The sequence below is a fragment of the uncultured Draconibacterium sp. genome (assembly GCF_913063105.1).
Classification (GTDB): Bacteria; Bacteroidota; Bacteroidia; order Bacteroidales; family Prolixibacteraceae; genus Draconibacterium.
Map to the genome: position 1 here is coordinate 1 of NZ_CAJXYQ010000007.1, position 230686 is coordinate 230686.

At 40.7% G+C, this 230686-nt stretch carries 189 protein-coding genes and 1 tRNA gene; 71 read left to right on the forward strand and 119 right to left on the reverse strand.

Translation table 11 applies throughout. From position 1 onward, the window contains the following. Positions 1–283: 283 nt before the first annotated feature. Positions 284–874, reverse strand: coding sequence for a T9SS type A sorting domain-containing protein (locus QZ574_RS08620; protein ID WP_297088852.1), 591 nt, complete (start codon positions 872–874; stop codon positions 284–286). Positions 875–1960: 1086 nt separating this feature from the next. Here QZ574_RS08620 and QZ574_RS08625 point away from each other — a divergent pair. The 3 genes from QZ574_RS08625 (at position 1961) to QZ574_RS08635 (ending at position 7788) form a co-directional block, all read left to right on the forward strand. Beyond that, positions 1961–2755 (forward strand): LytTR family DNA-binding domain-containing protein, encoded by a 795-nt coding sequence (locus QZ574_RS08625; RefSeq protein WP_297088854.1) that lies wholly within the window; start codon positions 1961–1963, stop codon positions 2753–2755. Next, positions 2755–5658: a sensor histidine kinase gene (locus QZ574_RS08630; protein ID WP_297088856.1), complete on the forward strand. Its 2904-nt coding sequence runs from the start codon at positions 2755–2757 to the stop codon at positions 5656–5658. The genes QZ574_RS08625 and QZ574_RS08630 overlap by 1 nt, the downstream gene beginning before the upstream one ends. A 489-nt stretch (positions 5659–6147) precedes the next feature. Beyond that, positions 6148–7788 carry an AMP-binding protein gene (locus QZ574_RS08635; RefSeq protein ID WP_297088858.1) on the forward strand — a complete coding sequence of 547 codons (1641 nt, stop codon included), beginning with the start codon at positions 6148–6150 and terminating at the stop codon, positions 7786–7788. Between the two features lie 47 nt (positions 7789–7835). On the opposite strand, the gene QZ574_RS08640 is transcribed toward QZ574_RS08635, so the two are convergent. Then, complete coding sequence (locus QZ574_RS08640; protein WP_297088859.1) at positions 7836–8660, reverse strand: mechanosensitive ion channel domain-containing protein; 825 nt, start codon at positions 8658–8660, stop codon at positions 7836–7838. A gap of 135 nt (positions 8661–8795) precedes the next feature. Here QZ574_RS08640 and QZ574_RS08645 point away from each other — a divergent pair, with 135 nt between their 5' ends. Continuing rightward, entirely contained in the window at positions 8796–9704 is a 909-nt protein-coding gene (locus QZ574_RS08645) for a sugar phosphate isomerase/epimerase family protein (RefSeq protein ID WP_297088861.1), read from the forward strand. 241 nt (positions 9705–9945) lie between these two features. Here the strand turns inward: QZ574_RS08645 and QZ574_RS08650 are convergent, their stop codons facing one another. The 11 genes from QZ574_RS08650 to QZ574_RS08700 all read right to left on the reverse strand — a co-directional run bounded on the left by QZ574_RS08650 (position 9946) and on the right by QZ574_RS08700 (position 29631). Then, complete coding sequence (locus tag QZ574_RS08650; RefSeq protein WP_297088863.1) at positions 9946–10812, reverse strand: hypothetical protein; 867 nt, start codon at positions 10810–10812, stop codon at positions 9946–9948. A gap of 65 nt (positions 10813–10877) precedes the next feature. Next, a complete protein-coding gene (locus QZ574_RS08655; RefSeq protein ID WP_297088865.1) occupies positions 10878–12137 on the reverse strand; it encodes a peptidase U32 family protein in 1260 nt (419 codons plus the stop codon). 84 nt (positions 12138–12221) lie between these two features. After that, the gene (locus QZ574_RS08660; RefSeq protein ID WP_297088867.1) at positions 12222–12896 is read right to left on the reverse strand and encodes a hypothetical protein; all 675 of its coding nucleotides are present in this window, start codon (positions 12894–12896) and stop codon (positions 12222–12224) included. A 53-nt stretch (positions 12897–12949) separates the two neighbouring features. Then, a complete protein-coding gene (locus tag QZ574_RS08665) occupies positions 12950–17674 on the reverse strand; it encodes an efflux RND transporter permease subunit (RefSeq protein ID WP_297088869.1) in 4725 nt (1574 codons plus the stop codon). 144 nt (positions 17675–17818) lie between these two features. Beyond that, on the reverse strand, positions 17819–20935 hold the full coding sequence (locus tag QZ574_RS08670; protein WP_297088871.1) for an efflux RND transporter permease subunit: 3117 nt from the start codon (positions 20933–20935) through the stop codon (positions 17819–17821). Positions 20936–21006: 71 nt separating this feature from the next. Further along, a complete protein-coding gene (locus QZ574_RS08675; RefSeq protein WP_297088873.1) occupies positions 21007–22065 on the reverse strand; it encodes an efflux RND transporter periplasmic adaptor subunit in 1059 nt (352 codons plus the stop codon). Positions 22066–22167: 102 nt separating this feature from the next. Next, on the reverse strand, positions 22168–23670 hold the full coding sequence (locus QZ574_RS08680) for a TolC family protein (protein WP_297088874.1): 1503 nt from the start codon (positions 23668–23670) through the stop codon (positions 22168–22170). A gap of 19 nt (positions 23671–23689) precedes the next feature. Next, complete coding sequence (locus QZ574_RS08685) at positions 23690–27034, reverse strand: hypothetical protein (RefSeq protein ID WP_297088876.1); 3345 nt, start codon at positions 27032–27034, stop codon at positions 23690–23692. Between the two features lie 10 nt (positions 27035–27044). Continuing rightward, the gene (locus QZ574_RS08690; RefSeq protein WP_297088878.1) at positions 27045–27938 is read right to left on the reverse strand and encodes an ABC transporter ATP-binding protein; all 894 of its coding nucleotides are present in this window, start codon (positions 27936–27938) and stop codon (positions 27045–27047) included. Positions 27939–28270: 332 nt separating this feature from the next. After that, positions 28271–28852: a hypothetical protein gene (locus tag QZ574_RS08695; protein ID WP_297088880.1), complete on the reverse strand. Its 582-nt coding sequence runs from the start codon at positions 28850–28852 to the stop codon at positions 28271–28273. A 194-nt stretch (positions 28853–29046) separates the two neighbouring features. After that, the gene (locus QZ574_RS08700; RefSeq protein ID WP_297088882.1) at positions 29047–29631 is read right to left on the reverse strand and encodes a hypothetical protein; all 585 of its coding nucleotides are present in this window, start codon (positions 29629–29631) and stop codon (positions 29047–29049) included. Positions 29632–29893: 262 nt separating this feature from the next. On the opposite strand from QZ574_RS08700, the gene QZ574_RS08705 reads away from it, so the two are divergent. Together QZ574_RS08705 and QZ574_RS08710 are read left to right on the forward strand one after the other, a co-directional pair. Continuing rightward, a complete protein-coding gene (locus QZ574_RS08705; RefSeq protein ID WP_297088884.1) occupies positions 29894–30583 on the forward strand; it encodes a 2-phosphosulfolactate phosphatase in 690 nt (229 codons plus the stop codon). Positions 30584–30631: 48 nt separating this feature from the next. Continuing rightward, positions 30632–31801, forward strand: a complete 1170-nt coding sequence (locus QZ574_RS08710) for a PatB family C-S lyase (RefSeq protein WP_297088886.1) — start codon at positions 30632–30634, stop codon at positions 31799–31801. A 3-nt stretch (positions 31802–31804) separates the two neighbouring features. Here QZ574_RS08710 and ruvC read toward each other — a convergent pair whose 3' ends face one another. The 3 genes from ruvC to QZ574_RS08725 all read right to left on the reverse strand — a co-directional run bounded on the left by ruvC (position 31805) and on the right by QZ574_RS08725 (position 35345). Next, the gene (gene ruvC, locus QZ574_RS08715) at positions 31805–32356 is read right to left on the reverse strand and encodes a crossover junction endodeoxyribonuclease RuvC (RefSeq protein WP_297088888.1); all 552 of its coding nucleotides are present in this window, start codon (positions 32354–32356) and stop codon (positions 31805–31807) included. Positions 32357–32565: 209 nt separating this feature from the next. Further along, a complete protein-coding gene (locus QZ574_RS08720; RefSeq protein WP_297088890.1) occupies positions 32566–33447 on the reverse strand; it encodes a DMT family transporter in 882 nt (293 codons plus the stop codon). Further along, entirely contained in the window at positions 33447–35345 is a 1899-nt protein-coding gene (locus QZ574_RS08725; protein ID WP_297088892.1) for a tetratricopeptide repeat protein, read from the reverse strand. The genes QZ574_RS08720 and QZ574_RS08725 overlap by 1 nt, the downstream gene beginning before the upstream one ends. A gap of 122 nt (positions 35346–35467) precedes the next feature. Between QZ574_RS08725 and lipA the strand changes: the two genes are divergently transcribed. Then, positions 35468–36349: a lipoyl synthase gene (lipA, locus tag QZ574_RS08730; RefSeq protein WP_363313893.1), complete on the forward strand. Its 882-nt coding sequence runs from the start codon at positions 35468–35470 to the stop codon at positions 36347–36349. 139 nt (positions 36350–36488) lie between these two features. Then, positions 36489–37157 carry a lipoyl(octanoyl) transferase LipB gene (gene lipB / locus QZ574_RS08735; protein WP_297088895.1) on the forward strand — a complete coding sequence of 223 codons (669 nt, stop codon included), beginning with the start codon at positions 36489–36491 and terminating at the stop codon, positions 37155–37157. Here lipB and QZ574_RS08740 read toward each other — a convergent pair. Further along, a complete protein-coding gene (locus QZ574_RS08740; RefSeq protein WP_297088897.1) occupies positions 37154–38035 on the reverse strand; it encodes a thymidylate synthase in 882 nt (293 codons plus the stop codon). The genes lipB and QZ574_RS08740 overlap by 4 nt on opposite strands. 221 nt (positions 38036–38256) lie before the next feature. On the opposite strand from QZ574_RS08740, the gene QZ574_RS08745 reads away from it, so the two are divergent. Then, positions 38257–39525, forward strand: coding sequence for a Gfo/Idh/MocA family oxidoreductase (locus QZ574_RS08745; RefSeq protein WP_297088898.1), 1269 nt, complete (start codon positions 38257–38259; stop codon positions 39523–39525). A gap of 40 nt (positions 39526–39565) precedes the next feature. Beyond that, positions 39566–42967 carry a family 16 glycoside hydrolase gene (locus QZ574_RS08750; RefSeq protein ID WP_297088900.1) on the forward strand — a complete coding sequence of 1134 codons (3402 nt, stop codon included), beginning with the start codon at positions 39566–39568 and terminating at the stop codon, positions 42965–42967. 464 nt (positions 42968–43431) lie between these two features. Here QZ574_RS08750 and QZ574_RS08755 read toward each other — a convergent pair whose 3' ends face one another. From QZ574_RS08755 to ybaK, 5 genes are all read right to left on the reverse strand, one after another. Further along, entirely contained in the window at positions 43432–43674 is a 243-nt protein-coding gene (locus QZ574_RS08755) for a YkoF family thiamine/hydroxymethylpyrimidine-binding protein (RefSeq protein ID WP_297088902.1), read from the reverse strand. 2 nt (positions 43675–43676) lie between these two features. Beyond that, a complete protein-coding gene (locus tag QZ574_RS08760) occupies positions 43677–44321 on the reverse strand; it encodes a class I SAM-dependent methyltransferase (RefSeq protein WP_297088904.1) in 645 nt (214 codons plus the stop codon). Positions 44322–44420: 99 nt separating this feature from the next. Then, entirely contained in the window at positions 44421–44996 is a 576-nt protein-coding gene (locus QZ574_RS08765; RefSeq protein ID WP_297088906.1) for an alkylphosphonate utilization protein, read from the reverse strand. A gap of 43 nt (positions 44997–45039) precedes the next feature. Beyond that, the gene (gene trpS, locus QZ574_RS08770) at positions 45040–46041 is read right to left on the reverse strand and encodes a tryptophan--tRNA ligase (protein ID WP_297088908.1); all 1002 of its coding nucleotides are present in this window, start codon (positions 46039–46041) and stop codon (positions 45040–45042) included. A 357-nt stretch (positions 46042–46398) separates the two neighbouring features. Then, on the reverse strand, positions 46399–46872 hold the full coding sequence (gene ybaK / locus QZ574_RS08775) for a Cys-tRNA(Pro) deacylase (protein WP_297088911.1): 474 nt from the start codon (positions 46870–46872) through the stop codon (positions 46399–46401). Positions 46873–47302: 430 nt separating this feature from the next. Here ybaK and QZ574_RS08780 point away from each other — a divergent pair, with 430 nt between their 5' ends. Continuing rightward, a complete protein-coding gene (locus tag QZ574_RS08780; RefSeq protein WP_297088913.1) occupies positions 47303–48679 on the forward strand; it encodes a TrpB-like pyridoxal phosphate-dependent enzyme in 1377 nt (458 codons plus the stop codon). A 76-nt stretch (positions 48680–48755) separates the two neighbouring features. On the opposite strand, the gene QZ574_RS08785 is transcribed toward QZ574_RS08780, so the two are convergent. The 19 genes from QZ574_RS08785 to QZ574_RS08875 form a co-directional block, all read right to left on the reverse strand. Continuing rightward, complete coding sequence (locus tag QZ574_RS08785) at positions 48756–49703, reverse strand: lipoate--protein ligase (RefSeq protein WP_297088915.1); 948 nt, start codon at positions 49701–49703, stop codon at positions 48756–48758. Between the two features lie 2 nt (positions 49704–49705). Next, positions 49706–50839, reverse strand: a complete 1134-nt coding sequence (locus QZ574_RS08790; protein WP_297088918.1) for an ATP-binding protein — start codon at positions 50837–50839, stop codon at positions 49706–49708. Positions 50840–51142: 303 nt separating this feature from the next. Continuing rightward, positions 51143–51496, reverse strand: coding sequence for a carboxypeptidase-like regulatory domain-containing protein (locus QZ574_RS08795; RefSeq protein WP_297088919.1), 354 nt, complete (start codon positions 51494–51496; stop codon positions 51143–51145). 128 nt (positions 51497–51624) lie between these two features. Then, positions 51625–52083, reverse strand: a complete 459-nt coding sequence (locus QZ574_RS08800; protein ID WP_297088922.1) for a toxin-antitoxin system YwqK family antitoxin — start codon at positions 52081–52083, stop codon at positions 51625–51627. Positions 52084–52317: 234 nt separating this feature from the next. Beyond that, positions 52318–54297, reverse strand: a complete 1980-nt coding sequence (locus QZ574_RS08805; protein ID WP_297088923.1) for a hypothetical protein — start codon at positions 54295–54297, stop codon at positions 52318–52320. 34 nt (positions 54298–54331) lie between these two features. Next, entirely contained in the window at positions 54332–57070 is a 2739-nt protein-coding gene (locus QZ574_RS08810) for a TonB-dependent receptor (protein ID WP_297088925.1), read from the reverse strand. 251 nt (positions 57071–57321) lie between these two features. Next, entirely contained in the window at positions 57322–59091 is a 1770-nt protein-coding gene (locus QZ574_RS08815) for a HAMP domain-containing sensor histidine kinase (protein WP_297088926.1), read from the reverse strand. A 56-nt stretch (positions 59092–59147) separates the two neighbouring features. Then, positions 59148–59831, reverse strand: a complete 684-nt coding sequence (locus QZ574_RS08820; protein ID WP_297088929.1) for a response regulator transcription factor — start codon at positions 59829–59831, stop codon at positions 59148–59150. 64 nt (positions 59832–59895) lie between these two features. Next, positions 59896–60579, reverse strand: coding sequence for a phosphate uptake regulator PhoU (locus tag QZ574_RS08825; RefSeq protein WP_297088931.1), 684 nt, complete (start codon positions 60577–60579; stop codon positions 59896–59898). 31 nt (positions 60580–60610) lie between these two features. Then, on the reverse strand, positions 60611–61393 hold the full coding sequence (gene pstB, locus QZ574_RS08830) for a phosphate ABC transporter ATP-binding protein PstB (protein ID WP_297088932.1): 783 nt from the start codon (positions 61391–61393) through the stop codon (positions 60611–60613). Between the two features lie 12 nt (positions 61394–61405). Further along, positions 61406–62290 (reverse strand): phosphate ABC transporter permease PstA, encoded by an 885-nt coding sequence (gene pstA / locus QZ574_RS08835; RefSeq protein WP_297088934.1) that lies wholly within the window; start codon positions 62288–62290, stop codon positions 61406–61408. A 2-nt stretch (positions 62291–62292) separates the two neighbouring features. Continuing rightward, positions 62293–63144 carry a phosphate ABC transporter permease subunit PstC gene (gene pstC / locus QZ574_RS08840; RefSeq protein ID WP_297088936.1) on the reverse strand — a complete coding sequence of 284 codons (852 nt, stop codon included), beginning with the start codon at positions 63142–63144 and terminating at the stop codon, positions 62293–62295. A 126-nt stretch (positions 63145–63270) separates the two neighbouring features. Further along, on the reverse strand, positions 63271–64344 hold the full coding sequence (gene pstS, locus QZ574_RS08845; protein WP_297088938.1) for a phosphate ABC transporter substrate-binding protein PstS: 1074 nt from the start codon (positions 64342–64344) through the stop codon (positions 63271–63273). 44 nt (positions 64345–64388) lie between these two features. After that, a complete protein-coding gene (locus QZ574_RS08850; RefSeq protein ID WP_297088940.1) occupies positions 64389–65378 on the reverse strand; it encodes a porin in 990 nt (329 codons plus the stop codon). Between the two features lie 267 nt (positions 65379–65645). Continuing rightward, positions 65646–66632 carry a glycosyltransferase family protein gene (locus QZ574_RS08855; protein ID WP_297088942.1) on the reverse strand — a complete coding sequence of 329 codons (987 nt, stop codon included), beginning with the start codon at positions 66630–66632 and terminating at the stop codon, positions 65646–65648. A 24-nt stretch (positions 66633–66656) separates the two neighbouring features. Then, positions 66657–67763 (reverse strand): phytase, encoded by a 1107-nt coding sequence (locus QZ574_RS08860; protein WP_297088944.1) that lies wholly within the window; start codon positions 67761–67763, stop codon positions 66657–66659. 90 nt (positions 67764–67853) lie between these two features. Then, positions 67854–70628: a TonB-dependent receptor gene (locus QZ574_RS08865; RefSeq protein ID WP_297088946.1), complete on the reverse strand. Its 2775-nt coding sequence runs from the start codon at positions 70626–70628 to the stop codon at positions 67854–67856. A 182-nt stretch (positions 70629–70810) separates the two neighbouring features. Continuing rightward, complete coding sequence (locus tag QZ574_RS08870; protein WP_297088948.1) at positions 70811–73075, reverse strand: inorganic phosphate transporter; 2265 nt, start codon at positions 73073–73075, stop codon at positions 70811–70813. A gap of 202 nt (positions 73076–73277) precedes the next feature. Then, positions 73278–75548: an inorganic phosphate transporter gene (locus tag QZ574_RS08875; RefSeq protein ID WP_297088950.1), complete on the reverse strand. Its 2271-nt coding sequence runs from the start codon at positions 75546–75548 to the stop codon at positions 73278–73280. A 196-nt stretch (positions 75549–75744) separates the two neighbouring features. Here QZ574_RS08875 and QZ574_RS08880 point away from each other — a divergent pair, with 196 nt between their 5' ends. Continuing rightward, positions 75745–76782 (forward strand): ATP-binding protein, encoded by a 1038-nt coding sequence (locus tag QZ574_RS08880; protein WP_297088952.1) that lies wholly within the window; start codon positions 75745–75747, stop codon positions 76780–76782. Between the two features lie 161 nt (positions 76783–76943). Beyond that, entirely contained in the window at positions 76944–77642 is a 699-nt protein-coding gene (locus QZ574_RS08885; RefSeq protein ID WP_297088955.1) for a response regulator transcription factor, read from the forward strand. A gap of 48 nt (positions 77643–77690) precedes the next feature. On the opposite strand, the gene QZ574_RS08890 is transcribed toward QZ574_RS08885, so the two are convergent. The 9 genes from QZ574_RS08890 to QZ574_RS08930 form a co-directional block, all read right to left on the reverse strand. Continuing rightward, entirely contained in the window at positions 77691–78296 is a 606-nt protein-coding gene (locus tag QZ574_RS08890) for a PAP2 family protein (RefSeq protein WP_297088957.1), read from the reverse strand. Between the two features lies 1 nt (position 78297). Next, on the reverse strand, positions 78298–79749 hold the full coding sequence (rpoN, locus tag QZ574_RS08895) for an RNA polymerase factor sigma-54 (protein WP_297088959.1): 1452 nt from the start codon (positions 79747–79749) through the stop codon (positions 78298–78300). A gap of 64 nt (positions 79750–79813) precedes the next feature. Beyond that, positions 79814–81250, reverse strand: a complete 1437-nt coding sequence (asnS, locus tag QZ574_RS08900) for an asparagine--tRNA ligase (RefSeq protein ID WP_297088961.1) — start codon at positions 81248–81250, stop codon at positions 79814–79816. 259 nt (positions 81251–81509) lie between these two features. Beyond that, complete coding sequence (locus QZ574_RS08905; protein WP_297088963.1) at positions 81510–82352, reverse strand: DUF2202 domain-containing protein; 843 nt, start codon at positions 82350–82352, stop codon at positions 81510–81512. Positions 82353–82399: 47 nt separating this feature from the next. Beyond that, positions 82400–82987 carry a hypothetical protein gene (locus tag QZ574_RS08910; RefSeq protein WP_297088965.1) on the reverse strand — a complete coding sequence of 196 codons (588 nt, stop codon included), beginning with the start codon at positions 82985–82987 and terminating at the stop codon, positions 82400–82402. Positions 82988–83081: 94 nt separating this feature from the next. Continuing rightward, positions 83082–83615 carry a periplasmic heavy metal sensor gene (locus QZ574_RS08915; RefSeq protein WP_297088967.1) on the reverse strand — a complete coding sequence of 178 codons (534 nt, stop codon included), beginning with the start codon at positions 83613–83615 and terminating at the stop codon, positions 83082–83084. Positions 83616–83618: 3 nt separating this feature from the next. Next, positions 83619–84047: a zf-HC2 domain-containing protein gene (locus QZ574_RS08920; protein ID WP_297088969.1), complete on the reverse strand. Its 429-nt coding sequence runs from the start codon at positions 84045–84047 to the stop codon at positions 83619–83621. A gap of 49 nt (positions 84048–84096) precedes the next feature. Continuing rightward, on the reverse strand, positions 84097–84678 hold the full coding sequence (locus tag QZ574_RS08925; protein ID WP_297088971.1) for a sigma-70 family RNA polymerase sigma factor: 582 nt from the start codon (positions 84676–84678) through the stop codon (positions 84097–84099). A gap of 39 nt (positions 84679–84717) precedes the next feature. Then, positions 84718–85533, reverse strand: coding sequence for a DUF4405 domain-containing protein (locus tag QZ574_RS08930; RefSeq protein WP_297088973.1), 816 nt, complete (start codon positions 85531–85533; stop codon positions 84718–84720). A 127-nt stretch (positions 85534–85660) separates the two neighbouring features. Here QZ574_RS08930 and QZ574_RS08935 point away from each other — a divergent pair, with 127 nt between their 5' ends. The 3 genes from QZ574_RS08935 (at position 85661) to QZ574_RS08945 (ending at position 86758) form a co-directional block, all read left to right on the forward strand. Continuing rightward, positions 85661–85849 (forward strand): hypothetical protein, encoded by a 189-nt coding sequence (locus QZ574_RS08935; RefSeq protein WP_297088975.1) that lies wholly within the window; start codon positions 85661–85663, stop codon positions 85847–85849. Positions 85850–85940: 91 nt separating this feature from the next. Then, positions 85941–86321 (forward strand): DUF1801 domain-containing protein, encoded by a 381-nt coding sequence (locus QZ574_RS08940; RefSeq protein ID WP_297088977.1) that lies wholly within the window; start codon positions 85941–85943, stop codon positions 86319–86321. A 32-nt stretch (positions 86322–86353) separates the two neighbouring features. After that, the gene (locus QZ574_RS08945) at positions 86354–86758 is read left to right on the forward strand and encodes a DUF1801 domain-containing protein (protein WP_297088979.1); all 405 of its coding nucleotides are present in this window, start codon (positions 86354–86356) and stop codon (positions 86756–86758) included. Between the two features lie 100 nt (positions 86759–86858). Here QZ574_RS08945 and QZ574_RS08950 read toward each other — a convergent pair whose 3' ends face one another. The 5 genes from QZ574_RS08950 to QZ574_RS08970 all read right to left on the reverse strand — a co-directional run bounded on the left by QZ574_RS08950 (position 86859) and on the right by QZ574_RS08970 (position 96003). Beyond that, complete coding sequence (locus QZ574_RS08950) at positions 86859–89939, reverse strand: CusA/CzcA family heavy metal efflux RND transporter (RefSeq protein WP_297088981.1); 3081 nt, start codon at positions 89937–89939, stop codon at positions 86859–86861. Positions 89940–89959: 20 nt separating this feature from the next. Then, a complete protein-coding gene (locus QZ574_RS08955; RefSeq protein ID WP_297088982.1) occupies positions 89960–91156 on the reverse strand; it encodes an efflux RND transporter periplasmic adaptor subunit in 1197 nt (398 codons plus the stop codon). 83 nt (positions 91157–91239) lie between these two features. Then, positions 91240–92484: a TolC family protein gene (locus QZ574_RS08960; RefSeq protein WP_297088983.1), complete on the reverse strand. Its 1245-nt coding sequence runs from the start codon at positions 92482–92484 to the stop codon at positions 91240–91242. A gap of 170 nt (positions 92485–92654) precedes the next feature. Further along, the gene (locus QZ574_RS08965) at positions 92655–93527 is read right to left on the reverse strand and encodes a pyruvate, water dikinase regulatory protein (RefSeq protein ID WP_297088985.1); all 873 of its coding nucleotides are present in this window, start codon (positions 93525–93527) and stop codon (positions 92655–92657) included. A 91-nt stretch (positions 93528–93618) separates the two neighbouring features. Then, positions 93619–96003: a penicillin acylase family protein gene (locus tag QZ574_RS08970; protein ID WP_297088987.1), complete on the reverse strand. Its 2385-nt coding sequence runs from the start codon at positions 96001–96003 to the stop codon at positions 93619–93621. Positions 96004–96076: 73 nt separating this feature from the next. Here QZ574_RS08970 and QZ574_RS08975 point away from each other — a divergent pair, with 73 nt between their 5' ends. Next, positions 96077–96520 carry a DUF2147 domain-containing protein gene (locus QZ574_RS08975; RefSeq protein ID WP_297088989.1) on the forward strand — a complete coding sequence of 148 codons (444 nt, stop codon included), beginning with the start codon at positions 96077–96079 and terminating at the stop codon, positions 96518–96520. A 66-nt stretch (positions 96521–96586) separates the two neighbouring features. Here the strand turns inward: QZ574_RS08975 and QZ574_RS08980 are convergent, their stop codons facing one another. Beyond that, positions 96587–97366 (reverse strand): hypothetical protein, encoded by a 780-nt coding sequence (locus QZ574_RS08980; RefSeq protein WP_297088991.1) that lies wholly within the window; start codon positions 97364–97366, stop codon positions 96587–96589. Positions 97367–97450: 84 nt separating this feature from the next. Between QZ574_RS08980 and QZ574_RS08985 the strand changes: the two genes are divergently transcribed. Beyond that, positions 97451–98155 (forward strand): MBL fold metallo-hydrolase, encoded by a 705-nt coding sequence (locus QZ574_RS08985; protein ID WP_297088993.1) that lies wholly within the window; start codon positions 97451–97453, stop codon positions 98153–98155. A 14-nt stretch (positions 98156–98169) separates the two neighbouring features. On the opposite strand, the gene QZ574_RS08990 is transcribed toward QZ574_RS08985, so the two are convergent. Beyond that, complete coding sequence (locus QZ574_RS08990; RefSeq protein ID WP_297088995.1) at positions 98170–99072, reverse strand: hypothetical protein; 903 nt, start codon at positions 99070–99072, stop codon at positions 98170–98172. 206 nt (positions 99073–99278) lie between these two features. Between QZ574_RS08990 and QZ574_RS08995 the strand changes: the two genes are divergently transcribed. After that, positions 99279–101612 (forward strand): TonB-dependent receptor, encoded by a 2334-nt coding sequence (locus QZ574_RS08995; protein ID WP_297088997.1) that lies wholly within the window; start codon positions 99279–99281, stop codon positions 101610–101612. Between the two features lie 50 nt (positions 101613–101662). Here the strand turns inward: QZ574_RS08995 and QZ574_RS09000 are convergent, their stop codons facing one another. Next, positions 101663–104032, reverse strand: coding sequence for a TonB-dependent receptor (locus QZ574_RS09000; RefSeq protein ID WP_297088999.1), 2370 nt, complete (start codon positions 104030–104032; stop codon positions 101663–101665). Positions 104033–104192: 160 nt separating this feature from the next. Further along, complete coding sequence (locus QZ574_RS09005; RefSeq protein WP_297089001.1) at positions 104193–104546, reverse strand: hypothetical protein; 354 nt, start codon at positions 104544–104546, stop codon at positions 104193–104195. 80 nt (positions 104547–104626) lie between these two features. On the opposite strand from QZ574_RS09005, the gene QZ574_RS09010 reads away from it, so the two are divergent. Beyond that, on the forward strand, positions 104627–105010 hold the full coding sequence (locus tag QZ574_RS09010; protein WP_297089003.1) for a DUF3859 domain-containing protein: 384 nt from the start codon (positions 104627–104629) through the stop codon (positions 105008–105010). 19 nt (positions 105011–105029) lie between these two features. On the opposite strand, the gene QZ574_RS09015 is transcribed toward QZ574_RS09010, so the two are convergent. After that, positions 105030–105326: a hypothetical protein gene (locus QZ574_RS09015; protein ID WP_297089005.1), complete on the reverse strand. Its 297-nt coding sequence runs from the start codon at positions 105324–105326 to the stop codon at positions 105030–105032. Positions 105327–105386: 60 nt separating this feature from the next. Next, positions 105387–107333 carry an Ig-like domain-containing domain gene (locus QZ574_RS09020; RefSeq protein ID WP_297089007.1) on the reverse strand — a complete coding sequence of 649 codons (1947 nt, stop codon included), beginning with the start codon at positions 107331–107333 and terminating at the stop codon, positions 105387–105389. Positions 107334–107508: 175 nt separating this feature from the next. Here QZ574_RS09020 and rnr point away from each other — a divergent pair, with 175 nt between their 5' ends. From rnr to QZ574_RS09035, 3 genes are all read left to right on the forward strand, one after another. Continuing rightward, entirely contained in the window at positions 107509–109668 is a 2160-nt protein-coding gene (gene rnr / locus QZ574_RS09025; protein WP_297089009.1) for a ribonuclease R, read from the forward strand. Positions 109669–109831: 163 nt separating this feature from the next. Then, positions 109832–110434, forward strand: coding sequence for a TetR/AcrR family transcriptional regulator (locus QZ574_RS09030; RefSeq protein WP_297089011.1), 603 nt, complete (start codon positions 109832–109834; stop codon positions 110432–110434). 351 nt (positions 110435–110785) lie between these two features. Beyond that, the gene (locus tag QZ574_RS09035; RefSeq protein ID WP_297089013.1) at positions 110786–112288 is read left to right on the forward strand and encodes a family 10 glycosylhydrolase; all 1503 of its coding nucleotides are present in this window, start codon (positions 110786–110788) and stop codon (positions 112286–112288) included. Here the strand turns inward: QZ574_RS09035 and QZ574_RS09040 are convergent. Further along, positions 112278–113033 carry an SOS response-associated peptidase gene (locus QZ574_RS09040; RefSeq protein ID WP_297089014.1) on the reverse strand — a complete coding sequence of 252 codons (756 nt, stop codon included), beginning with the start codon at positions 113031–113033 and terminating at the stop codon, positions 112278–112280. The two genes, QZ574_RS09035 and QZ574_RS09040, sit on opposite strands and share 11 nt — an antisense overlap. Positions 113034–113176: 143 nt before the next feature. On the opposite strand from QZ574_RS09040, the gene QZ574_RS09045 reads away from it, so the two are divergent. From QZ574_RS09045 to QZ574_RS09055, 3 genes are read left to right on the forward strand one after another with little or no spacing between them, the layout of a single operon-like run. After that, positions 113177–115561, forward strand: a complete 2385-nt coding sequence (locus tag QZ574_RS09045; protein ID WP_297089016.1) for a glycoside hydrolase family 95 protein — start codon at positions 113177–113179, stop codon at positions 115559–115561. Between the two features lie 22 nt (positions 115562–115583). Further along, positions 115584–116615 (forward strand): galactitol-1-phosphate 5-dehydrogenase, encoded by a 1032-nt coding sequence (locus QZ574_RS09050; protein ID WP_297089018.1) that lies wholly within the window; start codon positions 115584–115586, stop codon positions 116613–116615. Continuing rightward, complete coding sequence (locus tag QZ574_RS09055) at positions 116612–117745, forward strand: Gfo/Idh/MocA family oxidoreductase (protein ID WP_297089020.1); 1134 nt, start codon at positions 116612–116614, stop codon at positions 117743–117745. Before QZ574_RS09050 ends, QZ574_RS09055 begins: the two co-directional genes overlap by 4 nt. A gap of 475 nt (positions 117746–118220) precedes the next feature. On the opposite strand, the gene QZ574_RS09060 is transcribed toward QZ574_RS09055, so the two are convergent. From QZ574_RS09060 to dnaG, 3 genes are read right to left on the reverse strand one after another with little or no spacing between them, the layout of a single operon-like run. Continuing rightward, positions 118221–119252, reverse strand: a complete 1032-nt coding sequence (locus QZ574_RS09060) for an NAD-dependent epimerase/dehydratase family protein (RefSeq protein ID WP_297089022.1) — start codon at positions 119250–119252, stop codon at positions 118221–118223. 9 nt (positions 119253–119261) lie between these two features. Beyond that, positions 119262–119744 carry a pyridoxamine 5'-phosphate oxidase family protein gene (locus QZ574_RS09065; RefSeq protein WP_297089023.1) on the reverse strand — a complete coding sequence of 161 codons (483 nt, stop codon included), beginning with the start codon at positions 119742–119744 and terminating at the stop codon, positions 119262–119264. Positions 119745–119748: 4 nt separating this feature from the next. After that, the gene (gene dnaG / locus QZ574_RS09070; protein ID WP_297089025.1) at positions 119749–121704 is read right to left on the reverse strand and encodes a DNA primase; all 1956 of its coding nucleotides are present in this window, start codon (positions 121702–121704) and stop codon (positions 119749–119751) included. Between the two features lie 200 nt (positions 121705–121904). Between dnaG and QZ574_RS09075 the strand changes: the two genes are divergently transcribed. Both QZ574_RS09075 and QZ574_RS09080 read left to right on the forward strand, forming a co-directional pair. Next, positions 121905–122591, forward strand: coding sequence for an NAD-dependent deacylase (locus QZ574_RS09075; RefSeq protein ID WP_297089027.1), 687 nt, complete (start codon positions 121905–121907; stop codon positions 122589–122591). Continuing rightward, positions 122592–123209, forward strand: coding sequence for a porin family protein (locus tag QZ574_RS09080; protein ID WP_297089029.1), 618 nt, complete (start codon positions 122592–122594; stop codon positions 123207–123209). A 12-nt stretch (positions 123210–123221) separates the two neighbouring features. On the opposite strand, the gene QZ574_RS09085 is transcribed toward QZ574_RS09080, so the two are convergent. From QZ574_RS09085 to QZ574_RS09095, 3 genes are all read right to left on the reverse strand, one after another. Further along, positions 123222–123647 (reverse strand): hypothetical protein, encoded by a 426-nt coding sequence (locus QZ574_RS09085; RefSeq protein ID WP_297089031.1) that lies wholly within the window; start codon positions 123645–123647, stop codon positions 123222–123224. Between the two features lie 45 nt (positions 123648–123692). Then, positions 123693–124517 (reverse strand): hypothetical protein, encoded by an 825-nt coding sequence (locus tag QZ574_RS09090; RefSeq protein ID WP_297089033.1) that lies wholly within the window; start codon positions 124515–124517, stop codon positions 123693–123695. 119 nt (positions 124518–124636) lie between these two features. Then, positions 124637–125338 carry a phosphoribosyltransferase family protein gene (locus tag QZ574_RS09095; protein ID WP_297089035.1) on the reverse strand — a complete coding sequence of 234 codons (702 nt, stop codon included), beginning with the start codon at positions 125336–125338 and terminating at the stop codon, positions 124637–124639. A 399-nt stretch (positions 125339–125737) separates the two neighbouring features. On the opposite strand from QZ574_RS09095, the gene QZ574_RS09100 reads away from it, so the two are divergent. The 3 genes from QZ574_RS09100 (at position 125738) to QZ574_RS09110 (ending at position 129363) form a co-directional block, all read left to right on the forward strand. Next, entirely contained in the window at positions 125738–127267 is a 1530-nt protein-coding gene (locus tag QZ574_RS09100; RefSeq protein WP_297089037.1) for an SUMF1/EgtB/PvdO family nonheme iron enzyme, read from the forward strand. Between the two features lie 42 nt (positions 127268–127309). Next, positions 127310–128674: a Gfo/Idh/MocA family oxidoreductase gene (locus tag QZ574_RS09105; RefSeq protein ID WP_297089039.1), complete on the forward strand. Its 1365-nt coding sequence runs from the start codon at positions 127310–127312 to the stop codon at positions 128672–128674. Positions 128675–128796: 122 nt separating this feature from the next. Then, positions 128797–129363 (forward strand): hypothetical protein, encoded by a 567-nt coding sequence (locus tag QZ574_RS09110; RefSeq protein ID WP_297089041.1) that lies wholly within the window; start codon positions 128797–128799, stop codon positions 129361–129363. A 128-nt stretch (positions 129364–129491) separates the two neighbouring features. On the opposite strand, the gene QZ574_RS09115 is transcribed toward QZ574_RS09110, so the two are convergent. The 3 genes from QZ574_RS09115 to QZ574_RS09125 form a co-directional block, all read right to left on the reverse strand. Further along, the gene (locus tag QZ574_RS09115) at positions 129492–130328 is read right to left on the reverse strand and encodes a sulfurtransferase (protein ID WP_297089043.1); all 837 of its coding nucleotides are present in this window, start codon (positions 130326–130328) and stop codon (positions 129492–129494) included. 117 nt (positions 130329–130445) lie between these two features. After that, positions 130446–131489 carry a porin gene (locus QZ574_RS09120; protein WP_297089045.1) on the reverse strand — a complete coding sequence of 348 codons (1044 nt, stop codon included), beginning with the start codon at positions 131487–131489 and terminating at the stop codon, positions 130446–130448. A gap of 60 nt (positions 131490–131549) precedes the next feature. Next, positions 131550–132536 carry a rhodanese-like domain-containing protein gene (locus QZ574_RS09125; RefSeq protein WP_297089047.1) on the reverse strand — a complete coding sequence of 329 codons (987 nt, stop codon included), beginning with the start codon at positions 132534–132536 and terminating at the stop codon, positions 131550–131552. Positions 132537–133050: 514 nt separating this feature from the next. Between QZ574_RS09125 and QZ574_RS09130 the strand changes: the two genes are divergently transcribed. Then, complete coding sequence (locus QZ574_RS09130) at positions 133051–133740, forward strand: Crp/Fnr family transcriptional regulator (protein WP_297089048.1); 690 nt, start codon at positions 133051–133053, stop codon at positions 133738–133740. Here the strand turns inward: QZ574_RS09130 and QZ574_RS09135 are convergent. Continuing rightward, entirely contained in the window at positions 133737–134429 is a 693-nt protein-coding gene (locus QZ574_RS09135; protein WP_297089051.1) for a Crp/Fnr family transcriptional regulator, read from the reverse strand. The genes QZ574_RS09130 and QZ574_RS09135 overlap by 4 nt on opposite strands. 108 nt (positions 134430–134537) lie before the next feature. Between QZ574_RS09135 and QZ574_RS09140 the strand changes: the two genes are divergently transcribed. Then, positions 134538–134741: a hypothetical protein gene (locus QZ574_RS09140; protein ID WP_297089053.1), complete on the forward strand. Its 204-nt coding sequence runs from the start codon at positions 134538–134540 to the stop codon at positions 134739–134741. A 70-nt stretch (positions 134742–134811) separates the two neighbouring features. On the opposite strand, the gene QZ574_RS09145 is transcribed toward QZ574_RS09140, so the two are convergent. Then, the gene (locus tag QZ574_RS09145; RefSeq protein WP_297089054.1) at positions 134812–135540 is read right to left on the reverse strand and encodes an MBL fold metallo-hydrolase; all 729 of its coding nucleotides are present in this window, start codon (positions 135538–135540) and stop codon (positions 134812–134814) included. 136 nt (positions 135541–135676) lie between these two features. Here QZ574_RS09145 and QZ574_RS09150 point away from each other — a divergent pair, with 136 nt between their 5' ends. Continuing rightward, positions 135677–137626 carry a glycoside hydrolase family 97 protein gene (locus QZ574_RS09150; protein ID WP_297089055.1) on the forward strand — a complete coding sequence of 650 codons (1950 nt, stop codon included), beginning with the start codon at positions 135677–135679 and terminating at the stop codon, positions 137624–137626. Positions 137627–138110: 484 nt separating this feature from the next. Here QZ574_RS09150 and QZ574_RS09155 read toward each other — a convergent pair whose 3' ends face one another. The 4 genes from QZ574_RS09155 to QZ574_RS09170 all read right to left on the reverse strand — a co-directional run bounded on the left by QZ574_RS09155 (position 138111) and on the right by QZ574_RS09170 (position 144284). Next, on the reverse strand, positions 138111–140708 hold the full coding sequence (locus tag QZ574_RS09155; RefSeq protein WP_297089057.1) for a carboxypeptidase-like regulatory domain-containing protein: 2598 nt from the start codon (positions 140706–140708) through the stop codon (positions 138111–138113). Next, positions 140708–141067: a BlaI/MecI/CopY family transcriptional regulator gene (locus tag QZ574_RS09160; protein ID WP_297089059.1), complete on the reverse strand. Its 360-nt coding sequence runs from the start codon at positions 141065–141067 to the stop codon at positions 140708–140710. Before QZ574_RS09160 ends, QZ574_RS09155 begins: the two co-directional genes overlap by 1 nt. 178 nt (positions 141068–141245) lie before the next feature. Beyond that, on the reverse strand, positions 141246–141680 hold the full coding sequence (locus tag QZ574_RS09165) for a GNAT family N-acetyltransferase (RefSeq protein ID WP_297089061.1): 435 nt from the start codon (positions 141678–141680) through the stop codon (positions 141246–141248). A gap of 75 nt (positions 141681–141755) precedes the next feature. Beyond that, on the reverse strand, positions 141756–144284 hold the full coding sequence (locus QZ574_RS09170) for a TonB-dependent receptor (RefSeq protein WP_297089063.1): 2529 nt from the start codon (positions 144282–144284) through the stop codon (positions 141756–141758). Between the two features lie 288 nt (positions 144285–144572). On the opposite strand from QZ574_RS09170, the gene QZ574_RS09175 reads away from it, so the two are divergent. Beyond that, positions 144573–144866, forward strand: coding sequence for a CD225/dispanin family protein (locus QZ574_RS09175; protein WP_297089066.1), 294 nt, complete (start codon positions 144573–144575; stop codon positions 144864–144866). Between the two features lie 95 nt (positions 144867–144961). Next, positions 144962–145369: a DUF2752 domain-containing protein gene (locus tag QZ574_RS09180; RefSeq protein ID WP_297089068.1), complete on the forward strand. Its 408-nt coding sequence runs from the start codon at positions 144962–144964 to the stop codon at positions 145367–145369. Positions 145370–145376: 7 nt separating this feature from the next. Here QZ574_RS09180 and QZ574_RS09185 read toward each other — a convergent pair whose 3' ends face one another. The 4 genes from QZ574_RS09185 to QZ574_RS09200 all read right to left on the reverse strand — a co-directional run bounded on the left by QZ574_RS09185 (position 145377) and on the right by QZ574_RS09200 (position 149462). Beyond that, positions 145377–145793: a nucleoside 2-deoxyribosyltransferase gene (locus tag QZ574_RS09185; protein WP_297089070.1), complete on the reverse strand. Its 417-nt coding sequence runs from the start codon at positions 145791–145793 to the stop codon at positions 145377–145379. A gap of 7 nt (positions 145794–145800) precedes the next feature. Then, on the reverse strand, positions 145801–146757 hold the full coding sequence (locus QZ574_RS09190; protein WP_297089072.1) for a mechanosensitive ion channel domain-containing protein: 957 nt from the start codon (positions 146755–146757) through the stop codon (positions 145801–145803). A gap of 20 nt (positions 146758–146777) precedes the next feature. After that, complete coding sequence (locus QZ574_RS09195; protein WP_297089074.1) at positions 146778–147623, reverse strand: mechanosensitive ion channel domain-containing protein; 846 nt, start codon at positions 147621–147623, stop codon at positions 146778–146780. 171 nt (positions 147624–147794) lie between these two features. Continuing rightward, on the reverse strand, positions 147795–149462 hold the full coding sequence (locus QZ574_RS09200; protein ID WP_297089076.1) for a S41 family peptidase: 1668 nt from the start codon (positions 149460–149462) through the stop codon (positions 147795–147797). A gap of 295 nt (positions 149463–149757) precedes the next feature. Between QZ574_RS09200 and QZ574_RS09205 the strand changes: the two genes are divergently transcribed. The 5 genes from QZ574_RS09205 (at position 149758) to QZ574_RS09225 (ending at position 153723) form a co-directional block, all read left to right on the forward strand. Next, positions 149758–150252 (forward strand): periplasmic heavy metal sensor, encoded by a 495-nt coding sequence (locus QZ574_RS09205; protein ID WP_297089079.1) that lies wholly within the window; start codon positions 149758–149760, stop codon positions 150250–150252. 154 nt (positions 150253–150406) lie between these two features. Further along, positions 150407–151120, forward strand: coding sequence for a head GIN domain-containing protein (locus QZ574_RS09210; RefSeq protein ID WP_297089081.1), 714 nt, complete (start codon positions 150407–150409; stop codon positions 151118–151120). A 139-nt stretch (positions 151121–151259) separates the two neighbouring features. After that, positions 151260–151973, forward strand: a complete 714-nt coding sequence (locus QZ574_RS09215; protein WP_297089083.1) for a head GIN domain-containing protein — start codon at positions 151260–151262, stop codon at positions 151971–151973. 89 nt (positions 151974–152062) lie between these two features. Beyond that, on the forward strand, positions 152063–153439 hold the full coding sequence (locus QZ574_RS09220; protein ID WP_297089085.1) for a DUF5723 family protein: 1377 nt from the start codon (positions 152063–152065) through the stop codon (positions 153437–153439). Between the two features lie 8 nt (positions 153440–153447). Further along, the gene (locus QZ574_RS09225; RefSeq protein ID WP_297089087.1) at positions 153448–153723 is read left to right on the forward strand and encodes a DUF4834 family protein; all 276 of its coding nucleotides are present in this window, start codon (positions 153448–153450) and stop codon (positions 153721–153723) included. 41 nt (positions 153724–153764) lie between these two features. On the opposite strand, the gene QZ574_RS09230 is transcribed toward QZ574_RS09225, so the two are convergent. From QZ574_RS09230 to QZ574_RS09250, 5 genes are read right to left on the reverse strand one after another with little or no spacing between them, the layout of a single operon-like run. Beyond that, the gene (locus QZ574_RS09230) at positions 153765–154424 is read right to left on the reverse strand and encodes an acetyltransferase (protein ID WP_297089089.1); all 660 of its coding nucleotides are present in this window, start codon (positions 154422–154424) and stop codon (positions 153765–153767) included. 13 nt (positions 154425–154437) lie between these two features. Further along, positions 154438–155475, reverse strand: coding sequence for an HAD-IIIC family phosphatase (locus tag QZ574_RS09235; protein WP_297089091.1), 1038 nt, complete (start codon positions 155473–155475; stop codon positions 154438–154440). An 18-nt stretch (positions 155476–155493) separates the two neighbouring features. Further along, positions 155494–156615, reverse strand: coding sequence for an acyl-CoA dehydrogenase family protein (locus QZ574_RS09240; RefSeq protein WP_297089094.1), 1122 nt, complete (start codon positions 156613–156615; stop codon positions 155494–155496). Positions 156616–156620: 5 nt separating this feature from the next. Continuing rightward, positions 156621–156863 carry an acyl carrier protein gene (locus QZ574_RS09245; protein WP_297089096.1) on the reverse strand — a complete coding sequence of 81 codons (243 nt, stop codon included), beginning with the start codon at positions 156861–156863 and terminating at the stop codon, positions 156621–156623. Further along, the gene (locus QZ574_RS09250) at positions 156860–157729 is read right to left on the reverse strand and encodes a 3-hydroxyacyl-CoA dehydrogenase family protein (protein WP_297089098.1); all 870 of its coding nucleotides are present in this window, start codon (positions 157727–157729) and stop codon (positions 156860–156862) included. The genes QZ574_RS09245 and QZ574_RS09250 overlap by 4 nt, the downstream gene beginning before the upstream one ends. 116 nt (positions 157730–157845) lie before the next feature. Between QZ574_RS09250 and QZ574_RS09255 the strand changes: the two genes are divergently transcribed. The 6 genes from QZ574_RS09255 (at position 157846) to QZ574_RS09280 (ending at position 165629) form a co-directional block, all read left to right on the forward strand. Beyond that, the gene (locus QZ574_RS09255) at positions 157846–159381 is read left to right on the forward strand and encodes a glycine--tRNA ligase (protein ID WP_297089100.1); all 1536 of its coding nucleotides are present in this window, start codon (positions 157846–157848) and stop codon (positions 159379–159381) included. 106 nt (positions 159382–159487) lie between these two features. Further along, positions 159488–162067 (forward strand): hypothetical protein, encoded by a 2580-nt coding sequence (locus QZ574_RS09260; protein ID WP_297089102.1) that lies wholly within the window; start codon positions 159488–159490, stop codon positions 162065–162067. Positions 162068–162078: 11 nt separating this feature from the next. Continuing rightward, a complete protein-coding gene (locus QZ574_RS09265) occupies positions 162079–163116 on the forward strand; it encodes a glycosyltransferase (RefSeq protein WP_297089104.1) in 1038 nt (345 codons plus the stop codon). A 7-nt stretch (positions 163117–163123) separates the two neighbouring features. Beyond that, positions 163124–163906: a glycosyltransferase family 2 protein gene (locus QZ574_RS09270; RefSeq protein ID WP_297089106.1), complete on the forward strand. Its 783-nt coding sequence runs from the start codon at positions 163124–163126 to the stop codon at positions 163904–163906. After that, positions 163906–165054: a glycosyltransferase family 4 protein gene (locus QZ574_RS09275; protein ID WP_297089108.1), complete on the forward strand. Its 1149-nt coding sequence runs from the start codon at positions 163906–163908 to the stop codon at positions 165052–165054. Before QZ574_RS09270 ends, QZ574_RS09275 begins: the two co-directional genes overlap by 1 nt. Beyond that, positions 165051–165629, forward strand: a complete 579-nt coding sequence (locus QZ574_RS09280; RefSeq protein WP_297089110.1) for an acyltransferase — start codon at positions 165051–165053, stop codon at positions 165627–165629. Before QZ574_RS09275 ends, QZ574_RS09280 begins: the two co-directional genes overlap by 4 nt. A gap of 5 nt (positions 165630–165634) precedes the next feature. On the opposite strand, the gene QZ574_RS09285 is transcribed toward QZ574_RS09280, so the two are convergent. The 14 genes from QZ574_RS09285 to QZ574_RS09350 form a co-directional block, all read right to left on the reverse strand. Further along, positions 165635–166918 carry a hypothetical protein gene (locus QZ574_RS09285; RefSeq protein ID WP_297089112.1) on the reverse strand — a complete coding sequence of 428 codons (1284 nt, stop codon included), beginning with the start codon at positions 166916–166918 and terminating at the stop codon, positions 165635–165637. Further along, entirely contained in the window at positions 166918–167712 is a 795-nt protein-coding gene (locus QZ574_RS09290; protein ID WP_297089113.1) for an FkbM family methyltransferase, read from the reverse strand. Before QZ574_RS09290 ends, QZ574_RS09285 begins: the two co-directional genes overlap by 1 nt. 16 nt (positions 167713–167728) lie before the next feature. Beyond that, complete coding sequence (locus QZ574_RS09295; RefSeq protein WP_297089115.1) at positions 167729–168595, reverse strand: glycosyltransferase family 10; 867 nt, start codon at positions 168593–168595, stop codon at positions 167729–167731. 70 nt (positions 168596–168665) lie between these two features. After that, positions 168666–169157 (reverse strand): HAD-IIIA family hydrolase, encoded by a 492-nt coding sequence (locus QZ574_RS09300; protein WP_297089117.1) that lies wholly within the window; start codon positions 169155–169157, stop codon positions 168666–168668. Continuing rightward, on the reverse strand, positions 169157–170200 hold the full coding sequence (locus QZ574_RS09305) for an N-acetylneuraminate synthase family protein (RefSeq protein WP_297089119.1): 1044 nt from the start codon (positions 170198–170200) through the stop codon (positions 169157–169159). Before QZ574_RS09305 ends, QZ574_RS09300 begins: the two co-directional genes overlap by 1 nt. Positions 170201–170204: 4 nt before the next feature. Beyond that, positions 170205–170957 (reverse strand): hypothetical protein, encoded by a 753-nt coding sequence (locus QZ574_RS09310; RefSeq protein WP_297089121.1) that lies wholly within the window; start codon positions 170955–170957, stop codon positions 170205–170207. A gap of 110 nt (positions 170958–171067) precedes the next feature. Next, the gene (locus QZ574_RS09315) at positions 171068–172510 is read right to left on the reverse strand and encodes a lipopolysaccharide biosynthesis protein (protein WP_297089122.1); all 1443 of its coding nucleotides are present in this window, start codon (positions 172508–172510) and stop codon (positions 171068–171070) included. Positions 172511–173398: 888 nt separating this feature from the next. Beyond that, positions 173399–174352: a glycosyltransferase family 2 protein gene (locus tag QZ574_RS09320; RefSeq protein ID WP_297089124.1), complete on the reverse strand. Its 954-nt coding sequence runs from the start codon at positions 174350–174352 to the stop codon at positions 173399–173401. 65 nt (positions 174353–174417) lie between these two features. Further along, complete coding sequence (locus QZ574_RS09325) at positions 174418–175809, reverse strand: glycosyltransferase family 39 protein (protein ID WP_297089126.1); 1392 nt, start codon at positions 175807–175809, stop codon at positions 174418–174420. Next, positions 175806–176408: a hypothetical protein gene (locus tag QZ574_RS09330; RefSeq protein ID WP_297089128.1), complete on the reverse strand. Its 603-nt coding sequence runs from the start codon at positions 176406–176408 to the stop codon at positions 175806–175808. Before QZ574_RS09330 ends, QZ574_RS09325 begins: the two co-directional genes overlap by 4 nt. A 179-nt stretch (positions 176409–176587) precedes the next feature. Further along, entirely contained in the window at positions 176588–177469 is an 882-nt protein-coding gene (locus QZ574_RS09335) for a Gfo/Idh/MocA family oxidoreductase (protein WP_297089130.1), read from the reverse strand. A 117-nt stretch (positions 177470–177586) separates the two neighbouring features. After that, positions 177587–178897 carry a nucleotide sugar dehydrogenase gene (locus QZ574_RS09340; protein ID WP_297089132.1) on the reverse strand — a complete coding sequence of 437 codons (1311 nt, stop codon included), beginning with the start codon at positions 178895–178897 and terminating at the stop codon, positions 177587–177589. 87 nt (positions 178898–178984) lie between these two features. Then, positions 178985–179551, reverse strand: a complete 567-nt coding sequence (locus tag QZ574_RS09345) for a DapH/DapD/GlmU-related protein (protein ID WP_297089134.1) — start codon at positions 179549–179551, stop codon at positions 178985–178987. Between the two features lie 61 nt (positions 179552–179612). After that, positions 179613–180746, reverse strand: coding sequence for a DegT/DnrJ/EryC1/StrS family aminotransferase (locus tag QZ574_RS09350; protein WP_297089137.1), 1134 nt, complete (start codon positions 180744–180746; stop codon positions 179613–179615). A gap of 104 nt (positions 180747–180850) precedes the next feature. Between QZ574_RS09350 and QZ574_RS09355 the strand changes: the two genes are divergently transcribed. Further along, positions 180851–181375, forward strand: a complete 525-nt coding sequence (locus QZ574_RS09355) for a DNA-3-methyladenine glycosylase (RefSeq protein WP_297089138.1) — start codon at positions 180851–180853, stop codon at positions 181373–181375. Between the two features lie 80 nt (positions 181376–181455). On the opposite strand, the gene QZ574_RS09360 is transcribed toward QZ574_RS09355, so the two are convergent. Continuing rightward, the gene (locus QZ574_RS09360) at positions 181456–182898 is read right to left on the reverse strand and encodes an MFS transporter (protein WP_297089140.1); all 1443 of its coding nucleotides are present in this window, start codon (positions 182896–182898) and stop codon (positions 181456–181458) included. 113 nt (positions 182899–183011) lie between these two features. Further along, positions 183012–183506: a response regulator gene (locus QZ574_RS09365; protein WP_297089142.1), complete on the reverse strand. Its 495-nt coding sequence runs from the start codon at positions 183504–183506 to the stop codon at positions 183012–183014. 145 nt (positions 183507–183651) lie between these two features. Here QZ574_RS09365 and QZ574_RS09370 point away from each other — a divergent pair, with 145 nt between their 5' ends. The 15 genes from QZ574_RS09370 (at position 183652) to atpG (ending at position 196438) form a co-directional block, all read left to right on the forward strand. After that, positions 183652–184416, forward strand: coding sequence for a type III pantothenate kinase (locus QZ574_RS09370; RefSeq protein WP_297089144.1), 765 nt, complete (start codon positions 183652–183654; stop codon positions 184414–184416). Between the two features lie 98 nt (positions 184417–184514). After that, the gene (gene dxs / locus QZ574_RS09375; RefSeq protein WP_297089146.1) at positions 184515–186428 is read left to right on the forward strand and encodes a 1-deoxy-D-xylulose-5-phosphate synthase; all 1914 of its coding nucleotides are present in this window, start codon (positions 184515–184517) and stop codon (positions 186426–186428) included. Positions 186429–186509: 81 nt separating this feature from the next. Continuing rightward, positions 186510–187691, forward strand: coding sequence for a HAMP domain-containing sensor histidine kinase (locus QZ574_RS09380; protein ID WP_297089148.1), 1182 nt, complete (start codon positions 186510–186512; stop codon positions 187689–187691). Between the two features lie 177 nt (positions 187692–187868). Further along, on the forward strand, positions 187869–188414 hold the full coding sequence (locus tag QZ574_RS09385; protein WP_297089150.1) for a DUF177 domain-containing protein: 546 nt from the start codon (positions 187869–187871) through the stop codon (positions 188412–188414). 82 nt (positions 188415–188496) lie between these two features. Continuing rightward, a complete protein-coding gene (gene rpmF, locus QZ574_RS09390; protein WP_297089152.1) occupies positions 188497–188682 on the forward strand; it encodes a 50S ribosomal protein L32 in 186 nt (61 codons plus the stop codon). 280 nt (positions 188683–188962) lie between these two features. Continuing rightward, positions 188963–189961, forward strand: coding sequence for a beta-ketoacyl-ACP synthase III (locus QZ574_RS09395; protein ID WP_297089154.1), 999 nt, complete (start codon positions 188963–188965; stop codon positions 189959–189961). 114 nt (positions 189962–190075) lie between these two features. Then, positions 190076–190489, forward strand: coding sequence for a polymer-forming cytoskeletal protein (locus QZ574_RS09400; RefSeq protein ID WP_297089155.1), 414 nt, complete (start codon positions 190076–190078; stop codon positions 190487–190489). Next, positions 190452–190703 carry an AtpZ/AtpI family protein gene (locus tag QZ574_RS09405; protein WP_297089156.1) on the forward strand — a complete coding sequence of 84 codons (252 nt, stop codon included), beginning with the start codon at positions 190452–190454 and terminating at the stop codon, positions 190701–190703. Before QZ574_RS09400 ends, QZ574_RS09405 begins: the two co-directional genes overlap by 38 nt. Next, positions 190700–191080, forward strand: coding sequence for a hypothetical protein (locus tag QZ574_RS09410; RefSeq protein ID WP_297089157.1), 381 nt, complete (start codon positions 190700–190702; stop codon positions 191078–191080). Before QZ574_RS09405 ends, QZ574_RS09410 begins: the two co-directional genes overlap by 4 nt. Positions 191081–191296: 216 nt before the next feature. Further along, a complete protein-coding gene (atpB, locus tag QZ574_RS09415) occupies positions 191297–192451 on the forward strand; it encodes a F0F1 ATP synthase subunit A (RefSeq protein WP_297089159.1) in 1155 nt (384 codons plus the stop codon). 60 nt (positions 192452–192511) lie between these two features. Further along, on the forward strand, positions 192512–192772 hold the full coding sequence (atpE, locus tag QZ574_RS09420; protein ID WP_297089162.1) for an ATP synthase F0 subunit C: 261 nt from the start codon (positions 192512–192514) through the stop codon (positions 192770–192772). A gap of 66 nt (positions 192773–192838) precedes the next feature. Beyond that, on the forward strand, positions 192839–193333 hold the full coding sequence (locus QZ574_RS09425) for a F0F1 ATP synthase subunit B (protein WP_297089164.1): 495 nt from the start codon (positions 192839–192841) through the stop codon (positions 193331–193333). Between the two features lie 2 nt (positions 193334–193335). Continuing rightward, a complete protein-coding gene (gene atpH / locus QZ574_RS09430; protein ID WP_297089167.1) occupies positions 193336–193881 on the forward strand; it encodes an ATP synthase F1 subunit delta in 546 nt (181 codons plus the stop codon). Between the two features lie 21 nt (positions 193882–193902). Next, on the forward strand, positions 193903–195480 hold the full coding sequence (gene atpA, locus QZ574_RS09435) for a F0F1 ATP synthase subunit alpha (protein WP_297089169.1): 1578 nt from the start codon (positions 193903–193905) through the stop codon (positions 195478–195480). Between the two features lie 82 nt (positions 195481–195562). Next, positions 195563–196438 (forward strand): ATP synthase F1 subunit gamma, encoded by an 876-nt coding sequence (gene atpG, locus QZ574_RS09440; protein ID WP_297089170.1) that lies wholly within the window; start codon positions 195563–195565, stop codon positions 196436–196438. A 71-nt stretch (positions 196439–196509) separates the two neighbouring features. Here atpG and QZ574_RS09445 read toward each other — a convergent pair whose 3' ends face one another. The 8 genes from QZ574_RS09445 to QZ574_RS09480 form a co-directional block, all read right to left on the reverse strand. Next, positions 196510–197316, reverse strand: coding sequence for a ThuA domain-containing protein (locus QZ574_RS09445; RefSeq protein ID WP_297089172.1), 807 nt, complete (start codon positions 197314–197316; stop codon positions 196510–196512). A gap of 130 nt (positions 197317–197446) precedes the next feature. After that, positions 197447–198742, reverse strand: coding sequence for a Gfo/Idh/MocA family oxidoreductase (locus tag QZ574_RS09450; protein WP_297089174.1), 1296 nt, complete (start codon positions 198740–198742; stop codon positions 197447–197449). A gap of 99 nt (positions 198743–198841) precedes the next feature. After that, positions 198842–200653, reverse strand: a complete 1812-nt coding sequence (locus QZ574_RS09455) for a RagB/SusD family nutrient uptake outer membrane protein (RefSeq protein WP_297089176.1) — start codon at positions 200651–200653, stop codon at positions 198842–198844. A gap of 19 nt (positions 200654–200672) precedes the next feature. Beyond that, complete coding sequence (locus QZ574_RS09460) at positions 200673–203903, reverse strand: TonB-dependent receptor (RefSeq protein WP_297089178.1); 3231 nt, start codon at positions 203901–203903, stop codon at positions 200673–200675. 704 nt (positions 203904–204607) lie between these two features. Then, positions 204608–204682: transfer RNA gene (locus tag QZ574_RS09465), tRNA-Val, on the reverse strand. A gap of 71 nt (positions 204683–204753) precedes the next feature. Then, positions 204754–206046 carry an NCS2 family permease gene (locus tag QZ574_RS09470; protein WP_297089180.1) on the reverse strand — a complete coding sequence of 431 codons (1293 nt, stop codon included), beginning with the start codon at positions 206044–206046 and terminating at the stop codon, positions 204754–204756. An 18-nt stretch (positions 206047–206064) separates the two neighbouring features. After that, positions 206065–206763, reverse strand: coding sequence for a DUF5020 family protein (locus tag QZ574_RS09475; protein WP_297089182.1), 699 nt, complete (start codon positions 206761–206763; stop codon positions 206065–206067). Between the two features lie 385 nt (positions 206764–207148). Beyond that, positions 207149–207799 (reverse strand): DUF2461 domain-containing protein, encoded by a 651-nt coding sequence (locus tag QZ574_RS09480; RefSeq protein WP_297089184.1) that lies wholly within the window; start codon positions 207797–207799, stop codon positions 207149–207151. A 53-nt stretch (positions 207800–207852) separates the two neighbouring features. On the opposite strand from QZ574_RS09480, the gene QZ574_RS09485 reads away from it, so the two are divergent. From QZ574_RS09485 to QZ574_RS09505, 5 genes are all read left to right on the forward strand, one after another. Beyond that, positions 207853–208524, forward strand: coding sequence for a 2-C-methyl-D-erythritol 4-phosphate cytidylyltransferase (locus tag QZ574_RS09485; protein ID WP_297089186.1), 672 nt, complete (start codon positions 207853–207855; stop codon positions 208522–208524). A gap of 194 nt (positions 208525–208718) precedes the next feature. Next, complete coding sequence (locus tag QZ574_RS09490; RefSeq protein WP_297089188.1) at positions 208719–209345, forward strand: TetR/AcrR family transcriptional regulator; 627 nt, start codon at positions 208719–208721, stop codon at positions 209343–209345. Continuing rightward, a complete protein-coding gene (locus tag QZ574_RS09495) occupies positions 209329–210669 on the forward strand; it encodes a TolC family protein (protein ID WP_297089190.1) in 1341 nt (446 codons plus the stop codon). The genes QZ574_RS09490 and QZ574_RS09495 overlap by 17 nt, the downstream gene beginning before the upstream one ends. A gap of 24 nt (positions 210670–210693) precedes the next feature. Continuing rightward, positions 210694–211815 carry an efflux RND transporter periplasmic adaptor subunit gene (locus tag QZ574_RS09500; RefSeq protein ID WP_297089192.1) on the forward strand — a complete coding sequence of 374 codons (1122 nt, stop codon included), beginning with the start codon at positions 210694–210696 and terminating at the stop codon, positions 211813–211815. A 24-nt stretch (positions 211816–211839) separates the two neighbouring features. After that, a complete protein-coding gene (locus tag QZ574_RS09505) occupies positions 211840–215277 on the forward strand; it encodes an efflux RND transporter permease subunit (protein WP_297089194.1) in 3438 nt (1145 codons plus the stop codon). Between the two features lie 76 nt (positions 215278–215353). On the opposite strand, the gene QZ574_RS09510 is transcribed toward QZ574_RS09505, so the two are convergent. Next, on the reverse strand, positions 215354–216442 hold the full coding sequence (locus QZ574_RS09510) for a mannose-1-phosphate guanylyltransferase (protein ID WP_297089196.1): 1089 nt from the start codon (positions 216440–216442) through the stop codon (positions 215354–215356). Positions 216443–216608: 166 nt separating this feature from the next. Between QZ574_RS09510 and QZ574_RS09515 the strand changes: the two genes are divergently transcribed. The 3 genes from QZ574_RS09515 (at position 216609) to QZ574_RS09525 (ending at position 219082) form a co-directional block, all read left to right on the forward strand. After that, positions 216609–217349: an ABC transporter permease gene (locus tag QZ574_RS09515; protein ID WP_297089198.1), complete on the forward strand. Its 741-nt coding sequence runs from the start codon at positions 216609–216611 to the stop codon at positions 217347–217349. Next, positions 217346–218101: an ATP-binding cassette domain-containing protein gene (locus tag QZ574_RS09520; protein WP_297089200.1), complete on the forward strand. Its 756-nt coding sequence runs from the start codon at positions 217346–217348 to the stop codon at positions 218099–218101. The genes QZ574_RS09515 and QZ574_RS09520 overlap by 4 nt, the downstream gene beginning before the upstream one ends. A gap of 132 nt (positions 218102–218233) precedes the next feature. Then, on the forward strand, positions 218234–219082 hold the full coding sequence (locus QZ574_RS09525) for an ARMT1-like domain-containing protein (protein WP_297089202.1): 849 nt from the start codon (positions 218234–218236) through the stop codon (positions 219080–219082). 129 nt (positions 219083–219211) lie between these two features. Here the strand turns inward: QZ574_RS09525 and QZ574_RS09530 are convergent, their stop codons facing one another. The 8 genes from QZ574_RS09530 to QZ574_RS09565 form a co-directional block, all read right to left on the reverse strand. Continuing rightward, positions 219212–220768, reverse strand: a complete 1557-nt coding sequence (locus QZ574_RS09530; RefSeq protein ID WP_297089203.1) for a bifunctional response regulator/alkaline phosphatase family protein — start codon at positions 220766–220768, stop codon at positions 219212–219214. Between the two features lie 181 nt (positions 220769–220949). Beyond that, entirely contained in the window at positions 220950–224639 is a 3690-nt protein-coding gene (locus QZ574_RS09535) for a tetratricopeptide repeat protein (protein ID WP_297089205.1), read from the reverse strand. 214 nt (positions 224640–224853) lie between these two features. Next, the gene (locus tag QZ574_RS09540) at positions 224854–225969 is read right to left on the reverse strand and encodes an Mrp/NBP35 family ATP-binding protein (RefSeq protein ID WP_297089207.1); all 1116 of its coding nucleotides are present in this window, start codon (positions 225967–225969) and stop codon (positions 224854–224856) included. Positions 225970–226095: 126 nt separating this feature from the next. Next, positions 226096–226422, reverse strand: a complete 327-nt coding sequence (locus tag QZ574_RS09545) for an MGMT family protein (RefSeq protein ID WP_297089209.1) — start codon at positions 226420–226422, stop codon at positions 226096–226098. Positions 226423–226568: 146 nt separating this feature from the next. Beyond that, complete coding sequence (gene trmB / locus QZ574_RS09550; RefSeq protein WP_297089211.1) at positions 226569–227309, reverse strand: tRNA (guanosine(46)-N7)-methyltransferase TrmB; 741 nt, start codon at positions 227307–227309, stop codon at positions 226569–226571. A gap of 40 nt (positions 227310–227349) precedes the next feature. Then, positions 227350–227820, reverse strand: coding sequence for a gliding motility lipoprotein GldH (locus QZ574_RS09555; RefSeq protein ID WP_297089213.1), 471 nt, complete (start codon positions 227818–227820; stop codon positions 227350–227352). Positions 227821–227925: 105 nt separating this feature from the next. Next, positions 227926–229170, reverse strand: coding sequence for a regulatory iron-sulfur-containing complex subunit RicT (gene ricT, locus QZ574_RS09560; RefSeq protein ID WP_297089215.1), 1245 nt, complete (start codon positions 229168–229170; stop codon positions 227926–227928). Positions 229171–229399: 229 nt separating this feature from the next. Beyond that, positions 229400–230524 (reverse strand): DNA polymerase III subunit delta, encoded by a 1125-nt coding sequence (locus QZ574_RS09565; protein ID WP_297089216.1) that lies wholly within the window; start codon positions 230522–230524, stop codon positions 229400–229402. Positions 230525–230686 lie beyond the last annotated feature (162 nt).

A 230686-nucleotide genomic window follows, 5' to 3' on the forward strand; every position in this document is an offset into this window, starting at 1 on the left:
GATGCAGGTGCAGTTGCCATTTTTGGCCCGGGTACCAGCGTTGCAGGTGCAGGTAAAAAAATCCTTGAGATTTTGATTGAAGCCTACAAGGAAGATTAGATTATTGGAATAATAGAATATTAGAATTCTGATATAAGATACGAAGCCGGTTCCGTTTGGGACCGGCTTTTATTTTATTGCAACAGACAGACTTCCTGATTAAACGAAACATTTCACGCAAAAAAAAATGCGATCCGTTACCGAATCGCATTCCCTAAACTAAACTATCTAAAATGCCTTGTTTTTACAAGGTAAAATCATATTCAAATACATCTTCATCGTTCGAAATAACTACACTGTAGTTTCCTTTGCGCAGTTCCTTGATTGGTATCGCTCTTTGAATGGAAAAATCATTTCCTAAATCTGCTTCTGCCAGCAGTTCACGCGACGAATCGTAAACATACACTTTAACATCTTCCATCTGATAATTCAGGAAGGTAAACCTCAGCATATTTTCATCATGAATAAAATAGGGCTCGACTGATTTTCGAATGCTCTCCACATTTACAACGCCATCCTCAACCGCCAAACGCTTTCTAACTTCTTCGTTATCTATTTTAACGCGATAATAATAAACGCCTTCCTCCAAATTCGAAAAATCATAACGTTTATTGAGCTGGGCCAGTGGTGCCCTTGTTTTCATACTGTACAGGTCTCTTCCTTCAGCATCGGTAACTTCAATTTCAAAGTTACTCATTTGGGCGTTCGAGATTTTTACGACAGTTAAATCGGCATTGCTCGATTCAAAATTTACTTTCAGATTACCTGAGGCTGACGCTACATTCAACCCAACAGCTACCAAAATCAAAGTCATTAATGTTCCAATTGTTTTCATGTTTTCCAGTGTTAAATTTCAAATTGTTACTGCTTTCTTTACCACTATAAAAAACAAAAATGATTTTTGTTTAATTTTTATTTCTTTTTATCAAACACTATCACGCCTATTACTACACAGGTCAATTATAAACGAGCTTCAGGCTTTTGTTAATTTGTGTTAATTTTTACTTTCAAAAACAAACTTTCCACCTTTTATTCAAGATCAAAGGCAAATAATTCCGGTACACTGATGAATTTACCACGGGTTAAACAGGAATACGATCTAATCATCTATTATTTATAACTATTCTTTACATTAAACAATTACTCATTTTCCTTCTGAAGGTCAATTTTGGGCTTCGGAAGGTATTGTTTGAGCTTCTGAAGGTCAATTTTGGGCTTCGGAAGCTACTGTTTAAGCTTCGGAAGGTGCTCTTTGGGCTTCGGAAGCTACTGTTTAAGCTTTCGAAGTTATATTTTAAGGTTCATCAGTTAAAATTTAAAGATCGGAAGGTGTTGTTTTATCTTCTGAAGCTGTATTTTAATGTTCTTAAGCTGCAGGTTCAACCTCCGTGCCCCAGGTTTTAACTTCAGCAGGTGTAGCTTCAATTTTTAATGTCTGATCTTAAGCTCCCTAAAGTAAAATTTTAGCCTGGCAAGCAACTTATTGTATTGAATGAGCCAAGAATAAATGTTGAAATAAAATTAATGGCTGCCGGGAGATGAGCCAGGACAACTATATTATAGCATTTTTCGGTATGTAGTGTAAGAAAAAAGCGAAACCGGGAAACGGATTCGCTCTAAAACTATTAAACCAAACTTATGAAAAACTATTTAAATGCTATTTAATTGAAATCATAAACTCTGACCGCCAAAATCCAAAAAGGTTTAATCTTGCCCATTCGTTCGATGCTTAAAACTTTTTAAGTTTAAACAAAAACAATAATCTGCCATTTTTAGATACTTTTAAAATTGAAACCAAAACAAGTTAATTTACAAAACAAAAAATTACCGTTTATACACCAGAACCTACCGTTTATACAACAGGACCTACCGTTTAAACATTTACTCCTGTTTTTTTCCTATATGTTTTATCTTTGTTACGATGACTACATACAACGCCATAATTATAGACGACGAAGCAAATGTGCAGGAAGCCCTGAAAATTTTGCTTCAGCGTAATTGCCCGGAAGTTAACCTTTGTGGAGTAGCAAACTCTGCCGGTAAGGGACGCGAATTACTTATGAAATGGGATATTCATTTAATCTTTTTAGACATTTCCATGCCGGGCGAAAATGGTTTCGAATTTCTTGATTCCATACCCAAAGAAGATTATGCCATAATTTTCACCACTGCCTATGAAGAATATGCCCTGCGTGCCATAAAAACAAATGCAATCGATTATTTATTGAAGCCAATTGACCCGGAAGAACTTGAAGATGCGGTTGAAAAAGCGTCCTCTCATCTCGATTTGCGTCGTCAAAATAAGCAAATACAAAAAACATATGGCGAATCGCTAAACAACCTGGCACGCCAGGCCAAAGATGGTGTTGAGTATGCTCCGAAAATTACCATTCTGGAAAAGTTTGGCTTCCACATACTTGAAGTAGAAAAAATTAAATACATTGAAGCCGACGGAAACTACAGCGTAATTCACATTTCCGGATTGGACAAAATAATATCAAGCAAGCCGGTAGGTGAGTTTGAAAAGATTCTTGATCCATCCATATTTGTCCGCATTCATAAATCTACTTTACTAAATATTCATTACTTACGAGGATTTTCGAGTTTAGAAGGAAGTTTTGCTATCTTAGACGATAACACGCAACTGGCCATATCGCGTAGAAAATACAACGAATTTAAAGATGCGGTAGACAATTATTCAAAATCAATCGATTAGTGAAAAAAAGCCTTCTGATATCAATTCTTATTGTATCACTCACGCAGTTTGTTTTTGGGCAAAATCCTTTTATATCCAATTACACTATTGCCGATGGGTTACCTTCAAACCGTTGCCATTGTATTTTAAAAGATAAAAGTGGCTTTATTTGGGTTGGCACCGATGTTGGTATTGTTCGTTTTGATGGAGCAGGATTCACCCGCTTTACCGTTAAAGATGGGCTTAGCTACAATGCTACAATCCGGATGAAAGAGGATATGGAAGGTAGGATTTGGTTTTTAAATAATGACGGATCGGTGAATTACTTTTTTAAGAATCAAATTTATAATGAAAATAATGCCCCATTTCTGGCTGAAATAAAATCAAATTTCTACTACCACGATTTTTACCAGGATAACGATTCTTCCATATATCTGTTTACCGGAAATGCCGAGGTTAGTGTTGTAAAAGGCACAAAATATATCGACTTCACTTCATCCAATCAGCCGGGAACTGTTTTGTTCTCCATCAGTAAAGCATCCAATAACAACCTGCTGTATTGGGAGCACAACAGAATTGTTGAGAAAAATTCTACTGATAATATAGCAGCCATTTACCCCTTAGACTTTACGGTTAGTAAAGCCATCGCCCAAGCTGACGGTTTCTCCTACGTTTGCGACCTAGAAGGAAATATCCATTTGTTTCGGAATGCAAAAATGGTGGTACGAAACTATATAAAAACCAACTCGAAATCAGTAAATGATATTATTGTAAAGGATAATTTTATTTGGGTTTCAACATTTGATAACGGCCTTTTTTGTTTTGAAAACGATAGCCTCATCCTTCATCAACCACTCGAGAAAATTCAAAATTTGGTTGCCGACGACCAAAACAACATCTGGACAAGTTCGAGTACTTATGGAATTTTTAAGATAAGTACTGATATTATTAAATATAAGACTTTGGGCACAGATAATTTTGACAACAAAGGAATTCGGGGGATTGCTCCATCAAACCAGGATTACCTTTGGTTAACAAATGGTGAATCAATTTATTCTTTAAAAAAAGACGAAATTGGAAACCAAAAATTAACACTTCAAGGGAAAATACTTGACAACTTGTATCACTTAAAAAATAACACCCTGTTGGCAAGTGGCACAAATACACCTTTACATTTTATTAAAAATGTTTATGTTGATAACAGTAGCAACACTTTAACTTACGGCGAGATAACGATAAGCGAACAGCATTGCTTAAAATATGTGGTGGCCCCAAATGAAAGATATGCCGGTTACTACCTAAACGACAATTTTTTTATTACTGATTTTAACAACAACGACACAACCACTACTTACAGTACTAAAAACCGGCGAATAAGAAATATGTTTTTTAATAAAGACAGCAATTTAGTAGTAAATACCAGTACTAATTTTATATTCAATCAGGGTAAAACACACATCGATCCTGTGTATGACCAACTCCTTGATGTTCGCATTGCTGCAAATGTTAGCATTAATGATGATTCAGAAGTTTTGTATATTATTGACAATGATTCGAACCGGCTTGTTATAATAACGGATAACAAGTTGTATCCTTTCTTAAACAATCTGGAAGAACAATTTGATCAAAATCTCAGGAATATAATTTACTACAAGAATACCTTATTTCTTTTTACCGTAAAAACCATCTACTTTATTTCTAACCCGCTAGCTATTACTAATGGTAAAGAGACAAAGATCAACCATTTGAATATTGAATTTAATAACATTAACGATGTGCACTGCCAGAATGATATTCTATATGTGGCCTCCGACGATGGATTAACCCTTATACCTTTTGATGCATGTGTAAATGAGGTTCCATTTCCAACCCAACCATATTTCTCGCAAGTGCTAATTGATAACAAGCCTTTTGATTTCACCAACCAAAGGGTAGTTTACAAGAATAAAGACCGCTTAAATATTGAATTCTCAAGCCTGAATTTCTCCTCTACCCCATCAAACTACGCCTATATGCTTGAAGGCGTAAATAACACCTGGGTTACCGGAACCGAAACACAGGTAGCCTACCTCAACTTAAAACCGGGCAACTATACTTTTAAGCTAAAATCGAGAAAAAACCTTGAAGCATACAGCGAAGTTATTGAACTTCCTATTCTGATTGAGCCAACCTTTTTTCAACTCTTAATAACAAAAATTTTCATTGTTTTAATTCTGCTTGGTTTGGGGTTTCTTGTAATAAGAGCTTATTATCGACGTCAGTTAATAAACCGGGAGAAAGACTACCAGTTGGTTACTCTCGAAAACCGTGCACTTCAATCCATGATGAATCCACATTTTATATTCAATTCTCTGGGGTCGATACAGAAGTTCCTTTTACAAAACAAAGCAGAGGAAGCAGGCACCTACCTGTCAAACTTTGCCCGCTTAATACGCCAAACGATGAATTCAATAAAGTCTAATTCAGTTCCGCTTGATGATGAAGTTGACCGCTTGCGTAACTATATCAAACTGGAACAATCAAGACTTGAAAATCGATTTGATTTCCACATACTTGTGGATGAACGCCTTGAAGAAGATGAGTATTCTATCCCATCGATGATTGTTCAACCCTTTGTTGAGAATGCAATTTGGCATGGTATTTCGCAACTTACTGAAGGGGGCAACATTACGGTTCGATTTAATTATATTAATGAAGAAAGCGTGGAAGTTATAGTTGAAGACAATGGTATTGGATTTGAAAGGTCAAAAGCTTTTTCCAAATCAAAGGATCACCTGAATCTGGCTTCGAGTCTCACCAACAAACGAATTCAATTAATTGGCGAAAAATATCGGGTTAAAACACAACTCAATTATGAAGAACTATTCCCCGGAAAGACAAATCCAGGTGCCAAAATTACACTTTTGCTTCCAATTGTTGAATAAACAATTTTACCGTTTATACACCAGAACCTACCGCTTATACATTAGAACCTACCGTTTATACATTAGCCAAAATTTTTTCATTTATAATTCCTAATATTGAACTGTAATTAAAAAACGGTTCTTTTCATACTGTCCATATAAAAACAAGAAGAAATTACCTCCCCACATTTCAATCCTTGTTATTGCGTAAAAAAGTTAAACTACCGCGGTTTTAACTATTGACAAACACAAACTGTCCTTTACTGTCCCTGAAAGCAATACTAATAGTTAAATCAAAAGAAAAGCAAAACAAGGAACTATAAGCCAACCTCTCCTACAGAGGTTGGCTTTTTTATTGCAAACACGCGGTTGATGGTCTGGCAATTAACAAGCTGAATCATCTTTCCTGTTTTCTTACCAATCTTCAGTGCGCTCAAAATTTTAGGCTGGCTGCTTAATATCCCGGCAAATATGGTATTTTTAACCTACTAACATTAAAAAGGGGGTATTATGCGTAATCAAACTTTAGCAAGCCTTTATACCGAAGCCTTTACTCAGCACTGGGATGAAATGGCTTTTTCAGATTTCGAAGGCGGCAACTTCAACTACAAAGACATTGCAAAAACTATAAAGTCTTTACATTTATTTTACCAGCTTGCCGGGTTAAAACGGGGAGATAAAATAGCTGTTTTAGGCCGTAACTCATCAAACTGGGCAGCTTCATTTTTATCGGCGATATCTGCAGGCCTGGTAATTGTTCCCATCCTTCCCGATTTTAATAAAAACGACACAAATCATATTATCAATCATTCCGAATCTAAAATTGTAATAGGGGCAGCCGGTCTTTTGGATAAAATTGATTTGGCATTCTCTGAAAAACTGGAAGCAATTATACAGCTTGAGGATTTTAGTTTTTTTAGTGGAAAAGACGCGAATCTTGAGTATAAATTGAACGACGGATTTCAATATTACAAAGAAAACACCCTCAGTAAAGATGCATTCGCTTTTGAAGAATGGGCACCAGAAGAAATGTGTATAATCTCATACACATCAGGAACCTCAGGTTTTACAAAAGGAGTAATGATTCCGGAACGAAGTTTATTGTCGAATATTATTTACGCCCGCGAACATATGCCTTTAAGCGCTGGAAATAAAATTGTTTCGTTTTTACCCATGGCACATGTTTATGGTTTGTTGTTCGAGTTTCTATTTCCTGTGAGCCTTGGCTGCCACATTACCTTTTTAAGTAAAATGCCATCACCTGCAGTAATTACAAAGGCTTTTGGAGAGATTAAACCGCATTTAATCCTGTCAGTACCTTTAGTGATTGAAAAGATTTACAAGAAAAGAATACTACCGGCTATTGAAAAACCAAGCGTAAAATTATTGCTAAAAATACCGCTGCTTTCAGCTGTAATTCTAAAAAAAATTCGTGCAAAAATGATTGATACATTTGGCGGACGCTTTTTTGAAATTGTAATTGGTGGAGCACCACTAAGTGCCGATGTTGAGAAATTCTTTAAACGCATTAATTTCCCCTTTACAATTGGTTATGGCATGACAGAATGTGGGCCACTGATAAGTTACGAAGCCTGGAATAAAACGATGACCTCATCTGCCGGCCGTTTGGTTGATCGAATGGAAGTCCGGATAGATTCGGAAGATCCTTATAATGTAGTTGGCGAAATTCAGGTTAAGGGCGAGAATGTTATGCTTGGGTATTATAAAAATGAGAAAGAAACAAAGGCAGCATTTACCGAAGATGGATGGTTAAAAACAGGCGACCTGGGCGTAACAGATAAAAATGATTTTATTTACATTCGGGGCCGATCAAAAAATATGCTGCTGGGACCATCGGGGCAAAATATTTACCCGGAAGAAATTGAAGCAAAATTGTGCAACCAAAACTACATTGCCGAATGTGTTGTTGTTGACCGCGAACACAAATTAGTTGCCTTGGTTTATCCTGATTACGAGGCTATGAAGACCAATAATGTAGACACGAAGGAAATCGATAAAATAATGGAAGAAAACAGGAAAAAGGCCAATGCAGAATTACCACGCTATGAAAATGTCAGCCGGATTGAGCTGGTTTCTGAAGAGTTTGAGAAAACACCAAAACGAAATATTAAACGCTACAAATACATATAAAAAAAACTCCGGTTTAAACACCGGAGTTTTTTATTGCAGCACATCTATTATTTTTCGAGCTTGTTTAAATGCACATCCATTTGTGGGAATGGAATGGTTATGCCAGCCTCATCAAGGGCTATTTTACCAGCCTCATAAACCTCAAAATATACTTTCCAGTAGTCTGTTGGTTTCGTATAAGGCCGCACAGCCAAATCAATTGAACTATCTCCCAGGCCTTTTACACCAACAAACGGAGCTGGGTCTTTTAACACACTCGGATGATTCTCAATAATCTTCATCAGCACATTCTTCGCCTTTTTTATATCCGAGTCATAGGAAATACCAAAATCCATATCAACTCGTATAACTCCTTCAGTAGTATAATTTACAATATCGTTGCTCGATACAGCTGCATTAGGCAATATCACCGTTTTGTTCTCGGGTGTTAAAAGTATGGTCACAAAAATATGTATCTCTTTTACTGTTCCCAGATGCCCTTGCGAAACAATAAGGTCGCCAACCTTAAATGGTTTAAAAATTAAAATCATCACGCCACCGGCAAAATTAGAAAGCGTTCCCTGCAAAGCCATACCAACCGCCAAACCGGCAGCACCAAGTACGGCAATAAACGAGGTAGTTTCTATACCTACCATTTTTGCAATACTAATGAGTAACATCACCTTTAAAAGGATGTTTATAAGGCTGCGTAAAAATCCGCGCACCGAAACATTGATGTCGCGTTTTTCCATCACCTTAGCTGTTCTGCGGGTAATAATCTTAATTACCCACAAGCCCAAAATCAATACAATAATGGCAGCAATTACCTTTAATCCATAAGTAATCAGCAAATCATAAGCCATTTCCAAATATTCATTAACCTGTTCATTCATAATATTAAAAGTTTAAATAATATCCAAGGTACTTAAATAATTCACTTTTATCAAGAAGATGTAGAACACATGTTTGTTTTATAGCAAGCAGGAAATTATTAGTACATTTGCTCTTATCCAACTAAATTAAAAAACATGAATACAAATCGCAGAAATTTTTTACGAACAACAACTGCAGCGGCAACAGGAGCCATGCTATTATCGCCAGCTTTGGCCATGGGAGGAAACAAGTCGCGCTACAAAATTTCGCTGGCCGAATGGTCGTTCCACAAAGCCATTTTTGGTGGAGAAATGACTAATCTTGATTTTCCGCGAGTAACCAGGGAACTAGGAATTGAAGGAGTTGAATATGTGAACCAGTTTTTTAAAGACAAAGCCAAAGATGAAAAATACCTCTCGGAGCTAAAAAAGATTACCAAAGAAGAAGGGGTGGAGAACGTACTTATAATGTGCGATGGAGAAGGTATGGTAGGCCATCCGGATAAGAAAGAAAGAGAAAAAACCGTTGATAACCACAAAAAATGGGTGGATGCGGCAGCGTTTCTGGGGTGCCATTCAATACGCGTAAATGCCGGAAGCCGTGGCAAATATGAAGAGCAACAGAAACTGGCAGCCGATGGTTTGCGAATGCTTTGCGAGTATGGTGATAAAAACAAAATAAATGTAATAGTTGAAAATCACGGAGGCTTATCAAGCAATGGTGAATGGCTTTCCGGGGTAATGCAGCTGGTTAATCATAAACGGGTTGGAACACTACCCGACTTCGGCAATTTTATCACAAATTACGAAACCGGCGAGCAGTTTGACCGCTACAAAGGCGTGGAGCTATTAATGCCATATGCCAAAGGAGTTAGTGCAAAATCAAATGTTTTTAATGCCAATGGTGATGAAGCAAATATGGATTACTATAAGCTAATGAAAATCGTACATAATTCGGGGTACAAAGGCTTTGTTGGCATTGAGTTTGAAGGCAATGAAATATCGGAACGAGAAGGAGTTATAGCCACAAAAGCGCTGCTCGAAAAAGTTTTTATGACCCTGTAATAATGCCGGAGTTAAAACTTGTACCCTCTGAATATGGTTATGGTGGCGGTTAAAATTTGTTAATACAATACTATTTTGAAACAATAAGGATAAGTAACCGTAACCTTTAAACGACTTTGTATTTAATAAGGGACTTATAGGGGTTGATTGATACATTGGATACAAAGTTAAAAAGGTAATTAGTTGTTTGTCTTTCAAGAAGAAAGCGATGGTTGTTCCATCGCTTTCTTGTTTTATGCCACTAATTCTTTTTTCGGTAAAAAGGTAAATTCGGGTCTGTTCTTCCTCCTCCACTTTTACCTCTGCCATCTTCAAACTCAATAAGGTAAACCAACCCGGCACTAATTTGTGCTGTTAACGATAAGCGTCTGTTATATTTCAGCAAATCAATATCTTCTTCTCTCGAATAGGTAAAATTTGGAACCCCGTCAATTATACCAGAGTTTAACACGGTGCAGGTTCCATCCACCTGAAAAGTCATTCGGTTGTTAATTTTATAATCGAAACCAATTCCTCCCCCAATATGAAATGCAGGCCAACTGTCTTGCTCGCTGTTTTTTGTACCTCGCGAATACAAAATATCCCATTCAAGCTCAGGGTCAGGCAGCTCCCGATAGGTTAAATCGGTTGTTACAAAAGCTACAACGCCTGTAAGTTTTACAAAAGGCGTAAACTGTTTTTCGGGAATAAAAAAGTATTTATAATTTACAGCCAGGTTAAACAAGCGGGTGTTGTAGGCAACCGGAGAGATGATAAATTCATCTTGATAATGCTGAAAATACGGCGTAAGAAAATAGTTGTACACCGGAGGATTATCGTTATAACCCTTAAAATGAGAATAATCGAGTTCAACCCCGAAATAGGTTTTTTCTGTGACCTGAAATAAAACCTCGCCCTCAAAACCTACAGAAAGTTCGGGTGTAAATTTATCGCTGCTGGTGGCGGGAGATTGTAGCAAAGCATCGGGATGAGGAATGTCTGAAGAACCCAGTTCAGAAATAAAGAGACCCGAGTTGGCAGCAACACGAAAACCAATTAACTGCCCGCTAACGCCTAAGCTGACAGTAAAAACCAGTACTACCAACAATATCACTCTTCTTACATCCATCTATTTGACTTTCAGCCTTTAAGTTAAGCTGTTTTTATCAAAAAAAGAAACAAAGCGCTGCAAAACTATTTTCTTTCTTTAACTTCTGAAGCATCTACTACCTTAAAAAGCTTGTCTGCACGCCGCGTTACATTACTGATAGGTACTGATATTCGTTGCCCTTTCAATCCTTCATCAACAGGCTTCAAATCAAAACGGATTTCATTAACATTTGTTTGAAATACACCCGTTGTAGGACCGGTAATTATTATTTCGTCGCCAACTTTTAAGTTACTGGTTTCGAGTTTAAATTCGGCAATTCCAATTTTTTTGAAATAATTGGTGCATTTACCAATATATAACTTTCTTTTTGTTGCCCGCGAACCATAATTTTTACTCCACTCGCCAAGACGTTGCCCCAGGTAGTAGCCATCCCAAAAACCACGGTTAAAAACACTCGACAAGCGTTCATTCCAGTCTTCAATTTTTTCGTTGCTAAAGGTTTCGTCGAAGTAAGCATCAACCGCCTCGCGGTAGCACTGCGCCACTGTTTTTACATATTCGGGAGAACGTGCACGTCCTTCAATTTTTAAAACCGAAACACCTGCATCAAGTATTTTATTCAGGAAATGAATGGTTTTCAAATCCTTTGGCGACATAATGTATTCGTTATCAATTTCCAGTTCGGCACCGGTTTCTTTATCGGTTACGGTATAGGCTCTTCGGCAGGTTTGTAAACAGGCGCCACGGTTGGCCGATGAGTTCATTTCGTGCAAACTAAGGTAACATTTACCGCTGGTTGCCATACACAAAGCACCATGAACAAACATTTCAATTTTCATCAGTTCACCGTTTGGCCCGGTAATATTTTGCTTTTTAATCTGGTCGCTGATTTCCCAAACGCGGCCAAGGTTCATTTCGCGCGCCAGCACCACCACATCGGCAAAATTTGAATAGAATTTTACAGCCTCGATATTGGTAATGTTTACCTGCGTTGAAATATGAACTTCAAGGTTAACCGAACGGGCATACTGAATGACCGAGACATCGGCAGCGATAACTGCAGAAACGCCAGCTTCTTTTGCCGCATTAATAACTTCGTGCATTTTATCCAGTTCGCCATCAAAAATTTCCACGTTCATGGTAAGGTAAGTTTTTACCTTATTCTCTGTAGCAATTTTTACAATTTTACGAAGGTCGTCGAGATTAAAGTTATTGGACGAGCGCGAACGCATATTCAGGTTTTCAACACCAAAATAAACCGACCCTGCTCCTCCCTGAATGGCCGCCATTAACGATTCGTACGACCCAACCGGCGCCATTATTTCTACATCTCTTCTTTCCATTGCCTATGCGTAAAGTTTTAAAAATTGCGGTGCAAAGTTAAGAGTTTTTGGCAATTACAGCGGTGCCATCATTATGGGGTGCGTTTACACAAACTTTTCGCGTTTCTGCAAGTTAAAAAGGCCGTACAACACAAAAACCAATGTACCTATTGCCATAAAAATGCGGTTCTTACGAATGATTCCTGCCCAAATTACTTCATTCAGGTTATTAGGAATATCAAAAGGATTTAGAAAAATATCCCATTGTGTACCTTCCATTAAATCTTCGCGCAGAATAAGCAAGGCAACGCCAATAAGCACCATAGCTACTGCTGTTCCGTTACCGTTTTTTATAATGGTAGAAAACATGAAAGCCATCGACCCCAAGAAAATTATTGGATAGATTAACTGGTACGCCATCTCGAACAGGTTTACCTTGTAGAGCAGCACCGAGGCCAATACGGCAAAAAGCAGGATAATAAAAAACACAAGGGTATAAATCATAAGCAATCGTACCAACCACACTTTGTACCTGTAATTGGGTATTCCAAACAAAATTTCAAGCATGCGCGAATCATCGTCGTTTTGTATGCCAAATACCGATGGGTAAAAAATTAGCAGTATTCCCGGAAAAATTAAAAGGTTGTATACAACATCTTCCGACATGGCTTCTCCGTTTAACACCACCTGCACAGCAAAAAACAGGAAAAAAGCAAGTGCCGCAATTAAAAACCAGATAAACCGGTTGGCAAATATGATTCTTAAATTGTACCGTATCATTTTTATCAAAATGAACAGCTTGTTTTTTATATTGAAATTTAGTTTCATGTTAATTAAGCAAAGTCTTTTAATAAGCACAAATAAGCATCCTCGAGGTGTGGCGACACACAAAGCGCATCGGGGGCCGGTTTTTCTTTTGCTAAACAGCGTACTTTTATACTATCGCCATCGCGCATATGATGAACAATCATCTGTTTGTTTGCCATCGCATCGAATTCTTTGGCAGGTACCGAAAACTGCCAAACAAAACCATTGCCCATTGTTACCATTTCGTTTGGTGTACCAAAGTATTTTAGGTTACCCCTGTTAATTACCGCTACCTGGTTACACGAGCTCGAAATATCTTCAATAATATGTGTTGAGAAAATTACAATCCGTTCGCGGCTCAGCTCAACCAACAAGTTTCTGAAACGAATACGCTCGCGCGGATCAAGCCCAGCCGTGGGTTCGTCCACCACCAGAATTCGCGGAAGATTTAATAATATCTGGGCAATACCGATGCGTTGTTTCATCCCTCCTGAAAAAGCTCCGATTTTATCGTTCCTGCGTTCCCACATGTGCACATTTTTCAGTACATATTCAAGACGCTCCTCTCTTACTTTCGTGTCTTTTATACCTTTAAGTATAGCCTGGTAATCAAGAAATTCCCATGCCGACATATTTTCGTAGGTTCCAAAAGCCTGTGGCAAATAGCCAATAAGTCCCTGCAACTCTTCGCGGTATTTCTGTGTATCCAATCCGTTAATCCAAATCTTTCCGTAACTCTGTTCGAGCACACCGGTAATAATCCGCATCATGGTAGATTTACCGGCACCATTGGGCCCCAGTAAACCAAACATTCCGGTTTTTATTTCAAGCGAAACACCGTTAAGTGCCCTGAATGGTTTTTTGCGTTTGCCGATTACCGGAATTTGCCGAACCATATTAAAATATCCACGCCGTAATGCTCCTAAGCGCCCCTGAATTCGTGCAATGTTTACATCCTTTTTATGAATATATTCGGCCGTTGCATAAAAAACCAACAACAAATACCAGATGATAGCAATAAAAATTACCATTCCCAGGTTACCCCACTCGGTGTAAAAAATGTATAAAAACACCAAGGGAACCACCCAAAACAGCACGTTATAAATCCACCTGTTCAATTTCAGATAAATGGTTTTACCGGAACTTTGGTTTTTATTAATTAGAACCTGGTTTAGCGGAATGCGGAGTAAAAAAACGAAAAAGAATACCAAGTGCGACAGCACCCACATCCAGAAATGATTTTCGAGGTAGATGAACGTAAAATACACCACAAAAACAAACAAGGGCAGCTGCCATACCAGGTCGGAAAAGTCGCGCCACTTTGTATAATCTTTAGTTAAGCCGGCACGCTCACGTATTTTTATTCCCGATTTCCATTCGCGCACAAAACGCGAGTCGCGGTCGTATACTTTTACCAGCTTCCGTATTTTTATGCGGATGGGTTCGTTTTCGTCAATCACTTTTTCGTTGGCCTGGCGTAAACTGGTCATTGTAAAGGCCACAACACCTGGCACAAGAATGATAAGCAAAACAAAATCGAGCAATTGCCACACAAAGCTATCTACCTTAAGGTAAATAAAAAGGGCTCCCAGCACAAACACCGTTAGCATGCCTATTTTTATGCCAATGTGTAACGATTTTATCCAATCGAGCGCATTCTCTAAACCGGCATATAATGTTGGAATAAAAATTAAAGTTAGCAAGGTACTTAGCGCCAGGCCTCCAACCACGGTAATGGCAAAGGGGGCACCAATGGCACCAACATATTCGGCCTGCCCCATTGCCAGCGGGAACAAGGCAACAATAGTTGTTATGGCGGTAATTAAAATGGGTCGCACACGCGAGAGTCCGGCGGTCATTAATGCTCTTGATTTTCGGAAGCCCCGTTTTCGGAGAATATTGGTAAAATCGATGAGAATAATACCGTTGTTAACCACTACGCCAATAAGGATAATAAAACCCATTATGGTATTGGCATTAAACAGGCTGTTTCCGGTGAAAATAAGCGCCAGAAACGACCCAACAGCAGCCAGTGGAATTGAAAAGATAAGAACAAATGGTGTTGAAACCGATTCGAAAACCGAGGCCAAAATCATTAAAATAAGAATAAAAGCAGCTGCAATCAGAAACTTAAATTCGGCATACTGGTCTTCCTCGTGAATTACTTCAACGGCAACCCCTGATGGCAGTTTGTACGACCCGATAATATCATCAATTTCAAGCCGGTAAGCTTCAAGCAATTCTTTCGAGTCGCTGGCTTCATCAACAAAACTGTAAGTAAGTTCAATTTGTTTCTCCTGGTTTACACGCGTTATGCTTGCCATTCCCTCGGCATACACCATATCGGCCAGCTCGTCCATATCGTAGGTGGCGCCCTGTCCGTTACTAACCTGCAAACGGCGCAAGTCTTCAATACCTTTGTCGTTCTCTTCTTCTTCAACCCCTTCTGGTAATTGTTCTTTTATAACAATTTCATACTCTTCTGTTCCTTGTTTAAAGTTCACTCCTGAAGTAAATTCGCGGGTAAAGGTACCAAGCTCCGATACAATATTTTGCAAATTTATTCCATACTCGGTAAGCAACATCTGGTTAAAGTAAAGATGCACTTCGGGGCGGTTGTTCGACACATTTACACTTGCGCGTCTGATTGTTTCCAGGTCCTCAATGTAGTACAAAAGATCTTCGGCAACATCTTTCATCACGCCAAAATTTTCGCCTTTTATAACAATTCGCTCCTGGTTTGAACCAATTCCCATAAATTGCTGGAACCCTTGTGTACCTGAGCGTCCGCCACCGCCGCCACCGCCACGAAAGCTGGAACTTGAGGTTGGAGCTTCAAGGCTTACCTCGCCTTGCGATATATCGTCAATCCGGTCTTCAACATCTTTTTTAATTTCAGCGATGGTACGCTTGTCAATATCTTTATAATCCTCACGAAGAATAAATGTAAGGATGGCTTCCTCGGCCTCAATATTTGCGGTTAAATCCTGCTTTTCGGCAATATCTTCAAGCCGGCTTTCCACATCGGCAACTACCTTGTCGGTAGCATCAAGTGTGGCACCGGTTGGCATGGTTACGTATATCGAGAATTGTTCTTCTTCAACTTCCTGCAGGTTGGTAACACTAATGGCCAGTACAATAAATACGGTTAAAAAGAAAAAAACCAGTGCACCGATAATAGTACGGGCGGGCACACGCATACTGGCTTTTAACAGTAAAATATAGATTTGAATGATGCGGTTGTTGGTAGTCACCTTTTCGTAAAAGATGTTGTGCTGCTTTTTTTTGCGTAACAGCAAATGAGCTGCCATTGGAATAAGCAACAGGGCTACAAACAAGGACACCAGCAAGGTGGAAATAATTGACACGCCCACATGATTTCCTAAAAGCTTAACCATATAATCGGTTGAAAAAACAAAGGGCAGAAAAACAGTAACAGTGGTAAGCGTTGCAGCAACAATTGAACGCCAAACCTCTTTGGTTCCCTGCGTTACGGCAACATCAGGCGCCATTTTATTACCCGAAAGCCGGTATATATTTTCGAGCACAACAATACTGTTATCCAACAACATACCAATGGCCAGCACCAGTCCAACCAGTGTTAAACTGTTTAAGGAGATATTGAAGGCATAAAACAGATTAAATGCAGTAAAAACAGAAATAGGAATAGCCAGTGCGATAAACGAAACAATGCGCAGATTTTTAAGAAACATCCAAAGTACAAAAATAGCCAGCAAACCTCCTACCAGGGCCAGGTCAATTATCTGATCGATATTCTTTTCCATGGTTTCGGCGAGGTTGGTTTGTACCACAATCTGCACATCTTTTGCAGCCAGTTTTTTATTAAGAGCCAATATTTCGTCCTGCACTTTGTGCGACAAATCAATAAGATTAGCCTGCGAATCACTAACCAGCATCATCGAAACGGCATCAAGGCCGTTAACCCGGCTTAGCGATGTTTCTTCCTTTACGCCATAAAAAACACTGGCCACATCTTTCAGGTAAATCGGCCCTTCGGCAACCACAATATTTTCGATATCAGAAACTTTATCGTACTCGGCTGTAACATGAACAAAATACTGCTTTTGGGCATCGTGTAAATACCCCGTAAAGGTGCGGTTGCTTGAATTAGCGGATATGGCACTTTGTATTTGTGCCGGAGTAATGCCATAAGCTTCGCATGCTGCTGCATTGTAGGTAACTTCTATCGACCGTTCTTTTCCACCAAAAACATTTACCGATGCAACACCGTCAATGTTTTCCATTTCGGCTGTAATTTCCTGGTCAACGATATTACGCACACGGTCTACTCCGCCGCTTCCCCTAATCTGCAGCTCCATAAACTGATTGGTAAGCTGGTCGAGATCAACACGATTAACAGTAACAATAAAGTTATCATCAAGATCGGCAGTAACCAGATCCACCTTTTCCTGCAGTTTTAAAAAGGTGTATTTAAAGTTTACATTCTGTTTAAAATTAACCTGTATGGAGGCCGAGCGATTATTAATGAAAGATTGCATTTCTTCAATGCCTTCCATGGTTCCGATGGCTCCTTCAATGGGAATAACCGCCTGGTTTTCCATATAGCTTGGATCGACCTCGATACGCGACTGCACCTGAACAAAAAGCATGGGCAGTTCGGCATTGGGCATCAGTTCTACCGGCAGCTGCTTGTACGAGATGTAACCCAGCATGGTTAATCCCAAAAACAGCATACTGATAAATATTTTTCTATTGATGATGAATTTCATGTGCCTTAAATCTCAAGTTTTCAAATGAATCGCATGAAAGTAGCACTCCTGTGGGGTACTATTTGCGTGAAGTTTTTCCATACGGCTTTCATCTGCTTAAAATTGTTTATTTATTAGGTAGAAGAAGGAACTTCCATTTATCTGTTAATTCGCTGTTTCTACAGTCTTGTTCTCTTTCACAAAAAATACCCTTACCCGGTCTAACACATCATAAACACAAGGTATTACAATTAATGTAAGCAAGGTTGAGGTGATTAGTCCTCCAACTACGGCCAGTGCCATTGGCGAGCGCAACGATGCACTCTCGCCAAAGCCAAATGTAAGGGGCAATAAGGCTAAAATGGTGGTTAAACTGGTCATTATAATTGGGCGAATACGTTGTTGTCCGGCCTGTAAAATGGCTTGTTTCCGATCTACTCCTTCGCGAATGAGCTGGTTAATCCGATCTACCAAAATTATGGAGTCGTTAACGGCAATACCCACCAGCATAATTACACCAATAATGGCCATAATATTAAATGTTTTCCCAAGTGCAAAAAAGATGAGAATACTGCCCACCACTGCCAACGGAATGGTTAATAAAATGGTAAATGGATGAATAAGCGACTCAAACTGCGAAGCCAGCACCATGTACACCAGCACAATTGAAAGCAGCAAGGCAAAGGTTAGATTGGTTAACGATTCCTGGCGTTTCTCTTCTTCGCCGGTAACCAAAATACGGTAATCAGGCAATAATTCAATGCCAGCCGTTTGCTGCCTAATATTAGTAGCAACATGGTCAAGCGGGATACCATCTTCAAGCTGCGCTGTTACTTTTCCAATGCGGTTCTGGTTTCTTCTGAAAATTTCTTTTGGCGACACACCATAGGTTATATCTGCAATTTCGCTTAACCTGAATACCTGGTCCGAAGAAGTGATAATCAACTGATTGATTTCATCAATTCCCTTCTCAGGTACTTTTATGGTGATGTCCTGCATTTCTCCGCTTCGCTCGAGCTCGCCGGCATTTTTACCTTCCAGCTGGTCTTGAATCTGAGAAATTACATCGCTGATGTTAATGTTGTACATTCCGGCACGCATGCGGTCTACCCTTATTTCAACTTCCGGCGCACCATCTTCAATTGATGTCTGTACATTAAAAAGACCATCAACTGACAACATCTTTTCTTTAACCAGGTTTATTACCCGTTCAATTTCGTCTAACTCTTCTCCCCGCACCTCAACTACAACAGGCGCTTCATCGGTTCCCAAAATAGATTGCAACGCACTTTCTTCTTGCGAGAAAGTTACCTCCATGCCTTCAATATCAGCTGTTAACTTATCCATTGTTTTTACAATGCTCTCGGTAGAGATGGTAGCTCCTTCTTTCAAAATTACTTTAATTTCGGCTGTGTTTTCTCCTTCAAAAACGGCATTCTCGTCGCCCGAAATACTGCTAGACGGCCCGGCCTGCGAGTAAATTTTATCCAGGTTGTCGCCCAGGTAATCCATTAAAATATTTTCAAGATTACGAACAGTTGATTCGGTTCGCCGCAATTTTGTTCCTTCCTGTAACTTCAAATTCACAGTAAGTTCGCGGGTTTGGGTTTTTGGCATAAACTCGGTACCAATTTGCTGCACCAGCAAAACAGATGCACCAATAGTCACCGTAGCTACTAATATAACCACCCATTTAACAGCCAATACTTTTGAAAGAAACCGGCCATAGCCTCCAACTTTTACCGATTTTGACTTTAATGGTGCTTTTCGGTTTCGGTAAAACCTATGGTACATCATTGGAATTAAAAAGATGGCGACAATTAGCGATGAAAGCAGCGAGAATGCTACGGTCCAGGCCTGGTCTTTAAATAACTCGCCCGATGCACCATGCAAATACACAATGGGTAAAAACACAATAATGGTTGTAATGGTTGAGGCTGTAATTGCACCGCCAACCTGGGCCGTTCCGTTTATTGCAGCTTCTTTTACACTCAGTCCGTTTTCGTGGTTTCGGAAGATGTTTTCCATAACCACAATGGCATTATCAACCAACATTCCGGCGCCAAGCGCCAAACCACCAAGGGTCATTATATTAATGGTAAGGTGGTTAAAATACATCAGGTTAAATGTGGCTACAATCGAAATCGGAATGGCAACACTAACAATTAAAGTGGTTCCGAACCTTCGCAAAAACACAAATAAAACTACTACGGCCAACAGAATTCCCAACAAGGCAGTTTCCTGAACCTCGCCAATTGCACTGCTGATAAAGCGTCCCTGGTTGGTTACGCCAATTAGCTGGTAACCGGGCAAAGCTTTCTGTATGTTTACCAAAGCCTCGTTAACCTGCTCAACCGATTTTACCGTATTGTATTTGGTTTCTTTATAGATGGACAGTCCCAGACAGCGCTCGCCGTTAATGTGTACAATGTTAACCGGTTCTTTATTACCAACAGAAACGGCTGCAACATCTTTTAAATAAACCGGTGCCATTGTAACACCGGCCTGGTTGTTGGAATTTTCAGTAGATTGAACCGCTTTGTAACCCACAATAAGGTTTTCAAAATCTTCAATAGTTTGCAACATCGATACACCTTTTACAATGTATTGGGTTCCCAAATCGGTAATCTGCCCACCGGAAACGTTGCGGTTAAAGTTTTGAATACGGGTTGCCACCTCGTCCATTGTTAAGCCCTGGGCATCAAGCCGGTAAACATCTGTCTCAATAATTATTTCGCTTTCCTCCTGCCCCGATAGTTCAACATCGGCAATACCTTCCAGGCGAACAAGCTCGTTGCGAATATAATTTTCGGCAACTTTTCTCAGCTCATTCATGTCTGAAATTTCGTTGTGTTTTAGGCCAATAATCATTATCGGTGTGGTATTCGGGTCGTGTTGGGTAATCTGAAGCTCATCAATATCGGAGTTTTGCGTAAGGGTGTTTAAGGCTTTTTGCAGGTCGAGAAATGCCTCGTCCATATCTTTGTTCCAGGCATATTCAACAGTAATTTGAGCCGATCCCACCCGCGACGATGAAGTTACCTGCACTACGTCAGACTGGCGAATTGCGAGAGCTTCAATATTTTCAACAAATTGTTGCTCCATTTCTTCCGGTGGCCGCTCTCCCGATGTCACTTCAATAAAAATCCGGGGCGAATTTAAATCGGGAAACAGGTCGACACCCAACTTATCGTAAGAAATGTAGCCGAGCAACAAAACGCCAAGCACAACCATTAAAACGGTAACCGGGTAATCGACTGAAAATTTTGTTAATTTCTTCATAATATCAAGTTAGAAGCACGAAGCACGAAGCAGGAAGTTTTTCTGACTTCCGGCTTCCAGCTCCCGACTTATTATAAAATCACTTTCACTTTCGAATTATCGCGTAGTGTCTCAAAACCTTTAATAATCAAACGGTCGTTGGGGCTCAGCCCTTCCAGCACCTCAATCTCATCCTGGTTGGCAATGCCGGTAGTAATGCGTCGGTCGTCGGCAGCGCTGTTTCGTCCAACAATAAATACATATTTCCCGCGCGAACCTGTCAGAATCACATCTTTCGGAATAACAATGGCGCTATCTTTTTGGGCAGTAATTATATTGGCTTTAACAAACATTCCGGGACGCAGCTTTAATTGCGGATTATCAATTTCAAGTTTGCCTGAAAAGGTGCGTGTTTCATCGCTGATTACCGGCGACAATTCAGTAACACGTCCGGCAAGTGTATCTTCAGTTAGTGTGTAATTGGTAACTACTACTTCTTGTCCTGTTTCAACTTCCGACAGGTTTTTTTCAGGCAAATTTATTTCCACGTACATTTTTCTGTAGCTCATTAAACTTACCATACTTTGCCCGGCGGTAACTTTAACTCCTTCGGTGTAGTATGGCAGTTCTACAATTACACCCGAAAAAGGTGCTACCACCTGCATTTTTGCCAACTGTATCTGAGCACTTTCATAATTATTTTGCGCATTTATCATCGAAACTTCAGAATTTCGCATTTCGAGTAAGGTAACACCGCCCTTTTCGTACAACGATTTTTGTTTCTCGTATTCCTGTTGCGAAATTTCGAGGTTTAATTTTGTTGATTCCATAGATAAACCATTCAGGTACTCGGCATTTTCGAGTTTTACAATTACCTGCCCTTTTTCAACCCGGTCGCCAAGTTGGAATTTACGCCCGGTTTTTGGATTAACCTGCAGGAAGTAATCGCCTTCAATTTCAGAGGTAAGCGCTGTTTCGTAGTGGGCTTTGGCCGTTCCGGTGGTGCTTACAAATTGCTGAATACTTTTACGTTTTATTGTTTCAACAGAAACCGGTACTGCCAACTCGGTTGATTCGGAACTGGTTTGATTATTACACGAAATAACGGTAACAACAACACTCAACAAGATAAGTAATTTTATATGTTTCATTTTGGTAAATTTTTCATCTGTTTTAAATCGTTTATAGCTTTGGTAGCTCCTGTAACCTGCATTGCTTGCTACATTTTGTTTATTGTTTGATAGCCCCCATGCTTATTCCTGGTCTTCATTGAGGTACAATTCTGAAGGAATAATTGCTTCATTTCTTTCAAAATCGTAAAGCGATTGTATTTTAAGGTTTAGTAGTTCTATTTTATAATTTATAAGTGCCTGGCTGAGTGCCACTTTCTGTTCTGACAACTGGGTTTGAAACAGGTTAAGGTCCATACCGGTAAGGTCGCCATTTTCGTAGCGCTCGAGGTTAATCTCGTAAGTCAACTGGGCATTTCGCTCGTTTTGTTTGGCCAGTTCAATTTGGTTTAGCTGGTTCTGGATATTACGGTACACTTGTCTGATATCCACAACAATTTGTTTTCGCTCCTCATCGAGGTTAAGTTGTTGCGATTCGATACTCGCTTCGGCTGCAGCTATGCGCGCTTTTCGCTCGCCCCAGTCGAAAATAGGAATATTAAAGCTAATGCCTACCGACGGGCTTTTAGTTGGGTTTTCGTAGATTTTATTTAAATCACCATTATCACCTGTTATCCCGAAACGCAGGTTCATATCTCCTCGGAACTCGTTTTGAGCCTTGGTTCTAATCAGGTCAAACTGGCTGGTTTCCACATCAATTTCGCGTTGGCGAAGTTCCATTCTCGAGCTTAATCCATTTTCAATAGCTTTCTCCAGATTAACAGGAACCGGGTTTACACTAACATCGGCCAATATCATAATATCTTCAAACAAATCCATACCGAGGTATAGTTTCAGTTGGTCTTTTGCATTTTCAAAAGTTACTTCGCTGTTTTGCAGGCCCGATTTTGCAGTTGCCAGGTTCAGTTCTGCCTGGTATTCTTCCTCGCGGGCTGCCAGTCCGGCTTCTACTTTATTTTTAATTATATCGTAACTTTTTTGAGTGTTGGCCAATTCTTCTTTTGCAATGTTTAAATTCATTTGCGCCATGTACACATTGTAAAAGAACTCAGTAACATTGCGCTCCAGGTTAAGTCGCTGCATAGCGTAACCTATTTTTGCATTTTCAAGACTCAGTTCCAGTTCCTTCAGCTCCAGCTTCAGGGTATTGTAGGTAAACAAGGGCTGGTTTAAGTTCAAATAAAGGTTGTTGAAAAAAACTTCACTTTCGGTTTCAATTGAACTGGTGGTTGAGTTGCTGCTCGACCATCCGAACTGGTTGGTTAGCGAAATGGTTCCATCGGTTATTAAAATGGGCTGCGAAACGGTGAACAGGGTGCTGGTTTCGAAGTTTTCGTTGGTATACCATTCTGAAACACGAGTATCGAACCGGCGCTGGTTGCTGTAGTTAATGGGGTCGACCTGAAGCGAAAAACGCGATTTTAATGCCGCGCGCTGGGCTTCAAGGTTTTTCTCAAATCGTTCAAGATTTAGCGACGACAACTTTAAATCGGGGCTACCCGTTTCGGCTATACTCAGTGCGCGGTCGAGGGTTAATGCTTCCTGTGCCTGAGCAGCAAAAGTAAGAAGTGCCCCAAAAACAATGGCACCGGTTATCTTTTGCAAGCGTTTAATTTTTGTTTTCATTATTTTATGTTGATTTATTTTATAATTCTACAATTTTTACGGCATCGGCAAATATCATGCGCAGCTCGCTTTTATTGGTCAGCTCAATAACTGCTTTTTCCGAAGAGAAATAATACGAGCCCAGGTGGTTCCACCCGGTTTCTGCACTTTGCGATTCAAGAAAAGCTTCTTCCGCTCCATCGTCGCCATGTATGATAAAGTTATAACTTCCTTTTTCTTCCTGTCGGTTACGGCCAAAGCCACGCGATTTGTAGAAGTGATAATACACGTCATAGTAACCTGCTTTTTTAACCGGAACATTCCAACGGGCTACCTGGTCGCCGTTGCCTCCTTTAATGTAATGTGCCGAGCGCACATATTCTCCATAAAATTCGTCGTTGGTTGTAGCTGTCCAGCTAATTGGTGGGCGCCACCAGTTAATGCCCGCATACTTTTGTTTGGTTTCCTCTTCTTTTACAATTAATTTCTCGAGCAGGCTTACCTGTTCGTTTATTGTTATTTCAAATGCAGGGTCCTCGTTATCAACAATCTGCTCGTGTGGCAATTTGGTTTGCACCGGTGTTGCACTAATGCGTTCGCCTTCCCAGGGTTTTGCTTTTAAATCTTCTTCCACATCGCGGAAAAACTCCATAAAAGTCTGCGGAATGTTTTTGGAAGTAAGTGAATTCAGGATAACCATTCGAGGACTGCCATCAAATAAATAGCTCAACTCTTTTGTCTGATGAGCTTCCAGGCTAATTAGCTTGTTTATCATATCTTCCGATCCCATTCCGCGGCCAAAACCACCTCTGCCGCCGCCACCTCCAAGCCTGAAGGTAAGTTTTACCAAACCATCAACGTCAGAGAAATTGGTAATTTTCAACGAAATCATTGTTTTCATGGCATCACCCGATTTTACTTTCACGCCTTTTATTGGCGACACCAGGTAACCGGGTAGGTCTTTTGCCTTAAACCAGCTATTCATCATGGGTTCCAGCTCAATCCCAAACTGTGCTTTAATCTGCTCATCAAAATCTTCAAAAGAAATATTCAGGTATTTATTTTCATCCAAAACCGAACGCAAAAAATCTTCAAATTCATTTTCTCCGGCTTCCAGTTTTATGGTCGAAAACAGCACATCTCCTTTTAGCTTAATTACATCATTAACAATTTCTTTTTGGTCGGGGTCGGCCAGAATTTCTTCAAATGAATAATCCTGTAATGCAATATTTGCCACAATTTCCGGACTTTCGCCATTCATGTTACTCATAAAAACAGAGCGCATATCGGTACTCTGGCTTTTTAAATAAGCCTCAAATACCCGGTTGGTTATAGGCCAGCTGTTGGAGTGAATATTGTTTTGAAAGTTATACAACCACGGAAAAATAAAATATGGATTATCGTATTGTTCCATACTCATTTGTCCACGCGACCATTGACGATCAGTCTCTTTTTCTTCGATAAATTTATTTATAAATTCCCCTATCGTCCTTAGTTCCTTATCCTGATCAGTCATATCCGAGTCGCCTCCGCGGCCTCGTCTTCTTCCTACCCGTTCTTTCTGTTTTTCAAAATCGGCTTCGCGCAACAAAAAGCCTTTTTCCTGAAGAAATACCTGGCCGGGTTGAATCACCTCTTGTACCGAAGTCCACATGCGCTGGTAGGTTTTAAATTGGGCAGGAACCTCGACCAGTGCTACATTATTTGCGTTATATTCCAGGTTGTACACGCGATTAAAGTCTTCAAATCGTTCAGAGAAAATGGCGGCCAGCGTATCTTTTGATTCGGGAAAAACATCATTAAAGTAATCGTGTCCTTCAATATGCCACAATCCAAATTCAAATTCGTTATGTGCCAGGGTTTTTAGCTCGTACTTTCCGATAGCCAACGATAACTGGGTGAGCGGTGTTGCGGGCTCAAAAGTAAATTGCCCGGCTTTGGTTTCGCTAATAGCCCCCTGAGAAACAGGCTGCAATCCGGGCATGGTATTAACAGTTAATTTGTAATGAACAAACTGCGGCTTATACCAGCTAACATCTTCGTTGCTATAGGTTACACCCGTTTTGGGATACCAGTTGGCCTCACGTGTTAGCAAAACATAATCGGGACGAACAAATGCATAGCGTTTATCAACATTCAATACAAACTTTCCGTATTTCTCCAGGCGTATTTCCTCCTCAATATCAAGATAACAATATGCCTCGTCGATTGTGCCGGCATAAGTAAATGCTACTTTTGCGGTATCTTTTGGCTGCAAATTAACCTGGTTCGAAACAATTATTAAATGATTTTTTCGCTCGAAAGTAACTGCTTTTCCATTCAATTTCAGCTCGTTAAGCTGTAATCCTGCATTTAAACTAAAAATAAGTTTATCAAGAGCCTGGTTTTGGTTATTTACAATAGTTAATTCCGAATTTACCTCGAGCAAATTACCATTATGATTTAAAACAATATGATTTGCACTAACATCGGCTATGGGTTGTTTAACGTAAGTGTTGTTAAGCTCGATGATTTCCTTACGCAACGCCTCGGTTTGTTTAAACCCGTTTATATGGTCGAAGGCGAGATATCCGGCTCCGCCAATAAAAATAACACTAAAAAACAACGACACATAAGTCATTGGTACCGACTGCGGCAAACGTTTTAGCAGAAAAATGGTAAGAAAAATAAAACCCGATCCCAGGCCAAAATAGATTCCCCGGTGGATTAATATCACTTTAAGATTGCCAAAACCAACAATATCGCTGCTTAGCATCGGAATATTAAAGGCCATGTAATCGAAAATATAATAGTACTTAGCCTGCAACAGAAACAACGTGATGCCGATGTACCCCAACACCAGAACAAATGTAATGGCCTGATTGCGTATTACGCTCATCAGCAAAAACGACAACCCCATAATAAAAACAAGTGTTGGTATACTTATTAACACCAGATAAACGGCATACGAAATCCAATCGATTGCGGTGCCCTTTGCCAATGAATTAAAAACAAGCGCCAGAATAACTACGGCAACATTCAGAATCATAAAAACCTGCATGTTACCGAGTGTTTTGCCAATAACATATTCGCCATTTGTCATCGAGCGCATATAAATTACCTCTGTGGTATCCAGCTTTTTATCGCGTTTTAAAAAGTCGGAAGCCAAAAAAACAGCAATAACGGCCTGCGCAACGTTTAAAATAAGCAGGTTGAAATAAGGTATTGCACTTGGAATGGCTCGGATAGCCCAGCCTTCGTCGCCACCACCTTCTATTACAAGTCCGAAGTTCATGCCAAACAGAACGAACAACGACAGCACACTAAAAATGCGAAAGAACCAGCTACGAAACAGTGTTTTCCGTTCGTATTTTGCTATTGAGAATATATTATGTAACGAAATCATTTTTTTCGATTTATGCGTTTGACCACTGGTTTAGTTTATTTTCCATAAAGTGTACGTAGGCATGTTCAAGATTGGGTTCTATTTGCCTGGCCTGGTAGCCGTTAATTTCGTTGGCAACTACCTGTACCTCCCAACCTCCGTCAATCGGGATGGTAGAAATAACGGGGAATTTTTCATTAATCTCAAGGTATTCCCTTTCGGTGGCTTCTATTAACCAAACGTGGCCTTTGGCTTCGCTAACCAATTGCTCGGGCGAGCCCGAAAAAGCCAGTTTCCCTTTGTTAAGCAAGGCCATATTGTCGCAGGTACTTGAAATATCGCCAACAATATGGGTCGACAGGATAATAATTACATCGCGGGTACTTATGGTTGAAAGCAGGTTTCGAAAACGGATACGTTCTTCAGGATCGAGGCCGGTAGTTGGTTCATCAACAATTATAATCTGAGGATCATTTATCAAAGCCTGGGCAATACCTAAACGGCGCTTCATCCCTCCGGACAACTTATTGGCATTTCTATCGCGCGCCTCAAACAATCCTACTTCCTCCAGCATCTGATCAACGGCATTGCGTCGTACAGCACTGTTTTTCATTCCCGACAAACGAGCGGTATAATCTAAAAACTCCGAGGTTTTTAATTTTGAAAAAAAACTAAAATCCTGCGGCAAATACCCCAGCATAGAGCGAATTTGGCGCCGATTTTTAGACAACTCGTAATCGTTATAATATACTTTCCCGCTGCTTGGCTTCATTAGTGTTACCAATATTCGCATGAGGGTAGATTTTCCGGCACCGTTGGGTCCCAGCAGCCCAAACATACCGTTTGGAATTTCAAGGTTTAAATTATTAACAGCATAGCTGCCTCCCTTGTAAATTTTGTTTAGATTTTCGATTTTAATATGCACAACGCAATAAAATTTTTTGAGAACAATGCTTTGGACTTTCGAAGCTTGAAATCGTTTAATATAGTAGGCTTACTTTTATGCTTAAAATTACAGCCATTTCTTTAAACAAACACATTAAAAGTTTATAATTAGATAAACCAGGCCCTTTTTACGACCAACACCACTAGCGGTTCTTTAAAAAACTACAACTGCGAAAACCGTAAATTAAAAAGTTAAAAACATAAAAAAAGGCCTTGCCGCAGCAAAGCCTCTTTCTTAAAATATTTTTTGTTTTCTCTGTTTTTGTTTGCACACTTAATTGTTTTGAAGAAAAAAGTAGCACCTGACAATTACTATAGCTGAGCTCTAAATTTATGATCTTTTATATTGTCGGTTAACACAACTTCGTAGGTACCTCTTGTTAATTTGCTAAAATCCAGTGCCTGATGTATGGTTAAATCGCGGCCCAGATTCATACCTTTAACATGCCTGCCATTTCGGTATACATTTAAATAAACCGGTTTTAGCGATTGGTTTAAAAACGACACGTTCAATCGTTTTTCTTTAACACAAAAATAGGGTTCGAAACACCGTGTGGTTTCATCCACAACAACCTTTTTATCTTTCACACAAATTTTACGACTCACACTCTGGTTGCCATAATTAATGCAAACACAAAAATTGCCGTCTCCCAATTTCGTCAGATCAAGTTCTTTTTTAAACTCTTTACAATGTTCGGTTTCTTTGTAATAAAGTATCTCCCCATTGGCATTGGTAATACTAACCAGCAAAGGAGCCTCAGTTGATGCCGTATAGGCAACCACAGCCGTGTTTTCTTCAACCTGTTCAACATTCATTTTTGGTAAATCGGTGGCATTTGCCATTGCTGCAATGCAAAATACCAGGGTTAAAACAACCCATGTTTTTGTTTTCATGACTTTTTATTTAATTGTTTTCTAATTAATTGACATGAAAATGGGTGCTTTCGTTACACTTTCAAGGTGGTTTATCGACGAAGAGATGAATACAGTAGACAAACAGAAAAAAAACAGCAATAAACAGCAAGGCATAAAAAAAGGCCATCAGAATAATTTCTGACAGCCTTCCTAAACCAATAACATTTTCTAACCTATTTCTCTAAACTAAACGTAAAATCATTATTTAGCGAACTCAAAACTACTTCGTATTTACCCGACTTTAAGGCTGAAAGATCGTAACCCGAGGCTACATTAAAATCTTTGCCCAAGCCCGACTGGTATACCAAACCATAGTCATCATAGATGTTTAAGGTCAGGCTTTCCTGATCGAAATTCAGGTAGCTAAGTTTCAATACATTATCGGCAAAGGCAAAATACGGATCGATTCTTAATTTTGATTCGCCAACAAAAATTCCTTTCGAAGCCACTTCAAAATCTTTTAACAAACGCGTGTCGTTTACTCGAAGATCCATGGTGTACTTACCGTTCTCCAGGTTTTTAAAATCAAAAACCTTCTGATAAGTATTTAGCGGCTTTGTTGTCTGCTTGTAGTAAACCAATTCTCCGGTTTCAGCAAGAATGCTTAACTCAAACAATGCTGCTGCATCGTTTTGAATTGATACCACTGCCCGGTCGGCTGTTAATGGCACTACATTCATTTTTGGTTTCTCCACGGCTGTTGCAATTGCTACAATTGCTACTGCCATAACTGTTGATAATAATTTAATTGTTTTCATAACCATTCAATTTTTAAGTTTAACAATGAATGACAGTACAAACATACATGTTCTACAACATATATGCTATAAAACATATTAAAAAAATTAATCAATTGCATTTTTCTTAACATTAGAATTAATATTGGAATCGGAATATAGAGCTCTTCCCTTTATTAAAGGGCTTTTTGTAAAAAGGACGCACTTTTATTACAATTATCATGCCATTCTATTTAGAATCATGTTAAATAATTTTTAGTATATTTTCAACAAAATGTAAACAATGCAGATAAAAATACTACAACTCACTGAAGGAGCGAAAGTTGCAAAAGGAACCACAGTTATTATTGATGTACTTCGAGCTTTTACCACAGCCTGCCACGCCATAAACCAGGGCATTGAAACCATTATTCCGGTAGGCGATATTAACATGGCCTACCAGTTAAAGAAACAGCATCCCAATTATTTACTTGTTGGCGAACGCCACGAACGAAAACCGGAGGGCTTTGATTTTGGAAATTCTCCAACTCATATTAACACGGCAAAAATTAGTGCTAAAACAATGATTCATACAACAAGCTCGGGAACGCAAGGTATAAGCAACGCCACACAAGCCAGTGAAATTCTGACAGGCAGTTTTGTGAACGCCGGTGCTATTGTACAATACATTCAAAAAACACGGCCCAGCGAAGTTTCGTTGGTTTGCATGGGCTTTGCCTGCCAGTACCCCACCAACGAAGATACGTTTTGTGCCGAATACATAAAAAATGAACTGGAGGGAAAACCAAACGATTTCCATGCCATGGTAAAACGAATAAAAGAAACCGATGGTGCTCGGTTTTTCGATCCGGCCAACCAGAGCTGGTCGCCCGAAAGCGATTTCCATTTGTGTATGGATGTAAACCGTTTTGATTTTGTGCTTAAAGTTGACAAGATTGGCAATTTCAATTATCTTCGGCAACTGAAAATTTAACCGGTTTTATTCATTCTTTATAAGGAATAAGATACAAGCCTTGCAACAATGAAACAATACAATTTTGACGAAATTATTGAACGCCATGAAACCAACTGTTTAAAATACGATGCCCTTGATCGTTTTTTTAAAACCAATGATGCTCTCCCGCTTTGGGTGGCAGACATGGATTTTAAAACGCCCGATTTTATTATTGACGCTATTAAAAAACGTATTGATCATGAAATTCTTGGCTACACTTTTCGATCAGATTCGTACTACCAGTCAGTAATTGGCTGGATGAGCAGACGACACAACTGGGAAATTAAAAAAGAATGGATTTCGTTTAGCCCGGGTGTAGTTGCAGGATTAACCTATGCCATTGAAACATTCTCGAACCCTGGCGATGGCGTTATTGTACAACCACCGGTGTATTTCCCGTTTTTTGATAGTGTAAAAGGCACTAACAGAAAGCTAATTCAGAATCCACTAAAGATTGAAGCCGGTCGTTACACCTTTGATTTTGACGACCTGAAAGCAAAAATCGACAAAAACACAAAGCTGTTGCTGCTTTGCAACCCGCAGAATCCGGGCGGCATGGTGTGGACAAAAGAAGAGCTGATTCAACTTACCAACATTTGCCTGGAAAACAATATCATGATTATTTCTGATGAAATTCATTCGGACTTAATATATAACGATCATAAACACATTCCACTTGCCAGCATTTCGGAAGAGGTGGCCCAAAACTGTATGGTTTGTATGGCACCAAGTAAAACCTTTAATGTTGCAGGCCTATCGTCATCGTTGGCTATCATTCCAAACAAAAGAAAACTGGCAGCTTACGAACGAACTATTGGTGTAGGCCATTTAGGCATGGGAAACATTTTTGGCTCTGTTGCTCTGGAAGCTGCCTATACCCATGGCGATGAATGGCTGAAACAACTTCTTGCTTACCTCTGGGACAATTATCAGTTACTTGAGGATTTTATGACAGAAAAGCTGCCACGTGTTAAAGTAATGAAACCGGAGGCCACTTACCTCATCTGGCTTGATTTTTCGGATTACGGCATGAAAAACGAAGCGCTATCGAAATTTGCTACCGAAAAAGCAAAAGTGGCATTAAACGATGGTGGACGTTTTGGCATTGGTGGCGACGGCTGGTTACGAATAAACATTGGCTGCCCCCGTAGCGTATTGCAGGAAGCTCTTGAGCGCCTTGAAAAAGCTTTTGGGTAAGGATTATTTTATTTTACCCGGATTCTTTTTTACAAAGTCGCCCCAGTTTTTATACTCTTTCGATTTTTGCGGCTTGTTCATTTGTATAAAATGACAAATGGCTACGGCTACGGCATCGGTTTCGTCGAGTACTTTGTCCATATCCTTTAAATTATAAACTTTTTGCAGAAAATAGGCAACCTGCTCTTTCGAGGCTCGCCCCATTCCGGTAATGGCTTGTTTTACCAGCAAAGGTGCATATTCGTGAATGGGCACATCAAACATCAGCGCAGCAGCCATTAGCACGCCCTGCCCACGCCCCAGTTTTAACATCGACTGCACATTTTTTCCGTAAAACGGGGCTTCAATGGCCATTACATCGGGACGGTATTCTTTTACAAGGTGTAACGCCCGTTCGTGCAGGTACTTTAAACGCATGTAATGATCGGAATATCTTTTGGGTGTAATGTTTCCCATGTGCAGAATTACGGGTTTGTTTTCCCGAATTTCAACTAGGCCATAACCGGTTACTGTGGTTCCGGGGTCGATACCCAATATGCGAAGTGGCTTATCCATCCGATGAAAATAGTAATTTGTTGTTAACCTGCCGCCAAAAGTACTGATATTGTGTAATTACTACGGAACTGTCTTGTAGCAATGAATTATTAATTCAAAAAAAACACCAAGTCACGAAGCATACAAAGGAAACCTGCCATTTTCTTTTCTGAACCTGGAGTCTTTGTGCTCTTGGTGGTAAAATTGCTGAATAAAAAGGATGGAATCAATTATCGTTTTCTTCGGTCGAGCTGCTGAACCAGCACCCCCGAAATAATAAAAATCAGGCCAATGAATGTCGTAAAATAGATGGTTTCTTTTAAAATCAGGTGAATAAACACCAGCGACAAAAAAGGTGCAAAAAACACCAGGTTGCCAATTTTTGCATTGCTGCTGGTTAGGCTCATGGCTTTTAGCCATAACACATAAGTAATTCCCACCTCAAAAACGCCGGAGTAAACCATAGCAGCCAAACCTTGCCCCCACTGCACTTTAAACGACGAAAACAGCGCCACCACCGGAACCAGCAAAAGGGTGCCAATGGCAAAATTCAGGAAAAGTTTTACAACCTGGTCGCGGGTGTCTTTTACATTAAATATCCAGTACAACGACCATAGTATTGAGCTTGCAACCGCCAGTACCACGCCCAGAGGATTTGTTTTACCAAAACCATCGAAACCACCCTGCGACGATATAAAAAATACGCCAACAAAGCTGACAATGAGCGCTACAAAGCTAATCCAGCCTATTTTTTGTTTGAGCAAGGGCACCGATAAAAGCGCCAGTGTTATGGGCCAAATCATATTCAGGGGTTGCGCCACCTGCGCCGGAAGCAATGAATAAGCTTTAAACAAAACCAGGTAATAAAGCAGTGGATTAAAAGCCCCCATTAACAGCGAATACAACCATTCGCGACGCGATTGCTTAAAAATTAATTGCGTTTTTCCTTGCGCCAGCAGAACAACAAACAACAGCAACACACTTACTGCTGAAACATAAAATATTAACTGAATAAAATCGTACTCGCGCAGGGCCAGCTTAAACGATGTAGCCACAGTTGACCAGAACAACACGGCTAATCCGGCGTATAAATATGCTTTTTTACCAGCCACTAAAACTCCGAATTATCAATAGCCCGTTCAAACAAACTTTCTTTCCCTTCCATGAAAAGTTCTTCTTTATCAGGATAAACCTTCCTTAACTCACGGTATCTCTCACGCGATTCTTCGGTAAACACACTTCCCGGATGATTGCTTAGCATTTGTTTATACAGCTCCTTGGCTTTTTCCTGCTGCGCCAGCGTTGTATTGTACAGTTCAGCCAGCATAAACAGTGCATCGTCGCCCAGCAAATCGTAGCTAAAATCGGTTACAATGGTGTTCAGGTATTCTGCTGCCAACGTGTAATTTTGTTGTTCTGCCTCTATTTTGGCTTTTCTGAACAGAATGTCATCTACCAGGGTATGATACGGGTATTGATCGGCAATAGAGTCCAGGACCAGCATAGCCTCGTCGGGCCGATTCTGAAAAAACAACAAATCGGCTTTGGCAAACATGGTTAATGGAACAGCAGTGGTATCCAGATTCAGGTTATTACCAATCAGCATCGATAATTCCATGGCATCGTTGGCCGTTAATTTTGATGTGCTGGCTTTTAACACATCCAACTGTGCTTTTGCCCAGCTAAAATTTCCCATGTAATAACCCAGTCTGGCTTTTTTTAGTTTGGCCTCGTCGCCCAGCGTATTCTTTTTGTTGGCCTCAATTACCTGCGAATAAATCAGCATAGCTTCCCACGGGTCGTTGGCATATACATAAATATCTGCCATTTCAGTTTTTAGCTGGCCCAGCTCTTCAGGTTTAAGCTGTGGAATTTTCTCACCTTTCTCCAATTCCACAATTGCTTTTTCAGCATCGTTAAGGTAAAAGGCCAGTAAATGTGCATACTCGCGCACCAGGTTTAAGGTAGCCGGACCAATGCCGAGGTACAGTAATCCGTTTTCAAAATCGGTAGCCAAAGCTTGTCCCTGCTCCAAATTACCCTTTCCCTCATCAGTGTATTCCAGGTACTTTGCATGAATATTGCGGGAAAAAGCCTGCGGGAAAAACGGCGTTTGCTCACCTTTATCCATCAAATAGGTGTACGCTTTCTGAGCCTGTTCATAGTCCTTGTTTCGCAATGCCAGGTCGCCCAACTGGGCAATTTGCATATCTTCACCACCGGTTCGTTTATCCAGCGCAATCGACTGGCGCAAAGCACTCGAAAATTTCTTTTCCTGCAGAAAAAACCAAATCAGCAAACGGTTGTAGCCAATAACCCCGGGTTCGCTCTGAATACGTTTGAGCACCTGCCCCCGAAACTGATTTCGCAGTCCATTATCGATATCAAGGCGCATGGCCGACGACAAACTGCTCTGCACCCGCGACAGGTGTTTTTCACTTTCGCGCAAGAGATTTAGGTATTCTTCCATCATATTGTCGTAATCGCGCAGGTACAGGTACGATCGGGCCAGTTCGTAATTAAACGCTTCGCCTTCCAGCGTTTGACGCCCCTTCAGGTAGGTATCTTTAGCCAAACCATAATCGCCCCAGGCCAAAAAAGTATTTGCCGTTGTTAGAAACGAGCCTTTGCTGGCCGGAATTTTATCAATAGCCTGCCGAAATAACGCTTCGGCTTCTTCACTTCGATTTTGGCTTTTGTAGATTTGCCCCAAATGCACATAATATTCGGGGCGTACTGTTTTTTGCTTCTTAATTTCTCGTTGAATATCCTGCTCTGCCTCATCAAAACGTTTAAGGTTTACCAAACAGTTAATATAGTAACGGTAATAGGTGCTGTTACGGGTTGTTTTATACACCTCGCTTAATAAAGGTGCTGCCTTTTCGTAGTCTTTGGCATTGTAATACCTGATGGCCAAACTCGATTTGGTTTGAATTTCTGTACGCTTTTGCTGGGCAAATCCCGTATTCAAACCAATTACCACCACCAACATTGTTAAAATGTACCTCATAGCTATTATTCTGAATTACAAAAATAACACAGTTGTTTAAAGTATAGTTTTTTTGAGAACAATTTTGACACTTAGTAGTTTAATCAACTTTAGTTTGTTTTTAAACTTTTACATTTGCAAAAATTTTAAGTGAGTACATTATGGCACATGAGTTGAATGGCAGAGAGCGCCTGCCAAAGTGGATGAAGATGAAAATGCCTAAGGGAGAAAGTTACTCGAAGGTTAAAAACCTGGTGAATAAGCACGGCCTGCACACTATTTGCACCAGCGGAAACTGCCCTAATATTGGTGAATGCTGGAACAGGGGAACAGCCACGTTTATGATTTTAGGAAATATCTGTACCCGTAAATGTAAATTCTGTGCTGTACCTAATGGCCGGCCTTTGGCCCCTGATTTGGAAGAGCCCAAAAAACTGGCCGAATCGGTAAAGATTATGGGCGTAAAACATTGTGTGATTACTTCGGTTGACCGCGACGATTTGGAAGACCAGGGTGCCGGAATCTGGGCTGAAACCATTCGCGAAGTAAAACGCGTAAACCCGGAAACAAAAATAGAGGTACTGATTCCCGATTTCAGGGGGAAAATGGAACTGGTACAACAAGTTATTGATGCCGGCCCGGATGTAATCTCGCACAACCTGGAAACCACCGAAGAACGTACACCCTTTATCCGTTTTGCAGCAAAATACCGTCGTAGCCTGGATGTAATTAAATACGTTGCCGACAATTTCGGACGGGCAAAATCGGGCATTATGCTTGGCCTGGGCGAAAACCATGAAGATGTGTTAAAAACGATGGATGACTTGCTGGAAGCCGGCTGCAAAGTGATGACCATTGGCCAATACCTGGCACCAACACCCAAACACATGCCGGTGGTTGAATACATTGAACCGGAGAAATTTGTGGAGTACCGCAACATTGGTATCCGTAAAGGCTTTAAATTTGTTGAAAGCTCGCCATTGGTGCGCAGTTCGTACCGAGCCGAGGAACATGTAAAAGCATAAGCAGGAGCTTTGCCCGCTACCGCAATTACCAGTTTATCAACTTAACAATAAAACAATTTCGCAATAAAAAGAAATGTGTTACAGCTTGAGGTTAAAATCCACAGCTTTCGCAATGTAACAAGTAGTTAATAACAAAAAAATGGCAAATTTCAATTACGTCGATCTGGGAACAAAAGAATACAAAGCGTGCTGGGACTACCAGGAAGAACGCCTGTTGGAACTCACCACACAAAAACGCAGCACGGGCCAACCTACTGCCGACAATCATTTTATTTTAGTTGAACATCCGCACGTTTATACATTGGGCAAAAGCGGCGACGAGGCCAATATGATGGCCAATGCCGATTTCCTGAAAAAAATTGAAGCGACCTATTTTAAAATAAACCGCGGTGGCGATATTACTTACCACGGACCGGGGCAGCTGGTGGGTTACCCTATTATCGACCTGGAGAATTACAAAATTGGTGTGCGCGAGTACATTGAAAAAATGGAGGATGCCATTATTGCAACCGTTGCCGAATATGGACTGGAAGCCGGAAGGAAGGAAGGAGCTACCGGTGTATGGCTGCAAGCCGACCACAAAGTGCGGGCCCGAAAAATATGCGCCATTGGCGTTCGCGTGAGCCGCTACGTTACCATGCACGGTTTTGCCCTTAATGTAAATACCGATATGCGCTACTACAACTACATTAACCCTTGCGGTTTTGCCTCGTCGGCAGTAACATCCATACAACAAGAGCTGGGCAGAGAAATTTCGATGGAGGAAGTAAAAGAAATCGTAAAAAAGAAATTTAACAAAGCTTATTAAGCACCTGTTTCTTTTATACGTTTAACAATTTCGGCTTCTGCCTTAAGATAGGCCTCCCGAATAATCGGGTCGTTAAACTTCATGGTACGCTCTTCAAAAGCCATATCGTTTATGCGTTCAAACAAACGCTCCTTGGCCGTGCGAATATCTTTGCCATAAATATGGTACGAATCGGCCTGCCAGTTCATACGGCCAAGTTTTACTGTTTTTCCTGTTTTCTCAGCAATCCCGGCTGCTATAATATCTTTACTGAACTGAATAAAGCCAAACATATTCAGGAAACCGGCATTCCAGGCATCGTTACTGCGGTAACGGATATTACTATTTAACCAATACACGCCGTCTTCGTCTTCCAGAATACGGTACCACAACGACTGCAAACTTGGCGGATCGTCGCAGGTAAAATCAATATTGGGCATCCAGGTAATCATTTGCGCCTGGCGCGTAAACGGCTGTTCCGCCAATTTATTAATTACATTTTCTATCTGATCAACTTTAAACGCCCCCTGCTCTTTTGATTCTCCTTCAACCAGTTCTTTCCATACGCCATACTTTCGCAACCGGCCATGGTAGGTGTATTCCGGTCTCTTATCATCGGGGTCGTTCATGTTTTTTACCAGGTGATCTTTTAGTCCCTCCAGCTCCAGCACATATTCGCGCAAACTGTCAACACCTCCCGGAAAAGCCATATGTACCATCGGGTCGCTTTCGGGTTCCTGAATGGTTAAATTCATCGTGCAGTCAATACTCAGCGGATCTCCCGGTTTATCGTATTGGGTTTTAAAACGTGTTCCTTTTCCGTACAAATAAATAAGTGCCGTTTCGTAGGCTTCGGCCAAAGATTTTCCTGTTACCGATATAACCGGGATGTTCTTCATTGCAATAAGTTTAGAGTTTCTGATAAACGTACATTTTTAAAGATAGAAAAATGGCAATGATTGCACCTATTCATGAAAAAAAATTAAAGAAATGGTCTGAACAATCCACTTAGTTCTGTATTTTTTTAATAAGTATTTTAGTTCTTGCTAATTTATTTTTAATTCTTTTGTACTTTTAAGTCTTAAATTAACAGCATTTTTTAATCTATAACCAATTAAACATGAATACTAAACTTACTTCAAGGCGACGTTTTTTAAAAGGAGCACTGGCGGCCGGTGCCGGCCTTGTTATTGTGCCGCGTCGCGTATTGGGCGGTAACGGATATCTTGCTCCATCCGATCAGTTAACAAAAGCTATTATTGGCACAGGATCGATGGGCCGGGGCCATATTCCGTACGAGGGCACGCGGGTTGTTGCCATCTGTGATGTGGACAAATTACACCTGGAAAAAGCCCAGAGCCTTATCGATTACCCAGTGAAACAATTTCGCGATTTTAGGGAAGTATGCCAACTGCCCGAAGTTGATATTGTGCACATTGCCACACCTCCACACTGGCACGGTATTATGGCTGTTGAAGCAGCCAAAGCCGGAAAAGACATTTGGTGCGAAAAACCAATGACCCGCACGATAGGCGAAGGCAAAAGGGTAATGGAAGCAGTAAATGCCCATGGCCGCATGTTCAGGTTAAATACCTGGTTTCGGTTTAAAGACCAGTTTTACGGACTGGGTACCGATGTTAAACCCTTAAAAAAAGTGATTGAAAGTGGGATTTTAGGCTGGCCACTAAAAGTTACCGTTAGCGGAATTACCGGCTACAACTGGAAATTTTACTGGCAAGGCAAACACAACCTGGCTCCGCAAGCAGTACCTGAAAACCTTGATTACGATAGGTGGTTGGGTCCTGCGCCTTACAAGCCCTATAATGTTGAACGTGTTCATGCCAATTTCCGTGGCTACTGGGATTACGATGGTGGCGGACTGGGCGACATGGGGCAGCACTACCTCGATCCGGTTCAGTACATGCTGGAAAAAGACCATACCAGCCCCGTAAAAATTGAGGTGGACACCCCGCAACAACATTACGATGCCGTGGGTACCTGGCAACGGGTAACCTACACTTATGCCGATGGTTGCCAGATCATTCTGGATGGCGAGAACCGCGACAAAGATGCCGCCTACATTGAAGGCCCCAACGGCAAAATCTACCAGGGATTCCGCTCAGATATCCCCAACCTGCAAAGCTTTATAAAAACCCTGCCTGAACCTGAACCTCAGATCGGTATTTTCTCTGAATCGGTAAAATCGCGCAAAAAGTTTGCACTGAACGAAACCAATGGCTTCCGCTCCTCAACGCTGGTAAACCTGGGTATAATTGCCGTTCGGCTCGGACGCACCTTACATTTCGACCCCGACAAACTGGAATTTATAGATGACGAAGGGGCAAACCGTTTGATAAATCAACCCATGCGTGCACCGTGGACAATTTAAAGGATAAAGGATTATTGATAAAGGATTAATGACAATTACAATGAAAAAATATATAATTCAAATAACTAGAATTTTACTGTTAGCCTGCCTGAACATGGCCGGAATGGCGCAGGATAACAGAACACTCGACACTAAAATTGCCGATGTGTTGGCACAAATGCCTGCAAAAAATATCACACACCGCGACAAAGCGATGAATGACATCTTTTTGATGGGCAACGAAGGTTTTCAGAAACTGGCAGCGCAACTTGTTCCTTTGGGAACCGGCGACGACACAGCTGTGCGCTTTGCCCTAAACAGTTTTTCGCGTTATGCCAGCGCCTTTGGCAAGTGTAATGAACGAACTTTTGCCGAAGAGAACCTTTTAAAAGCACTGAATTCTGCTAATGATGTGGAAGTGAAAACTTTTCTTCTAAATCAATTAAACCTTGTTGCAGGCGAAAAAACGCTTGAGCAGATAAAAAGTTATTTAACAGAAGAGCAACTGGCCGAACCGGCAGCACAAACTATTTTATCTGCCGAAAATCCGAAAACAGCGGAAGTATTTTTGGCAGCTTTCCCAAAAACAAAAGGAGCAACACAAATGACGATTGTTCGGGCTTTAGGTGAGTTACAATGCCAGCGTGCTGTTCCGCTAATCACTCCTTTAGCAGTAGGAAAAGACGATCTCATGCAAAGAACTGCACTGGCGGCATTGGCAAATATCGGAGCTCCGGATTCATATAAAATCTTGCTAAATGCGGCATCAGATGTAAATTTTAAATACGATGCCACAAATGCTGCCGAAGCATTTCTGACTTACACCAGGCGTTTGGGCGAGCAAGACGAACTTGAATTAATGGAAAAAGCCTGCAAAGCTGTTTTTAAAGCTAATACCGCAAGCAATCAAATGCATATTTATTCAGCCGCGCTTAGTATTTACGCCAAACACCTGGGTTACGAAGCCACTCCATTACTGCTAAAGGCCATTAACTCACCCGATAAGGCATTTCGTTACGCGGTATTAAATATTGCTGAAAACCTGGGTGGCATTGCCGATACGCGAAAATGGATTGCCAAAGCCGAAACTGCCAGTGCTGAAGTAAAAGCAGATATCATTTCGATGTTAGGCCGACGTGGGTGCGAACAGGCAAGCAACTTTGTTTCGAGAAACCTTAATTCGGGCGCTGAAGTTGTTCGAACAGAAGCCATTTCTGCTTTGGCAAAACTACAGGGGAACAAGGCAATTGTAACATTAGCCACACATCTGGCACAAGGGAAAGACATCGAAGCAACAACTAAAGTATTGAACACTCTGCTTGACAAAGAACATTTATACCTGATTGCCGAAAATCTTGACCAATCAACAGGAAAAACAAAAGCCGCTTTCATTGGTCTTATCGGAGCTAAAGCCGGCACGCAATATTTTGAAAAAATTCGGGCCGCCACTGCTTCTTCTGACGCAAATGAAAAAGCGGCTGCTTTTGCCGCACTCCAAAAAGTTTCAACCTACGAAAACACCAACGCACTGTTACAGTTATTGCTCGCTGTTGCTGAACCCTCAGAAATTACTGAAACACAAATGACCTTGATTGCTGCTGTTAACGGAGTTGCCAAAGAACAGGAGCCGGGGGGCAAGATCTTAAGCACATTGGAACAAACCGACAAAAAAGAACGACTTTTCCCAGTTCTACCTGCAATTGGAGGAGAAACATCGCTAAAAACACTCAGCAACTATTTTAACTCATCAAGCGGCGGGCAAAAAAAAGCGGCATTTACCGCTTTAAGCAAGTGGCAGGATTATGCAGCTGCAAAGCCTTTATTCGAAATCTGTAAATCAGGAAATACAACATTCAGTCAGGCAGCATTCGAAAGTTTTGTTCGGATGATAGCCGGGGCTAATCTGCCCGACGACCAGAAACTACTGCAATACCGAAAAATAATGAAATATGCCACCTCTGCCGACAATCAGAACAATGTGATTGCAGCAATCGGACGCTTAAAAACCTTTCTTTCGTTGGTTTACCTCGAGCAATATTTAAACGATGATGCACTGGCAAGCACAACGTCACGTGCAATTATGAATATTGCGATGCCGAACAGCGAAGGAGAAGGTGGTTTTTCGGGCGATATTGTACGGCGCATATTGGAAAAAGCTGAGCAAGCATTAAGTGGTGAAGACAGCGCTTACGATAAAATAAATATACAAAACTACCTGAAAACCATGCCCCGGGGCAAAGGATTTGCCGCAATGTTTAACGGCAAGAATCTGGAAGGCTGGCAGGGAATGATTGCCGGCGGAAATCCTATTGCCATTGCCAAACTCAGCGATGCAGAGCGCGCGAAAGAGCAGGAAGCAGCAAACATTAAAATGCACGAGAACTGGAGTGTTAAAGACGGTATGATTATTTTTAACGGACACGGAGCAAACCTGGTTTCAAAAAAAATATACAAGGATTTTGAACTTATTGTTGACTGGCGAATCAGCAAAAAAGGCGACAGCGGAATTTATTTACGGGGCACGCCACAAGTGCAAATATGGGACACTTCGCGCGTTGAAGTAGGTGCCCAGGTGGGTTCGGGCGGTTTGTACAACAACAATGCAAATAATGTGCGTAATCCGCTGCAGGTGGCCGACAACCCCATTAACGAGTGGAATACTTTCCGCATTACAATGGTGGACGAGCAGGTAACGGTTTATCTGAACGGTGTACTGGTGGTTGACAATGTAAAAATGGACAATTACTGGGACCGCAGCCTCCCTATTTTCAGCGAAGGAACCATTGAGCTGCAGGCGCATGGCAACGAGCTGGCTTTCCGCGATGTGTATGTACGCGAAATTAACAGCAAAGAAATAGGCCTAACCCAGAAAGAGATCGACGAAGGTTTTGTTTCCTTGTTTAACGGGAAAAACCTTGATGGCTGGCAGGGCAATAAAACAGACTACTATGCCCAAAACGGCGAGCTGGTGGTAAATCCTAAAATGGGTGGCCACGGCAACCTGTTTACCGAAAAAGAATACAGCGATTTTGTTTTTCGTTTTGAGTTTAAGCTAACACAGGGCGCCAACAATGGTCTGGGAATTCGCACACCTCTTGAAGGCGATGCCGCTTATGTTGGCATGGAACTCCAAATTCTGGATAACACCGCGCCAATATACGCCAGGTTGAAAGATTACCAATACCACGGATCGGTTTACGGTACAATTGCGGCAAAACGTGGTTTTCAGCAACCGGTTGGCGAATGGAATAAACAAGAAGTGATTGTTAAAGGCACACAAATAAAAGTGACACTAAACGATGAAGTAATCCTTGATGGTGACATTGCCGAAGCCCGCGAAAACGGCACCCGCGATGGGCGCGAACATCCCGGCTTGCAACGTAACAAAGGTTATATCGGGTTTCTGGGCCACGGTTCAGAACTGTTTTTCCGGAATATCAGAATCAAGGATTTGAGCGAATAATCAATTAATTCAACAAAATAAAAATAGCGATAGCTTTTCCCGGTTTCAGGCTGTCGCTATTCTTTTATACAAATAACAATTTACAGCTATACAGGTCTCCTGCAGCCGTGTAATTCCTCAGAAAACATTTTTGCTCCTTTCCTGCAGCGCCGCATCCTGCAAGAAATTCTTTTGGAAGGCTTCCTGCAAACAGCATCTCCGAAAAAACTTTTTTGGGAGGCTTCCTGAAGCTGTGTATCAGGCAGAAAATTTCGTGGCGTGCCTCCCGCAGCACTGCAACATAGCTCCAAACATTGTCAGACCCCTCTTGCAACATTGCATCACGGGTCTATACTTTATGGCTTGCCTGTTGCAAAACTGCGGCAGCGTAAAAATTAGTATGAATTTATATGCCTTGACTTGCAGCACACCCATAAAAAGTTTTGGAGTAGGTAAACCGGGAGTCACCGGCTCAGAAGAAGGAATTATACCGGGCAGCAATTCGAAATCTTTAGGTTAAAAACAGCCGGACTTTGTACAAACACCTGTTCCATTGCCAGCGCTAGCGCCTGCATAATATCGGACAATTCGCCTGTTAATATACTGCTCATTTTGCCGGGCTCAACTTCAATAGTTTTGTTGTTTGCCAAAAGCGACAAAAAAGTATCTACCGGTTTTTCAAAATCGTCACTCAGCGGGTAAAGACTTATTTCAACAGCAACTTGCATGATTATTTGTTTTTCTGAACCAGCGCAACCATAAAAGCCGGTTCGTGATTATCTTTCTCAGTAGTTCGATCCATTACCTTGAAATCGGGTGCAAAATGCACTCCTGCTGTAAGTTCCGGAGTTCCGAACTTGCTTAAGGCTTTCTTCAGGCTGTCGGGAACAAAGAAGGCAGCATTTTTAAATACCGGATCGTTGGCAGCATTTTTGGCCAGCTGCGAGTTTCCGTTCAGGCAACCCAGCAAAAGCCAGCCTCCGGGCCTTAGCACGCGCATCACTTCTTCCAGCACTTTTTCTTTGCTGTTAACAAATTCCATCATGGTAACCGAAGCCAGCACATCAAAACTTTCGTTTTTAAAAGGCAGCGCTTCGGCATCGGCTTTTAATATTTCGGCATCAAGCCCTTTAGCAAAAGCCTCCTTCAGCATCACATCCGAAACGTCGGCGGCAACAACATCAAATCCCTCATTTACAAATAGCGCTGTCCAGTGGCCGGTACCACAGCCCAGTTCCAGCATTTTTCCTCCTGGAACCTTTTTCAGCGCATCGCTAATGAGTTTTTCTTCTATTTCATCAACTTCTTTCCCTGCTGCAGTTTGATAATAGGCATCGTAGGCCCCTGCTATTTCTTCATTTAAAAATACGTTCATTTTTCCCGGTTTTGCTTATCACTTCTCTCAAACAAAGATGCCATCTTTCTACTTAACGTAAATAAAGATGGCATCTTTTCATAAAAGAATAATCTGTTGCTAATTCTTTTTAACGTACTGCGTAAGAATAACTATTTGCTGGCCATTCACCTTACCCTCAATGTGTTCAGGATTGTCGTGTACCAGCGAGATATTGCGAACGGCAGTTCCGCGTTTTGCCGTAAAGCCACCGCCTTTCACATTCAGGTCTTTTATCAGCACCACGGTATCGCCGGCCTGCAAGACTGCCCCATTGCTATCGAGGTGATTTACCACATCGTCCGGATCGATTCCTTCGCCGGTTGCTTCTGCCCAGGCTTGTGTTTCTTCGTCGAGGTACAACATATCAAGTAAATCTTGCGGCCAACCTTCAGCTTTCAGCCGATTTAACATACGCCAGGCCATTACCTGAACTGCAGGCACGGTGCTCCACATGCTGTCGTTAAGGCAGCGCCAATGGTTGGCATCCACGCTTTCCGGGTTGTTTATCTGCCCCGAGCAGGTTGCACAAATATAAATGCTGTCTTTTTCGCTTTCCTGTGTTGCCGGTGCTACAGTATATATATCCAGGTTTTCTTCTGCTCCGCACAATTCGCAAACCGAAGTACGCTTTTGCAATTCTCTTTCTATACTCATTTTATTATTTTGTTGTCACTTCGGTCTTTCGACTTCTAACTTCCTAAAACAATTTCTTAAATCCGATTACATCCTTCACTTCCTGCAAAGTTTTTACGGCTGATTCGCGGGCTTTTTCGGCACCCATTTTAGCCACTTTTGCCAGGTAAGCATCGTCCTCGAGGATATCGATGATACGTTCGCGAATTGGCGAGGTGTAGGCAATAATATCTTCGGCCAATTGTTTTTTCAGGTCGCCGTAACGAATTTCGCATTTGTTGTACAACTCGTCAAAATGTGCCACAGTATCGGGTGTAGAAACAATGTCCATCAGGGTAAACAGGTTTTGAACGGCTTCCGGTTTTTCCTGGTTCATTTCCGTTGGTCCCGAGTCGGTAACAGCACGCATTACTTTTTTACGAATCGATTTTGGATCTTCGTACAGGTTAATGGCATTACCTTCCGATTTTCCCATTTTTCCGCTTCCATCCAATCCGGGTACTTTAATCATATCGCCACCACCAAAAGTAAAGGGGCGCGGAATTGGGAATACCTCGGTTTTATACATGCGGTTAAAACGTTTCGCGAACTTACGGGCCATTTCCAGGTTTTGCTCCTGGTCTTTTCCAACCGGCACAAAATGGGCTTTATGAATAATAATATCGGCAGCCATTAAAACCGGGTAGGTTAACAAACCGGCATTAACGTTGTCGGGCTGCTGGCGTGCTTTGTCTTTAAACGAAGTTGTGCGCTCCAGTTCGCCCAGGTAGGCATTCATATTCAAAAAGGCGTAAAGCTCCGAGACCTCTGGCACATCGCTTTGTATAAAAATGGTTGCTTTTTCCGGATCGATTCCACACGCGAGGTATTCGGCCAGCACCTGGCGTACGCCCGATTGTAAATTTTCGGGTGTTGGATGTGTGGTTAACGAGTGAATATCGGCTATAAAAAAGTAGCAGTTAAAATCGTCCTGCATTTTTAAGAAGTTCTGCACCGCACCAAAATAGTTTCCAAGGTGCAAATATCCTGTCGGTCGTATACCGCTAACAACTGTCGGTTTGTTCATTTTTCTTTTTTGCTATTTGCCATGCGCATGGCGCAAAGCGTTCTGATTTTTAAGTGAGTGCAAAAATAGAGATTCGCACGGAAAGTAAAAAAATAAAATTCGGTGCAAGCAAAAAATTAATACTGAAGAAGGCATATTGGCTTTGAATCATCGTTGTTTAGTAAAAAATTGGGGTAAAACATTGATTGACATGCTTATCTTTACCCCTTTGGCTGTCGCCATTTCCCCTTACAAGGGGAAACATTTGAAAGGAAAAGAAGGAAGCTTTGATGTCAAGCAGAAAGAATATTCATTGCTTGCACCCCGCCTGAGGGGAGCTCCCGACAGGGAAAGGGGTAGAAAAAAGTGAATCTGTCATCACGAATCAATCAGGTCGGAAAGCTGGGCTCCGGTGCAGGCGATCAGATCTTTTGGATTGATTTTTATCTGCATCCCACGTTTCCCTGCACTCACAAAAATAAAGGTGTAATCCAGGCAGCTTTCGTGAATAAAAATAGGGTATGGTTTTTTCATGCCCAGTGGCGAACAAGCCCCGCGAATGTAACCGGTAAGCCCGAGCAGCTCTTTCATTTGTACCATTTCGGCACTTTTATTTCCCGACACTTTTGCCGCTTTTTTTAGGTTTACCTCTGCCGCCCCCGGAATTACTGCTACAAAAATACCGGTTTTGTTACCGCGCAAAACCAGTGTTTTAAACACCTGCTCAACATCCTGCCCTAATGTTTCGGCAACATGTGTGGCACTCAAATCTGCTTCATCAACAAAATACTCCACTAATTCGTACGAAATATTTTTACTGTCGAGTAAACGGGCAGCATTGGTTTTTTTCATGGTGGAAAGATTTGAATGCAAAAGTTGAAATTTTTGATTGTTTGGGCAAGTAAAAATACACAGCAAGCCGTAATTATTCTCGATTTGGCAACAGTTAAAGAATCTGAACTATTTTTTCAAAAAAAAATAATGATTAGATTTACGACAAACAATATGTATACAACACCTTTATACGGAAAAGAATGGCACTGGCGTAACGTGAAAATGGAAACACGGGAAGGAGCTGTTGTTTTTCAGAAATAAACTGAAAAGGGATTTGTCGTGCTTATGCGGCAAATCCCTTTTTTGTTATTAGAGAAATAGATTATTATACATGAGTAGTGAGACAGACTCGGTTGGGAAAAGAGGAGATTACCTTCGAGTTTCTCAATACTCTGTACTAAATACTCATTAGTATAAACAGAATTATCAACCAATAAAATAAAAAATTATGACCAGACAAAAGAAGATTTTTCTCGACGAGTCGGAAATGCCCAAACAGTGGTACAACCTTGCCCCCGATCTGCCATCGCCTTTAAACCCGCCGCTTGGCCCCGACGGAAATCCTGTGGGACCTGAGATGTTGGCTCCGGTTTTTCCGATGAACCTGATTGAGCAGGAAGTTAGCCAGGAACGCTGGATTGATATTCCGGAAGGCATTCGTGAAATTCTGGTACAATGGCGGCCAAGTCCGCTAATTCGTGCTTACGAACTGGAAGAAGCCCTGGGAACCCCGGCAAAGATCTATTACAAAAACGAGGGTGTATCGCCGGCAGGCAGCCACAAACCAAATACTGCGGTTGCACAGGCCTGGTACAATAAAGAGTTTGGTATTAAAAAACTAACTACCGAAACCGGTGCAGGGCAGTGGGGATCGGCATTATCGTATGCCTGTGCGCAAATTGGCGGTATTGAATGTAAGGTTTTTATGGTGCGTGTGAGCTTCGACCAAAAGCCTTTCCGGAAAATGATGATGGAAACCTGGGGCGGTAATTGTATTGCAAGCCCAAGTACCGAAACAAAGGCCGGCCGCGATATCCTGGCACAGTATCCTGATACTCCGGGAAGTTTAGGCATTGCCATTTCGGAGGCTGTTGAGGCTGCTGTTTCCGACCCAACTGGAGGTACACGTTATTCGCTTGGCTCGGTGTTAAACCATGTAATGTTGCACCAAACCATTATTGGCCTTGAAGCTAAAAAACAGCTGGCCAAAGTGGGTATTAAAAACCCCGATGTGGTTATTGGATGTTGTGGTGGTGGTAGTAACTTCGCAGGTCTTTCATTCCCGTTTATGTATGATAAAGTTAATGGTGCCGACATTCAGATTATTGGAGCCGAACCATTTAGTTGCCCGACTTTAACAAAAGCACCGTTTATTTACGACAACGGCGATGTGGCACAAATGACCCCACTTTTGGCAATGAACAGCCTGGGACATAATTTTATTCCGGCGCCAATTCATGCCGGCGGTTTGCGTTACCACGGAATGGCGCCGCTGGTAAGTGCTGCCCTTAAAGACGGTTTAATGGATGCCATTGCCGTGCACCAAAGTGAATGTTTCGAGGCCGGTTTGCTGTTTGCCAAAACCGAAGGTATTATTCCGGCACCGGAAACCACACATGCCATTGCAGCTACTATTCGCGAGGCTAAAAAAGCCAAGGAAGAAGGCAAGGAAAAAACCATCTTGTTTAACTTTAGCGGCCATGGTTTGATGGACCTGGTTGGCTACAACAAGTACATTGCCGGCGAACTTTCGGATTACGAATACCCGGAATCGGAAATTGCAGCTAACCTGAAAAAACTTGAAGGATACCCATTACCCAAATAGGAAGATTTGGATTTGGAATATTAGAATATTAGAATGGCGCACTGCAGTTTTGTGGTGCGCTTTTTTTGTGCTGATTTTAAAAGAATGCGTAAATCAACTCCTCATTATCTGTTTTTAAAACTTCTCTAATATCCTCGAAAAAGTGTTGTTTGCCAACCAACAATGCTGATAACTCAGTGGTGTAAGGTTCAACAAAATAATTGCCCTGAAGATTGGCATTTTCGATATGTCCTTTTTTTACTTCAAGGTAGATTTCAAGCGTTCGTCCATCGATTTCCGCCTTATTGGTAAAAGTGTATTTTGGCGAGTAACCCCAACGCCAATCCCAGGTTGTGAATTTTTCTTCAACCAGTTTATTAATCGCTTCCTCATCATCAGCTGAAATCGTATAACTATCAGCACCTTCTTTTTTCAACTGCACGCCAATCATAAAATCCATAAATGTCTCAATATGCATTTCGCTTTTAAGGAACGGAGAAATATTAGCCACTTTGCTCCGGTTAGATTGCACAGCTTTACTCGTGTATTTCCCGGGAATAACTTTTATGGCTTGTCCCAGATTTTCTAAATCGGAATTAAAAAGCAAGGTACCATGGTGCAACACGCGATTTTTAAATACGTGCTCGGCATTTCCTGATATCTTCAACCCTTCAATCAGCAGGTCGTTTCTGCCCGACGTTGTGGCTGTAATTCCCAATTGGGCAAGTGCTTCCACCACCGGTTCGGTAAACTGCTTAAATGAAATCTCAGCCGGGCTTTTTACATTTTTAATAAAGGCAAAATTCACATTTCCTGCATCGTGATAAACCGTTCCTCCACCCGAAATTCGACGTGCCACGGTAATGTCATTCTCGCGCACATAACGATAGTTTACTTCGCCAAGCGCATTTTGGTGCTTTCCTACCACAACGGTTTTATCGCTTTGCCAAAGCATAAAAATATCATCATCGAAATTCTTTAGCAGGTACTCTTCAGTAGCGAGGCAGTAAAAAGGATTGTTGTTTTTTAAATTGATACAAAGCATGATTATAAATTTTGAATCCAACGTTGGAAAAGAACATCATAAACGCTGTAAAAGTGTTTTCCCCCAGAATCACGTTCCTGAAAAATCAACTCCTTTTTTAATAGCGAGTTCACAGAACGATTAACCGTTGAAGGACTACCCAACTTATGATCCTGCATAAAATCTTTCGATGTTATGTTGTACACTTTTCCATCGGAAGCTACTGCTTTTAATAAATTCCACTGTTGTTTGGTGAGCATATCGCGATAGCCAAAAAACACATACTCCTGCTCTTTCAAAATCTTCAATGCCTCTTCATTCCAGGTTTTAGTACTTATATTTTTCCCCGAATGAATATAAACCCGATTACAAAGCAATTGCACAAAATAGGTATGCCTATTTGTCCATCGCAGCATTTCGGCGGCAGTTTCGGGAGAAATGTTTTTTTTATGCTCCGCAAATTTCGTTACAATAAACGACTGGTACTTTTCAAAGCCAATTTTATCCAATTTTAGAAACTGAGTACTTCGAAAAAATGGCCGGGCAGGATTTGAAAACATATCGCTCATTAAATGTTGCTGACTACCTGAAAATATAAAAACCACGTTTTTTAACTGTTGAATAATGGTACGCAACCACGCCTCTGTATTTTTTTCAGGATAATTAAGAATTTGCTGAAACTCGTCGATTGCAAACAAAACCCGCTTATCCTGCTGCTCAAGAAAGGCAAAAAGCGATGCTATCTGATGTTCGCTTTCTTTTTCCTGAACTTTGAATGTAACATTTGGTTCGCCTGATAATGAATCGAAAGAAATTACCGGACGCAAAGATTTTATGAAATTCCAGATTCTTTTACCAACTCCGGTTTTCTCCGGCACCGAATTCAGAATGGCTGTTGCCAGGCTATTTAAGAAATCATTCGTATTCTCTGTTGCCAGAATATCGGCATAAATACAAATCAAATTAGCTGACAATTTTTGTTCCAGATGCTGTATAAGTCCAGTTTTCCCAATTCTTCTGATGGCAACTAAAGTAGTAGACAGGCCTCCGTTAATATTCGAAATCAGTGTTTCCGTTTCCTTTTCTCTGTCGCAAAAATATTGCGGACCGAAATAACCTGTTGTAACAAAAGGAGTTGTTGGCTGCGACTTTTTCATTTCATTTTTATTCGATGTAACTCTCGATGAATTTTAATCCTTCTTGTTTGTGAATTTAGAATGAGGAAAATTCATGTTCGCTTCATACTTTTTTATTTTTCGCATTTTGCAATATACAAAATGCGAATTACAAAATGTAACATTTGAGCATAAAAAAACCACCCGTCAACCGACGGATGGTTTATATATGGCATATTGCTAATTCACGGGTTTAACTTAACACTTATTTCCTGCAGCTATTAAAACGCAGAAAACCGCCTCTGCTCTCAGAGGCGGATTCAATCTTAAGTTACTGCATTCGCCTTAGTTCGACGATTGCAATTTTATTTTTAATTCGTTTTTGTTTGCATCAACATTTACAACTTCTGCTTTTTTCTCGTACGAAATGTAAGTTGTAACGATTTTATATTCTCCGGGCTTTACTCCTTCAAAAGAGAAATTTCCATCAAAATCAGTGTAAGCTTTCCTATCGGTTCCTTCCAGCTTAACCTCTACTCCAACCAACGACTCTCCTGATAATTCATCGGCAATAGAGCCTGAAATCATCATTGTGGCCTGGCTTTCAGTATCAGCGCTTTTCGATTTTGTATCTGTTTCTTTGGCATTTACTGCTACAATCGAAATAACAAGCAATGCTGCAATCAGTACCTTTTTCATATTGTTTACTTTTTATTTTGTCGTTTTCTTACACTACAAAAGTACGCTATGTCAATTACGCTGTAGTTACAGAACTATTACAGTTCGGTTAAATCAGTAATTTCGATTAACAAAAAACAATACCGAACTTAATACTTTCTTTCGCTGATAAGCTGACCATCTTCGTTGTACTTTTTCCACACCCCGGTTTTTTCACCATTGGCATAGGCCAACTCGTACAACAAGTTTCCGTAGTCGTTCCAGATAACCCATTTACCGTGCTTATTTCCGTTTTTGTAACGTGCCACCGACACTTTTATACCGTGCTCGTTGTACATTACCCACTTGCCGTGCATTAGGTTGTTTTTGTATGAACGAATTTCGTTTACACGTCCATTTTCGAAGTAGATGGTAGTTTTACCGTGTTTCTCGCCATTTTTGATTTTTACTTCGCTTTTTATAGCCTTGTTTTCAAACAGGCTCACATACGTTCCGGTGTACTTTTTATCGTTTTCGAAAAATACACCATCAACTTCCTTAATATTTTGTGCTTTCGATGCAGTGATTATCAAAGCCAAAAATCCAACTAAAACCAATAATTTTTTCACGTGTTTAAAATTGTTTACTCGTTTGGTGCTACATGATTCAGTTCCTTTTTTAAAGAAAACGAACTCATGTAAGCTTTACAAAAATCAATAAGAGGAAAGCCCCGGAGGTTAATCCGGAGCTCTTTTAAAACCGGTTTTACGAACCGGCTTTAATAAACACTGCATTAAAAAAAATGCCTTTGATATCCTCTTACTATTTTATTCATATTCAATAAAATAATTTGCTTAATTTTTTTACAAGCCAGCAGCAGTCCAGGTCCATCCTGAAATATCGATGGCCGTAGAACCGGCACCCGATTTAAAGGTGTACTTATTTGTTTCACCTGAAATCAATTCAACATCGGCATCGGCACCGTCAACCTGTACATTTGCTGTAGCTCCACTGTCTTTCATATCCAATTCAACCTCGTAACCATCAATGTGCAATCCTGTAATGCTTGCACCAGAGCTGGCTTTAAACTGCAGTGCAGTTCCGCCGGTTGTTGATACACAGGTTACATTGGTGAAGCTGGGGTTGTTGTTTACTTTATCGCCTTCAAAAGCGGTAGAGAAATCTTCAATGGTGTGTTTGATGTATGTATTCTCAACAGAACCGTTCCAACCTTCTGTCCAGTCAACAGCGTCGTCTTCATTGTTTTCAAGGTAAATATTTTTTACGATAGCTGAACCACCAAAAAATTCAACACCATCGTCGGCTCCGTTAATAACCGCAATATTTTCGAGTTTGGTTTCAGAACCTACGGCATACAGTGACACGCCATTGTACTGCGATTCGTCGTTAATTTGTGCACCGGTTCCTTTAATTACCAGGTAGGTAACTGATCCTGAATTATCAGCATCGTTGGTACCTCCGTAAATAAAGCCACCCACTTCAGCTTCTGAATCGGCACCTGCGCTGGTTGTTGCTTTTCCGCAAATGGTTAATCCACCCCAATCGGCCGGAGTTCCAAGGTCGGAGGCAATAACAACCGGATTATCAGCAGTACCGTTGATATAAATTTTACCGCCCATTAAAACGGCAATGTAAACATCGGTACCACCGGCATCGGCATGAATTTTTGTGCCGGCAGGAATGGTTAATGAGCCACCGTCTCTAACGATATACGAACCTTTTAAGCGGTAAGCTTTTGCCGGATCAAGTGTTACATCACCGGTAACATCGCCTTCAAGGGCAATAACTTCAGCCAGTTCAACATCCACCCAGGCCCAACCGCTTGGATCAACTGTTGCCGATTTGTTATAGCTATCAGTTGGATCGGCCACTACACCTTCAATAACCACATTATCAAGCGGGCCATCGTCTTTCATATCAATACTTTTTGAGTACCCGGTTAACGATAAACCGGTAATGGTAGCACCCGATTCGGCTTTAAACTGTAGTGCTGTTCCGCCGGTTGTTGATACAGCCGTAAGGTTGTTGATTTTGGGGTTGTTGTTTACTTTATCGCCTTCAACAACTGTTGAAAAATCGGTAATGGTGTGCTCAACATAGGCATTATTAATAGTACCGCTCCAGCCTTCAGTCCAGTCGATTGCATCGTCTTCGTTATTTTGAAGAAAAATGTTGGTTGCCGAAACTGTTCCTCCAAAGAACTCGATTCCATCATCTGAACCGTTAATTACAGCAATGTTTTCGATAGTAGTTGCTGAACCTACTGCATACAACGACACGCCGTTATATTGCGATTCGTCGTTAATTTGTGCGCCTGTACCGCGAATTACCAGGTATTTTACCATACCTGAATTATCGTCGTCATTGGTTCCACCGTAGATAAATCCACCTACTTCTGCCTCGGCATTTACACCTGCTGTTGTAGTTGCTTTACCACAAATGGTTAAACCACCCCAGTCGCCTGGGTTTCCGTTAGCCGACGACATAATAACCGGGCTACTTTCGGTACCATTAATATTAATTTTACCTCCCATTAAAACGGCAATGTAAACATCAGTTCCGCCATTTACGGCCTGAATGTTTGTACCGGCAGGAATATTTAAGGTAATTCCCTCGGGCACAATAAATGAGCCGCTAAGGCTGTAGGTCATTGCAGCGTCTAAAGAATAATCTTCGGTAAGCTGGCCTTCCAAAATACCATTCTCCAGATTCTCGATAACTTCCGGAGTCGGTTCCGGAGTCGGATCATCATTATCGCAGCTTGTAAATACCGCAGTTGCCAATAAGGCAAGTCCTAATACTTTAATAAATGCTTTTTTCATTTTTTTGAAAATTTAGAATTATACGTTTGCGTTTTTAATCAAGATTTATTTTTAAACTAAAATTGAAACTGATTCCTTTTTTATAGGAGCTCACCACCTCGGTTGATGCTTCTCCCGAGAGGGGTTTTATTTCTTGTGTTTGTTCAATGTCCGGATTTAACAGGTTTTTTCCCGATACTTTTATTTCCAGCCTTTTTGATAGTTTTTTACTCACTACCAGATCAACCGTAGCAAATCCTTTTTCAACTATTTCGTTGTTAAAAAGTGTGGCACTGTTTTCAAAATCTTCGGGGGCTCCGAGCGCCAGAATTTTGTCTGAAGAGTAATTTCCGGTAATGGTTGCCATAAAGGCATTGGCAGTATTGTTTGAGAAAGTAAGGGCGCCGTTTAAAATAAGCCCTGAGGCACCTTGCAAATCGGTTTCGGTTTTGCTGTTGTACTGAAATTCTTCCAACAAATCCTGGTTAAACCACATTTTGGTGGCATTAACAATCATGTCGAGGCCGGGCATTCCCTCTTCTTCTGCTTTAATTAAACCCAGTCGTGTTTCAAACTCCAGGCCGTAAACATTGGCTTGTTCTCCGGTATTTTCGAAAATAAAATTACCCGACGAACCACGAGTTTGTGCCAGATTGATGGGATCGTTAATCATTTTGTAAAAACCGGTTACCGAGATTAGCTCGTTACGGCCAGGAAACATTTCCCACTTTACATCCACATTGTAATTTTCGGAATGTTTTAAATCGGGGTTACCTTTAGTAACACGCCCTGTTGGCGAAACATACTCGAAAGGTGCCAGCTCTTTAAACTCGGGCAATGTAACCGTTTTACTGGCTGCCAGCCTAAGCGCACTGTTTTCACCCATCTCGTACTTCAGGTTTAGCGCCGGCAGTATATTGGTATAATCGTTTGATAAACTTCCTATTCGGCCCACATAGTTGGCCACATCCCAGTTTGATTCTATTTTATCCATTTCGTAACGCAATCCGATGCTTCCCGACAGTTTTTCGAGTTCAAAAGAAGTATTTACAAATGCGGCCATTACCTGCAATGTGGCATCGTACAAATCTGGTTTTCGTTCGCGAATGATAAGGCTACCGTTTTGATAAAGTGTCTCATCAAGCAGCGCTTCATCTAAATTATCAATAGATTTTACCTGCACGCCTTTAGCTCGCACACCAACCGATAAGGCGTTAAATTCGCGTTGTTTATGACGGAAGTTTCCTCCAAAATTCAGCTTGAGTTTTTTGTTTTCTTCATCAACTAGCTTCATTTCATTGGAAGCATAGCCGTTAAGCTCGGTGTCTTTTATCTCCTGGCTTGATTTACGCTGCTGAAAGTCGCCAACGTGTGCAAACTGCACCGTATTTTCATCCAGAATGTTTACTTCGTTGCGAATACGGTTGGGTTCGTCGGCATTTACCCAGTTGTACCCAACAGCCCACTTCATCTGGTTATTCTGGTTTATTTTGTGAGATCCCAGTAACTGGTTGATGTAAATTTTTGTTTGTTTCAGGTTTTGGTCGCGCACAAAAGCTCCATCTTCCTGCGGATCCTGATCGCGAACATACCCTTCGCCATTGCGGCCTTGTTCGTACAACTGATCGATGGTTTTATAAATGGCCACACTATTAAAATTCAGGTTGTGGTCTTTATTAAAATCATAGCTCAGGTTTAATAGCCCGGTGGTGTTAATTTCACTCGAAAAATCCTCAACATCGGTAAACGAGTTATTCAGGTTGTTCATGCGGTATTTTTTATAAATACCTGTTTGGTAATCAAAATCGTTAGAGTGAGAAAGGGTTGCAAAAACCGCTAAGTCGTTATTAAATAACTTCACTTTTTTTCCGCCAAGTAACGATAATCCCCTTGCTAAAGGAAGATTAACCGATGTGGTATTCCAGCTTTGTTTTTTAACAGCGTCGATGGTTGCATAGGGTTGTTTATAAAAGCCCATTGTTACATCATTCCGGTTCTGTGTTCCGCTAAATTTGCCAAATACGCCATCGCTTAAAACGGCTGTTGAGGTACCGGCTGAAGCCTCAATTTCAATTTTCTCGGAGAAGGTTTTTGAACCAATATTTACCGCCCCCGAGGCCTGATCGCCATAGGTTTCAACAGCAAAAGTTTTATTAATACCTACGTTGCCGATAATATCGGTTGAAAACAGGTTTAAATCGATATTTTTCTTTTCCACATCATCTGACGGAATTGGTAAGCCATTCATGGTAGTGCTTAAATACCGGTCGCCAAGGCCACGGATATAGATATCGCCGCTTCCTTCGTTTTTGGTTACTCCTGATATTTTTGAGGTAGCTGCTGCGGCATCAGAAACACCTAAGGCCGACATGCGCTTCGAGCCTATGCTTTCTTTAATTCCCGAGGCATTTTTCTGGTCGATTAACAACATGGCTTCCGACTCGCGTTTGGCTTTTGCCACCACCTGAACACCTTCGAGCTCAAGAGTGGCCGGCGCCAGGTTTACATTAACCAGCGTTTCCTCGTTGGCTTTCACTTCAATCTGGAATTCCTGGGCATCGTAAGAAATAAAAGATACAACAAGCGTGTAATTACCCGGCTGAACGTTCGGGATAAGGTAATTTCCATCAAAGTCGGTAATGGTTCCCTGTGTGGTGCCTTTAATTAATACGGTGGTTCCAATAAGTGCTTCAGAGGTTTCAGAATCGGTTACAGTTCCTTTTATCGTTCCGGTTTGTGCTGTAACCATTACTACCTGAATTAGCAATAACATGCTAATAAATAATCGTTTCATATATTTAAAAAGTTGCAGTGTTTATTTATAAACTCATAGAATTTACAGAGGCAAAGCAACCCGATATATATTACACCCGAATTACAGTCTATTTAAACTTGGGTTACATTGTTTTAACCTTTTTGCAATGTTTGGCTACAAATAGTAATGGTTTTGTAACGTAAATTTTGCGAAAGCTTTGTTGCCGTTACAGGCATAAAAAAACGCCACCGGAACATTTCCAATGGCGTTTTTTATTGTGCTGCAGGTAATTATTTGGTAAGCGAGAATAAAAACTCAATTCCCCCTTCGGGTTTGTTACGTGCCGATATTTTTCCTTTATGAAGCAGAATTGCATTTTTTACAATCGATAAGCCGAGGCCGGTACCACCCAGTTCTCGGGTCCGTCCGGAGTCGATCCGATAAAATCGCTCAAAAATACGATTGAGGTGTTCTTCAGGAATACCAACACCTGTATCGGAATAACTGAAGTAATGGAAATTTTTGTCTTCCAGGTAATTTCTTATTTCTATCTTGATATCGGTGCCTGCGTAATTAATCGAATTTTCGAGTAAATTTTGAAATACAGACGATAACAACGAATCGTTTCCTTTTACAACAACATCCTTATCAATGTTTAATTTACATTTTATGTTTTTTGCTGTCAGGCGGCTTTCAAGGTTTTCCACCACATCCGACACCACATTTTTTACGTTCACCGGTTTTATTTCAAATAATTCGCCGGCATCTTCAATGTTATTTAACAGCGAAATATCGTTTAAGAGCAGATTCAGGCGTTCGGCCTGCCGGCTTGCCCGGGCAATAAAATACTGCTGCTTCTCCTTATCAATGTCGGGGTTCGACATTAATGTTTCGATATACCCTTTTATTGAAGCCAGTGGTGTTTTTAGCTCGTGTGCAATGTTTGAGGTTAGCTGCTGTTTGAGCAACCTGCGTTTTTCAGGTTTTGTAATGTCGGTAATTAAAATCTCAAAACTTTTATCGGCAAAAACAATGCACAGTAGTTTAAAGTAACTGTCATCTTTTTGCAGCGTAAATTCAATTTGTGGCAATTCGTTATTCTGAAATACAATTTCCGTTTTTAGGTACTTGTCCAAAAATTCATTAATTTTCTGAAACTCAGGTATGTTAAAAAAGTTTTCTGCCGAAATGGTCATCGTATCTGAAATAATGCTGACATACTGAATAAAATGACTGTTGACCAGCATTTTTTCTTTTTGTGGCGTAAAAAATCCAATCCCTTCGTTCAGGATATTCATGTGGTTGGCCAATCGATCCTTTTCAAGCGCAATGGAGTTTTTGGCTTTATGCAGGTTTTTGTAGATTTTAACAATTTGAGAGCCAATTTCACCCAATTCATTATCCGGGAAATTTCCTTCTTCTTCGTTTATAGGCTCGTTTTTACCGGCCTTTATTGCAAAATCTTTTAACTTGGTTATCGAAATCGACAGCCGTTTTGTGAGCTCATTAATTACCAACCAGATAATAAGGAATATGGCGATAATGAAGAAGATAAATAAGCGTTCAGCTTTCAAAAAATTCTCGACATTAACGTCGTAAACCATGGCTGCCCTTACAAAATAGTTATCGTAACTTTTTGCATAATAATAAAAATCGGTACCGGTTGTTGCTGAATGGCGGATATTGGCTCCTTCTCCGGCATAAAGGGCTTTTTGTACTTCCGGACGATCAAAATGGTTTTCCATTTTTTTGTATTCGTACACAAAACTGTCGTATAAAACTATCCCCCTTTTATCAATAATGGTTAGCCTTATATTGTCTTGCGGAATAAGAACTTTTAAGGTATCGGCACTACTAAAGTTTTGCGACTGCATTAACTGGTAATACTCAATATAATTATGGGCAACCTCGGTAACATTTTTTAAGGTATTCTCAAGTTGCGACGTTTTATAATTTCTTTCGCGCTGCAACTGGAACAACATTATTACTACTGTAAACAATAAAAATACGGCTATAAAGTAGTAGAAAATTTTCTGTCTGAATGTTTGTTGAATAGGCACCTTGTTCTGTTTTTAATTATTTATATCTATCAACTTTTTTGTACTATGCTTGGTTATTACAGCTCTTTAAATGCGTAACCATAACCCGATTTCCCTTTGATATACTGGCCGTATTTGCCAATTTTTTTTCGGAGCCGGGCAATATTTACATCCACATTTCGCTCGGTAACAATTACATCATCGTTCCAAACGTAATCGAGTATTTCGTTTCGGCTAATGTATTGCCCCTGATGTTTTAGAAGAAGTGTTATAATTTCAAACTCTTTTCGTGTAAGACTTACTGCTTCTTCATCGATTTGAACGGTTTTGCTATTGGCATCAACCAGCAAGCCTTCCACCCGGTATACTTTATTTTGTCGGGTATTTTGCCGGCCACGTTTTAAAACTGCTTTAATGCGCGCCACCATTTCTTTTATCGAAAACGGTTTCGATATATAATCGTCTCCACCAACATTAAATCCGGTAAGAATATCATTCTCAGCAGTTTTTGCTGTCATGAAAATGATGGGTACCGATAACTGCAGCTCTTTCCTTATTTTATCGGCCATTTTATACCCCGACATTTCCCCCATCATTACATCCAACAAAATTAGATCATACTCATCAAGCGGTAATTTTAATGCCTGTTCAGCCGAATGGGCTACGGCGGTTTCAAAACCTTCGCTTGACAGGTTGAACTCTAAAATTTCACATAAATCTTTTTCGTCGTCAACAATTAATATTTTCGGATTTGATCCCATGATTAAAAAATTTCTCTCCTTTGTTCAGGGTAATAAAAATACATTATCCTTCATAAAAACAAGTTTATTTTACTTCTTTATGCCGGATGTCTTTCCCGTCAATCGAATAAATAGCTGCTTCAGCAATATTAGTGGCCTGGTCGGCAATACGTTCAATGGTGCTTACCATGCTATTCATATTTATAAAGCTCATCAATAATTCTTTATCGTCGTTTGACGAAGTACTTTTTTTAATGGCTTTTTTCAGCATCTTTTTATTGAGTTCATCCACTACCGAGTCGTTTTTTATCGTCCAGATGGCATAGTCTCTGTCGTCGTTTGTAAATGCCAGTAAGGATTTATTTACCATGCTCGCACTTTGTATCAACATATTCGAAACCACTTCTGATAGCTCGGTATAAACTTTTGGTGTTTTTATTGTTTCAACAAAACGCAATACGTTTATTACCATATCGCCCACCCTTTCAAGGCTGATAATTATTCGGTAGCAGGCCATTATTTTACGGATATCGGAAGCCACCGGCTGGTATAAGGTGATGGTATTAATAATTTTATCGCTGATTTTAACTTCCAGTTTATCCAGCTTTCGTTCGTTATTGTATAACTCTTTACTTTTATCTTCCGGAAAAGTTGTTTCTCCGGTAGCAATTAGCGTCTCAAGCAAATCAAGTTGATGAAGTACCAGGTTGGCAAATTCTTCAAAATCGCTCATTACTGCTTTTATTGCATCATCTTTTTTTAAAGTCATCTTTTTTGGAATTTGTATGAAGTTAAAACAATTAACCGAATTTACCGGTAAGGTATTCTTCTGTACGGCGGTCTTTCGGATTGGTAAACATATCTTTTGTTTTACCGTATTCTACCAGTTCGCCCAGGTACATAAACATTGAATAGTCAGAGATTCGGGCCGCCTGCGACATATTATGTGTCACCATCAAAATCGAATAATTCTCTTTCAATTTTACCAGCAGGTCTTCAATTTTTGAAGTTGCCACAGGATCGAGTGCGGAGGTTGGTTCGTCGAGCAGAATCACTTCCGGGTCGAAAGCCAGCGCCCGTGCAATACAAAGTCTTTGCTGTTGCCCCCCTGAGAGGAAAGTGCCTTTTTTATGCAGTGTATCTTTCACCTCGTCCCAAAGAGTAACATCGCGCAAAGAACGTTCAACAATTTCATCACGTTCTTTCTTCTTTAAACGAATACCGTTCAGCTTATAACCGGCAATTACATTGTCGTAAATGCTCATTGTTGGAAACGGATTTGGACGTTGAAACACCATACCCGCCATTCGGCGCAATTGTATGGTAGGCATATCGGTAATGTCCTTGCCGTTTAAAATCAGTGTTCCTTTTGTTTCAATATTTTCGTACAATTCGTGCATACGGTTTATCGCACGCAACATGGTACTTTTTCCGCATCCCGAAGGCCCCATAATAGCGGTTACTGCATTTCTTTTTATATCGGCAGAAACATCGTTTACGGCATATTTTCCTTTATCGTATGCAACCGAAAGATTGCGAATAGAAAGTACGGGGTCTTTTATATTTACAGTATCTTCTTTCATTCTATTTCTATGCTATTTTGTTCGGGCGGCTATTCGTTTTGAGACCAGGTTTAAAGTTAACACCATTGCCATTAATAATAATGATGAACTCCATATCAGGTCAACCATATTCGGATCGTTATAAAACTCCCATATTAACAAAGGCACCGCACTGGTTGGTTTGGTAATATCGAGGTTAATTATTGTGCTTCCAAGTGCGGTAAGCATCAAAGGTGCAGTTTCGCCTAAAATACGTGAAATGCCGAGCAGAATACCGGTTAATAATCCGCTAAAACCGGTTGGGATTAAAACCCTGAGAATTACCTTGTAGTAAGGAACACCCAATGCCATGGCTGCTTCTTTAATGGTTTGCGGAATCATTTTCAGGGTTTCTTCAGTGGAACGAACAATCATGGGCAACATCATTATTGATAAAGACACACTACCTGCCAGAGCCGAAAAGCCACTGGTTATTGGCTTAACAATCCACATATATGCAATTAAACCCAGTACAATTGACGGTACGCCCTGAAGAACATCTGAAACATTTCGGGTAAGATTTGCCAATGGCTTCCCGGGATTTTCATACAGGTAAATACCGGTAATTACACCCACCGGAATGGCAATTACGGAGGCAAGCACCACCATCAACAATGTTCCGGATATTCCGTTGGCAATACCCCCCGGAATTAATTCGCCATTACTTAAAGCAGTCATTGCCTCAAAGGTATCGGGCGGGGTTTTAATAATAAAATTAAGGCTTATCTGCCGGTATCCTTTGGCAACCAATTTGTAAATAATAAGTACAATTGGCGAAATAGTAACCACCGACAGAAAAAACACGATTCCTTTAAAGAAACGATCTTTAAATGTTCTGCGAGAGAGGTTTGCGGCTGTTATTTTTGCTGCTGCATTCATTATTATCCCATTCGTTTTATGATGAATTTTCCGATAGCATTAATTATACCTGTGAGCAGGAATAATAACAAACCAATTGCAATAAGCGAACTCAGTTTTAAGCCCTCTGCTTCACCAAACTGGTTGGCAATAACAGAGGCCATGGTGTTCCCGGTTCCAAAAAAACCTGTGGGAATAATGTTTGCATTTCCAATTAACATGGTAACAGCCATAGTTTCGCCAAGTGCCCGCCCAAACGACAAAATGTAACCGGCAACGATTCCTGAACGTGCAGAAGGAACAATTACACTAAAAATTACTTCCAGGCGGGTTGCTCCTAAAGAATAGGCTGCCTCTTTCAATTCGTTGGGCACCATCGTAATTATCTCGTTACTCAGCGAGGTGGCATAAGGAATTATCATAATGGCCAGAATGATGCTGGCAGTAAAAACTCCAAATCCCTGATTAGGCAAACCCAAATCAATTAACAGGGGGCGCAAAACATAAAATCCCCACAAACCGTAAACTATTGATGGGATTCCGGCCAGCAAATCAACCATGGTACCCAGCACTTTTGCCATTTTGGTTCCGCGGTAATATTCTCCTAAAAACAAGGAAGCGGAAAAAGAAAGTGGCAAGCTTATTAAAAGTGCTGCAACCGATGTTACAATTGTGCCGGCAATAAATGGCAGCGCTCCATAGTTTTCTTTTCCTTCGGTTGGATTCCAGTCATTCAACCAAATAAAACTAATACCAAAACTTTTGAATGCGGGAATGGCCCCTTTTACCAAGGAGAAAACCATGCCTCCTGCCACAAAAAGTATGAGGAATGAGGAAAGCAAGAGAACGCCTTTAGTTATTTTTTCGCTGTTCATTTAATGAAATATGTAACAATGATGTGGTGTACAGGACACTTTATTTACAGGCGACAAGATTCAGAAAAAGAGAAGAAACCTGTTTTTGCAAACAGGTTTCCATATCCTGTTATCTTAAATGCTATATTATTGAAGTAAGGGTTGCCCGTCGAAAGTAATTGATCGTAATATAAGCTTGGCTTTTGCTGCAGCAGCCTCGGGTAGTGGCGCATAATGCACTTTTTCGGCTTGTCCTTGCGCATCGCTGCTTACCAACCAATCAAGAAAACTTACAGTTGCCAATGCCTGATCTTTTGACCGGCCATTGTAACTCTGTTCCTTGTACAATATAATCCATGTAAATCCACTGATCGGATACGCTTCCGGATCTGCTGAATTGGTAAGCATAATACGTGTGTCAGCAGGAATCTCTCCCTTTGCAGCAGCACTTACCGATGCTATTGACGGCTCGATGTAATTACCTGCACTATTTTGTACTTTTGCCGTTTGAATTTTTTGTGCAAAAGCATACTCAGAACCAATATAGCCAATGGCTCCTTCGGTTTGCTTAATGGTACCGGCTACTCCCGGGTTTCCTTTGGCTCCCATTCCAACAGGCCATTGTAACGATTTTCCTTTACCTACAGCATCAGCCCATTTTGTGCTAATTTTACTCATGTAATCGCTAAAAATGTAGGTAGTTCCGCTACCATCAGAACGATGTACAAAAGTAATATCCATATCAGGTAAAGCTATACCTTCGTTATTGGCTTTAATTGCCGAATCATTCCATTTGGTAATTTCTCCCATAAAAATTTTCTCAAGCAATTCGTTTGAAAGCTTTAAGCCATCAACTCCAGGCAGGTTGTAGGCAATAACCACAGCACCTAGCACCGTTGGAATATGAACCACTTCGGCCGGCATTTCGGCCAGTTTATCATCGTTCAAATAAGCATCAGTAGCTCCAAAATCAACTACTTTGTCGGTTAAACTGCGAATACCGCCACCCGAGCCAATTCCACCGTAGGTTAAAAGCGTTCCGGTTTCGGATGTGTAGGCCTTAAAAACCATGTTGTAATAAGGCATGGGGAAGGTTGCACCTGCAGCAGTAAGTGTCACTTTTTTGCTTTCTCCGGATTTTTCTCCTCCTTGTTTGTTTGAAGAACTGGAGCAAGCTCCAAGAATAAATACTGTTAAAACCAGTAGTGCTAAATTTTTCATTTTTCTATTTTTTTGAAATTCTAGTTTTCTGTTAAGTATAAAAATCAGAACTTAAACTCTGCACTTAAATACAGGTAAGTAATATTTTCAGCATCGGCTTTCTCAGGATTAAAAAATCGAATGTTTGGTGTGATTTTAACACCTTTCACCGGGCTATATTCGGCACCTGCAATCATTAATTGACCATCTGAGTCAATATTCCAAGCTTCTGATTCTCCATCAAGTTCATCCGAGTTTAATCCATCATAACGAGCAAAAAGTTTCCAGCTATTATTTGGTTTATACCAACTGTAAATAGATGTACCGTATTGGTTTTGACCGTCAACCATTTTATAGTTTGATTGGTAGTTGTATTCGCCGGCAAGTGTAAATTTGCCATTGGTATACGCCAAAAGGGTTGCCAACGATTTTTGTTTTACATCATCGCCTGAGATATCAGCAAATACGCGGGCAATAACATTTTTAACCGGCTTAATGGTTGTACCGGCTCCGTAGCGCAACAGGTCGTCGCCTTGAATTTTTTTGTACCCTTCGCCGTTAATAACAGAGAAATCGGCACTAATAAAATCGGCAAATTTATAATCGATGTTAAAACCGAGGTCGGCACTCGAATTAAATTTGTACTCATCCTGGTACGACTTCATCATGTAGCGGTTTCCCCACAATTTTTCTGAAACCTTAAACTGGGTAGTAGAAATCATACCAAAATAGGCTTTCAGGTTGTCTTTTGAATACTGCACATAGGCATTTTTAAGAAAAGCTGAAAGCTCGTGGCCACCGCCGTCTTTTGGATTACCTACGTCAAAAACAACTTTCGCATAGAATTCTTTGCTAAAATTGTATTCGTAACCTAAATAGGCCCGGGTATTTTCAAACTCCGAGGCCGATTCCCCATCGGAAAAGGCAGTATGAAAATTGGTAAAAATCAAAGCAAGTGGTTTCCCATTTGGTTTAAACGCTTCAGTTTCTTCTTGGCTAAATCCTGTTGAGATGATTCCTTGAACCAATAACAACAGTAAAAACATTTTTTTCATTTTTTACTTAAGATTGAATTTTGTCTGTTTTTTACGAAGGCAAAAATGTGCCAACACTATTACACGGGAATTACAGATATATTACAAAACGATTAATTTTTCACATCGCGGTATTTATAAATCGCTGTATTTCAGCAAATAAATTTTTGGCTTAATAAAATTACAAATTTGTAACACCTTATTCAATAGCCTTTAAACCATTTTTAAATGTTGGGAAATCCATGTACCTAATCATGAAAAAATACGCTCATAAATAGTATCACAGCGCTAATCAATGCATGTTTCAATAACTTGCTTTAGCCAGTCGGATGTTTTGTCCTCATACAAAATTTTTAATGCCACATCCTGGTTTAGCCACTGCCCCAAAATACGCTGCGCTTTTTTACCTGAGTCAATTACGGGCACACCCATTTCGGCCAACATGGCGGCATTACAAGCCTGTTCGTATTGATTCTTCATAGGAAAAACGCACAGTTTTTTACCCATATAAAGTGCTTCGGCCGGAGTTTCAAAACCGGCATTACACAATATTCCGGCACAACTAACAAACGATTGATTAAAACCTTTGAGCGAAACCGGATTAAACCGAATGGAGCCTTTGGAGTAGCTTTTCTGACAGTGTTTTGAGAAAACTTCCCAGCGAACGTTTTTATGCTGCTTAAGAATTTTTTCAATCTCCAAATCGCTGTAGGCAGGTAAATAAACGGTGTAATGCCCCTTGTTGTTTACTACTGCCTTGCGAATAGAAGAACGGATTACTGGCGTAAAATTATGCTTATCGAGTTGTTTAAAATGAAAGCCATATTGGTATTTGACTGGGGCATAATGTTTTAACACAAGCTTTCCAAAGTAATCGGTTTTTAAAGGACGGGCAGCTCTGGGGTGTAAAACAGCGTTTTGGTGACTTAATCCAACGCACGCTTTTCTTTTTAACTTGCAGGCCCATGCTGTTATTGGCTCAAAATCGGTAATAACCAGGTCGTAGTTTTTTACCGGGATTTTTCTGATATCGTTAATCAACCTAAAAAGCCGGGCTTTATAAATGGTTTTCCAGATATCCACACCTCCGCGCTCACCAAAAATAAAGCTAAAACCATAAAGCTTGTATTTTACCTCAAAAGGTAAACGGATATCCCCCTGTATTCCGCTCACAAGGATATCCGTTTTGCCCAGTTTTCGTAATAAGGGAATAATCTCAGTAGCTCTTGCTAAATGGCCATTCCCGGTGCCTTGTATGGCATATAAAATTTTCACTTCTTAATCGGGCACAAACTTATATTAGTCTGTTTTTGTCAGGAAAAACTTCTCAATATCGGCCCAGGAAATGTATTTAAAATTTTGGCTTACCAGTTGTTCTCCATCATAATTATACCCATCCTGAACCACTAACATACCTTTAGGAAAATTTGCCCCAAGCGGCACATTAGTTATTTCTATTCCATCGGTTTCTTCCACTCCATCAAAATCGCCTTCGGTAATACGAAAACTTCCCAGGTATTTATTCTCGCCCTGACGTTCGAAAACTGCAAACGAATAATTGCCCTGCGACGAAGCCACCAGGTAACCGTTTACACTGTCGGTAGCATAAATAGCCAGGCCCTCAATATCGTAACAGATGTTCTCGTTCTTTTCTGAACTGAAGGGAATTAAAACACCTGTGGTGGGGGCATCCGGTTCAGCATTAAATTTATGTATTCCTGCTATTTCTTCTCCTATGTAAACAAGGCCAAATGCATCGTCGGCAATAACGCCTTCGGTTTGTGTTTTCAGATTAAAAGCACGTACCAGTTTGGCATCAATTTTATCTTCTTTTGCCAGTAATTCCCATTGTTCTAACTCACCGGCCTTACTGTTTAAAAAAACGTAATATTTACCTGTTTTCGGGCTTTTATACATACCCAGGCCATAAACATCATCTTGCATTTCAGCTTTAATCACCCGGGCATCAACTGCTTTTAAAACGCCGCCTTTATGCACCGTATAAAGCGCAATGGAATGCGACGAGCGATTACTGGCTGCCAATACATCAACTTGCTTATCGCCCAAAGGAAACCCGTAACGAAGGTCGCAATTGTTCATATTTCCATCAGCGTAGTAGTTAAGAAGCTTGCCGTTTAAATCGTAGGTGGCCAATCCTCCTTTTTTATCGGTACCAATAATAAAAGAATTCGTTACATCGGTGGTATCAATCCATATAGCCGGGTCATCGGCAGAATCCTCGTTTTTGTCCTGAGGAACCGGGTAGGTTTCCGCCAGTGCAACTACTGTATTTTTAATATGCTCTCCGGCTTTTTTAGACCCTTCGCTTGGTCGGTTTGTGTTGCACGAAATTAAAACAGCAATTAAAACAAATAGCAAAAAAATACGATTGGAGCTACAATTCATCGCGTTATTTTTTAGGTGTAAATAACTGAGAACAACCTTTTGCTGTTCTCAGTTATAATTAATTCGAATATACTAAAATCGCCAACTTTTTTAGAAATCAAATTTTACACCGAAGAATATTTTACGGTTATAAAATTCTTCCTGCATTAAGTAGTCCGACGCGCCCTGGTAGTATCGCAAGGGTTGATTTAGCAGGTTGTTTACCTCGAAAAATAGATTCAGGTTTTTTGTTATCGAATAATTCGCATTCATATCCATATAGGTTACTTTATCGTACCACCTGTCGTAAAATACATCATCCCCAACTTCATCAATAAAAGCATCGGCATAGTTAAACGAAGCGCGTAAGGTAAATTTTTCGCCTTCGTAGTACAAGGATGCATTAAAGCTATTTTCGGGCGTACCCGGCAATGACATTTCTTCGTCTTCGCGCCCCTCAAGATTGAAATTCTTCACCTTTGAATGGTTGTAAGTGTAAGTGGCATAAAAGCCGGTTTGTTTTAGCAAGCCAGGAAGAAAATCGAACTGTCGCTGAAAGGCAAATTCAAGGCCCCACAAATCGGCATCGCCGGCATTCAGAGGTTGATAAAACTTATCGTAAACAGTTCCTTCGTACGTGTAATCGCGTGATTCCTGTGTTACAATAAAATTGGTAATATCTTTATAAAATACACCTGCCGAAATCTGTCCAATTGAACTAAAATAATGTTCGAACATTAAGTCGAAGTTCATTGAGTGGGTAGGTTCCAGTTCAGGGTTACCAATTTCAGCTTCCATATCTTCCAGGTTAATTTCAACATGAGGAACCAGGTCGTAATAGCGCGGACGGGCAATGGTATTGGTCCATGCAAACTTTAATTTTGTGTTTTCGCCCAAGGAATACTTTCCAATTAAACTTGGTAACACGTTTATATAATCGTCGGTTTCAGTTGGCGTAACCAGTAACGATTCTTCACCTTCCTCATCAACTTTTAGTTCGCGCCCGGTATATTCCAAACTGGTTGCTTCTATGCGCACACCTAAAGTAATATCTAAATTGGCACCAAGGCTCTGATCGAAGCGAAGATAGCTGGCCCAAACATCTTCTTTGGCGTCGAAGTTTCCGGCCAGTTCTCCCGGTACTTCGGTTTTTTCAAAACCCGAATTCAAATTCTGATCACCAAGAAACTCTTTGCTGATAAAATTTCCGGCATTGTATTTTTTACCCGGTTCAAAATCATCTTTTGTTTTGTCGGTCATATTGGCAAATGCAAGGGCATTAAATGCATCTTCATCCTCGGGTTCGTATTCGTAAAATTCGTTATCGCGCTTTTTCTCTTTTCCTTTGTAGCTAAACCCTGCTTTAATCCGGTTTTTAAAATCGCCTTCCAACCACGGAAAAGCCAGGTCTACCTTAAACCTTTTGTCTATATCGTCTGTATATTGGTATTCTTCGGTCATTTCTTTAAAACTCCATTCACTGTTTAAATCTTTTGCATCGTTGGTAAGAATTGTAAAGTAAGGCTTTTCGGTGTTACTTAAATCGGGGCTAATCTCGGCATCTTTATACCGGTAGGTAATGTAACGCTCGTTTGGGCGTTCTTCTGATGCTTTGGCATACGACCCTTTCCAGTTTAACTCTACTGCACCAAAATGATGTTCGCCATTTAAAGAAAAATTCATGGCTTTTTGGTCTTCCAAACGTGCGTATTTGTTGTCTTCTACTCCACCTTTGCTCTCGCGGCGCATTTCGGCAATCCAGGTACCATCTTCCTGCTCAATACCATCATAGCGCAAGCGAAAACGGTTTTCCCAGTCTTTGCGGTGGTTGTAAATTCCTTTAAAATCGATTTTATGGTTAGGATTAAAAGTATAATCGAAAGCAGCAGAATAACTCTGACGTTCGCGTTGAACGTTATAAGTTCGTATCTGGAAATCGCTCATAAAGATTTCACCATCTTCATTTTCCCATTCTCCCTCGATGTTATCTGATCCTAACTGTATATTTTGGTATGAACCTGATAAGACCATCCCGAGCTTATCGTTTAAAAAGCGATCGCCATACACTAAGGACAGGTTCGCATCTGCCTTATCGGATAAAAAGTTATAGCCACTACCCAGCGTACCTGATATACGGCGTTTGTAAGGTGAACTTTTTGTTACCAGGTTTACCGAACCGCCAATAGCATCGGCATCCATATCGGGGGTAACCACCTTGTTTACCTCAATAGCCTGCACCATATCCGACGGAATAAGATCGAGCTGAATGGAGCGGGTTTCAGCCTCGGCCGAGGGAATTCGATCGCCGTTTACAGTTACCGAATTATATTCGGGCGAGGTACCGCGAATATTACCAAAGCGGGCTTCGCCCTGGTCGTATTGTACATTAATCCCGGGAATTCTTTTTAGCGCATCGCCAACATTGGCATCGGGGAAACGGGTCACCTGGTCAGCCGAAATAATATTGGTAATGTTCATGCTGCTTTTTTGCTGATTGAGGGCTTTGGATTGCCCCTGCAATGCACCATTTACCACAACTTCTTCAATATCAATACCCGGATTCATTTCAAAGTTGAGCTGACTTGTTTTTCCTACCGATACCGATAGTGATTTTTTAAGCTCTTTAAAACCGATATATGAAACTTTAACTTCGTACTGGCCGGCATCAAGCGCCACAATACGGTAAAAACCATTGGCATCGGTTACGGCTCCTTTTTTTAAGGTTTCAATAACAACAGCAGCTCCAGGAAGCGGCAAGTGGTCGGCATCCACAACTCTACCGGCAATAGAACCTTTGTTTGCTGCATTTTCGTTTTCACCTTCGGCCAACGCATTAAACAGGTTGACAAATAAGCTGATAAATAATAAAAAGGATAATTTTTTCATTTTGGATTTGGTTAATAATTCGATGGGTACAAAGTTCTATTATCAACCAAATTAAATGTTTCAGAAGTAATAAAAGACAATTAAGATTTGAAGCTGCAGGTTAACCAAATTGCAACACAACTTTAATCCATAAAAAAAGAGGAAGCTTAATGCCTCCTCTTTCTTTATCTGTATAAAACTGTTTAGTGTCTTGTATTAGTTATAAAATCACGTTCAGATTTTACCAGGTTAATTGCATGCAATAATAGGTTTTCCAACTCGGTATGCATTTTAAAATACAATTGTGAGTTACGGTTGTTAACCAACTTCTGCTTCACTCGTTTAAACTGGTTCTTTTCATTTTTGCGTAATATTTCCACTATCGCATCCTTCCCTTCCACCAGTTTTTCTATGTCATCAAACTGCTGCCCGCTAACCATTTTAGTTACTTCTTTCAAAAAGTCTGAAACCTTGTTTATGGTTGCGGTAAGTTCTGCCGCCTGGTCTTCAGTAAATGGTTTGTGATTGTTCTCTACGTGCGTTATCATCGGATTCAGCATAAAGTGAACAGCATGTGCCATTTCGCGTTTGTGCTCTATCATCTGCACGTAGTAATGTGTTGTTTCGGCAGAGCTATCCATCAGCTTTTCTGCAATTCTAAACACTTTATCTTTATTCTTTTTCGCTTTTTTCGATAAAACAGTACAGGCTTCTTCGGCTTTTCGCAACCCTGCCCGGTCTTCGCTTAAGAAGCTTTGCATTCCGTTTTCCAGAATTTCCGAGGTGTTCTCCAAACCTTTTATAATCTGCTTGGCACTTTTCGAAATAATAACTTCCGTTGCATCTTCATCCTGTATACTATCTTCGTCAACTGCCGATTTACTTTCAGCACGTTTACGGAAAATAATCTGAGTTCTGATAACCATAAACACAGCCACTGCAATAAACACAAACACCATGTACTTGCCACTCAGGGAAATTACCAATGCAATTGTACCGGCTACGGTAAAGGCTATTAAGGCGGTTAAAAACCATCCGCCAATTACGGCAAACACTCCGGAAATACGATAAACCGCACTCTCGCGATCCCAGGCCCTGTCGGACAAGGAAGTACCCATAGCCACCATAAAGGTTACATAGGTAGTAGAAAGTGGCAGCTTTAATGAAGTACCAATTGCAATTAAAATACTGGCAACAACCAGGTTAACTGATGCTCTGATTTTATCAAATGCAGGTGCATCTTCTTCGTTTTCGAAATACGAGAATTTTTCGAAGCGCGACTGAATTGTATTACCAAAAGAGCTTGGCAGTACCCGCATCAGTTTTTTGTTAAAGTTGGTAACACCGCGCACCATCATACGCGCTGCCATTGATGAACCAAAGCGTTCGTCGCCGGCATCCTGGCGTCCAAGATTAATTTCGGTTTCGGTTACCGCACGAGCTTTTTTCGACATGATTAGGGTAATAACCATAACCAGACCGGAGATTAAAAGCATATATATTGGGGTACTGCTTTTCCCAGCCAGATTAGCCATCGAAAACTCGTCGGGGGAAATACCACCCGAAGCTACCCAATCTTTAAACGAGGCAAAACCGGCTACCGGCACTCCAATAAAGTTTACCAGGTCGTTTCCGGCAAAAGCCATTGCCAAAGCAAAAGTTCCAACCATTACAACTACTTTCAGAATTTTTATCTTAAAAATCCATTTTAGCAGTTGAATTAATACCACCCAGAACCCAAAGCTCAGCAGCAATACCAAACCGGTGTTGTGCTTAAACCATTCCTGCAGTGTTTCGCCACTGGCAATTTCTACATCAGCAAACGACGAGCCTTTCATTCCCTTGATAAAAATAAAATAGGTAATTGCCGTAATTGCGAGTCCGCCGAATATGGCCCCAAAATATTTCATCGGTCCGCGATAACGGAAAGAAAAGATAAAACGGGTAATGTACATGACTAAAGCACCAATACTAAAGGCTATAAACACCGAGAGCAATATTCCGGTAATGATTGCCAGCGCTTTTGACGAATTAATGTAGTTCGACAATTCGGCAGCAACCGACAAGCCCATGCCCTTAATTTTTACAACCGCTACAGCCACTGCAGAACCCAACAATTCAAAAACAATTGAAACTGTTGTTGATGTTGGCATACCAAAGGTATTGAACAAATCAAGCAGAATTACATCGGTAATCATTACCGCCAGAAAGATGGTCATGATTTCGGCAAAGTAAAACTGATCGGGATGAAAAATCCCTTTACGTGCCACTTCCATCATTCCGTTTGAGAATGTTGCTCCCACCAGAACACCCAAACTTGCCATTAAGAAAATGGCCCATTTAGGCGCGGCTTTCGAGCCAATTGCAGAGTTAAGAAAATTAACCGCGTCGTTGCTAACTCCAACTATTAAATCGGAAATTGCCAAAGCAAAAAGAACGACCACAAGAATTAAATAAAAATTTTCCATTTATCTTTTTTTAATTAAGCTATTCGTTTTTCAGCAAATACAAGTTTAATCGTTTTGTAATCGCTGGCAAAGGTGTTCTAAAATCAGATTACTTTTGTTGCATTTTTGTTACATTTTGATTACATTTTCATCCGCCTCGCTAAAACTCTTATAATTAGATACAAACAAAACCAAAATAACCCGAATACTATTTACTTATTTATTATTTGGTATCTCTGGTGTATTTAATAAAATCGCGATGCGCTTTTACAAGATTTACTGTATGAAGCAGTAGATGTTCAATTTCGGAAATAACCTTAAAAAACAATTGCGAATTTCTTGTATTAACCAACTTGTTTTTTATCCTTTTAATCTGGCTTTTTTCCATCTTACTAAGATAGGTAAGCAATTGATCTCTTTTTGCAATCAGTTGCTCCAGCTCATCAAAATTCTCTGCTTTTACTGCGTGTAATACGTAATTAAAAAATGTATCAATTTGCGAAGTCATCTCTTTTAATTCCTTAACCTGCTCATCAGTAAACGGTTTATGGTTATTTTCAACATGAAAAATTACCGGAGCAAGCATAAAATGTAAGGCATGTGCCATTTCTCTTTTATGCTCCATAACTTGTACGTAAAAATGACTGGTTTCAAGTGTACCATCGGTTAATTTGGTAACTGTAGAGTACACCCGGTCGCGGTTACGTTTTGCCTTTTTTGAAAAGGTATCAGATATTTCCTGCACTTTTTTCAGTGCATTCCGGTCTTCTTTAATAAAGCCTTGTATGCCAAGAGCAAGTACCTGGCTTGAAGCCACAATAGCTTTAACTACTTGTTTTGAACTTTTCTCCAGAATTTGCTCGTGCGCATCCGCCTCTTCAATATCTTCATCTTCAGCGGCAATTTTTTTCTCGCGTTTTTTCATCATGGTATGCGTACGAATAACCATAGCAACAGCCACAACAACAAATACAAAAACCATAAACTTGCCACTAAGGGCAATCAGCAATGCCACCAAACCTGATACTGTAAAAGCAATTAAAGCGGTTAAAAACCAACCTCCGATTACTGCAAATACACCGGAAATGCGGTAAACAGCACTCTCGCGATCCCACGCACGATCTGATAGCGAAGTACCCATGGCCACCATAAATGTAACGTAAGTTGTTGATAGCGGAAGCTTTAAAGAGGTACCAATGGCAATTAAAATACTGGCAACCACCAAATTAACCGATGCCCGTACCTTATCAAATGAAGGTGGATCCTGGTCATCCTCTGCGACATAGGTATGTGGCTGAAAACGCGTACCCACTCCCTCGGTAACAGCTGAGGGCAATATGCTATTTAGACGTTTGTTAAACTTTGTAGTTCCACGAACTATAACACGCGCGGCAAAAGACGATCCAAAGCGTTCATCTCCTTCGTTTTGGCGCGATAAATCAAGCGATGTTGCAATTACCGATTTTGCCTTTTTCGACATAATAAGTGTTACAATCATTACTAATCCGGCAATTAGCAGCATATAGGTAGGTGTACCTACTTTGCCTGCCAACATGGCCATGGAAAAGGTATCGGGGTTTGAAGCTCCATCAGCGACCCATGCCTGAAATGAGTTATAACCGGCCAGTGGTACGCCTATAAAGTTCACCAGGTCGTTTCCGGCAAATGCCATAGCCAATGCAAAGGTTCCGGCCAAAACAACTACCTTCAATATCTTAATATTAAAAATCCATCTTAACAACTGAATTAACACCACCCAAAACCCAAAGCTATACAAAAGCATTAATCCGGTGTGATGTTTCACCCAATCCTGAACAGTTTCGCCATTTGCCAATTCAATACTGGCAAAGGTCGATCCTTTCATTCCTTTAATAACAATAAAATAGGTGATAGCAGTAATGGCCAGTCCTCCAAACACAGAACCAAAGTATTTCATCGGACCGCGATACTTAAAGGTAAAAACCAGTCGGGTTAAGTATTGGACTATTGCCCCAACCGTAAAAGCAATAAAGACCGAGAGCAATATACCGGTAATAATAGCCAGGGCTTTACTCGAGTTGATGTATTGCGACAGCTCCATTACAACTGAACCTCCGGCGGTTTTGATTTTTACAATCGATACCGCCACGGCAGCACCAAGCAATTCAAAAACTATTGAAACCGTAGTTGAAGTTGGCATCCCAAAAGTGTTAAACATGTCAAGCAGAATAACATCGGTTATCATTACTGCCAAAAAAATGATCATGATTTCGGAGAAGACAAACATATCGGGGTGAAAAATTCCTTTTCGCGCTACTTCCATCATTCCACTCGAAAAAGTAGCCCCGATAAGCACCCCTAAACTTGCCATTAAAAAAATCACCCACTTGGGAGCTGCTTTTGAACCAACAGCTGAATTTAAAAAGTTAACTGCATCATTACTTACTCCTACAATTAGGTCTGAAATTGCTAAAGCAAAGAGTACAATAACAAGAATCAAATAAAAGTTTTCCATTGAAATTTGGTTTATTAAAGGTCGGCAAATATAAAGCAAGTAAAAAGTTTAATCGTTTTGTAATATTAATAAAATATTAACTAACCATGAAATTACCATTAACCAATTAATAACCACTTTTTTATACCGTATTTGAAAACTTAATTTGCAGCGTTAGATTTATCAATAACTGTTATATCATAATAAAATATACTTAATGAGAACATATTCTTCGAAATTCCTTGCCATCCTGGTTGCTGCAATTTTAACCCTACTCGCATTTGGGATAACCCTACTTGCACATTTTTTTGGCGAGAACATTCTGGTTATCATTGTTTCAATTTTATTCTTCTTTGTGGCTGCCTACTTTTCCATTTTGTATATCATAAAAAAATACATCATCGACCGAATAAAGCCACTTTACAATACCATTCGCGATTTGCCGTTAAGTGGCAAAAAGATGGAAGAAAAAATCGATTCGAACAGTTTGCTGTTAAACGTAAAATACGAAGTTGAAGAATGGGCAAAAACTCAGCTGAAAGAGATTGAGCGATTGAAGGAACTGGAAAAATACCGAAAGGATTTTGTAGGCAATGTTTCGCACGAATTAAAAACACCAATTTTTAACATCCAGGGTTATGTATTAACACTGTTGGAAGGCGGTCTGGAAGATCCGAAAATAAATAAACTCTACCTGAAACGTACCGAAAAGAGCATCGACCGCATGGTGTCAATTGTTGAAGACCTGGAGTCGATTACCAAACTGGAATCGGGCGAGCTGAAACTTAATATGACCCGTTTTGACATTGTTAAAACAGTTGAAGAGGTTATTGAAATGGAACACTGGCAAGCTATGGAGAACAAAATATCGGTGAATATATTGAACAGACCCGATAAACCGATTTTTGTCAGGGCCGATAAAAAACGCATTCTGGAGGTAGTTACCAACCTAATTGTAAATGCGATAAAATACGGTAAGCCCGAAGGTTATGTCAACATCTCTTTTCATGATTTGGAAGACAATATAATTGTTGAGGTTGCCGATAATGGAATTGGAATTGAGAAGAAAGACCTTAGACGAATATTTGAACGTTTTTTCAGGGTCGACAAATCACGATCGCGTGAGCAGGGAGGAACCGGACTTGGCCTTTCCATTGTAAAACACATTATTGAAGCCCACAATCAATCGATAAATGTTAGAAGTGTACCCGAGCAGGGAACCACTTTTAACTTTACACTTGAAAAGCAGAAATAAAAGAAAGAAAAAGTTTCGGGCAAATAACACCCGAGTGTGGCTTTTAATTTGTATTTTGCTTTGATTATACGAAGTGTTATTTTCGTGATTATTTTTTGTTTAAAGAAAAGTTAATTGTTCTTTAATAAGTAGCACGTACTTTTGTTCAAGAATTTTATGTTATGAGTGAAAACGAATTTAAAGTTTTATTGGTTGACGACGAATTGGATATCCTTGAATTCCTAAGTTACAACCTTGAAAAAGAAGGATATAAGGTTTACACCGCAAAAAATGGGGTGGAAGCTATAAAGGTGGCTGAAAAACACGTTCCGCACCTAATTATACTCGACGTTATGATGCCTGAAATGGATGGTATTGCTGCTTGCGAAGAACTTCGGAAAATACCCTCGCTAAGTAGTACAGTTATTGCATTTTTAACAGCCCGTGGAGAAGATTATTCACAAATTGCGGGATTTGAAGCCGGTGCTGATGACTATATAACCAAACCGGTTCGTCCAAAAGTATTGGTAAGCCGGGTAAAAGCATTGTTAAAACGTACAGGCGAAGCAGCCCAACCCGTTGAGGTAGTTGACACCAATACTGTTACCATTGGCAACCTGCTAATCGACAAAGAGCGTTACCTGATACGGATTGGCGATAACGAAATGATATTGCCACGTAAGGAATTCGAATTGCTTTCCTTACTCGTTTCAAAACCGGGAAAAGTTTTTACTCGCGAAGAGATTTATTACTCGGTGTGGGGCGAAAACGTTGTGGTTGGCGATCGTACCATCGATGTTCACATCCGAAAATTGCGCGAAAAAATTGGTAACGAGCACATTAAAACCTTAAAAGGTATTGGTTATAAATTTGTTGAATAACAGCAATACAAAAGATAAAACAAGAGGGGCTTTTTTAGGTCCCTTTTTTTATACAAAATAAATAACAAGGTAAAGCACCACAAAGCCTAGCCCGTAACCGGCAGCCAATTGTGCAACACTGTGTTTTTTCAAACTCAGCCTTGCACTACCAATTAAGCCCGAAAGCAATACAACGATTAAGACCGAATAAACCGGGTTTATGCCATTGCGGAACGCCAGGGCAAATAAAGCACCCGAAAGGCCACCAATGGTAGCCATGTGGTTACTAATTTTCCATTTTATCGAAATAACAAGCAAAGCAACAATTACCAATACCGAAGCCAGCATAAACAATTTAAATTCGGGAACTGCCTGTACTTTTCGTAAGAGAAAGAATCCCAGGTAATAAAACAAGGCAGAGCTCAGTAGCGGAATTAACCGGTCGCGACTATCGGGCATGTTCACATCAAATTTCGGATTTAACGACAACACGGCCACCGATAGCATTGGCAGTATGCAAGTGGTAAAAAATACTACCAACAATACAAACCGCTTGGCTTCCCAAAGCAGTAATTCAAAATAAAAACCCGAGTTGAATAACAAAACCATACCGAGTGTAGGCACGATTACAGGATGAAAAACAATGGATATGACTTTAGCCAGTTTTCTATCCATTTTATAACTCTTTGCGCAAGCGAGCAACCGGTATTCCCATTTGCTCTCTGTATTTTGCCACCGTACGGCGGGCAATATTGTATGATTTTTCTTTCAGAATCTGGGCCAGCTTTTCGTCGGTTAATGGCCGACGTTTGTTTTCACCCTCAATACATTCCTGAAGGATTTTTTTAATCTCGCGGGTCGATACTTCTTCGCCATCATCCTTTTGCAAACCTTCGGAGAAAAAATATTTCAGCGGGTAAATTCCAAAGTGCGTTTGAATATATTTACTGTTTGAAACCCTTGAAATAGTTGAAATATCAAGGTCTGTTCTTTCAGCAATATCCTTTAATATCATCGGGCGCAATTTGGTTTCATCGCCTTCCTGAAAATATTCTTTTTGAAAACTAATTATTTCAGACATGGTAAGCAGCAAGGTGGTTTGACGCTGGTGAATAGCATCGATAAACCATTTTGCAGAATCCATTTTTTGTTTCACAAAACTAAGTGCCTCCTTATCGTTCTTTTGCGACTTCTGGTTTTGGCTCATTGTTTTGAGCATATCCGAGTAGGTTTCGTTAATCTTTAACTCGGGCACATTTCGCTGATTGAGCGATAAGCTCAATTCTCCATCAACCAGCTCCAGAATAAAGTCGGGAACAATGTGCTGATTCGATTTATTTAATGGGTTACTGTAGGAACTACCGGGTTTTGGATTCAGTTTCAGCACTTCATCTATTCCCTTTTTTAGCTCCTCTTCCGACAGTTCAAGCTTCGACCTGATTTTATCGTAATGTTTCTTGGTAAATTCCGCAAAGTATTCTTTTACAATGGTTTTCGCCAACTTATATGTTGCTTCTTCTTTACGGTCTAATTGCAGCAACAAGCATTCGCGCAAATCGCGGGCAGCAATTCCCGGTGGGTCAAATTCCTGAATAACCCGAAGTATTTTTTCCAGTTTCTCTTCTGGCACATCCAGGTTCATATTAAACGCAAGATCGTCGCTAATGGCCATCAAATCACGGCGCAGGTAACCATCGTCATCAATATTGCCGATAATATATTCGGCAAGTTGCTGCTCCTCCTCATTCAGGTCGGTCAGCCCCAGTTGTTCATTTAAAAACTCGTGAAAGCTAATGCCAACCGAAAACGGAACATCGATGTATTTATCGTCTTTTGAGTAATTATTTACATTGAGTTTATAGGTAGGAATTTCATCGTCTTCGTAATAATCGTCCATCGAAAACTCTTCATTATCGATGTCGGTATTATTATCCGAATCGTCGTTTCCCTGCTCATCGGCTGCTCCCGGATTATCAGACTCGAGCTCTAACACCGGATTTTCTTCCAGTTCTTTTTTTATCCGTTGCTCGAGTTGCATAGTTGGGATTTCCAAAAGCTTTATCACCTGTATTTGTTGAGGCGACAGCTTTTGGAGCAGCTTCTGTTGTAATGTTAATTTTTGCTCCATAATCCCAATTGATAACCCCGTAAAAATAACATTTTTTTCGGAGTAAGTTTTCTAAATTACACCATCAAAATTCAGCATTTTTTGGTGTCCGCGGAAAGGCAATTACATCTCTGATGTTACCCATTCCGGTTACAAATAGGATAAAACGTTCGAAACCAAGGCCAAATCCACTATGCTCAACCGATCCGTAGCGGCGTGTATCCAGGTACCACCACATTTCTTCTGCCGGAATATCCATTTCCTGCATGCGGGTTGTCAGTTTTTCCAGGTCTTCTTCGCGTTGCGATCCGCCAATAATCTCGCCAATTCCGGGGAATAAAACATCCATGGCACCTACGGTTTTCCCGTCAGGGTTTTGTTTCATGTAAAATGCTTTAATGTCTTTTGGGTAATCGGTTAGAATTACCGGACACTTAAAATGCTTTTCAACCAGGAAGCGCTCGTGTTCGCTTTGTAAATCAACGCCCCAATCAACCGGGAACTGGAATTTTTTCTTTTTATATGGTTTTGAGTTCTTCAGAATATCAATCGCCTCGGTGTAGGTTATACGCACAAAGTCGTTATTCAAAACAAATTCCAGCTTCTCAATTAAATCCATTGAGCGCTGATCCTGTGGTTTATTTTTTTCTTCCTGTTGAATTCGTTGTGCCAGAAACTGCAGGTCGTCCATGCAATTTTCAAGCGCATATTTTATACAATATTTCAGGAATTCCTCGGCCAAATCCATATTGTCTTTCAAATCGTAGAAAGCCATTTCCGGTTCAATCATCCAAAACTCTGCGAGGTGCCTTGTTGTGTTCGAGTTTTCAGCCCGAAATGTAGGGCCAAAGGTATAAATCTCTCCCAGTGCCAGTGCTCCCAGCTCACCTTCGAGCTGTCCCGACACGGTAAGGTTGGTTGCCCTTCCAAAAAAGTCTTCGGCGTAATTAATCTCGCCCTCATCAGTTAGCGGCGGATTTTTAGGATCAAGGGTTGACACACGAAACATTTGTCCGGCCCCTTCAGCATCGCTGGCAGTTACAATTGGTGTATGCAGGTAGTTAAATCCTTTTTCGTTAAAGTATTTATGAATGGCAAAAGCCATGGCATGCCTGATGCGGAAAACTGCGCTAAAAGTGTTGGTACGGAAGCGCAGGTGCGCGTTTTCGCGCAAAAACTCAAGCGAATGTTTTTTGGGCTGAATCGGATATTTTTCCGGGTCGGCTTTACCCAGCAAATCAATTGATTTGGCATTTAGCTCTACGTTTTGTCCACTACCGGCCGATTCTACCAGTTCTCCCGCAACAGCAATGGCTGCTCCGGTTGTAATATCGCGTATCAATGCTTCTTCAAAACTTTCCACATCTACAACCACCTGAAGATTATGAATGGTTGACCCGTCGTTAAGGGCAATAAAGTTTACATTTTTGCTTCCTCGTTTTGTACGTACCCAACCCTTGGCAACCACTTCGCTGCCTGTTTCTCCATGTTTCAGTATGTCTTTAATTTTCAAACGTGCCATGATGTTTCTTTTTTATCTGCCTTTTAATGTCTGATTCTGACCTGTCTGCGGTCATTTTATACTTCTCGATTTTTCGAGCTTACAAATTTATATTTTATTGGGAATAATAGGACGAGAAGAAACATTTTCGTTAGTTTTTTAATACTTACATGAAAAACACCCCCTTTTGTCGCGGGCACTTTTAACAAAAAGCTTATAAAAAATTAAAGGCTGTCGGTACCGACAGCCTTTAAGTGCTAAAAAATATATTTTGCAATAACTATTTGTTCCCGTTTGAATTGCCTTGTGCACTTCCCTGATTGCCATTGGCTTCATCAGCTCCAGTGCTATCGCAATCCTCATTCGGGGTGTTACCATCATTCCCATTTTCTGCTGCATTGCCCTGGTTGTTGCCTTTATTTCCGTTGTCATTCTCATTTGCCGAAGTGCCCTTACTGTTTTCATTTTCGGCGGCAAGAATTTCTGCCAGTTCAGCTGCGGTAATGTATTGCGCTTCGTAAGTGGCATTTTGGGTAGCCAATGCTCCAACAAATGCACGCATATGGTTTTCCGACCCTTTTAGCAGGTTTTGATAAACCCCTGTTATATCGGCGCTTGAAGTTTCTTTTAACAGTTCCTGTAGGTCGAATATATCCAGATCTTCAATGGTTGCACCAACTGTAAGTGCCTCAACCAAACCTACCGAGCCCGCTTCAATAAGCGCTGCATACAAAGCAGCGAATTCCTCATTCGAAAATTCGCCGGCAACCTCCAGTGCTGGATCTTCAATACCATATCCATTTAGAAGATTTAAAACCGCGTTGGTATGGGCAGCTTCACTTTTTGCAATATTTTCGAATATAGCCTGGCCGTATAATTCATAAAATTTAAGGTAAACATCGTGCGCCAGTTTTTCTTCTTCGCGCATTAAAACCAGGCCGGATATGTCGGCTTCTGTTAGTTCATCTTCAAATGTACATGAATCGCCTGGTGTGCTATTCATTTCCAAACTTTTATCGGCCAATGCCATCGATTCTTCAATTTGTTCCGATTCGGAACAAGCTGTGAACAAGAAGCTTGCTGCCGCAACTGCTAAAATTGTTATAAAATTTACTTTTTTCATGATCTGATTATTTAATTGTTTTGTGACTTCCTGATGTTGTTTTGTTCTTAATTAAATCCCTTTTCTTCAATAACTTCAAATTCCGCTTCATTTATGGTGTCGGTGTTGCTGTGCTGGCAGTCGGTTGAGTGGTTATGCTTATTCCCCCGGCCCGTATGTCCCTGGCAATTGCCAGTGTGGTTGTGGTTTGCGCGCGCAAGAGTTCCATGTCCGTTTCCATTCCCGGAGTTATTTCCTTGCCCTCTTCCCACGTTCTGATTTCGTCCGTAGCCGACATTGGCATGCAGCCGGCTGTATTGCTCCTGTTGTTTATCTGTTAACAAATTCTGAACGGCTTTGCGATGCGCCTCAACGGTTTTCAGCATTTCGGTTCTGATTTCGCTTTTTTCAACAGCATTGTTTGTTGAACGGCGTTTTGTACGCAGTGCTTCCATCGTTTCGTGGTGCGCTGCTTCCATTTTATCAATTTGTTGGTGCTGCTCTTCGGTAAGGCCCGAAATGCTGCTTAAACAATCGCTTTTGGGGTTTTGGTTAAAACCATTTCCGTTTCTGTTTCCTTGTGCAAAAGCTGTTGTGCTTGCTAACACCAGGGCAAAGATCACCCAGGCAATGTTTTTTAACTTGCTAGTTTTCATCTGTTTAAAATTTTAAGATTTAAAAATGAAACGTATGATGAATTTTATTGGCCATTTTATTTCATCCCGCTTCCGATAATGATTTTACGTTTGTTTATTCGTTAATCGGCCTGCTGCGGTGGCGCCCACCACGTTGAGGCAATGAAACATCTTCTTTTGATTTTGTCATCGACAGGAAAACATCATTCAATTTTTCCTGTTGTTCTTCAGTGCAAACCTCTTTCATATCGAGGTAATAAGCAATAGTTAAATCCTTAAGCTCGGCGTGCAAGGCTCCAATTTCGGTTGAAATAGCTTTTAGTGCCGTGCTGTCCGGATAATTTTCTCCCATTTCTTCAACCATTGTAACCCGCAGCTCGGTCATTCGGTCGGAAATTTCCCGTGCATTTCGGTTGTAGGCGCGGTTTAAATTCCGAAATTCATCCATTTGATCGGCTTGCAGGTTCAGCTGCTCGCGGAAAAAACGTGTCCGTTGTTCCGAGGGCATCTCTACCTTTTGTCTGGCGGCTTCAGCTGCCTTTTTATCCTGCTGTTTGTGGTACCAAAACGAAATACCCATCGACAAGTTGGTGCCCACCAGAATTACAATAACCCAAATTAGTATGCGATATGTATTTTTTGTTGCCATGTATTATTCCATTAAAAAAGTTTCAATAGGCTCGGCGTCCAATTCGTTCCAATAGGGTATCAACTCCTGTGCTTCAGCGTTATTACCGGCATTTATAGTTGGAGTTTGCCCCAGTTTAAAACCTCCGTAAACTCCCAATAGCAGAATAACTGAAAATGCTACCGGCTGTAAAATCCGCACCAAAACGGGCCGTGCTGCCACTTGTTTGCCGGCTGTGTTTTCGAGCCTTGCCTTTACCCGTGTAAAAAAGAAAGGATTTTCGTCTTCTACCTTATCGGCTTCGATAATACTGAGTGTTTTTTTCATTTCTTCGGCAAAGTGCGCACAAGGTGCACATTGTTTCAAGTGCTGCCGTACCTGCTCCATTTCTGAAACCGGGAGCTCCTGCTCTACGAAGAAAATTAATTTTTTATGTGCCAACTTACAGTTCATCTTTTCAGTATTTGTTTATATGACACGCTCATTTTTAAAAACTTGCGTTTTATATGCACTTTTTCTTGTAACACTTATACAATTTTTTTTGCAGTCCCTTTTTGGCCCTGAACAGCAGCGATTCGACCGACGAAACCGATAAATCCATTACTTCTGCAATCTCCTGGTACGACAGTTCTTCGTACTTGCTTAAAGTAAAAGCTACTTTTTGCTTTTCTGGCAAACTATTTATGGCCTCTCTCAGCATTACAGCTCTTTGTTTGTTTTCGAGGTCGTATTCGGGCTCATCGGCAGCGGCCCCCGGCACTTTAAGCAATTCGTTGTTTTTAGCGGCTACTTCGTCTTCAAACGAACGAAACCACTTGTGTTTTTTATTATCACGAATGTGGTTTAACGAACGGTTTACCGCAATTCGGTACAACCAGGTTGAAAGTTTGGCATCGGCCCTGAAATTTTTAACATTACGATACACCTCAACAAACACATCCTGGGCAATATCCTCGGCATCTTCGCGATTGTGCAACAACCCATAACAGGTGTTTACCACCAGTTTCTGATGCGTATCAACCAACTTTTTAAAAGCCAGTTCGCTGCCTTGTTTCAGTTGTTCTATAATTTCGGTGTCTGACATTCAGGATATTAAAATACCAATTTCAGAAAAAATACGGCACTATTCCGACAGGATTTTGTAAACATCGCGCGGTGGAAGATTATTGTTTTCGCCAATGGTGCGCAAGGTTTCGTTGGCTTGTGCATTAATATTGTTGGCTTTCAGAATTTGCAGCAATTCGTCGCTTGTTTTATTCAGCTCTTTTGCAAAATCGTCAATGGTTTTTCGACCAACCCCCATGCCTTGTCCCTGGTTGGCTGGCTTTTTGGCCAATATTTCGTAAATGTCCATTGGCGTAGTGCGATTGGTCTCGGCTATTTGCTGCAAGCTTTGGCTGTGGGTATTGCTGAAGTGTATGTTATGGCTTTCAAGTTTTTGTGTGAGCACGCTAACTTCACCAATTTCGAGCTGTGCGGCCAGTTCGTCGAGGCTTAACAATTCGGCATGCGCCACAGGTGCCCGTTCTTCTGTTTTCTCCCACGAGTTGGTGGCATTTTCACCCAGCACCATAATGGTTTTAAACGGCGGTACAGAAAACACGGTTCCGAAGAAAAACACCAGTACCATGAGCACCGAAAGTGCCAGCTCTTTTTTCTTATTAAATCCTTTGCCCGATTTTGATTTAATGTAGGATACAAAGGCTTTCCAGTTTACCGAGAACAGGTGAAAAATTGAAAGCACAATAAAACCCAGCGAGAATATTGTATGAATGGCCTGCCAGCCTTCTTTCGAGAACCCCGCCAGCTCCCAGTTTACCCAATGAGCGTAGCGCCCCGGAGGTGCCACATATAAAATTACACCCGATACCAGAATAAGCAGCATAGCCCAGGTTAATCCAAAACTTATAAATGCGCGCCAGCTAAATTTCGATTTCATATCTACTAAAATTTTGTTGTTTAGGGTTGGACACCACTACATTTAAAAACTTGCGCGGGGTCCTGAAAATTGAAAAAATCAACCGGAATCACTAATCATTATATTTAATCCTCCCGGATGCTGCTCAATGGAACCATCCCCGGGACTATTCTTTATGACGAATGCCTTTTTCTATTACGACTGGAGTCAAATGATGGAACAGATAACTTCAGGCTCACGAGGCATTGCGTGGGATACAGTGCTTCGAAATATTCAGGATTTGATAAGCAAAATTATTTTGCAAAAAGAAGCCAGTGGAGGAAGATGTAAAAATTAGGTATTAAAATCCTAAAAACAATAGATGAAAATACCTGTTATGCTGTTCATACCACACCAGCTTTTGCATAAGGAAACATAAAAGAAAAAAGATGAACGACTCCAAGAAATATAAAACGGTAGATGAATATCTTGACCGTCAGTGCGAAAAAACGAAGGAAAGGTTGATTGAACTTAGAGATTGCATTTACCGGGCAGCACCAAACGCAATTGAAATGATTAATTATAACATCCCTGCTTATGCCTTAACCGAAGGGGGCAAACGCGATCAACAGATTATGATAGCCGGGTATAAAAAGCATATTGGTTTCTATCCACACCCGACAGTTATGGAGAAATTTGACCAGGAACTTTCGGGCTACAAGAAAGGTAAAGGTTCGGTACAATTCGCAGTTGACAAACCTCTTCCCAAACATTTGATTATAAAAATGGTTAAACATAGATTAGCACTCATAAAAAAAGGAAAAGTTTAAATTGCCTGTTGCTGCAATAATGAAACCAGACTATGGAAAAACACCGTAAACCACTTTCAACAAAAAAGCCTCCAGTTGCTTCGAACAACCATACCATTATTGAATATTGGATGGCAAACGGAATTATGCCGGGGATTCAACCGGTTATAAAATCAATAGATAAGCTGATTACTGATTCAATTCCGAATCTTCAATACGCCATTAAGTGGAGCAAAGCCTATTACGGCTCAGAAAAACTTGGTTGGTTTATTGAACTTGCAGCCTATCATGTGTCAGCCAATATTGTGTTTCTGAGTGGTGCAAGCTTTAATCCGAAACCTCCTCTTGGAAATGACGAGCAGTCGAGATATATTAAAGTGAATACAATTGAAGAGCTAAATAACGAAGAGATTCTGGATTACATTGAACAGGCAGGGCGTACAAATGGTTGGAAATAACGAAAACAAACCACCAACTGTTTTTAAAAATAAAACCTTTACCAATCGTCTTCAGAGTGCTGGTCTCACTCAAAGTAAGAATCGCTCTATTTAATACCGGCTATACTTCTTTAGCCGGAACCTTCTTTCGCTCCATCCAATAATAAGCTATAGGCAGTACCAAAAGGGTTAAAAATGTAGAGGTTACCAAACCGCCAATTACAACGGTTGCCAGCGGGCGTTGTACCTCGGAGCCAGGACCTGTATTAAAAGCCATTGGAATAAAACCCAAACTCGCTACCAGGGCCGTCATCAACACTGGGCGCAAACGATCTACCGAGCCTTCAATTACCAGTTTTCGCAGGTCGCCTTTTTTCTCTTTCCGCAGTATGTTTATATGATCGACCAGTACAATACCATTAAGCACCGCGACTCCGAACAGGGCTACAAATCCGATACTTGCGGTTACCGACAAATACATACCTCGTACCCACAACAAGAAAACACCTCCTGACAAGGCAAATGGTAAGTTCAGTAAGATCAGCAATGCGTATCGCATTTTTCCGAAGTTCAGGTACATTAAACCAATAATGATAAAAATGGAAAGCGGAACAACCAACAATAAATGCCGCATTGCCCGGCGCTGATTTTCAAAAGTACCGCCATAATCGATAAAGTAACCCGATGGAACGCTGGCACTTTTATCAATAGCTTCCTGTAATTGTGCCACGTAAGTTCCCAAATCAATATCCTTAATGTTTATCCCAACAATTAATCGGCGCCAGCCGTTTTCGCGTTGTATTTCGCGGGGGCCTTCCTGCAGCTTGATGTTTGCCACACGTTTTAACGGAATGTAGCCACCACCGGGCAAATGCACGGGTACTTCGGCAATCATAGGCAGTTCGTTTCTAATATTTTCGGGGTAGCGTACAACAATACCAAAATGGCGTTGCCCTTCGTAAAGTTGTCCGGCTTCCTGACCGCCAATTCCGGCTTCCACCACTTTTTGCACATCATCCACATTTAACCCGAACGATGCCACCGCTTCTCTGTCGATATTAATAGTAAGGTAGGGTTGCCCCACCGATTGTTCCACATAAAAATTATCGGTTCCGGGAAGGCTACTCAGCAGGGCCGAAATATCAACTCCAATCTGATCGAGCACTTCCAGGTCTTCGCCATAAATTTTAACGGCCAAATCAGATTTCACCCCACTTGTTAATTCATCAACACGCATGGCAATAGGCTGGGTAAAGTTGTAGGCCAGGCCGGGTTCGGTTAGCAGGTAGGGTTCAATACGGGTAATAATATCTTGCTTGGTAACCCCTTTGGGCCACTCTTCAATGGGTTTTAGCACCACCCACACATCGGTTTGGTGCACACCCATCCAGTCGTTAGCCAAATCAGAGCGTCCGGTTTTGGGCACTACGGTTTCAATTTCAGGAATGTTTTCCATTAGTTTTCCGGCCAGCCAGTCGGCATTTTCCATCGATTCTTCCAACGTTACCGAGGGCATCCGTACCTGTTCAATCAGGATGGAGCCTTCATCAAGCTCGGGTAGGAATTCGGTGCCGAGGCGGGTCATTAAAAAAATGGAAACCAAAAAGATAGCCAGTGCCGAAGAGCCCACAAACCACAGGCGGTTCATGTTCTTTTCCAGACCCTTTTGGTAGCGTGGCCGCATCCATTCAATCAGGTAATTTCGTCGAACTTTCACTTTTTTCCGAAAAACAATTGAAGCCATAGCCGGCACAAAAATTAAAGCCAGCAATAGCGAACCAAAAACGGCAGCTGCCACAGTTATTGCCATTGGCCGGAAAAGAATACCCTCCATTCCTTTAAAGGTCATTATAGGCACATAAACCATCAGAATAATGAGTACCCCAAAAAAGATGGGCCGCACCACATGGTTGGCAGCTTTGCGTATTACCTCGTCCTTGTCTTCTTTTTTGTTTTTCTGCAGGTCGTGTACAATGTTTTCCACCATTACAACCGACCCGTCAACCACCATTCCAAAGTCGATGGCTCCCAGGCTCATCAGGTTAGCAGCCAGTCCGAATTCGCGCATACCAATAAATGCAAACAACATAGAAAACGGGATGACCATAGCCACAATGAGTGCACCTGAGATTTCGCCCAGTAATAATAAGAGCACTACAATTACCAAAAAGCCCCCTTCCATTAAGTTGGTTGATATGGTTGAGGTGGTTCGTTTAATCAAATCTGATTGATCGTAAAACTTTTCAACGCTAACCCCTTCGGGCAGGCTTCTGTTTATTTCTTCTATTTTATCTTCAATTTCGGCAATTACTTCGCGTCCGTTTCCGCCCCGCAACATCATAACAATGCCGGTAATTACTTCACCTTGTCCGTCTTTTGTTACACCTCCCTGTCTTATTTGCTTTCCTTCAACAACCGTTGCCAGGTCTTTTATAAAAATAGGTTTGTTATCAATATTTTTTACAATAATATTTCGCACATCATCCATACTGCTAATCTGGCCTACCCCCCTGATAATATACTGCTCACCATTGTGTTGAATGAAATTTCCTCCTGACACACTGTTGTTTTGGGCAATAGCATCCATTACCTCGGAAATGCCAATATTGTAGGTACGCAACAACCCGGGTTGAATTATTACATTGTATTGTTTAACAAAGCCCCCGAACGAATTTATTTCGGTAACTCCTTTCACAATTTTTAGTTGAGGGGCGATTAGCCAATCCTGAATTTCGCGCAATTCGGATAAGGAGTAGCTGTCGCCTTTAACAACATACTGGTAAATTTCGCCAAGTGCTGTTGATATTGGCCCCAACGAAGGACTTGAAACTCCCGGAGGCAGTTCGTCGATTATTGATTGCAGGCGTTGACTAACGATCTGACGCGCAAAATAAATGTCAGTACCCTCCTCAAACTCAACGGTAACTGCCGATAGTCCGAATTGTGAAATAGAACGCACCTCTGCCACACTTGGCAGGCCGTTCATGGCCGTTTCAATGGGATAGCTCACCAGTTTTTCTACATCGAATGGCGAATAGCGACCGGCTTTGGTAATCACTAATACCTGAACAGGCGTAACATCGGGCTGCGAGTTAATGGGCAGGTTTATTAGCGAGAAATAACCGCCAATGGCCATAAGTAAAACAAGAGCCAGGGCCACATATTTTTGACGAACACTAAATGTGATAATATTTTGAAGCATCACTTGACGGTTTTTAAGTTTTATTCTTCAGAAATTAGTTCGAAACGAGACAAAGCTTTTAAGCTGAAAACTTTTGTAACAGCCACTTCTTCGTCGGGCATTAGCCCCGAAGCCACATATACGTAATCATCTGCAATTTCTTCAATCTCGATGGGCCGACGCTCAAAAGTATTGGCATCCTTTTTTACAAAAACAACAGCCTGGTCGCCATCATAAGTAAGTGCCTGTAACTTTACGGCAATAATTTCTTTTTTCGATTCAGAGGTTATAGACAACCTCAGGTTTTCGCCCGGTTTTGGCCAGTGGTTGGTTGATGGCACAACAATGTTCACAACTACCGAACGGCTGTTTTCATCCAATCCCGGGTTAATGGATGTAATTGTTGCCTCGATAAGCATGTCTTCCTGTTCGCGTTTTGTTAGCACTACTTTATTGCCCGGCTCAACCAGTGTGGCATCGCCAGGCGAAAGGTAACCGCGCACCAGCACCTGCCTGGTATCGAGCACACGCGAAAGATTCTCAAGAGCATTTACCGATTGCCCCAGTTCAACAAAGTTTCTCTCGATAACACCATTTATGGGCGCTAAAATCTTTAAGGTGGGCTCCACATTACCCGAGCTAGAAAATTGCTCAATCTCGCTTGTTGATACCCCAATTGCTCGCAGCTTGGCATAGCTTGATTTGAATGCTGCCGAAATCCTTTGATATTCGGCGGTTGCTTGCTCCAACTCATTGGCCGAACTTATTTTTTCATCTACCAGTTGTTTTAAGCGAGCCAGGCGGCTTTTTTGATAGGCCTCCTGGGCAAAAGCCTGCAGGTATTCCGAAATCAGATTGCCATACTCAAGGCTCTGAATACGAAACAACTCCTGGCCTTTATTCACCCAATGGCCCTCGTAAACCTTTATAGCTGTAACCTGCCCGTTTATTGGCGTACTTATAATACTAGAATGACCCGGTGCCGGAAAAACAACTCCCGGTGCCACCAGCTGATGGTCGATATATTCACTTTGAATTCTTTCGGTTGTTACAGCCAGTTCCTCCCGTTCTTTGTCAGAAAGCTTAACCAACATAACTTTTCCGGTGTTTTCTTTTAACGATGGAGGAATTTCCGCCGGGGCTTCAGCCTGCGTTTGTTCTTCTTTTGGGTTTGAACTACACCCCCAAAAAGAAAGGGCCAGTACGATGGCAATAATTTGTACAAAATAAGTTTTCATTTATACCTAGTATTTTGTGTAAAAAAGATTTCCTGCTGAGCTGATGTAAAACCAACATTCACCGGGCACTCCTTTTCAATAGTTTAATAAATTAACTCCTGGTTTATAAATTGTTCCAGGGCAACCAACTGCAGATAATAATCGCGTAATGCGGTTAAGTAACGCTGCTCGCTTTTTAAAAATATTTGTTGTGCATTTAACAGCTCCAGTAAATCTATTTCGCCCAGCTGATAGGCTTTTAACGACATGCTTTGCAGGCTCGAGGCCCGCTCTTTCATTGACGAATGATAACGGGTTACAATAGAACGGCTTACCGAATAATTGTGCCAGGCATATTCAATTTCCTTTTTCATATTCAGCTGAATTTCCTTCTGGCTCCACAGCAACTCATCCTTTTTGGCATGTGCCATTTGTATTTTCCCTTTCTGCTCAAAAGGAAACCAGATGGGAATGCTAAGGCCCAGTTCAAATCCATTAAAATCATATCCCGTTCCGTAGTCTTGTTTATACAGGCAAAACCTAACATCGGGCAGAATGTTGCTTTTTGCTTCTTTCAAATAAAAATCAGAAGCATTTAGCAGGTTTACCGATGCCTGGTAAGCGGGTTGCTCTTCCTGAACCGCCAGTGCCTGAATTTGTGAAATATCAATGTCCGTTGCATAAAGTGTATCAGCAAAACTGATACTGTATTTCTGCTCTTCAATCGCCAGGCCAATCAAATTAAACAATCCATAACGAGCCTGGTGCAAAATCCACTCCGATTGATCCAGGTCATTTCGGGCTTCATCGAGTTGTATCTCGGCATTGGCCAGGTCGATACCATTGCCCATACCGGTTTCAAACTTGGTATAAACAGCATTGTATAAGTTTTGTGCCAGGTTTAACTGGTTTTGCCTCGACCGCTGTAAATACAGGGCATAAATTACTTCAATGTATTTGCCCTTTACCCGGGCACTCACTTCTTTCTCTTTTGCCCGAATTACATTTTCCTGGGCCTGCACCTCTTGTTTTAGCGCTTTTACGCGGTACACTGCCGTTAACGGAAAATCTATTTCCTGTGTTATCGCCACCCGTTTTTCTGCAAACGGAGCAGTAGGGTCATCACTAATCCCCTCTTTAAAGTAGCTAATTTCGGGAGCTGCAATTCCGGTATTGATGCGCCATTCATTTTCTTTTTGCAACAATCTTGCCCGCAGCTGATTCAATTCGGCATTATGCTCAACTGCCTTGCTTACGGCTTGCTCAATAGTTAACAATTCGTTTTGCCCATAGGCATCAGCAATAAGAAAGAAAAAGAAAAGCAAACATGTTGCGCTTAGTTTAACCATGGTTTTTATGAATTTAACAATCAAATTATTATGCATGAAGTTACAAAGTATACGGCAATTTGTTTATACGATATTGTATAAATATTCTATTTGCCTGAACACAATCGTCTGCTCATACTTGTGAGCTTACGTTTATAATTTGACACGAGAAGAATAAAAAACCTGCGTTTTTATTCCGATAGTTTATCCTGGGCGTTGTAGGGCGATTTTAATTTACGTCCACGGTAGGCAAAGCGTTTCGACATGTATGCTAAAATTTCATTCGCGGTGCTTTCAATAGGTTTATTAGAAACATTAACTACGGTAAACCCTCCACGGTCGAATATAAACATGGCTTTTCGTATTTCTTCACGCACAGCCCTTTGGTCGATGTACGACTCCAGGTGATGATTATTCCAGCCTGAGATTCGTTTTTGGCGATGTGCAATGAGCTGACTTGCACCAATATGTAATCCGAATACACGTTTAGGATCTACCTGAAACAATTCATCGGGGGGATTAACACCGGGCACCAAAGGTACGTTGGCTACCTTCCAACCGTACATAGCCAGATAAACGCTAAGTGGTGTTTTCCCTGCCCGCGACACGCCGGTTAATACAATTTCCGCATTTCGCAATCGCTGAGGGCTCATACCGTCGTCCTGAGATAAGGTAAACTCAATGGAATCAATACGATCAAAATACTGGTAGTTAATCTCGCGGTACAAACCCGGATGTACCAATGGTTCAACATCCAACTGCTCATCCAGGTACTCGGCCAGTTCACCCATAAGATCGATTACCCGCACCTTAAACTCTTTACACAGCTCGTTTATTTTGTTGCGCAAATCAGCATTCACCATGGTATGCGCAATCAAACCATTATCGGCTTTGGCCCTCATAATAATATCAAAAACCTCATCTTCGGTGCTCACCTGCCCGATAATTTCAACAGGTACTTTATTTTCAGGGTACTGAATTAATAGTGATTGAACCAGGTTATTTCCGGCGATTCCTCTCCCTCCGGAAACGACATAAATAGGTGCAGGCGTTTTTTTGCTCATAACTTGAAGTTTGTAATATCAAGAACAGCACGACCCGCGATTAAGTTTAGCCCCCGATGAGAAATATCTCCCGTATCACTACCACTAATTTTTAAGGCACAAACTGCATCTTAAAAAGGGCATGGCTTTGCACCGCCTCTTTTTCAAACCAATCAGGATGATACTTATTATTGATATACATTTCGGTTTGATCAAGGTAGAACTCGCTGGCAGGAATTCCACTGGTGCCTGTTGGAATAATCGTTTCCGATTGATTCCAGTTTGCTGTATTGTAAATGTGCCTGTGCGAAGCACCATGAAAAGTTTCGTAAAGCCGGGTAAATGAATAAGAATAAGGGCAAACCGTATGATAACTGCCGGGCATTTCAAAAGGCCCCCGGTTAAGGTTAAATGCCTTGTTTAAAATCGGTACAACTCCCAGCGGATGCTTAATGGTAAAGGTATGCATACGGCCCCACTGCCACTGCTCAACATCCGTTCCGAATTTCTGAATTAATTCTGAAACAGCTTCCTGAAAGGCCAACTGAATGATATCGTCGAAAGTCTCTTCAGCATCGGTCATTACATCATCTACCCAGACCGAATGCCCCCTGGCAAGCAGATTTATCATTAAATTTTCGAGTAACATTTTTTGTCCGCGAATGCCTTTAAACAATTCGGGCGACAATTCATCTTTTACCAGGTTTTCCATTGTTTTCCGATACAGTACTTCAAAAATGGCTGCCGACACGCTGTTTCGCGTGAGCTCATAATCCCAGGCTTGCAAGTGGCTGAGTGCCTCTTTTTCAGTTTCGTTTAAATCAGCTGATTTTTGCATAGCTTCTAAAAATACAGGGCTCAGTTGTTCGGCTGTTTTCGATTTCCAATCGGCATGCATAGCTTTAAAATCATCGGTATCCAATTGATCTTTGGCCTCCATCATTTCTCGAATCCGGTTAATACGGCTTGGTGTGGCAAACCAATGAGAAATATAGTGCGGATAATCATTAGGCACGGTTTTGTTATTGGCCGAGGAAACATAACCCCGCTCAGGATTAAATTCAAAAGGCAGCTCTTCAAAGGGAACAAGGCCCTGCCAATCGTACTTGCTGCTGTCGCCGGGGTAAATCTGTATGCCCGACCCCAAACGAATGGGTAGTCCGGCACTGCATTGTAAACCAATATTTCCGTTTACATCGGCATAAACAATATTTTGGCTTACCGATTTAAAGGTGCTTACCGCACTTCTGAACTCGCTCCAGTTATTGGCGCGGTTTAACAAAAAAACGGTGCGAATTTCGTTGCTCATTTCGTTGCCCAGCCATCGTATTGAAAGCGGCGTTTCCTTCTCCTCCTTAAAGCGATTAACCAAAGGTCCGCGGTGGGTAAACTTAAGCTCTTCAACAAACGCTTCAGCGTCCTTGGTGCGAATTATTTCCTGTTGGATTAACAGATCGTGCCAGGCACCATCAAACCAATATTTGGTAGAGTCTTTGTTCAATTTTTCAGCATAAAAATCAAGGTCGTCAACCATTACATTTGTCATTCCCCAGGCAATGCTGTCGTTGTGTCCGCAAATAACAAAGGGTTGTCCGGGAACCACCACTCCGGTAACATTCAATTTACCTTCAACAACCTGGTGCATCTGGTACCAAATTCCGGGCGAGAATAACCCCAAATGCATATCATTTGCCAGCAAAGGTTTACCGCTTTTACTTTTTTTACCGGCAACGGCCCAGTTGTTGCTCCCGTTAAAAATTTCGGCACCCAGTTCTTTCAGGTTTTTGGTAGCCGCCAGCAATGTTGCCGATGCTTCAACTTTAATCGTTCCAAACTCAGGGTAAATGGTTGTTTTATGATGCTCCAAATCAGGAATAAGTTCAGCAATTTTCTCGTCGGAGACTTCGGTGCGCAACTGATGCAAAAAATACTCGGTTCCCCATCCCATCGATAGGTCCCACGACATGTAACCAATAAGATTAATGGAATGTACGGGTTCCCAGGGTTCGGGCTGGTAACGCAGCACTTTAAATTCAGGAGGTAGCGGATTTTGGGAAATGTATTGATTTACACCATCAGCATAGGCCTGTAGAGCCTCAACAATTGCCGGATCTGATTGCGCCAGAATCTGCTCTGATTTCTCCTGAATACGCAAAGCCCGCATCAGCAGGTCGGTTTCCAACTGGTCTTTCCCAAGTATTTCAGACAAACGCCCTTGTGTAACCCGGCGCAATAAATCCATTTGCCACAGGCGATCCTGGGCCATGGTAAAACCTATTGCCCGATACAAATCGGCTTCGGTTTTTGCATAAATATGTGGTATGGCTTGCCCATCGCGAAACACCGAAACCCCTTGAGAAAGCCCGCTTAGCTTTACATCCTGGTTATAATCGGGCAGCGCCGATGTTTTTATATTTTGCAAAATAATAAAACCAACAATAATAACCAGTGCAAAGAAGCCAAGTACCCCAAGCAGAATGCGTTTTACGGTTTTCATGTGTATAAAATAAATGATTAACTCGATGAATTTTCTATATTTATTCCATAAAATTAATTCAAAATCAGACATTATGAAGAAGTTACTAATTCTTTTTTTCCTTGGCATTTATGCTTTGGCGAGTGTAGCACAAGAAGCCGATAAGATTGTAGGCATTTGGTGGAACGATGAAAAAACAACCAAAATTGAGGTGGAAAAACAAGATGGCAAATACATTGGTACTATTGTTTATATGATTCCGGAAAAGTACGAAAACGGAGCGCCACCAAAGGATGATGAAAACCCTGATCCGGCTTTGCGCGACCGCTCGGTGGTGGGCATTCAAATTCTGAAGAACTTTGAATACGATGCCAAAAAGAAGGAATGGAAAAACGGAACCATTTACGACCCAAAATCGGGGAAAACCTACGATTGCTACAGCTGGATGGAAAGCAACGATGTGCTTAAACTTAAAGGTTTTGTTGCCGGAATTCGAATGTTGGGAAGAAGTTCTGAATGGTATCGTACTTCTTTGTAAGAAATGATAAGGATTTAAGGTTCAGCAATATATCTCAAAATTGCTGAACCTTAAAGCTTTCAGCTTTTATCCCGAAACCTGCACATCAAAACCGGCATTGCGAACACGTTCGGCAATGGTATTTAATTCTTCCAACGAAACTTTTTCAAGTGTATCAATGGGTGTATCGCGTGCAATGGTGTAAATCATTACCTGCAATGGTTTTATTTTTTTCAAAACCCCGAGCCAGGCAGCTATCTCCTGCTCGGTAGTATTGTTAATTGTTTGCCCTTTCCAGGTGCCCCGTACAAACATGGTTTGAATAATAACTTTTCCGTTAAAAGCAACCAGCTGTTCGATGGTGTTGGCCAGATTAAAATTGCCTTTGGGGCAGTCCAATAGTTTTACCGTTGCTTCAAAAGCCGAGTCGAGCTTTTGAATATTATCGCGGATTTTTAACAAAGCATCAAAAACTGGTTTCCGGTGAATCATTGTAGCGTTTGATAAAACAGCAATTCGGGCCTTGGGTGTAATTTCGTTGCGCAGGGAAATGGTATCGTCAATTATACCTGCAAATTCAGGGTGCAATGTTGGTTCTCCGTTACCGGCAAAAGTAATTACATCGGGCAACTCGTTGGCAGCTACCATTTCGTGTAACTTCACCTCCAGCCTTAGCCGCACATCGGCCCGCGATGGGAAAGTAACTTTCTGCTCATACTCACGCGGGGTAAATCCACATTCACAATAAATACAATCAAACGAGCATACTTTGCTGTCGGTTGGTAATAAGTTTATACCCAACGACACACCCAACCTGCGGCTTTTTACCGGTCCGAAAATTATTTTATCAAATAAAAATGTTGCCATAGGCGCAAATATAACATCATTTTATAGGGGGCACTACCTAATGAATGATGGATTTAACTTACCTTCGAAAAAAATAATTTCAGGATGCCAAACATTAAAATCATTCAGAAAAGAATTGGCTATTCCAACGCCACGCTGCTGGTTAATGGACCAAACAGTGTGCTTATTGACACAGGGGTTAAGGGCAACATGAAGAAGATTGAGCTGATGTTTAGGCAGGCAGGCATTGAACCCACCGACATTAAAGTTATTGTGCTAACCCACACCCACTACGACCACACCGGCAACCTGCCCGCACTGGTTGAATATACCGGTGCTCAGGTTTTGGTGCATAAAAACGAATTTCGGAACCTGCAACAGGGTTTTACCCCCATACCAAAAGGCATTGGCCGCTACCCACGTTTTATTTCGGGTATTGGCCGCAAACTAATGCCGCGGTTTACTTCGCCACCTGCATTTGCCGCGCAGCTGGTAAACAATGCTTTTTTTGATTTAAACCCGTGGAATATAAAGGCAAAAGTTATTCCTACGCCCGGGCATACCTTGGGATCTCAATCGGTAATAGTTGATAAAAGCCTGATCTCGGGAGACACCTTTGTAAACATGCGAAACGGACAAATTTTCCCTCCTTTTGCTGACAACCCGGAGCTTTTACTTCAAACCTGGCATGAACTTTTCAAGCTCGGAATTAAAACCATTTACCCCGGGCATGGCAAAGCTTTTCCGGTTGCAAAAGCAATTGCAGAGTATAAAAAATGGTGTAAAAAATTTACACCGGCTTACCGGTAATTATAAAATACAGCTTATCTGATCTCGAAAGTAGTTTCGCCAATTTCGTTACCATCGGCAAAAAGATTAATGGTATAATTCCCCGGCATTAATTCCGGTTCGTTGGTATTGTCCCAAAAAATAGCAACCGGCAAATCTTTGCCTTCATAAACCACTTCGCGCATGGCCGAATACTGGATTTTCAAGTCCTCAAACTGAAAAACATCGTTCTCGGATTTTACCATCAGCAATTGATCGGGACGCATTATGCGGGCGTAAATACTTTTTGGCCCTCGTTTGGCGGTGGCATTTTGCCCTAAAACAAAGTAAATTCGAACTTTTGCAGTACGTTTGGCAAAGCGGGTTTCTTTGCTTCGCGTATTTAATGGCGTTGCCACCAATTCGCGTGCTTCAAGCATGGCTGCCCGTTTCAGGTTTTGTTGCAGGCGCTCTTTTTCTTTACTAAGTTGCTCGTTTTGTTGTTCAACCTGCTTGTATTGTTGTTTAACCTCCCTGTTTTCAGCCATCAGCTGTTCGTTTCTTCGGTTTAACGAATCAATCTGCACTACAAAGTCGCGCATAATACCACGTAGGGTAGTTACTTGTTTCTGGTAGTCTGAAATTTTTGAATAGCTAACTTTTTTGGTTTGCTCCACCTCCAGCAACAGATCTTTTACTTTTGCCTGAGCAACAAACAACTGCTCGTTAATCGTATCGTTCTCGGTTTTTAGCGAATCGTAACTCATGGCAATTTCTGTAAGCTCAAACTGTATCGAATCTTTTTCCTGCTTAATTTCGTTTACAATTACCTGATGATCGCGGCGTTGCATAAAGAACAACACCAACACCACCACTAAAACTATAGAAAGAACAATAACAATAATATTGTTTCTTCTGTCTTTCGATTCTTTTTGCATTGCATCAATCTGGCTACTCATAAACTCAACTCTTTAAATATTCCTGCCATTAAAACGAAACAAATTTAACAATCTTTTACCCGGTGGCAAACTCCAGCCCCTTTGAAATTTACAATTGAATATTTCTATGTTGCCTGCGTTAAATCTATTTAGAAAAGCTCTAAATAAGTTGCCTGAGCAATCAACAAAACTTACTTTTGCCTGTGCAAAAAAATAAATCGATTGCGATGAATAAAATAATATTTATACTCCCACTTCTATTGCTTTTTTTTACCAGCCATATTTTTGCTCAGGACGACCACTCTGATGCAGTAATTATCGGGCACGTTGTTTCAAAAGGCGAGCACATACCGTTTGTAAATATTTTTTTGGAAGGTACTAAATACGGAACCACAACCGATGTTACCGGACATTACATGATGGTTGATCTTCCGGTTGGCGAATATACTCTGGTTGCCAAAATGATTGGATATAAAGAAGACAAACAGCAAGTGGTTTTAAAAGCCGGCGAAACAGTTGAGATAAAATTTGATTTGGAAGAAGATGTAATACACATGGACGAGGTGGTGATTACCGGCACTAAAACGTTTAAGCGGCAAACCGAAAGTGCAGTTATTGTGAATGTGCTGGATGCAAAAACCATTGAAAAAGTAGCGGCACAAACCATTTCCGAATCACTGAGCTTTCAACCCGGGCTGCGCATGGAAACCGACTGCCAAACCTGTAACTACACACAGTTAAGAATGAATGGCCTTGGAGGCGCCTACAGCCAGATTTTAATTAACGGCCGCTCGGTATTTAGTCCATTAACCGGACTTTACGGTTTAGAACAACTGCCTACCGAAATGGTAGAGCGAATTGAAGTGGTACGCGGTGGTGCCTCGGCTTTATACGGAAGCAGCGCCATTGGCGGCACGGTTAATATTATTACCAAATTACCCCAACGAAACGCCTACGAAGTTACCACCAACAACACCATTATTGGCAGCGACGCACTCGATTATAATGTAAATGCTACCCTTACTGCCCTTTCGCAAAAACGTAACGCCGGCATGGTTTTGTATGCTTTCCATCGTAACCGCGATGCCTTTGATGCCAATGATGATAATTTTTCTGAACTGCCAAGCATTACAAACAATTCATTTGGTATAAATTCCTTTTTTCAGCTGGATGAAGACCAAAAAATTGAAGCTAATTTTTCGAGCACACACGAGTATCGCTTTGGAGGAGAGATGATTGACGGCCCGGCATATCTTGCGCAGCAATCGGAAGAACGCACGCACGATGTAATAATGGGAGGAGTAGATTATACCTACACTCCGAACATGCACACCAGTTTTGTATTGTATGGGGCAAGCCAGTACACCAAACGAAAGCATTACACCGGAATTGCTCCTGACGGGGGCGATGACTTGCAGGATTTTAACAATGCTCCTCCTTACGGTAACTCAAAAAACTATACCTACCAGTTTGGAGCACAGCTAAATCACGCCATTAGCGACTTTGCCGGAGCAGGAACCAATATTTTTACTTTTGGCGCCGAGTTTGTTAGCGACGATGTTTTTGATGAAATTGAAGCCTACGATTACCTGATTGACCAGACAGCCAACAACTTTGGAGCTTTTGTTCAAAGCGACTGGTCGATAACACAAAAAACAACTTTGCTGGCCGGAATTCGTGCCGACAAACATAACTTTGTTGATAACCTGATTCTTAACCCACGTGTTTCGCTGCTGATGAAGCCCAATTTAAACACCCAGCTGCGTCTTTCGTGGTCTACCGGGTTTAGGGCGCCACAAGCCTTTGATGCGGATATGCACATTGCATTTGCCGGAGGGGGCATTCAAACCATCCAGCTGGCCGACAATCTGGAAGAGGAACGTTCGCAAAGCTTAAGCGCTTCGTTAAACTGGGACAAACCAAACGAAAAACACATTATTGGCTTTACCATTGAAGGTTTTTATACCCAACTAAAAGATGCATTTATTTTGGAAGAACTTGCCACTGATGCTTCGGGAAATTCAATTCTCGAGAAACGTAACGGCGGAAACAGTAATGTTTATGGTGCAACTTTTGAGGCCCGTGCTAATTTTAACCGTACACTTCAACTGGAAACCGGAATTACGCTGCAGAAAAGCCAATACGATGAAGCGGTAGCCTGGTCGGAAGAACTGCCCGGAACGAAAGACTATTTGCGCACCCCGGAAGCCTATGGCTATTATACGGTGACCTGGACTCCTGATAAGCGTTTCAGTGCGGCCTTGTCGGGGGTATACACCGGCTCTATGCTGGTACCGCACTACGGCCTGGCAGGCGATGCAGGAACCATCGAGCAAGATGAATTATTTGAGTCGCCTACGTTTATGGACATGACCTTAAAACTGGGCTACACCATTGAGCTGGAACGTATTGATTCATCCATTGAAATTTTTGGAGGACTTACCAACTTGCTGGATGATTACCAGACAGATTTCGACAAAGGAAAAAACCGCGACAGTGGCTACATTTACGGTCCTGCCAAACCCCGATCGGTTTTCTTTGGCATAAAACTGTTTAACTAAAAAAGGCTGCTGAACGAATCCAACAGCCTCTTCCTTCATATCGTTAAAAATCAATACAAGGTTCCAATGCTAATCCCTACATAAATGGTTCGCGGAGTTAACGGCCCATAAACGTAGGCAGGATCGCGGTCGATACCTGCATCAAAATCGTTTTGATAGCTATTAAAAATGTTCTTCATACCTCCATTTAAAGCCAGCTTTATATGATCAGTAAGCCTGAAATCATAACTGAGCTTTATGCCTGCATCAAAAAATGGGTCGCTTTTTCGTAATTCGCCAGCCTCCGGGTTGTCCAGCCCCGGCCCAAAATAAGGAATCAGCATTTTGCCGGTGTAGTTTCCGGTAAAGGCAATTTTGAACAAGGGTGTTGGCGAAAAACCGGCACTTAGATAACCATAAGAATCAGGGGTCCGAAAGAATCGCTTTTCGCCAAATTCCTGCGGGACTTCAAACTCGCTTTTCTGAAAGGTAAACCCCGATTGCAACTGCAATTTACTCGACGGCGAAGCATTAAACTCCATATTTATCCCCTTTACGCGTGCACCATCTTCAGCATTAACACGGGTGTAAATAACGGTACCTTCCTCATCGGGGATACCATATTCGTTGGCAAAAGGGTCGATTAGTGCCGTGTAAAAACCTTCAACCAGTAACTGAAATTGCCATTCGCCCCAATGGTTTGAATAATCAACTGATGCAGTAAAACTGTTGGACGACTCTTGCTTTAAATCCGGGTTATTTTTATGAATAACCTTTCGCGAGCCCGAAGTTTCGATGTGTAAATCTTCATCAAAAATCTGAGGAGCCCTAAATCCTCGGCCATAACTACCCCGGAATTGAAGGTGATCTGCAAGGTTGTACATCACGCTAATTCGCGGACTCAGAACATTTCCAGATACATTTTCCTCTTGTCCTGTTTTTTCGTCAATAGTATACCTGTCGAAACGTAGGCCTGCGCTAACAACCAGGTTATCTGTTTTCCACTCCGACTGCAAAAAGCCGGCATTGGTTGTCATTTTCTGGTCGGCAACAAGGGTATTTCCAAAATGTTCGTCTTCTGCGGCATCGTAGTAGCCCAGTTTTTCGTCCTTCAGCGAACTGCCGTTTGTTTCAATTCCGGAAGTTAATGTTGCCGGGGCAACCAATAAATAATCAATTTTACGAATGTATTGCAGGCCGGCTGCATACGAAAAATCCTCGGTAGCTCCGTATGCCGACAAATCTTGCTCCGCTCCGTAATACGAGCCGCGATCTACCCCCTGCATGGAAAGATAAGCTGAAAATTTATCGCTCTCGCGCAAAAGCAAATCAAAGTTTATGGCTCCGGAATTAATCTGATGTTTTACACTTTCGGCAATATCAGCCTCGTGCAGTGGCACATCAAATTTGTTGCCTCCCCGGCGGTCTTCGTTAATGTTAAAATAGTCGAAGGTAAGTTTCCCACGGCTGGCTACACGTTGAAAAAGTCGGGCACCAATGGTCGTATTGTTTATAAGTGCCAGCTCCGAGAATCCATCGCCATTGGCATCAAAGGGGTCGCGTTTACGGTGAAAACCAAAAATGCTCATCCCCGTTCTGTAATCATCGGTAACAAAAGAACCGTTTAAGTTGAGTCCATAGTCGTTTGCAGCTTCGTAATCGTTGCCCGTGCCAATAACACTGTTGGTGATTTCGGCTTTAAAACTATTCGAAATCGGGTCTTTGGTAATCAGGTTAATGGTTCCGGCAATGGCATTGCTGCCATACATTGATGAGCCTCCGCCACGAATAACTTCCACGCGTTCAATCATGTTGGCAGGTATTAGCTCGAGGCCATAAACACCGGCCAGACCACTAAAAACCGGGCGCGAATTAATCAGGATTTGCGAATAAGGTCCTTCCAGTCCATTCATCCGCACCTGCGAAAAACCACAGTTCTGACAGTTGTTTTCCATGCGCAACCCAGGCGAAAAATTAAGTCCTTCGCTTAATGTTAAACTTTGTACACGCTCAAAAAGTTTCGGATTTATGCTGTTTACAATTGTTGGGGTTTCTTTTCGGCTTTTGGCATTTCTATCGGCCGAAACCACTACCTGCTCAATGCCAATATTATCCGGTTCCAGTTCTGCCAAAATAGTAATACTTTCTTTGGCTTTCAGCTCTACCTGTTTTTCAAGCGTTTTATAACCTATTGCCGAAATAACAAGCACTCGTTTACCAAGGGGTAAGTGAGTCATTTTAAAGTGCCCGGTGGCATCGGCTGCAGTGCCAATTGTTGTTCCTTTTATTGTTATTGTGGCAAACGGAATATGTTCGCCATCTGACTTTACATCGCCAAATAACATGGCATCGGTTTTTGGCTTTTTATCATCGTCGGGGCCAGCTGCCCAAACACTATTGTAAGCGATAATATGCAATAAAATTGCAGCTATCAATTTCATAATTTCTGTGTAATTTGTTTTCAAACTGTTTTTAAAATTTTCAGATTGACAAAATCAATCCATCAGCTATACCTGTTGATTTACTGTGTTTCCATTTCATAAATCGAGCATAACTGCCTTTGTTGCACAAAACATGCAACCCAAAAAAATAAGCTGAAAACTATACGGGTGGGGCCCTGGGAATTAGATGTGGTACAAACTGTTTTTTAAGTTCCTGTTCATCAACAACAACATATTCGTTATGAATTTCAGGTACTTCAAAATTAAATTCGGTAAAAACAGGTGTTTCGTATAAATCGAAATGCAGTGAAGCAAACAAACAAATTTCTGATTGGGTGTGTTTGTGATCGTTTAAAGGACCATTGTTGTTAGTACCCGGATGCGAGTGAGTAACAATAATACCGTTGGCATAAACATGCGTATGTTTGTTTTGTATTGAATTTTGAACGATGTAGAAATACACCGGTAAAATAAATACAAACAGTAAATTTGTATGTTTTCTTATTAAATTCACTAAATCGGTTAGAGCGAACAAAATTAAGAAGCTTTCTAAATAATATTATAACATTTGTTACAATAATTGCATAATTAACAATGGCAAAACGCAGACCTACATTTAAGATATACAGTTACGGCGAATATGCAGAATGGGACAGGACGAGTAAGAATATCCCTAAAATACTGGAGTTTTCAACAGAAATAGATGCAAAAATAGGTACGGAGTTTGGTTATGTGCTGCACATAAAAAATGGAAAAGGAGAGAAGCTTGATTTTGAGATTGACCATCCGCCCTTTACCGACGAAGCGGGGAATATAAGGCCTCCGTTTACGGGCGAACAATATATTCGTACCAATGATTTTGAGTTTTACCTTGGCGATTGTATTTGGGAACCACTTGAAGACAAATTGGGAAAATGGGAGCTAACCACCTGGTACAAAGGACAGGTAGTTGCTCACAAAATTTTTAACTTAAAATAGCAACTTAGTGCCTACCCGTTTATTGAGCAACTTTTTTCACTTCTGCCGATAATTTTTCAAGGGCTGCATCGGCGGCAGTCAACATATCCTGTACCAACTTTTTATAATACTGTTTTACCAGTTTCGGATTGTCTTTTCCATCCGGATGTACTGCACGCAAGCGCAGCTCGCGGTGGGCTTTTACAATATCTCCGGCAATTTCATACACCGCTTTTTCATCTACATTGTTGTTGTATTCCATCACATAAAAACAATCGCTTAACGCCAACGACATTATCAGGTCAATGTCCTTCTTCAGGTCTCTTACACTTGCCATAATTCTTTTAATAAAGTTTATTAAAGTTAGAAAATTTATATGAAAGCAAAGGAAAATGTTTTACATGCGTTGAAAATTGCTTCCCGAAGTAGTATTCCCGGGTTTGAACATGCTGTTGTTGCGTTCCTGTTCTTCTTCTTTCTGGCGCTTTTCAAGAGCTTCTTTTCGTTTTCGCTCTTCTTCTTCCTTATCGCGAATATTTTTACTAAAAAGTGGGTCGAGTGTTAAATCCCAGCTATGACTTTCGCTCCAGTTCGAGCGCAGCTTAATTACCTCCTGAACGTATGCAACACGTTCGGGCTGTACCTTATCCTGAAAACTTCCACCATCCCATTTTCCATTTCCGTTGGCATCGTAAATCACTTTCACCTTATATTTTTCAGGAGGCAGGTACTCAAATAACACCGATCCGTCTTTACTTATCGTTTTTGCTCGCAACACTTCTTCGTCGTCGTTATTTTTCAGAATTTGCACAATCATTGGCATTGAAACACTGGTAAAAGAAAACTCCAGGCTACCATAATAATCTTCCTCGCGGGTGGTAAAACTTTTTGTTAATGCCTGGCTGGTAATCCCGAAAATATTGGTGCACGCAGCAGAATCAATTTCCAGGGTGTAATCTGTTTCTGATTCCCACTTGTAAGTAAAGGAATAGGTACGGTGTTTTACCGAATCTTTTTGCAAAGAAACTGGCAATGCCGTTTTTAAAGTATCTTCTGTTAAGTACAACCTTAACATCGAAAAATCAAACGAACGAACAGGCTCGGGTGTAACCAATTGAACCACCCCATTCAATTCCATGGTTGACGAGAGGTTATTTTGCCAATAGAACTGCGGAATAGGCTCGGGACCTTCTTCCTCTTGCTCATCATCTCTGCGTCGTTTTTTCTTTTTTTCTTCTTCTTTCTTATCGGCAAAATACATCAAAACAGTATCTTGGTGTACGTATGGTTCGCCCATCGAGTCGAGCTGATAATAAGCCAGCTCCATATTTAACGAATCGAAACGTGAGACCATCGTATCGGTAATCCACATTAAAACCGAATCTTTTTCTTTGTTGTATTCAAACAATTGCCAGTCCTGCGCTTCCAGGCCAATCAACTTCACCGTAAATGTATCAGCCACCGATTCATTAAACAAAAACAAACATTTATTTCTGCTTTCGCGCTCTGTTGATTCAATGTATTGTTCAAAAATATCTTCCATAAAAAAGCGCATGTAAAACGGCTCGGGCAAAAAATGGGTATGCCCCAAAACCAGCATCGAGTCTACTCCTGAAACCAGGGTGTCCAATTCTTCATGAAAGTGTGCCTCGGGTACTACCACCGTATCAAGAAAAGCGATTTCCTCAGCTCCTTCGTTATACAGCAGGTCATTATTCATATCATTAATGGCAAAAAGGTTATAGGTGCCTGGGGCAATATTATCGATCATAAATAATCCCTCGGCATCTGTTTTGGCAATATAATCCGGGCGAACCCTAAATACCGCCGAATCGTGCAGGTTCGAATGTAAAACCAGCAACGAAGGTTCTTCTGCGGGTTCCAGATTAAAACTGTTTATAACCCGCCCGGCCACTCGCAACGAATCGTACTCAGGCCCGGTACTAAACGAAAAACGCAGGTTTTCAATCGGGTTCTGTTCGTTGTTGTCAACTATTGCATTTTTAAAATCGAGCGAATAAGTTACGCTGTCTTTTAAATCCTCATTAAACTGAATAATAAGTGTTTTAGATTTGGTTTTTATCAGCGGTCGTTTCTCGAGCGGCGGCGAAATTACCAGTATTTCCGATATTTTATCGGTTTGCAGGTATTCATTAAATGTTAGCCGAATATTGTCTTTATTAAAGTTAAGTGCTTTATACTCGGGGTTGGTTTCAAGCAAAACAGGCGGAACGGTATCACGTGGTCCCCCCACTGGCTGTCCGATATTGGCACACGACGAAACAATTACAACCCATGCCAGGGCTGTAACAATCAGAAATGGTAATTTTCCCTTCAATTTCATTTGTAAAAAAATGGTCTACAAACATACAAATTCCCTTAAATATTGGAGGTATGGAGTTGTTAAATAATCCGAAATAAAAGTTTGTTGCCCTTGAGAATTTGTTGGCAACTTAACCTGATATTTTTAAAAGTTATTTTAGAATTATTTTAACTTGCTTGTGAAAAGAAAAGACAAAATGGCCAGAAAGAAAAAAAACAAACTGCGCAAAAAGAAACGCACCGGAACCTACAACAAGAAAAAACTTAAAAACGCCATATTATCCTCCTTATACGAGAATCCGGGAAAAACGGTAAACTATCGCCAGCTTTCGGGCTCGCTGGGAATTAAAGATCCTGAAACCCGCAAGCTAATTAATGTTGTTTTACAGGAACTGGCCGACGATGGCTACCTCGATCAGATTTCGAGAGGCAAATTTAAACTCAAAGCCCGAACCGGAAAAGTAACCGGTATTGTTGAAATGCAGCCCCAGGGTTTTGCGTATGTTATCAGCGACGAATTGGAGCATCCGGTTGTTATTTCGTCGCGCAACCTAAAACATGCCATGGAAGGCGATAAAGTTCGCATTCATGTTTATGCCCGACGCAAAAAACACGACCTTGAAGGCGAAGTGACAGAAATACTTGAACGGGCCAAATCGGTGTTTGTCGGAACCGTGCAAACCACTCGTAATTTTGCCTTTTTGGTGCCTGCCGGAAAAGTTGGTTTTGATATTTTTATTCCGAAAGAGAAATTAAATGGCGCCAAAGACGGGCAAAAAGCCATTGCAGAAATTAAAGACTGGCCACCCAACGCTCGCAGTCCCTTTGGCGAAATAACAGAGGTACTGGGCGATACCGGAGATAATGATGCTGAAATGCACGCCATACTTGCCGAGTTTGAACTGCCTCATAAATTCCCAAAGAACGTTGACAAGGCTGCCGAAAAAATTCCGCTCGAAATACCGGAAGAAGAAATAAAAAAACGCCGCGATATGCGTAAAACAACCACGTTTACCATCGATCCGGCTGATGCTAAAGATTTTGACGATGCCTTGTCGCTAAAAAAACTCAGTAACGGCAACTGGGAAGTGGGCGTACACATTGCCGATGTTACGCATTATGTCCGGCCAAATACCATTATTGAAAATGAAGCACAAGACCGGGCTACATCGGTTTACCTTGTTGACAGGGTTGTTCCAATGCTCCCTGAGCGACTATCGAATGGTGTTTGCTCGCTTCGGCCCAACGAAGACAAACTGTGTTTTTCGGCTATTTTTGAAATCACCCAGGATGCGATTGTAAAAAAACAGTGGTTTGGTAAAACAGCTATCCACTCCAACCGAAGGTTTACCTACGAAGAGGCACAGGAAATTATTGAAACCGGAAAAGGAGATTTCACCAACGAGGTGCTTACCCTTAATCAATTGGCTCTTCAGCTTCGCGAAAAACGTTTTGGAAACGGATCAATTGCTTTTGAACGCGTTGAAATGAAGTTTGATATTGACGAAAAAGGCAAACCTCTCTCCGTTTCGTTTAAAGAAGCCAAAGACTCCAATCATCTGATTGAAGAATTTATGTTATTGGCGAACAAAAAAGTGGCCGAATTTATTGGCAAGGTACCCGAAAAGAAAACTGCCAAAACTTTTGTTTACCGTATTCACGATAAACCTGATCCGGATAAACTGGTTTCATTCAACACCTTTATTCAGCGTTTTGGACACGGCATACAGCTCACTACACCCCGGGCAATTTCCACCTCGCTCAATAAATTATTAAACGAAGTAAAAGGAAAAAGCGAACAAAATGTGGTGGAAACACTGGCCATCCGCTCCATGGCCAAAGCAGAGTATTCAACACGAAACATTGGCCATTACGGTTTATCGTTCGACTATTACACACATTTCACCTCTCCTATTCGTCGTTACCCCGATATGATGGTGCATCGCTTATTGGAGAAATACTTAAACGGAGCGCGGTCGGTTAACGAGCAAAAATACGAAGGCTTGTGCAAACATTCATCCGATATGGAAGCCAAAGCTGCCAATGCCGAACGAGCTTCAATTAAATACAAACAAGTGGAATTTATGCAAGACCACATTGGCAAAAGCTACCCCGGAACCATCTCGGGAGTTACCGATTGGGGTATTTATGTTGAGCTGGAGAACAAAATTGAAGGCATGATACCCATTGCCCAAATGGACGATGACTTCTACATTTTTGATGAAAAAAATTATGCCCTCGTTGGACGTCACTCGCATAAAAGTTTTCAGCTGGGCGAAAAAATAAATGTACAGGTTTGGCGCACTAATCTCGAGCGAAAACAACTTGATTTCAGACTGGCCGAACAAACAGAATAAAAGAATTTCGAATAATTCACATATAGTTCTCAACCATTTATAAGGCCTTGATAAAGAATGAATCAGTATCGTCTGTTTAAGTAAAATGTTCTAAAAAAGGATAATGGCTCAAATAAATGGTTATATTTGGCCAAGTTTTTACCACAGAAAAATGTTTTAATTCATGCAAAATTCAGCGGAAACTGCGAATAAAAAGGATATGAACAGAGAAAATATCCTGAAGATTGCCCGTGATATTTTCAGCAAATACGGCTACAAAAAAACCACCCTCGATGATATTGCCAACGCCGTTAGAAAAGGAAAAAGCTCGCTTTATTATTATTTCAAAAGTAAAGAAGACCTTTTTCAGGCTGTAATAATGAAAGAGGTTGAAATTTTAGCTCACGAGCTGGAAATTGTGATCAACAGAAACACCGATCCGGTTGATAAACTGCGCGACTATATATTAACCAAAATGGCCACCTTCCGGAATCTGGCAAATTTTTACCATGCCATTGAAAACGATGTTACTGCCGTTGGTTTTATTGATGAGGTAAAACTAAAATACGAGCAGGACGAGATTCGTATGATTAAAAGAATTCTTATTGAAGGGGTTCGTAAAAATGAATTCGAAATTTATGATTTTAACCTGGCTGCAATTGGTATAACTACTGCCATAAAAGGTTTGGAAATGCCTCTGGCTGCAGGAAATTACAGCAACGTAAACCTGGAGCGAAGCGTAGATATTATTCTGAAAATTGTTTGTTACGGAATTATGAAAAGGTAGATCTCAATCAAAAAAAAAACAACTATATATGGGCTGTTGGAGTAATCTGGCAGCCTTTTTTTGTGCGTAAACGCCTTAGATAAGAACACAGGTGGTTTTAAAATTCAGAAAAAAGAAAAGGCTGCCCTTCTGACAGCCTTTTTAACCTAAACCAACTAAACCTAATAAACCACAAACTTGCCAGAACGACAAGCCTGGTGTTTTTCTTAAATATCGTATTCTTTTTTACTTCTTTATTTGCGACAAAGATATCAATTTTTTTTAGTTGAAAAACCCACTTGGCAATTTCGCGGAAAATCGTTTCCCGTAAATAACATTCTCTTATTTTTGTGTTTACAAATACCTGGCAAAATGAGAAAATTTCTATTCCTTTTTACATGCTGCTCAATTCTTTCAGTAATCCTATGTGCACAACCTAAATACGAGTTCAGAGCTGTTTGGGTTGCAACTGTGGTAAATATCGACTGGCCATCGAAACCAGGATTGAATACCGAAGCTCAAAAAAGAGAGATTACCGATATTTTAAATTTACATGAAAGTTTAGGCATGAATGCCATAATTCTACAAATTCGGCCGGCAGCCGATGCCTTTTACCATTCGGAATTGGAGCCTTGGTCGCGTTACCTTACCGGCACCCAGGGCCAGGCACCTCAACCTTATTACGATCCCTTAAGTTTTTGGATTAGCGAATGCCATAAACGCGGAATGGAACTACATGCCTGGCTAAATCCTTACCGGGTTGCTCAGAAATTTACTGACCCCCTCTCAACAACCCACATTGCTTTTAAGCACCCCGACTGGATTTTAAAGTACGGCGAACGTTTGTATTTCGATCCCGGATTACCGCAGGCCAGAGCTTTTGTTACCCGCGTGGTGCAGGATATTGTTAAGCGTTATGATGTAGATGCCATTCATTTTGATGATTATTTTTACCCTTATCCGTTAAAAGAAGAATTTCCCGACTCCACATCTTTTAAGCTGTATAACAGAGGATTTTCAGCAGAACAAAAAGCCGACTGGAGACGCGAAAATGTTGACATTACCATAAAAATGCTGAACGATTCGATTAAAGCAATTAAGCCCTGGGTGAAATTTGGAATCAGTCCTTTTGGTGTTTGGCGGAACAAATCAGACGATCCGCTGGGCTCCGACACCAAAGCCGGATCCACCAATTACGACCATTTATATGCCAACATTATTAAATGGCAAAAAGAAGGTTGGATTGATTATACGCTACCACAACTGTACTGGCATATTGGCCATCCGGCCGTAGATTTTAAACTACTTGCCAACTGGTGGAAAAACCATGCCTACGGTCGCGCAATGTATATCGGACAGGCACCATACAAAGTTAGCGCTAAATCAAGTACTCCCGAATGGACCGAAGCTGATCAACTGCCTAAACAAATTCAGATTTTAAGAGCGATTCCTGAAATTCAAGGCTCATCGTTTTACAGCAGCAAATGGTTTAAGGGCGATTTGCTTAATTTTCAAGACAGTTTACGATTGAACTATTATAAAAGCAAGGCACTTGTTCCGCCCATGCCCTGGATAGATAGTAAAGCTCCTGCACCACTGGTTCGGATAAAAAAATCGGGAAGAAAACTAAAATGGTCACCGGCTTGTACCGAAAACGAAATGGATAAAGCCTGGCAATACATTTTATACCTAACTGAAGCAGGAGAGGATTTTGATAAAAACAGTAGCGAAAATATTTATGAAATAACCAAAGAGCAAAGTATTAAGTTCGACAGGATTAACCGAAAAAAGAAAAAATACGAGCTTCGGATTTCTGTTCTCGATCGCTTAAATAATGAAAGTGCATTGTCGGCTCCAATCGAAATCAAGCGCTGAATTTAAGCTCCGGATAAATAAATTCCTCAACAGCTTCAGGTGAGTTGCCAACTGCATTTTTTCCCCTTAGCCGGCGCACGGTGTGGGCCTTTAGCAATCCTTCGGGGGCGGGTACAATTATTTTTTTAGCTACATCTGCTGATTCATTTAGCCAACGGTCAGCATCTTCTTCGGAAAGAATAAGTGGCATTCGTGCTTCTTTTAGTTTAGGATTATTATGGATTTTTTGCATTAAATTATTCGCTTTTGTTGTAACAATGGTAAACGAATTTACTACTTCACCGGTGTCCTTATTTGTCCACTCATCCCAAAGTCCACCTAACACAATGGGGTCTCCATCAACCCGCTGAATATAAAATGGATAGGTCTTTCCTGCAAAATGATGATGTTCGAAAAAACCATCGATATATACCAGGCAACGTTTTGATTTTGCCGAAGTGCGAAAGGAAGGTTTCTCAAAAATACTCTCACCCCGGGCATTAATTGTTTTGTTCCAGATATCAAGTTGCTGTTGCTCGTTTTTTACCCAGTACGGAATAAGCCCCCAACTGGCAACAACAGGTAGTTTATAATTCTCGCTGGTATATATCAGCAATTTCGGATGCTGAAATCCAGAGACGTGAAATAACTCTTCCTCCAGAAAAGGACGAAACTGCTCGATAAGCATTTGAACAGCCTCCTGGTTGCCATAATGACGGGCACGCTTAAGTGCTGCTTCAACTTTAGTTTTTATATCGTAGCACATAATCAAAAAACGAATATTGCCTGTAAATGTTCTGCGGCTTAACAAACTTAAGCAAAAAAGCCACGAAGACATTTATTTTAATGAGCGAAGTTTTTTTGAATATTTGTAAGTTTGGGGACATTTGCATATCAAAAATTAAAATTATGAACAAGCTTTGCTCTTTCGGCCTACTATTTCTTTTTCTAATGCTATTCGCATGTCAAAAAACTACTTCAAATAAAAAACCATTGGATACTTCGTTGGTATTGTGGTACAATAATCCGGCAAACGATTGGACCGAGGCACTTCCTGTTGGCAACGGACGATTGGGTGCCATGGTTTACGGAAATACATCCGATGAACTTATTCAGTTTAACGAAGAAACCTTATGGACCGGGCAACCCCATGATTATGCCCATGAAGGTGCCAGCAAGTATTTTGCAAAACTTCGCGAACTCCTTTGGGCCGGCAAACAAGACGAAGCTGAAGAACTGGGAAATGCCGAATTTATGTCGCAACCACTGGGCCAACTTAACTACCAGCCATTTGGCAACATCCTACTCTCCTTCCCCAATCACGAGAACAGTAGCAATTACACACGAAAGTTAAATTTAGAAGACGCCATTACCAGCGTATCATACACCGTTAACGAGGTTGCTTATAAAAGAGAAATTTTCGCATCAAATCCAGATCAGGCAATTATTGTTCACCTGGAAGCTTCGGAGAGCGAAGCACTGGAATTTAGCGTTGGGCTAAACTCGCCTCATTCTGATTTTGAGATCAGTACCGAAGATAACACGGTAGTTTTAAAAGGCAAAGCCAACAACTATCCCAAAGAAAAAATAAGAGCTGGTGGAAACTACCCTGAAAGTAAAATTCGTTTTGAAGCATGTTTAAAAATTGTTGCCGAAGGCGCACAAATCACACAGGAAAACAATAAACTTAAGGTAGAAAATGCGAGCAATGCCACACTAATACTGGTTGGAGCCACCAATTTTGTCAACTACCAGGACATTAGTGCCGACCCCTCAGAACGTTGCAATAACTACCTTAAAGCACTGGACAGAAAATCATATAACACACTAAAAGAGGCTCACCTTGCCGATTATAAAAATCTTTTTAGCAGGGTTCATATTGATTTGGGTTCAGGCGAATTATCCAATCGACCAACAAACGAGCGCTTAGCCACTTTTAGCGAGGACAACGACCCAAGTTTAGTCGCACTTTTATTTCAATATGGTCGCTATCTGCTTATTTCTTCTTCCCGCGAAGGAACCCAACCTGCAAATTTACAAGGGATATGGAATGCCGAATTAGCGCCATCGTGGGACAGTAAATACACCATAAACATAAATACCGAAATGAACTACTGGCCGGCAGAAATAACTAACCTTTCGGAACTGGCCGATCCGGTTATGAAATTAACAGAAGAACTGGCTTTAACCGGCAAAAGCATAGCAAAAGAACATTACAATTTAAATGGCTGGGTGGCACACCACAATACCGACATTTGGCGCGGTGCTGCCCCCATTAACAATGCCAACCATGGCATTTGGCCTACTGGAGGCGCGTGGTTATGTCAAAACCTGTGGTGGCATTATCAGTTTTCGGGCGATAAAGATTTTCTGGCAACCCGAGCCTACCCGGTATTGAAATCAGCATCAGAATTTTTTGTTGACTACCTTGTTCCCGACCCGGGCAACCCCGAGTGGCTGGTAAGCGGCCCCAGTAACAGCCCCGAAAACGGTGGCCTCGTTATGGCCCCAACCATGGACCATCAAATTATTAGAAACCTTTTTTCCAACACGATTGAAGCGGCAGAACTACTGGCTGTTGACAAAGATTTTGTTGAAAAGCTAAAAGAAAAACGAGCTAAAATTGCACCCAACCAAATAGGACAGTACGGCCAGTTACAGGAGTGGCTGGTTGATATTGACGACCCGAAAAATGAGCATCGCCATGTGTCGCATCTATGGGGGCTCCATCCCGGAAACGAAATACACCCACTAACAACACCAGAACTGGCTGAAGCCTGTAAAGTAACACTTTCGCATCGTGGCGATGAAGGCACCGGTTGGTCGCGTGCTTGGAAAATAAACTTCTGGGCCCGACTGCTTGATGGCGACCATGCCTTTATAATCCTTAAAAATCTGATTTTACCTGCCCGAACACCCAAATTAAACAAAGACCGCGGTGGCTTGTACAACAATTTGTTCGACGCTCATCCGCCCTTCCAAATCGATGGTAATTTTGGTGCAACATCGGGCATTGCCGAAATGTTGGTGCAATCGCATTTACGCGACGCTAGCGGCGATTTCTATCTTGACATACTCCCGGCACTGCCAAACGCGCTTCCAAATGGTACTATTTCAGGCCTGAAAGGTCGGGGTGGTTTCGAGATCTCATTGGTATGGAAAGAAGGACAACTGTTAAAAGTTGAGGTGCGCTCTTTACTGGGAAATAAACTTAACCTCCGATACCAGGGCAAACTTATTTCGCAGGCAACAGAAGCCAACACTACTTATTCTTTTTCGGCAACAGATTTTTAAGCCATTCATTAACACTAAACCAATGAAAGCACTTGTACTCGACCAATATATGGAATTAAATTACCGCGATTTTCCTGATCCGGAAATTACGCCTGATGAGGTACTTGTTAAAGTAAAAGCCTGCGGTATTTGTGGCAGCGATGTACATGGCATGGATGGAAGCACAGGCCGACGACGCCCACCAATAATTATGGGGCATGAAGCGTCAGGAGAGATTGTAAAACTGGGGGGCAATGTTAAAAGCTGGTGCATTGGAGATCGTGTTACCTTCGACTCTACCATTTACCCACTTGATGATTGGTTTACCCTGCAAGGGCACTACAATTTAAGCAACAATAGAAAAGTATTAGGGGTTTCGCCAAAGGAATACCGGCAACACGGCGCCTTTGCAGAACTGGTAGCAGTTCCGGCTCATATTTTATACAAGCTACCGCATACAGTTTCGTTTGAACAGGCAGCATTTGTTGAACCGGTGGCTGTTGCTGCCCATGCCTTAAATACCTCGCACATTAAAACAGGGCAAAGTGCAGTGGTTGTTGGCACCGGAATGGTAGGTACTTTTGTTGTAAAATTACTTGAAATTGCAGGCGCTTATCCGATTATTGCCATTGATAAAGATGAGCAAAAATTAAAAATGGCTTCCGAATATGGTGCCACGCACCTGTTTAAACCTGATGAGAAAGAGCTTTTTAACCAGATACAACAACTTACAAAAGGTCGTGGAGCAGATTATGGTTTCGAAGTGGTAGGGATGAACGATACAGTAAATACCTGCATTGCAAGTTTGCGAAGAGGAGGCACGGCGGTCTTAATCGGAAATGTGTCGCCGGAGGTGACGCTACCGCTGCAAAAAATAGTAACCAGTGAAATAGCTGTTTTAGGTAGTTGTGCCATAAATGGAGAATACGAGCTGGTACTGGATCTAATGGCCTCCGGAAAAATCTCCATCGATAAAATGATTTCTGCAATTGCCCCTCTTTCTGAAGGAGCAGAATGGTTTAAACGACTTTACAACAAAGAGACAGGATTAAACAAAGTAATACTACAACCATGACGATTCAATCAACACCTGTTTTCAATATTGCAATTTTAGGATGTGGCAAAGTGGCACACCTGCATGCACAGGCAATTAAAAATTTAGGAAACGCCAGGCTGGCAGGCGTTTGGAGCCGTTCGGAAGAAACAGCCAATACATTTGCAAAACAATACAACACAAAGGCTTACGAAAAAATTGATGAACTTATTCGCAAAGAAAATATTAAACTGGCTGTTGTTTGTACACCTCACCCTTTTCATGTAAAACCAACTATCGAAGCTGCCAACGCCGGCGCACACATTTTGGTTGAAAAACCATTGGCCTCCACACTGGAGGATTGCGATAAAATGATTGCAGCCTGCAAACACTCGGGGGTAAAACTGGGAGTGGTTAGTCAGCGACGATGGTACGAACCCGTAAAAAGGGTAAAAAACGCTATAGTTGCAGGAAAAATTGGCAAACCTGTTTTTGGCACTGTGAATATGCTGGGTTGGCGCGACAAAGCCTATTATGATTCCGACCCCTGGCGCGGTACCTGGCGCATGGAAGGCGGCGGGGTATTAGTAAACCAGGCACCCCACCAACTCGATATTCTGCTTTGGTACATGGGTGAAATTGATGAAGTTTATGCCATTTGGAAAAACCTGAACCACCCTTATATTGAAGTGGAAGATACTGCCCTTGCATTAATCAAATTTAAAAGTGGGGCAATCGGAAATATTGTTGTTAGCAACTCGCAAAAACCAGGCATTTACGGCAAGGTGCAGGTACATGGTGAAAATGGGGCATCAGTTGGCGTACAAACCGATGGCGGAGCAATGTTTATTGCAGGCATGTCGGGGATAGCCGAACCTCCGGTTAACGATTTATGGTCGATACCTGGCGAAGAGCACTTACTTAAAAAATGGCAAACACAGGATACTCAATTTTTTGAGAAAATTGATGCAACCGTATATTTTATGGAACGCCAGATTGAGGATTTCCTTACGGCAATTTACCAAGAAAAACAACCATTGGTTACCGGAACCGAAGGACGTAAAACCGTTGAATTATTTACCGCAATCTACCGTTCAAACCGAGATAATCTGCCGGTAAAATTTCCGTTAAAACCCGAAGAAAATGGCGACATGGATGGAAGATTACGTTAAACAAAACAAAACTTCCGGCAGATATGTTAATAGCCTACTTGCTAAAATAAAGACTTCGCAGAACTTATTAACATTTACAATATTTTCATACTTATGTTAAACATTTAGCGCTTTTTTGTTTCATTTTACGAAATAACCCAACTTTTTTATTGAATAATTTGGAATTTTAAAAACAAGAGCATACTTTGGCTGTCACAAACCCTTATTTTTTATCTTTTTGTTTTTATTATGGGCAGCTTTTTGTGGACGAAAGGTTGCCCTTTTTTGCCTTTTTGTAAGGTTGCAGGGCTGAAAATTAAATTAAAATACTACTTGTTGATGAGTAGTAAGCTATACCATTATATCGCAATAAAAGTTTGGGAAGACTTTTATTGAATCACAGGGCATTCATTTGGAATGATAAAAAATTAAAGGTTTTAAAAAGGCAGGTTTATCCTGCCTTTTATACTTTCTACCCCCATATAATGGCGTGGTATTATGCTTCTGTTTCAATATCCGCTGCCAAAAAAGCTGCAGTTTGTTTTATCGACTCGCCAACAGGCCGGTAACTGTAACCGATTTGGCGTGTAATCTTCGATCCGTCAAAATTGTTCACTTCGTTTCTGCCGGTGGCTGCCTCGCGTGTTATTAACGATGGTTTTCCGGTAAAAATACTGACTACTTTTGCTGCCCGCCACACCAAACTCAGCAACCAATCGGTTGCCCATACTGTTGGTGCTGTTTTTTGCATAGCTACAGCTATTTGAGTAAACACATTCTGATAGCTTAAATTTTCGGCACTTAGAATATAGCGCTGATTTTTGCACTTTTCAAAATTGCTCTCGTGCATTAACTGTATCATGGGTCGAACCACATCAAATACGTCTACAAAACCGGTAACACCTTTGGTATAAAATTTCATCCCGTCGGAAACGGTTTTAAAAATTTTTGCACTACCGCTTTCCCAATTGGCCGGACCAAGAATTATAGAAGGATTGACAACAACAGCATCAAGCCCTTCTTCAATACCACGCCAGATTTCTGTCTCCGAGAAAAATTTACTTTCTGAATAGCCCGAGTTCTTTTTTGAAGGCACCCAGTTGGTTTCTTCCGTAACAAAATTACCATTCTGCAGTTTACCCAGGGCTGCAATCGAACTCACATGGCAAAGCTTTTCAACATTATTTTCAATAGCGGCGTTAACCAGGTTTGCAGTACCTTCAACATTGTTTGAAATCATACGTTGCCGCTCTTTGGTTTCAAACGATACAATTGCAGCACAGTGGTATATTTGGGTTACGCCTTTTAACAATTTCTCAAGCGAATAGTAGTCAAGAATGTCGCCATCTACCCACTCAATACAGTCAAACAATTCCCGGGCATTGGAAGCATAGTAATTAAAGGTTTTTAGCACCTGGCTTAAATTGCTTGTACTACGCTTTAAGGCTCTCACATTTTCTCCTGCTTTGCATAATTCAAAAAGCAAATGAGCTCCAACCAATCCCGTACCACCTGTTACAAAAATCATATAATTTTTTTACGAATTCCAAGGCGTTACTGCCTTCGCGCCAAATTCTTTAGCTGTAATATTTTCAATATGAACCTTTATAATACCAACATTTTTTACAGCAGGGGTTCCGAATTTAAACTCCCGGTCGCTGTACTGTTTCATGATTAAATTAAGACAACGGTACTTTTCGTCAAAATCTTCAATAAATTCCACTTTCCCTTCAACAATAACCGATTTTGATTTTACCCGATAACTGCAACCAACGCTTACATCTTGCCAGGCCAAATCTTCGCCAAGAGTCCAGTTAATACAAACCTGCCGATTCTTTTTTATACTCTCCCACATTCGCCCTTCCGTTGCCGAATGTAGAATAACAACATTGCCATCGAGGGCAAAGTTCATTGGCAATACATAGGGCATATCGTTTACCGACATCGCCAGATAACAAGTTTTGCATGAACGAATTACTTCATCAATATCTTCACGGTTTTTTATAAAAAGTGTGCGCATACTATTAATTTATGGTTCGGCTGCCAAGGCTTTTGGCCAACTCTTTTTCAGCCCGTTTAAGATTCATATAGGTTGATTGTTCCTCAATTACTTTATCAAAATCGTTGGCGGCTGATGCCGCATCAATGGCTTTTTCAATATCTGCCATCATTAATTTTATCTTTCTGAGCTTGTATTCGTTTACAATGCGAGGAACAAGAATATCAAGAATATCCTCTTCTTTTTCGGTAAAAGCACCCGCTTTGGTCCAGCGTTTGCTTTCGGTGTATTTCTCTGATAAGAGATCGGTTGCGAAGGTACTCATCGATGCATCGCTATGATAAACAAAGTGTCTCCACGGATCGAATCCTTCTTTATAAAGATTTTCACGTACTTCATAAAATACTTTCCTGAAAAGCTCATTCTCCGAAACCAGTTCATCCACCTCCAGCTCATCTATCATAAACTCACCAACCGTAAGCACGCGTGTTTCTTTTGTCTCTTCATCTTCTTCTTCAAACAAATCGCTAGTGCAATATTTTAACAAGAATCGCAGATATTCGAGCTCTTCCACCAAAATCCGGACCGGCCTTGCAGTTTCAACCTGTGGTGTCGGCTGAGGTGACTGAGCTGCTCGCCGATCTTTCTCGCGAAGTTCCTTTTTCCTGAATTCTTCAGTTTGCTTGTGCTTTTGTTTTCGGACCTCGGCATATAAAACTTCTTCATCAACCCCCAGCAAACCGCTGCATTCTTTAATATACACCGAACGGGTAATGCTATCAGGAATTACAGCTACTGAACGAATAACGTCCGAAATCAGGCGTGCTTTCGCAATGGGGTCGTTTTCAGTACTTTTTAAGAGCAGCCGTGTTTTAAATTGTATAAAATCGGTTTCATTTTTCCCGATATACTCCTGAAGACCGGAAGCGCCCATTTTTTTTGCAAACGAGTCGGGGTCTTCCCCATCGGGCAACAACAATACTTTTACGTTCATCCCCTCTTCCAGCACCAGGTCGATCCCGCGTAAGGAAGCCTTTATCCCTGCTGCATCGCCATCATAAATAATGGTAATGTTTGGTGTAAAACGACGCACCATCCTTATCTGGTCTGGTGTTAATGCTGTTCCCGACGAAGCTACCACATTCTCTATTCCCACCTGGTGCATCGACATTACATCGGTGTATCCTTCAACCAGGTAGCATTTATCCGATCGGGTAATTTCTCGTTTCGCCTGAAAAATTCCATACAACACCCGACTTTTGTGGTAAATATCCGATTCGGGGGAGTTCAGGTATTTAGCCGTTTTTTTATCGTCTTTTAGAATTCGGCCACCGAATGCAATAACACGTCCGGCCAAATTATGTATGGGAAACATTACCCTGCCGGCAAAGCGGTCGCGCAACCAGTTGTCGCGTTTGATCGTCAATCCCGTTTTCTCAAGAAAATCAATCTTATAACCTTGTTTTTGAGCAGCTTCAGTAAAGGGTGTTTTCCCATCAGGTGCAAATCCAACCTCAAACTTTTTTAGTATGTCATCGCGAAAACTACGCTCACGAAAATACCCCAGGCCTATGGTTCTTCCTTCATTCTCCTCCCACAGGTAGCGGGTAAAATATTTTTGTGCAAACCCCGAAACAATCATTAAGCTTTCACGCTCGTCTTTTAATTGTTTCTGTTCTTCGGTTTCTTCCTCTTCAACAACATCAATACTGTACTTTTTTGCCAGCCATTTTAATGCTTCCGGATACGAAAGATTTTCGTGTTCCATAATGAAGTTTACCGAGTTCCCTCCTTTTCCGCACCCAAAACATTTAAAAATGCCCTTGGCTGGCGATACCGTAAACGATGGTGTTTTTTCGTTATGGAAAGGACACAAACCAAGCATATTCACCCCCCTCTTGCGAAGCGTAACAAAATCGGAAACTACATCGGTAATTTCCGCAGCATCAATTATCCTGTCTATGGTTGCCTGATCAATCATCAGTACAAAAATATTAGAATTACCATGATTTGAATACCATTTACAACGAATAATATCCACAATTACCGACTTGCCAAATTAAGATACAGATTATCAGCCCCAAGGACTTATTGTTTGGAAACTGCAGCATTAAGCGCTTTCTAATTATTTTGAAGGAAATTATTATTAATTGTACATTTAATCGCTGTAAAATTGAATTTATGAAAAAACTAGTGGTTCTTTCGGGTGCCGGCATGAGCCAGGAAAGCGGATTAAAAACTTTCAGAGACATGGGAGGGTTGTGGGAAAACTACGATGTTACAGAGGTAGCCACTCCTGAAGCCTGGCATAAAGACCCATCGCTTGTATTGCGTTTTTATAACGAGCGCCGCAAACAACTTTTTGCTGCCGAGCCCAATGGAGGTCATTTCGGAATTGCCGAATTAGAAAAATGGTTTGACGTGCACGTTGTTACCCAAAATGTTGACAACCTGCACGAAAGAGCAGGCAGTACAAAGGTTTTACACTTACACGGCGAACTCATGAAAGCCCGAAGCACTGTTGATCCGTTTTTGGTTTACGAACTTGATCATTGGGCGCTGGACCCGGGAGACTTATGCGAGAAAGGGAGTCAGCTCCGTCCGCACATTGTTTGGTTTGGCGAAGGTGTGCCCGAAATACCCAGGGCCATTAAAGTTGTTCAGCAAGCCGATATATTGGTGGTAATTGGTACTTCGCTGGCGGTATACCCGGCTGCCAGCCTGGTAAATTATGTAAAACGAAATACTCCGGTTTTTGTAATCGACCCAAACCGTCCTGAAGTGTATAACGAAAATGTTTCGTATATCGAAAAAAAAGCTGAACTTGGGGTGAGGATTTTAAAAGAGAAACTGGAAAAACTGAAATAGATGAAACGAATTTTACTTGTTTTTGGATTACTTTTTTTAGCAGGTTTTGCTTTTGCCCAGCGTTTTGATGCCGGACTGATTGCCGGTTTTAACGGCACCCAGGTTGAAGGTGACAATTTAAAGGGCTATCATAAAGTTGGAGTATTGGGTGGTATTTTTGTGCAAACCGATATTGCACCGGCAATAGTGGCCGGTATGGAAATAAAATATTCGCAAAAAGGCTCGCGAAGAAAGTTTGACCCAAAGCAAGCAGATGAAGACCTTGTTGACAAATACATTATGCGCTTAGGGTATATCGATATTCCACTTTTTATGGCCTTTAGAACCAACGACAGAAGTATGATTATTGGTGGAATTGCGCCTGGGATACTACTACATTCAAAAGAATTAAACAGCGATGGCGAGATTCCGGAACAGGACCGGCAGGAATTTAATACTTTTGACTTACAGCCTTTTGTTGGTTTTCAATTTGATTTTTTAGAGCATGCTTCGGTTGACTTGCGATTTGCCTTATCGGTAATTCCGTGCAGCGACAAAGCAGAAACCAATTATTATTTTCACAACGGACTGTTTAACAATGTTATATCGCTGGCCTTATATTATCGTTTAGGGCGATAAAAAACCACTGCGCTAACTGTTCACCATCCATTTCGAGAAATCATCAAGGTATTTCCAGAACGATCGCAACACCTCTTCGGGTAAATCCAGTTTACTCAATACCTGTTTGTAGCAGTTCAACCATTCAATCCGTGCCTCGGCAGTTATTTTAAATGGTAAGTGCCTGCGGTTTAACTGGGGTTTTCCACGGTTCTGGTTAAAATAATCGGGGCCACCACATATCTGAATAAAAAAGTCAGCCGAATGTTCTTTGGCCTTTTCCAATGCAATGGGATTTTTAGGAAAAAGGTCTTTTATTGTGCTTTGCGCAAGCAAATCATAATGGTCGCTAACCATTTGGCGCATCCCTTCTTCTTTCAAAATAGCGAGCATTAACGGCGATGGCAGTGTTACTCCCGGCCTCACTCCTTTAAAATATTTACTGACTTCAAATTCCATCCTGCTTTTTTGTCCTGAAACAAACAAAAACAGAAGTTGTTGAGCTTACTTGCCAAAAACCCACCCAATGCGAATGCCTCCGGTAAGTGCTATCGGAAATTCATCGGGAGCTACAATAAACCCATAGGGTAAGCCATCATACTCGTCGGCGCCAATCCCGTAGCCCACACCAAAATAGGTATCCACAAGAAAAGCATCGTCAAAAACCCATTGTTTCCCAAATTTTAACATAATGGCAAAAGTTACCTGACTTTCTTTTTCGCTATGTCGAGACGATTGATAATAACTGCTCGAATCGTAGTAATAGTCGTAATAGGTACTCACGTATTTCATATAACGCAAAGCAATTTCAGGAGCAATGTAGGCACCTTTTAAAATATGAGAATAGTGCATACGGTGCATGTAATAATCCGGGCTGCGCATAAATTTATAGGCAAATTTTCCGTACAACCCTCGTGGCTCAATATCCTGCACATCGTTACCTAAACCAACAATTCCAAGAGCCGTTTCCCACGAACGCCCCGGTTTTATACTGCGTTCGTAAACCAATTCTGTTGTTCCGAAAAGTGGCGATAAAAAATTCACTTTTAAGGCATTAACTGATTGATTGGCATAAAATTCAGGATTATCAAAGGTATTGTTTTCCACAGTGACAACTTCGCCGGTTCCAAATTCAATGCGGTTTACCAGGGCATTATCAATACCAAAAATTAGTTTGTCGTTATTGTCGTAATAATACTTTACCTGCAGGGCTCCCAGTTCTGTTACTTTACAATCAATGGTTTCACCTGTTTTTTTCACTATTTTATCCTGGGCAAATACGGCCAAAGTCAAACATAACAGACAAAATAAGGCGCTTATACGTTTCATGGTTTTTGTTTTTATTGCATGTTGCAGTTAATCAAAATTAATGCCGCAATTTATTAAAAACATTGACCCAGCATATCTTTTTTATGTAAAATTACTGTGATGAAATTGGCTTTCCATTTTTATATGTCAGCGAAAGCCAGGGTGGCAATACTCACTTTGGTTCCAGGCTGTTTTAACAAATGTACAGCACACGCCTCGAGTGTTGACCCGGTAGTAACCACATCATCAATAAGCAAAACATGTTTTTCGTTTACCCTTTCCGGTTCCCGCAAGCCAAAAACCGATTCCACATTTTGCCACCTTTCGTAGCGGTTTCTCCGGGTTTGCGTTGCTGTATATTCTTTCCGATACAGATTTTTCGTATCAACAGGCTTTTGAAGTACCTCTGCCATTCCACGGGCAATCCAATCACTTTGGTTGTAACCTCTTTGTTTTTCTTTACGCTGATGCAAGGGAACTGGCATAAGCATATCTATTGTTGCAAAAGCTGGTGAATCAATAAGTTGATAAGCAAATTTTTTACCTGCCTCGTAACCGAGTTCCTTCAATCCCTTATATTTTACAAAATGAATGAGTTGCTGATATTTACTTCCCTTTTTATACGAAAAAAAAGCAGTGGCATTTAAAACAGTTGTGCGCCCCCAAAACAATTGCGCCACTTTATTTTCGGGCTCTAAATGAAAATTGGTTACCGGCAAATCGTGCCAGCACTCAAAACAAACATACCGTTCCTGCGATATTAATCGTTTGCCACAGGTAACGCACAGTTCGGGAAAAAACAGCCCTAAAAATCCTGAAATACTTTGTTCAAGATGGTTCATACCAGAAAGTTACAAAAATTATAAGCGATTGAACTTAAAATTAATTTAAAAGTGTATTCAACTGATTAACATATTTTTAACTCATCCATAATTTTTAAGTAAACCCAAAGCTATTTGAATGTAATACCTTGCAGAAGAAAATATTTCCCTTATCTCTCTTGTATTCCTCTCAAGAAATCATCTCTAAGGTTGTCACATTCGGGACAACCTTTTTTACGGCTACAAGCAGGTAGTTATAGTGTCTCTTTTATCTTTAACACAGATAATACCATCTTCGTCCGTAAATTTTGAAAGGTTCTAAATTCTTTCTAATAACATATAAAACACGAAGTTTTGGTCAGATAAATTATTAAATTTGAAACCACTTGAAAAATCAACATACCTAAAAGACTACAAACTATGCTAAAACGCTTTGGTAATTACCTGCGAAAAAAACTATTGCTGGTTTTAATTATCGGCTTCTTTATTGGAATTGCAATAACAATTTATACGCACAAAGCCATTGAGGCTACATCAACTCCAGAATCGTGCGAAATGTGTCACATTCATCCGCATGTTTTTGATTCGTGGAAACTTTCTGTTCATCACGAAAACAGGATTGGAATGCATGTGGGATGTGTTGACTGCCATCTTCCGCCCAAAGGACATGGCTATTTAAAAGAAAAGATCAAAGCATCGGCCCGCGATGCTTACGGTTATTTTTTTAAAGACAGTGCCGAGTTTAACTGGGAAGCCAAGTCGACACTTGAGCAGGCACAACATTTTGTTTTTAAAGAATCGTGTATTCATTGCCACAGCAACTTGTTTCCGCTAACTTTAACTACCGAAGGGCAGGAAGCCCACCTTTACTATTCGCAAAACGAAGATGAATTGCGTTGTATTAACTGCCATTTAAACGTAGGCCATTACGATCCGAATGCAATTCATGCAAAAAATATTGCCTTTGGAAATGCAGGAGACGAAACCAAAGAAAAATACACCACTGCCGCAGTGGTTTCAGCCCACAACGATTTTACCGAAACCATTCCGGGAACCACAATCGCTTTTAACATGAAAGCTATTCCGGGAGGCAGCTTCAGCATAGGTAGTCCTGAAACAGAACAAGAACGCAAGGCAGATGAAGGACCACAAAAAACAGTTAATATTAGCCCGTTTTTTATGGCCGAAATTGAAGTTAGCTGGGATGAATTTCTTGCATTTTACAGCGCTACGGCAGCCGAAGGCAGAACTACCGATACCGAAGGAACACGAACACAAAGGGATGTAGATGCCATTTCGGGGCCTACTCCTCCGTATGGGCAACCCGACCAAAATTGGGGATTAGGAAACCGTCCGGCAATAACTATGAGCTTTCATGCAGCTGAAACCTATTGTAAATGGTTATCGCAAGTTACAGGAAAAACATACCGCCTGGCAACCGAGGCCGAATGGGAATATGCAGCTCGCGGCAAAACAACTACTCCTTTCTTTTTTGATGGAAAACCTAAAGATTTTAAAGAGAAAAATTTTATAGGAAAACTATTCGGACAGGACAGCGAAATCATCAACAATTATATTGTTTACGAAAAAAACAGTGGTTTAAAAACAGCCGAACCGGTTACGGTAGAGAGCAATCCTTTTGGACTTAAAAATATGCTGGGCAACGTCGCTGAATACTGCTCTGACTGGTATGCCGAAGATGCTTACTCGAAACTCCCCGACGGCATCAGCAACCCTAAAGGTCCGGCCTCGGGGAAAGAGCATGTTGTTAGAGGCGGGCATTTTAAAAGCCCTGTTGGCGAAGTACGCAGTGCTGCGCGCGACTATTCCCGCACCAAAGAATGGATGAAAACCGATCCGCAAATGCCCAAAAGCATCTGGTGGTTATCAGATTGCAATACCGTAGGTTTTAGGGTAGTTTGTGAATTTAATGAGAAAACAGGAAAATAATTAATACACTTTTGAATCCTAAATTAACTAAAACATTAAAACATGAGTGACAATAATTTTTCAAGGAGAAAATTTTTAGCCGGAGCTGCAGCTGTTGGAGCAGCCGGGGCCATGGGAGTAGGAACCTTATCATCGTGCTCGGGAGGAGGAGACGCTGCCGGTGGCCAGTTTGACTGGACTAAACGGGAATATCCTTACCCACCTATGCTGGATGAAGTGCCTGAAGGAAAAGTATTAAAAGCCGGTGTTGTTGGTTGTGGTGGCCGCGGATCGGGTGCTGCAGTAAACTTTCTGGAGGCTGGTGGTTCTACCGTTCAGGTTACGGCACTTGGCGATGTATTTCAAGACCGGATAGACAGCTGCGTTGAAAAGATTAAAAACCAAACCGGGCAGGAAGTGCCGGCAGAAAATTGCTTTATTGGTTTTGATGCCTTCGAAAAAGTAATTGATTCAGGTGTTGATGTGGTTATTTTAGCAACACCACCAAAGTTTCGCCCACAACATTTTGAAGCAGCTGTTAAAGCACGCAAACATGTTTTTATGGAAAAGCCCATTGCTGTTGACCCTGTTGGTATCCGACAGGTACTTGCTGCGGCAAAAATGGCTGATGCTGCCGGCTTAAAAGTTGTAACCGGAACTCAACGCCGACACCAACACAAATATGTAGAGCTGTTTAAAGCCTGTAATGAAAACAATGCGATAGGAAAAATTACAGGTGCCAATGTATATTGGAATGGTGGCAAGCTATGGCACCGCGACAATAATACAAGCTGGAGCGAAATGGAATGGATGATTCGCGATTGGGTAAACTGGTGCTGGTTGTCGGGCGACCATATTGTTGAGCAACACGTGCACAATATTGATGTGGCCAATTGGTTTATTGGCGAACTGCCGGTTAAAGCTGTTGGTTTTGGCTCGCGACAGCGGCGGGTTACCGGCGACCAATATGATAATTTCAGTATCGATTATGTATACGAAAATGGGATGCACATTCATAGCATGTGCCGCCAAATTAACAGCTGTGTAAATAACGTATCGGAAACAATTCACGGAACAAAAGGCCACACTTTCTCTTCGGGAAGCGCAACACCAAACAGCATTACCGATTTGGATGGCAATGAGTTAATGACATTCGAAAATCACGAAACCAGTCCTTACGTTCAGGAACACAAGAACCTGATTACCTGTATTCGCCAAAATATACCATTTAATGAGGCTGAGGCAACTGCAAACTCAGTTATGGTGGCCATTATGGGCCGCGTATCGGCTTATACCGGAAAAGAAGTAAGCTGGGAAGAAATGATGAACTCGGATATGAAGCTTGGACCAGCAACTTACATTATGGGCGATATTGGCTACATGGAAAATGCAGTTGTACCGGTACCCGGAACACTGGAAAAATCCTGATTTATAAGCCTTTATAATATGCATCAATCAATTCAGGTTAAACCTCCGGCAATTGCCGGGGGTTTTTTTGGCACTATAGTTGTTTTACTTTGTGCAAAGTATAATCTAAAAATCTATAAGTCATGAAAAAAGCAAACAAGAAACAAACAATTACCTTCAAAAAAATTTCAGCACTGTTTTTAATTATTGCCGCTGCTGTACTGGCAGCCTGCGAAGGTCCGGTTGGCCCGGTTGGTCCTCCGGGAGATGATGGCATTTCATACGCCGGATCGATATACGAAGTTGAGGTTGATTTTACTCCCGACGACGATTATTCGGTAGTTGTAGACCATCCATCAAGTATTGAAGTTCTGCCCGAGGACATTGTACTGGTGTATATCCTTTGGGAATACGATGGAACAGATATTTGGCGTCTTTGTCCGCAAACCGTTGTATTGCCCGGTGGCGTAATTCAGTATAATTACGACTACACCCAATATGATACCCGATTATTTTTAGAATACACAGTTGATGAGTTACTGCCAGCCGAAACCGATAATCAGATTTTCAGAATTGCCATTCTCCCAATTGATTTTGTGGCTCAAAAATCTGTCGACATCAGCGATTTTAATTCGCTTATTGAAACACCTCAATTGCAACTAAACATTATGGACAAAGTGGAATTAAACCCAATTATAGAAATAAACTAACTGTTTGGGTAGTTGTACAACAAAGGCCGGATACAGTTATCCGGCCTTTGTTTTTTGCTATGCTTACAAAAATAAACACATAAAAAGAGCGCCCGGTAAACACCAAGGCGCTCAGGACATGCGAAAGACTAATCTACCTTATTTGAAGCGGTAGATTGCCATTCCAAATATGCTCCGTCGTAAACTTTTACTTTCGGATATCCAAGTCCTTTTAGTGCAAGGTAAACAACACCGGCCCTTACACTGGTTTCGCAATACACAATAGCCGTTTTATCTTTTGTAATCCCTTTTGATTCAAACATCGAGGCCAATGCATCATTAGATTTTAGTAGCCCTTTTGCGTCAACCAAAGTCTCGTAATTCACATTTACGGCGCTTGGAATATGCCCCGGTCGTGCTAGTTCTGTTTCTGCAGTTCCTGCATACTCTCCGGGTTCACGTGCATCAACAATTACATATGACGAATTGCCAACTGCTTTTTTCACCTCGTCCATTGTAGCCAACTGGTTGGCATCAACCTTAGCGGTAAAAGTGGCTTGTTTACCTTTTGTAGCACCACCAATAGGGCCGCGAATTGCTTTCCATCCCTTAATGTTTCCATCCAGCATTTTAACATTTGGCGCACCCAGGTATTTAAGCATCCAGTACATTCGTCCGGCATACTTTGTCGACCCCTCGTCGTACACAATAATTGTTTTATCTGAAGCAACTCCATTGTTACCTAGCTCTGCAGCCATATCAGCCGGCGATTTAATCAGGTTACGAACAGGCTCATCGGTACATAACGTGGTATGCGGTAGATCTATAGCGCCACGAATAAACACTTTTTGATTTGCTGCTGCATTAACAATAATGTAATCCGGATTTTTCAGATTCTGTTTAAGCTCATTTGCCGAGATTAAATCTTGTGCTGAAACGGCAGAAGCTACCAACAACACTAATCCCAATAAAAATAATTTATTCATTTTCATCTTATTTAAAATTGTTTTTTACCATACAAAAATGGAACTCGCATGATTCTAATTATTCGCTTGTGTTTTACAAATTTCTCATGGTCCTTTCATCGTTTGTATTTTAAAAAGTTAAAATCTTACCTGTAGCTGAACCATAATCATATCGTTCGGAATTTCGCCGTACCATTCCGCTTTATATTCATAGTTTACTTGTAAACGAGTCCATTCGTTAAAGAAATAATTAACACCAACAGTGGTAATATGTTCCATGTTGTTATTTCCTAAACTTATATCGCTGTTATAGTTCTCGTATTTTATTACTGGCTGTAAATTGTAGGTTAGGTTATAAAGTGCCATAATCGATAAACCTTCGCGCTTTACACTACCCTGCACCAATTCAGGATCGCCACCACAGCCACCACCAACAAGATACGAACCTTTATCTTCTGCCCAAATGTATTCACCCTGTACAAGAAATCCGAATTTTTCAATTTCAAATTCTGCACCTAAACGGGTTCTTTCATCGGGTTCGGTAACTGTTTCGTCCTGGCTTGTAGCTTTCCCGAAGCGGAAACTACCACCTACGTGCATCCAGTCGTTTGGCTGAACCAATACTCTACCAACCAAATCTTTGTACTTATCACTATCTTTAACCAGCAGGCCGGTACCGTTCATTACGGCAAAAGAGTACTTCAGTAAAGTAGTGTCTGATCCACCTAAAATCATTAATCCCATATCGCGATCAGGCGCGGTTAATTCGTTTACAAATTTAGAGCGGTTAATGGTATGCAATGCATGGCACGGAGTACTAAGTTCCTGCCCAAATGGCGATTTAAAAGAACCTAAACTAACCTTTGCAAACGAATAACGGCTATAGGTTACAAAAGCATCAAGCAAATAGGCCTTAGGCCCGTCTTTTTTAAACGGACTGGCTTCAATCATTACATAGTAGCTAAAATCGTATGGTATTACCCCCATTACGCCAATACGCGAACGATTGAACCCAAAAGTATTGGTATTATCGCCTTCGGCAAAACCATAGTCGTATTGTGCCTGCAGGTATCCAAAAACATTTACACCTTCATCTGATGCGGGCTCGGCACAACCCTGAGCCTGGGCATTATAACCCATAAAGAAGGCAGCTGTTAGTATTACTAATATTTTGCGTAACATATTCTTTTCTTTTAATTGATAAATAACAGAGTGAATATTTTTATTCTTTCACCCGGTAGTTTAATTAGATGGCACGGTAGGCAAACTCTTTGGATTTGAATCGTATCCCCAGTGATTTGTTACGCCACCTGCTTCCCAAAAAGAATTTGTATGACTCATTCCGTTCATTCCGAAAGTAAGACTATAGGCATCAAAACCTAAAACATTAAGGTAGGCAGTAAGAACTGCCGAAGTTTGTCCGGTATAGCAATAGGTAACTACTTTCCCATTCGGATCAAGTTTGCTGCAATCATCAATCATCAGTGGGTTTACACGTACTGCACCATTAACATGGCCAAAACCTGAATAATGGTCGGCAGAAAAGTAATTATTGATATAGTAGTTTCCTGGCGTGGCCAGAACATCGGCACCCGAAGCTGTTTTAAAACCAGCAGCTACAACGGCCTCTACTCTTTCAGCTAAAATATCAGCTCCATTTGTTGAAGTACTTGTCCAATTGGGCGCATCAAAACTTCCGGCAGAAGCCTCGCTTGTTGTCCAGTTACTTGAATTGGTTAAGTCTTTGCAATTTGGTGTCCACTTATCAAATTGGCTGTTCCAACCACTCATTCCCCATTTTAGTGCCTGCGCATCATGGTAGCCATACAAACGTAATAACGAAGTTGCATAACAGGCTGTTTGTCCGGTATAACAAACTACAATTATAGGCTTGTCTGCTCCGGCAGCTGCGGTAAGTATATCCTTAAAGGCTACGTTGTTTGCACCCTCAATATGAGCTGAGGCAAAATCTGCGGCCCCGCGAATATCCATAATCCATTTTGATGAAAGATCACCATCGGCCGGAGCCCCCATAACAAATTTCTGATCGTCGGCATTTTTCAGCACGTGATCAATATCCATGTTGATAGACTTTAAATAACTGGTTAAGGTTTCGTATGCTAATGGTTCCGAACCTGAACAATCGCAGTCGTCTTCGTATTTACAAGAAGTAAAGGTAATTGATGCAAAAATTGCAAGTAGTAATGTGTAAAAAATGTACTTTTTCATTGTAATAAAATTTTAGGTTATTGTCAAGTATTACATCCCCGGTTGTTTCTGTTTTTGAAAATGATTTCATGTCCGGCTTGTACTACATTATTTTTCTTGTGAATTAAAATGGTTGAGTTCATTAGAGCTGAGCTCCAATTGGTTGAATTGTTGAAAATGATTAAAGGAAAAAACTGTTGAATGGCACCGCCCAATAAAGCTTGTACGGCTGAGAAGAACCTGCTTATTGCATTATGAAAGATGCCTGATTGGGTAACAAATAACACCAAGCCTAACACCATTTGGATGAATGCCTTTCCCATGTCCTTGATAAGTTTAAAAATTTGATTCGTTTTAATAACAGTTCAAAAATAAGAGGCGAACGTGGAAATAAAGAAAAATTTCTATGTTAGCGACTCAAGCTTAAATCAGTTCGTTCTCATGTTTAAATTTGATTCAAATCAAATACTAATTTGATTTATTAAGCAATTGTTAATTTTTATATATATTCGCCTTTCAAGGAGGAAATAATTTTATGCCGTTATCAAAAGCAAATAAATGCCTGGGATGTACCTGTATGTCTGCACCTTTTAAAACCCTTTCAACAGAGGAGCTTATCCAGATTAACAGAAACAGGGTAGAAATAAATTTCAAGAAGGGAGAAACTATTGTTAAAGAAGGTGCACTTGCCGGCCACATTGCCTATGTAAAGAGCGGACTGGTAAAGGTTTGCCGCACCCACTCGAACGAAGAACTTGTTTTGGCACTCGAAAGCCGCGGAAAACTTTTGGGCTTGCACGCCATATTTAATCAAAACATATACAATTACTCGGTTTACGCCTGCGAGGATATTAGCGTGTGTTTACACGATATAAATGCTATCTCAAGTTTTATTAAAAGCAATTGTAATTTCGGATCGGAGATTATGCGGCATCTGAGCGATGAAATATTATTTTCTCACGAGCGCATGGAAAGCCTGGCGCTAAAACAATTACACGGGCGCTTTGCCGACATATTACTTTGTTTAAGTCTAAGAATTTACAAACGTAAATCGTTTAAAATTCCACTATCGAAAAAAGACCTGGCCGGAGTTACCCGCATGTCGCAGGAAAGCTTATCGCGGGTGATTAAAGAATTTACAAAAGATAAAATTATCGAATTTAAAGGCAACCAAATCACTATTCTTGATTACGACAAAGTAAGACACTTAAGCCAGGTGGGTTAACCTTTTTGACGAATCTCTTCGAGTCTTTCTTCGTTTAAAATGGTTAAAACATTGTTTTTCAATTTAATTATTCCCATATCCTGAAACTCTTTTAAAATGCGCGAAACACTTTCTCGTGAGGTGCCAATCAGGGAAGCTATTTCGGTTTGGGTAAGGTTGACTGCGAATGAGTTTGAACCATATACTTCATGTGCAAAATAGTGAATGGCATTGGCAAACCGGCCAGGTAACTGTTGTTGCACATTTTTTACCAACCGATCGAAATAATTCATTTCATCGTTAAAAACTGTTGATAATACCTTTAGTGCAAATTCTCCGTTTTGTTTTAAAAGTCGGGTAAAACATTGCCGGTCAATAAAACATACTTCAGATGGACTAATAGTAATGGCCGAAAAGTAATTGGTTTTTAACGTATCATCCAGATTTTGTAAACCAATATACGATCCCTTTTTTGAAATACTGAGAATAAAATCCCTGGCTCCGGCTCCTTTTTTTACCAGCTTCACAAAACCTTCGCGCAGGTAAATAATGTGTTGCACCGGGCCTCCTTCTTTAAAAATTAACTCTCCTTTATCGTAATTGGTTCTCGAACATCCCTCTTCTAACTGACACAGTTCTCCGGTATTTAATACCGAAACGGCACTTGATTTTAGGGTACAATCAACACAACTATTCGTTAGTAAATTCATCAATCAAACTATTGGTGTAATTTATATCACAATTATACGAGATTTCTTTCACAATGTTTAATGAACCATGGCTCTTTATTTGCCGTATACTTGTAAAAACATTTAGCCATGAATAAAATTTTAACACTTATTTGCTACAACTTAAGCCTCTGGGGAATTCTGGGCTTTTTTGCTACCATAATTCTGGGTTTTTTGGCGTGTTGTGCCAATTTACCTGTTAAGGTGTTTTACATTGCACTTGGCATTTTTGCGCTAATCGGAATTACAGCTACTTCAATTTGCGTTGCACGCGGATGTAAAAAAGCAAAATAAAAGTTTCGCAAAACAGTTCTTCTTGAATAGTAAAATATGAAAAGCGGCATAACGGCTTTTTAATTGTACACTATTTGAGGTTTCTCAATCGTACCTCCGTTTCATCGTGGTTTTTTAATAATACAAGCAGCTCTTCGGTATTTGTATCTCCAAAGTGATAAGGATAAAGCACTTTGGGTTTAAACATTTTTGTTGCTTCAGCTACCATTTCAGGGGTCATGGTGTAGGGCAGATTCATGGGTAAAAAAGCCACGTCAATATTTTTTAATTCTGCCATTTCAGGAATAATTTCGGTATCGCCGGCCACATACACTTTTTTATCACCAAAATACAGTACATAACCATTCCCCACACCTTTTGGATGAAAGGGTTTACCCGGTTCGCGCTCGTGTTTAATATTGTAGGCAGCTACAGCTTCAATTTTAATTCCGGCAAATGCTCCTGTTTCGCCATTGGCCAATACCGCAGTTCCCGTATATTTTTCAGTACATTTTTTTGTGAGCACCACTTCAGTCCCTTCCTTTTTAACCGCATCAATGGATTTCGCATCAAGGTGGTCGCCATGTTCATGTGTTACCAAAACAAGATCGGCTTTGGGCATCTTCGAATAATCAGCATACCACGAAACAGGATCAATATGAATTACTTTGCCATTAAATTCCATCATTAGTGTTCCGTGTCCAATAAAAGTAATTTCCAAATCTCCTTCCGCTGTTTTAAAAGTATCCTTTTCGAATTTAGATGCTTGTGCGAAAAAAGCCAATAGAAGTAAAAAGAACAGTAATTTTAGTTTTTTCATGGCCTTAAGTTTAAAATTTACTGAAAGATAGGTATAAAATCATTTCTTTGCATAAGTTAGCAGAAAACAAAATTTCTCTTTCAAAAGAAAGTTGTAAGCAATTGTATTTTTTACACTTAATTATAAACCAACTAATATGAAAACCTTATTTTTAATGGTCATTCTTACCGCCTTTAGCTTCTTGCTTTCGGCAAAAGATTACACGCTTGAATCCCCATCGGGAAAAGTACAAATTAAAGTAGCCATCGCCGATCAAATCTCCTATTCGGTTTTATTGGATGATCGGGTGATAATTGCTCCGTCGCAGATTTCGATGGAAATTAGTGATGGAACGATATGGGGAAAAGATGCCAAAGTACGTAAAGCCAAAACCACATCGGTTTCGCAGGAAATTACGCCGGTGGTTCAACGCAAATACGCCAAAATCCAGGATGAATACAAGCAGTTGACACTCAACTTTAAGGACTACTCCTTACAGTTCAGAGCTTACGATGAAGGTGCTGCTTACCGCTGGGTTTCTGCCAAAGACGGAGAATATAAAGTTAATAGCGAATTGGCGAGCTTTGTGTTTCCAAACGATTGCGGGCTTTGGTTTCCTGAAGAGGAAAGCATGTACTCGCACCAGGAACGCGAATACCTGCGCGAAAAACTTTCGGACATCGGGACCGAGCGTTTTGCTTCAACAGGTTTGTTGGCGGATTGCGGAAACGGCGTTAAAACATACATCTCGGAATCGAACCTGATGGACTACCCCGGTATGTTTCTGCGGGGTTGCGATAAAAACGATAAAGCACTTGTTGGAAAATTTGCAGGCGTGGTTTTAGAAACCGAACAAACCAGCGACCGCGATGTAAAACCAACAAAGTATGCCAACTACATTGCCGAATGTATGGGACCACGCGAGTTCCCCTGGCGGGCAATCGTAATTTCGGAAAACGACGCCCAATTGGTACAAAGCGAACTGATTTACAAACTGGCTCCCGAGTGCAAAATTGAAAACACCAACTGGATAAAACCCGGCAAAGTAGCCTGGGATTGGTGGAATGCCAACAACATTTACGGGGTTGACTTTGTAGCCGGTGTAAACACTCAGACTTATAAATATTACATCGATTTTGCATCGGAATACGGATTAGAATACATTATTCTTGACGAGGGCTGGTATGTGCTTTCCGATATAATGCAGTTAGAGAAAGACATGGATGTAAAAGCACTAATCGACTACGGGAAAGAAAAAAATGTTGAAGTTATTCTTTGGGTGGTATGGAAAGCATTGGATGACAAACTGGAGGAAGCATTGGATCAGTTTCAGGCATGGGGTGCTGCCGGTATAAAAATTGACTTTATGCAACGCGACGACCAGTGGATGGTAAATTTTTACGAAAAAATTGCTGCCGAATGTGCCAAACGCGAGCTGCTGGTTGATTACCACGGTGCCTACAAGCCGAGTGGCCTGGACCGGGCCTACCCAAATGTGATTTCGTACGAAGGAGTGAAAGGCCTTGAAAATGCCAAATGGAGCAACCTACCCGACCCCGAGCACAATGTAACACTGCCGTTTACACGTATGGTTGCCGGGGCTATGGACTTTACTCCGGGAGCAATGATTAACCGAAACAAAACCAACTTTAACGATGTGTTTACCCAGCCCATGAGCCCCGGAACCCGTTGTCATCAGTTGGCGATGTACCCAGTTTTTGAAAGCCCGCTGCAAATGCTGGCCGATAATCCATCGAACTACTACCGCGAACCAGAGTGTATGGAATTTCTTTCGGCAGTGCCATCGGTGTGGGACGATACCAAAGTGCTGGCAGCAAAAGTTAGCGATTACATTGCCGTGGCACGTCGCTCGGGAGACACATGGTACGTGGGTGCCATGACCGACTGGGACGCGCGCGAACTGGAACTTAACATGGATTTTTTGGGAGAAGGAGCTTACACCATAAAAGTGTGGAAAGATGGCCTTAACGCCGATAAACATGCCAGCGATTTTGCGCAGGAAACACTGGAAGTAACCTCATCGTCAACAGTAAAAGTTAAAATGGCACCCGGTGGTGGCTGGGCGGCTATAATAAAGAAGAAGTAATATACTGAGAAGTGAGTAATGAGAAAGATGCCATCCTTGAACATTTTTTTGGATGGCATTTTTTCTTTCTATTTCGGAAGATACAGCTTTACATTCGGCCGATAGCCTTTATCTTCTGCCAGATAATAATTCTACCCCGCAAGAGGAACATCATCTGACGTAAGATAGCCTCCATCTTCCATAAGATTACCTTCATCTTTTGAAAGATATACTTACCGGAACATCAGTTTATGATAATCTTACATAAGATGAAGCCAAATAACCATAAGATGTAATACATCTTTTATAAGATGATCTTGTTACCCCATCCGATAGCCTTTCTCTGACACAAGAAAAGCTTAAGTCGAACAGACTAATCCTTCACCCTCATTTTTCGGGCACCTCCTTTTACAAAAAAAACGATTTGCTGGGCAGCAAAAAATGCCATCCCATTTGAGAATACTCAGCGGAATGGCATTTCTTTAACTAAACTGGTTCAGTTCTTTTATTGCAGCATAAATTTTACGGTAAACTCCAATGTTTTTCCTTTTAAGTCATCAATCTTTAGTTTTGGCAAAGTATACAGAACCCGTTTAGCTTCACTGTCGAATTTTCCTTGTACACCTAAAACAACAGACCCGATATTTTCGGTTGGTTTGTAGGCAACCACAACCACCTCATCCACTTGTACTGCTCCATCAATTTTTTCAGTACCAACATTCGAGATGGTTCCGTTTTCGCTAAGCTCAACATAAACTTTGCTTACCCCCTCCTGGTTGGCATTGCGCAAATCAAGCGGATATTTTATTCGTTCAGCAATAAACTTTCGCAGTTCTATTACCGAAGTAATTTCGGCCGATTTGGTGGTAATCAATATCACCCCATCTTTGGCTTCAGCGCCAAACCTTACCACTGCTGTGGCATCTTTTAAAACTGAAATTGATTCGATATCGTCGGGCTTAATATCATCCATTTCGCCTTCGTACTTTATGCCATCAACATAAACAAGTGGTGCTCCTTCAATTTTGGCAGCGTTTTTCGATTTTATTACAATGGCGCCATCTTTTGCAGCCGGGCCATATTTTTCGATAGCCGATTCGCCCTTTAGTATATTGATCGACTCAATGCTTTCGGCATCGATATCGCTAACTTCGCCATCGTACTTTTTACCGTCTTTTATAACCAGGGCATTGTGCATTTCATTTTTTACGCGCTCTTTGGTGGTAAAAATTACAACACCGTTCTTGCCCTTTTCGCCATAAAGAGCTGTAGCATTTTCGTCTTTTAATACCGAAATCGACTCGAGTTCTTCTGCCGAAATTTCTTCTACTTTTCCTATCTCTTTCCCATCCAAAATGTACAAGGGAGCCTCCCCGTCTTCATTCGTAATTTTCAAACTATGTACATCAATGGTAACATCCTTTTTCTTTCCGTAGCCAATAATTTTAATTTCATCGTCCGAGCCAGTTCCATCAGCAATCAAGCTTACATTAATTGCTTTCTCTCCGTTTATTTTCACCTCTTTTGCCTGATAGCCAATCATTGAGAAGACCAGCGTTTGGTTTGCATCTGTTTTTATTTCGTAGTTGCCTGAAAGATCGGTAATGGTTCCAACGTTAGAACCTTTTACCAAAACAGCAGCAGCCACTATTGGCTCGCCTTTTTCGTTGGTAACTTTACCGCTTACCTTCAGTTTTGGTGAAACAGCAACTCCGTATGCCGATTGCTGCGAATCGATATCGCTTCTGGTTAACACCACATTTATTTTTTCTTTGTTAACCGGAACTTTTTTAAACTCATAACCCAACATATTAAAAACGAGTACTGCATCTTTGTTGGCAACTCTAATCTCGTAATTACCCTGCATGTCTGATAGGGTTCCTGTGGTGCTACCTTCGATAAGCACGGCCACTGCCGGAATTGGTTCGCCTTTGTCGTTGGTAATTTTTCCTTTAACAGTAATTTCAGAAATGGTAGTTTCGGCGGTCAGCTGGTCAAAATCAGCATTGGTGCCCTCCACATAATCCGAAGTGCGGATAAAAAACACCGAAGGTTCGCCATTCTCTTTAATATCGATACCATTCGAAACTACATTGTCTTCAATTCCTAAAGCTTTGGTAATTTCGGCCCCATCAATTCCTTCAGAGAAATCAATGTTTTTCAGGTCAGGATGATCTTGTGGAATCACTACTCCGTCGACAATAATCTGAACATTTTTTTTGGCCTGAACAAATTCAGTTTTCACCTCTTTGTTCGACAAACCCATTACCAAAATGGCCAGCATGGGCAGCACAACTAACTGTTTCAGCAGGCTGTACCGGTTTTCTGTTTTCTTTTTCATCATAATAATACGGTTTTTTAATTGAGAGCCGTTAAGCGCAGTCAAAAAGGGAGCCACTCCTTTTTTATGCGCTAAACCCACCATGGCCATTTGGTAAGCTTCGGCATTATTGTTTTTCGTTATTTGGTCATCGGTAAGGTATTCCAGGTTATCGCGAATGGCCGCTTTTAGCAACCACGCAAAGGGATTAAACCACTGAAACAGAAAAAGAATTTCGGCAAAAAGAATATCGAGTGTGTGATTTTCTCTTACATGCACCATTTCGTGGTTTACAATTACTTCAAGGTTGGGGTTGTCAAGCGTTTTCTCCGAAACTACAATACGCTTAAAAAACGAAAAAGGGTGCACATCTTTTTTCGTTAGGTTTACTTCGGCACCAAACAATTCTTTTAAGTAGCTAAAGCGTATAATTTTTATGGCTTTGAGGTGCCCCAGCAGTAAATGAACAGTAAACACCACTATTCCAAGCAAATAAATTCCCAGCAGGTAATGAAACCACTGGAGTGCAAATGCTTGCTCGGATGCTACAGCTGTTTCGGGCAGGTAGGCAAAACTATTGGCTGCATTTACCATCGACGGCTGAATATACTTAATTCGGGTAAACGTAATTAGCGGAATTAAAAAACTTAATGCCAAAGAAACCGGCAAATAAATGCGGTTAAACACAAAATGTTTCTGGTGTTGAAACAACGCCATGTACAGCAAATACAATGCGCCTGCCCCAAGTGCCACCTTCCCGATATAAAACAAGAAACTTTCCATTATTTTTTATCTTTTATCAGTTTTACCAACTCGTCAATCTCCTCCTCCGACAGGTTCTTCTCTTTTACAAAAAAGGCCACAGCACTTTTGTACGAGTTATCGAAATAATCGCTAACTACCTGGTTCATAAACGAGCGACGGTACTCTTCTTTCGAGATCAGCGGAAAATACTGGTAGGTGTTGCCGTATTGTTTAAAGCCTATCACTCCTTTATCCTGCAACAAACGCACCAACGACGAAATGGTATTGTAATGTGGTTTAGGCTCGGGATACAACTCAACAATGTCTTTTACAAATGCTTTTTCCAGTTTCCAGAGGATTTTCATCAGCTCCTCTTCCTTTTTTGTTAGTTTCTTCATTTTGCGGACTATTAGTTTTTAGTACTGAGCACAAAGTACCGGGTACTGAGACTTTTCGAATTACGCAGACAAACATACAACTGATTTTTCAGTTATGCAACTGTTTTATCAGTTTTTAAACTGAATTTTCAGTTGAATTGTTTTCAATCCGGTCTGAAGCGTTTCCCGGCAAAGCGTTTCAAAGTTTTTTACTTAATAGTATACGATGTTCTAAAATGCTGTCTTTTTCTTGAAAACCAACAATGGAGTACCCGTTTTTTAGCGCAAAATGTAGCATTGGTTTGAACTTGTTGCGGGTTTTTAAAACCATTGAAGTATAACCTTTGCCCCGGGCCAATTGCTCCATTTTCTGGGTTAACCGTTGGGCAATTCCTTTGTTTCGATAGGTAGGGAGCACTCCGCCCAACCAAGAATAAAACGAACCATCGTTGTAGCGGCAATAGCCGATTTTAACGCCAACGGCTGTTGCACCGGAGTAGGCCACCAATATTATCGGATCGGTTTTTAAGCGCCCCGTTAAGTTCTGTTTTTCAATGGGCTCGGCTAATTCCGGAATTTTGCGCAATACCTCAATTGCAGAATCGGTATTTTGCTCCTGGCAAACTGTAATCATAACCGAAAATAATGTTTTTCAATAAAAAATGCCGCTCAACGAGCAGCATTTGTATTTGTAAAAAACGTATTATTTCTAATAATCGCCACCACCCATATCCATTCCGCCATCGCCTCCGCCGTTACCGCGTCGCTCTTCTTTAAAGTTATTTATTTTATAACTAAGGGTTAAGAATACCACACGTGGTTCGCGTTGCATGCGGAATGAACTTTTGAAATCGTCGCCATAGGTGGTTCGCTCAAAACGAGCGGTACCAAAGGGATCGCGAAAACTAACTGTTGCAGCCAGTTTATTATTCCAAAACTCCTGTCGGTACGAGAAATTGGTAAAAAACATGGCTCCGGTTTCGCCCTGTGCAGAAACTGACGAGCCGCGAAAGAAAGCTGTAACCTGAAAACGAGAACTTGGAGAGAACTTAAAAGTAGTATTCATTCTTCCTCCCCAGTTGGTACTTTCCTGGTCAATCGATTCGCCATTCAGGTCGCCGGTAATTTTATAATTAAATACATTAACACTGGCATTCAGTATCAACCATTCTTTATAGCTCAGGTTACCGGTAAACTCAACACCCGTAGCATAATCTTTATCAAAATTATCGGTGTAAAGGTAAAATATGCCGTCGTCTCCCCGTTCCTCGGTTCGGTCAATTTTATTGTTGGTAACCCTTCTGAACAGGTCGGCCGACACATACGAACGGGTTTCGCCAAAGCGCTTCAGCATACCAATCTCGTATGAATTGGTATACTCAGGTTTTAAATCGGGATTACCAAAACGAATGGTGTACCGGTTGTAGTAATTGGGCGTTGGATCCAAATCGCGACCGCTAGGGCGGTTTATCCGGCGGCTGTAACTGGCCGTTAAGTCGGCTGTTTTATTTACCTGATACGAAAAATGTGCCGTAGGAAACAAATCAAAGCGATTTAATGATGATGTTTCAGTGGCATTTGAATTTTGAATTTCACGAAGCGTTAGTTCGCCGCGCAATCCGGCCATATATGCCAGTTTCCCGCTTTTGTTGCTGTAAGTAGAGTATACTGCATGAATATCGCGTTGAAAATCGGTAGCGCTTGAATATTCATCGTTAATAATCCACGAGCCACTTTCCTGGTCGAAATCACGAAATTCCAGTTCCTCGAGTTCGCTTTCTAAACGCCCCTGGTAACCGGCTTCAAAGCGGCCATCCTCACTAAACGGGTAGGTATAATCAAGCTTTAAACGAATATCTTGCTCCTCTTCTGTTTCAAAAGTCGACACCCGGGACAAAAATTCATCAGAAGGGATAAAATCGGCATCAGCAAGAAGTTCTCCTTCAGTTTCATTATCTGTTCCGGTTTCGTTAGAATAGAATGCTGAAGCCTCGAGGCGGTGCCCTTCGTCGTTAAATTTTTGCTGAAAATTCATATTTAGGGTATAGTAATCATTTTTTCGAACAGAAGTTTCTTCACTTATAGAATAGATATGATCGGCGGCTGGAATGAAAAAATTCTCGGTACGCCCACCACCTTCGTTCGAGCGCTCAGAAACACCAACTTCGCCCGAAAATGTTAGTGTTGAACGATCGTTCAAATACCAATCGGTACCTCCTTTAACGCTGTGTCCACCGCGTATCCAGTTGCGATCGCCATCCATATTTAAAAATTCGGTAGTATCGTTGTAATACGTTTCTCGTCTGATTTTCATTTCTCCGTTATTGATCTCGTCTCGCCAATCGGCACCAAAAAACAGGTTAAGTTTTTCCATTCGATAGTTGAGCATAAAATCGCCCTGGTATTTTTCGCCGGTTCCAATACTGGCATTTACAATACCGTTTAATCCGTTCAACGAATTCTTTTTCATAACCAGGTTGATAATCCCTGCTGTGCCATCGGGTTCGTATTTTGCCGATGGATTGGTAATAATTTCGATATTCTCGATTGCCGAAGAAGGTATCTGGCGTAAGGCATCGCTGCCGCTTAAAACACTCGGCCTACCATCAATTAATACGGTAAAATTGCCCGAGCCTCTTAGCGAAACATTACCTTCGATATCAACCTGAATGGATGGTGTATTCTCCAATACATCAACAGCAGTGCCACCCACCGCGCTAATTACCTGGCTAACATTAACTACTTTTTTATCGAGCTTGTACTCTACAGCTGCCCTGTCGGCCACCACATCAATAGCACCAATGGCTACTGTTGAAGGGCTAAGGCTAACTGCGCCAATATTGTACACCCGGTTTCCCCGGTCGAGAATAATATTATTTACATTTGTTTTATCGAAACCGATAAAATTAGCTTCCAGAAAATAGTCGCCGTAGGCAACATCTGCAATCTCAAATTCTCCATTTTCATTGGTTATTCCACCGGTTATTAAAGTAGAGTCTGTTAAGGTGTATACGGCAATATTGGCAAACTCCATGGGGCTTGTCGATTCTTTATCTACAATTTTTCCAATAATTTTCCCCTTCCCATCATCGTCCGGATTTGTTGATTTTTCCGGAGTATCCGCTTTGGCATAAGCTAGCGCTCCAACTAAAAGAAGGCCAGATAATACCAGTTTCATTAAGTGTTTCATTGCTGTTTTTAAATTGTTTTCATTCTGTTTTACACCTATTAAGACCATTTAGTCTTTTTTAGGTTTAATGCTAAAGTGTTAATTACTTGTTAACGTACACGGAATTGCTGAGATTATAGCGTAAACTTCTTCTCCAACAGAGTTGTGTATATCCTGAAGATATATACAAAATAATGCTAGTTGACCGAGTATATTCTTCTTTACTTTAGCATCAAAACCACCTATCTAGCTGATTTTTTATCACTTACACTAATTTTATTTTTTTCGGGCATTGCTTTGTTATGCTAAATAGTTGGATTAACTTTGCTTGCATCATCAATTTTAAACTTAATAACCATGAATGATCAAGTCAATCAACAGCAATCTCCTCCGCCTAACTATTTGGTTTTTGCTATTCTTGTTACCATTTTTTGTTGCCAGATATTAGGTATTGTATCCATTGTTTTTGCAGCACAGGTAAACTCAAAATTTAATGCAGGCGATTACCAGGGTGCGCTTAACGCCAGTAAAAACGCAAAACTTTGGGCCTGGATTGGATTAGCAAGTGGCCTGGCAGTTGCTATTATTTTTACGCTATTATCGGTATTTGGCGTTATTGCAGGGCTATCGCTTGATGCCTTAGACTTTTAGCAAAGAGCAGTTGAAGTAAAACCACAGCTTTGCTAATTAAAAGCGCATTTGAATTTTTAGCGCAACCCTAATAAGTTGAGCGAGTATTTATACAAATGAAAAAATCAGTAAATATTATACTGCTACTTCTAATTACAGGAGTAGCAGTTCTTTTTTTCCTGCTCGACCCCTCGAAGCACGAGATTTTCCCAACATGTTTGTTTTATTCGCTTACCGGGGGTTATTGTCCGGGATGTGGTTCGCAACGTGCACTTCACAGTTTATTACATTTTAATATTGCCGGGGTAATAAGTTACAACTTTTTGTTTTTACCTGCTGCACTTCTAATTTTATACCATTACGTGCACCCACTGCTAAATAAAATGCTGGGCTGGAAACTGCCCAATTTATTCTATAAAAAGCAAACTCCATGGATTATTTTTGTTGTGGTGATTTTGTTTTGGGTTGCCCGTAATTTACCCATTTATCCGTTTAATGTACTTGCTCCGGGGATGGGAAAATAGAATGTCATCAATGCTTTTTCAGGAAGTTTTTAATGGCATCTTTTGCCTCGTTAAAACCTGTGTAATAAATAACTTCAAGCTCGTTACAGCCCGATATCATGGCTGACAGGCGTTTATTATTCGCATTACGAAAAAGACAAAGTACAGGTTTTTTCATTTCAACCGCACGGCCAATTTCGTAACCAACACCCATTGAAACTGTTGTTACTTCAGCAACCACTGCATCGGCCTCTTTTAACCAATCCAAATCTCTATCGTGAATAAACTGATCATCGGGGCCATCGTCGCCCGCACTTGTTAATGCCGCATCGCCAACATGCTCGGTTAGCACTTCGGCAAAAGCTTTCAGGTAATCAATAAGCTGTTCATACAATTTGGCATCTTGTCTCCCCCCGCGAATCGATCCGGCAAAATAAATTTTCATGCTTCTGTTAATTTTTGGTATTGTTGTTATGAGGTGTAAAATTGTGTTTCATTTCACCATCTTCAAACACAACACGCGTCCGAGGTAAACTCTCGGGGTAATTTTGCTGTATAAAGTCAATCATTTTTTCGCGTATGTACACCCGCAAATCCCATGCTGTTGGCGAATCTTTAGCACTTACCAGGGCTCTTATTTCAACTCCGTATTCTTTGGCATCGGTTACCTGCAACACATTTACTTTCTTGTCCCAAAGTGGCGTGTTTTCAAGTAAACGTGTCAGCTCCTTTCGCAAAGCTTCAAACGAAACACGATAGTCGGTATATAAAAATACGGTACCTAAAATTTCTGCTGACGTTCTTGTCCAGTTTTGAAAAGGTTTTTCAAAAAAATAGGTAGATGGCACTACCAGGCGGCGCTGATCCCATATTTTTACAACTACATACGTTAGGGTTATCTCTTCTATTCTTCCCCACTCGTTTTCAATAATCACTACATCATCAAGCCGAATAGGCTGTGTAATTGCAATTTGCAAGCCCGCCAATACGGTTGCAATAAGTTTTTGTGCAGCAAAACCAATAATTATACCGGCCACACCTGCCGAAGCAAATAAACTAATTCCCAATTGCCGCACCTCCTCAAACATCATCAGGGCAGTTCCTATGGCAATTAAAATAATCAGAAAATAGATTATACTTTCCATGATATTGAATTGGGTGAGAAACTTTCGTTCGCGCAAGTTATCTTCTTGCGAAGTATCGAGTTTTGCCAAAATAACTTTTTTAAATGCCCTTAACAAAACTATTGACGCCCAGGCAATACTAAGAATTAAAAGAATAGAGCCTGCCTTGTTAAAAAACGGAATGAGGCTGGAATTAACCAACTCATATTCTTTTATAAAAAACTTAAAAAACACCGCTAAAAGCAGCAGTAAAAACGGAATAATAAATTTTATGACTTGCTTCATCACTAACTCTTTTTATTTTTCTAATCCGGCTTTTTAACCGTACTTTTTATATGAATATCGCGTTGCGGGAAAGGAATTTGCACTTTATTCTTCCGGAATTCATCATCGATGGCGTAGCGCAATTCGCTTTTAATATTCTCTACATAAAACGTTTCGCGCACCCAAAAGAAAACCTGGAACTCAAGTGCCGAGTCACCAAAATTATTAAACCTTACAAAGGGTTTCGGATGATTTGAAATGTGTTTGTTTTTAAAAACACAGTTGAGCAAAATTTCGGTTACCAATTTGGTGTCGGAACCATAAGCAACCCCCACATCAACCGAAAACCGGGTGTTGTAATCCATCTGGCTCCAGTTAATAATTTTATCGTTTACAAACTTCGAGTTGGGGACAACCAAAATAATATCGTCGCGTGTTTTTAGTTTTGAGGTACGAAGCCCTATGTGAATTACGCGTCCAACGGTACCATCCTGCAACTGAATAACATCATCAATCTGCAGGTTTCGTTCAACCAAAAGCACGATACCTGAAGCTATATCGCTAAAAAGCTGCTGAATACCAAAGCCAACCCCTACCAATAAAGCTGTTATACTTGCCAGGAGCACCGAAACCTTCAGTCCCGACGACTCGAGTAGAAAGATTATAATTACCACCCAAACTACATACCTTAGAATAAGGTAAACCGACCAGTAAGAACGTCGTTCTGCTTCTTGTTTTTTAATGTAGCGCTTAAAAAACCTGCGAACAACTTTAAGGGCTATCAATGTGGCCAGCAACACCACAAAAATTAAGAAAATGTTGTATACTGTAAGCGTAAAATTTCCGCTCTGGAACAGTTCTGTTTTTAAAAACTCTCTAAAGTTCATACTTCTCCAATTGGTAGGTTTAAATTAACAAAATAAGTTGGATAAGAAAAGTTGCTACAAACAAATTGGTTGGGTTGTATTTGTAGAACAAACAGGCAGGCTTAAGGTTGAAAAAAAGGGAGGTTTTTTTTGCAAAAACCTCCCTTTTATAGTAGTGTAAAAAACGCTTTGTTAATTCATTCCAACAACCAATCCGGGTTGAAAATAACCAGCGTAAGCCGTTTCTGAATGCATGGCTTCAATGGTTTTCTTAATCCCTTTATCGTCGTTTATTGATGCCCGAATCGAGCCTTTCTGATAATAGTAGCGTGAAACGATTTCGCTTTCAAGCAATTCGCTCAACTCTTCTCTGAAAACACCTAAGTCTTTCTCCAAATCGGGTTCCAGTTTTGCTTCAAGGGCTTCAAACTCCGCTTCGGCCAGTCCGTAATATTTTTCACGTTTGGCGGTTTTCAGCAAGGCTTCCAGGTCGTCTTGCGAAGCCGATTCGTATTTAAATTCGCTTTGTTGAACAAAGGTGGCAAACTGCTTATAAATATCATCAGTTATCGAAAATGCTTCGGGCTCAGGAATACTTTCGTTTTCGTTGGAATACCTGGTGGCAAAGTCAAAAATCATAAAACGGGTTACCAGTTCAATAGCCAAAGTACTCAACTGTTCGCCTTCAATTTTAACATCCGGCACAACACCACCGCCATCGTATACCTTCCGTCCTTTTTTTGTTGTAAACTCGGTAATCAACGAATCGGGGATATGTCCCACACTTCCATCGTCATTTCGGTGCGAATAATCAAGAGCCTGAATACACCGGCCGCTTGGAATGTAATATTTTGCAGTGGTAACCTTTAACTTGGTATTGTAACTTAAATCGCGGGTTGTTTGCACAAGGCCTTTCCCAAAGGTGCGTGTTCCAACCACAATTCCCCGGTCTAAATCCTGAATGGCGCCTGCCACAATTTCGGAGGCTGAAGCCGATCCGCTATTCACCAAAACAGCAATTTTAATAGTTGTGTCCATTGGGGCTGCATTGGCTTTGTACACTTTATCCCATTGTTTTACTTTACCCCGTGTGCTTACAATCTCCTCTCCCTGAGGAACAAAAAAGTTTACAATTTTTACTGCTTCCATCAATAATCCTCCGGGATTTCCACGTAAATCAAGAATTAAACCATCGGGGTTGTTTTCTTTTAATTCCAGAAATGCTTTTTGCACATCGGCACTACAGTTAGCTGTAAAATTTGAGAGACGGATGTAGGCCGTACGCTGGTCAATCATTCCATAGTACGGTACTGCGTTAATGCTTATTTTTTCGCGAACCACATCAACCGTAAAGGTTTTCTTTTGCCCGGGGCGCTGTACTTTAATCGATACCGGTTTATTGGCCGGTCCTTTTAACAATGAACTTACATCTTCGGTGCTCATTTCGCTGGTATTTTTCCCCTCCACTTCAAGAAGAATATCACCTGCTTTTAAACCAAACTTTTGCGCCGGAAATCCTTCATAAGGCTCGGCAATTATAATTTTATCATTCTGTTTACTAATTAAAGCTCCAATACCCGCGTACTCGCCGGTAGTCATAAAACGAAAGTCTTCAATCTGGTCTTCCGAGATATAATTGGTGTAAGGATCGAGGGATTCGAGCATTTTATCGATACTTGTTTTTACCAGGTCGTTCGGATTTACATCGTCAACATAAAACATGTTAAGCTCACGAAAAAGCGTATGGTAAATATCAAGGTTTTTTGCTATTTCAAAATTTTTCTGATCGCGGGTAAAGCTAAAAAAGCTAATACCAACTACAGCAACAATCGTTATTCCTATTAATAGTCTTCTCTTCATCTGCTTAAAATTTAATTTCCCAATCTTTTTTCATTCCCCGAACCACATTCTCCGGGGTTCTAAATAAAGTTTTGCATGGTTTTAAACTGCCAAAAGTAAGAAATCTTACCTGATATATGTCACCACCGACCACAATACATTACGTTAATTTATATTAAAACCAAACTGTTTACTATTAGTGGTAACATATTGCATTGCAGAAAAGTTAACGCGCGTTAAAATTAAAAAAGCATTAAACCAAATTCGTTGTTACCCGTCAAAGCAGCAATTACAAAACAATTAAAAAGTATAAAAAATGAAAACTAGAATTTTAACATTAACACTGATTGCAATTTTTTTCCTATCATTTGGTGCTATGGCACAAAAAACTGAAAACAGAAAGCGTTTGCCACAACAACGCCAGATGATGGCCGACAGAACAGACAAAGCCAGAGACCAGTTCAAAGATTTTTTTACCGAAGAACAACAAGAACAGATGAAGAAGCTTCGTTTGGAAACCGCTAAAAAAATGCAACCACTTCGCAACGAGTTAAACGAACTGGAAGCCAGACAACAAACACTGTCTACTGCCGAAAGTGCTGATATGAAAGCCATTGAAAAAAATATTGATCAAATGGCAAAAATTAAGGCTGATATGCAAAAAATCAGAGCTCGTCAGCACCAGGAAATTCGCTCGATGCTGAGCGATGAACAACGCATAAAGTTTGATAATATGAAAGGCCGAAAAGACAGAAAAGGAGACTTTGAAAGAAAACCCATGCAAGGCGATCGTTTTAAACACGGGGCATAAGGGTAAATAGATAGATGTGTAAAGCCGGCAATAAAATTGTCGGCTTTTTTTATGCCTGCTCACCGATAAAATACTGTGGTTTAACGAAATTTTTTCACTTTTTCAGCCTGTTTCAAATACTTTGCAAAGCAATTATAAACCAAATTATAAGTAAATGAAACAAACTGTAGTAGTATTTACATACCTCCTTTTACTGTTTGGATTGTCCTCCTGTTTGTTTTCGCCATCGATAAAAGGCAACGGCAATGTTGTTGAACAAGCACGTCATCTGGATACTTTTGACGAACTAAAAGTTAGCCGCGGAATGAATGTGTACATTACCCAGGGCAACGAAACCAAAGTGGTGGTTATTGCTGATGAGAACCTTCATGAGGTAATTGAAACGACAGTAACAGACCAGCGTCTGGAAATAAAATCAACCAGTAATATTCGCAGTGCTACAGAAAACAAAGTGCTGCTTACCGTTCCTCAACTTGAACTAATAAAAGCCATTGCCGGGTGTAATGTGTATTCCGAAGGCATTTTAAAAGGTAAGGAAATGGAAATTTCGGCTGCTGCTGGAAGCAATGTTCATTTAAGCGTAGAGCTTGCCCATGCAATAGTAAGTGCCTCGGCAGGTTCAAACATTAATATGGATGGCACGGCCAATCATTTTTTTGCAAAAGCCGCAGCCGGTGCAAACATTAAAGCCAACAGTGTGGTATCCAATTTAACTGAAGCAAAAGTAAGCAGTGGTGCAAATATTTGGGTAAACAGCAAAGAAGAGCTGAAAGCTAATGCCAGCAGCGGTGGAAACATCTTTTTTATCGGAAATCCACCGATTACCGAGTTTCATAAATCATCGGGCGGAAATGTGATAAAAAATTAGTCCCACTTGTAACTTTCTTGTTTTGGCAGCGTCATTTCAACAAATCAACTTAAGGCATCGCATTTCTTAGTTCAATCATCAACAATTAATTCGCATGCTACTCGCTGATAAATATTCATATAAACAAACAATTTTAATCATGAAAACACTAAAAAAACTCATTCTTCTTCTTATGGTTGCCGTTACAAGCTACGGTACTGTACTTGCCGGAAACAGCGACGAAACCCAAAACAGGCGTGTTGAAGGATTTAAGGCCATAAAAGTATCAACCGGAATTGATTTATACCTCACAATGGGTGATGCCGAAGCGGTAAAAGTGGTAGCAGACGACGATATAATTGACGACCTGATTACCGAAATAAAAAACGGAACCCTGCATATTTATATGAAACGTAACAACTGGTTTAACTGGGGCAGTGGCAATAAAACAAAAAAAGCTTACGTAACGGTTAAAGAGCTTGAAGAATTACGTGCTTCTTCGGGGTCGGACGTAAAATCGCAAAATATGCTGAAAGGCGAAAGGCTGGAAGTGAGCTGTAGCAGTGGAAGTGATGTTGAACTGGAGGTGTTTTACAAAAACATTTCGGTAGACACCAGCAGTGGTAGCGATTCAAAATTGAGAGGAAAAGTAAAAACACTGCATGTTGATGCCAGCAGCGGTTCGGACATTAAAGCAGCTGACCTTGAGGCGGTTATTTGTTATGCCGACGCCAGCAGCGGTTCGGATATTACCGTTAATGTAAGTAGCGAGATTTATGCCAGTGCCAGCAGCGGTTCGGATATTAACTATTACGGAAAGCCCGAAGTTCGGGATATTAATGAATCAAGCGGTGGCGATGTAAAACAACGATAATAAATTCAGGGCGGATATTCCGCCTTTTTTTCCGCTCTTATAATAAGGCTTTCAACAGAATCGTTTATTTTGTGTTTTAGTTTTTTCGGATGAAAGCCATTTACATCAAAATAATACTAATTGCAGTTCTGTTGGGATTTACCAGCCTCGATTTTGTACAGGCACAAGATGGTAACCCACTTCAATTTTTAACCAGTGTAAGTCAGTCATCGCTGTCGAACCCGGCATTTCACAACCAAAACGAAAAACTGGTAATTGGCCTTCCTCTTGTTTCGGGAGCCATGTTTGGCTGGAATGCCAACTTTTCGCCCAACTATATTTTTTCTGAAAACTTTTCCTACAGTTTCGATAATTTTTACCGCTCGTTGGGCGAACCCGGCGATGCAAATTCGCTAGTTACCGTACCCCTTGTTTATTTAAGCCTCACAAAAAACAAGCAAACATTTGGCCTTTCCATCTCCGAAAAAATGCTAGTCTCCAGCAATTTCGACCATGAAGTGCTAAAATTTATCGACCTTGGCTTAATTCCCTACTATGGCAAAGAGGAACTTTATGGCCCCATTTCGTTGAAAACAAAATTGTACCGCGAAGTGGCTTTTACCTACGCCGTTCAGGTAGATAAAAAAATAAGTATTGGCGTGCGGCCTAAATTGTTATTCGGAAAATTTTATTACGATATCAACGAATTATATCTTCAGGTGCAAACCCTTGCCGATGAGCAAATAATGCAGGTAATTCCCACAGGTGAGTATCGGATATCGGGCCCCATTGATGTGGAATACGACAGCGAAAGAAAAAAAACTGTGATAAAACCCGACTTTACAGCAGGTGATTATTTTTTTAAGTTTAGAAATATGGGTGCAGCAATTGATTTGGGTTTAAGTGCCCGAATTAACGAGCAAACCACAGTGTCTTTTTCGCTTTCTGATTTAGGTTTTACAGCGTTAAAATACCGGGCCTACGACAATACCTACACGGGATCGATGGATTACGCTCAAGACGACCTTTACCAGTCGCACGACCCCAATGCTCCCAATTATTTTGAACCCAAAGAAGCCCTGTTGGCGTTTACCGATTCGTTACCATTTATAACTTCGGCCGAAGCCATAGCAAAACGGCAATACGAGTTGATGCCCTTAAAATTGAATTTATCAGCAACATATCGGCTTACCGATAAAATGAAACTTAACTTTTCAGAGTACCTTTCTGTTGCCAACGGACGGACAACAAGTTACCTATCAGCCTACTACACTGTAAACCTGGGAACGAAACTTGAACTGAGCACCGGTTTAAACCTGCAGAATACCGAAAAACTTTTACCTGGGTTTGGCTGCAGCTACACCGGCAAAGGTGCACAGTTCTACCTGGCAACCAATAATATTTACAAGCTGGTGCAACCTTCTAAAGCAAAAAATTTAAATTTGTGGTTTGGCGTGAATTTTTTATTTAACACGCAGCAAAAATAGTTTTTAGTATGACATTATTTATTACACTATACGTTGTTAATTTCATCAGAACCCTAATAATAATTGCTGTTATCTACTTTGGATTTCGTTTTATTGTTCGCTATCTCTTTCCAAAAATAATCGATAAAGGGGTAAAAAACATGCAACAAAAAATGCGCGATCAACAACGTCAGCAACAACCCAAGCGACCTGAAGGGGAAGTAACGGTTGAAGGCAGGCCACAAGCCAACAACAAAGATAACAAGCAAAATGGTGAATACATTGATTTTGAGGAGGTAGATTAGAAGACTGCCCGTACACAACGTACGGCTTACTCAAAAAATTATCACTTTAAAAACCCTTCGCTCGAAAACGGCAATTTTGTAGGTTTCGGGGCCACAAAAACCTCTCCGGGGCAGGTATCGTTTAGCATTGTAACACCGGCGCCAATAATACAATTTTCGGCAATAGTAATGCCATCGCGTAAAACGGTTCCTTTTCCTAAAAACACATTCTTTTTAATTGTAATACAGCCTGATATACTTGCCCCCCCACCAATGTAACAATTATCGGCAATACGGGTATCGTGCCCAATATTACAGCTATCGCGCAAAAACACATTATTGCCTAAAACCACATTAGGCTGTACAGAAACACAAGCGGCCACAAAACAATTATCGCCTATTTTTAAATCGGAAAACACCGCTGCATTGGGATGGATAAAACTACCCAGCTTATAACCTTTTTCACGGGCTTCTTTACATTTTAATTCCCTATTCCGGTTTATATCAGAATAGCTCATGGCTACAAACATCTCGTATTTATCCGGGGGGTACATATTCTGAACCGTCTCAAACGGCACAACAGGTTTATCAAGAAAATTATCATCTTGAATGAATGAATCATCCACTGTAAAAGCAGCTACTTTTCTTTTTGAAAACTGCTGATAACAGTAAAATACATTTACTGCCATTGGCCCAATTCCAAACAAGACTATTTCTTTCATACCTATTTCAGTTTTACAATTTAACATTAAGTTTGAGGTAAGCTGGCATGGATACCTGTGAGCATAGCCTATGCCGCAACAGTTCAATCCCATCTATTTTTGTTTCTTCGGTAAAGCCGGCAAAACGATACGTTATATTCATCATCCGATTTTTTGATGTTGGTTTAAACACCGCTTTTAACTCCACCTCTTTTTCACGAGCCAGGTTTATCAGGTACCCCAACAAAACGGCACCAATACCGCGCGACATTACACGGCAAGACATTAAGAATAATTGTATCGTCCAAACTTTCAGATCTTTCTCAATTAAAATCAACCCGATATGCCCATACGTTCCAAACTTATCTTCCAACCGTGCCATTAGCAACAAATGATTTTCAGACTTTGCCAGCTCTTTTAATTCTTCGTAAGAAAAAGTTACTCCCGAGGAGTTAAGCTGATTGGTGCGTTCAGTTAATTCAACCGCCCTTTGCAAGTCGCTTTCGCCGGCCCGAAAAAGGTCGAGTTTCATTCCCAGTGTTTCCAGAAAATCGGTATTTGTACCCTGAAATAGCTGTTCTTTTTCCTTTCGTAAAAAATCGCTTTTGTACATTTCCCTGCGCAAAGCCGAATCGGAGGTTACAAATTCAGGATTCAGGTAATCAAGGTTTAGCAGGTCGTTGATTTCATTACCGTTAACACAGCGAACCTCGGGTAAGCGGAATTGCACCTCCTGACGTTCAAACTCCTGATCATCAACAAAAACAAGCGAATCGACACCGATATTTAACCCGGTGGCAATGTTTTGTAGTGCTTCCGATTTTGGATTCCAGCTTATCTGAGGTAACAAAAAAAAGTGGTCGACATCCATTTTTTGCAACTGATGCATCGCCTCATCATAATTATTTTTACTGGCCACCGATTGTAAAATACCACGTGAATCCAGCGTTTCAAGCACGTGTTTTATTCCCTCTTTCAGGCGCACCTCATCACCTTCGGGCAGCGTGCCGTGCCACAGGGTATTATCCAAATCCCAAACCACGCATTTGGCTATTTTATTGGCTCTACTCATAACTACAGGCTGAGTGGCTTAATTATATTTTGAAATCATCAGCTGCAGCATCTGATCAGATCCTTCAATCAATTGCATAATCTTGCTGTCACGGTAGAAACGTTCAACCGGATATTCATTGCTTAATCCATTGGCGCCATGCAACTGAACCGAAGCTTCGGAAGCTGATTTTAACATTTTTGTGGCCATGTATTTTGCTGCCAGAATTTCGCCAAATGCCTCTCTTTTTTTGGCTTCCATATATTTTCCGGCACTAAAACACAAAAGCCTGGCAGCCTTAATATCAACGGCCATTTCGCTGAGCATTCTTTTTACCAGCTGGTTATTGGCAATTGGCTCACCAAACTGTTTCCGGTTTTTGGTATAAAGTTTCGAGCTTTCCATACATGCCTGTGCCATGCCCACACAGCCCCAGGCAATACTGTAACGCCCAATATCAAGACCGGTAAAAGCAACAGGAAACAATCCAAATCCCACATTGCCCACCAGATGAGTTTGCGGAACACGAACATTTTTAAAATGAAGCTCTCCAAGCATGCATCCACGTGCGCCCAACAAACCGTTTATTGGCTTCACACTTAATCCGGGTGCACCTGATGGAACCAGCAGGCTACAAATTTTTCCGTTTAACTTTCCAAAAACCAAAAACAATCCGGCAATTTGAGCAAACGATATCCATTTTTTTGTGCCGTTTAAAACATAAAAACTACCCTCTTCAGTAACCTGCATTTCTATGCTGCTGGCATCGCTGCCATGCCCCGGCTCGGTTAATGCAAAAGCTGCTATTCGGGTACCACTGGTAAGTTGTGGGAGAAATTTATTTTTTAAGGGCTCGCTGCCCCAGCGATTCAGAACTGCTCCAACCATATTTTGCACTGTTAGTAAACTGCGCACCGATGTACAGGCTTTACCGGCTTCTTCGTTCAGCAGGCCAAAAGTTACAGGATCGAGATTCAGTCCACCACACGCTTCCGGAAGAATGGCACCCAGGTAGCCCGCTGTGGACAGTTGCTTAATAATTGATTCCGGCACTTGCTCCTCCCGGTCGATTTGAGCAGCCAGGGGGGCAATTTTAATCCCGAAAAATTCAGCATAACTGGCCTGGGCTGCTAATTGATTTTTGGAGAGTAGAACATTCATTATAACTAATTTTTGTTCTTTAAAACTAAGGTATTCAATGCGTCAACCGACCTAAAATTGTCGAGTTTAAGGTCTTCATTCGAAATTTCAAATCCGAATTCTGTTTCAATAAAATTAACCAGCTCCATAGCAAACAAAGAGTTTACCAGGCCTTGTTTAAACAGGTCTTCTTTGTCTGAAAATTTATCAGATCCAATGTGATTAATTAAAAAATCACGAATTTTTTGGGTCTGCTCTGTTGTAGTCATATCGTTTTATATTCTTTAAGTTGATAAAATCCTTTTCCGTTTTTCTTACCGTAGAAACCGGCATCAACTATTTTTTTAAGGTACGGGCAAGGTCGGTATTTGCTGTCGTTAAAGCTATCGAACAAAACTATCAGCGAGTTCAGAATAGTATCAAGGCCAATCAGGTCGGCGGTTTCCAGGGGTCCCATTTTATGCCCAAAACAGTTTTTAAACGTTTTATCTATGTCTTCAACAGTGGCAACTCCTTCCTGCAAAAGGTAAATGGCTTCATTAATGGTAAGCATCAGTACCCGGTTCGAGATAAATCCGGGCGAGTCGTTTACCATCACCCATTCCTTACCAAATGCCTTTAGAAACTGCTGGGTTTTTGCAATGGTTTCTTCACTTGAATGAAAGCCTTTTATCAATTCAACGGTGTTTTTCATGGGCACCGGGTTCATAAAATGAATACCAACAAACCGATCGGGCCGACCTGTAACTGAAGCTTGTTGCGTTATAGGAATAGTCGATGTATTTGATGCAAAAATAACATGAGGCGGGCATATTTGATCCAGCTCTTTCCAAAGCGTTTTTTTGATTTCCCAGTTTTCAGTTACATTTTCAATAATGTAATCTGCTTCCACCAGAGTATTAAGGGCTGAGGTAACAGTTAATTTACTTAACAAATTTTCCAATACCAATCCTTGCAGTTCCGGTTTAAACATGAGTAAGAACCGGAATTCCTTTTTAAAATTCTGCTTAAACTTAAGTAACTGATTTTCATCAACATCACAAAGAACAACGGATAAACCATGAGTCAATAAATCAATGGCCAGACCACTTCCCATAAGGCCTGCACCTATTACTCCTACTTTTGAAATTTCCATAGTTGAGGTTTCATAAACACGCCCAAATTACTGAAAATAGGAAAGAATTTACATTTTTCTCTGAAATTATTAAGAATCACTTATTTTTGTGCTTCAATTCAGATAATTATAGTTAGATGGCACAGGAAGATATTTTCAAGAAATTGGTAGCACACTGCAAAGAATACGGTTATGTTTTTCAATCGAGCGAAATTTACGATGGCCTTGGTGCAGTGTACGATTACGGACAAATGGGTGTTGAACTAAAAAACAACATCAAAAAATACTGGTGGGACAGCATGGTGCTTTTGCACGAAAACGTGGTTGGATTGGATTCGGCCATATTTATGCACCCAACTATTTGGAAAGCATCGGGGCATGTTGATGCGTTTAACGATCCGCTAATCGACAATAAAGACTCGAAAAAACGCTACCGTGCCGATGTATTGATTGAAGATGCCTTGGCAAAATTTGAAGCCAAAATGGATAAAGAAGTGGCCAAAGCTAAAAAACGTTTTGGCGATGCCTTCGACGAAAAACAGTTTCGCGAAACCAACCCTCGCGTTTTGGCTAACCAGAAAAAATACGACGAGCTACACGCCCGTTTTGCAAAGGCGCTTAACGACAGCAACCTCGAAGAACTAAAGCAAATCATCATCGATCAGGAAATTGCCTGCCCCATTTCAGGCTCACGGAACTGGACAGATGTGCGCCAGTTTAACCTGATGTTTTCAACCGAAATGGGATCGACTGCTGAAGGAGCATCAAAAATTTTCCTTCGCCCGGAAACAGCCCAGGGTATTTTTGTAAACTACCTTAACGTGCAAAAAACCGGACGAATGAAAATCCCGTTTGGGATTGCACAAATTGGTAAAGCATTCCGTAACGAGATTGTTGCCCGCCAGTTTATTTTCCGCATGCGCGAATTTGAACAAATGGAGATGCAATTCTTTGTGCGCCCTGGCTCTGAGCTCGACTGGTTTGAAAAATGGAAAGAAACCCGCATAAAATGGCACCGTGCCCTTGGCTTTGGCGACGAAAATTACCGTTTCCACGAGCACGAGAAACTGGCACACTATGCTAATGCAGCCGTTGACGTGGAATACAAATTCCCCTTTGGCTTTAAAGAAGTAGAAGGCATACACTCGCGCACCGACTTTGACCTGTCACAGCACGAAAAATATTCAGGCAAAAAAATTCGCTACTTCGATCCGGAGTTAAACGAATCGTATGTGCCATACGTAGTAGAAACATCAATTGGTGTCGACCGCATGTTCCTGCAAGTAATTTCGGCCAGTTATTGCGAAGAGCAGCTGGAGAAAGATTCGCGTGTGGTACTGAAACTGCCTCCGGTACTAGCTCCTGTAAAACTGGCGGTTATGCCACTGGTTAAAAAAGACGGACTACCGGAAAAAGCCCGCGAAATCATCGACGAACTGAAATTTGATTTCAACTGCCAGTACGACGAGAAAGACTCGATTGGCAAACGTTACCGCCGCCAGGATGCCATTGGTACTCCATTCTGTGTAACGGTTGATCATCAATCGGCTGAAGACAACACAGTGACCATTCGCTACCGCGACACCATGGAACAGGAACGTGTAGCCATTGCCGATTTAGGCAAAATTATTGGAGAGCAGGTGAGTTATAAAAATCTATTTGAGAAATTATAGGTTTCGGAAACCATGACTTAACACCCCCGATTATTATATGTGATAAAATTTATGCAATTTTATCACATATTTTTTTGTTAATAACGAATCAAAAATTCCACATACAATGGATATAAAATCTTTATTGAAAAGTGTACTCCCGCATGTTTTGGCCGTTGTTGCCATGCTTGCCGTTTCATCGGTTTATTTTTACCCGGCCTGGGAAGGCAAAACCTTGCAGGGCGAAGATGTTGTTGGTGGCTACGGCAAAGGCCGCGAAGCCCGCGATTTCAGAACATACGAAGATGAAAGAGTACTTTGGAACGGATCTATTTTTGGTGGAATGCCCGAATTCGTTCATGCACCTTACGAAGGGGCATCATCGATGAAAAAGATTTTTTACTTGCCCAACAAACTCGGAATGCCACGCGAAGTAGCTTCCATTTTTTGGTACATGTTAGGTTTTTATATCCTGCTGATTGCATTAGGTGTCTCGCCTAAGCTTGCTGCCGGGGGCTCCATGGCCTTTGCCCTTGGCTCCTACAATGTAATTATCATCCTGGCCGGCCATTACATGAAAGTGTATACCCTGGCCTTAATACCGCCAACCCTTGCAGGCATCATTCTTATATTTAAAGAAAAATACCGGTGGGGCCTGATACTAACCTCCTTTTTCCTGGCAATGCAAATAACCATGGCACACATACAAATGATGTATTATTTTCTGATCGCCATGTTGTTTTTTGGTTCTGTTGAGTTGGTCTATCAAATCAGGGAAAAGAACCTAAAGCAATTCTCGAAAACCATAGTTGTGTTATTGGCTGCAGCCGCTCTGGGTATTGCTCCCAACTATGCCCGTTTAATTAACTATTACAAGTTCAATGATCAGTCGATTCGGGGAAGCAGCGAACTAACCATTGGCAACGAAGGCGTTAAAACCGACAAAGGATTAGACAAAGACTACATAAACATGTGGAGCAGTGGCGTTGATGAAGCCATGATGGTTATTGTTCCGAATGTAAAAGGCGGCTCAACGGCAGCCATTAAACAAAACCGCGACTTATTAAATGCGCTACCACGACAACACCGCCAAACCCTGGGCAACTTCAACCAATATTGGGGAAATCAGCCCTTCAGTGGCGGTCCAAATTACCTGGGTGTTGTCTTTGTATTTCTTTTTATGCTTGGCCTGTTTCTGGTAAAAGACCACCTGAAAACAGCCATACTCCTGCCGGTTATCCTGTTTCTTTTGCTTGCCATGGGCGGTAACCTGTCGTGGTTTACCGATTTGTTTATCGACTATTTCCCGATGTACAATAAATTTCGAACACCGGTATCAATACTGGCCATTTCGGCCATTTTACTAAGTTTCTTTGCACTGTACAGCACTTATTTAATCAGCTCCGACCGAACATTATTAGAGAAAAAAGCCACGTTGCCTGGAATGAAAAAGCCGCAACCGGTTTATTTGCTCGTTTCAGGTATTTTTATTTTGTTTCTGCTAATTAACCTTGCCTTACCCAATTTATTTAACAGCTACATTAGCGATGTTGAGCAAAACCAAATCTTTCAGTGGCAAAAACAGCCTAACATTGCCAACCAGCTCGATGGTTTAATTGGTGCTTTGGTTGATTTTCGCATCGGCGTATTCCGTGCCGATTTATTCAGAGCCCTGGTGTTTGTTGTAGCATTAACAGCCTTATTCTATTTCTTCTCGAAACAAAAAATAAAAAAAGAAGTATTGTGGGGATTAATTATTCTTCTGGCTGTTGTTGACTTCTGGGGTATTAGCCGACGTTATGTCCCCATCGAACAATTCCATAAGCAAAGCCTGGTAAAAGAGGCCTACCAGCTATCTGATGCCGATTTGCAGATTTACCAGCGCGAGTTACAGGCCAACCCCGAATTGCAACAAAAATTCGAAGCCTACAAAGCCAAATTTAAACCTCAAAACAAGGACGAGGAAAATGAAATTCTTACCCATGTAATTAATAAATACACGCATTTTAGAGTCTACAACATTACCGGTTCGCCATTCCAGGAGAACGTTACCGCCAATGCCCATAAATCAATAGGTGGTTACCATCCGGTAAAACTACGGAGGTACCAGGACATGATTGAGCACCACATTGGAAAAATGAACCGGGGTGTACTAAACATGCTAAATGCAAAATATTTTATTACTCAACAGGGACTACAGGTTAATCCTTCGAACCTCGGAAATGCATGGTTTGTTGACTCCGTAAAGTGGGTTGATAATCCAAATGAAGAGATTTTAGCACTAAACGATATTGATGTTGCCAAAACTGCAGTCATTCGCAGCAAAAACAAGGACAAGGTTGGGACAATTAGTACCACCGGTTCGGCAAACGAAAGTATAGAACTGATACAATACAACCCGGATACCATGACTTACCACGTTCAGACCGACAGCGAACGACTGGCTGTATTTTCGGAGGTGTATTATCCCGACTGGAAAGTGCTAATTGATGGAGAAGAGAGTGATATTATTGTTAGCAATTATATTTTGCGCAGCGTTGTTATTCCGGAAGGAGAACACAAGGTGGAATTTATTCTACACCCGGCCACGTATTATACATCTAACGTAATTTCGCGTTATGCATTTTATTTGATGTTGTTAATTGTAATCGGATCAGTTGCATTTGATTTGTACATAAGAAAAAAAGCTATTGGCGCAACCGCATAAGAGCACTAAGAATGAAGTATACAGTAATTGTTGCAGTTTACAACCGTGTCGATGAGGTTCAGGAGCTTCTTCGCTCGGCAGAGAAACTCGATTTTGATCGCAAAAATTTCGAGATTCTTTTTGTTGACGATGGCTCGAAAGATGGTTTTGAGGCCTATATAAAAAGTTACAAATCGGAAACAGGACTGCAAATCAGAGCGATTTACCAGGAGAATAAAGGCCCCGGAGAAGCGCGGAATAACGGAATGAAAAATGCCTTGGGTGAGTATTTCATTTATGTAGATTCCGATTGCACCTTCCCGCCGCATTGGTTAAAAGAAATCGACAAAGAGGTTGTAGCCAACAACTACGATGCTTTTGGTGGACCCGACACCTTTCACCCATCGTTCTCGCCACTGTTAAAAGCCATTAACTATTCCATGACATCGCTGATTGGTACAGGCGGAACACGCGGCAATAAAAAATCGGTAGGCAAATTCTACCCCCGAAGCTTTAACATGGGCGTTCACCGAAAGATTTTTGAAAACATTGGGGGTATGAACAAACTACGCCACGGCCAGGACATGGACTTCTCGCAACGCATTTACGATGCCGGCTATAAAGTAGGTTTGGTTGCCGATGCTTTTGTGTACCACAAACGACGTACGAGTATATCCAAATTCTACCGCCAGATTTTTAACTGGGGAGTAGCGCGCATTAACCTGGCACAACAACATCCGGCCATGTTAAAACCGGTACACCTGCTTCCGGCAGCAATTGTTATTGGCTTAATTGCCTTGTGTGTGTTTACACTGTTGGTTCCGGTAACTGCCCCATTTTTGTGGACATTAACAGGCATCGGGTTCGCGCTAATTGTTATTTGGGCCTTTCTGGAATCCTTGTTTAAATATAAATCGCTGGCTGCAGCTCTTTTAAGCCCGGTAACGTTGAACATACAGGTTTTTGCCTACGGCTTTGGATTAATAAAAGCACTGTGGCAAACAAAAGTATTGGGAAAACAAGAGGCACGTGGATTTGTAAAAGGGTATTACGGAAAAAAGAAGAAATAATTCAGGCATGAGTACGCTGCCCAAAATAAGTGTTATTACTGTTGTTTTTAATGCCGTCGAGCTGCTTGAGCAAACCATTAAAAGCATCATCTGCCAGAGCTATGCTAACCTTGAATATATTGTTATTGATGGTTCCTCTACAGATGGCACGGTTGATATCATAAAAAAGTACGACAAAGCTATTACGCACTGGATTAGCGAAAAAGATACCGGCATTTACGATGCCATGAACAAAGGCCTGAAAATGGCCAGCGGCGATTATGTAATTTTCATCAATGCCGGCGATATGTTGTACGCTTGCGATACACTTGCAAAGATTCCGTTTGCAGCACATCCTGAAGCAGATGTTTTTTATGGAGAAACCGTAATAATCAGCGATAAAACCGGCGAGGATCTGGGATTACGGAAAAAAGTGCCACCACGAAACCTCAGTTGGAAACATTACCAAAAAGGCATGGTGGTTTGCCATCAATCGATATTTATAAAAAAGTCGATTACTACGAATTACAACACCAGTTACCGGCTTTCGGCCGATGTTGAATGGGTAATTTTAGCTTTAAAAAAAGCTCAAAAGGTTGTTTATGTCGATTGTATTATTTCCAGGTTTCTAAGTGGAGGTGCCTCGCGAAAAATGCAAAAACTGAGCCTGAAAGAACGATTTTCGGTGATGCGAAAGTATTTTGGGTTGATTCCAACCGTTTTCAGCCATATTGGTTTTATTTTCGACACGCTGGCAGTGAAGCTAAAATTGAGGCCTTTGTACCGAAAAAACTATTTTAAGCCGGAATAATGCAGAAAAAGAATATACTGTACATACATCATAGCGGACGGCTTGGAGGCGCACCCAAAAGCTTAAGTTTATTGCTTGAGAAAATTGACAAAACCCGTTTCGAACCCATAATTCTGGCCCTTCAAAACGGACCTGCTATTGAAATGCTAAAAAAAACAGGGGCAAAAGTTATTGTAAAACCCTGGCTGTTTCCTTTTCATGGTTCAACAGTTTCGGGCATGCCTTTCAGTCATCTGGTAAAAAACTATTTATTTGTAATTCCTACTTTTTTTGGTGCCCGAAGAATCATAAAAAAAATAAATCCCGATTTTATACACCTTAACAGCACCTGCCTGTTTACCTTTGCTGCCGCAGCAAAATCTATCAATAAAAAACTAAAGGTAATAACCCACGTTCGCGAGCCGCTGTTGCTAAACCTGTTTGGCAAAATTTTAAAAGTTGCCAATTATCGCTACACCGATGGCTATATATCGATATGCAAAAACGACCAGAGCCGGATGCTACTAAAAAACAAACCGGCAACTGTTGTCTATAATTTTATCAATTTCAGCGATTATAACCCTGGTATAACAAACAGGGTTTTGCGCGACGAGCTTCAATTGAAAAACGACGCTATTATTTGCTTAAGCCTGGCACGTATTTCAAAACCCAACGGAATACTGGAACTGATAGAACGGTTTAAGGCATTAAACAAGTCGTTTACGAAATTTAAACTGGTAGTGGTTGGTCTAAAACAAAACAACAGCTACGAAAAAAAGTGTATCGAAGCGGCAAAATCTAATCCAAATATTTTTTTGCTTCCTTTTCGTACCGATGCTACAGCGCTGATTGCTTCATCTGACATTATGCTTTGTTCGTTTACAGCACCGCACTTTTCGAGGGCAATTATTGAAGCATCGGCCATGGGAAAACCAACACTCGGAAATAATATTGGTGGCGTAGACGAATTAATCGATGATGCAAAAACCGGTTATTTGTTTAATATCCACTCGCAGCAGGATTTTGAGGAAAAACTTAGTAAATTGAAAGACGAAAAACACCGCGAAGTGCTGGGCCGCAATGGCTATAGCTTTGCACAGGCAAATTTTGATGCAGAAAAGAATGCACAAGCCACCTTTAAGTTTTACGAACAATTTTTGGAACTATGAAACTATTGGAGTCGCTCACACGAATTATTTACCGACTTTACCACCTTCCGCTTTTTATTGTGTTTAAGGTGCAATACAAAACCTTTCCGCGCATAAAAGGGCGCATGTTTTTGCGCAATAAGGGAACAATGCAGCTTGGCTCCGGAGTTCGGATTAACTCGCTGTATGCAGCCAATGCCATTGGTGGACAAACATTTATGAGCATAAAAGTAAGACCGGGAGCCACTTTAAAAATTGGCAACAACGTAGCCCTGTCGAATAGTGCCATATATTGTGCCGACAGCATAAGCCTTGAAGATGATGTTTTTATTGGTGGCGACTGTAAAATTTACGATACCGATTTTCATTCGGTGCTGTACGACGAACGACTGGCCGTACCCGAAGAAGGAAAACGCACAGCGCCGGTGTGCATAAAAAAAGGGGTATTGGTGGGTACCGGAAGCATCGTACTAAAAGGCGTTACCATTGGCGAAAAAAGTGTAATCGGCGCCGGGTCGGTGGTAAGCAAAAACATACCACCAAACGAAATTTGGGGCGGCAACCCCATTCAGTTTATTCGGAAGATTGAGCAGTAAAATACTTAGTCTGCTTTTTGTAGTAATTCATTAATGTATTTTACCACCAACTCCTTACTTTGTCCCTCGTTCTCCGTTCCCAGAACAGCATTATACCCTTTAGCTCGCATATATACATCAGGTTTTTGATCCTTTATCGATCCAATATAATCCATTAATGTTAATTCATCCTCGTATTTAGGAATCAAGCCGTTTTCAACATATCCATAATTATCCTTCTTGAATTGATCTGAACATACGAAGAATACACTTGGAATATTTAGAAGCGTTGCTTCTAGATGCACCGATGACGCTGATGCGATCTGAAAATCGATCTTTCCCAGGTAATCAAAAATTCCCTCCTGTTTTGAGTTCGAAAATTTAGTGATCTTTACAATATCGTCAATGTTCCTCCTTTCGGCTGGATGAGGTCGAAAATGGATAGACATTTCAGGAAATGCAGCATTTAATTGAGCCACCAACTTACTAATCCTTTCAAGATCGTCAACCAGACTCATTGAAATACCAATATTTCTAACCACCCTATTTCTATTTCGTTTCGAGAAATAAGGATCGAATTTAGGCATTCCCACTAATTTGACACTACCTTCAATCGGACCAATTCTTTTATATTTCCTTAAAGTATCCTCTCCCTCAAGTAATGATAAGTCAAATTTTAAGGGTGGAAATTTTTCTGAAATACTTGCATGCTGTATATAAACCGTTGCTATCCCTATCTTTTTTGCAGCTTGTAATAAGGCTCGTTGGTCGAACCTGTGATCATTGGCAAAAACGATTAAACGTGGTTGGTATATTTCCAGAATTTTTACCCAATTCTCAAAATATCCAAGCGATTTTCCTAACACATAGTTATAGTTTTCCTTAGATTTTCTTCGTGCTTGAATCCTTTTTTTCAGTTTCACAAATTTAATTAAGTGAACAAAACGATGGGCACAATAAATATTTTTCCACTTTTCCTTTTTTAGTTTTTCCTGATAAGCGCCTAAAAAAACTGCATTTTCAAAATATTCGGCCAGAAACTTTATGGAATCATAATTGTTCTTCGAACCCACATACAACCAAATCTTATTTTTAAAATATTGCTCTCGTTGATACCTAAAACTTTTTGGTTCAAATACAAATTGAAAGTATTTAATTAATGGTCCTATCAATATCTCTGAAATTAGTCTGATTTTTTGGGGTAATGAAATCGGTATTAATTTCTTTTTTAGATTTGAAGGTAGTTGGTCATATGCTCCGGTATAATACACATGCAAGATGTCTTGATATATAAGATACAAATGCTTCATTAATTCCTATACCAAACTTTTGATAAAAGCACCGATTCCCTAGATGGGTCATTGTCTTTATCAAGTTCATTAGGAAACGAACCTACATATCCTAAATCTTCAAAACGATCCTTCCTTAAAAAAGTAAACTCCATAAGAGTGGGAATATTTATTCCTTTAATCTTACTGACTCTTCCCCAATTGTTTGGATGTATATGAACACAATTATGATTTAACAATAACTTATCAAATACGGGAGATACAAACTTAAAAAATTCCTTATCCCATAACCTGTCAAGTCCATGAAATTCGATAATAATGATTCTAAATCGGTTTAACAAGTAACTTGACATATTAAGTATAGACGCATATTCTGCACCTTCAATATCCATTTGAAGTAACAAATCCTTATCATTAGCATTACTAGAATTCACCCAATCATCCATGGTAATATAATCTTCATCTGAATATGGACCTATATATTTCTTTAAAAAATGAAAATCCTTGTTATTCACCTCTGGAGGATTAACGGATTTATCCGCTAAAAAAATTTTCATCCCTATAGAAAGACAATCTAGTTCAAATTGATATTTGTTATCTACTCCTGGTGAAAAACATGCATTAATCCCCTTAAAGTCATTTGGTAATATATATCCTCCATCTTTCTCTGGTCCCAAACGAATTAATTCTTTATCTATCTTTTTAGGGTGCAACCTCCTGATTAATTTCAACACTAATTTTTTACTGGTCTGTCTATTTAAGGTCAATCCTATTCTTGAAAAAATATTTTGAATTTTTCTCTCAATATTAATCATCGTTGCTACAATTTTTTTAGAAGTCTTTGTAATTTTCTAATTCTAAATTCAAATTATTGTATTCAGAGCACAAATAACTCTTTGTGGTATGCATATAATTAAGCATAAAGGAGTTAAGATAATAATTCATTTTGTTTTCATTTCGCAATTCAATCAATCTTCTTAGGTTAAAGATCAGTGAGTTATATTTTTCAAAATATAAACCATCCCCTAATTCTGGAATTATTTCATCTAATTCAGCAATTGAATTAAAAAAGATTACCCCGTTCAAGTCAAAACCCATTTTCTGAACAGCATCTTCACCTCCCCAATATATGGGAACGGTTTGAGTTTTTATACAGTCAAAGAACTTTTCAGAAACATATTCTGGATATTTACCATTCTCAATCACAATCTGAAATTTATGTTTAGTGAAAGCAGCATCTATATTGCCAAATTTTTGGTAACCCGAACCAAATATATTCAAGTCTTGTCCATATTGTTTCACCACACTATGTCTTAATTTGTGCCCCTCTAAAAACCTTTTATTGGAGCTAACAATTGATACGAGTTCTGACTTATCTTTAAATAATGTACCAACTTCTATATTAACGAAATTATCATTATTAACATAGAGAGTTCGACAACAAACATAATTCTCTAAACCAAAAAAATTCTTGAAAGAAACCTCACCGTCAAAATTCATGTACGGCTTAATCCAATCCTCATGTTCAATAAGGGCAGGAGATTCAATTGCAAGGAGAATATTACTTTTCTTTTCATCATATTGTTCAGGAATGAATTTGTTGTAACAGATATTTATATTATTCCTTTCATATAAGGATCTCAATTTATTAACAACTCCTAACTTCAAATGGCTTCCAAACAAATTATTCTTCCTCAATTTTCTCCGAATTCGAAATTTCATATATTGACTCCTGTTCATTTTTATTACCAATTTTCGGATAACACTTTTAGTATATCATTAATATATCTTTTGTATCCTCGAATATAATATTTTCCACAAATTCTCTAAAGGCACCTTCTCCTCCAGCCTTGTTTGTGACAAATTGCACAATACACTTAATGTACTCAGGGGCATTTGCAGGAGCTGCGCTAAAACCCACAGCTCGCAATAATTGAACATCACCAATGTCATCACCTATGTATGCCACATCTTTCATTGAAATTGACAAATCATAGCACAAACTTTTGGCTACACTCAACTTATCTGAAATCCCCTGAAACAAATAATCTACTTTAAGCTTTTGTGCCCGTCGTTCGACGATATCTGTCTTTTCCCCTGTTATTATGCCAACAGGAATATTTTTCGCATGAGCAAATAAAATCCCCGCACTATCCGAGGTATTAAATTTTTTCCATTCGTTCCCCGTTTGGTCATAATACATGCCACCATCAGTCCAAACACCATCAATATCTGTGAGAATTAATTTTGGTAATTTCATTATTCTACCATTTTTGGATAAATAATTTCATTGGCCAAGATATCAGTTTTTGCTCTTTTCCCTAAAATTTGTTGTTTATCAGCCCATTTTACACCATCTCCAGGACTTAATAAATGAATATCTTCAATCGTAATTAACTGTCCTTCTTTTATAGATTTTAGGCTTGCTACCGAACGTTCCAATTTGTTTCTAGCAGCAGCAACATCTTGTTCAATTCTTAGTTCTTCCTTTCCTTTTGAAAGTTCCAGATTCCTAATATCTCTTACCATTCTGTTAATTCCATCAATACCCAACGAACCTGCCTGATCTGTACCTTTCATTTGTCGATCCAGAGTTATATGCTTCTCTATAATTTCTGCTCCCATTGCCACAGCAGCAACAGGAGTAGAAATTCCAATGGTATGATCAGAATAACCTATTGTATATTGGGAATAGTGTTTTTTCAAATAATTTATCGAGTTGAGATTTACATTTTTATATTTTGTGGGATATTCCGAAACACAATGAAGAATAGAAACTGAACTATGGTGCTTCGTAATAATAGCGAGTGCATCTTCCAATTCTTGTACACCGCCCATCCCCAACGACAGGATTATAGGAATCTTTGTTTCAGCCATCATTTCCAATAATGGCAGATTAGTTAAATCTCTTGATGCTACCTTTAACTTGTCAGGACTAAATAACTTCAGCATCTTTAAAGTTCCGGGGGCGCATAATGTTTCTACAAAATCAAGATTTAATGCTTTGGTGTGCTTGTACACTTCAAAATGTTCTTCATCCGATAACTCCAAACGTTCACGATGTTCTCCATATGTTTTACCAAATGAATGAGCATTGTCATATGGGCGCGACATTTGTGAAGCAGAGAGTTCTTGCTTTAGATCACGCTTCGTTAATTTCACTGCATCTATTGGACTAAGCTTCTCACCAAACAGCTTATCCACAACTGGTCGGGCCGCAACCTCTACCAGCAACTTGGCCAAATCTACAGACCCATTATGATTTTGCCCAATTTCTCCAATTATGTATACGCTTTTATTCATGCCGTTACTTCTTATTTTTTGCAGTTTCTGATAACATGTTATTTATTAAATCTGGATGGTTCGAAACAAAGCTAACAATATCCGTGTAATCTATGCGTAAACTTCCAGTGTATAATTTCTTAAAAATTAATTGTGCATTAGTGAAATCTTGCTCAGTATCTACTGTCAGTCTTATAAAATCGTTTCTTGTCAAAACAGTAGGAGCATCAATCCAATTTACGCTAAATTTCTCTTTATGTTCGTAAATATAATTGGTAACATGTTCATGGTAAAAATTTTCACTGGTATATTTCATTACCCTTTGTAATGCATCTAGTGTTGTAAGCTCAGTAAAAAAACCAAGGCCGGTTTTCATGCTTGGTTTTTTATTTATACGATGCGTCAGATAATCCATAGTGTCTGTCCAGCTATTTAATAAATCGGCTATGAACTCCATATTCAGGAATGGATTATCTGCGCATATACGAACTATTTTCTGATACCCGTAATGAACGGCCGTATCAACAAACCGTTTTAACACATCATTCTCACTCCCGCGATAAACTTCAATTCCTGTCGATTCAATATTTTTACAAAACTTATCATCAATTGGATTAGTCGTTGTTGCCAGAACAATCGGTATTTCAGGAAAAGAATTTTGCAAATTCGAAATTAAAATCTCAGGAATTGTCAAATCATTAAAAAAAAGTTTTGTCATTTTGCCGGGAAGCCGCGAAGAACCAGATCTGGCCTGTATGATAAATCCGATTTTATTCATATAATTCTTTTTGCGATCAATTTCTGTACTGAAAGTTTACATATTGTGCTTTCAAACAAATATATTATAATTCAGCTAACAATTCTTGGTATAACAAGTGTGCATAATTCTTACCCCAAAAATCCTTTTAGTTTTTTGATCAAATCAACAATGTGTTCTCTGTTAAAAATAATATTATAGATAAAAAAAGTAATCGAGGGACAGATTATTCCTACTATTCCATGCATTAACAATCTTGCTTCCATCATAGCCAATAAAGCCAAGGTAACGACCATAGCAACGATACCTCCAATAAATACTGATTTAATATGCATTAATTGCTCCCAGAATCCATATTCTACATACCTTTTTGTAGAGGTAGTTAACATTACCACTTGAATAGTTGTAATAAACAACTCCCCAATTATTAATAATTCAACACTCTCTCTTCCAACAATCAGAATGTTAACAATCCTTAGAATATTAATTACCATGTTAATAGAAAACAACAATTTACTTTTCCCCAACGCAAGTAACACTTTTGCATTTATGTTCACCAAAGGCGCTAATAATCCAATAAAACATAACAATTTAAAATAGGGTATCATAGGTGTCCACTTCTCGCCCAGGACTATAATAACAAACGGGGTTGCGATCGAATATAATGTGATAAAAAGAGGGACAGTAAATATCATCGTATTCTCATTGAAACGCCTTATTCCATTTGCCATTCTAACCACATCTTCCTGCATTTTTGAAAGCACAGGAAAAGCAACCATTCCTATTGCTCCTGAAATTTGCCTTTTTGCAATATCAACATATTTCTTTGAGTTAGAATAAAAGCCCAAAACTTCAGTACTATACAATTTTCCTATAACCAACTGATAAATATTGGAAAATGAGTACGCCAAAACCGAATCAAATAATGTCCACCCTGCGAAATGAAATAGTTCAATAGCTGATCTACTTCTAAATAAAAGTTTCGGTCGCCAAGTTGATGTACACCAAATGCCTGACACATAAATCATACGATTAAAAACCATTTGAACCGCCAAACTCCAAACTCCCATATTAAACAACGCCATTACAATTCCACAAACACCTGATGTTGAAGCCGCAATCAAGGTTAAAAGAGCGTTCTTTCTAAACTGAATACCCCTCATCATTTGAGCAAGTTGTACAATTCCAAATGCATTTACCAGCAAGTTTATCATTACAAAGCGAGTGAGCTTAGTCAAACTTGGCTCGTTAAAAAATATTGCTATTAAAGGTGCGCATAACCATAAGGTAATATAAACGAAAATGCTAAGTCCTAGATTTAGATAAAACGCAGTGTTGACATCTTCATCATTTATATCTTTTTTCTGTACCAAAGCACTTCCTAAACCCCCTTCCACTATTGCATTGGCTACTGCAAAAAAGAACATTATCATTCCAATTAATCCATAATCTTTCGGATTTAAAATACGAGCAATAATTATTCCAATTACAAACTGTACAGCATACCCCCCAAACTTCTCTATAGTAGTCCAAAATACGCCTTTAATAGCCTGATCTTTTAATGTTTCTGGCATTTATACTCTGATAAGTTTCTGAAATCATTAAATAACACACATCAGGGATTAGCAGATCCTAATCATTTTACTCCATGTTACCATGACTGTCATTTTATATTTAATATTCTACATTCAAAAATATTTCAAGGCTTGGAAGCTATCACAATTTTACCACGAAAATAACCTTTCTCAACAAACAACTACCGTATTAGCAAAAACTTTCTTGGAATTTCAGACGGAGCTAACTACGAGCTTGCTCAGTACTTTAGAATACCACAACCAACCAAAAACACCAGTAATAACAGGCCTTTCAGCCCATTTTCAAGATAGCAGACAGCCATTATCTTATGGCAGATAGTGGTTATCTTCTACCAGATGATGATTATCTTACGTCAGCGAAGGATAATCTTGCGTCAGATTAAGGCAATCTGATGGGGTAGAAACCTTATCTTATAAAAGATGTATTACATCTTATGGTTTTTTGGCTTCCTCTGCTGTCAGCGTAACAGAAACTGCTTGTTGGGCAAGTATATCGTATAAAAGATGACATTCATCTTATGGCAGATAATGATTATCGGGTGCAAGACAGGCCTTATCGGCTGAGGTAGCATCTTTTTCGGACAGCAGAGAAAAAATTCCTTCTGGGAGCGAAGTTTGAATTTATGATTGATGCTCTCCTGGAGGGAGTCGAAAACACAATCAGGGTGAGCCCTACCCCTCGTTTGCAACGAGGGGTTTCTACTATTTTCGTTTTCAACGAAAAATGCTTAAACATCAAGTTCAATATCGACCAAACCTTTTACTCCTGAATAATCCACAGCCGAACTAAACAAATATTCATGCGGATAAGCAACAATCAATGCTTTCACTGGGTTCTCCAGGGAAAGCTTCTAATTCAATCTTGCACTAATCCATATCAAACAAACAAAGTGGTTTTTTGGGTGTTGATGCCACGTCGACATGGGCAGCCAGCATTAATAGTATAAACCCAATTAATATGGGTAGCGATGCAATCATTACCTGTCCGGTGGTAGCTAAAATTCCCTCAACGTAACTTCTTATCCAAAACCGGGCTCCTGTTGCAATACCGAACAGCATAAATAGGGTTCCGAAAATAATTTCGAGGGTAGCAATATTAAAATCGCGTAAAAAGTAATTGTAAAATATGCGTTTGAAAAAACGATTTAAATATTTTAACGGGAAGCTAAGTGCAGTATGTGAAATACTCAAACTGCTTTCTTCATCCTCGTATATGGCTTCCATGGGCATATCGGTAACCACCGCGTTAATAGTTGACAAACGAAAAAGCATATCGCTCTCAAAAAAATACCGGTTCTCAATTTTATCGAGCGGTAATAAGCGCAGGGCATTTTTATGTATGGCAACAAATCCGTTTGTGGGATCCATAATATTCCAATACCCGTTAACAAACTTATTAATAAGCGAAAGTATACTGTTTCCAAACAAGCGCATGGCCGGCATTCTGCTTAACGACTCGAGGTTATAAAAGCGGTTTCCTTTTGCATAATCAGCCTCCTGATTACAAATTGGCTGAATTAAGCGTTTTATCAGGTGCGGCGACATTTGCCCGTCACCGTCCAGTTTTACACAAATATCGTAACCGGCCAGTAGTGCCCAACTAAATCCGGTTTTTACAGCTCCGCCAACACCCATGTTTTCCTTGTTATAGACTACTTTCACGCGCGAATCGCTGCACTTTTGCTCCACATACTTTCCACTTTCTTCCGGGCAGCAGTCATCAACCACAACAATGGAGTCGACCTCCTCGCCTATTTCTGTGAGTAAATTAAGTATTTGTGCTTTTACTTTATAGGCCGGTATAACAACTGCTACCTTCATAATATTTTGTGTAAATGTGTATTTTCGATTTTGCCGATTAGTTCAACAGTATATCAGATAAAATTTTATTCGTGCTTTGGCTTTTCAGGTATACCCAGAAAAATTTCCAAGCCCTTGAAAAAACGGTTCAGCGGATAAATCTGAAAAACATAAAACCATATTAAAGCAACTGTTCCGAAAAAGAAACGCTTTGCCGATGCATCCATAATATTTTCAATTGAATCGGCCTTCAATTGCAACTGGTTTAATAAAAACAGGTATCCCACAAGCGGTAGCAAAATAAGTGCTAACAACAAGAATGTATCTTTCTTCTTTATTACTGCCCAAACATTAATAACTATAACCGCCGCAAACAAATAAAAACTTATGCCATAATAACTGGGGTGGAAAAAATTCTTCCACGCTCCCCTTAGAATTTTAGCCATATATTCCGAATCCATATTTGGAACTATACTTAAATTTACCTGAACAAATGGTTCCATAATTGCGGCATTCATTTTTAAAAATAGTTGCCAGCAAACAAAAGGTAACAAGCTTAGCAGCAAAAGGTATAGGTTCTTAAATTTTTTCTCCGAAAAATGTACATAAAACACAAATAACAGGGCGGTAAAAATATACACAATCCCTTCGCTACGTATCCAGCCATTCAGCGAAAGCATAATAACGGCCAGGTAGAAATACTTCATTTCTTTTCTTTTATACCAGGTAAACAAAGCAATTAGTCCTAATGATGCGTACATGGCCTGGGGAACGCTGGTGGTATTTAAAGCACTTTGTGCCAACAACTCTGGAGACAGCGCCAAACCAAGTGTAGCCATTATTGCAGCTGTTGATGACAAATTTTTTACAGCAAGGCCATAAAAAGCAACAACAAAAGATATAAATAGCAAGGCCGGTATAATCTTCGATGACTGAAACCCAAAAATATAGGCATATGCCAAACTCAATGATGTTAACGGCGGATATGCTGCTCCAAAGCCAACTGATCGGTCGGAAATTAAGGAATTAAGAAGGCTACCCTCACTGGCGATTGCTTTTGCATACAAATCGAAAGAGCTAACCGAGTCGGTGGAGAATGTAGGAGTATAAAGACTCTTTTTGGTTACAAAAAACAAAATACCCGCAACGGCCATCACTAAAACCAGCCAAATCAAATTAAACTTTCCTACTTCCCAAAATTGTTTCTCGCCCACCACTTCTGCTGCATTAACAAGTTTTTGGGGCTGAATAATATACCTGAGATTAAAGGCCACTAAACAAAAGCCACCAGCCAGAAGTAAACTATTTTGTGTTAAACCAATACCAACAACATTAAGTAAGAACATAATAAATGTAACGACTCCCATGCCCGCCGGAAATGATAAGCCCAGAATTTCGATAAATGAAAAACGGCCTGCCACCCATCGCAAAAAGCTAAAGCCAAGTATAAAAGCTAGAAAAATGCTTAAAAAATTCATTTGATGTTGTTTGGATTAATTGGTAAAACGGTAAACTTAGGTTGATTTTTTACCCGATAGGGCAGCTTTTCATACTGCTTGCCACCAATGATGGCAACATGGGTAATTTTATCCATGTACACTGAATCCTGTTCCAAATCCGCGTATACCGCTTTTCGTGGATAAATCATATAAGTGGTATGTTTTTTTGATCTCAACCACCCTATCTTTCTTTTTTTATCTTGCTGATCTACCTCGTCAACCACCTGAGGTGACGGCATCAGAATAATTGCCGAATCAGGCGTATTTTTGTTTATGTATTGCAGGTAAGCTGCGAAATACCCCATCTTCATCTGCTGTCGCTGCTCAAAAGTATAATCCGGATATTTTTCCATTGCTTTCCAGTTTGAAACAATAAAGTTGTTCCATAACCACTGGTAGCCTTTAACCTTTGAGGAATCGTAAATAGTTGAAAACAGAAGAAAAAACAGCAGTCCGATTACAGCATTACGAAAAAGAAAACCCACCCAGTTTTTAGAAGGGCGTTTCAAACTTTCATATTTCGATTTTTTCTGCTTTTTTTTCTTGTGGTATGGTTTTTTTCTTGCGGATTGGCTCATTTTTAGTGACCTGGTTTATTAACTTCTTACAAATATAAAACAAAAAGGTACTAACCATAAGAAATCACAGTAAAATGAACCTTTGTATAGATATTCTACCAGGAAAAGGAAGGGTTCGTACAAAAACAGAATGAAAAGCTACCCCAAATTAACAGTATATAGTTCAACAACTGCACAATCTACATCCCCTCTGCCAGTCCAATACTTTCCCGGGCATCTTCCACGCCAAAACCATTGCCCGACAGAATATTTTGGTAAGTAACCGTGTGCAAATCGGTAAAGCCGCCGCTAAATTCAATTTCCTTGCCTTCAATTTTTATTGAGCGGTAGGTACGTTTACCGGCAGCAGTGGCTTCGTGTGGCAAATCATCGCAATCGAGACTTAAAAACCAATTCACCCTTGCTTTCTCCAGGTCAAGTTGGCCCGCTGCTTTTGTGGCTTCAAAAAGTTTTATGCTGTTTTGTTTTACGGAGCCAAAAATCCAGCTTAGCATATCAAAAAAATGTATACCAATATTCATGGCAATACCTCCCGATTTTTCTACATCGCCTTTCCAGCTTTTGTAATACCATTTGCCACGCGAGGTGATGTATTGCAGCTCAATGTCGAAATGTTTTTTCTCAGCTGCATCAATTTCGTTTTTAAGCTCAAGAATGGCGGGGGGATAGCGCAACTGCAGAACGGTGTATACTTTTTTCCCGCTTTCGGCTTCCAGCTGTTTTATTTTTTCAAGGTCTGACGAATGAATCACCAAGGGTTTTTCGCAAATGGCATGGCAGCCGTTTTTAAGGGCCAGCTGAATATGAGTTATATGCAGGTAGTTGGGCGAACAGATGCTGACGAAATCAACCGCTTCGCCTTTTTCTTTTTCCTGCTTCAGAAATTGGCCCAATTCCGCTTCCGAGGTAAAAAACTCAGCTTCGGGGAAATAACTATCCATGCGTCCCATAACGTCAAAAGTATCCATGGCTGCTACCAGCACGTTTCCGGTTTCTTTTATCGCTTTTATATGTCGTTCGGCTACAAATCCTGCCGCTCCTATTAATGCAAATCTTTTCATTCTACTCTTTCTTCTCAATGTAACTCTGTGATTTCTCCGTGAACTCTGTGGTTAATTTTTTTTACCACGGAGAACACAAAGTCCTTCACAAAGAACCACAGAGTTTTTATTGTTCTTTCAAAGTTTATAAACCTTATCCGAAGCCTCTTTTATCATATTCCGCAAATCGACTATTAATTGCGCATGTTCTTCAATAAAATCAGCATCAAAAACCGAATGATTGGTGGTAATTACTACACAATCGGCCAGCTTTAGTCTTTCTTTATCCAAGTCTACAGAATTCAAAACATGGCCTTGCTGCGTTTCTATTTTTGAAATAAAAGGATCGTGGTATTTTACATTTCCTCCCTTTTTCAGCACTTCTTCCATAATTTTCAGTGCCGGCGATTCGCGTTCGTCATTAATATCGGATTTATAAGCCACTCCCAAAAACAGAATTTTACTTCCGTTTATAGCTTTTTTATGCCGGTTTAGTGCCGAAGTTATTTTTACAGTCATCCGGTGCGCCATCAGCAAATCGATATGTCCGGCGGTGTGAATCATCGATAAATCGAAATTAAATTTTTTGGCAATGTGTTCGAGGTAAAACGGATCAAGCGGAATACAGTGCCCGCCAACTCCCGGTCCGGGGTAAAAAGCCTGAAATCCGAATGGCTTGGTAGCTGCAGCCTCAATCACTTCCCAAATGTTTATATCCATTTTTCCGGCTAAAAGTGCCAGTTCGTTTATTAAACTAATATTTACCAGGCGGTAGGTGTTTTCCAGAATCTTTACCATTTCGGCAATACGCGGCGAGCTCACAGTATGCACCTCATCCACTGCCAGTTGATAGATACTTTTACCAATGATAAGCCCATCGGACGAAAGAGCCCCCAAAACCTTTGGTGTGTTTTTGGTAGAAAAGGCTTTATTCCCGGGATCAACCCGCTCGGGAGAATAGGCCAGCCAAAAATCGATGCCTTCCTTTAATCCCGATTCCTTTTCAATGATAGGAAGAACAAAATCTTCAGTTGTAGTTGGGTAGGTAGTACTTTCCAGGCTAATAAAAGTTCCCTTTTTGATGTTTTTCCCGATAGCAATACAAGCCTCCTCAATAAATGACATATCTGGTTTGCGAAATTTGTCGAGCGGTGTTGGAACGCAAATAAAAATGGCATTGCAACTACCAAGCTCTTTAAAATCAGATGTTGCTGATAGCTTTTTTGTTTGAACCAGTTCTGTCAACCGTTCAGTATTAACATCAGAAATGTAATTCTCTCCACTGTTTATTTTTGCAACTCTTTCTTTCGCTGTATCAAAAGCCAATACGCAAACATCGTTTTGGGCAAACTCCACAGCCAGTGGCAAACCAACATACCCAAGTCCAACAACACCCACCCGTAAGTGTCTGCTCTTAACTATTTCCAGCATATTTTTTTTATGATCCATATTTTCCACGACTTTGCTATTTGTCTTTTTCCACATTTTTTCACCACAACGTTATCTTCTTTGCGCCTCCGTGTCTTTACGGTAAACTTATTCATCCTGTAAGGACAACAATCCACCTTCCAACCTATATTTTTCTCCGGTCTCCGGGCAAATTAAATCATCTTTTAAAACCACACCGTTTCTGCTCACCCAACCCGTTTGTTTAGCCGGCACGCCGGTCATTAAAGCAAAAGGTTTTACATTTTTTGTCACCACTGCCCCGGCTCCAATCATACAGTATTCGCCCAAAGTAGTTCCACAAATTACGGTGGCATTTGCGCCAATTGTTGCCCCACGTTTTACAAGTGTTGTTTTAAACTCATTTTTTCGTTCAACGGCACTTCTCGGGTTAATAACATTGGTAAAAACCATTGACGGCCCCAGGAAAACATCGTCTTCGCAAACCACCCCCTCGTACACAGAGACATTGTTTTGCACTTTTACATTGTTGCCCAGTTTTACCTTATTCCCCACAAAAACATTCTGCCCAAGGATGCAGTTTTCGCCAACCTCAGCCAATTCCATAATGTGCGAAAAATGCCAGATTTTAGAGCCGGCACCTATTTGAGCACCCTGGTCGATTATGGTCGTTTCGTGTTTATAGTAGTTAGTCATATCTCATATTTTTACCGCCGAGGCGCGAAGACGCAAATTATCTTTCCTTTGCCACTTAGCGTCATTGCGGGGTACTATTCTCAAAAAACTTCTTAATCATATTAACTATATACTCCAATTGCTCCTCCCCCAACTCGGTATGCATGGGCAACGACAATACCGTTTGACTTAGCTTTTCAGCCACCGAAAAATCTCCCTGTTTGTACCCCAGGTGTTTGTAGGCATCCTGTAAATGCAGCGCTTTGGGGTAATATACCATCGAAGGAATACCTTTTGCTGCCAGGAAATTTTTCAACTCATCTCTTTTTTCGGTTTGAATCGTGTATTGATGAAAAGTGTGCGTACTGTAAGGTACTCGCATCGGAATTTTAAGTTCTTCAATACCTTTCAACTGCTCATCGTAAAAAGAAGCTGCCTGTTGCCGGGCTCGTATGTGTTTTTCTATGTATTTCAGTTTAACCTCCAGAATGGCAGCCTGCAAGCTGTCGAGGCGCGAGTTAATGCCAATTCGCTCGTATTCGTATTTCGCTTTCATTCCATGGTTGGCCAGCGAACGAATTTTATCCGCCATTTCTTTATTAGTACAATAAACCGCACCACCATCGCCAAAAGCGCCCAGGTTTTTTGATGGAAAAAACGAGTTACAACCGATATTTCCTATTGTCCCGGCTTTTGTTTTTGAACCATCAGAAAAAAGATAATCGGTCCCTAAAGCCTGACATGCATCTTCAACTACAAAAAGCTTATATTTCTGAGCCAAATCCAGAATGGCTTCCAAATTGGCGCATTGCCCAAAAAGATGCACCGGCAATATGGCCTTTGTTTTTTCGGAAAAAGCTTCTTCTAACTTACCCTCATCCAAATTAAATGTCTCGCGATTTACATCAACAAACACGGGTTTCAATCCCAAAAATGATAATACCTCCACGGTAGATACAAAGGTAAAAGGGGTGGTAATTACCTCATCGCCCGGCTTTAAGTCGAGAGCCATAAAAGCCAGCTGCAAGGCATCGGTGCCGTTTCCGCAGGCCACAACATTAGTGCTTAAATAAGCTGCCAGCCGGACTTCAAAATCAAGCACCTTCCCACTTTTTATAAATTGGGTGGAACGAATCACCTCCTGAATGGCTTCATCAATTTCAGCCTTCAGGGTAAGGTATTGCCCGTAAATGTCCGACATGTGGATGGTTTGCATACAGTTCAGCTTGTTTTTAATAAACTATAAAAGTATAAAAATAGTGTACAGAATAATTCAAACGATTTTTATTTTGCATATTTCCGATTCAATTGATTTTAAATATGACAACTGGTTCAGCTCGAATACCAAATTCTTTTTTCCAACGCGCAGTAACGGAAGTTGCTCCTGATTTACTCGGTAAAAAACTGGTAAGGCGTTTTGATGACGGCTTGGTACAGGAATATATAATTACCGAAACCGAAGCCTACCGTGGACACGACGATAAAGCCTGCCATGCCAACAAAGGCAAAACAGCCCGAACTGAAGTTATGTTTAGGGAGGGAGGACTGGTTTACGTTTACCTGATTTACGGAATGTACTGGCTGCTTAATTTTGTAACAGGCCCCGAAGGTGATGCTTCGGCTGTTTTAATTCGTGGACTTCATGGAATTTCAGGTCCGGGAAGGGTTGGAAAAGCGCTACAACTTGACAAGTCGTTTTATGGCGAAGACCTGTCCACATCAAATCGTATTTGGCTGGAAGAAACAGATGCTAAAGTTAATTACTCCGCACTCCCGCGCGTTGGTATCGATTATGCAGGAGAACCATGGATTAGCAAACCCTGGCGGTTTATTGCCGAGAAATAACCAATGATGAATATTCAATACTCAATTTATACACTTGCCTAATCCTAAATATTCCTTTTTGAAAATTGGATGTTGAAAATTTACTTCCTCCCAATTACAAAACGATCGTACAGCCAAAGCAACACAACAGCCAAAACGGCAATACCTGAAAACACCATCCAGATATTTGAAGGATGGTAGTTCTGCCACAGAAAATTCGTGAGCTCAGTTTCCGACATGCTCATTTTTTGGGCCGCCTGTGCAAAAAAGTCGTTTTTGGTAAATGTTTCCGAATACTCTGTTGGGAACTGCAATCCCTGCTCACTTACCTCCTGGTGCAAAAGATAGTATTTATCTGAGATGCCTTCGTAAAAATCGCCCGACAACCAACCAGCCAGTTTATGTGCAGCAGCAATAGGTAAAAACGAGGTTCCCATGTATAGCGCTTTCTGATCGGCTGGAGCAATGGCTCCAACATACTCGGTAAATTTTGGCGAACTTCCCATTTCACCCAGTGCAAATATTAACACGCCCAACAATATTAACCATCCACTTTGAGTTGAAAACATCAACCCAAGTCCACCGGCCAGCACCAAAATTCCTCCCATCATGGCTGCCAGTGGGCGAAAACGCATTACAAATGCCGATACCATTAACTGAAAAACAATGATGAAAAACGAATCCATACTGGTCATTGTCACCGCACTTATGGTACCGTTATCGCCAATTGTTTCGGCCAGCCAGGGCCAAACCATATGTAGTCCATTATAAACCACTGTTGTATCAATCCACTGGTCTATAAAAATTCCAAACGAATAATAAAGCTGGTTAAAAGCTGTCCAAAACAAAATCATAATAATTAAAAACAGCACATATTTCCAGTTTTGCAGGGTAATCCAAATATTTCTAAACGCTTGTAAAACATTATAGGCAAGCGAGTTTGAATCCTTGTCGCGACCGGGCTCTTTAAATAAAAACAAGGTTAAAAGTACGTTTACGCCAATGGCAGCAATGGCCATATAAAACACATAATCCCAGCTTAATTTTAACAAGGCCCCGGCAATAAATGGCCCAATAAAACCACCAATATTAATCATCATATAAAAAATGCCAAAACCAATTGATGCCGTTTCATCGTTAGTGGTTTTCGCAATCATTGCCGAAATAATTGGTTTAAAAAAAGCTCCCCCTACACAAGTCCATACAAAAGCAAAATATACCAGGGTATAGCCTTCAAAAATATTAATCATATAAAAGCCCGACATGTAAATGGCGAATGCGAGCAGCAGTATTTTTTTATACCCCACCTTATCGGCTATGGCCCCGGTTATTACGGGTAAAAAATACAACAAGGCAGAACCTGTACCCATTATTGCTCCTTTCTGACCATTTGAGAAACCCAATGCTCCGGTGTCGGTTGAACCAACCAGAAAAATTGGAAAAGCAAGGTAAAAACCATACCAGGCCCAACGTTCAAATAATTCAATGGTGTTTGATGTCCAGAAACTTTTATTATACTTTTTTAATACCGAAACAAATGCCATATCGCTCTCTTTTTTTAGAAAGCGCGAAAGGTAACAATTTTTGGAAAATGATAAGCCCCCCTTTTAACAGCCCGGAAACACAACAGCAAAAAAACTATTGTGACAAAGGCATTTTAAAGTTCGAGGTCAAAAAAGATGGAAACAAAGGTGATAATCATAATAATGAGGAAAAGCATAATAAAGAAACCAACTACGCCCAATTTAAACCCCTGGCTTTGTTTATTGCGTTTGCTCGATTTCTTTAATCGCTCAATAGATTCTACCAATTTTTTAGGTGCCTGATCATTTTTTATAATATAATCAGCGGCACCTAACTTCATAATCTTTACCGCAACTTCTACATTATTCTGGGCACTCAAAAAAATACAGTCAACATTACTATTCTCTTTTTCAAACTTTAGCATAAGCTCCAATCCATTAATTCCTTCAGAAGAATAATCCAGAATAATAATATCTGGTTTTAAATGAATGTGTTGAAGGCACTCTTCTCCGTTCTTAAAAACTTTCAGCCTCGAATACTTTTTTGATTTTAAATAACCGGCAATTAAGTCCTTATAAACAACGCTGTTTTCGATAAGAAAAATTAATGGATTTTTTGTCTCTTGCATGATTTTAGATATGTTGTTAGTGCCTGCTTTAAAATTACTATTAATTTTTTTAAAAACAATACCGTCGCTTCCAACCAAAAAAGTTCATATATCTTATTACGAAATTTATAAATTAGGTACTTTTGAGCATTCGCAAAAAAAGATTATGTTACTTGCAATAGATATAGGTAATACGAACATCGTTTTTGGTATTTACGAAGATGAACAGTGCATAAGCGATTGGCGTATTCAAACCGATCAGTTAAAAACAGCCGATGAATACGAAGTGATTTTCAGATCGCTGTTAAGTGCCGGAAAAATATGCCGCACCGAAATTTCAGGAATTATTTTAAGCAGTGTAGTACCAACCTTACTGCACCCATTTCGCGAAATGCTTAGCGGGCTTTTTGAAAAAGCAAGCATTAACTTTGTAACTCCTGACATTTACGATAAACTACCTGTTAAAGTGTTAAATCCGTTTGAAATAGGAACCGACCTGGTTGCCAATGCTACTGCAGCCTACCAGAAATACGGCAACAACACAATGGTAATTGATTTTGGTACCGCTTTAACATTTACTACCATTGGAAATAACTCAGAGATTTTGGGCGTTGCCATTGCACCAGGCCTGCGCACTGCAGTTGGGGCTTTGGCCGGTAAAACCGCACAACTGCCGCAAATTCATCTTGCTCCTCCACCTTCGGTTTTAGGCGAAAACACCATCCATGCCATACAATCAGGAATAATATTTGGCTACACAGGGCTGGTAGATTCTATTGTAGATAGAACGGAAACAGAAATGAACAAAACACTTACCATTGTTGCAACAGGTGGGCTGAGTGCAGTAATGGTTCCCTTAAGTAAAAAAGTAGAAATTGTTGAACCGATGCTTACCCTCGATGGCTTGATGCAAATCAATTCATTTCTATAACATCGTATTTCTCATTCATTTTTACAAGTAATTTTATTTCTTTTGCAATGAACAAACTGTGCCTTAACAGTTGTTATGTTTCTATAATTTTCGGATATATGAGTGATGTGAAGGGGAAGCTGCTTGAATCAATAAACAATCCCGACGATTTAAAAAAAATACAGGTTGAACAACTCGAAAGTGTTTGTGGCGAACTGCGCGATTACATTATCGATGTGGTTTCAACCAATCCAGGGCATTTTGGAGCAAGCTTGGGTGTTGTTGAACTTACCGTTGCCCTTCACTACGTCTACAACACTCCGTTTGACCAACTTATATGGGATGTTGGCCATCAGGCTTACGGACATAAAATACTTACCGAACGTAAAAATAAGTTTAACACCAATCGAAAATTTAAAGGCATCAGCGGTTTTCCAAAACGCTCGGAGAGCGAATATGATGCTTTCGGTGTAGGGCACTCCTCCACTTCAATATCAGCTGCCCTTGGTATGGCTGTAGCCGCAAAAATTAAAGGCGAAACCGAACGGAAGGTTGTGGCAGTTATTGGCGATGGGGCAATGACTGGCGGAATGGCTTTTGAAGCATTGAATAACGCAGGTGGAGAAAATGCCGATATCCTGGTTATTCTGAACGATAACAATATGGCCATCGACCCCAGCGTTGGCAGTTTAAACAAATATTTGTTGAATATTTCAAAGTCGGACACCTACAACCGAATGAAACATGACGTTTGGGAAGGATTGGGGAAACTCGATGGTTTTGGAGAAAAAGCAAGGCGGTTTATTCAGAAAAACCAACATGCTTTAAAAAACATGATCTTTAAGGAAAATAACCTTTTTGAAGCCTTTAACTTCAGGTATTTCGGCCCTATTGATGGGCACGACGTGGTTTACCTGGCCAAAGTATTAAACGACCTTAAAGATATTCCGGGACCAAAGCTTTTGCATGTAATTACCCAAAAAGGAAAAGGTTTTAAACAAGCTGAATTAAACCAAACCAAATGGCACGCTCCCGGAGTTTTTGATAAAGAAACCGGAGAAATTTACCAATGCGAATGCGCTGCTGACAGAGCACCTAAATTTCAGAATGTTTTTGGCGATACCCTGGTTGAGTTGGCCGAACAAAACGAAAAAATTGTTGGAATTACGCCTGCGATGCCTACCGGATGTTCCATGAATAAAATGATTGCCAAAATGCCCGACCGTGCTTTTGATGTAGGCATTGCAGAGCAACATGCAGTAACATTTTCGGCTGGGCTTGCCGCCCAGGGTATGGTTCCTTTTTGCAATATCTACTCAACATTTATGCAGCGTGCCTACGACCAGGTTGTACACGATGTGGCCATACAAAACCTACCGGTAATTTTTTGTTTAGACCGCGGCGGATTGGTTGGCGAAGATGGCCCCACCCACCATGGCGTGTTTGATATTGCCTACATGCGATCGATCCCGAACATGATTGTTTCTGCCCCGATGGACGAAATTGAACTGCGCAACCTGATGTACACAGCCCAACTTGCTGAAAATAATCAGCCTTTTTCAATACGTTACCCACGTGGATGTGGCATAAAAACCGACTGGAAAAAGCCCTTCGCTAAAATTGAAATTGGTAAAGGCCGAAAACTAAACGACGGAACAGATATTGCACTGCTAACTATAGGAAAAACAGGAACTTTTGTGCAAAGCGCAATTCAGCGACTTGCCGAAAAAAATATTTCTGCCGCACACTACGATATGCGTTTTGTAAAACCATTGGACAAGGCCCTGCTTGTTGAGATTTTTGAAAAATTTGATCAGCTTGTAACCATTGAAGACGGAACCATTCAGGGTGGTTTCGGTAGTGCAGTTCTTGAATTTATGGCTGAAAAAGGCTACAACAATAAAATTAAAATATTAGGTATTCCCGATAAGTTTATTGAGCACGGAAGCCCAGAAGAACTCTACAAAGAATGTGGTATCGATTCCGAAGGTATTGTTCGTGCGGTTCAAGCACTTTTAGTTGAACACCAATAAAACAAACCACCGGATCTTATTGTCGGTATAATATTTTTATCTTTAGGTCGTTCTCAAAAATGTACTTAAAACCATTTTGTTTTGGACATATATCTGAAAAGACGACGGGGAAAAATTTTACTTCTATTTATTGCAGTACTTATTGGGGTTGCATCGTTGCTATACACCAACTGGCTTACAAAAAGAATGGCCATTGAAGAGCGCAACAAAGTTGAAATTTGGGCCGAAGCAACTAAAGGCATTATTGATGCGGGTATAAATATAACTTCGCCCGAAATGAGCCAACTACAAACACGTTACCTGAATTTTCTGATTATGGTAACCGAATTCAACTCAACCATTCCTATAATTGTAGTGAATTCCGACGGAAGTTTTAACACCGACCACAATATTCATTATCCCGCAGAAAGACGCAATGAAGTACTGAAAAGAGAACTGGAAAAAATGCAGGATTATGCAGAACCTATTCGAATTGAATTTCCGGAAGAAGAATACCAGCTGCTCTATTACCGCGAGTCGTCTATTCTTCGCAACTTACGTCTTTATCCTGTTATTCAGCTTATTGTAATTCTTATTTTTATTGTGGTTGCCTATTTTGCATTTAATGCCACCAACCGCGCCGAACAAAACCAGGTTTGGGTGGGTATGTCGAAAGAAACCGCACATCAACTGGGTACGCCCATTTCGTCGCTTATGGCCTGGATTGAACTACTGAAGCTAAAAAATGTTGATCCGAACCTGATTAAAGAACTGGAACAAGATACAGCAAGGCTGGAGCGAATAACCGAACGTTTTTCAAAAATCGGGTCGAAACCGGAACTGCTTAATGTAAATTTGATTGAAGCTTTAAACTCGGCAATTAATTATTTAAAACGCCGGTCTTCTGATAAAGTTAAATTTGAAATAAAATACGACCAGCAGGCAACAATTGAAATTCCTTTAAATGCGGCCTTGTTTTCGTGGGTAATCGAGAACCTGTGCAAAAATGCCATTGATGCCATGGGAAATAACGGCACCATCAGTATTGATGTAAGCGAAAAAGCCGACCAGGTTTGTATCGATCTTACTGATACCGGTTGTGGAGTTTCCAAAAAACATCAAAAATCAATATTTCAACCAGGGTTTTCAACTAAAAAACGAGGCTGGGGCCTTGGTCTTTCCCTGGCAAAAAGAATTATTGAAATTTACCACAGTGGCCGTATCTATATCAAATGGTCTGAAATAGGTAAAGGAACTACTTTCCGAATAAATTTAAATAAATAGCCATTGTATTGAACTATTAAGTACCAATAATCATTCAAAAAAAAATATTTCTTCATCTGTTAAGGTCAACCAACTCTGGCTTAACCCTTTTGATTTACGAATAAACAGGAAAAATTCTGGCAATTTCTTCATCTGTTAATAAAAAATTTATACTTTTGCATCCACTTTTTTGGAATCGTGAGCTGGAAAAGCAAATATAACATTGAATTTAAAGGCCTTAAAGAAGGCCTTCATACTTACGATTTTGATATTGACAATAAGTTCTTTGAACATTTTGAAGAAAGCCTGGTTGACAACGGAGAAGTTAGGGTAGCCGTTGAGTTTGAAAAACGCAGTGCATTTTTAAAACTAAACTTCACACTTTCAGGGTGGTTGGAGTTGGTTTGCGACCGCTGCCTCGACAATTACCCGCAGGACATATCCTTGACAACCGAATTATTTGTAAAATTTGGCCAGGAAGATGAATTTGAAGAGGGCGACAATGTAATTTGGGTTTTACCTGAAGAACACGCCATAAACCTGGCCCAAACCATTTACGAATATGCAATGTTAAGCATACCTTTGCGTCATGTTCATCCGAACGAAACCGGAGAAAACAGCTGTAACCAGGAAATGATTAACAGGCTAAATAATATTGTGCAGCACGAAGCAGATGAAAATGAAGAAGAAGAGATTGATCCGCGATGGGCTGCGCTAAAAAATTTAAAAAACGATAAAAATTGAGCTGGCCGTGCAAAATTAAGGTGCGGGCATCTAAATTTCAATAATAATTAAATAGAAAAAATAATAATTAAAATACATTACAATGGCACATCCAAAGCATAAAACATCGAAAGCGAGAAGGGATAAAAGACGTACGCATTACAAAGCTACTGCCCCTACTTTGGCTACTTGTTCAAATTGCGGAACTACTGTAAAATACCACACAGTTTGTCCTGAATGTGGTTACTACAGAGGTAAACAAGTAATTGAAAAAGAAATTGCATTATAGTTATTGAAGTATCCGGAATACCCGGCTTTAACTATTCAAAATCCATTTTTGGTTCATTCCGGAAATGGATTTTTTTGTATCCCTAAGCTATATCCGCAAACATTTTCTGATTTTTCGAACAAGTTTATTAATAGTTCTGCTGTCTAAACTATTTTTTCCATACCACAGTTCATATCTCTACACATTTCTTTGTGGTGTCTTTGAATTCACTCTACATTTAACCCCGGTTTTTAAAACAACCACAAAATATTTTCTATAAACACAAATATTAAATTGAACGATGGCTAATATTAGGGCAGCAATCACAGGAATTGGAGCCTACCTTCCGGAGTACCGCTTAACAAACGACGAACTCAGCAAAATGGTTGATACGTCGGACGAATGGATTATGCAGCGGATTGGGATTAAGGAACGCAGGATATTGAAGGAAGAAGGAAAAGCAACCAGCGACATGGGAGCCTGGGCTGTTGAGGATCTGCTAAAAAAAACAGGCACATCAGCCGATGAAATCGACATGTTAATTTGTGCCACCATTACCCCCGACATGAACCTGCCGGCCACCGCCAATATTATCGCCCATAAAGCTCAAATACATAATGCCTGGAGTTTTGATTTAAACGCGGCCTGTTCAGGGTTTATTTTTTCGTTAGCCACAGCCACACAGTTTATCGAATCAGGACGTTACAAAAAAGTAATAATCGTAGCAGCAGAAAAAATGTCGTCGATTATTAATTACAAAGATCGTACAACCTGCCCGCTTTTTGGCGATGGTGCAGCCGCTGTTCTGGTTGAACCCACCACCGAAGATGTTGGTGTAATCGACTACATTAACCGCGTTGACGGCTTGGGACGCCACCACCTGCACATAAAAGCCGGAGGATCGTTAAAGCCAGCCTCAGCAGAAACCGTTAAAAATAATGAGCACTTTTTGTACCAGGAAGGGCAGGCGGTGTTTAAAGCAGCGGTATCAAGCATGGCCGATGTGGCAGTTGAGATTATGCAAAAACACAATATCACTTCGGAAGATGTTGCCTGGCTGGTTCCGCACCAGGCCAATATGCGCATTATTGAAGCCACGGCAAAACGCATGGGAATTAGCAAAGACCAGGTAATGATAAACATTAGAAAATACGGAAACACTACTGCTGCAACAGTGCCACTGTGCTTGTGGGATTACGAAAAACAACTGAAAAAAGGCGACAACATTATTTTGGCTGCCTTTGGTGCAGGATTTACCTGGGGAAGCACCTATTTAAAATGGGCTTACGATTCGGAATAAAAAAATACACTAATTCCATACTGATGCTTTAGCGAATCCATATTATTTTTGCTGAAGATTCAATTTGTTGTATCTTCAAGCACCATTTTAAGGAACGTTAAGCAAGTATAAACCATGGCAAAACAAAGTGCAAGAACATTTGGCGACACCCCCGATCAGGCAATCAACATTTTAGGAGATGGCACAACTATTAAAGGCGACATTACTGCAAACAGCGATATTCGAATTGATGGCCAGCTTGTAGGCAACCTGGAGGCTAAGGGCAGAGTTGTAGTCGGCCCAAAAGGAAAAATTGAGGGAAAAGTAAGCTGCAACAATGTTGAAATAGCCGGCTTTATTAAAGGAAAGGTTAAGGTGGAAGAGCTCCTGAACATGAAAGCATCAGCTAAAATAGAGGGAGATATTATTGCCGGCAAGCTCGCTGTTGAACCAGGAGCGGTTTTTACCGGAACATGTGCCATGGGTGGTAGTTCGGCACCAGTTGCTGAGAATGAAAAACAAAAAAGCTTATACAACCAAAAAAGCTAACTCGTTTATTCGGTATTCCGGTTTAGGGTTTGAAATGATGGCCACAATCGCCGGATTTACTTTCCTTGGTTATAAAATTGACCAGTGGATGCAAAATGAGTTTAAAGGATTTACCCTCGGCCTGATGATTTTGGGCGTGCTTGTTGCCATTATCTATGGAATTAGAAATCTTTTAAAAACCGAAAACAAATCAAAAAAATCAGATCGAAAATGAAATCTTTTCTTGCAAAACTTACAGGAATAACTTTCGCAATAGCCTTAATTGGCGGGCTGGTTTTTTCATTGGCATTACCTCAATATTATATTCCCATTCTCCCATTTTTATTGCTTTTCTTTTACCTTACAACGCTGGGCATTCATTCGTTCTTGCTAAAAATGTCGAAAAAGGGTATTGGAACATTTACCCGTAGCAGCATGCTCGTTACCACTTTTAAACTGCTTTTATTTTCCGTTTTAGCAGTTATTTACATTGCAATTGACAGAGATAATGCACTGTCATTTGTAATTTATTTTATGCTGTTATACATTATTTACTCTATTTTCGAAGTTGTTGAGATTTCCAAAATCACAAAATCTAAAAATAAGCAATAACTCCGTATCCTACCTTATTTTCATCCATATAGGTTTTTAAACATTGTTATTTATAAGCTGAAATTGGTTAAATTACATTCATGGTTCAAAAAATCTTATAAATTTGTGAACCTAAGGAGACAAAACAACGTTTTATCTATCTGATAAATTTTACTCAGAATGCGTTTTTTCAAACGGGTGCAGACAAGTTAAAGAAAGAAAAACTTAAAATTAACCATGCTTAAGCTTACAAAAGCCATCTTTATATTCTTTGCCTTTTCGTTATTAAGTTATGGCCAGCTTCATGCTCAACACGGGCACGAAGAAGAAAAGACACATAAAACAGAAGGTCATTCTGAAGAAGGCGAATCACATACCTCTGACGCACACACTGATAAAGAATTTAATGCCGGAGAGTTTGTAATCGATCACGTTTCGGACTCGTACGATTGGCATATCGTATCGTTTGGGTCCAAGCACGTCAGCATTCCTTTACCAATAATTGTCTACAGTAAACAACCCGAGTTGCACGAGGGGCAAGCATTTCATGTGTTTATGTCATCGAAGTTTCATCACGGGCACAGCGACTACAAAGGTTTCCGCATTTCAAAAAGTGAAGCATTCAAAGGTAAAATTGTTGAGTTGGATGCTGCAGGACACGAAATTGGAACACCCATTGATATTTCAATCACAAAAACAATTGCCGGTATTTTTGTATCGATAATTATTTTATTGTGGCTGGTTTTTGCAGCAGCCAACCTGGCTAAAAAGAATAAAGGGAAAGCGCCTTCAGGAATACAAAATACCCTGGAGCCAATCATCATTTTTATTCGCGATGAAGTGGCAAAACCTGCCATTGGCGAACATAAATATGAAAAATTTATGCCCTTTTTGTTAACCCTGTTCTTTTTTATCCTGATTAACAATGTTATGGGATTAATACCTATTCCACCCTTTGGAGCCAACGTTACAGGAAATATTGCGGTTACCATGGTATTAGCCTTGTTTACTTTTTTGGTTACAACAATTAATGGAAACAAACATTACTGGAAAGAAATTTACAACCCCGACGTACCCTGGTGGTTAAAATTCCCGATTCCCTTAATGCCAATTGTTGAGCTTTCGGGTGTAATTACAAAACCTTTTGTTTTAATGATCCGGCTTTTTGCCAACATGATGGCGGGGCACCTGATTGTTACCGTATTTATTGGGCTTATTTTTGTGTTCGGCAGCCAATTTGGTCCGGCAGTAGGCCTGGGAGTAAGTCCGGTATCCATTCTCTTTTCAGTATTTATTTTATTACTCGATGTTTTAGTATCATTTATTCAAGCATATGTTTTTACCCTGCTTTCGGCCATCTATTTTGGAATGGCGACTGCAGATCATCATTAATATTTAAAATTAAAAGCTATGTTATCAGCTATTTTAACAGTATTGCTACAAGCAACAGAAATGTTACAAGCAGCTAACCCTTCAGAAGTGATGGCCGCCAAAGTGGGTGGTGCAGAACTTGGTGCTGCTTTGGGTGCAGGATTGGCTGCTATTGCTGCCGGCATTGGTATCGGTAAAATCGGTGCCAGCGCCATGGAAGCTATTGCTCGTCAGCCGGAAGCGGCCGGCGATATCCGGTCGAACCTTATCGTTTCAGCAGCTTTAATTGAAGGTGTAGCCTTCTTTGCTGTAATCGTGTGTGTGCTTATCATTTTTGTTTAGCAAAAATTTTTGGCAACCATCCCGGGGATTGCCCGGGATGCAGTTGCCTTTTTTAAACTTTAAGTTATGGAATTAATAAATCCTAGTTCGGGCACTATATTTTGGATGATTATTGCTTTCGGAGTGGTACTCTTCGTTTTAAAAAAATTTGCGTGGAAACCCATTCTCGCTGCATTAAAAGAACGTGAGGATTCGATTGCCTCCGCATTAAATTCGGCAGAAGAAGCCAAAAAAGAAGTTGCCGGATTAAAAGCCGACAATGAAAAAATTATTGCTGAAGCCCGTCGCGAAAAAGAAGCCATACTTAAAGAGGCCAAAGAATTAAAAGACAAAATTATTGCTGAAGCAAAAGAAATAGCAAGTGCTGAAGGTCAAAAAACAATTGAACAGGCACGACAGCAAATTCAGGCCGAAAAAACAGCAGCTGTTAACGACATTAAAAAACAAGTAGCTCAACTGTCTGTAACTATCGCCGAAAAAGTTATTCGTAAAGAACTTGGCAATAAAGCCGAACAGGAAAAAATGGTTAACGGACTGGTTGATGACATAAAGCTGAATTAAGTATGAACCAGAGCGCAATAACAGTACGCTATGCAAAAGCTTTCTTTTCACTTGCAAAAGAAAAAAAACAACTCGACCAGCTAAAAGCTGATATTCAGCTGGTTTATCAAATTTGTAAAAACAACGATGATCTCATCCTTTTACTGGAAAGTCCAATCATTAAATCATCAAAAAAGGCAGCACTGCTTAAACAAATCTTCGAAAATACTATTGAAACAGTAAGTCTCAATTTTCTCTTACTTATCGTTAAAAACAAACGAGAAGTTAACATCCCCGGCATTTGTCGTAATTTTCTTGAATTAACCCGTAAAGACCTCAATATTAAATCGGCCGTACTTACAACTGCCACCGAAGTTAGTTCCGGCATACTAAAAAAAGTAGAAAAATTATTGGGAGAAGAACTGAAGGCAACTGTTGAATTGTCGGCACAGGTTAATCCCGACATTTTGGGAGGACTGGTTTTACGTCTCGACGACAAACAGTACGATGCCAGTGTGGCAACCCAATTACGAAAAGTAAAACAAACTTTGTTAGAAAGCGAATTATAAACGAAAGCAAAATAATAGAACATGGCTAATATAAAACCTGCCGAAGTATCTGAAATTCTAAAACAACAACTTGAAGGCTTTAAATCAGTTGCCGAACTTGAAGAAGTAGGTACAGTATTGCAAGTTGGTGACGGTATCGCCCGGATTTACGGACTTTCGAACGTTGAGTCCAACGAAATGATTGAATTCGAAAGCGGCATGAAAGGCATTGTTTTAAACCTTGAAGAAGATAATGTAGGTGCAGTGCTTTTGGGGCGTTCTGATGAAATTAAAGAAGGCGATACAGTTAAGCGTACCCGTAGGATTGCATCAATAAATGTTGGCGAAGGTTTGCTTGGGCGGGTAGTTAACACCATTGGCGAAGCCATTGATGGAAAAGGAAGCATAAGTGGCGACTTATTTGAAATGCCTTTAGAAAGAAAAGCTCCGGGTGTTGTTTTCCGTCAGCCGGTTAAAGAGCCCCTGCAAACAGGTTTAAAAGCAGTTGATGCGATGATTCCGATTGGGCGCGGACAGCGCGAGTTGATAATTGGCGATCGCCAAACAGGAAAAACGGCAGTAGCCATCGACACAATAATTAACCAGCGTGAATTTTACGAACAGGGAAATCCGGTGTATTGCATTTATGTTGCCGTTGGACAAAAAGGCTCGACCGTGGCCAATATTGCTGCAACACTTGAAAAAGCAGGAGCAATGCCCTATACTGTTATTGTTATGGCTACCGCCTCCGACCCTGCAGCCTTGCAGTTTTATGCCCCTTACGCAGGAGCTGCAATTGGCGAATATTTTCGCGATACAGGGCGCCACGCATTAATTATTTACGACGATTTATCGAAACAAGCCGTTTCTTATCGCGAGGTTTCACTATTGCTTCGCCGCCCACCAGGTCGCGAAGCCTACCCAGGTGATGTATTCTACCTGCACTCGCGCTTATTGGAACGTGCGGCAAAAATTATAGAATCGGATGAAATTGCCAGAAACATGAACGACCTGCCGGATTGTTTAAAAGACAAAGTTAAAGGTGGTGGCTCATTAACAGCTCTTCCAATAATTGAAACGCAGGCTGGTGATGTTTCAGCCTATATTCCAACCAATGTAATTTCAATTACCGACGGACAAATCTTCCTCGAATCCAACCTGTTTAACTCAGGAATCCGCCCGGCTATTAACGTAGGTATTTCGGTATCGCGTGTTGGTGGTAGTGCACAAATTAAATCGATGAAGAAAATATCAGGTACATTAAAACTCGACCAGGCCCAGTTTCGCGAACTGGAAGCCTTTGCAAAGTTTGGTTCTGATTTAGACGCTGCAACCATGCGAGTGTTGGATAAAGGACGTAAAAATGTTGAAATATTAAAACAAGGGCAATACTCTCCGGTTAAAGTTGAACACCAGGCAGCCATTATTTATTGCGGAACCAACGAATTGCTTCGCCGCGTACCTATTGATAAGGTAAAAGAGTTTGAAACCGACTTCCTGGAAACGATGGAAATGTCGCACCGTCCTGTGCTTGATGAACTTAAAGCAGGAAAACTAACTACAGAAATTGAAGAAACCATAAGGAAAGTAGCAGCTGAAACAGCAGAAAAATATAATTAAATAGTAGAAGGTTAGAATAAAGGAATAGTAGAACCGAAGAGTTCTGATACTCCAATATTCTGCTACTACAACATTTCAAAATATGGCCGGATTAAAAGAAATACGTACACGAATAGCATCGGTTAAAACCACCCGACAGGTTACCAGTGCAATGAAAATGGTATCGGCAGCCAAACTAAAAAAAGCACAGGATGCCATTTTACAAATCAGACCGTACGCCGATAAACTTCACGAAATTCTTACATCGTTGAGTGCCAGCCTTGAAAATGTAGAAGACTCGGTTTATACACAAGAACGCGATCCTGAAAACGTACTTCTGATTTTGGTAAGCTCGAACAGAGGTTTGTGTGGTGGTTTTAATACCAACATAACAAAAAAAGCAATTGAAGTAGCTCGCGAAAAATACCCGCAACAATTAAAATTGGGAAACCTTGATTTTATGTGTATTGGCAAACAAGGTGCGCGCCAGTTAAAGCACAGAGGTTACAGTGTGGTGGCCGATGAAAACGAACTCTTTGATCATCTTAGTTTCGAGAATGTTTCGAGGGTTGCTGAAGAAAGTATGAAAGCTTTTGCCGACAGACACTACGACCGTATTGAGCTGGTTTATAATCAGTTTAAAAATGCAGCGGTACAAATTCAAGCTGCTGAGCAATTTTTACCGGTTACCATGGAAGAAAATGCTGAAGAAAACAACTTCAATTTCATCTACGAGCCAACAAAAGAACATATTATTGAGGAGCTGATTCCACGCTCGTTAAAAATACAGTTTTACAAAGCACTGCTCGATTCGCACGCGGCAGAGCATGGTGCCCGAATGACAGCCATGCACCAGGCAACCGATAACGCCAGCGATTTAATTTCTTCCCTTACCCTGGAATACAACAAGGCACGCCAGGCATCAATTACCAACGAAATACTTGAGATTGTAAGTGGAGCCGAAGCACTAAACGGATAGAAACAGGTACAAAAAACAAAGCCGGAATCGAATTAAGATTCCGGCTTTGTTTTTTGTATGAAATGCGCCTGCTATCCGTATACAGGACTAGTCCATTCTTCTTTTGGGTGGTGTAAACTTTCTGCTGCCCAACGTATACCCCGCTTCTGTATCTCAAGCGCCTCTGGTACATCGTAGTCTTTCATTACATGCCCCAGCGATGAATAGAATACACGTCCTTCTCCGTAGTATTTTTTCCAAACTACAGGCATGGTGCAACCGTCAATCCACTCAGCATGTTCGGCTGAGAATTCGGTTGTTGCCAATACTTTTACATTCGGATCAACATGCATGTAATACTGCTCAGAGTGCATATCAAAATTTTTCAGTCCCTTCGTTACCGGATCTGATTTATCGGTAATTTTTACCGAATAATCGATTACACCTCCCGGATGAGCAACCCATTGGCCACCAACCATAAACTGGTAGGCTACATTATTTCGAAACGAATCGCCAATTCCGCCGTGCCACCCTGCAAGCCCTACGCCACGTTTAATAGCCGTAAGCAGTGCTTTTTCCTGTTCTTTTGAAATCTGCCCCATTGTCCAAATCTGAACAATCAGGTCGAGCGAGTTCATCAGGTCTTCGTCGAGGTAGGAATCCAGCGTGTCTGAAACAGTTACTTCAGCACCTTCCGAACGCATCCACGGAACAAAAATATCTACTGACTCTTTAGGCTCATGGCCTTTCCAACCGCCATAAACATAAAGTACTTTTTTCCCTTTCAGCGTAGGCACAAGCTTTTCTTTACCTGCTGCCACAGTTACACCAGGCATAACCATGGCTCCTGCTCCGGCCACCATTGTTGCTTTTACAAAATTTCTTCTTGAAACCGACATGATCTATTATTTTTAGTTGTTTTGATTGCTTTAAAAATAAACAAAATCCCGATGACGTCTTGATTCACCGGGATTTTTTATGAAATTCGTTAACGATTATCAAAGTCTAAACTTTCATCAGAAAACCTGATTATAGTTTGTATCCGTTCTCATAGTCACGGTGATAGAACTTCTCTGCCTCCGGATCGTTGATAAAATACTGTTGTTCAGGTGACCAGGCAACAGGACGTTTTAGTTCGTAAGCCACATTACCCAAAATGCTGCAGATTGCTGTACGCGCACCAATTTCTACAGGTACAATTGGATCGATACGCATACGAACAGCATTAATAAAGTTCTCCAGGTGACCTGAACTTTTCTCATACATTCCTGCATCAACAGCTTCTTTTTCAGGTAACAATGCAGGATCAGATGCCCATATTCCCTGGCGGCTAACTTCAATCCAACCATCTTCGCCCCAGAATTTTACACCCCGCGAATTTTTATCGTCGTAAGCTTCGTTGGTCATGGTAACTCCATTGTCGTATACATAGGTTAAAAACTGAGTGCCTTTGTACCCCGGAGGAATTACTTCAACAGGTCCGCTGTGGTCTTTTTTCAATCCCCACTGGCCAATATCGAAATTGTGTGCACCCCAGTCGCAGGTAAAACCACCACCGGTTTCTTTGTAGTATCGCCAGCGTGCCCAGAACGTTTCTTTGGTTTCAGGATTAAGCGTAATAGGTGGGTTTAAAGCCTTATTATAATGAACGTAAGGCATGGGGCCTAACCATTGTTTCCAGTCAAGATCTGCAGGAACTTCCTCTTCTGGCAAGTTGTACGGATCGGGGCCTGGCCCTACATAAGCATTAACCTTGGTAAGTTTACCAAATGCTTCGCGGTGCACCATATTTACGGCATGTTGGTAGTTACTGTCGGAACGTTGCTGACTACCAGTTGCAAAAATTACATTGTGTTTACGAACGGCTGCTGCAACCATTATACTTTCTTTAATGGTGAAAGTAATTGGTTTTTCCTGGTAAATGTCTTTTCCGGCTTCGCAGGCATCAATAGCCATAATGGCATGCCAGTGGTCGGGTGTTGCAATAACAACCGCGTCGATGTCTTTCCGATCGATAATTTCGCGGTAATCTTTGTAAGTTTTTACATCTACCTTTTGTTTACGGGCTTTGTAAAACTCGTTTACTTTCAGCTCGAAACGCTCGCGTTTAACACCATAACAATCGGCTCCTGCAACAATTTCAACACCTTTAATCTGGCTAAAACCATTTAACAGGTTCATGGCTTGCTGGCCCAGTCCGATAAAACCAATACGGATAGTATCGTTTGCACCTGCTGCCAATGCTTTCGACCATGGCATAAGAGTTAAACCCGCAGCTCCAACCATAGAGCTTTGAATAAACCTTCTTCTTGAAAAATTACTCATGTTCTTTTTATTTAATTGATTTAAGTTTAAAATATAAAAGTACGAAAGTCCCGAAACAAAGTTTCGGGACTTATGCTATCTAACCAAACTAATAACCCACTAATAACCTGGGTTCTGTTTTATATTTGAATTTTGATCGATTACATCGGTTGGAATTGGACTCATATACTGTTTTAATTCAAATTTAGCTGTCCATTTTACTTCCTCTTCAATGCTGTACACCCAAACACCTGAGTTATCTGAAGGAACTGAATTACGAATAACCATGTTATGGCGTTGTGTTCCCATGGTTTGTTCGGCAATTTTCCAGCGTTTGTTATCAAAATATCTTTTTCCTTCGTAACAAAGCTCCACACGACGTTCGCGCCAAATGGCTTCACGCATTTCATCTTTTGTTAAACCGGCTTCCAACGCAGGCAAATCAACGCGGTCACGTAGTTCGTTTATGGCTGCGTATACATCGGCATTGGGCCCGGTGGCTTCGTTTTGTGCTTCGGCAAAGTTTAATAAAACTTCGGCATAACGATAGTAAATGTAGTTTTGGCCACTGGCATCGTTTGCCGGTGCAGCATCAGGGTTTAAACGCTTGCGCTGATAATAACCCGAGTCGCCAACGTCGGTTTTCCCGGCCAAATCAATCTGATTTGTTTTATCGGGATTGGCATAAGTTTCGTCAATACGCGTGTAAATAATATCGGTCTCGGGCATCCAATCCAGCTTGTATTCAGCGCCATCAAAAACAATATCGTTGTAAAAACGCTGTTCTCTTCCTACATACGGATTTTGTGGATCGTAACCCGACTCCGGATCTGTTATCACCTTTCCGTTTGCCATACAATACTGGTCTACAATTTCCTGAGTGGGGTTGTAATTACCCCAGCACATGTACTGACCTAAAACGTAGGTTGGGCCTCCACGACGTTCGTAATTGGCACCCATTCCGCTTACGTCAAGCATTTGTCGGTCGAAAATAATTTCAGAATTATACTCGTTTGCCGCTCTGAATAAGTTTTTAGCATCTGAAAACAAGGCGTATGGTGCACCACCACCCATTTCATCAATAAACTTTTTATTAGTGGCTGCTGCAGTGGCCCAACGCGAAGCATCATAATTTCCAAAATGTACAAATTTATCAGGGTCGGCCAGGTAAGGATCCGATGTATTAAACAACGGACTGGCACCAAACAATTCAATCCATCCTTTTAGAGCTAAGGCTGCACCTAAAGTTGCACGCCCGGCGTCAGGATCGCCACTGCTGTATTTTACAGGAAGATTGTTGTTGTTTACAATCTGGCCAAGTTCGCTGGTAATAAAATTAAAAGTTTCGGCAAATGTGGCACGTGGGTACAACATTTCTTCCTCGGTCATGCTATTCCTGTCCAGCGGAACTTCAATAATTGGCAGCCCTCCTACATGCATAAAAAATTCGCTGTAAAAATAGGCACGCATAAACTTTGCTTCATCAATGCGCTGGTTATACCAGTCATCAGAAAAGTTTTCTTTATACTCTTCAAGTTTTTGAATAAAAGTATTACATTTTCGGAGCTTGGTAAAAAAGTTTGCCCAGCTATAACCATCTGTAGGGCCGTGTGTTCCACCCCAAACACCGGTTGTACTGCTTGATGGAGCAATACATATTCCTTGCCTCCAGTTCGATGCGGTATAGTAATGGCTGATATTATAATCATCGGTATAATAATCCATATTTTCAGCGTTGTTGCATTTTTTAATTAGCTCGCTGTAAATATCATTCAGGTAAATGTCGGCATTACCCTCAGAGGCCCATTGGGTTTGATCAGTAAGGTTCGATTTATTCTCGTTATCAAGAAAATCTTCGGTATCGCAAGCAGTGGTGAATAAAAACAGGGCACAAACTGCGACCAATATGTAGTTATATTTTAAACTTTTCATTTTCTTCATCATTTAGCGTTTAAAAGGTGATATCAAGTCCAAATGTGTGCGAGCGCATCACCGGGTAAGAATTCTCACGCTGATCGTAACCCATTTCCGGATCAATGTGCTTAATATTACTTAAGGTCAGCAAGTTTTGGCCGGTGTACGAAACACGAATTCCGCCAAGGCCAATTCTGTCCACAAATGATTTTGGAAGATTGTAACCAACAATCATTGTTTTTAATCGCAGGTAGTTTGAACTTATTGTCCACCAGTCTGAATCCTTGGTATTGTTGCCGTATGGCGATGGTGTAGCTCTTGGATATCTGGCATTTTGATTATCAGCTGTCCAGCGATTATCAAAATATTCATAAGCCGTATTCGATCCGTTATTTTCAAAAGGAACGGTCATAAACTGGCGGATGTTGATACTTGACATCCCTGTTCCCTGGAAGAACATGGAAACATCGAAACCTTTCCAACTGGCATCGGCAGTAAGACCATAAGTCATGAGCGGATAAACGGGATCGCCGATTACTGTTTCATCGTTTGAATCGATAATTCCGTCTGGTACACCATCAGGACCACTTAAGTCGGCGTATTTAATATCACCAGGATGCAAATCGCCAAACTGGGTTACATTGTACCCGTCGTCGCTGTTAATAATTCCGTCGCCATTAATGTCTTCATCGGTTGTAAATAAGCCCAGTGCATGGTAGCCAAATGGTGTTCCGTAAGGACGACCTGTTAAGGTACGGTTTGGATTTGCACGTTGTGCATCGGTTTCAAATACCTCAACCATTTTGTTTTTGGCATAGCTAAAATTACCACTGATGCCAAGCTCTAAACCATTGGCAAATGTCTTTCTGCTGCTGGCAGTAATTTCAAAACCATTGTTTTTCATTTCGCCGGCATTTTCCTGAGCAATACTTAAGCCATATTCAACCGGAAGGGTTACCTGTGGAGCAAGCAACATATCGGTACGTTTCTCGTGGAAAAAGTCAAACTCAACGTTTAATAAACCATCATACATATTCAGGTCGAAACCCACATCAAGTTTCGACGAAACTTCCCAGGTAATATCAGGGTTAGCTTCTTTCTCAATTCGAGACCCTTGTACTAGTCCTGAAGCGCCGTACAAATAGGCATTACCGCGTAGGGTATACCCCGGCATAAACTGGAAATCGGCCAGACTACCATCAATGTAAGGCAGGTTACCCGATTGCCCCCACGATGCACGCAGTTTAAGATTATTTAAAGCGCCGTAACCGGCCATAAAGTCTTCTTCAGAAACACGCCATGCTGCTGAAAACGATGGGAAATATCCCCATTGTTTTCCCGGGCCAAATGCGTAATGGCCATCGTAACGACCTGCAGCTTCAAGCATATATTTATCCTGGTAGCTGTACCCTAAACGATATACAAAACCAATCTCGCTTCCTTCGCTTGAATAGCCGCCATTATCGTAATCCAGTTTGTCAGAGCTACCAAAATCAAGCTCATCAATTTCCAGTGCGTAATTGTTTCTTCGTGCCCAAAATGTTTCGTAAGTATTTTTACGTGCCTCGGCCACTAATAAACCGGTTACACTGTGGTCGCCAAATGTACGTGCATAGTTCAAATACGCCTGTCCGGTGTAGTTTTTCCAATCGTTGCTTTGCTGACGCAAATAGGTATAGGTAGGCGAATTACCTTCCTGAGTTGAAACCACCTCCGTAAAAGTATAGGGATTTGCATCCAAATCAATTACATGATACACAAATGGAATGTGCCATTGTTTTTGTTTCTGGGTGGTAGGGTCGTAACTAAATACACCTTTAAAACTTAGTCCCTGAATAAAAGGAAGTTCCTGTTCGAGATAGACAGATGCAAGTAAAGTGTTTTTATCCCACTGCTCGTATCCTTCTGATCGTAATGCACCTACAGGAGTACTTGCTGAAGATTCCCCCCAGTGTTCTCCATCAGGATAAATCAGCTGTTGAATAGGAACAAATTTATAGAATGCACGGAAGAGGTGACCGGTAGCATTCTCGCCAGGATCAAGGTCGTTGGTTTCCTCAACCGAACCATACAACGACATACCAACTTTTGTGGTGTTGGTTGCCTTCAATTCAAGGCTTAAATTGTAGTTATATCGTTTGTAGCCAACCGGATCAAATAAACCTTTCTGGTTGTAGTAACCCAAACCGGCGTGATAGGTAAGGTTGTTTGTTCCGCCACTTAATTCAATATTGTGGTTTTGTACCGGTACATTGTCATTCCATACATCAATAAATTTTGAATCGGGATATAGATACGGGTCTTCTTTATGAAGGTTGGCATAATTGGCAATCAAGTCTGCATCGTTTGGAGGAGTAGTTCCGTTAGGTGTTAGGTTGTAATACCCTTCGTTTTGCAAGGCCATGTAATCGGCAGCATCAAGCATGTCGGGTACATAGGTAGGATTTTGAATACCATAAGAAGTGGTTAAGCGCACTACTGGTTTTCCGGCCTTACCTTTTTTAGTGGTAATAAGAATTACACCGTTTGCACCTCCAATACCATAAGGTGCCACTGCGGCGGCATCTTTTAATACAGTAATGCTTTCAATGGTTGCCGGGTCAATTTGCATAATATTGTCGCGCTTCACACCGTCAACAACCACCAGCGGGCTATTGTTACCGGTTGAAACCACACCGCGAATATGTAGGTCGGGCGTATCCATACCTGGCTGAGCTCCACTACTCGAGCGCATACTTACACCGGCAAGCTTTCCGGCCATAGCTTGCGAAATATTAGGTACAGGAATTTCGGCCAGCTCTTCACCTTTTACAGTGCTTATTGCACCGGTTACCGTTGTTTTCTTTTGCACACCATAACCAATGGTTACAATTTCTTCAATACCAATTGCATCAACTTTCAGTGCTACATTAAAAGTAGTTTGGTTGGCAATTGTAATTTCCTGCGACTGAAAGCCTACAAAAGAAACCAGTAATACATCTCCTTCGTTAACTCCGGATAATGAAAATTCACCGTCGGTATTTGTAACAATACCATTTGTGGTTCCTTTAATAATTACGGTAGCTCCGGGCAGCGGAAGCCCCTCCTCATCAGTTACGGTTCCTGAAATAGATTTTTGTTGTGGAGTTTCGGCGGCAGAATTCCGAATATTTTCCGAATTATTGTCAGCTGTGACGGAAGTTATAGTAAATAGAATAATGAATAAACACAGCAACAAACTCCTTGACCAGAGAAACGGATTCTCCGATCGGGTTAGATGTTTTCTCATAAGATTTAATTTAATGAATAATAATTAATTTGTTAGTGGTAGATAGTGATAATACTTCAGCACGCAGTGCTGCAGTTGTTGTTCATAGGCAATAAAATTTTGGTTAATAATTAAATATATGGTTTTCTTTAATTCTTAGGTTTTTTATGTTAATGTTTGAATTAACGTGTTAGTTTAAATTTAAAGGCTCAACTTAAGCATTTCGTAATCTGCTGGTTTCTTTAGGTTCCACTCACTTTTCTGCTGAAAAATGCTGTACAATCAAGAGCAACTGTTCTGTTTTGTCTCATTCCATTCTGCTCTGTTCTGTACTACTAATTTCTGCAAATTTTTTTAAGAAAACAAAATGTTTTATATCGTCATTTTTTCAAATCCGCCTATATCGCGGATTTAAGCGCGAAGAAATGTTGCAAAACATAATTGTATACAGTATGTACATACAGTATGAATAAGAATGTTTTATACTAAACAACAGGTAATCGAAGGGTGAAGATTGTAAAAATGCACATCTTCAAGCCAAAAGCCTTAATTGAGCAGGCTGTAGTATTGATTTACTTTGGATTAAACGGTTAATCTGAATAGTACCGCAAGTGTACACTCACTGTCAATAAACTTTAACCAAGAATCTTTAACGATTGTTATAGCCCGGGCTTTAATTGTTTAAATAATAAGACCTTACAACTTGTAAGGTCTTAAAAACGATGTGAGGCATGCTGGATTCGAACCAGCGACCCCTACCCTGTCAAGGTAATGCTCTAAACCAACTGAGCTAATGCCTCTTTTCCTGATTCAAAAATAATAAAAAAAGAGGTGCAAAAATGCACCTCTTTTATATGGTTTTGTTTTAATCTTAAATAAAAAACTTGAGAATAAACAAGGCAGCTAACACCACCATAACCACCGAAATATCTTTGTATTTTCCGGTTAACACTTTTAACAGCACGTACGAAAGCATACCAAACACAATACCTTCGGCAATACTGTAAGTTAATGGCATTACAATAATGGTGATAAAGGCCGGAATAGATTCGGTAAAATTATCGAAGTCGATATTTAAAATCGGCGACATCATAAAGAATCCAACCAAAATAAGTGCCGGTGCTGTTGCAGCTGCAGGTACCATTGTAAATATCGGTGCAAAGAACAGGGCTATTAAAAACAAGGCTGCAGTGGCCAGCGAAGTTAATCCGGTACGTCCACCTTCGGAAACACCAGATGCACTTTCTACATAAGTTGTTACTGTACTTGTTCCAAAAATAGCTCCGAAGAATGTACCGATAGAGTCGGCAAAAAGCGCTTGTTTAACACGTGGTACTCTTCCTTCTTTATCCAACATGCCTGCTTTTGACGAAACACCAACCAGTGTTCCTACGGTATCAAACATATCCACAAAAAGGAAAGTAAACAGTACAATAAGCATATCAAGCGTAAAAATCTGGCTCCACTCAAATTTAAAAAAGATAGGTTCCAACGAAGGAGGTGCATCAACAAGGCTTCCTTCAGGCAAATGAGTAACACCAAAAGGCATACCTGCTATAGTTGCGGCAAAAATACCAATTAACAAGGCACCTTTAACTTTTAGTGCAAGTAATACGGCGGTAAGTACAACCCCTCCAAGGGCAATCAAAACCGGTGCCGAACCCATATCGCCTAAGCCTACCAATACAGCATCGTTGTTAACAATTACGCCAGCATTTTGCAAACCAATAAAGGCAATAAACAAACCAATACCTGCCGAAACAGCGTGTTTCAATGGCAACGGTATGGCGTTTACAATTAACTCCCGGATATTAAATGCCGTAAGTAAAATAAATATAATACCTTCAAGAAAAACAGCTGTTAAAGCAAACTGCCAGCTGTGTCCCATTCCGAGTACCACAGTAAAAGCAAAAAATGCATTAAGACCCATACCCGGAGCCAGGGCAAAAGGTAATTTTGCCACCAGGGCCATAACCAGTGTAGCCACCAGGGCCGACAGAGCAGTTGCAGTAAATACTGCATTTTTGTCCATTCCGGTTGCGCTTAAAATGTCCGGATTTACCGCTAAAATATAAGCCATGGTCATAAACGTAGTTACACCGGCTAATATTTCCGTTTTAACGGTCGTCTTGTTTTCGTCGAGCTTAAAAAATTTATTCAACATTTTATTGTGGTATTAGATTTAGAAAGTCCATTTTAAACCAAGTGTTGGTTTTACAGCAAACTCGTCGCCAACAAAATTGTTACTCAGTTCAACCTCGCCACCAATGGCAAAGTTTTTTGAGGCATTGTACCACAATTGTGGCTCGCTTAAGAAACGGTAGTCGGTTCCCCAAAACATTTCTTCCTTCCAGAAATCGGCAAAACCGGTAAATGTAAGTTTACCTTCTAACATTTGAATTACCCATACTGCAGTTAATTGAAATCCGTTTTGGTTTTTTGTACCACCTTCAAGTTTATCTTTAATGTTCTTGTAGTTGGCCTGCAAAGTTAAAATCTTCGAGAAATCGGCCGATGCCCAGGTACGTTCGATACCTGCCAACCAGCAATTTTCAATCGGAATCCAAATACCATCGCCAATGCTCATTGTTCCGCCATTGTATTCAACACGAGGCATAAACTTTTGAGTTTCGTTCCATTTAAAAGCACGGGCAATTTCCCAGTAGGCTAACGAAATTCCATTGTCGATACCGGTACCATCAGCACCATAATCCATATCAACAAAAAAGAATGTTGAACCATACTTGTCGGGTTTAAACATTTCAACTGTTGACGTCAGCATTTTTCTACCTTCGCCAAAATCATAATGTAACTGTACGTTTTGGGCACTAACTGAAAACACGAATGCAACAAATGCAATTGCAAGTAAAAGTTTTTTCATTTGTTAAATTTTTTTTGTTTGCCGAATGATCCATAAATTCGAAATCATCCGGTAACTCGCATGAATCTTAGTAAAACATCAAATGTGAAATGTTAAATTTTACAAGGCTCATGGTCGTTTCATACTTAATTAAATTAAAAGAATTTGATACAATGTGGCAACAAAAGTAATTAATCTTTCTTTTTTCGAAAATAAAATTGAGCTAAGTGACTCTTTATAGAAACGTTATACATAAAAGAACCCCGGTTAGGACAACCGGGGCATTTCATTGAAATCGGGAAGATAAAAAATAAGGGTCTTATATAATATATATTCTCAAAATTAGTAAAAAGTAACCCCTTTTGCCAAAATTTTCAGCTGAAAAGGCACTTCAAAAATGCTGTTTTCAGGCAAGTGCATCATATAAAAAAGCATTAACCGGATAAAGCAACTCAAAACGCTTAACCATCTCGTCAATATAGTTTGGTCCGGCCACAACGCTGTTTTCCAGCGAAGCAGAGTAAATAAACGATTTATACTTTAAAAGTTCAATGTATTCATGGTCTTTCGGATAGCCCTTGGGTGCCAGTTTTAGTTTATCGTCATACATTTCAGGAAATTGCTTTTTAAAATCCTTTTCATTTCCTATTTCCAGAAAATCTTTCGCATGGTCGGCCATGTAGGCCCTGAGTTTTTTTAGTACCGGAGCCGGTGGCATATAAATTCCACCACCAATAAAACTACTGCCCGGCTCAATATGGAAATAATACCCCGGATTCATACTTTTTCGGCCTCCGGTGCAAATAAAGCTGCCAAAATTTGTTTTGTATGGCTGTTTGTCTTTCGAAAAACGTACATCGCGAAAAATCCTAAACACGCAGTCCTTTGGCGACAACCCCCTTACCGATGAATCAAATTTACTTATCTCGTTTATTAATACATCGGTAATAAATAGTACTTTATCCCTGCTTTCTTCATACCATTTTCGGTTATCCTGAAACCATTCGCGATTATTGTTTTCCGACAGTTGTTTTAAAAACCCAAGAACTTTCTCCATAGTCTGATATTTTGCGCTATTTTTAAATTGAATTTAAGTAAAAAACAAAACCCATGCTAAAAAAGTTTGCGTTAATTGTTGCCGGTGGCAGTGGTAACCGAATGAACAGTTCTGTTCCAAAACAATTTTTGGAAATTAAGGGGAAACCGGTTTTAATGTTCACTTTTGAAGCCTTTTTAAACTTTGACCCGCAAATTGAGTTCGTGCTAGTATTGCCCCAAAGCCAGGTTGAAACGTGGAAAAAACTTTGTAAAAAGCACGCATTTTACACCAACTACAAACTCGCCTTTGGCGGCGAAAACAGGTTTCAGTCGGTACGCAACGGCCTTGAGCTGATAAAAGAGGAAGGCATTGTTTTTATACACGATGGTGTTCGGCCATTGGTTTCAGCACAAACCATTCGAAATTGCTTTAACACCGCCCAAAAATACGGCAATGCCCTACCGGTTGTTGCCCCGGCCGAATCGGTTCGATATGCCGATGAAATGGGCAATAAAGCCGTTGACCGAAGCAAATACTTCCTGGTACAAACACCACAAACCTTTACCGTAAACGCCATTAAGCAAGCCTATAAATCGGCTCCAAACGAGCAGTTTACCGACGATTCATCAGTGCTTGAATTTGCCGGCAAAAAAATTCATTTGGTTGATGGCAACCGCGAAAACATTAAAATTACATGGCCCCAGGATTTAATTGTTGCCCAATCTTTTCTTTTTCCACAATAAAATAAGTGGCATTTATTGGTAAAATTTCGACACTTACCGATTTTTCTCAGGGAAACTATTTAAATCTAAATAGTTTTGCAGGAAACTATAAGCTACACAAATGCCTTATTTAATAGCTACTTTGTAAAATTAACTTTAAGTAAACTTTTAATTCTATTAAAGTTTCCGAATAAAAAAAGGAATACATTTGCTACGTGGAAGAAAAGAAGAAATATATTATCGAGAATGTGGGCCGCCTTTACATGACCCAGGGTATAAGGGCGGTAACCATGGATGACGTAGCGGCGGAGTTTGGCATTTCGAAAAAAACACTTTACCAATATTTTAAGGACAAAAAAGACCTGGTTACCCAGGTGGTTGCATTTTTTCTTGAAGAAAGCGGCAAAACATTTAAAGAAATGGCCGACAATAATGCCATAGACAGTATGTTTCTGATTAGAAAACATGTAGCCTTTATTTTTAAGTTCTACAATAATGGTATTGAGAAGGACCTCAGAAAATACTACCCGGAATTGTACAAAAAAGTAAATGAAGTAAAACGCGAGCGCATTTTTACCAACACCATTGCAAACCTTAAGTTAGGCATGGAGCAGGGCGTTTACCGCACTGATATTGACCCATACTTTATTGCCAAACTCCAGGTTGGGCGAATGCTTTATACCATGAATCCCGACTTCGGAATTTTTGAGGAATACGAAGTAAATTCGCTGGCATTTTTTGATGGCATGATGGACTACCACATGAATGCAATTTGCAACGACAAAGGAAAAAAATATTATAGAAAACAATTAAACAAAGTTCAGAATGAAGAAAATAACTAGTCAACTACTCTTGTTTTTTGTCATGTCTGTGATGAGCCTTACGCTTAACGCTCAGGAAGAAAACACAAGTTTCACCCTTGATGAGGCCACTCAATACGCCATGCAAAATTCATACGTTTTGTTTAATACGAAACAAGATGTTAGTATTGCCCGCAAAAAAGTATGGGAAACCATTACTACCGGTTTGCCCCAGGTTGCAGGCTCGGCCAACTATAACTGGTTTTTAAACCTCCCGGTTTCATTAATCCCTGCTGAATTTGTGGGCGGAGAACCCGGTGAATATTACCCGGTAAAATTTGGACAGGATTATAGCGCCGATTTTGGCTTCAGTGTGTCGCAACAAATTTTTGATGGCTCGTGGATTGTTGGAGTAAGCTCGGCCGAGTTGTATTTAAACCTGGCCAAACAAGCTAACGAAAAAACTGAAATTGATATTAGAAACGCTGTTGCCCAGGCCTACTACATGGTACTAATTAGCGAACGTTACAAACAGGTAATGCTCGAAAACCTCGAAAACAGCAAGCGGCTTTATGAAGAAACCAAGGTGTATTTTGAGAACGGATTTCGTGAACAGCAGGATGTGGATCAGCTCCGGATTTTGCAAAAAAATGCGGAGAATGAAGTACTCCGATCAGAACGCGAATTAATTGTTGCCAAAACAGTTTTAAAATACACGATGGGGATTGATCTGGAGCAGGAAATTATGCTGAGCGACGACCTCGAAGTATTTGTATTGCCCCTGGTTGAAGAAAAAAACAGCATCAATCTTGACCTGATTAACCATATCGATTATCGTTTGGCACAATCGAATTTCCAGGTTTCAGAAAAATTGTATCGACTTGAGAAGGTGGCCTATTTGCCAAAATTTAATGCATTTTACAGCTACACCCGAACATCGTACAGCAACAGTGCCAACCTGTTTAAAGAAGAATGGTATCCATCTTCGCTAATCGGGTTTCAGGCATCCATACCTATTTTCAATTCCGGGAATAAACGATCGAAGGTACAGCAAGCCCGCCTCGAGCTGGATAAAGCAGAAAACGACAAACGCCTGATGGAAATCACGCTTCAAAAAGATTATTTAACAGCATCGGCGGAAATGCAAACGGCCCGCGAACAGTTTTTAAACACTAGAGAAAACCGCGACCTGGCAGAGAGTATTTTAGATAAAACACAAATAAAATTTAATAACGGTATGGTAAGCAGTGCCGAATTATCGCAGCAGGAAACCCAATACATTACTACCTGGCAACAACTGGTAACATCTACAATGTCGTTGCTACAGGCCGATCTTAACCTGAAAAAAGCTGCAGGAGCCTTATAGTAAAAACAGAAAAAACAATATCAAATGAAACGAATTATATTTTTAGTAACAGCAACACTTTTATTATCGGCTTGCGGAAATACAAATGTTACCGACGAAGCCGGAAAAAGAAAACAAATTCAAGAGCTAAAACAGCAGGTTCATACACTTGAGCAACAAATTGAAGCATTGGAAAAAGAGCTTACTGCTGAGGAGAAAACGGAGTTTGTAAACATTAAAACTACGCGCCTCGAGAATCAAAAGTTTGAACACTTTATTGAAGTTACGGGTAAAGTTGAGGCCGAACAGGATGTAGATGTCAGCCCCGAAACCTCGGGTGTAATTAAAGAAGTAATGGTTGTTGAAGGACAACAGGTGAACAAAGGGCAAATTATGGCACGGCTGAATACCGATTTGCTTGAAAGATCGATTGAAGAACTGGAGGTTCAGCTCGATTTGGCCATAACCAATTACGAACGCCAGAAAAACCTTTGGGACCAAAACATTGGCTCTGAAATGCAGTACCTGCAGGCAAAAAACAATAAAGAAACGCTTGAAAAAAGGATTTCAAGCCTGAATACGCAAATTGAAATGGCCGAAGTTAAATCGCCAATTAACGGAATTGTTGATATTGTTTACCAAAAGAAAGGACACATTGGAAGTCCACAGGTGCCTTTTGCCAAGGTAATAAATACCCAAAGCATAAAAATTTACGCCGACATTTCAGAAACCTACATCACAAAAATACACAAAGGCGATGATGTGCAGGTGCGATTCCCGGCTTTGGACAAAACTGTTTCGGCAAAAATTAATCAAATTGGAAACACCATCGACCCCAACAACCGTACATTTCGGGTACGTATCAACCTAAACAACAATTCAAACCTGATAAAACCCAACCTGGTATCAATTATCTCGTTGCGCGACTACGTGAATGAAGTGGCTATTGTTGTGCCTTCTCTTTTTATTAAAGAAGATTTTAACGGGCACTACACCTATATTGTTGAAAAAACCGATGGCAATAATGTAGCCAAAAAAGTATATGTAACGCCCGGGGTAACGAACAATAACATGACCGAAATTACTCAAGGATTAACTGCTGGCACCGAAGTTATTTCGGAAGGGTATAGCCAGGTTGTTAACGGCACGCCTGTTCAAATCAATTAAACACCTACCAAAAAATTCTTCAAAATGGAGAAAGAAACAGAAAAGAAAAACATAGAAATAACGCGTAAGTTTAAACCAACATTTCTTGCGCTAAGCAACAAAATAACGGTTTATATATTTGCCGTGTTGCTGGTATTTTTTGGTTTGTATTCGTACAACCAGATGCCACGCGAAGCCATGCCCGAAGTAGTGGTTCCGTATATTTTTATACAAACTTTGTATCCGGGAAACTCGCCGGTTGATATTGAAAACCTTGTTACAAGGCCTATCGAAAAAGAACTAAAAGGGTTAAAAGGGGTAAAAAAGGTATCATCAGCATCTTTTCAGGATGTAAGTACTATTATTGTTGAGTACACCACAAATGTAACCATAAAGCAGGCCTTGCAAGATACCAAAGACCGGGTTGATAAAGCAAAATCGGAATTACCAACCGACCTGCCCAGCGATCCGTATGTTACCGATTTCGATCTTTCGGAATTCCCCATTATGAACGTAAACGTATCGGGCGAATACAGCATGCGCGACCTGAAAAAATTTGCAGAAGTAATGCAGGATGAATTTGAATCCTATCGCGAAATATCAGAAGCCAGTATACGTGGTGTTGAAGAACGCGAGATCCAAATTGAAGTAGATCCACACAAGCTGGATGCAGTTGGCTTATCATTTGAAGATGTGGCACTTGCCATACAATTTGAAAATATCAGCATGGGAGCCGGTCAATTTACCGCAGATCAGATAAGGCGAACCATTCGTACTGATGCCAATTACACCGACATCAAACAAATTGCCAATACCATCATTAAGGTAAATATGGGCAAACCGGTATATATCCGCGATATTGCCACGGTAATTGATGGCTACAAAGAACAGGCCACTATTGCCCGTGTTGATAATAAACCTGTAGTAACCTTATCGGTAACAAAAAAGTCGGGCGAAAATATTCTTTCTGCTGCTGAAAATGTTTTTAAAGGAATTGACCAGCTAAAGGCACGCGGGCAAATTCCCAAAGACCTTGAAGTGGTGATTACCGACGACATGACCATTGAAATCGAGAACACCATTTCGAGCCTCGAAAACAGCATTATCCTTGGAATGATCCTGGTAACTTTTGTACTCTTCCTTTTCCTTGGTTTTAGAAATGCCCTGTTTGCAGGCCTGGCCATTCCCATGTCGATGTTCCTTTCGTTTGTAATTTTGCAACAAACCGGAATTACCCTGAACTCGATGGTGCTTTACGGCCTTATTCTGGCACTGGGGATGTTGGTTGATAATGCCATTGTTGTGGTTGAAAATGTTTACCGCCTGTACAGTAACGGGGTCCCTTTGCTAAAAGCTACCAAGCAAGGTGTTAGCGAGATTGCGTTCCCCATTATTTCGTCAACACTTACCACACTTGCAGCCTTTTTCCCGCTGCTGGCCTGGGAAGGAATGATTGGTGAGTTTATGAAGATTTTCCCGCAAACACTGATTGTTGTTCTTGCTTCATCGTTGTTTGTGGCATTAATAATAAACCCGGCCTTTATTGCCGGCTTTATGAAGATTGAAGACATTACCAAAAAAGCCAACAAAAAACGCATACTGCGAAATGCAGCTATTTTGGCCGGACTGGCAATACCGTTTTATGTTATGCAGGTTTTCCTCTTAGCTAATTTATTGGCAACAATTGTTGTAATTATGCTGCTCAATCTGTTTGTGCTAAGAGGATTGGCCCGTTGGTTTCAAACAAAATTACTTGTGGCACTCGAAAATTTCTACACAAGGCAGCTAAGGCATGCATTGTCGGGTCCGTGGCCCTACGTTTATTTTGGAGGAACAGTTATTTTGCTATTCTTCTCGATGGGTTTCTATTTTGGTAACAATCCAAAAATGGTTTTCTTCCCCGATGTACCGCCAAATACTGTATTTGTAACCATGGAATTACCACTGGGAACATCAATTGAACGTACCGATAAAGTGGCCAGCGAAGTTGAAGCGATTGTTAAAAACACCCTTGCACCGTACGAAAACATTGTAAAATCGGTTACAACAAATGTTGGTGTTGGCAAAGGAGGTATGTTTGAAAACGAATCGAGTCCGAATAAATGCCTGATATCAATTAGTTTTGTGCAGTTTAAGTACCGCGAAGGACTAAACACCAGCACAATAATGCAACAAATTGCCAAAGACCTTGATGGTTTTGTTGGGGCAAAAATATTTGTTGAAACGGGAGATATGGGACCTCCTACCGGAAACCCTGTAAATATTGATATTAGTGGAGATGAATTTGACCAACTAATTGCAATTACCGACGATTTTCTAAAAATTATAGAAGAAGACAACATACCAGGAATTGATGAACTGAAATTAAATATCAATACCAATCAGCCTGAGATGTTGATAGAGGTTGATCGCGAACAGGCACGTCTGTACGAACTTTCAACACAACAAATTGCCCTGGCGTTCAGAAATGCAATATACGGTTTCGAGGCCAGTCAGTTTAAAGACGGCGAAGATGAATATGACATCTTTGTTCGTTTGGAAGAAAAGTACAGAAACGATGTATCAACATTAATGAACCAGAAAATTCCGGTAAACGGGTACTCCATTCCTATTTCGTCGGTTGCTAAATTTAAATTTACCAGCTCATACGACAAAATCAGCCGTATCGATTTTAAACGCGTTATAACCATTTCGTCGCAGGTGGTTGAAGGTTATAATGCCAACGAAATTAACACCCGTATTGAGCAACTTCTGGCAGACTACAAAATGCCAGCCGGTTACACTTACGAATTTACCGGCGAGCAAAAAGAACAAGCCGAAAGTATGGAATTTTTAGCTTTTGCGCTGCTGATTGCTGTTGCCATGATTATGATTATAATGGTTACGCAGTTTAACTCGTTTATCCGCCCGGCCATTATTATTGCAACTGTTATATTTAGTACAATTGGTGTATTCCTGGGGCTGGGAATATTTAAAATGGAATTTGTGGTTATTATGACCGGAATTGGTATTATTTCGCTGGCCGGAATTGTAGTAAACAATGGTATTGTACTTATCGATTATATCGACCTTACACGAAAGCGCAAGCGTCAGGAATTGGGTTACTCTGAAAAAGCATTTTTACCAAAAGAGGTACAAATTGATGCCCTGGTAGAAGCTGGAAAAACACGTTTGCGCCCGGTATTGTTAACAGCAATTACCACTGTTTTAGGTCTGTTACCTCTGGCGGTTGGACTCAATTTCAACTTCTTTACGCTGTACACCAGTTTCGATCCGCAAATTACAATTGGCGGCGAAAGTGTAGCGTTTTGGGGACCTATGTCGTGGACCGTTATTTTCGGATTAACATTTGCCACTTTCTTAACCCTGTTAATATCGCCGGTAATGTATATGCTTACCATAAAAATTAATTATAACATTAAGAAATGGACCGGTACTTTACCGGAAGATAATGTTCAGGTAAAACCTAAAGTTGCAGAGTAAATTGTCAACTTTTAACGAAAAACGGGCATCCTTATTGGTTGCCCGTTTTTTATTTACTTAAAAAAAGTTGTTTTAATTAAACCAGCGAATCGCCTTTTTTAATGCGAACATCGGTAACAAACTTTTTAATCTGGTCCTCGTCTTCGCGGCGGCAAATCATTAAGGTATCGTTTGATTCGGCAATGATGAATCCATCAAGACCATGAATTACTGCCATCTTTTCTTTCGAAATATCAACAATACAGTTTTCGGCATCATACAACAACACGTTGTCACCCCGAACCACATTCCCCAAGGTATCTTTTTCTTTGTTTTCGTAAAGCGATCCCCAGGTTCCAAGGTCGCTCCAACCAAAATCGGCCGTTAATACGTACACATTTTTTGCTTTTTCCATAATGCCATAATCAATAGATATGGCCTGACATTCAGAATAAGTCTTCCGAATAAATGGTTCCTCACTTGGCGTATTCATTTTCTTTCGGCCATGCTCAAATCTCAAAGCAATTTCGGTAAGATGCTGCTGAAAGGACTCAAGAATGGTAGAAAGCGATGAAATAAAAATTCCGGAGTTCCAGTAAAACTCCCCACTATCGATAAAAATTTTCGCCATCTCCTCGTTAGGTTTTTCGGTAAAAGTCTTCACTTTGTACAAGTTCTCCAGGTTGTGAAATTCCTTTTTTCGTTTCACCTGAATGTAACCATAGCCGGTTTCAGGCCGGTTTGGTTTAATGCCTAAGGTAAGCAGCGCTTCTTTTTCCGAAACAAAGTCCAAACCGTTTCGCACTTGCTTATGAAATTCATCTTCTTTCAGAATTAAATGATCCGATGGGGTTACAATCAGGTTTGCCTCCGGATCAATAAGTGCAATTTTATTGGCGGCATAAGCCAGACACGGAGCCGTATTTCGTCGCAAAGGCTCCAATAGTATTTGCTCGTCTCGGATATCAGGTAATTGCTCCTTTACCAGGTGTTGATACAAGGCATTGGTAACAACAAGAAAATTCTCTTTGGGTACAATTTCAAGAAAACGATCGTAGGTTTGTTGAAGAAAAGTGTTGCCTGTTCCTAATATATCTAAAAATTGTTTTGGGCGTGCTGTACGGCTAAGTGGCCAAAAACGACTTCCAACACCACCTGCCATAATCACACAAAAATTGTTAGCCATCTGAATGTGTTTTGTTCGCTAAATTGATTTCTATATACATTGAAACCTTGAAAATACAGTTTTATTTTGTTATTGTTGCCTCATCTTTATTCAAATTCAGAAAAATTTTGTTTCCGCTTATTAAGTTGTAATTTTAGCCGGATACAATGCAAAAAAACTTTAAGCCATGGGTTTTTTCTTTCATATAGGCCGCTATTTTGCAATGCTAAAACGCGTATTTGCAAGGCCCGAGAAACACAAGCTGTATTTCAGGCAGCTGTTCCACGAGATTGATAATCTGGGGGTTAATTCGGTAGGTATTGTTATCATCATCTCCATTTTTATTGGTGGAATTATGACCATACAATTTGCCTACAGTATGGCCAACCCTATTTACCCGTCAGAATTAGTTGGTTTGGGAACACGCGATACGCTTCTACTCGAGTTTTCATCAACCATGCTGGCACTTATTATGGCCGGGAAAGTGGGTTCGAACATTACCTCGGAGATTGGTACCATGCGGGTTACCGAGCAAATTGATTCGCTGGAAATTATGGGTGTAAACTCGGCCAGCTACCTGATTTTGCCAAAAATTATTGCTGTTGTTTTTATCTTTCCCTTCTTGTACATCATTAGTGTATTTTTTGGTTTGCTTGGCGGTTTGGTTACCGGGCCCATTGCCGGGGTAATTACCATTCCCGAATACATTGCCGGTATACAATGGTTGTTTTATCCGTACTACATTACTTTTTCTATTATAAAGTCGTTGTTTTTTGGTTTTCTGGTGGCATCGGTTCCGGCCTATTTTGGTTACTATGTACAGGGCGGCGCGCTCGAAGTGGGTAAAGCCAGTACCAAGGCAGTGGTAAATACAAATATCCTTATTTTATTTTTTGATTTAATACTAACCCGTTTGCTTTTAACATGATAACACTAAAAAACGTACATAAATCATTTGATGGCAATACGGTGCTTAAAAACATTTCGACCGTATTTGAGCAGGGAAAAACCAACCTGATAATTGGCCGAAGCGGGTCAGGAAAAACAGTATTGCTAAAATCAACACTCGGCCTGTTTGAGGTTGACAGTGGCGAAATTTGGTACAACGACCGTAATTTTACACAAATGAACGAGAAAGAGCGGAAACTGCTGCGCCGCGAAATAGGCATGGTTTTTCAGGGAGGTGCGCTTTTCGATAGTATTTCGGTGGAAGACAATGTGCGCTTTCCGCTGGAAATGTTTACCGAAATGAGCTGGGCCGAGAAACAGCAGCGGGTAGATTTTTGCCTCGACCACGTGAATATTGAGAAAAAAGCATTTAAACTAAACCCCAGCGAAATAAGCGGCGGCATGCAAAAGCGCGTGGCTATTGCCCGGGCCATTGCCTTAAACCCGAAATACCTGTTTTGCGACGAACCCAACTCCGGCCTCGACCCTGAAACGGCAACCGTAATTGACCAACTTATCCAGGATTTAACCAAAGAATTTCAGATGACTACCGTAATTAATACTCACGATATGAATTCGGTAATCGAAATTGGCGAATCGGTACTGTTTATCTCGCAGGGACAAAAAGAATGGGTAGGCACCAAACACGAGATACTTAACTCGGGCAACCAAAAACTGGAAGATTTTATTTTTGCCAATAAATTGTATGCGCAAATGAAAAAAGGGAAGTAGAAAAAATGCGTTATTTCTTACTTAAACTTACAATAGAACATTTGTTCATTAATTAATATTTTGAGAACTTCTTCTACTTTTGTCAGAAACTTCGGAGTCAGAGCTTCTGTCTGCCGGCTATAAACCATTTACATGAATTACGAGTGTCTGATTTGCCAGGTAAAAGCGCTGCAAAAGCGCATGGATAAATACGAGATTGCCGAAGAGAAACGAAACGGCATTGTTAGCAAAATGATTAAGGAAATTGCAGAAATTAATCTGGACAACAGCTATTCGCCCGAAATTACCCGTAATATTTTAAAAAAGCTGGAAGCCGAATCAGCAATTACCGATCCGTATGCCAACGAAAAAGCCGCCAGTAACCGTGCATTATTGCACCGCTACCCCGAGTTTAAGAGTAGGATTGAAAACTCGGACGATAAATTTGACACAGCATTGCGTTACGCCATTGCCGGGAATATTATTGATTTTGGCCCAACGCACCATTTTGATGTGGATGAAACCATAGAGCGTGTATTTCAAACACCTTTTGCCATCGACGATTCAGCAGCTTTAAAAGCTGAAGTGGCAAAAGCTAAAAGCGTTTTATACCTTGGCGATAACTGTGGCGAAATTGTTATGGACAAGCTTTTTCTGGAAACACTAAATCATCCAAATGTTACGTTTGTGGTTCGCGACCAACCAGTTTTAAACGATGCCACATTAAAAGAAGCCCGGGAAATTGGCTTGCATACAGTTGCAACACTAATAAGCAACGGCGACGATACTCCCTCAACCGTACTGCACCGGGTAAGCAAAAATTTTCTCGAGCATTACCACTCTGCCGACCTCATCATTTCGAAAGGAATGGGTAATTTTGAGGGATTGATGGACGAAAGTGATCCGCGCTTGTTTTACCTCTTGATGATAAAATGCCCTGTTATCGGCCAAAAAGTTGGTGCCGAAAAAGGGGATTTTGTGGTAAAACGTAGCAAAAACTAAACGCAAACGAACACAGTTTCAAAAAGAAAATACCTGACTTATTATCATCCCAGTGCAAACTTTGTAGCAATAGCTGCAGTATGTATCCTTCATTAATAAACTGGTGTTTATAGGTCGGTATACCTATTATCACTTCTTGGCATCTAAGGTAACCACCGGAATTATCAGCTCTTCCATTGAAATGCCACCGTGTTGAAACGTATCTTTATAATAATTGGCGTAATAATTATAATTGTTTGGATAAGCAAAAAAATCGGTTCCCTGTGCAAAAACATAACTGGTGCTTACATTTCGCGAGGGTAAAAATATCGACCTGGGATCTCGGATTTCAAAAACATTTTTGGATTTAAAATTAAGGTTTTTACCTAATTTATAGCGCAGGTTGGTATTGGTTTCGCGGTCGCCAATAATTTTCACCGGACTATCCACCCGAATTGCTCCGTGGTCGGTGGTTACAATCATGCGCACATCTTCGCTGGCAAGTGCCTTTATCAACTCAAGCAGCGACGAGTTTTCAAACCAACTCAGGGTTAACGAGCGGTAAGCTTTTTCATTATTTGCCAACTCCCTTATCATATCCATTTCGGTGCGGGCATGCGAAATCATATCCACAAAATTTACCACCATCACCGATAGATCACTTTTCAGGATATTATTCAGGTTATCACTTACCCATCTTTCTTTTTTTGCTCCGGTAGCTTTCTCAAAATATAGGCTTTCTTTTCGGGCAAAACGCTCCATTTGCTTTCGTAAAAGCTCTTCTTCGTGCCTGTTTTTATGCCCTTCGTTATCATCATCTTCCCACAATTGCGGGTACAACTTTTCAATTTCCGATGGCATTAGGCCGGCAAACATCGAGTTACGGGCATACATGGTTGCAGTGGGCAGTATTCCGCAATACAATTCTTCCGAAAGAGTACGAAAATAGGTGTTAAATACCGGGCTTAGCACGCGCCACTGATCGTAACGCAAATTGTCGATTACCAATACAAATGTTTTTTTGCCGTTGTTAAGCTGCGGAAATACACGATGTTTAAAAATATCGGGCGACAGCAGGGGCCGGTCATTAAAATCGGCATGAAACCAATCCTGGTAATTTTCTTTTACAAACCGGAAAAATGCCTTGTTGGCATCTTCCTTTTGCATGGCTAAAATCTGGTCCATGGCCGAATCTTCCGAGCCACTCAGCTCCAACTCCCAGTAAACAAGCTGTTTGTAAATATCTTTCCACTCGTCAAAAGTGAGCCTGTCGTTCAGTTTCATTCCAATTTGGGCAAACTGCATCTGATATTTTGATGTGGTTTGCTCGGTTACCAAACGTTTCTGATCGATGTTCTTTTTAAGGGTTAAAAGGATTTGTTTCGGGTTTACCGGTTTTATCAGGTAATCGGCAATTTTTGCACCAACAGCCTCATCCATAATGTTTTCCTCTTCGCTTTTGGTAATCATTACCACCGGTACATTGGGCGCAATATCTTTTATTTTTGTCAGGGTTTCAAGGCCGGTTAAGCCCGGCATATTTTCATCCAGAAAAATGATATCGAAATAACCGGCTTCCACCTTTTCAATCGCATCAAGACCATTGGTTGCGGTTTCTACCTCGTAACCTTTTTCCTGTAAAAAAATAATGTGTGCACGCAACAGATCTATTTCGTCGTCTGTCCAAAGTATTCTTGGCTTATTCATATAATCAAAATTGTTTGTTTTCTGTTTTCTTTTATCCCAATCGTTTACCCGATCAGTTAAAGATAAGAACAAAAAGAATGCCGTTAAAGTATGCGGTTAACAAACTTTAAGGCTTATGGCTATGGTTTCAATTTTATGAAACATTTTTTGGGGCAAACAAACACCTGTTCAACCTTACAGGCTATTTATTCAAATAAACCTTTTTGTAAAAATCCATGTACTCGGTAATATTTTTTTCCTGAAGGAAGATGCTGAAGTTTTCATCTGATATCAGGAAGTTACGGTATTGGGCACTGCCCAACGGTGCATATAAGCTGCGGGTTTGTTTTACAATATCGAAGTAACGCTGCGCGGTATCACGATCTTCCATGCCTTTAATAATCACCAGTTGCCGAATGGCATCAAGCCCCTGTTCTTCAATTACAAAATTTGAGCTGGCAAAATTTGATTGGTTAAACTGCTGAATGCCTCCCACAAAAGTTGCTTTATCAACACCGGTTGCCGGAATGACAAATACAATGCGATGTGCTCCTTCAATTTCTGGCTGATATGGGCCTTCGGGCACCTCCCTGTTTTCCACTTCTTCGGTTTGAACGCTGCCCGCCGTGGTAGTTGAAGCGTTTGTACTGCCTGCGTTGCCCGTTGTGGTTGATGTACTTGCCGGCCTGCGCTGTATGTAATTATTCCTGAAGAAAGTAATGTACTCGTCTACCTTATTTTCGTCAAGCAACGTTTGCAAGTTGTCGTCGGTAATCAGGAAGTTACGGTAGGTTGACTGCCCAAGTGGCTCGAACAAACTACGCGTAGTTACCACCCTTCGGAAATACGACATGGACTCGTTAATTGTAGGAATACCTTTAACTACCAGCAGCTGGTAATCGCCCACCTCTTTTAATTGCAGTGCAAGATTCCAGCTTCGGAACTGGTCGCGGTTAAAATCTGCAAAACCGCGCAACAGCGGTCGCATGGCCAAACCTTTATCTTTTACAGCAATAATAAAATTTTGAGTGGTATCAACGTCGGTATCAAACAATCCCTTGACACCGGCTTTTACGGTAACAAAAGTTCCGCGTTCTTTCAGCGCATTGTCTTCGGCTTCGGCACGTGCCATCAGCTCCTCAGGTGAAATATCCATTTCGTCGTCGCTGAAGTTTGAGCGGATAAAACGACTGTAATTTTTCACAAAAAACTTCATATAGTCAGCCGTTGAGCGCTCTTCTTTAACTGCGCGGTAATTGGTTGATGATATTACAAAGTTCATATACTCAACCCCCTGCAGGGTTTTAAACACCGATGCCCTTCGGATGATTGCTCCGTGATAAATCAATGCATTTTCCTTATTGGTCATTGCCCGAACAAGCACAAAAGCCAGCTTGTCATCGAGGTATTCCGTTTCAATATCGTAATCAATTTTGGTGTAATGATCGATGTTGTAATTGGCAATATCAAACTTCAGGCGATTCAAATCAATTTTACTTTCATCCTCGCGCGGATAGGCAATTACAAAATAATGCAGCAAATCTTCTTCGTAGCTAAACTTGCCACCAAATTCATCATCGGCCATAAAGTTTTCAGGCAATAATTCTTCGTTCTGAATCTCTTCGTTTATGTAACCCATTTCCACCAGTTTCTGGTAGTCGGTAAGCGTACTGTCCTGGATCAGGGTAAGAATTTCCTGCGCCAGTGGAGATGGTTCCTTATCGGGATATTGTGCCAGGTAGTCTTTTAACAGTGTTTCAAAATTGTGTACACCTGTTTGAACCCCATTGGCTACCGTTTGCATAAAGTCAATTTTCGGAAGAATAACACTATCCGGTTCCATGCGTTTCATCTGGCCGGTAAGTGATTGTACATTCTGGTACCTGCCCAACTTGTAGTTTCTGAATGTTTCCTGATACATGCGGTTCAAACTATCCAACTTGGCTTCCATTTCAATAAAGAAATTTGGATTGATAAGGTATTGGGCAAACTTACTATTCGGGAAGTTAGAAATAATCAGGTTACGATAATAGTCTGATTGTGTTTTATCGCCCATCAACTCGTACAAGTCGTACAAATCAAAATAGGCCGATAAAAGGTACATATTATTCGGATAGCGTTTTATCAATTCCTCAAAAGCTTCGGCTGAACGTTTGTAGTCTTCAAACTCCGATTTAAATATTTTCCCGGCATTGTATAATGCGTCGCGTATCCGCTCATGCGAAACTTCCATCAGCGAATCGGTTAAGGGCAAATCCTGGGTGTAAAATTCTTTTTTCAACGGATCTTCTACCCGTTGTTCTTCGGGTTCTGCACCATCAGCCAGTTCTTCGCCTTCCTCCATCGAAACAGTATTTTTATTCGATCGTCGCCAATCGTCTTCCAGCGTTCTCCGTCCCCATTGCTGTTGGAAAGTAACACGGCCATAAGTTACCGTTTGCGGGTTATAAAAATACCAGCCGGCTCCACCCGAATTTCCCATTCCCATTCGGTAGCGGTTTGATCGGTAATAGCCCTGACTACGAGCTCCCTGCATGGCCACATTCTCCATATTGCGCTGGCGCTCCTGCTCTTCTTTCATTAAACTGGCAATTAAAGCTTCACGCTCTGCATCGGGCATATTGGCCACCCTCTGCAAGCTGTCTTCCCGCTCAACGGTAAGCATATTGTCAACCAGGTTGGTTAAGCTTTTATAACGTGCCGATACATTTTTATAGTCGGGGTAAGTTTCGTCGATAATAATCATGGCACTATCGTAATACGATTGTGCTCCACGGTAGTTTAAATCCTCAAAATAAATATCGGCGAGCGTTATTGCCGAAAGTGCACGCTGAAACTGATTTTTAAAACTTGTGGCTACCGATTCTTTATAATTGCCTTTTGCACCATCGCGATCACCTTCACGAAAATCGATGTTACCCAAAGCATAATAAATCTGGTCTCTGAAATCCACATTTTTTTTATCGCGCAACATTTTATTCAGCTGCTTTCTCAGGTCTGCCGTATTTCCTTCTCCCGAAAATACACCGGCTGCATTAATGCGGGCGTTAAAAGCCATGGCGTAATCCGGATTCATTTTAGTAACGGCTTTAAAAGCTGCCGAAGCTGCTTCGTTTTGCCCCAGCTCCTGGTATAGTTGTGCCACAATGTATTGCAAACGGGCTTTGTCTTTCTTCCAAAAGGTTTTTTTAATGGCAATGTCCAGCATACGAATAGCATTGTTGTATTCCAGCTGTTTCATGTGATAATAGGCAGTGGCAATGGCAAAATCACGCTCCAGGCTTTTCGGAAAATCATCGTAGGCCTGAATGGCCTGAATAACTTCGTTGGCTTCAATAAATCGTTCCAATTCGGTAAAACTTCTGATGAGCCAAACCTGGGCCTCATCGGCTGTTTCTTCGTCGGGGTACTTTCTAACCACATACGAGAAATTATCGATAGCAGCAAAATAGTTATGCTGATAGAAATAGGCCTTACCCATTAACAAATAGCTTTCGTCAATCCATTTGTTAAACTCTTCCTGACTGGCAAACTCCTGATACTTGCGCGAACCACCGCCCCGTTTACGTTTTGGTTTTTTTGTAATCGAATGAATTTCAACCAGCTTAGAACATTTTACCACGGCGTAATCCATATCCGATTTTACCATCCGAATGGTTGATGGATCGCTCTCTTTATAAATGGGCAAAACCCGGGTAAAATCGTCTTCGATGCGCTCCTCAATTGTTGCAACACCCTCTTTTACAGCCTCGTTGGCATTAAAATAAATATTATAACGCGAGGTTACATTATGAAAAGTTCGTGATGCCCGCGTGTTTTTTTCGGTTGAACAGCCGGCAAAAACCGAAACCAATAAAAAGAGAAATATGGTATGTAAAATTCTTTGTCTCAAACAGTTTTTTGTTAACTCATTGAATAAACTCGGGAATTACAAGATTATTGCCTGCAAGCGCCGAATTGTTTTACCAAAATAAAGCTGCAAAAATAAGAAAAAATGAATGTGTAAAAGAATTAATTATTCTTTGGGAGAATTAAGCCTTGAGAAGGGATTTAAAACCAAAAAAAATTGCAGGGATAACACGTGTGTCTTCCCTGCAAATTGCTTGTTATTTCCTTGTAATTTTTACCTTTTTTGTTGGCGCCTGCTGAATGTTTCGCACGTGCACGCGGTGTTTTACCTTTTCGGCAACTTCGGCAAAAGCTTGTCCGGTTATTGTTTCGCCATTAGCAGCAACAGGAGAACCATTGTCGCCACCTTCGCGAATACTTTGCACAATAGGTATTTGCCCCAGCAGCGGCAAGCCCAACTTGTCGGCCAGTTTTTTTCCGCCTTCTTTTCCAAAAATGTAATATTTATTTTCAGGAAGCTCTTCAGGCGTGAACCAGGCCATGTTTTCAACTAAACCCAGTACCGGGACATCAACCGATTTGCTTTGGAACATACTGGTACCACGCACCACATCGGCCAGAGCTACATCCTGGGGAGTTGTAACAATTACTGCACCGGTAACCGGAACCGACTGTACCAGTGTTAAATGAATATCGCTGGTTCCTGGTGGCAGGTCGATGAGTAAATAATCCAGGTCGCCCCAGTTTCCTTCCGAAATAAGTTGCTTTAGCGCATTTGATGCCATTGGCCCTCGCCAGATGATGGCACTGTCGGTATCAACAAAAAAGCCAACCGACAAAAATTTAACACCATATTTTTCCAGCGGATTTATCATTTCGCGGTCGTCAATTTTTACCCCTGCCGGACGCTCCCCTTCAACACCAAACATTTTTGGAATTGATGGTCCAAAAATATCCGCATCGAGCAAACCCACTTTGGCTCCTGATTTTGCCAGTGCTACAGCCAGGTTAACCGCAACTGTTGATTTTCCAACGCCACCTTTACCCGACGCCACAGCCACAATGTTCTTTACATTGGGTAAAACCGGGCGTTCCATATCGTGGATAAACTTAACAGCAATATTGTCTTCAATCTCAACCCCTTCACCCAGGTATTTTTTTATGGCGTTTTCGCAGGCCAAAACAAGGGCCTCAATATTGGGGTCGTTACTTTTCTGAAAAACCAGCGAAAAACTTATACGTTGCCCCGCTATACGAATCTCCTGGGGCATTTCCAATTGTACAACATCTTCGGTGCTTCCGGGGTATTTTACCGTACGCAATGCGTCGGTAACATCCTTCGGAACAATTAATTTTCTTGGTATATCTGCCATTTTAAACGGTTTATTTTACTGTTATTAATGTTAATATGAAGCTGCAAATTTAATAATTGCATTTAGATGAACAGTTGAAAAAGAGAAATGTTTCATCTTTTCGTTATGAACATTTGATTGTTTTAGCTATTCAATTTCCGTTAACGGATCCCAAAATTTTTCATTGAAATCCAGAATTCTGTTTTCCTGAACATGCAATCCTTCTGCTTCCAGTAATTCTTTCATTGCATTGGGGTTATCAAAATGATGTTTTCCGGTGAGCAGGCCATTTCGGTTAACCACCCGGTGTGCCGGAACATATTCGTGGTGGGCATGACTGGCATTCATTGCCCACCCTACCATACGCGCGGCTCCCGGCGATCCAATGCTGGCAGCAATGGCACCGTAAGATGTTACCCGCCCCGGCGGTATTTGTTTTACTACTTCGTAAACCTGGTTAAAAAAATCGGACATAGATTAAAATATCTATTTTAAAATATTAGTTGAATATTCTGGATTGAAAGTCGGATAGTATCAAATTTCCAATGCCGAACTTCCAATTCCCACCAGTTATTCTCACTTAAAGATGCTGCATTGGAGACTGGAGATTTTACCCGCCATTATAAATCGCGGGCAGTTCGCCCAAAGCTACGGTATTCATCGCGTTCAATCTCAATATTAGGTTCGAGGTACTCGTTTTGATGCGGAATAAAAGCGAGGTATTTACTGGTAATTCCCCGATCGAGCCATTGCTTCTCGTAATAAGTACGAATGCGCAACACATCGGTTAATCCTTCCCATTCATACAAATTATCGGTTTGAGCCAGAATTTCAAATCCATTGACTTTCACCATCTCAAGGGTGTATTTAAACTGAAACTGGCTATCGGTTTTCAGGTGAACAATGCCACCCGGCTTTAAAAAATTGCGGTACTTATTTAAAAATGTAGTTGAGGTAAGCCGCTTTCGTACTTTTCGCATTTGCGGATCGGGAAAGGTTAACCAGATTTCGTCCACTTCGTTGGGGGCAAAAAACTGGGTAATCAATTCAATATTGGTACGTAAAAAGCCCACGTTTTTCATGTTGCGCAGAAAAGCCTGTTTGGCACCTTTCCAAAGCCGGGCACCTTTTATGTCAACTCCAATGTAGTTAATGTTTGGGTTCATTGCAGCCAGCTCAACGGTATATTCGCCTTTTCCGCAGCCCAACTCTAAAACTATAGGGTTATCATTCTTAAAAAAATCAAGAGCCCACTTTCCCTTTAACTGAAAATCATCATGTCCTACCTTATGAAACGGTGCCTGAACCACATGTTCAAAGCCTTTCATCTCATCAAATTTCTTTAGTTTTCCTTTTCCCACCTTTGCAATAAAGTTCTTCTGTTATTAATAAAACCAGAGGTTATTTTATTTTTTCTACTCTAAAACCCACATCGGTAATACCTTCCAATTCTTCATCACGCATTCCGTGTTGCAAGCGGATAAAATAAGTTCCTGAATGTGGAAAAAATACGTTTCTCCGGTAAACAGCCTGTCGGGTTTTTAGCCCGCCAAAACCCTGGCCCAACCATTTTCCTGTTGGGTCGGCCAAAACCAGTTCAAAGGTATCTTTCAGAGCTGTTCCTCCGGGTTGTTCAATGGTAACAAACAGCCACAGGTTGCTGTAGCGGTAATTGAGTTCGTTACGCACATTTATAAACAAGTTATGATTTTGCAGGGTATCATCTACCGGCACGTTAAAAACTACCAGCGAATCTTTTTGCCAACTGCTTTTCGGAATAGATTTGTATTGATCGAAAACGCGCCGATTATCGCACGAGGCCGTTACAAATAAAACTGCGGCAAACACTACAATTTGTAAAATACGATTCATTGTTCCAGGTAATTATCAATAACTTTTAGCACCTACAGGTGCCACTGTCATTTATTTACTATTTAAGCTGCACAAAACAAACACAAAAAATGAGAAGTTGTTTGTTTATTTACGACGTTGTTTACGATTTTGATTTTGTCGTTGCGGACGATTTTGTCCACGCTCACGCTCCTGGTTATTATTTTTACTGCGGTCTTTTTGTTGACCCTGCGTTTGCGACTGGTTTCTGGGCGTATTTCTGCCAGATTGCCGTCGGCTACCCCGATTTTTCGAGCGGCTCTTTTTCTTCGAGCGGTCGAAGCGATCGAGGTCTTCCTGCCCAACTACATTGTGGAATGTATCGTTTTTCTGTGCACCGGCATCGTATTTTTCAACCACCAGTTTTTCCGGCTTTTTGCCATTTCTGTTTAAACGCAACACCTCTTTCACCCTTTTTACCGGTACGGCTACCAATGTTCCGGGGCCTTCGCCGCGAGGCGCATACCAATAAATTCCTCCAAAAATATCGGCTTTTAAAAACGAGTAGCTCATGTGCTCTGTTTCCAGCGGAATATGGTTTGGCGGGAAATCTTTTTGCGCATCAATATAGGCATCTACCTCAAAATTAAGGCAGCATTTCAATTTTCCGCACTGCCCGGCCAGTTTTTGCGGGTTTAGCGAAATCTCCTGATGCCGTGCCGAATTTGTGGTAACAGAAACAAAATTACTCATCCAGGTTGAACAACACAGTGAGCGGCCGCAGGGGCCAATTCCGCCAATACGTCCGGCTTCCTGGCGGGCGCCAATTTGTTTCATCTCGATGCGGATACGAAAAGTTTCGGCCAGCACTTTTATCAGCTGGCGAAAATCAACCCGACCATCAGCAATGTAATAAAAGATAGCCTTGGTGCGGTCGCCCTGGTATTCCACATCGCCAATTTTCATATCCAATCCCAAATCTTTAACAATCTGTCGTGATTGAATCATGGTTTCATGTTCCAGCGAAATGGCTTCTTTCCATTTGTCGATATCAACCGGTTTGGCATGACGGTATACTTTACGGTATTCGCCATTGTTTAGGGTTACTTTATGGCGTTTCATTTGCTCAAACACCAGTTCGCCCATCAACGAAACAATTCCTATATCGTGTCCCGGATTTCCCTCAACAGCAATTAATTCGCCAACTTTAAGCTTCAGATTATTAACATTTTTGTAGTAATCTTTTCGGGTATTTTTAAAACGTACCTCAACAATATCTTCGCCTTTGTAGGCAGGCTGTACATCGCCAAGCCAGTCGGTTACCTGCAGTTTGCCGCAGTTTCCAACTTTTGTCTGACAAATTCCTCTATCTGTGGTATTTACTTCTTTCATTTTATTGATTCGTAGTATCGCAGCACAAGGCTTATCTTCATTTCAAATTAATCCTGAAAATGTGCCGCTGCGACTCTTTTGCATTTAGCTGAAGCCATTTTATTTTCGGCTTTGCCAATATAAGCATTTAACCCACAAAAGTAATGATTAATAGTTATTTGATTTAAGCTGAAGCTGTTTTTAAAATGAATCTAAAAAGGAGAAATAAACTTTAGAGGGTTTGTCAATTTTATCGTTTTATCAATCGTACCATCCGTAAACCGGTATCCATAAAAATAATGCGTGGATTTCCGTTCATGGAAATGTGTTTGATAGCCAGTTCAAATTCGTCGGCAAAAGCTACTATGTTTCGCTCGTTAATAAATGGAGCAAATTTTTTACCCCAGTCTTTTTCGGCACGATTCATATACACAATTTCGCTGCGGTGCATGTTCGACACAAAATACTCGCGCACCAGGCGAAGCGCTGCAGCAAAAAAGGCTTTCTGTTTATCGCGGCCAATGCCGGCCATTTCATCTGCCCAGTCAATCATTTCTTTTACCTGTCGGGCATAGGCAAAGCGCATCATTTCCTGGAATTTCAGGAAATAAAACTGCTCCTCTTCTCCCGGGTTTAAGTATTCTAAAGCTTTGATATAACTGCCCGAAGCCAGGTGTACGGCATCAGGAATTATCTCCGGATTGATACCTTCGATTTGCAACAGCGCATTTTGTATTGATTCATTATCAACAAAAGGAAATTTAACCAATTGTGCCCGCGAACGAATGGTTCCAATTACCCCTTCTTCGTTTTCAGTTACTAAAATAAAAAGCGTTTTGCTGGGTGGCTCCTCAATCATTTTAAGTAGCTTGTTCGAGCAGGCAATATTCATTTTTTCGGGTAACCAAATAATCATCACCTTAAACTCCGACTCAAACGATTTTAGGTTTAGTTTTCGTAAAATAGATTCGCTTTCGCGCTCATAAATTTCACCCTGTGCATTTCCGGCATCAATGTGGCTCAACCATTCGCTAAGCTCGAAATAGGGATTTTGCAGTACCTTTTCTCTCCATTTTGGTAAAAAATCGTCGCTAACCGGTTTATTAAACTGTTTGGCATTAAAAATAGGAAACACAAAATGCAAATCGGGGTGGGCCAGTTTTTTATACTTATGGCAACTGGGGCAGGTTCCGCACGAATCGGTTTCGCTACGGTTTTTACACGAAATATATTGTGCATAAGCCAAAGCCATAGCTAATTTTCCTGTACCTGAAGGCCCCGAGAATAATTGGGCGTGACTGATTCGCTGCTCCTGAACCGAACGGATCAGGCGGTTTTTAACATCTTTTTGTCCTACTACATCTTTAAAAAACATAAGCCAAAAATAGCACTTTCTGTCGTTTCAGTAGCCACACAAAGCATAAATATCCCCGATGATTACTAAGTTGCTGTTGGCACGTCTAAAACAAACCATCAACACATTACCGCAACAAAGCATTCTATCATTCCTTTTATCTTACTCTTACATTAAATTACA

What these genes read in the sequence shown, in the direction of transcription:
- QZ574_RS08620 (WP_297088852.1), bottom strand. Translation starts at nt 874, where the DNA reads ATGAAAACAATTGGAACATTAATGACTTTGATTTTGGTAGCTGTTGGG.
- QZ574_RS08625 (WP_297088854.1), top strand. Translation starts at nt 1,961, where the DNA reads ATGACTACATACAACGCCATAATTATAGACGACGAAGCAAATGTGCAG.
- QZ574_RS08635 (WP_297088858.1), top strand. Translation starts at nt 6,148, where the DNA reads ATGCGTAATCAAACTTTAGCAAGCCTTTATACCGAAGCCTTTACTCAG.
- QZ574_RS08640 (WP_297088859.1), bottom strand. Translation starts at nt 8,660, where the DNA reads ATGAATGAACAGGTTAATGAATATTTGGAAATGGCTTATGATTTGCTG.
- QZ574_RS08645 (WP_297088861.1), top strand. Translation starts at nt 8,796, where the DNA reads ATGAATACAAATCGCAGAAATTTTTTACGAACAACAACTGCAGCGGCA.
- QZ574_RS08650 (WP_297088863.1), bottom strand. Translation starts at nt 10,812, where the DNA reads ATGGATGTAAGAAGAGTGATATTGTTGGTAGTACTGGTTTTTACTGTC.
- QZ574_RS08655 (WP_297088865.1), bottom strand. Translation starts at nt 12,137, where the DNA reads ATGGAAAGAAGAGATGTAGAAATAATGGCGCCGGTTGGGTCGTACGAA.
- QZ574_RS08660 (WP_297088867.1), bottom strand. Translation starts at nt 12,896, where the DNA reads ATGATACGGTACAATTTAAGAATCATATTTGCCAACCGGTTTATCTGG.
- QZ574_RS08665 (WP_297088869.1), bottom strand. Translation starts at nt 17,674, where the DNA reads ATGAAATTCATCATCAATAGAAAAATATTTATCAGTATGCTGTTTTTG.
- QZ574_RS08670 (WP_297088871.1), bottom strand. Translation starts at nt 20,935, where the DNA reads ATGAAGAAATTAACAAAATTTTCAGTCGATTACCCGGTTACCGTTTTA.
- QZ574_RS08675 (WP_297088873.1), bottom strand. Translation starts at nt 22,065, where the DNA reads ATGAAACATATAAAATTACTTATCTTGTTGAGTGTTGTTGTTACCGTT.
- QZ574_RS08680 (WP_297088874.1), bottom strand. Translation starts at nt 23,670, where the DNA reads ATGAAAACAAAAATTAAACGCTTGCAAAAGATAACCGGTGCCATTGTT.
- QZ574_RS08685 (WP_297088876.1), bottom strand. Translation starts at nt 27,034, where the DNA reads ATGATTTCGTTACATAATATATTCTCAATAGCAAAATACGAACGGAAA.
- QZ574_RS08695 (WP_297088880.1), bottom strand. Translation starts at nt 28,852, where the DNA reads ATGAAAACAAAAACATGGGTTGTTTTAACCCTGGTATTTTGCATTGCA.
- QZ574_RS08700 (WP_297088882.1), bottom strand. Translation starts at nt 29,631, where the DNA reads ATGAAAACAATTAAATTATTATCAACAGTTATGGCAGTAGCAATTGTA.
- QZ574_RS08705 (WP_297088884.1), top strand. Translation starts at nt 29,894, where the DNA reads ATGCAGATAAAAATACTACAACTCACTGAAGGAGCGAAAGTTGCAAAA.
- QZ574_RS08710 (WP_297088886.1), top strand. Translation starts at nt 30,632, where the DNA reads ATGAAACAATACAATTTTGACGAAATTATTGAACGCCATGAAACCAAC.
- ruvC (WP_297088888.1), bottom strand. Translation starts at nt 32,356, where the DNA reads ATGGATAAGCCACTTCGCATATTGGGTATCGACCCCGGAACCACAGTA.
- QZ574_RS08725 (WP_297088892.1), bottom strand. Translation starts at nt 35,345, where the DNA reads ATGAGGTACATTTTAACAATGTTGGTGGTGGTAATTGGTTTGAATACG.
- lipB (WP_297088895.1), top strand. Translation starts at nt 36,489, where the DNA reads ATGGCAAATTTCAATTACGTCGATCTGGGAACAAAAGAATACAAAGCG.
- QZ574_RS08740 (WP_297088897.1), bottom strand. Translation starts at nt 38,035, where the DNA reads ATGAAGAACATCCCGGTTATATCGGTAACAGGAAAATCTTTGGCCGAA.
- QZ574_RS08745 (WP_297088898.1), top strand. Translation starts at nt 38,257, where the DNA reads ATGAATACTAAACTTACTTCAAGGCGACGTTTTTTAAAAGGAGCACTG.
- QZ574_RS08750 (WP_297088900.1), top strand. Translation starts at nt 39,566, where the DNA reads ATGAAAAAATATATAATTCAAATAACTAGAATTTTACTGTTAGCCTGC.
- QZ574_RS08755 (WP_297088902.1), bottom strand. Translation starts at nt 43,674, where the DNA reads ATGCAAGTTGCTGTTGAAATAAGTCTTTACCCGCTGAGTGACGATTTT.
- QZ574_RS08760 (WP_297088904.1), bottom strand. Translation starts at nt 44,321, where the DNA reads ATGAACGTATTTTTAAATGAAGAAATAGCAGGGGCCTACGATGCCTAT.
- QZ574_RS08765 (WP_297088906.1), bottom strand. Translation starts at nt 44,996, where the DNA reads ATGAGTATAGAAAGAGAATTGCAAAAGCGTACTTCGGTTTGCGAATTG.
- trpS (WP_297088908.1), bottom strand. Translation starts at nt 46,041, where the DNA reads ATGAACAAACCGACAGTTGTTAGCGGTATACGACCGACAGGATATTTG.
- ybaK (WP_297088911.1), bottom strand. Translation starts at nt 46,872, where the DNA reads ATGAAAAAAACCAATGCTGCCCGTTTACTCGACAGTAAAAATATTTCG.
- QZ574_RS08780 (WP_297088913.1), top strand. Translation starts at nt 47,303, where the DNA reads ATGACCAGACAAAAGAAGATTTTTCTCGACGAGTCGGAAATGCCCAAA.
- QZ574_RS08785 (WP_297088915.1), bottom strand. Translation starts at nt 49,703, where the DNA reads ATGCTTTGTATCAATTTAAAAAACAACAATCCTTTTTACTGCCTCGCT.
- QZ574_RS08790 (WP_297088918.1), bottom strand. Translation starts at nt 50,839, where the DNA reads ATGAAAAAGTCGCAGCCAACAACTCCTTTTGTTACAACAGGTTATTTC.
- QZ574_RS08795 (WP_297088919.1), bottom strand. Translation starts at nt 51,496, where the DNA reads ATGAAAAAGGTACTGATTGCAGCATTGCTTGTTATTTCGATTGTAGCA.
- QZ574_RS08805 (WP_297088923.1), bottom strand. Translation starts at nt 54,297, where the DNA reads ATGAAAAAAGCATTTATTAAAGTATTAGGACTTGCCTTATTGGCAACT.
- QZ574_RS08810 (WP_297088925.1), bottom strand. Translation starts at nt 57,070, where the DNA reads ATGAAACGATTATTTATTAGCATGTTATTGCTAATTCAGGTAGTAATG.
- QZ574_RS08820 (WP_297088929.1), bottom strand. Translation starts at nt 59,831, where the DNA reads ATGGGATCAAATCCGAAAATATTAATTGTTGACGACGAAAAAGATTTA.
- QZ574_RS08825 (WP_297088931.1), bottom strand. Translation starts at nt 60,579, where the DNA reads ATGACTTTAAAAAAAGATGATGCAATAAAAGCAGTAATGAGCGATTTT.
- pstB (WP_297088932.1), bottom strand. Translation starts at nt 61,393, where the DNA reads ATGAAAGAAGATACTGTAAATATAAAAGACCCCGTACTTTCTATTCGC.
- pstA (WP_297088934.1), bottom strand. Translation starts at nt 62,290, where the DNA reads ATGAATGCAGCAGCAAAAATAACAGCCGCAAACCTCTCTCGCAGAACA.
- pstC (WP_297088936.1), bottom strand. Translation starts at nt 63,144, where the DNA reads ATGAACAGCGAAAAAATAACTAAAGGCGTTCTCTTGCTTTCCTCATTC.
- pstS (WP_297088938.1), bottom strand. Translation starts at nt 64,344, where the DNA reads ATGAAAAATTTAGCACTACTGGTTTTAACAGTATTTATTCTTGGAGCT.
- QZ574_RS08850 (WP_297088940.1), bottom strand. Translation starts at nt 65,378, where the DNA reads ATGAAAAAAATGTTTTTACTGTTGTTATTGGTTCAAGGAATCATCTCA.
- QZ574_RS08860 (WP_297088944.1), bottom strand. Translation starts at nt 67,763, where the DNA reads ATGAATTGTAGCTCCAATCGTATTTTTTTGCTATTTGTTTTAATTGCT.
- QZ574_RS08865 (WP_297088946.1), bottom strand. Translation starts at nt 70,628, where the DNA reads ATGAAAAAATTATCCTTTTTATTATTTATCAGCTTATTTGTCAACCTG.
- QZ574_RS08870 (WP_297088948.1), bottom strand. Translation starts at nt 73,075, where the DNA reads ATGGAAAATTTTTATTTAATTCTTGTGGTCGTTCTTTTTGCTTTGGCA.
- QZ574_RS08875 (WP_297088950.1), bottom strand. Translation starts at nt 75,548, where the DNA reads ATGGAAAACTTTTATTTGATTCTTGTTATTGTACTCTTTGCTTTAGCA.
- QZ574_RS08880 (WP_297088952.1), top strand. Translation starts at nt 75,745, where the DNA reads ATGAGAACATATTCTTCGAAATTCCTTGCCATCCTGGTTGCTGCAATT.
- QZ574_RS08885 (WP_297088955.1), top strand. Translation starts at nt 76,944, where the DNA reads ATGAGTGAAAACGAATTTAAAGTTTTATTGGTTGACGACGAATTGGAT.
- QZ574_RS08890 (WP_297088957.1), bottom strand. Translation starts at nt 78,296, where the DNA reads ATGGATAGAAAACTGGCTAAAGTCATATCCATTGTTTTTCATCCTGTA.
- rpoN (WP_297088959.1), bottom strand. Translation starts at nt 79,749, where the DNA reads ATGGAGCAAAAATTAACATTACAACAGAAGCTGCTCCAAAAGCTGTCG.
- asnS (WP_297088961.1), bottom strand. Translation starts at nt 81,250, where the DNA reads ATGGCACGTTTGAAAATTAAAGACATACTGAAACATGGAGAAACAGGC.
- QZ574_RS08905 (WP_297088963.1), bottom strand. Translation starts at nt 82,352, where the DNA reads ATGAAAAAAGTAAATTTTATAACAATTTTAGCAGTTGCGGCAGCAAGC.
- QZ574_RS08910 (WP_297088965.1), bottom strand. Translation starts at nt 82,987, where the DNA reads ATGAAAACTAGCAAGTTAAAAAACATTGCCTGGGTGATCTTTGCCCTG.
- QZ574_RS08915 (WP_297088967.1), bottom strand. Translation starts at nt 83,615, where the DNA reads ATGGCAACAAAAAATACATATCGCATACTAATTTGGGTTATTGTAATT.
- QZ574_RS08920 (WP_297088969.1), bottom strand. Translation starts at nt 84,047, where the DNA reads ATGAACTGTAAGTTGGCACATAAAAAATTAATTTTCTTCGTAGAGCAG.
- QZ574_RS08925 (WP_297088971.1), bottom strand. Translation starts at nt 84,678, where the DNA reads ATGTCAGACACCGAAATTATAGAACAACTGAAACAAGGCAGCGAACTG.
- QZ574_RS08930 (WP_297088973.1), bottom strand. Translation starts at nt 85,533, where the DNA reads ATGAAATCGAAATTTAGCTGGCGCGCATTTATAAGTTTTGGATTAACC.
- QZ574_RS08935 (WP_297088975.1), top strand. Translation starts at nt 85,661, where the DNA reads ATGGAACCATCCCCGGGACTATTCTTTATGACGAATGCCTTTTTCTAT.
- QZ574_RS08940 (WP_297088977.1), top strand. Translation starts at nt 85,941, where the DNA reads ATGAACGACTCCAAGAAATATAAAACGGTAGATGAATATCTTGACCGT.
- QZ574_RS08945 (WP_297088979.1), top strand. Translation starts at nt 86,354, where the DNA reads ATGGAAAAACACCGTAAACCACTTTCAACAAAAAAGCCTCCAGTTGCT.
- QZ574_RS08950 (WP_297088981.1), bottom strand. Translation starts at nt 89,939, where the DNA reads ATGCTTCAAAATATTATCACATTTAGTGTTCGTCAAAAATATGTGGCC.
- QZ574_RS08955 (WP_297088982.1), bottom strand. Translation starts at nt 91,156, where the DNA reads ATGAAAACTTATTTTGTACAAATTATTGCCATCGTACTGGCCCTTTCT.
- QZ574_RS08960 (WP_297088983.1), bottom strand. Translation starts at nt 92,484, where the DNA reads ATGGTTAAACTAAGCGCAACATGTTTGCTTTTCTTTTTCTTTCTTATT.
- QZ574_RS08965 (WP_297088985.1), bottom strand. Translation starts at nt 93,527, where the DNA reads ATGAGCAAAAAAACGCCTGCACCTATTTATGTCGTTTCCGGAGGGAGA.
- QZ574_RS08970 (WP_297088987.1), bottom strand. Translation starts at nt 96,003, where the DNA reads ATGAAAACCGTAAAACGCATTCTGCTTGGGGTACTTGGCTTCTTTGCA.
- QZ574_RS08975 (WP_297088989.1), top strand. Translation starts at nt 96,077, where the DNA reads ATGAAGAAGTTACTAATTCTTTTTTTCCTTGGCATTTATGCTTTGGCG.
- QZ574_RS08980 (WP_297088991.1), bottom strand. Translation starts at nt 97,366, where the DNA reads ATGGCAACATTTTTATTTGATAAAATAATTTTCGGACCGGTAAAAAGC.
- QZ574_RS08985 (WP_297088993.1), top strand. Translation starts at nt 97,451, where the DNA reads ATGCCAAACATTAAAATCATTCAGAAAAGAATTGGCTATTCCAACGCC.
- QZ574_RS08990 (WP_297088995.1), bottom strand. Translation starts at nt 99,072, where the DNA reads ATGAGTAGCCAGATTGATGCAATGCAAAAAGAATCGAAAGACAGAAGA.
- QZ574_RS08995 (WP_297088997.1), top strand. Translation starts at nt 99,279, where the DNA reads ATGAATAAAATAATATTTATACTCCCACTTCTATTGCTTTTTTTTACC.
- QZ574_RS09000 (WP_297088999.1), bottom strand. Translation starts at nt 104,032, where the DNA reads ATGAAATTGATAGCTGCAATTTTATTGCATATTATCGCTTACAATAGT.
- QZ574_RS09010 (WP_297089003.1), top strand. Translation starts at nt 104,627, where the DNA reads ATGGCAAAACGCAGACCTACATTTAAGATATACAGTTACGGCGAATAT.
- QZ574_RS09015 (WP_297089005.1), bottom strand. Translation starts at nt 105,326, where the DNA reads ATGGCAAGTGTAAGAGACCTGAAGAAGGACATTGACCTGATAATGTCG.
- QZ574_RS09020 (WP_297089007.1), bottom strand. Translation starts at nt 107,333, where the DNA reads ATGAAATTGAAGGGAAAATTACCATTTCTGATTGTTACAGCCCTGGCA.
- rnr (WP_297089009.1), top strand. Translation starts at nt 107,509, where the DNA reads ATGGCCAGAAAGAAAAAAAACAAACTGCGCAAAAAGAAACGCACCGGA.
- QZ574_RS09030 (WP_297089011.1), top strand. Translation starts at nt 109,832, where the DNA reads ATGCAAAATTCAGCGGAAACTGCGAATAAAAAGGATATGAACAGAGAA.
- QZ574_RS09035 (WP_297089013.1), top strand. Translation starts at nt 110,786, where the DNA reads ATGAGAAAATTTCTATTCCTTTTTACATGCTGCTCAATTCTTTCAGTA.
- QZ574_RS09040 (WP_297089014.1), bottom strand. Translation starts at nt 113,033, where the DNA reads ATGTGCTACGATATAAAAACTAAAGTTGAAGCAGCACTTAAGCGTGCC.
- QZ574_RS09045 (WP_297089016.1), top strand. Translation starts at nt 113,177, where the DNA reads ATGAACAAGCTTTGCTCTTTCGGCCTACTATTTCTTTTTCTAATGCTA.
- QZ574_RS09050 (WP_297089018.1), top strand. Translation starts at nt 115,584, where the DNA reads ATGAAAGCACTTGTACTCGACCAATATATGGAATTAAATTACCGCGAT.
- QZ574_RS09055 (WP_297089020.1), top strand. Translation starts at nt 116,612, where the DNA reads ATGACGATTCAATCAACACCTGTTTTCAATATTGCAATTTTAGGATGT.
- QZ574_RS09060 (WP_297089022.1), bottom strand. Translation starts at nt 119,252, where the DNA reads ATGATTTTTGTAACAGGTGGTACGGGATTGGTTGGAGCTCATTTGCTT.
- QZ574_RS09065 (WP_297089023.1), bottom strand. Translation starts at nt 119,744, where the DNA reads ATGCGCACACTTTTTATAAAAAACCGTGAAGATATTGATGAAGTAATT.
- dnaG (WP_297089025.1), bottom strand. Translation starts at nt 121,704, where the DNA reads ATGATTGATCAGGCAACCATAGACAGGATAATTGATGCTGCGGAAATT.
- QZ574_RS09075 (WP_297089027.1), top strand. Translation starts at nt 121,905, where the DNA reads ATGAAAAAACTAGTGGTTCTTTCGGGTGCCGGCATGAGCCAGGAAAGC.
- QZ574_RS09080 (WP_297089029.1), top strand. Translation starts at nt 122,592, where the DNA reads ATGAAACGAATTTTACTTGTTTTTGGATTACTTTTTTTAGCAGGTTTT.
- QZ574_RS09085 (WP_297089031.1), bottom strand. Translation starts at nt 123,647, where the DNA reads ATGGAATTTGAAGTCAGTAAATATTTTAAAGGAGTGAGGCCGGGAGTA.
- QZ574_RS09090 (WP_297089033.1), bottom strand. Translation starts at nt 124,517, where the DNA reads ATGAAACGTATAAGCGCCTTATTTTGTCTGTTATGTTTGACTTTGGCC.
- QZ574_RS09095 (WP_297089035.1), bottom strand. Translation starts at nt 125,338, where the DNA reads ATGAACCATCTTGAACAAAGTATTTCAGGATTTTTAGGGCTGTTTTTT.
- QZ574_RS09100 (WP_297089037.1), top strand. Translation starts at nt 125,738, where the DNA reads ATGCTAAAACGCTTTGGTAATTACCTGCGAAAAAAACTATTGCTGGTT.
- QZ574_RS09105 (WP_297089039.1), top strand. Translation starts at nt 127,310, where the DNA reads ATGAGTGACAATAATTTTTCAAGGAGAAAATTTTTAGCCGGAGCTGCA.
- QZ574_RS09110 (WP_297089041.1), top strand. Translation starts at nt 128,797, where the DNA reads ATGAAAAAAGCAAACAAGAAACAAACAATTACCTTCAAAAAAATTTCA.
- QZ574_RS09115 (WP_297089043.1), bottom strand. Translation starts at nt 130,328, where the DNA reads ATGAATAAATTATTTTTATTGGGATTAGTGTTGTTGGTAGCTTCTGCC.
- QZ574_RS09120 (WP_297089045.1), bottom strand. Translation starts at nt 131,489, where the DNA reads ATGTTACGCAAAATATTAGTAATACTAACAGCTGCCTTCTTTATGGGT.
- QZ574_RS09125 (WP_297089047.1), bottom strand. Translation starts at nt 132,536, where the DNA reads ATGAAAAAGTACATTTTTTACACATTACTACTTGCAATTTTTGCATCA.
- QZ574_RS09130 (WP_297089048.1), top strand. Translation starts at nt 133,051, where the DNA reads ATGCCGTTATCAAAAGCAAATAAATGCCTGGGATGTACCTGTATGTCT.
- QZ574_RS09135 (WP_297089051.1), bottom strand. Translation starts at nt 134,429, where the DNA reads ATGAATTTACTAACGAATAGTTGTGTTGATTGTACCCTAAAATCAAGT.
- QZ574_RS09140 (WP_297089053.1), top strand. Translation starts at nt 134,538, where the DNA reads ATGAATAAAATTTTAACACTTATTTGCTACAACTTAAGCCTCTGGGGA.
- QZ574_RS09145 (WP_297089054.1), bottom strand. Translation starts at nt 135,540, where the DNA reads ATGAAAAAACTAAAATTACTGTTCTTTTTACTTCTATTGGCTTTTTTC.
- QZ574_RS09150 (WP_297089055.1), top strand. Translation starts at nt 135,677, where the DNA reads ATGAAAACCTTATTTTTAATGGTCATTCTTACCGCCTTTAGCTTCTTG.
- QZ574_RS09155 (WP_297089057.1), bottom strand. Translation starts at nt 140,708, where the DNA reads ATGGAAAGTTTCTTGTTTTATATCGGGAAGGTGGCACTTGGGGCAGGC.
- QZ574_RS09160 (WP_297089059.1), bottom strand. Translation starts at nt 141,067, where the DNA reads ATGAAGAAACTAACAAAAAAGGAAGAGGAGCTGATGAAAATCCTCTGG.
- QZ574_RS09165 (WP_297089061.1), bottom strand. Translation starts at nt 141,680, where the DNA reads ATGATTACAGTTTGCCAGGAGCAAAATACCGATTCTGCAATTGAGGTA.
- QZ574_RS09170 (WP_297089063.1), bottom strand. Translation starts at nt 144,284, where the DNA reads ATGGTCTTAATAGGTGTAAAACAGAATGAAAACAATTTAAAAACAGCA.
- QZ574_RS09175 (WP_297089066.1), top strand. Translation starts at nt 144,573, where the DNA reads ATGAATGATCAAGTCAATCAACAGCAATCTCCTCCGCCTAACTATTTG.
- QZ574_RS09180 (WP_297089068.1), top strand. Translation starts at nt 144,962, where the DNA reads ATGAAAAAATCAGTAAATATTATACTGCTACTTCTAATTACAGGAGTA.
- QZ574_RS09185 (WP_297089070.1), bottom strand. Translation starts at nt 145,793, where the DNA reads ATGAAAATTTATTTTGCCGGATCGATTCGCGGGGGGAGACAAGATGCC.
- QZ574_RS09190 (WP_297089072.1), bottom strand. Translation starts at nt 146,757, where the DNA reads ATGAAGCAAGTCATAAAATTTATTATTCCGTTTTTACTGCTGCTTTTA.
- QZ574_RS09195 (WP_297089074.1), bottom strand. Translation starts at nt 147,623, where the DNA reads ATGAACTTTAGAGAGTTTTTAAAAACAGAACTGTTCCAGAGCGGAAAT.
- QZ574_RS09200 (WP_297089076.1), bottom strand. Translation starts at nt 149,462, where the DNA reads ATGAAGAGAAGACTATTAATAGGAATAACGATTGTTGCTGTAGTTGGT.
- QZ574_RS09205 (WP_297089079.1), top strand. Translation starts at nt 149,758, where the DNA reads ATGAAAACTAGAATTTTAACATTAACACTGATTGCAATTTTTTTCCTA.
- QZ574_RS09210 (WP_297089081.1), top strand. Translation starts at nt 150,407, where the DNA reads ATGAAACAAACTGTAGTAGTATTTACATACCTCCTTTTACTGTTTGGA.
- QZ574_RS09215 (WP_297089083.1), top strand. Translation starts at nt 151,260, where the DNA reads ATGAAAACACTAAAAAAACTCATTCTTCTTCTTATGGTTGCCGTTACA.
- QZ574_RS09220 (WP_297089085.1), top strand. Translation starts at nt 152,063, where the DNA reads ATGAAAGCCATTTACATCAAAATAATACTAATTGCAGTTCTGTTGGGA.
- QZ574_RS09225 (WP_297089087.1), top strand. Translation starts at nt 153,448, where the DNA reads ATGACATTATTTATTACACTATACGTTGTTAATTTCATCAGAACCCTA.
- QZ574_RS09230 (WP_297089089.1), bottom strand. Translation starts at nt 154,424, where the DNA reads ATGAAAGAAATAGTCTTGTTTGGAATTGGGCCAATGGCAGTAAATGTA.
- QZ574_RS09235 (WP_297089091.1), bottom strand. Translation starts at nt 155,475, where the DNA reads ATGAGTAGAGCCAATAAAATAGCCAAATGCGTGGTTTGGGATTTGGAT.
- QZ574_RS09240 (WP_297089094.1), bottom strand. Translation starts at nt 156,615, where the DNA reads ATGAATGTTCTACTCTCCAAAAATCAATTAGCAGCCCAGGCCAGTTAT.
- QZ574_RS09245 (WP_297089096.1), bottom strand. Translation starts at nt 156,863, where the DNA reads ATGACTACAACAGAGCAGACCCAAAAAATTCGTGATTTTTTAATTAAT.
- QZ574_RS09250 (WP_297089098.1), bottom strand. Translation starts at nt 157,729, where the DNA reads ATGGAAATTTCAAAAGTAGGAGTAATAGGTGCAGGCCTTATGGGAAGT.
- QZ574_RS09255 (WP_297089100.1), top strand. Translation starts at nt 157,846, where the DNA reads ATGGCACAGGAAGATATTTTCAAGAAATTGGTAGCACACTGCAAAGAA.
- QZ574_RS09260 (WP_297089102.1), top strand. Translation starts at nt 159,488, where the DNA reads ATGGATATAAAATCTTTATTGAAAAGTGTACTCCCGCATGTTTTGGCC.
- QZ574_RS09265 (WP_297089104.1), top strand. Translation starts at nt 162,079, where the DNA reads ATGAAGTATACAGTAATTGTTGCAGTTTACAACCGTGTCGATGAGGTT.
- QZ574_RS09270 (WP_297089106.1), top strand. Translation starts at nt 163,124, where the DNA reads ATGAGTACGCTGCCCAAAATAAGTGTTATTACTGTTGTTTTTAATGCC.
- QZ574_RS09275 (WP_297089108.1), top strand. Translation starts at nt 163,906, where the DNA reads ATGCAGAAAAAGAATATACTGTACATACATCATAGCGGACGGCTTGGA.
- QZ574_RS09280 (WP_297089110.1), top strand. Translation starts at nt 165,051, where the DNA reads ATGAAACTATTGGAGTCGCTCACACGAATTATTTACCGACTTTACCAC.
- QZ574_RS09285 (WP_297089112.1), bottom strand. Translation starts at nt 166,918, where the DNA reads ATGAAGCATTTGTATCTTATATATCAAGACATCTTGCATGTGTATTAT.
- QZ574_RS09290 (WP_297089113.1), bottom strand. Translation starts at nt 167,712, where the DNA reads ATGATTAATATTGAGAGAAAAATTCAAAATATTTTTTCAAGAATAGGA.
- QZ574_RS09300 (WP_297089117.1), bottom strand. Translation starts at nt 169,157, where the DNA reads ATGAAATTACCAAAATTAATTCTCACAGATATTGATGGTGTTTGGACT.
- QZ574_RS09305 (WP_297089119.1), bottom strand. Translation starts at nt 170,200, where the DNA reads ATGAATAAAAGCGTATACATAATTGGAGAAATTGGGCAAAATCATAAT.
- QZ574_RS09310 (WP_297089121.1), bottom strand. Translation starts at nt 170,957, where the DNA reads ATGAATAAAATCGGATTTATCATACAGGCCAGATCTGGTTCTTCGCGG.
- QZ574_RS09315 (WP_297089122.1), bottom strand. Translation starts at nt 172,510, where the DNA reads ATGCCAGAAACATTAAAAGATCAGGCTATTAAAGGCGTATTTTGGACT.
- QZ574_RS09320 (WP_297089124.1), bottom strand. Translation starts at nt 174,352, where the DNA reads ATGAAGGTAGCAGTTGTTATACCGGCCTATAAAGTAAAAGCACAAATA.
- QZ574_RS09325 (WP_297089126.1), bottom strand. Translation starts at nt 175,809, where the DNA reads ATGAATTTTTTAAGCATTTTTCTAGCTTTTATACTTGGCTTTAGCTTT.
- QZ574_RS09330 (WP_297089128.1), bottom strand. Translation starts at nt 176,408, where the DNA reads ATGAGCCAATCCGCAAGAAAAAAACCATACCACAAGAAAAAAAAGCAG.
- QZ574_RS09335 (WP_297089130.1), bottom strand. Translation starts at nt 177,469, where the DNA reads ATGAAAAGATTTGCATTAATAGGAGCGGCAGGATTTGTAGCCGAACGA.
- QZ574_RS09340 (WP_297089132.1), bottom strand. Translation starts at nt 178,897, where the DNA reads ATGGATCATAAAAAAAATATGCTGGAAATAGTTAAGAGCAGACACTTA.
- QZ574_RS09345 (WP_297089134.1), bottom strand. Translation starts at nt 179,551, where the DNA reads ATGACTAACTACTATAAACACGAAACGACCATAATCGACCAGGGTGCT.
- QZ574_RS09350 (WP_297089137.1), bottom strand. Translation starts at nt 180,746, where the DNA reads ATGCAAACCATCCACATGTCGGACATTTACGGGCAATACCTTACCCTG.
- QZ574_RS09355 (WP_297089138.1), top strand. Translation starts at nt 180,851, where the DNA reads ATGACAACTGGTTCAGCTCGAATACCAAATTCTTTTTTCCAACGCGCA.
- QZ574_RS09360 (WP_297089140.1), bottom strand. Translation starts at nt 182,898, where the DNA reads ATGGCATTTGTTTCGGTATTAAAAAAGTATAATAAAAGTTTCTGGACA.
- QZ574_RS09365 (WP_297089142.1), bottom strand. Translation starts at nt 183,506, where the DNA reads ATGCAAGAGACAAAAAATCCATTAATTTTTCTTATCGAAAACAGCGTT.
- QZ574_RS09370 (WP_297089144.1), top strand. Translation starts at nt 183,652, where the DNA reads ATGTTACTTGCAATAGATATAGGTAATACGAACATCGTTTTTGGTATT.
- dxs (WP_297089146.1), top strand. Translation starts at nt 184,515, where the DNA reads ATGAGTGATGTGAAGGGGAAGCTGCTTGAATCAATAAACAATCCCGAC.
- rpmF (WP_297089152.1), top strand. Translation starts at nt 188,497, where the DNA reads ATGGCACATCCAAAGCATAAAACATCGAAAGCGAGAAGGGATAAAAGA.
- QZ574_RS09395 (WP_297089154.1), top strand. Translation starts at nt 188,963, where the DNA reads ATGGCTAATATTAGGGCAGCAATCACAGGAATTGGAGCCTACCTTCCG.
- QZ574_RS09400 (WP_297089155.1), top strand. Translation starts at nt 190,076, where the DNA reads ATGGCAAAACAAAGTGCAAGAACATTTGGCGACACCCCCGATCAGGCA.
- QZ574_RS09405 (WP_297089156.1), top strand. Translation starts at nt 190,452, where the DNA reads ATGAAAAACAAAAAAGCTTATACAACCAAAAAAGCTAACTCGTTTATT.
- QZ574_RS09410 (WP_297089157.1), top strand. Translation starts at nt 190,700, where the DNA reads ATGAAATCTTTTCTTGCAAAACTTACAGGAATAACTTTCGCAATAGCC.
- atpB (WP_297089159.1), top strand. Translation starts at nt 191,297, where the DNA reads ATGCTTAAGCTTACAAAAGCCATCTTTATATTCTTTGCCTTTTCGTTA.
- atpE (WP_297089162.1), top strand. Translation starts at nt 192,512, where the DNA reads ATGTTACAAGCAGCTAACCCTTCAGAAGTGATGGCCGCCAAAGTGGGT.
- QZ574_RS09425 (WP_297089164.1), top strand. Translation starts at nt 192,839, where the DNA reads ATGGAATTAATAAATCCTAGTTCGGGCACTATATTTTGGATGATTATT.
- atpH (WP_297089167.1), top strand. Translation starts at nt 193,336, where the DNA reads ATGAACCAGAGCGCAATAACAGTACGCTATGCAAAAGCTTTCTTTTCA.
- atpA (WP_297089169.1), top strand. Translation starts at nt 193,903, where the DNA reads ATGGCTAATATAAAACCTGCCGAAGTATCTGAAATTCTAAAACAACAA.
- atpG (WP_297089170.1), top strand. Translation starts at nt 195,563, where the DNA reads ATGGCCGGATTAAAAGAAATACGTACACGAATAGCATCGGTTAAAACC.
- QZ574_RS09445 (WP_297089172.1), bottom strand. Translation starts at nt 197,316, where the DNA reads ATGTCGGTTTCAAGAAGAAATTTTGTAAAAGCAACAATGGTGGCCGGA.
- QZ574_RS09450 (WP_297089174.1), bottom strand. Translation starts at nt 198,742, where the DNA reads ATGAGTAATTTTTCAAGAAGAAGGTTTATTCAAAGCTCTATGGTTGGA.
- QZ574_RS09455 (WP_297089176.1), bottom strand. Translation starts at nt 200,653, where the DNA reads ATGAAAAGTTTAAAATATAACTACATATTGGTCGCAGTTTGTGCCCTG.
- QZ574_RS09460 (WP_297089178.1), bottom strand. Translation starts at nt 203,903, where the DNA reads ATGAGAAAACATCTAACCCGATCGGAGAATCCGTTTCTCTGGTCAAGG.
- QZ574_RS09470 (WP_297089180.1), bottom strand. Translation starts at nt 206,046, where the DNA reads ATGTTGAATAAATTTTTTAAGCTCGACGAAAACAAGACGACCGTTAAA.
- QZ574_RS09475 (WP_297089182.1), bottom strand. Translation starts at nt 206,763, where the DNA reads ATGAAAAAACTTTTACTTGCAATTGCATTTGTTGCATTCGTGTTTTCA.
- QZ574_RS09480 (WP_297089184.1), bottom strand. Translation starts at nt 207,799, where the DNA reads ATGGAGAAAGTTCTTGGGTTTTTAAAACAACTGTCGGAAAACAATAAT.
- QZ574_RS09485 (WP_297089186.1), top strand. Translation starts at nt 207,853, where the DNA reads ATGCTAAAAAAGTTTGCGTTAATTGTTGCCGGTGGCAGTGGTAACCGA.
- QZ574_RS09495 (WP_297089190.1), top strand. Translation starts at nt 209,329, where the DNA reads ATGAAGAAAATAACTAGTCAACTACTCTTGTTTTTTGTCATGTCTGTG.
- QZ574_RS09500 (WP_297089192.1), top strand. Translation starts at nt 210,694, where the DNA reads ATGAAACGAATTATATTTTTAGTAACAGCAACACTTTTATTATCGGCT.
- QZ574_RS09505 (WP_297089194.1), top strand. Translation starts at nt 211,840, where the DNA reads ATGGAGAAAGAAACAGAAAAGAAAAACATAGAAATAACGCGTAAGTTT.
- QZ574_RS09510 (WP_297089196.1), bottom strand. Translation starts at nt 216,442, where the DNA reads ATGGCTAACAATTTTTGTGTGATTATGGCAGGTGGTGTTGGAAGTCGT.
- QZ574_RS09515 (WP_297089198.1), top strand. Translation starts at nt 216,609, where the DNA reads ATGGGTTTTTTCTTTCATATAGGCCGCTATTTTGCAATGCTAAAACGC.
- QZ574_RS09520 (WP_297089200.1), top strand. Translation starts at nt 217,346, where the DNA reads ATGATAACACTAAAAAACGTACATAAATCATTTGATGGCAATACGGTG.
- QZ574_RS09525 (WP_297089202.1), top strand. Translation starts at nt 218,234, where the DNA reads ATGAATTACGAGTGTCTGATTTGCCAGGTAAAAGCGCTGCAAAAGCGC.
- QZ574_RS09530 (WP_297089203.1), bottom strand. Translation starts at nt 220,768, where the DNA reads ATGAATAAGCCAAGAATACTTTGGACAGACGACGAAATAGATCTGTTG.
- QZ574_RS09540 (WP_297089207.1), bottom strand. Translation starts at nt 225,969, where the DNA reads ATGGCAGATATACCAAGAAAATTAATTGTTCCGAAGGATGTTACCGAC.
- QZ574_RS09545 (WP_297089209.1), bottom strand. Translation starts at nt 226,422, where the DNA reads ATGTCCGATTTTTTTAACCAGGTTTACGAAGTAGTAAAACAAATACCG.
- QZ574_RS09555 (WP_297089213.1), bottom strand. Translation starts at nt 227,820, where the DNA reads ATGAATCGTATTTTACAAATTGTAGTGTTTGCCGCAGTTTTATTTGTA.
- ricT (WP_297089215.1), bottom strand. Translation starts at nt 229,170, where the DNA reads ATGAAAGAAGTAAATACCACAGATAGAGGAATTTGTCAGACAAAAGTT.
- QZ574_RS09565 (WP_297089216.1), bottom strand. Translation starts at nt 230,524, where the DNA reads ATGTTTTTTAAAGATGTAGTAGGACAAAAAGATGTTAAAAACCGCCTG.